Below are 227,086 nucleotides of genomic sequence, written 5' to 3'. Positions count from 1 at the left end.
GAGTAAGGTTCGTGGCAAGCGGATCTGACCAAGAATCAGTTCCGCCTGCTCCAGCCCCTGGCCATCGATAGGCAGACCGAGCAGACGCAACGACGCGCGCAAGGTATCCAGCAGTGGCAGGCTGACCGGCCCCAGCGCCAAGGACAGCCAGATAGCCAGGAGACACAGCCCTCCCAGCCCGATAAACAGCGTTCGCGGCTTGATCAAGCGACTCATTGGGCCGGTGTGGCCTGAGGATAGAAGGCTGTCGCCAGGTGTTTCAGGCTATCGGGCAAACGCGGCCCAAGCCCCCCCACCAACAGGGTCGGGTCCAGTTCCACCACGCGCCCGGATTTGGCCGCCGCGGTGGACGCCAGCACCGGGTTTTCCTTGAACAATGCAGCCCGGGCCACATCACCGGTAAGACTGCGATCGGAGAACACCAGTACCTGAGGGTTCAAGCCAGCCAGGGCCTCCACCGAAAATGGCTTGTAGCCGCTGTGGGTCGCCAGGTTGCGGCCACCGGCCTGCTGCAACAGCCAGTCGGCAGCGGTGTCCTTGCCGGCAATCAACGGCTTGCCCCCCGCATGCCCGAGCACCAGCAGCACACCCGGCGCCGCCTGCTGCTTTTGCGCTTGGCCAACCCAGGCCCGCTGTTGCTCCAATTGCTGCTGATACCCCTGGAACAGCTGCTCTGCCTGGTCTTTACGGTCCAGCAATAGCCCCAGGTGTTGCAAGGTGCCATGCAAGGTCGGCAGGTCGGCCTGGGCGGAAAACAGCTCGACCCGGACCCCGGCACTGCGAATCTGCGACAGCACCGGCGGCGGCCCCATTTCCTCAGTCCCCACCAGCACCTGCGGCCGCAGGCTGAGCACGCCCTCTGCCGACAGCTGGCGCTGATAACCGATGCTGGGCAAGGCCTTGAGCGACGCTGGATGCTGGCTGGTAGTATCGACCCCCACCAGTTTCGACTCGGCCCCCAAAGCACTGACCCATTCGGACAAGGCCCCACCGGCACTGACCCAGCGCTGCGGCAACTCATCGGCGGTGGCCCACTGGCTCACCAGCAATCCGGCACAGAAGGCAATGGCGCTGGTACTCAGGCGCATAAAAGGATTTCCTTTATAGAAGTGGGGCCCGCAAAGCGGCTGCCCATGTGACATGCCGGGCAGGCCAGGCATCGAAAGGAGCAAGCGCCCCATGCCGGGCGAAGCAGCCATTTGATAATTGTTTGCATTTAGCCGTCAAGCGTCGACATGTTTCATCCGGCTGCCGGAAAAACCCCGACAGGCCTGATCCAGAGCCGTCGAACCAAGAGGATAGCCATGAAGTTTCTTTGTGCCGGCGAGGACCTGCCCGAGGCGGGTAGCCGGGGTTTCCAGCTTGAGGGCATCAAGTTGTTTGCCGTGCGCCGTGAGCGCCAGGCCTATGTGTATGCCAATCGCTGCCCGCACCGTGGCGTGGCCCTGGAGTGGCAACCGCACCAGTTCCTCGATCCCAGCGCCAGCCTGATCCAGTGCGCCACCCATGGCGCACTGTTCCTGATCGAGAGCGGCGAATGCGTGGCCGGACCTTGTGCCGGCCAGTTCCTCGAGGCCATCGACTGTCGTGAAGACCCTCAGGGAATCTGGGTCGATCTCTGACTGTCGAACAACACCTCAAGACGCCGTTCGACACAGACCTCCTGCGCATTCAGCCGTACGCCATAGGCCAGCACCTCGACACCGGCCGCCCGTGCTTCGCGCAAGGCCGCGGCATAACCCGGGTCGATTTCCTCGGCCGGCCGTACCGCCTCGATGCCCGTGAGATTGACGCAATACAGTTGCACCGCACGCACGCCCTCACGGGCCAGGTTCGCCAGCTCACGCAAATGCTTGGCCCCGCGCTGGGTCACCGCATCGGGAAACGCTGCCACCGCCGAGCCGGTGAAGCCCAGGGTGACGCTTTTGACTTCGACATAAGCCGGGCCCTCGGGGTAGTCCAGGCGAAAGTCAATGCGACTGTTCTCCTGCCCATAAGGCACCTCGCGCTTGAGGCCGGTGAACCCGGCCAGTTCGGCAATCAAGCCGGCGCGCAGTGCCTCCTCGATCAGGCCATTGGCCCGCGCAGTGTTAACGCAGGCCAACCGTCCTTGTGGGGTTTCACTGATTTCCCAGGTGCCCGGCAACTTGCGCTTGGGGTCATTGGAGCGGCTGAACCAGACCTGCCCACCCTCGACCATGCAATTGAACATGGAACCGGTGTTGGGGCAGTGAATGGTCAACAGTTCGCCATCCAGGGTTTCGATATCGGCCAGAAAGCGCTTGTAGCGACGCAACAGGCGCCCTTCCTCCAGGGGCGGATCGAAGCGCATCAGCCTTGCCAGCTCTTCAGGCCGCGGGCGATACGCTCCACCGCTTGCTGCAAGCGCTCCAGGCTCTGGGTGTAGGCAAAGCGCACATGGTGGCCGGCCTGATGGCGACCGAAATCCAGGCCAGGGGTGAAGGCCAGGTGCTCGGTTTCCAGGAAGTGCCGGCAGAAGGCGAAGGCGTCACCGCCAAAGGCGCTGATATCGGCGTACAGATAGAACGCTCCCTCAGGCTCCACGGCGATGCCAAAACCCAGCTCGCGCAGGGCTGGTAGCAGGAAATCCCGGCGCCGACCGAATTCGGCGCGACGCTCTTCCAGCAGGCTGATGGTGTCTGGTTCGAAACAGGCCAGGGCAGCGTATTGAGCCATGCTTGGCGCGCTGATGTAGAGATTCTGCGCCAGTTTTTCCAGCTCGCTCACCGCCCCTTCGGGGGCTACGAGCCAACCCAGGCGCCAGCCGGTCATGCCGAAATATTTGGAGAAACTGTTGAGGACAAAGGCACTGTCATCGACTTCCAGCACGCTGGCCGCGTCGATGCCGTACGTCAGGCCGTGGTAGATCTCGTCCACCACCAGATGCCCGTTACGCGCCTTGACCGCAGCGGACAGAGCCGCCAGTTCATCGCGGCTGAGCACCGTGCCAGTAGGGTTCGCCGGAGAGGCCACCAAGGCCCCGACACTGTCCTGATCCCAATAGCGCTCCACCAGGTCCGGAGTCAGCTGATAGCGCACATCGGGGCCGACCGGCACCAATTGCGCAGCACCTTCCACCAGCCTCAGGAAATGCCGGTTGCACGGGTAACCCGGGTCCGCCAGCAGCCAATGCTTGCCCGGGTCCACCAGCAGGCTGCTGGTCAGCAGCAACGCGCCGGAACCGCCCGGGGTGATCATCACTCGTTCAGGGTCGATATCCAGGCCATAGCGCTGCCGATAGAAACCGGAGATCGCCCCACGCAGCTCGGGAATGCCCCGTGCGGCGGTGTACCGAGTCTTGCCGGCACTCAATGCGGCCTGCCCAGCCTTGATGATCGGCTCGGCGGTGGTGAAGTCCGGCTCGCCGATCTCCAGGTGAATCACGTCATGCCCGGCGGCTTGCAACTCATTGGCCCGGGCCAGCAGCGCCATGACATGGAAAGGTTCGATAGCGCGGCTACGCGCACTGTAGGGCAGAGCCATTGGCCTTCCTTTATTGTTCGAGGGAGCAAAGAACTGATTCTACCCATCCGCCAAAGCCCGGGAGAACCCAAGCCTTCACAAAGGGTCTGTAGTCTTGCGCCAACCGGCGTAAACAGAAACCGCAGATTTGACTAAAATCAAAGATTGAACAGACCGATCAACAAGCCATATCAGACTTTTCCCCGTTATGCGGACTGTGCAGCGCCCAGGCTCGACAACCGGGAGTAGCGCGCTCTGGTTTGATCTGGTAAGTTCGCCCGCTTGCAGCCGCAGGGCCGGCAAGTTGTCGGAGATGGAGCAATCCTGCGCAATGGATTACAAGAGTAGAGGCGGTCCATTCATGCCCACCCAAGCAAAGCAACAGATTCAATCGATCAGCGGTTTTGAACCTTATGTTGAGACTGCGGGCGAAGAGTACATGGGCAAGCCCATGCGCGAGCACTTCACCAAGATCCTGAACAAGTGGAAACAGGACTTGATGCAGGAAGTCGACCGCACTGTAGATCACATGAAGGACGAAGCCGCCAACTTCCCCGACCCGGCCGACCGGGCCAGCCAGGAGGAAGAGTTCAGCCTTGAACTGCGTGCCCGTGATCGTGAGCGCAAGTTGATCAAGAAGATCGACAAGACCCTGCAACTGATCGAAGACGAAGAATACGGCTGGTGTGAATCCTGTGGCGTCGAAATCGGTATCCGTCGCCTGGAAGCCCGCCCTACCGCCGACATGTGCGTCGACTGCAAGACCCTGGCGGAAATCAAGGAAAAACAAGTCGGCAAGTAATCGCCGGCTGTACCCGAAACGGAGCGTACCCACGCTCCGTTTTCGTTTCTGCAATATTCTCCCGGCAGGCCTGATCCTGCTGCTGATGACGCCCCCAGGCGCCATCGCCACCCTGGCACCAGACGACATAGCACCCGCCCCATGACCGCCTCCAATCGCTCTCCCTATATCGGGCGCTTCGCCCCCACCCCCAGCGGCCACCTGCATTTCGGTTCACTGGTGGCGGCCCTCGCCTCCTACCTCGATGCCCGCGCCGTTGGCGGCCGCTGGCTGCTGCGCATGGAGGACCTGGACCCGCCCCGGGAAGAACCCGGTGCCCAGGCAGCGATTCTCAAGGCCCTGGAGAGCTACGGTTTCGAATGGGATGGCGAGATGGTGCGCCAGAGCGATCGTCACGACGCCTACGCCGAGGTACTCAATCGCCTGTTCAACCAGGGGCTGGCCTATGCCTGCACCTGCTCGCGCAAGCAACTGGAGTCCTATCACGGCATCTATCCTGGCTTGTGCCGCAACCTCGGCCACGCCCAGACCGACGCCGCGATCCGCCTACGGGTGCCGGAGCTCGAGTACCGCTTCAACGACCGAGTGCAAGGCGAGTATCGCCAGCACCTGGGGCGCGAAGTCGGGGACTTTGTGATCCGTCGCCGCGATGGCCTGTATGCCTATCAGTTGGCAGTGGTGCTCGACGATGCCTGGCAGGGCATCAGCGATATCGTCCGCGGCGCCGACCTGCTGGACTCCACGCCACGCCAGCTGTACCTGCAGGAACTGCTGGGCCTGCCCCAGCCACGCTACCTGCATGTGCCGCTGATCACCCAACCGGACGGTCACAAGCTGGGCAAGTCGTACCGCTCGCCGCCCCTGACCGAGGATCAGGCACCGCCGCTGTTGCTGCGCGCGTTGCGAGCACTGGGCCAGCAACCGGACAGCGCACTCGATAGCGCCAGCGTGGCAGAGATCATGAACTGGGCCATCGCACACTGGGATGCCACACTGATTCCCCGCACATTGAGCGTGCCGGAAGCGCAATTGAACTGACGCCACTTGCAGCTTGGCGCCCATCCGTTACCATCGCCGCACGTTTTCGGGCACGCACATAAAAAAGAGAGGCCGAGATGTACATTTATCGCTTGGTCCTGCTCCTGGTAGTGGGGATCTACCTGTTCTCCCCCGCCATCATGGATTGGTGGATCGACGCTACGGGCGCCTGGTATCGCCCGTATCTGCTCTGGCTGATTCTGATCGTCGTGACCTTCATCCTGCAGAGCCAAAAAGATGCCGATGAGCTTTAGCCTGACCCAGATGATCCTGATCAGCGCCGCCTATTTGCTGGTGCTGTTCGGGGTGGCCTGGATCAGCGAGCGCGGCATGATCCCGCGCTCGATCATTCGCCACCCCCTGACCTACACCCTGTCGCTGGGTGTCTATGCCAGTGCCTGGGCCTTTTACGGCACCGTGGGCCTGGCCTATCAGTATGGCTACGGCTTTCTCTCCAGCTACCTGGGGGTTTCCGGGGCCTTCCTGCTGGCGCCGGTGCTGCTGTATCCGATCCTCAAGATCACCCGCACCTACCAGCTGTCATCCCTGGCGGATCTGTTCGCCTTCCGCTTCCGCAGTACCTGGGCCGGAGCCCTGACCACCATTTTCATGCTGGTGGGCGTGCTGCCGCTGCTGGCTTTGCAGATCCAGGCCGTGGCCGATTCCATCGGCATCCTTACCCTGGAGCCGGTGCAACATCGAGTGGCATTGAGCTTCTGCGCGCTGATCACCCTGTTCACCATCTTCTTCGGCTCACGACATATCGCCACCCGGGAGAAACATGAGGGCCTGGTATTCGCCATTGCCTTCGAGTCGGTGATCAAGCTGATCGCCATCGGCGGAGTCGGCCTGTATGCGCTGTACGGCGTGTTCGACGGCCCGCAACAACTGGAGCTCTGGCTGCTGCAGAACCAGACGGCCCTCGCCGCGCTGCATACGCCGCTGCAGGAAGGCCCCTGGCGCACCCTGCTGCTGGTGTTCTTCGCGTCGGCGATCGTGATGCCGCACATGTATCACATGACCTTTACCGAGAACCTCAACCCCCGCGCCCTGGTCAGCGCCAGCTGGGGGCTGCCGCTGTTCCTGCTGCTGATGAGCCTGGCGGTGCCGCTGATTCTCTGGGCCGGGCTCAAGCTCGGCGCCACCACCAACCCGGAATACTTCACCCTGGGCATCGGCATCGCCGCCAATAGCCCGGCCCTGGCGCTGCTGGCCTATGTGGGGGGGCTGTCGGCGGCCAGCGGCCTGATCATCGTCACCACCCTGGCGCTCTCGGGCATGGCCCTGAACCACCTGGTGCTGCCGCTCTATCAGCCGCCGGCCGAAGGCAATATCTACCGCTGGCTGAAATGGACCCGGCGCGCCCTGATCGTCGCCATCATCATGGCCGGCTATGCCTTCTACCTGCTGCTGGGGGCAGAACAGGACCTGGCCAACCTGGGGATCGTCGCCTTCGTCGCCACCCTGCAGTTCCTGCCCGGGGTGCTTTCGGTGCTGTACTGGCCGACCGCCAATCGCCGCGGCTTCATCGCCGGGCTGCTGGCAGGGATCCTGGTGTGGCTGGTGACCATGCTGCTGCCGCTGATCGGTAACCTGCAGGGGTTCTATATCCCACTGCTGAACATGATCTACGTCCTCGACGACACCAGCTGGCACATGGCGGCCATCGCCTCGCTGGCGGCCAACGTGCTGATGTTCACCCTGATTTCGCTGTTCACCAACGCCAGCTCCGAAGAAGCCAGCGCCGCCGAAGCCTGTGCCGTGGACAACGTGCGCCGCCCGCAACGCCGGGAGCTGCATGCCGCATCTCCCCAGGAATTCGCCACCCAGTTGGCCAAGCCGCTTGGGGCCAAGGCCGCGCAGAAGGAAGTGGAGCAGGCCCTGCGCGACCTCTACCTGCCCTTCGACGAACGCCGGCCCTATGCCCTGCGCCGCCTGCGCGACCGGATCGAGGCCAACCTCTCGGGCCTGATGGGCCCCAGCGTGGCCCAGGACATGGTGGAAACCTTCCTGCCCTATAAGGCTGGCGGCGAAAACTACGTCACCGAGGACATCCACTTCATCGAAAGCCGGTTGGAGGACTACCACTCACGCCTGACCGGCCTGGCCGCCGAACTCGACGCCCTGCGCCGCTACCACCGGCAAACCCTGCAGGAACTGCCGATGGGGGTTTGCTCCCTGGCCAAGGACCAGGAAATCCTCATGTGGAACAAGGCCATGGAGGAACTGACCGGCATCCCTGCGCAGCATGTGGTGGGATCGCGCCTGAGCACCATCGCCAATCCGTGGAAGGACCTGTTGCAAGGCTTCATCAATCTGCCGGACGAACACCTGCACAAGCAGCACCTGGCCCTGGATGGCCAGACTCGCTGGCTGAACCTGCACAAGGCGGCGATCGACGAACCCCTGGCGCCGGGCAACAGCGGCCTGGTACTGCTGGTGGAGGACTTGACCGAAACCCAGACCCTGGAAGACAAGCTGGTGCATTCCGAACGCCTGGCCAGCATCGGCCGCCTGGCAGCCGGGGTGGCCCACGAGATCGGCAACCCGATCACCGGCATCGCCTGCCTGGCGCAGAACCTGCGGGAAGAACGCGAGGAAGACGGCGAACTCACGGAAATCAGCGAGCAGATCCTCGAACAGACCAAGCGCGTGTCACGTATCGTCCAGTCCTTGATGAGCTTTGCCCATGCCGGCAGCCATCAGCACAACGACGAAGCGGTGTGCCTGGCCGAGGTGGCCCAGGACGCCATTGGCCTCTTGGCCCTGAACCGACGCAATTTCGAAGTGCAGTTCTTCAACCTGTGCGACCCCGACCACTGGGTCGACGGTGATCCGCAGCGCCTCGCCCAGGTGCTGATCAACCTGCTATCCAATGCCCGCGACGCCTCCCCTCCCGGCAGCGCGGTACGCGTCAAGAGCGAGGCTTTCGAGCACACGGTCGACTTGATCGTGGAAGACGAAGGCAGCGGCATTCCCAAGAGCATCATGGACCGATTGTTCGAACCGTTTTTCACCACCAAGGATCCAGGGGAAGGCACAGGTCTGGGCCTTGCACTGGTCTATTCCATCGTTGAAGAGCATTATGGACAAATCACCATCGACAGCCCGGCCGATCCACAAAGCCAACGCGGCACCCGTATCCGGGTGACTTTGCCGCGTCATGTCGAAGCGACGTCCGCTGTGAACTGAGACCGTCGAGAGAATTGAATCAATGCCGCATATTCTGATCGTCGAAGACGAAACCATCATCCGCTCCGCACTGCGCCGCCTGCTGGAGCGCAACCAGTACCAGGTCAGCGAAGCCGGCTCAGTACAGGAAGCCCAGGAACGCTTCAGCATCCCCACATTCGACCTGATCGTCAGTGACCTGCGTTTGCCAGGCGCCCCGGGTACCGAGCTGATCAAGCTCGGCCAGGGCACGCCGGTGCTGATCATGACCAGCTACGCCAGCCTGCGCTCCGCCGTGGATTCGATGAAGATGGGCGCGGTGGACTACATCGCCAAGCCTTTCGACCACGACGAGATGCTCCAGGCCGTGGCACGTATCCTGCGGGATCGGCAAAGTGCCGAAAGCAACCCGGTGGAACGCCCGGCAGGCAAGGCCGGAGCGGCTGCAGACAAGGCCGGGGCCAATAACAGCAACGGCGAAATCGGCATCATCGGTTCCTGCGCGCCGATGCAGGACCTGTACGGCAAGATCCGCAAGGTGGCGCCCACGGATTCAAATGTTCTGATCCAGGGCGAGTCGGGTACCGGTAAGGAACTGGTGGCCCGGGCTCTGCACAATCTTTCCAAGCGCGCCAAGGCACCGATGATCTCGGTGAACTGTGCGGCCATTCCGGAAACCCTGATCGAATCCGAACTCTTCGGCCACGAAAAAGGCGCCTTTACCGGTGCCAGTGCCGGTCGTGCCGGCCTGGTGGAAGCAGCCGACGGTGGCACGCTGTTCCTCGACGAAATCGGCGAACTGCCCCTGGAGGCCCAGGCACGCCTGCTGCGCGTGCTGCAGGAAGGCGAGATTCGCCGTGTTGGCTCAGTGCAGTCGCAGAAAGTCGATGTGCGCCTGATCGCCGCCACCCACCGCGACCTCAAGAGCCTGTCGAAGATCGGCCAGTTCCGCGAAGACCTGTACTACCGCCTGCATGTGATCGCCCTGAAGCTGCCGGCCCTGCGCGAACGTGGCGCCGACGTCAATGAAATCGCCAATGCCTTCCTTGCCCGCCAGAGTGCGCGAGTCGGTCGCTCCGACCTGAAGTTCGCCAGCGACGCCGAGCAGGCCATTCGTCATTACTCCTGGCCAGGCAACGTGCGTGAACTGGAGAACGCCGTCGAGCGCGCGGTGATTCTGTGCGAAAGCCCGGAAATATCTGCCGACCTGCTGGGCATCGACATCGAGCTGAGCGACCTGGAGGATGACGACTTCGTCAGCCTCACGCCACAGACCGCCCCCACCAGCCACGAACCTACCGAAGACCTGTCCCTGGAAGACTACTTCCAGCATTTCGTTCTCGAGCACCAGGACCACATGACCGAGACCGAACTGGCGCGCAAGCTGGGCGTCAGCCGTAAATGCCTGTGGGAGCGCCGCCAGCGCCTGGGGATCCCGCGGCGCAAGAGCGGGGTAGCCAGCGAAAGCTGAACCAGCGCTGACTAGAGTGTGGGTAACACTCGACTTTGTGAAAAAAACTGTTACCTGTGTAATTGGACGTAACAAAAGCCGGGGCTAAAGGTAACGAAGCCCCGGTTTTTTTTCGCCTGAAAAACACCCCGCACCACGCCTAACCCCTTGTTTTATTGGGGTTCGCAAAAGTTGGCACGACACCTGCTATATGTCTGGTACAAGAACAATAACAAACGATGCACAAGACAATAAAAATAAGACGAATCGACTCACGCATAACAAAAACAACACGGCGGAGGCGCAGCTAACTGATTCTTTTGGAGAGGCGTTGTATTTGGGGCGTGCCCCACAACCAGGCCGAGAACAACAAAAACTGCCCTAAGGCAGAGCCTGAACTGGTTGGATCGAAAGGTCATTGCAACTCAGCGATCAAAGCAATCCGTTTGCTCTTGGCTCCCGATTGGGAGGGTCATCTCGGGTAAACCAGGTGACAAGGGCGTTAAACAAAAACAAGAAGCCCGAAACCAATAATAAAAATAGAGCACGCAACTATTCTGGGGGAGCTTCGGCTCCCCTTGTGGTTTTCGCCGTATGGGTTTTCCCTTCAGGCTCTCAAGCCAGCCCAGGCAAATCGCGGCTTGGAACGAACCTACACAACTCGCGGCAGCTTCCTACACCATCCTTCGACTAAATGCTAGAATCCCGGCCCATCATGCGGTCATTCTTCGTTTTGGCCGAACATTCCTTCAAACAGTGCATCCCATGCTGAAGAAGCTGTTCCAGTCATTCCGTTCTCCCTTGCGTCGTACGCAACACAAACGCAGCACGCCTGAAGTGCTCAATAGCAGCCAGCATTCGCTGCAACGCGCCCAATTCAGTCGCTATGCGGTGAATATCGTCGAGCGCCTGCAGAACGCCGGCTACCAGGCCTATCTGGTAGGTGGCTGCGTGCGCGACATGCTGCTCAATATCACCCCCAAGGATTTCGACGTTGCCACCAGTGCCACGCCGGAGCAGGTCCGAGCTGAATTTCGTAACGCACGAATCATCGGACGCCGCTTCAAGCTGGTGCATATCCATTTCGGCCGCGAAATCATCGAAGTCGCGACCTTCCGCGCCAATCACCCGCAAAGCGAAGACGACGAAGACAGCAACCAGTCGTCGCGCAATGAAAGCGGGCGCATCCTGCGCGACAACGTCTACGGCACCCTGGAAGAAGACGCACAACGCCGCGACTTCACCATCAATGCCCTGTACTACGACCCGGTCAGCGAACGCATCCTGGACTACGCCAACGGCGTACATGACATTCGCAACAACCTGATTCGCCTGATCGGCGACCCGCGCCAGCGCTACCAGGAAGACCCGGTGCGGATGCTGCGCGCCGTGCGCTTTGCGGCGAAACTGAATTTCGGCATCGAAAAGCACACCGCGGCACCAATCCGCGAACTGGCACCCATGCTGCGGGAAATCCCTTCGGCACGCCTGTTCGAGGAAGTGCTCAAACTGTTCCTCTCCGGCTATGCGGCCGACACCTTCGAAATGCTGGTGGACCTGCAGCTGTTCGATCCCCTGTTCCCGGCCAGCGCCAATGCCCTGGAGCACAACCCGACCTACACCCATACGCTGATCAGCGAAGCCCTGATCAACACCGACCTGCGCATCAAGCAGAACAAACCGGTGACCCCGGCCTTCCTGTTTGCCGCCCTGCTCTGGCCGGCCCTGCCAGCCCGCGTGCTGCGCCTGCAGGAACGTGGCATGCCACCGATTCCGGCCATGCAGGAAGCCGCTCACGAGCTGATCGCCGAGCAGTGCCAGCGCATCGCGATTCCCAAGCGTTTCACCATGCCGATCCGCGAGATCTGGGACATGCAAGAACGCCTGCCGCGGCGTAGCGGCAAGCGCGCCGACCAGTTGCTGGACAACCCGCGCTTCCGCGCCGGCTATGACTTCTTGCTGTTGCGTGAAAGCGCCGGCGAGCAGACCGATGGCCTGGGCGAATGGTGGACCGACTATCAGGACGCCAACGACAGCGAACGCCGGGAAATGATCCGCGACCTGAGCGGCAAGGAAGACGCCAGCGGCGCACCACGCAAACGCCGCCGCAGTGGTGGCTCCAAGCGCAAGCGGGCCGGCGGCGCCAGCTTCTCGGGCGAGTGATAGATGGAACGTATCTACATCGGCCTGGGCAGCAACCTGGCAACTCCTGAAGAACAACTGCGCAGCGCCATCGAGGCCCTCGCGCAGTTGCCCGCCAGCCGGCTGCACGGCGTCTCGGCCTTCTACCAAAGCGATTCCCTGCTGCCTGGCCAGCCACGCTTCACCAACGCCGTGGCGGCACTGGACAGCGAGCTGGAACCACTGGTGCTGCTCGACGCCCTGCAAGCCATCGAAAAGCAGCAAGGACGCGAGCGCAAAGAGCGCTGGGGCCCGCGCACCCTGGACTTGGACATCCTGCTGTTCGGTGATCGGCTGATCGACGAGCCGCGCCTCAAGGTCCCGCACTACCACATGCACGCCCGGCCCTTTGTCCTCTACCCGCTGGCGGAACTGGCCCCAGGCCAATTGCAGCTGGCCGATGGTCGCAGCCTCGCAGAATTGCTCGCCGCCTGCCCATTTGTCGGCCTGGAACGCCTGGCCTGACCGCTGAAACGCATCAGTAACGGCGGTAACACTCCCGGCGTAACAAGGCGGTAACACATCTAATTGACTTCCCGAGTCCTCATCACGACTATAGGCGTCCCGTTGCCGCCATCACGGCGTTAAAGGGCGCAATTCAAGTGAGGCTTGTTCGCGTCGCCCCCAGGAAACGCCAGGCAAAGGCGCTTGTGCAACAGCGATGACCCTCGCTGGTACACCACCGCTTCAGGGCACAGAATGATCTGCCCGGTGCCGTCTGGGTGATTCCCGGCAACGCTTTCAAATCGCTTGGAACCAGGCTGTATAAGCACGACAAAAGACCGTGCGCCTGAATAACGAAGAATCACGCGCGTTACTCGCAGTAGTTTCCAAAGCGCCTGAAATGAGGACCCCTTTTCATGCCAGACATCACTCTGACCACCCTGCAAGGCCTCAAGCAAAAGGGTGAGAAAATCACCATGCTGACCTGCTACGACGCCACCTTCGCCCACACCTGCTGCGAAGCCGGTGTCGAAGTCCTGCTGGTCGGCGACTCCCTGGGCATGGTGTTGCAAGGGCACGACAGCACGCTGCCGGTCAGCAACGCCGACATGGCCTATCACGTAGCGGCGGTCAAGCGCGGCAACAGCGGGGCACTGATCCTCGCCGACCTGCCCTTCATGTCCTACGCCACCGCCGAACAGGCGCTGAGCAGCTCGGCCCAGCTGATGCAGGCCGGTGCGCACATGGTCAAGATCGAAGGCGCGGCCTGGCTGGCCGAGTCGGTACGCCTGCTGAACGAACGCGGTGTGCCGGTTTGCGTGCACATGGGCCTGACCCCACAGACCGTGAACGTGCTCGGCGGCTACAAGGTCCAGGGCCGCAACGAAAGCCAGGCCCGGCAGATGCGCGCCGACGCCATCGCCCTGGAACAGGCCGGCGCCGCCATGCTGCTGCTCGAATGCGTGCCCAGCGAACTGGCGGCGGAAATCACCCAGGCGGTGAAGATCCCGGTGATCGGCATCGGCGCCGGCAGCGCCACCGATGGCCAGGTACTGGTGCTGCACGACATGCTCGGGTTGTCCCTCAGCGGCCGCTCGCCGAAGTTCGTGAAGAACTTCATGGCCGGCAAGGACAGCATCCAGGCCGCCCTGAGCGCCTATGTCAGCGAAGTCAAAGCCGTTACCTTCCCAGGCGCCGAACACGGGTTCTCTGCATGAATACAGTCAAGACCGTACGCGAATTGCGCGCTGCGGTAGCCCGCGCCCGCAGCGAAGGCAAGCGGATCGGCTTCGTGCCCACCATGGGCAACCTGCACAGCGGTCACGCCGCGCTGGTGGCCAAGGCCGCCCAGCGCGTCGACTTCGTGGTGGCCAGTATCTTCGTCAATCCGTTGCAGTTCGGTGCCGGAGAAGACCTGGACAAATACCCCCGCACCCTGGCTGCCGACCAGGAGAAGCTGCTCGAGGCCGGCTGCAACCTGCTGTTCGCCCCCAGCGTCGAGGAAATGTACCCCGAGGGCATGGCCGGGCAGACCCGGGTCAGCGTGCCACAACTCTCCGAGGGCCTATGTGGCGCCAGTCGTCCCGGGCACTTCGAGGGCGTGGCCACTGTGGTCAGCAAGCTGTTCAACATGGTCCAGCCCGATCTCGCGGTATTCGGCCAGAAGGACTATCAGCAACTGGCAGTCATCCGCGCCATGGTGCATGACCTGAACATGCCGATCCAGATCATCGGCGAGCCGACGGTGCGGGCTGCCGATGGCCTGGCCCTGTCCTCGCGCAATGGCTACCTGAGCGAGCAGCAACGTGCCATTGCCCCGGTGCTGTACCGCAGCCTGAGCCAGATCGCCCAAGCCATCCGCGATGGCGATCGCGACTATCCACAACTGCTGGCCACGCATCTACAGCAGCTCGAGGCCGTCGGCCTACGTCGGGACTACCTGGAAATCCGCCACGCGCGAACCCTGCGCCCTGCCACTGCCGAGGACCGCGACTTGGTGATTCTGGTGGCCGCCTACCTGGGCACCACCCGCCTCATCGACAACCTGCATCTGGACCTCGACGCAGCAGCCTGAACAGCTGATTGCCGGAACTCGAACCTTCGGGCAAACTGCCGCCGGCCGGGGCCTGCAGCCAATACTGCAGGCCCTGTTCGAGGATCCGCACAGGGGCTTTTGCATGCAAGCCGCGAGGTTCAAGATGCAGTCGCATCGCTCCACGTCCAGACACCCCCTGCGCTGGCATAAGCAGCATGGAGCTGCCCTCGGGCAAGCATAGGAATCCGCATCAACTCGCCTGAGCCCAACCTCGTTTATTCTTACTCAAGCCCCATAACGTTCTGCCTGGCCGCACGGGTACAAAATAGTACCGGCCACAGGTCGGACAAAGCCAAGACAGAACAGCACACTGAGGTTACTGTATTGCCCCTGACAGATTAATCGAATCAGCATAGGGCTGAACGAACGGGGCTCCCAGGAGCCACGCAGGACGTTCCGGGCTTTTCAGTGTCCCAAAGGCAGTTCAAGTAAAAGGAAAACCGCAGCGATGGCGTACTACCGCACTCCTCACGACGTTACCGCTCTGCCTGCCTGGCAAGCGTTGCAAGACCATCGCCAAGCCATGCAGGATTTCAGCATGCGCGAGGCCTTCAATGCCGATCCACAGCGCTTCAGCCAATTCACCCTGAGCAGCTGCGGACTGTTTCTCGACTACTCCAAAAACCTGATCACCGGCCAGACCCGCGACCTGCTGGTCAACCTGGCGAAGGAAGTGGGCCTGGCCGACGCCATCAAGTCGATGATGAGCGGCGAGCTGGTCAACGCCTCCGAAGGTCGCCCAGCCCTGCATACCGCCCTGCGCCGCCCGGTTGGCGACAAGCTGTCGGTGAACGGCGTCAACGTGATGCCGGAAGTGCACAAGGTACTGAACCAGATCACCGAGCTGGTGGGCCGCATCCATGACGGCCTGTGGCGCGGCTACACCGAGAAACCCATCACCGACGTGGTCAACATCGGTATCGGCGGTTCCTTCCTCGGTCCGGAGCTGGTCTCCGAAGCCCTGCTGTCCTACACCCATAAAGGCGTGCGCTGCCATTACCTGGCCAATATCGACGGCAGCGAATTCCATGAGCTTTCGGCGAAGATCCGCGCTGAAACCACGCTTTTCATCGTTTCTTCCAAGTCTTTCAATACCCTCGAAACCCTGAAGAACGCCCAGGCGGCGCGCGCCTGGTACCTGGCCCAGGGCGGCTCCGAGGCTGAACTGCATCGCCACTTCATCGCGGTGTCGAGCAACAATGCTGCGGCCGTGGCCTTCGGTATCCGTGAAGAGAACATCTTCCCGATGTGGGACTGGGTCGGCGGGCGCTACTCCCTGTGGTCCGCCATCGGCCTGCCGATCGCCCTGGCCATCGGCATGTCCAACTTCAAGGAGCTGCTGTCCGGGGCCTACACCATGGACCAGCATTTCCAGAGCGCGCCGTTCGAGCAGAACATGCCGGTGCTGCTGGCCCTGCTGGGTGTGTGGTACGGCAATTTCTGGGGCGCGCAGAGCCACGCGATCCTGCCGTACGACCATTACCTGCGCAACATCACCAAGCACCTGCAACAGCTGGATATGGAATCCAACGGCAAGAGCGTGCGCCAGGACGGCACCCCGGTGTCCACCGACACCGGCCCAGTGATCTGGGGCGGCGTGGGTTGCAACGGCCAGCACGCCTACCACCAGTTGCTGCACCAGGGCACCCAGCTGATCCCGGCCGACTTCATCGTGCCGATCGTCAGCTTCAACCCGGTGGCCGACCATCATCAATGGCTGTACGCCAACTGCCTGTCCCAGAGCCAGGCGCTGATGCTGGGCAAGACCCGCGCCGAAGCCGAGAGCGAACTGCGGGACAAGGGCCTGAGCGACGCCGAAGTGCTAAGGCTCGCGCCGCACAAGGTGATCCCCGGCAACCGTCCGAGCAACACCCTGGTGGTGGAACGCATCAGCCCACGGCGTCTCGGCGCCCTGGTGGCGCTGTACGAGCACAAGGTATTCGTGCAGAGCGTGATCTGGGGTATCAACGCCTTCGACCAATGGGGCGTGGAACTGGGCAAGGAGCTGGGCAAGGGCGTCTACAACCGCCTGACCGGCAGCGATGAAACCCAGGCCGACGATGCCTCGACCCAAGGCCTGATCAACTACTTCCGCGGCCGTCACCGCGGCTGATCCAGCCTTTCCCTCCCGGGAGCCGGTCCATCGGCTCCCCTCGGGGCCTCGCCCCCTGCCCCTTGAACCTTCCTGACACTTGTGCGCACCCTTATGGCTTGTCGCAAAACAAGAATAAGGAACCGTCATGTTCGATATCAGCACTTTTCCCAAAGCCGATGCCGTCCGCCGGGCGGCACAAATGAGTCAGGACGACTACCAACACCTCTACCGCCAGTCCATCGAGCAACCGAATGCATTCTGGGCCGAACAGGCCAGGCGCTTCCTGAACTGGAGCAGCCCCTGGGACAGCGTGCACAGCCACGACATGCGCACCGGCGAGGCCCGCTGGTTCAGCGGCGGCCAGCTCAACGTGAGCTACAACTGCATCGATCGTCATCTGGAAAAACGCGGCGATCAGGCGGCGATCATCTGGGAAGGTGACAACCCGAACGACTCGACCCGCATCAGCTACCGCGAGCTCCACGAGCGGGTCTGTCGCCTGGCCAACGTGCTGAAAAACCGCGGGGTGAAGAAAGGCGACCGGGTCTGCATCTACATGCCGATGATTCCCGAAGTGGCCTACGCCATGCTCGCCTGCACCCGCATCGGTGCCATCCACTCGGTGGTGTTCGGCGGTTTCTCCCCCGAGGCCCTGCGCGACCGCATCCTCAACGCCGACTGCCGCACGGTGATCACTGCCGACGAAGGCGTGCGTGGCGGCAAGCAGGTCCCGTTGAAGAACAACGTCGACAAGGCCCTGCTCAGTTGCCCGGATGTCGGCAGCGTGGTGGTGGTCAAGCGCAGCGGCAACCCGGTGAACTGGGTGCAGGGACGCGATATCGACTACCAGCAGGCCGTGACCACCGCCAGCAGCGACTGCGCCCCCGAAGCCATGGACGCCGAAGACCCGCTGTTCATCCTCTACACCTCCGGCAGCACCGGTAAACCCAAGGGCGTGCTGCACACCACGGGCGGCTACCTGCTGCAAGCGGCCATGACCTTCAAGTACGTGCTGGACTACCGCGACGGCGAAGTCTTCTGGTGCACCGCCGACGTCGGCTGGGTCACCGGCCACAGCTACATCCTCTACGGCCCGCTGGCCAACGGCGCCACCACCCTGATGTTCGAAGGCGTGCCCAACTACCCCAACACCTCGCGCTTCTGGGAGGTGGTGGACAAGCACCAGGTGAATATTTTCTACACCGCGCCCACCGCCCTGCGAGCCCTGATGCGTGAAGGCCACGAACCGGTGCAGCGCACCTCGCGCGCCAGCCTGCGCCTGCTGGGCAGCGTCGGCGAGCCGATCAACCCGGAAGCCTGGGAATGGTATTTCAATGTGGTGGGCGAGCAGCGCTGCCCAATCGTCGATACCTGGTGGCAGACCGAAACCGGCGGCATCATGCTCAGCCCCCTGGTCAGCGCCCAGCAGGTCAAGCCCGGCTGCGCCTCGACCCCGATGTTTGGCGTACAACCCGTGCTGCTGGACGACCAGGGTCAGGAAATCCACGGCCCCGGCAGCGGTATCCTGGCGATCAAGTCCAGTTGGCCGGCGCAGATCCGCAGCGTTTACGGCGATCCGCAACGCATGCTCGAAACCTACTTCGCGCCCTACCCCGGCTACTACTTCACCGGTGATGGCGCGCGCCGCGACGAGGACGGCAGCTACTGGATCACCGGACGCATCGACGACGTGATCAACGTTTCCGGGCACCGCATCGGCACCGCCGAGGTGGAAAGCGCCCTGGTGCTCCACGACCAGATCGCCGAGGCAGCGGTGGTGGGCTACCCCCACGACCTCAAGGGCCAGGGCATCTATGCCTTTGTCACGCCGATGCAGGGCGTGGAACCCGACGAGTCGCTGAAGCAGGAACTGCTGGCCCTGGTCAGCCGCGAGATCGGCAGCTTTGCCAAACCGGAACTGATCCAGTGGGCGCCGGCCTTGCCGAAAACCCGCTCCGGCAAGATCATGCGGCGTATCCTGCGTAAGATCGCCTGCAACGAGCTGGATAGCCTGGGCGACACCTCGACTCTGGCCGACCCCAGCGTGGTGGAGGGCCTGATCGCCAAGCGCCTGATCCCTTGAAACCGGCGCGGCCCCGGCCGCGCCCCTTTTTCGAAGCACATCGAACCCTCATGGAATTCATTCGCAGCCGTATCGAAAGCCAGGTCATGAGCCTGTCTGGCCTCTCTCTGGGCCAGCTCGACCTGGAAAACCCCAAGGGCGACCCCGGCCTGTTCGGGCCGGGCTCGGTGTGCTGGCAAGTGCACGGCGATTTCAGCAGCATGCTGATCGGTGGCATCAGCGCCCTGCTGATGCAGGCCCTGCACCCCCTGGCCCTGGCCGGGGTCTGGGACCACTCGAACTTCCGCCAGGACATGATCGGCCGCCTGCGGCGCACCGGGCAGTTCATTTCCGGCACCACCTTCGGCTCGCGCCAGGATGCCGAATGGCTGATCGACAAGGTGCGCAACATACACCTGCACATAGTGGGCACGGCCCCCGATGGCCGCCCCTACGCTGCCAGCGATCCAGACCTGCTGACCTGGGTGCATGTGGCGGAAGTCAGCAGTTTTCTCGCCGCCCACCTGCGCTACTTGAACCCCCATCTATCAGGCGCCGACCAGGATCGCTACTACGATGAAATCGCCCTGATCGCCGAGCGCCTCGGCGCCCGCGACGTCCCCCGCTCGCGGCGCGCGGTGGCCGAATACCTGCGCACCATGCGCCCGCAACTGCTGTGCGACGAACGCAGCCGCGAGGTACTGCGCCTGCTGCTGGCCGCTCCCGCCCCTAGCCGCCTGGCCAAGCCTTTTGGTTCCCTGATGATGCAGGCCGGCATCGACCTGCTGCCGGACTGGGCCAGCGCCATGCTGGGAGTCGAACAAAATCCGCTGCAACGGCAACTGGTCCGGGCCAGCATCAAGCGCAGCGCGCCCATGCTGCGCTGGGCGGTGCGCGACAGCTCGGCACACCGGGCAAAACGGCGCATGGGCCTTTAAAAAGCCGACCGCCCAAGCACAACCCGACCGGCCGGTTCGCGATTGGCCGGCCTCTGGGGTTGTGTGCAACCATGATTTTCCAAGTTTCCAGCACCTGCGCACGGGCTCCGCGAGCTCGACAACGTGCAAGCCCCGCCACTGAATACAAGGAGTCGATCATGCAAGACGTCGTTATCGTTGCCGCCACCCGCACCGCGGTGGGCAGTTTCCAGGGCTCCCTGGCCAACATTCCCGCCGTTGACCTGGGCGCCGCAGTGATCCGCCAACTGCTGGCCCATACCGGCATCGACCCGGCCCAGGTCGACGAAGTGATCATGGGCCAGGTGCTCACCGCCGGCGCCGGGCAGAACCCCGCGCGCCAGGCCGCGATCAAGGCCGGCCTGCCCCACGCCGTGCCCGCCATGACCCTGAACAAGGTCTGCGGCTCCGGCCTCAAGGCCCTGCACCTGGCGGCCCAGGCCATCCGCTGCGGCGACGCCGAGGTGATGATCGCCGGCGGCCAGGAAAACATGAGCCTGGCCAACTATGTGCTGCCCGGCGCCCGCACCGGCCTGCGCATGGGCCACAGCCAGATGCTCGATACCATGATCAGCGACGGCCTGTGGGACGCCTTCAACGACTACCACATGGGCATCACCGCCGAGAACCTGGTGGACAAGTACGGCATCAGCCGTGAAGCCCAGGACGCCTTCGCCGCCGCCTCGCAGCAGAAAGCCACGGCGGCCATCGAGGCCGGGCGTTTCGTCGACGAAATCACCCCGATCCTGATTCCCCAGCGCAAGGGCGAGCCCGTGGCCTTCGCCACCGACGAACAGCCCCGGGCCGGCACCACCGCCGAAGCCCTGGGCAAGCTCAAGCCGGCCTTCAAGAAAGACGGCAGCGTCACCGCCGGCAACGCCTCGTCACTCAACGATGGCGCCGCCGCCGTCATGTTGATGAGCGCCAGCAAGGCCCGTGCCCTGGGCCTGCCGGTACTGGCAAAAATTGCCGCCTACGCCAATGCCGGGGTCGACCCGGCGATCATGGGCATCGGCCCGGTGTCGGCCACCCGCCGCTGCCTGGACAAGGCCGGCTGGACCCTCGACCAGCTCGACCTGATCGAAGCCAACGAAGCCTTCGCTGCGCAAGCACTGGCGGTGGGCAAGGAGCTGGAGTGGGATGCGAGCAAGGTCAACGTCAACGGCGGCGCCATCGCCATCGGCCACCCCATCGGCGCCTCGGGCTGCCGAGTGCTGGTGACCCTGCTGCATGAAATGCACAAGCGCGATGCCAAGAAAGGCCTGGCGACCCTGTGCATCGGCGGCGGCCAGGGTGTGGCGTTGGCCATCGAACGCTAGGGCTCTCCTATTGTGTGTGGCACCTGAGCCCGCGGCCTGTCAGGCCGATCGCGGACTCAGGTGTGGCGGCCGCTGCGCGCCCGGGCGGGAGCAAGCTCCCTCGCCACGGAAGAGCAGTTGCAAGTCGCCCGCAGCGAGATTGAACAGCCCTGTGGCGAGCGAGCTTGCTCGCGCTGGAAGGCGCAGCCTTCCCGAAACCTGAGCACGCGGCCTGTCAGGCCAATCGCGGATTCAGGTGTTGCGGCCGCTGCGCGCCCGGGCGGGAGCAAGCTCCCTCGCCACTACACACCAGGCTCCCAGGCCACGAGCCGAAGCTGATAAACTGCCGCGCCTTATTCCTCTGCTCCAAGGCGCCTCCGCATGTCCTCCTTGAATCAGGCGCTGCGCGCCGCCCTCGATCACCGTCAGGACCTGCTCGCCGAGCTGCACCAGCAAGGCACCGACTGCTATCGCCTGTTCCATGGCAGCCAGGAAGGCGCCAGCGGCTTGACCGTCGATCGTTACGGGCCGCAGTTGCTGGTGCAGAGTTTCCACCAGCCCCTGGAACACGATGCCCTGCTGCAACTGCACGAAACCATCAACCAGCAGTTGAACCTGCAGACCCTGCTGGTCTACAACGATCGCTCCCAGGGCAACTCGCGCATCGACCGTACCGATCCGGTGTATCGCGCCGAAGACCGCGCCCTGGAAGATCTGGTCGGCCAGGAGTGGGGCCTGAACTATCGCGTTCGCGGCCGCCATGCCGGGCAAGACCCGCTGCTGTTTCTCGACCTGCGCAACGCCCGCGGCTGGGTCAAGCAGCACAGCGCCGGTAAAAGCGTGCTCAATCTGTTCGCCTACACCTGCGGCGTGGGCCTCAGTGCCGCGGCCGGCGGCGCGCGGGAGGTGTGCAACCTGGACTTCGCCGAAGGCAACCTGGCGGTAGGTCGGGAGAACGGCCAGCTCAACCCGCAACTGCCGGCCATGCAGTTTGTGCAGTCGGACTACTTCCCGGCGATCCGCCAACTGGCGGGCCTGCCCATCAGCCAGCGACGCGGCCAGAAACTGCCCAGCTATCCACGCCTGGAACAACGCCAGTACGACCTGGTGCTGCTGGACCCGCCCGCCTGGGCCAAAAGCGCCTTCGGCACTGTCGACCTGCTGCGCGATTACCAGAGCCTGCTCAAGCCCGCGCTGCTGGCCACCGCCGACAATGGCGTGCTGATTTGCTGTAACAACCTGGCCAAGGTATCGCTGCCGGACTGGCGCGAGCAGGTGCTGCGCTGCGCGGAAAAAGCCGGGCGCCCGGTACGTGATTGCCAGGTCCTGGCACCCGCCGCCGACTTCCCTTCCAGGGACGGTCAACCGCCATTGAAAACCCTGATACTGCAACTCTGATCGAGGTCGATAAATCTGAACAATCCTGAAAGCTGCGATGGTTTCGGAACCCTAAACGCGTGCCATACTCCAAGGCACTTTCGATTCGAATAGATGAAGCCTCGCATGACCAAAGGATTGATTCGCGCTCTCTGCGCCTTGTTGACCGCACTCGCCCTTTACAGTCTGCTGGGCTTCCTGATTCTGCCGGGCATCGCCTTGCGGGTGGCCAACCAGCAACTGGCCAACTACGCCACCACCCCGGCCCATATCCAGCGCATCGAGCTCAATCCCTTCAGCCTGGAACTGACGCTCTGGGGCTTGAGCATCGGCGAGCCAGGCAAGGAGCAGGTGGCCTTCGAACGCCTCTACGCCAACCTGCAGTTGGACAGCCTGTGGACCCGTGCCCTGCACCTGGCGGACATCGAGCTGGACCAGCCCAAGACCGAGATCCTCTTCAACAAGGAAGGCCAGCTCAACCTCCTGGGCCTGTTCAAGTTGCCGGCCAGCGAACCGACACCCAGCGACCCCAACGCCAAGCCATTCCCGGTGCGCATCGAACGCATCAAGCTGGCCGGCGGCTACCTGCACTTCGAGGACCTGCGCCCCAGCGAGCCCATCGAGTTCCTCTACAACAAGCTGGATTTCGAGCTGAAGAACCTCAGCACCCTGCCGGACGACAGCGCCGACATGACCTTGGTGGCTACCGGCCCTGAAGGCGGACAGATCGACTGGAGCGGTAACTTCAGCATCAGCCCGCTGAGTTCCGAGGGCACCCTGAAAGTCACCGACGGCAAGATGAAAGCCTGGTGGCCCTACGTTCGCGATGCCGTGCCTCTGGTGCTGGAAGAGGGGGTGGTGAACCTCAACACCCACTACAAGTTCAGCCTGGCCAAAGGCACCGAGCTGTTGCTGGATAACACCGCCGTCAGTGTCGCGCCATTCGCCATCAAGGCCCCCGACGGTCGGCCGCTGGCGCGCCTGGAGCGCTTGGACATCAGCGAAACCAGCCTGGACCTGGCCAAGCAGCAAGTGATTGTCGGCAAGATCAACAGCCAGAAACTGGAAACCTGGGCCGCCCTTGAAGCCGATGGCCAGTTGGACTGGCAAAAGCTCTTCGCCAGCCAACCGGCCAAACCCGCACCCAAGCCACAACCGGCCAGCGCCGACACGCCCAAGGAGCCGAGCGCTCCCAGCAAGCCCTGGCTGGTGCTGCTCAAGGATGTGCAACTGCGCAACTATCAGGTGCATCTGGCCGACCGCCAAGCCAAGCCGGCAGTGGCCCTGGACGTAGGCCCGCTGAACCTGGACCTGAACAATTTCGACAGCCTCAACCAATCGCCCTTCACCCTCAAGCTCGATACCGGCCTGGGCAAGCAGGGCAAGGTCAGTGCCAATGGCGAGGTCAATCTCAACCCCATCAGCGCCAAGCTCAAGGTACAGACCAAGGACATCGACCTGCGAGTCGCCCAGTCCTATATCAGCCCGTTCATTCGCCTGGAACTGCGCAGCGGCATGCTCGGCAGCGACCTGGCGGTGGAGCTGAAAAAGGTCGAGCCGCTGACCTTCAGCGTGACCGGGCGTGCCGAGGTGGAGCAACTGCACACCCTCGACACCCTCAAGAGCCGCGACTTCGTGAAGTGGAAGCAGGTGGTGGTGGAAGGCCTGAACTACCAGCACGGCGACAGCCTGAGCATCAGCCGGATCAACCTGATGCAGCCCTACGCGCGCTTCATCATCAACGATGACCGCACCACCAATATCGACGACATGCTGATTCCCCAGCCTGCCAACAGTGGCGGAAAACCGGCAGCCAAACCGGCCGCCAGCGCCAGCAAGCCACTGGGCATCCATATCGGTGAAATCGCCATCAACGACGGCTCGGCCAACTTCGCCGACCTGACCCTGACCCCCAACTTCGCCACCGCCGCCCAGCAGCTCAACGGCCATATCGGCACCATCGACAGCCGTCTGGCCAAGCCCGCGGATGTGGACATCAAGGGCAAGGTCGATCGCTATGCGCCGGTAACCATCAAGGGCAGCGTCAATCCTTTCGACCCCATGGCCGCCCTCGACATCGCCACCAGCTTCAAGCGCGTGGAGCTGACCACCCTGACCCCCTACTCCGGCAAGTTCGCCGGATACCGGATTCGCAAGGGCCGGCTCAACCTCGACCTGCACTATGTGATCACCAAGGGCCAGCTCAAGGCCGAGAACAAACTGGTGGTCGAGCAGCTGCAATTGGGGGAAAAAGTCGACAGCCCGGATGCCGTGGACCTGCCGATCCGCCTGGCGGTGGCCCTGCTGAAAGACACCGACGGCAAGATCTCCATCGAGCTGCCGATCTCCGGCGACCTCAACAACCCGCAGTTCAGCGTGATGCCGATCGTCTGGCAGACCTTGCGTAACCTGGTGCTGCGCGCTGCCGAAGCGCCCTTCAAGTTCATCGGTGGGCTGATCACCGGTGGCGGCTCGGAGGACCTCAGCAGCGTGGCCTTCGCCCCAGGCTCCAGTGAGCTGAGCAAGGAATCGGAGTCGGCCCTGAGCACCTTGGCCAAGGCCCTCCAGGAACGCCCGACCCTGCGCCTGGAAATCGAGGGCACCAGCGCCCAGAGCAGCGATGGCCCGCTGATCGCCGAGCAGCGTCTGGAGCGCGAATACCAGTACAACTACTACAAGATCCTCCAGCGTCGCGGCGACAAGGTGCCGGCCCAGGCCACTCTGCTGCAGGTGCCGGACGGCGAGAAGGCGCCACTGCTGGAAGGCATCTATCGTACCCGCATGAAACAGCAGCCTCCCGCTGAGTGGAGCCAGCTCGGTCGCGACGAGCGCAGCGCCAAGCTGCGTGACGGGTTGATCCAGTTCTGGAGCGGCAGCGAGGTCCTGCTGCGTCAACTGGGCCAGGAACGGGCCAGCAGCATCAAGGACTTCCTGGTGGACAAGGGCCAATTGGCCGATGACCGGGTCTACTTTATCGATGCCAACCTGGGCCAGGCCGAAAGCGACGGCAAGGTGATCACGCCAATGCACCTGGACAGCGAATAACAACTAGCCATCGGCATTTTCCCCCGCCCATAGAACAGGCCCCGACACCAGCAGTGTCGGGGCCTGTAATGATCACGTCCTTGTGATCTTCCGCATGAACTGTGCAAAGCAGCGGTAGACGTATCACTCGGCTCGTCTGCCGCGCCTTCTCCCTGTCCAGGCGAGAAGCGGCGCCTTACTCGGCTTTCAGGCCGTCAGCGGAAACCGCCTTGACGCCCTTGATCTTCTTGGTGATGGCCACAGCGGTGGCTTTCTGCGCCTCGGTAATGGCGACGGTGGACGACAGCGACACTACGCCCTTGTTGGTTTCTACCTTGATATCAGTGCCAGGAATGCCTTTCTCGGTTACCAGATCGCTTTTCACTTTGGTGGTGATCCAGGTATCGGAGGTGGCCTCTTTGGCCTTGGTCACTTCACCGGCAGCCACTGTCATGGGCGACTGGGGGCTTTGAGTGGTCTGTGCAAAAGCCGCATTGGCCAGGGTCAGGGTCAGAGCGGTGGCAGTTGCAGCAGCGATAGCGAACTTCTTCATACGAGTAACTCCTGTTCTTCTGGAAAGCCTGCGCCGTGTCCTGGCAACAGGGGTAACAGGGATATTGCAGGGGCTATGCCAACTTCCATCATGAAAAATTATCAATAAAATCAATAGCTTATAAATAAGCCAAAAAACCCGGATCATGCAAATTGCATGACTGGCGGCGAATCTGCATGCAAGTTGCAGTTTTTACCGGCGGCGATAGCCCCCTCTCGCCCTGGCTCAAGCACCATCCACAGTACAGCCCTTGGGCGCGTGCTCGGCGTCCACTGTAGTGCTGCAACTCCAGCCGCTGGTCGCCGAGCGGGTCAGGGTCAAGGTCCGGTTCAATACCAGGCCCGGGGCATTGAACAGCGTGCAGCCGATACTGCCTTCACCGGTGGCCGCGGTGCCGCCAGCACTCATCCGGCAGTTCGCCGTCTGCTCGGTGCCACCGGCCAGGGCCAGGGTCGGGTCGCTGCCCTGGTTCAGCAGGTCCTCGACCCCGATCTTGAGCGCCGAGGCCTCGGCCAGGGCCGCCACCACCTTGGCCCGCGCCTGATAGTTGGAGTACAGCGGCATCGCCACCATGGCGAGAATGCCGATGATGGCGACCACCACCAGCAGTTCGATAAGGGTAAAACCGGATTGACGTTGCATGGATTGCCTCCTGGCATGAATGAACCATGGGTGAACCGCAAGACCCATTGCATGCCCTGTGCCAGAAGGCCAGGCCACGCAATCCGTGGCCTGCAGCGCTTATGGCGCTTGGCCTTGAGCGCAGGAAGTCGCACAAACTGACAAATCCGGTCAGCCTGTGCCCAAGTTCAGCAACTAGCCTTCAACAGGCGCTGACGGCCTCGCTGCCGGGTCCAGTGCAGCTCATGCCCCACCCCCTAGCCAAGGACTGGAACCATGCGGATCAAGGTCCCCACCACTACCCTCTACCGCTGGCAAGGCACCGACCGCCAGGGGCAGATGATCAGCGGCGAGCTCAGCGCCGCCAACCCCGCCCTGCTCCGCGCACAGCTGCGCAGGCAGGGCATTACGCCGCGGCGAATTCGCCGCAAGCCACGGCCCTGGCGCCCTTCGGCAGGGCGGCTCAAGGGCCAGGACCTGGCCCTGTTCAGCCGTCAGTTGGCCACCCTGATCCAGGCTGGAGTGCCGCTGCTGCAGTCCTTCGAGATCATGGCCGAGCACTTCGAACAACCGTTGATGCGTGAACTGCTGGCCAGCCTCAAGCGCGATATCGAGGGCGGCACTAGCCTGGCCCAGGCACTGCGCCGGCATCCGCGCCACTTTGATGCGCTGTATTGCAACCTGGTGGACGCCGGTGAACAGGCCGGCGCACTGGACAGCCTGCTGGAGCGGATCGCCTGCTACCGGGAGAAAAGCCAGCGCCTCAAGGCGCGCCTGCAGCAGGCCATGGTCTATCCCCTGGCGGTGGTCGGCGTGGCGCTCATCGTCAGCGCCATCCTGATGCTCAAGGTGGTTCCCCAGTTCCAGAGCCTGTTCGCCAGTTTCGATACGCCCTTGCCACGCTTGACCCAATGGGTCATCGCGCTCTCGCACTGCATCCAACATCAGGGGGCCTTTCTTCTGGGCGGTTGCGTACTGGCCGGCGTCGCAATGCACCAGGTCTATAAGCGCTCGGCGCGTCTGCGGGACGCGGTGGACGTCGGCCTGCTGCGCCTGCCCCTGGCCGGCCCGCTGCTGCACAAGTCGGCAGTGGCGCGCTATGCCCGTACCCTGGCAACCACCTACGCGGCCGGCGTACCGCTGCTGCAGGCCCTGGAATCGGTGGCCGCCGCCAGCGGCAACCAGGTGTTCCGACAAGCCCTGCAACGCATCCGCCAGCAGGTGGCCAGCGGCATGCAATTGAACTTTGCCATGCGCAACAGCGGCGTCTTCCCTACTATGGCGATCCAGATGACCGCCATAGGCGAGGAATCCGGCACCCTGGATCATCTGCTGGAGAAGGTCGCGGCGCATTACGAGGCCGAGGTGGACCGCCTGGTAGACAGCCTCAGCAGCCTTATGGAGCCCTTGATCATGGTGATCCTGGGCAGTATTGTCGGCGCCCTGGTGGTTGCCATGTACCTGCCCATCTTTCAACTCGGTACAGCGATCTGAACATGCCCCTGACTGAATTCCTGACCCTTTACCCCCTGGCATGGGTGAGCTTGGCCCTGGTACTGGGGTTGATCGTCGGCAGCTTTCTCAATGTGCTGGTGTGGCGCCTGCCCAAGATGCTCGAGCGCGACTGGCGAGCCCAGGCCCACGAAGTGCTGGGGCTGCCCCCCGAGGCGCAAGGCGAACCCTACAACCTGCTGTTGCCCCACTCCCATTGCCCCCATTGCCAGCAACCGATCCGCCCTTGGGAAAACATCCCCCTGCTCAGCTACCTGTGGCTGCGCGGCCGCTGCGCCCACTGCCGTAGCAGTATCAGCCTGCGTTACCCGCTGACCGAACTGGCCTGCGGCCTGATCTCGGCCATGGTCGCCTGGCATTTCGGTTTCGGTTGGCCGGCCGGCCTGCTGCTACTGCTGAGCTGGGGCTTGCTGGCCATGAGCCTGATCGACGCCGACCACCAGTTGTTACCCGACACGCTGGTATTGCCACTGCTCTGGCTGGGCCTGATCGTCAACAGCTTCGAGCTGCTGGTAAGCCTCAAGGATGCCCTGTGGGGCGCGGTGATCGGCTACCTGTTCCTGTGGTCGGTGTTCTGGCTGTTCAAGCTGCTGACCGGCAAGGACGGCATGGGCCATGGCGACTTCAAGCTGCTGGCGCTGCTCGGCGCCTGGGGCGGCTGGCAGATTCTGCCGCTGAGCGTGCTGCTGTCGTCCCTGGTGGGCGCGGTGCTGGGCAGTATCATGCTGCGCCTGAGGCGGGCCGAGGTTTCGACGCCCATCCCTTTTGGCCCCTTTCTGGCACTTGCCGGCTGGATTGCCTTGCTCTGGGGTGGTCAAATAACCGCTTTCTATCTGCAGTTTGTCGGTTACCCATGACTCGCTCCCTTCACACCCCCTGGACCCTCGGCCTGACTGGCGGCATTGGCAGCGGTAAAAGCGCCGCGGCCCAGCACTTCATCGACCTGGGCGTGCATGTGATCGATGCCGATCATGCTGCACGCTGGGTGGTGGAACCCGGTCGCCCGGCCCTGGAACAAATTGCCCGACATTTCGGCGAACAGGTGCTGCAGGCCGACGGCCAGTTGAACCGTGCCGCCCTGCGCCAGCTGATCTTCGAAGTGCCCGAGCAGCGCCGCTGGCTGGAAGCCCTGCTGCACCCGCTGATCGCCGAAGAGATTGCCAGCAACCTGGCTCGCGCGGAGTCGCCCTACGCGATCCTGGTGTCGCCGCTGCTGGTGGAATCCGGCCAGTCGCGCATGACCCAGCGGATTCTGGTGATCGACGTGCCACAGCAGTTGCAGATCGAGCGGACCCTGCAGCGCGACCAGATCAGCGAGCAGCAGGTGCAGGCGATTCTAAAGGCCCAGGCCAGCCGCGAGGAACGCCTGCGCCATGCCGACGACGTACTGAGCAACGACCGCGACCAGACCTGGTTGCGCAGCGAGGTCGAGCGTCTGCATCACTTTTACCTTACCTTGCGAGGAGGCCAGTCATGAGCCAACCCCTGAGCGTCGAATGCCCAACCTGTGGCGCCCCCGTGGAATGGAAAGCGGCCAACGCCAACCGGCCCTTCTGTTCCGACCGTTGCAAACTGATCGACCTGGGTGCCTGGGCTGCCGAGGAACACAAGATTCCGGTCAGCCCGGATGCCGAGGACGATCTGTTTTCCGAAGAGTTGCCGCCCCGCGCTCACTGAGCATCAGCGACCAGGGTCAGGGCCGCATGAAGCTGTAGTCCTGATCGTCGTCGAGGTTTTCCGCGAGGAACTGCAATTCGTCAGCCAGGTCCTCGATGCTGCGCACGCTCTTGCTCTGCTGCACCACCGCACTGAGCAGGGCGCGCAGGCTCAACCCCGGTTCAAAGCCTTCCTGCTGGGCGCTGTCGAGGCTGTCGCGCACTTCCTGCCGGGCCCACTGATAAACACTCATGACCGCACTCCTGAAATTTTTGCCGAGCATGCAGCGCAGCCACAACCACGCAATTGATATGGATCAAGAGCGCGGGTCGTCGTCTTTCCAGGGGGCCGAGAGGTAGCGGGTGCGGTTGAAGGTTTCCAGCCATTCCGGGCAGAACACCACCAGGGCGCTGATCACCATGCCGTTGATAAAGGCCTCGGGGAAGATGATCAGCCACAGGTAACCGACAAAGTCCTCCAGCCACTCGGGCATGGCGAATCGCTCGTCGAACCACAGCAGCCCCAGCGCACAAAGCAGGCACAACAGTGCCGACAGGGCCGCGGCGAAGAACCCGGAGCAGAAGATATAGACGAAGGGGTTGCGTGGCTGCGCCCGTTCCACCAGCCAGGCACAGGTTTCGGTCACCGCCACTGGCAGCAGGATCAGCAAGGCGCCATTGACCCCCATTGCCGAAAACTCCTGCCGGCCCAGGGCCAGCAGGCCCAGTTGCGCGATCAGGCCACCGACAATTGCCAGGGGCCAATCCAGCAGCAGGGTCACTGCGGTCATGCCGATAAAGTGATAAGAGACACCGGTGTCGAAATCGCGCCGCACCAGCCACAGCAGAAACAACGCGAACACCGTGCCGAACAGCAGGTGCTGGCGGCGGCTGTCGCTGAACAGCTCGACCCAGGGTGCGCGCAGCACCGCCCAGAGCAGTATCGGCGCATAGATCAACCAGCCGATGCCCAGGGTTTCCGGCGACAGCAGCGCCGCGCTGATCATGGCTGGAGGCGTTCTAGCGCCGCACTCAACTGCTCGGCGCTGGCGAATTCCTGTCGGGACACCAGGTGACCGTCTCGCAGTTGCAGCCACAGCACCTGATCATCGGCACCGGGATAACGCGGCGCCACCCGCCCCTCACGGTCGAGCATCACCCGGTAGGGGTAATCACGCATCGCCGGTACGGCGAACATCTTGGCAATCAGCGCCGGCATGCGCTGGATATCCGCGACAAACACCCCATGGCGCGCCTGCAAATACCCTTGGGGCTGGTCCTTGAGCGCCGCATTCACCAGCTTGGCGGCCGCCATGCTGCGCGCCACCAGCAGGAAGCGGGCCTGGGAGTCCAGGCTGTAGGCCTGGTCGTATTGATCCAGCAGGGTCCAGGGCGCCAGGCGCTCGCCGATCTCCAGGGCCTGGGCCCACAGGGGCAACAGGCCCAGCAACAGAATTGACCAGCGCTTCACCGCACACTCCTTATCGACAGGTTGAACGGCAAACAGTCTACACCGCCCCCGGGCCGGCTCCAGTACGGCGGTCAATAGCCGGGTGCAAAGGTTTTTCCAGGGCGGTGCTGTTTAAAGGTCATATTTGAGCGCTAAGCTTGGAGATATGGATGACTCAGATTTTTTGCGCCTGCTCACCATCCAGGCCGAACAAGCCAATGCGTTCCTGTCCAATGCCCGCAAATGGGAGCGTGAGCGTTGGGTCTGCCAGCGCCTGCTGCAAGGGCTGAATATTCCCTACCGCAACGACGAGTTCACCGCCGCCGGGCAAGAGCCGCCGGACGTGCTGTTTCGCGACGCCAGTTTCGAGGTGTTCTTCGTGCTGGATGAAGGCCGCCGGCTCAACGATGAATGGCGCGATGAACTGCAACGCCGCCGCAGTGCCTTTTCCCTCAGCCAGCTGGTGCGCCGCGAGGCCAAGCCCAAGCGCATCCCGGCCAGCGAACTGCTGCTGCGCCTGGGACCGACCCTGCGTAAGAAGGCGCACAACTATCAGGAGCGCGGCATGCACCTGGGCGAGCTGGACATCATTGCCTTCGCCGCCCTGAAACGCGAAGTGCTGGACCTCAACAGCCACTTCCCGCCCCCCACCGAATACCTGCGCCAGGGCTGGCGCTCGCTGTCCCTGGTGGGACCGACTTTCGCCCGGGTACTGTTTGCCCATCCGGATGCGCCGGAGTTCCTGCGCAACAACCTGGGGCGCAGCATCCTGTTTGACGTCGGCATCAGTTTGTAGCCACCGTCAATCCGTCTTCCGCGGGCATGGCGCAACGCACCCCGGCAATGGTAAAAAAGCGCTCTGCTGGTCCACGCCGAAAGCTCGCCCCCGAGCCCTGCGCGGCAGCGGCTATGCTCCGTTCATGCCCGATTGCATCGCGCTGTAACATTCTTTCGTGTTGCGACGTCTACCTACGAGGCCTTTTATGAGCAGCCGCCTGAACCCCGACGACCAACGCCATGTCGAAGACTACCTGCAACTGCCCCAGCACCGAGTCGAGCGCCGGCCCTTCCGGCCGTGGATGCTCCTGGTGGTGGTGGTCGTAGTGACTGTCGCCCTGGGCCTGTTGAGCCGTTTCATCAGTTACCTGACGCTATGAGCTGCCTTGCGCTCGCTCGGTTGACTGCACCGATTTCTTTTAGCCTTGCGAGATATCCCCATGACTCATCGTATTGTCATCGTTGGCGGCGGCGCCGGCGGCCTGGAGTTGGCGACCCGCCTGGGTAAGACCCTGGGCAAGCGCGGCACCGCCAGTGTGATGCTGGTGGACGCCAACCTGACCCATATCTGGAAACCCCTGCTGCACGAAGTGGCCGCCGGCTCGCTGAACTCCTACGAAGACGAACTCAACTACGTCGCCCAAGCCAAATGGAACCACTTCGAGTTCCAGCTGGGCCGTATGAGCGGACTCGATCGGCAGCGCAAGATGATCCAGCTGGCCGCCACCTATGACGAACAGGGCACGGAACTGCTGCCGGCGCGGGAGCTGGGCTATGACACCCTGGTGATCGCCGTGGGCAGCACCACCAACGACTTCGGCACCCAGGGCGCGGCCCAGCACTGCCTGTTCCTCGACACCCGCAAGCAGGCCGAGCGCTTCCACCAGCAGCTGCTCAACCACTACCTGCGGGCCCACGCCGGGCCGAGCGATGCCCAGGAACAGATCAGCGTGGCCATAGTCGGTGCCGGCGCCACCGGCGTGGAGCTGGCCGCCGAGCTGCACAACGCCGCCCATGAACTGGCCGCCTACGGCCTGGACCGGATCCGTCCGGAAAACATGCACATCACCCTGATCGAAGCCGGCCCCCGGGTATTGCCGGCCCTGCCCGAGCGCATCAGCGGCCCAGTGCACAAGACCCTGGAAAAACTCGGTGTGCGGGTCATGACCAACGCCTCAGTCAGCGAAGTGACCGACCAGAGCCTGATCACCGCCGACGGCCAGACCATTGCCGCCAGCCTCAAGGTCTGGGCCGCAGGCATCCGCGCTCCGGGCTTCCTCAAGGACATCGACGGCCTGGAGACCAACCGCATCAACCAGCTCCAGGTATTACCGACCTTGCAAACCACCCGCGACGAGAACATCTTCGCCTTCGGCGACTGCGCCGCCTGCCCGCAACCGGGCAGCGACCGCAACGTGCCGCCACGGGCCCAGGCGGCGCACCAGCAAGCCTCGTTGCTGGCCAAGTCGCTGAAACTGCGCCTCGAAGGCAAGGAGCTGCCAAGCTACAAGTACACCGACTACGGCTCGCTGATCTCCCTGTCGCGCTTCTCGGCGGTGGGCAACCTGATGGGCAACCTCACCGGCAGCGTGATGCTCGAAGGCTGGCTGGCGCGGATGTTCTACATCTCCCTGTACCGCATGCACCAGATGGCCCTGTACGGAGTATTCCGCACGGCCATGCTGATGCTCGGCAGCCGCATCGGACGTGGCACCGACCCACGCCTGAAACTGCACTAAGCGCCTGCAGAAGCGCCCCGCCACTCAAGGCGGGGCGCTTCATTCCAGCTACAGGCACAGGTCGAGAAAGCTCACCACGGTGCCTATGCAGGCCACCCGCTCCTCGATATGCGGCATATGGCTGGAATGTTCGAACAGGGCCCAGCGGATGTCGGCGACATGCTCCAGATAGGGCATCACCACCTTGGGGGTAGCCAGGTCATGACGGCCGGAGATCAACAGGGTTGGCACCTTGATTCTTGGCAGCCGCTCGACGACGCTCCAGTCCTGCAGGCTGCTCAGCAGAGGAAGCGCTTCAGCCTCCTGATCCTCTGAGCCCCTGGCAAAAACCCAACGCCCCTGGGCCAACATGCGCGTCACCGCTTCCGGCCAAGGCCGCAACCGACAGATATGACGTTCGAAAAAGACCTGCGACGCCTGTCTGTATTCGGCGCTGCCCAAGGTTCCGTCCTGCTCGTGCAGACGCAGAGTCTGTAACGCCTCTTCCGGCAAGGCCTCGCGCAGGTATTGGGTTTCTGCCTGCCAGGTAGGCATGTCGGCCGGCGCATTGGCGATGATCAGCGCCCGCAGGCCTGCGGGAGCCAATACCCCATGCTCAGCAGCCAGCACACCGCCCCAGGACTGTCCAAGCAGCGCGTAGTTATCGCTGATTCGCAGGTGATCCAGAAGATTGTCCAGCTCTTGCAGCAACAGCTCGAGTGTCCAGTTCGACGGATCACTGCCTGCCGAGCCGGCCCCATGAGCCGCTCCCAGATGATCGTACTGGACAATGGCCCGGCCGCTGGCGGCCACATCCTTGAACGCATCCAGGGCCTCATGCGCACGACCCGGCCCCCCATGCAGCAAAACCAGAGGCGTCATGCCGTTGTGCAGGTCGCCAGTCACCCGATACCAGGTCTGGTAGGCACCAAAGCCGGCATGACCTTCCTGTGGCGGTTTACGTGTATTCATTGCGCATCACTCCCTGATGACAATCATCCTTGGTCAATCCATCGACAGCCCTGCATCCGGCAGCGGCACGACGCCTGTAACTCGCTTCAGTTGTCCAGCAAGCGATAGTGCACAGCCCGGACCACCGCCTGGACGCGATTCTTTGCCCCCAGCTTGTGCATTGCCGAGGTCAGGTGCAGGTTGATGGTGGCCACGGAACGCTGCAAACGCGCGGCGATCTCCGCCGCGGTCATGCCCTCTGCCGCCCATTTCAGGCACTCGCGCTCACGCGGGGTCAACTGCACCGGGTAACCGCGAAGGCTCTTGCGCAGCTGCGGGTAGAGGTGCTCCTGCAGCGCATGGGCAAGCAAGGTGAACTGGCCCGACACATGCTGCAGATCACCCAAGGCTGCCTGGGTGCTTCCCGAGCGCAACCCGGTGAGGCTGGCAAAGCCGCCGCCGGGCAAGTGAATGGGTACGGTCATCCCGTGGGCCAGTTGATGCTGTTGCAGGTAACTGGTCACCGGCGCGTGCTGCTGTCCCATGGCCTGACGCAAGACGGTTTCCGCCTCGGCCTGGTAAGACCAGATAAAGGACGAGGTCCGTTCCAGCGCCACTTGCTGCACCGGGTCGATGTGGTAGTAACCCTCATCGCACCACAGCTCCAGCCAGTCCTTGGGGGTGTTACAGACCATGGCGCTGGGAATGATCAGCTCGCCCTGCTGGTCGAAGGGCACCGGGCTGTAGTCGTAGACCAAGGCATCGAACCCCAGGTCCGAGGCGATCTTCATGGTCCCGGCCATGGGCTCGTGCAATGAGATGCCGGGTAATAGGCGGGTGTTGATTTCTGCGAGTCTGCTCTGCATCCGTTCAGCTTCCTTACTGTTCGATCCGTGACAGTAGGCGCCTAGAATGCCACGCACACAGGGCGCCAGCCAGGTAAAACCTATAAGAAATACCAGGTTACATGGACGAGTCGTTTGTGGAAGCAGCGTCCACGACCCGCCCAGGGTCGCTTCCACGCATGCCTGGCGCAGTCCGATTTGTTGCAATGGCAGGTGAGGCCCACCCGAATGTGGCGCCGCGCATCCGTAGCCAGCAGACAAGGACCCATGCCATGCAGATGCCCCAGACCCTCGAGTTTCGCAACGGTGAAAAAGCCCCTTCGACCTTCTCCCAGGAGGAATACACGCGGCGCCTGAGCCAATTGCGCGAGCATATGCTCCATCAGGAAATCGATGCGGTGCTGTTCACCTCCTACCACAACATCAACTACTACGCCGACTTCCTCCATTGCGCCTTCGGCCGCCAGTACGCGCTCTTGGTAACCCAGCAGCGCACGACCCTGATCAGCGCCAATATCGATGGCGGGCAGCCCTGGCGCCGGGCGCACTGCGACACCCAGGTGATCTACACCGACTGGCAGCGCGGCAACTTTTATGTCGCGCTCAAGCAGGCCCTGCCCCAGGCCCGACGCCTGGGCCTGGAGTTCGATCAACTGACCCTGCCGACCCACCAGGCCCTGGCCGAGCTCTACCCCCGGGCCCACCTGCTGGATATTGCCGCGCCCTGCATGCAGATGCGCATGTTCAAGTCCGTCGAGGAACAGCAACTGATCCGCCATGGCGCGCGCATCGCCGACATTGGCGGGGCCGCCGCCATCGAGGCGCTAGAGGATCAGGTGCCAGAGTTCGACGTGGCGCTGCACGCCACCCAGGCCATGGTGCGCGAGATCGCCCGGAGCTTTCCCGCCGCCGAACTGATGGATACCTGGACCTGGTTCCAGTCGGGAATCAACACCGACGGCGCGCACAACCCGCTGACCTCAAGACGGATCCGCCCGGGGGATATTCTCAGCCTCAACTGCTTCCCGATGCTTGCCGGCTACTACACCGCCCTGGAGCGCACGCTGTTTCTCGGCCATTGCCCCGACGCCCACCTGCGCCTGTGGCAGATCAACGTCCAGGTGCATGAGGCCGGCTTACGGCTGATCAAACCCGGAGCCCGCTGCTGCGATATCGCCCGGCAGTTGAACCAGATCTACCTGGAGCACGACCTGCTGCAATACCGCACCTTCGGCTATGGCCACTCGTTCGGCATCCTCAACCACTATTACGGGCGCGAGACGGGGCTGGAATTTCGCGAAGACGTGGACACACTGCTGGAGCCCGGCATGGTGGTGTCCATGGAACCCATGATCAGGCTGCCCCAGGGCTTGCCCGGTGCCGGCGGCTATCGCGAGCACGACATCCTGATCGTTACCGAACAGGGCGCGGAGAACATCACCCGGCTGCCTTATGGGCCGGCGTACAACATCATCGCCGGTTGAACGGTCTGCGGCGGCGCTCAGTCGTAGCTCAAGGTGAAGGTCAGCGAGGCGTCCAGCGGCCCCCTGCCGATACCGCGGCTGGCCAGGGCGCTGGGCAGCGCCTTGAGGTAGGCCTGGAAGCTGACCGACTGCCGGCCATCGGCGCTGATCTGGCCGATGCTGTTCAGGGCCCCCAGCGGCAGAGGCTGCGCCGTGTCCGTCTCCAGGCCGATGACCAGCCCCTTCGGGCTGGTGCCACTGAGCAGCAGGAAGCCCGGCAGCTCCGGGCTCTCCTGGCCGGAGAAAACCGCCTTGACCCGGGTTCTGCTGGCCCCCGCCGTACAGTCGAGCAAATTCAGAACGATCGCCTTGGCGCGGCTTCTGCCATGACGGTAGAGCTCCTGGGCGCTGACCTCCTCGAAGTCCAGCAACTGGGTTTCGGCGCCGGGTTCGAGGGTGCAGGTCTGATCGATCAGCAGGCCACTGAACAGGACGTTGTCCGCCGCGCTGGCGGTTGCGGCGAAAATGCCGAAAACGCTCGCCAGTACCAGGTACCCCACCCCTGGAAAGCCCTTGCTCGGTAGATTCATGACGGCTCCTAGTACAACTCGACCAACAGCAGGCCGGAAGCGCTGAACTCGCGGACCGGCAACTGCACGCCGGCCTTCTTCACCGGAACGGCCTCGAACAGAGGAGGTTTCTGCAGGCTGTCGAGGCTGATCTGCCGGGGTTCGTTGATAGCTAGCGGAACGTCGTCCAGCAGCAACCTGATGGCCAGCCCGCGAACGTTGGTGCCGAGCAAGGCCTGGTCGAAATCCACCGGGGTGCCCTTGAAGGTCAGGCGCATCTTCCAGGTCAGTTTCGATGACTGCAGCCCCGGGCACTTGATCTGATAGGGAATCGGCTGGCGATACTGTTCACCGTCGATCCTGTTCGGTTGCAGGCTGCCGAACCCGACCCGGATCTGCGCGCCCTTGTCGCTGACCGTGCATTGCGGCCCAGCGATCAGCGTGCCGTAGAAGTTCATGTTCGCCGCTGCCAGGCCCGGCCAGAACAGCCCCAGCAGCAGACTGCCCATCAGCTTTGGGCGCCTGTGGTGACCTTGCCGGCCGCGGATCATCCCGCCTCCCCCACCGGCCTGGCCACGCACTGCCCGGCCTTGCAGCGGAACTCCAGCTGCGGCCGGCCACCAAAGTCGTTCACATAGGTCAGCACTGGCGCTGCCCCCAGGCTCCGCGCACTGACACTCAGCGCCTGACGCCCGCCGGGCGCCAGCATCAGCGGCTGGAAGCCCTCCACCGACGGACCGCCCACCCGCACCCGGGCATCGATCAGGGTCACGTAATAGGCCGTGGGATTGTGCGCCACATAGCGCTCGCCCTCGTGGGACAGGGTCACCCGCTCTTGCCAGGGCGTCTGATTCTGCGCGGCGCCGCTGACGATGGCCGCCGGGCGATAGAACAGCTTGATCCGGGTTTGCAGGGCAATCTGCAGCGAGTTGGCCTTGTCGCTGCGCGGAGGAATCTCGCGCAGGTTGAAGTAGAACAGCGACTCGCGATCCTGAGGCAGCTGGTTCAACTGCGCCAGCCCCTGAATCTTCACCTGGCTGCGGCCCCCGGCTTCGAGCCGTTGGATTGGCGGCAGCACGGCCAGGGGACCGTTGATTTTCTGTTCGTCCTCGTTCTCCAGCCAGGCCTGGGCCAGATAGGGCAACTGCGGGTTCTGGTTACTGATACTGACACTCACCGACTTTTCGCCGCCGTTGAAGACGATGCGCGTACGGTCCAGCGCGATGGCCCCGTGGGCCACATCCAGGGTTGCCAGGCCGAGGCCGATGATCAGCAGGTTTTTCTTCAGGTTGCACAACGGCATGGAGGCCACTCCTGGTTATTCGTTGCTAGGGGGTTGGGTAGCGCCGGCCGCTGCCGGCCGGCAAATGAACTGCGCTTCCTGCTCACCGGCAGGGGGCGTTTGCGTCAGGGTGAAATCGCACTGGGGCTTGCCATCCCAATGCACCGACATCTGGTCACCAGCGCGCATGCCGCTGAGGTACACCAGGCCGTCTTCGCTGATGATTCCGGTCTCCTGGCCCCGGGCGTTCTGCACCGTGCTGCCGAAAGGCGGGGTGCTGGCGTCCGCCAGGACGATACGCACCATGCCCTTGCTGCCGGAAATGATGTCGAAACGCCGATAGCCGATCGCGCCCTCGGTCAGGGTGGCCTGGGTCACCGAACGACCGGCCTCGACATCGTCGGCCAACTGGTCCAGGTCGATGCTCGTCTGGCTGCGGTAGTAACTGTTCAGGTCCGCCACTACCGCCTTGCCGAAACGGTTGGAGAAGGTGCTGGCGCCATTGCCACGCACCGGCACGCCGGACACGCCATTGGTGTCGAGTAGCACACGGGTGCCGCCCAGGGAGGAAACCCGATGCAGCGCGCCGCCCTCGGCGGTCAGGGTTGCACCGCCCTGCAGCGACAGGCCCGCGGAACGATAGCGCCCGGCCTGATAGCTGGCGCTGGCGCTGACATCGGCCAGGCTGCCCTCGTGGCTCAGATAGGCACTGGCGGTATTGCCTTCACGGGCGGTGCCGGCGCTGAGCATGTAGCTGTTACGTTCATCCGGGCGCTCGTAGTAGCTCAGGCCGTGGCTGTTGCCTCCGCGATTGAGCATCGAGTTGTAGCTGAGCGAACCGCGCTCGCCCCAGGGAACACTCAGCGAGATATAGGCGCCTTCATCGACCGCGCCCTGACTCTGGCTGCGATAGGCCGTCAGCGACAGGCTCAGGTTGTTGACTCCAGCGAGGTTGAAATAGCGGGCCAGCGACAGGCTGTAGCGATCGCTCGGGGCGTTGTTCCAGTAGGTCTGGTGGTTGTAGTTGAAGTACAGGCTGAGGTTCTGGTCGCGAAAGTTCTTGCTCAGCGTCGCGGTGTACATCTCCTTGCTCTGATTGTTCAAGCGGCCGCTGCGGCGGGCATCGATGAAATCGTTCAGGGTCATGAAGTCTTCTTCGGAGAAGCGATAGCCGGCGAAGGTCACCTGGCTGTCGTAGTCTTCGAAGCGTTTCGAATAGCTGGCGCGATAGGACTTGCCCTTGCGTACGCCAACCTCGCCCAGGCTCGCGGTGGACTGGGTAACGTCCACCGACACGGCACCGAAAACCATCAGGTCGCGGCCGACACCCACGGCCTGGGAGTGATAGTCCCGTGCGCCCAGGCCACCGCCATACAACGACCAGCCGTTGCTCACCCCCCAGGAAAATTCGCCGGTGGCGAACTCCGGGCCGTCAGCCTCGTATTCCCAGTTCGAAGGACGGCCGGCAGCCAACTTGTAGCGCACCGTGCCGGGGCGGCTGAGGTAGGGAATGCTGGCGGTATCCAGCTGGAACTCCTGGACGCTGCCATCCTGCTCCTCGATGCGCACGTCGAGCTTGCCGTTCACCGCATCGCTCAGGTCCTGGATGCGAAACGGTCCCACCGGCACCTGGGTGTCATACAGGATGCGCCCCTGCTGGGTGACCAGCACCCGGGCATTGGTGCGCGCCACGCCGCTGATTTCCGGAGCATAGCCACGCAGGTTGGGCGGCAGCATGTTGTCGCTGGTCCCCAGGCTGGCGCCGGTGTAGCGCACACTGCCGAACAGGCCGGAATCCAGGTAGTTTTCCCCCAGGCTCAGATGAGCGCCCAGGGTCGGAATCGCCCGCGAGGCGTAATAGCGACTCCAGGCGAATTGCCGCTGGCTGGTCTGCCCGGCGGTCTTGTGCATCTGCCCCTGCCAGTCGGCACGCAGGCGCCAGGCGCCGAGGTTGAGGCCGGCGGTGCCGTTGCCCGTCAGTTGGCTGTCGTCGGCCTGGGGCCCTGAATAATCCGTGGTCTGGGCATTGAGGTGGTAATCGAGCAGCAAGCCGGGAATGCCTTCATCCCAGCGTGAGGGCGGGTCCCAGTTGCTGACGCTGTATTCGAGGGCATCCTGGGGAATGTTCAGGTACAGGACCGAGGCGCCCAGGTCGCCACGCACCGTCATGCCCGGAATGCTGCTGATATCCAGGCAGTTGCCCTGATGCCACCAGGTCAGCTGGTTCAGCCGCTTCTTCTTCAGGCCCAGCTCGGCCACCAGCTCCGGGGTGATACAGGCCTGGCTGCCCTTGGGGTCGTCCTCGGGAGCGATGAAGTGCACGGGCATTTCCGGCAGCGCATCACGGTTCACCTGAATGACCAGGCTGTACTGCCCCGGCAGAATGAAGTTGGCCTTGGAAAACAGGCCAAGGTCGAGATTCTGCTGATCCTTGAGATCGAGCACGTCTGTATTGAACTGGAACTCCTGGGCTGCATCAGCCCAACCGACCACGCAGCACAAGGCCGTGAAGATCCATATCCGCTGTTGACCCACGTGATTAGCTTCCCTGACAACCAGGACAACCTCTTCGCCTGCGTCCGCAACCGGCAACTGCAGCCGAGCAGCTCCCGGCACGCATTGCAGTGGCAGCAATCGCAGGCCACGCATGACCGTTGCACACCCGTCAGCCTGTTCAACGGCCGCGACGGTGCCTGGCATGCAACGCCAGAACCGCGGCATTTTCAGAAGAGTTGCAGTGACCCGAAATTCGAATGGGTTCGGCGTGCGCCCGGATACGCCAAGCGGCATACCCAGGGCGCGCCTCATGAAGGCTTACTGATAAGCCAGGGTGAAGTTGGCGACCGCATCGAAGGTACCCGCCACCACGGTGGCTGGGGTCGCTGCGCCGCCTTCGGTTTCAGGCGCCAGCATGTCGCCCTGCAGGTAGGCGGTGAAGTTCAAGGCACTCTCGCCGTCGGACAGGTTCTGTGGGGCCGAAGCGGTGCCCAGCTTGATCAGCGCGCCCTGACGGTCGGCGATCGCCAGGCTGGCGCCCTGAGCGGTACCGCCCTGGAAACCCAGCAGGTCGGGGTTGGCTGCCGAAGGCGAGCCGGTAAAGGTCACGCTGGCACTCTTCAGCGACTCCAGATCACAGCCACTGAGCTTAATGGAGAACGGCTTGAGGGCCGACTTGCCGCCGTTTTTCAGGGCACTGTTGGAAATGGAGTCGAACTCCACCACCTGCTCCAGGGAACCACTGGAAATGGAGCAGGGAGAGTCGTTGATATTGCCCTTGAAGCTGACCTTGCCACCGCCCTGGTCCGCGGCCATGCCAACCGCTGAAATACCACTGAGTACAACTGCAGCTACAGCTGCCGCCACTTTGCTGAAATTCATCTTTAAATCCCTGTAGATATTCTTGGGTTTATCAGCACCTGCAAAGTCCGACCATTCAAAAGAACAAGTTGCCTAGACCTGCTCAATAACCGCCGAGACCTTGCTTAGTACTGGGCTCCATTTTATTTTCAAATCCTGAAGATTGAGATAAGAAATACTTTAAGAGCCTGTAGGAATATTCCCAGGAAACTATCATGGTGTCTTAACGAGCAAACTCAAGGCACCCGAAATTCTTCACCCGTTAAACCTCTAACTTTCACAAAGTGCACATAGCAACCAGCATGACCAGCACATAGCCCGCCAATGAAAGATCGAACCTGACAACAAACAATATGCGAAGTGAGGAGTGCCACGAGGGTTCAGCACAACCACATATTAATTTCGTGACCATACTGAAATTTACGGGAAGTCATGTACACAGGTTGCCTTATAAAGCTGCAACACGCAGGAAAGCCATAGAGTTAAAAATATGAGACGCACGATATCCCACAGCACTCAGAATCTCGTCGAGCATGGATTAAAATGCCGCCCAACAGCACCAAGGCCTTGATCGGCCTATCTCCATGTCAATATTCAGTAAGAGTAAGAACACCAAACCCACTATGCGGACCTGTTTCTATGGGCTTGGTGTTTTTTTGTACCGTCACCGTAATCTTCAGCTGGCCTTCATGTGCCAGGCCATTTAGAGGAGTCTGTTTGAAGGGCTGCAGCGGTACATATACGTTATCCCCCGAAAGGGCATAGAAGACCAGATCTATGCCTGGGTTAGTCGTAGTCAATGCGTGACTTCCCCCTCCTTGAGCAGAGCCTATCAAGCCGACCGACAACTTCGCCGGGTCCAGCTGACCGGAGTCGCAACGGAGCGTCAGTGTACTAGTTGCGTAGTAACCGTAGGCCAGGTTATTCACAGCGTGGGCATCGACCTTGCTGCTGTCGACCGGCTTATTCAGTTTCAACATCAAGAATTGCTCGCCACCGTTCAAATCACAGGTGGCAGGCACGGAAAGAATGGTCGGCGACTTCAACGACAGGTTGTAGAGAGGCTGAGGACTCCACCGCCCGGGTTGCGAGTAGCGATAGAAAGAGAACAACGCAGAGGGTGGCAGATACACAGCCCCACTGGTTGCCTTGCGGCGCAGGCGAAAGGTGACCTTGCCCTGGTTGCCGGCATTGGCCCAGGCCAAGGAGGTTACTCCATTGCCGGAGGGCCCGGCCGTTGCACCTGAGTTGAACTTGTCGGTAAAGGGAATGTAACTTTCCGGCGCACTGTTGCCGGTCACGAAGATCTTCATGTCGACATCGTCGGTCAGCTTGAAAAACTCTTCATCATCACGCACAAGCAACTTGCTTAACTCGGCCCTGAAGTAGCTGGCATATTGCCTTCCATTTTCAGAATAACACCATCCCTTGTACTCACTGGGAACCGTCTGGTAGGTCGTTTCATACAAGGCGCCCTTCTCATTTGAAGTAAAGGCGCCATTCTTTATTTCCACCGCTAGTTCGTTGTACCCCCAGCAGGCACCGTCTGGCGTACCCGTAGGAGGAGTCTCCGCTCCAGCCTGCATGGGTAAGAGCATCACCATACAAGCCAGTAACGACCTACCTGTGCCGACACCTGTTTGCAACTTACAAATACTCATGAGGCTTCTATTCCTGAGTGATAACCAGCACGGCACTGGCGGTAAAGGCGCCAGCCTGCAAGGTCGCTCCAGGCTTTTTATCCAGAACGGCCATCAGGTTGGGTTGAGCAAAATAGTTAACCTGAAATTCTTTATTGAGAGGTTGCGCGGTTCCGTCCACCCGAAAGCGCAACCCGAGGTTGCTCATGTTGGTGCGCAACACTTCCGTATTGAAACCGCTTATGCCACTGAACTTGAGCTTGAGCGCGGACACCTTGGAAGGGTTTAAACAAGAGACCCGATAAGGAATTTTCTTGGCGTTATCACGCCCATTGACATCATCTACCTTAACTTCAGCAAAGTTTATCGAACCACCTTGAAGAACCGTCACTGTGCAGTTGGGGGGGGCGAAAACTTCGAAACTGACTATGACAAAAAGGCCACCTGGCTTGGCCGCCAGCGCACTTGCTCCGGGCAGAAGCATCAATAGCAGCAGAAGCCGGCGGCAGATCGTCTTTGCAGGATTCATGAGCCGACACTGTTATGGGTGACCGAGCATGAATCATCCCGGCAATTGAAACTGACTAGCGCACGCCCACCAAAGTCATTGATATACACCAGCCTTGGCGGCCATGCCGTCGAGCGCACCTTGCCATCAAGGCGCTGCGCGCTATAAGGCGCTAGCTCCATGGCCTGGAAGCCCTCGACAACGGATTTCTCAGCCCCATCGCCCAAGGCCTCGATGATGGTCACATGGTAGGGGGTGACATTGTTCAGCCACCAATCTCCGCCCGTCTCCCGTGACAGCGTGACGGCAGACATCCAGGGGCTGGTGATGCCGACATTCAGCGGGCGAATTCTTTCCGGCCGATAGAGGAGTTTTACCCGCCGCTGCAGGGCAATCTGGATACCCTCCTGGTTCTTTTCGCTGCGCGGGGGAATTTCCCGCACATTGAGATAGAACAGCGTTTCACGATCCTGGGGCAGGCCCGCCACCCGTGGCAGTACCTGCACCTTCAACTGATTGCTCTGCGTCGATTCCAGCCGCTGGATCGGCGGCAAGGCAACCAGAGGCAAACCCTCGGTCTTCTGCCCCTGAGCATTCTCGACCCAGGACTGGGCCAGATAAGGTGCATGGGCGGAACGGTTATGCACCATCACCACGGCCTGGGTCTGTGGCGCCTGGATGATGATCCGCGAACTGCCAAGCGCCAGGGCCGCCTGCGCCTGGGTCTGAAACAGCGCAAAAGCCAAAGCAATGAAGAGGGTTGGTCTGGTCATGATCGAAGTGGCTGCCCCTGTGTTTTTACTCCCGGCCAGCCTATTCAATATGTGCAGCGTTAATCACTCCGAGACTTCCTACACGCCAATAGGAAAATTCAGCAGTTACTCCGTTATCCGCCTTACACAAGAGATAACTAGGAGTCTTGCCTGTTCGGAGCGGCGAGCCCATGCCTCAGGCACAGTGGTACCTGCCCGCGACAGGTACGCAGCAACAGCAGCAGTGAAGTGGCGTGGGCCATTGGTGCTGCCGAGCACGGCCATGGGAGGCGTCATGGCGGCAGCCCGAGGTTCAGGGAATCAGTGCATTGCGCTTGGCGAATTCTGCCAGGCTCACCTGCGAACCCAGGCCCAGCTTCTGCAGAAGGCGGGTCTTGTAGGTGCTCACGGTCTTGTTGCTGAGAAACAGCTTCTCGCCAATGGCCTTGTTGGAATACCCCTGGGCCAGGTACTGCAGCACGATCATTTCCCGGTCGGTGAGGGACCCGATCTGTTCGGTTTCGGATAACTGTTCGGCGACGGGAATCGACACATCTGCCACCAGCGAAGGATAAAAGGTGTAGCCGGCCAGCACCGCGTTCAGCGCCACCACCAGGTTGCTCAGGTCTTCTTCCTTGTTGACGAAGCCCCGGGCACCGAGCTGGATGCAGCGCCGGCAGAAGCTTTCGACGGATTGCGAAGTCAACACCAGGACTTCGGTGGGCAAGCCAAGGGCCTTGATCCGTGACAGCACCTTGAGACCATCGAGCTTGGGAATGCCGATATCGAGAATCACCACATCCGGTACATGTTCACGAACCAGTTCCATGGCATCCAGCCCGTTGTCGGTTTCGGCCACCACTTGGATGTCGTGCTTCTCCAGCAGGACCTTGACCGCCAATCGGACGACGGGATGATCATCCACTATCAATACGCTGTGCATATTGTCATTTCACCTTAATAACTCGCCGTCAGGCAGATGCAGCGTTCGGGGACGCAGATTCCCGACAATTAACCTACGTTACAAGTGGTTATTAACTCCCAGGGGACTATTCAGATGATCTGACCGCCCACTAGGAAATTTCCTACAACCCATGAGGAAGTGCCTAATGGATCTTACCTGAGAGGCTTAAGCAAGATGGCCGGCAATTCATGGCTCGAGCCGCTCATGCAACAGTTGAACGTCCTGGTTCTGGAAGATGAACCGCTGCAACGCCTGGTTACCGTCACCGCCCTGAAGAAGGTGATGCCGGGACAGGTTCACGAAGCCGTCAGCGGCGTCGACGGGCTAGCGCTGCTGGAGCACTGTACGAAGATGGATATCGCCATCTGCGACTTGAAGATGCCCGGCATGGATGGCCTGGCCTTTCTGCGCCACGCCAGCCACAGCGGCAAGCTGCATGCTGTGATTCTCTGCACCCAGCTCGATCCGGAACTGCGCCACGCCACCGCCTTGATGATCAGGCAATTGGGTCTGCACTTTCTGGGAGACCTGGGCAAACCCTTCAACCTGGAGCGTCTGACTACTTTGCTGACCCGCTATCAGACCCTGCGCCAGCCTATGGCCGACCTGCTGCCCCGGCCCGAACTGCCGCCCCTCGCGGATGTGCTACGCGGCCTGGACAATGGCGAATTCGAACCCTACTACCAGCCCAAGGTGGCCCTCGATAGCCACTCGCTACTGGGGGCCGAAGCGCTGGCGCGCTGGAACCACCCGCAACTGGGGGTGCTGCCGCCCTCGCACTTTCTCTACATCATGGAAGACCACGACCTGCTGGACAGGCTGTTCTGGCAGCTGTTCGACCAGGGCCTGGGCATGCGTCGCACACTGGCGGAACAAGGCATGGCGCTGAACCTTTCGTTCAACCTGCACCCCTCGCAACTGGCGTCCCAGACCCTGACCGAATCCATTGCCGCACTGCTTGCAGGGTTCCAGGTACCGTCCAGCAGCATCACCTTCGAAGTCACCGAAACCGGCCTGATCAGCGCCCCGGCCAGCAGCCTGGAAAACCTGGTGCGCCTGCGCATCATGGGTTGTGGCCTGGCCATGGACGACTTTGGCGCCGGCTACTCCTCCCTGGAGCGTCTGTGCGAACTGCCCTTCAGCCAGATCAAGCTCGACGGCACCTTCGTGCGCAAGATGCACCATCAGCCACGCAGCTGCGCGGTGATTCGCTACACCGTGGCCCTGGCCCGCTCACTGGGCATGGCATTGATAGTCGAAGGGGTGGAAACCGCCGAACAACAGCAACGCCTGCTGGAGCTGGGCTGCGGCATCGCCCAGGGTTTCCTGTTCGCACGCCCCATGCCGGAAAGCCACTTCATCGCCTATTGCTGCCGCTGATGCCCATGGCCGCGGCCTGAACCAACAACTGCAAATGGCCGGCGCGCCCGCAACTTGCCCCGGCCGGTCGGGCATCGACGCTCGCTGGCCACCTCCTCTTGCCCCTATTTGCTGAAGCGATCATGCACCCACGACTTTTCTGGCTCTTCATCTGCCTGGCAACACTGGCAGCGCCACCCGCAGCGGCTCACTCCGCGCAATTTCCCAATACCCTCTACAGTACGGTCAATGTCGATCATCACGACCTCAGCCTGGATGAGCAGGATTGGCAATGGCTGCGCCACAAATCCGAGTTGCGTATCGGCGCAGTGGCCACGGAAGAACCGCCCTTCAATGTCAATTACAACGACAGTCACTACGAGGGCATCACCGCCGACGTCACCGCGCTGATAGGCCAGATGCTCGGGGTGCGCATCAAGGTACTGCCCTTCGATACCCGGCAAAGCGCTATCCAGGCCTTGCAGGATGGGCGTATCGAGTTGCTGGGCAGCTATGACTCCGGGCACAGCGATAACCTGCGGTTCACTCGCCCCTTTGCCGAAGCTCGGCTAACGCTGTTCAAGCGCAACGCTGAAATGCGCAACTCACCGGCCAACCTGGCCGGCCTGCGCGTGGCCATCGTCAAGGAACATCAGGCCCGGATGCAGGCGCTGTTTCCAAGGGCCCGGCTGCTGGTCTTCCCAGACCACGACGAGGCCATCGCCGCCGCCGCCTTCGGCCATGCCGATGTCTATGTGGACGATGTACTCAGCGCCTACTTCCGGATCAACCGCTCCTATTACGGTTTTCTCAAGTTCGAACGCTTTGTCGAGCAGGCGCGAGATGGCTACGGCTACGCCGTGAAGGAAGACAACCAGCGCCTGCTGCACATTCTCGACCAGAGCATCGAGGCCATCGGCAAGGACAAGCTCCTCACCCTGAGCCGGCGCTGGGTGGGCAGCGGCTTTATGCCGTCGGATGAAAAGGTCTCGCTCAGTGCCGAGGAGTCGCGCTGGATAGCCCGCAATCCCGTGGTGCGCCTGATGATCAATGATGATCTGGCCCCCGTGGCCTTCTTCGACGCCAACGGGGTGTTTTCCGGGGTGACCGCCGAGTTGCTGGAAATGATTTCGCAACGTACCGGCCTGCACTTCCAGGTGATCACCCGCAATGGCAGTTACCCACAACAGATCGAAGCCCTGCACGAAGTTGAGGCGGACCTGGCCATCATGAGCGCCAGCCCGCAACGACAGGACAGCCTGCGCTTCACCCGGCCCTTCCTCAACAGCCCCTTGGTGCTGGTGACCCAGACCGGCCAGCCCCTTGCCGCGGAGGCGCTGAGTGGCAAGCGCCTGGCGATTCCTTCCGGACATGTCAGCGTGCAGCAGGTTCGCGAGCTCTATCCGAACACCGAGGTGATCGAAGCCGGTGCCGCGCTGGACAGCATGAACATGGTCTATGCCGGCGACGCCGATGCCGCGGCGGTATCCTTGCCTGCCGCGCGCTACTACATAGTCCGCCTATTCCAGAACCACCTAGCCATTGCCGACCAGATTCACACCCGCCAGGCCAGCGCCAGCTTCGCCTTGCGCCGCAGTGATCCGGAGCTGCAGTCGATTCTCGACAAGGCCCTGCTCAGCCTGCCGGCGGATGATCTGAACGCTATCGCCAATCACTGGCGCTCACCGCCGGGCATGAGCGGCGAGACCTGGCGCGACTACGAACTGCTGATCGCCGAGATCATCGCTGGGGCCTCCCTGTTGTTGCTGCTCGCACTGGGTTGGGGTTTCCATCTGCAACGCCGGGTCAAGGTGGAGAAAACCCTCAATGATCAGTTGCGCTTTATCGAGACCTTGGCCGAAAACATGCCGCCCGCGCTGTACATCCGCGATGTCGACGGCAAGATGCTGTCGTGTAATCGCAGTTACCTGCACAGCGTCGGGCTGGATGCCGATCAGGTCCTGAACAAGACCGTGCAACAACTGCCCCGGGAACACTTCGCCGCCGAGCCGGACCTGCATCAGAGCTATCTGCGTGCCATGGAGGACGGACAAACCAACAGCTCGATGTACCGGGTACAACTGCAAGGCCAGGACACGTGGATCGAGCACTGGATTCAGCCATTCAAGGACGTCAACGGCGTTAGCAAAGGGGTGATCTGCGGCTGGCTGGACGTCACCAAGCATCGTCACCTGATGCAGGAACTGAAAGAAGCGAAGAATCTTGCCGATGAGGCCAGCCGGGCCAAGACCACCTTCCTGGCCACCATGAGCCATGAAATACGCACACCGATGAACGCCATCATCGGCATCCTGGAACTGGCACTGAAACGCGCCGACAGCGACCGGATCGACCGCGCCAGCATTGAAACCGCCTACGGCTCGGCAAAAAGCCTGCTGGATCTGATCGGCGACATTCTCGATATCGCCAGGATCGAGTCCGGACGCCTGAGCCTCTCGCCCAAGCGCGCCAACCTGCGGGAGCTGGTGGAGTCGGTCGCCCGGGTCTTCGAAGGCCTGGCCCGGCAGAAACGCCTGAACCTGGTGCTCGATATCGACTCCAGCATCAATGGCGAGGTGTTGGTGGACGGTATGCGCTTCAAGCAGATCCTCTCCAACCTGGTGAGCAACGCCATCAAGTTCACCGAGGCCGGATTCGTCAAGGTGACCATCTGCGGTGAGCTGCTGGCAAACTCGCTGCTGCGAGTCCGACTCAGCGTTGAGGATTCGGGAATCGGCATTTCACCCAGCGACCAGCAGCGGTTGTTCCGGCCCTTTGCCCAGGTCGAGCGCAATGTGCAGAACACCGAGGGCACCGGCCTCGGGCTGGTGATCTGCCGTTCCCTGTGCGAAATGATGGGCGGCGAGGTATCGATGAACAGCGCCCTGGGTCAGGGCACCCGGGTTGACGTCGAGCTGCGCCTGCAAACGCTGGAACGCATGCCCGCATGCAACCGGCCGGTGCTGGAGCAGAAGCGCCGCATGTACCGCCTGCAAATCCTGATAGTGGATGACCACCCGGTGAACCGTCAGGTCTTGCAGCAGCAATTGTGCTTCCTCGGGCATGACGTCTGCGAGGCGGAGAACGGCCTGCAAGCCTTGAACCTGTGGCGCGAGCAGGACTTCGACCTGATCATCACCGACTGCCATATGCCAGTGATGAACGGCGCCGAACTGGCCAGAGCGATTCGTCAGGAAGAGCGTGACAGGGCCGACGCAGCAATGCCTCTTATCGGCTTGACCGCCGACGCCCAGCCGGAAGAAGTGGAACGCTGCATACAGGCCGGAATGAACGACTGCCTGATCAAGCCCATTAGCCTGGATGAACTGGAAGAGCGCCTGCTGAACCTGGGCCAGATCGATGAGCTGGAACGCGAAAGCGAACCCGCGACACTGATTAGCTGCGCGAGATCGCCCCGGGTGTTCGACCTGGAGTCCCTGCAGACCCTGGTGGGCAGCGAAGCGACAATGCTGCAACACATCCTCAACGAGCTGCTCAGCAACAATCGCACCGATCTACACAATCTCAGCCAGTTGCTGCACAGGCAGGACAGGGTGCAACTCGCCGAACTCGCGCACCGCATCAAGGGTGCAGCACGGGTGGTGAAGGGCGAACAGCTGGTGGAAAGCTGCCGCCAGCTGGAGGATGCCTGCCTGGGCCCGGAACAGTCACAGGAGCTGATCGGTGAATGTGTGGCGCAGGTGCAGCAGGCTATCCAGATCCTGGAACAACGTCTGCTGGAACAACACCCTGCCTGGGCTCAGCCCTGCTCGGTGTAGATCCGGATGGGCACGGCTTGGCAGCCGTGCCTGATGGCGCGGCCACGTTTGATTTTTTTGCGGGAAAACGAAAAAGGGCACCTCTAGAGGTGCCCTTCTTCGTGAATATGGTCGGGGTAAGGGGATTCGAACTCCTGACATCCTGCTCCCAAAGCAGGCGCGCTACCGGACTGCGCTATACCCCGGTAAAAAAAAGGCACCTACTAGAGGCGCCTTCTTCGAACAGCGCTTTTGGCCTCTGTTCTTAAGATTCGATTCCAGCGAACTGGTCTCAAAAATGGTGGGTCGTGTGGGATTCGAACCTACGACCAATTGGTTAAAAGCCAACTGCTCTACCAACTGAGCTAACGACCCAAAAATGGTCGGGGTAAGGGGATTCGAACTCCTGACATCCTGCTCCCAAAGCAGGCGCGCTACCGGACTGCGCTATACCCCGGTTTGAAGTTGGCTCCGTGACCAGGACTCGAACCTGGGACCCAATGATTAACAGTCATTTGCTCTACCGACTGAGCTATCACGGAACTAAGCACTTCAAGCTACAACATGTTGCTTCATCCTCTTCGACTTGTCCGTATCGCTACGTTCATGTCTCTGAGGCGCGCCATTTTACAATCTTTTCAACCTCTGTCAACCCCCTAAATTGCTTTTAAGACAATGATTTGCGAGTTCATTGCCGGTTTCTTCTTCAGCAGAAAAAACCTGAGGGGTGACTGACTGCGGGGCGCACTTTACAAGCCTTTTCCTTATAGTTCAACGCCCTAGTGAAAAAAAAGGCCTCGCAATGCGAGGCCTCTTCAGCAACACCCTTTACCGAGCTCAGGCAAAGACGATTTCGTCGTCCTGCACCGAGGCGGTGATGGTGCTGCCCGGCAGGAAACTGCCAGACAGGATCAACTGCGCCAGCGGGTTCTCGATCCAGCGCTGGATCGCCCGCTTCAGCGGCCGTGCGCCATACACCGGGTCGTAACCGACGGCGATCAGCTTGTCCAAGGCCTCGTCGCTCAGCTCCAGGCTCAGCTCGCGCTCCAGCAGACGACTGCGCAGGCGGCCAAGCTGGATCTGCGCGATACCGGCGATCTGCTCCCGGGCCAGCGGCTCGAAGATCACCACTTCATCCACCCGGTTGATGAACTCCGGCCGGAAGTGAGTGGAGACCGCATCCATCACCGCCGCTCGCTGAGCTTCACGATCGCCCACCAACTCCTGGATCTGCGCCGAGCCCAGGTTGGAGGTCATGACGATCACCGTGTTGCGAAAATCCACGGTACGCCCGTGGCTATCGGTCAGTCGGCCATCTTCCAGCACCTGCAGCAGGATGTTGAACACATCCGGGTGGGCCTTCTCGACTTCGTCCATCAGGATCACCGAGTACGGCTTGCGACGTACGGCCTCGGTCAGATAGCCACCCTCCTCATAGCCGACATAGCCCGGCGGCGCGCCGATCAGGCGAGCCACGGAATGTTTCTCCATGAACTCGGACATATCGATCCGCACCATGGCTTCTTCGGTATCGAAGAGGAACTCCGCCAGGGCCTTGCACAACTCGGTCTTGCCCACGCCGGTAGGGCCAAGGAACATGAACGAGCCGCTGGGCCGGTTCGGGTCGGACAAGCCGGCGCGGGAGCGTCGTACCGCGTTGGCCACGGCTACCACTGCCTCGTTCTGGCCGATCACCCGCTGATGCAGCAGGCTTTCCATCTTCAGCAGCTTGTCGCGCTCGCCCTCGAGCATTTTCGACACCGGGATACCAGTCCACTTCGACACCACCTCGGCGATCTCTTCCTCGGTGACCTTGCTGCGCAGCAACTGGTTCTCGCTCTGGCCGTGCTGGTCAACCATCTGCAGGCTGCGCTCCAGATCCGGGATCACCCCGTACTGCAGCTCGGCCATGCGATTGAGGTCGCCCTTGCGCCGAGCGGCTTCCAGCTCCTGGCGGGACTGCTCGATCTTTTGCTGGATCTGCGCGGAACCCTGCACTTCGGCTTTTTCCGAGGTCCAGACTTCTTCCAGGTCCGCGTATTCGCGTTCCAGGCGGACAATCTCTTCCTGGAGTTTCTCCAGGCGCTTGAGCGCTGCCTCGTCGTCTTCCTTCTTCAGCGCCTGGGATTCGACCTTGAGTTGGATCAAGCGCCGCTCCAGGCGGTCCAGCACTTCCGGCTTGGAGTCGATCTCCATGCGGATGCGGCTGGCGGCCTCGTCGATCAGGTCGATGGCCTTGTCCGGCAATTGCCGGTCAGTGATATAGCGATGGCTGAGCTTGGCCGCGGCAATGATCGCGCCGTCGGTGATCGCCACCTTGTGGTGCACTTCATAACGTTCTTTCAGGCCGCGGAGGATGGCGATGGTGTCTTCCTCGCTCGGCTCGTCCACCAGCACCTTCTGGAAGCGCCGCTCCAGCGCCGCATCCTTCTCTATATATTGGCGGTACTCGTTGAGCGTGGTAGCGCCAACGCAGTGCAGCTCGCCACGGGCCAGGGCCGGCTTGAGCATGTTGCCGGCATCCATCGAACCTTCGCCCTTGCCGGCGCCGACCATGGTGTGCAACTCGTCGATAAACAGAATGATCTGCCCTTCCTGCTTCGACAGCTCGTTGAGCAGGGACTTCAGGCGCTCTTCGAACTCGCCGCGGTACTTGGCCCCGGCAATCAGCGCGCCCATATCCAGGGACAGCAAGCGCTTGCCTTTCAGGCCGTCCGGCACTTCACCGTTGATGATGCGCTGGGCCAGGCCTTCGGCAATCGCGGTCTTGCCCACGCCAGGCTCACCGATCAGTACCGGGTTGTTCTTGGTGCGGCGTTGCAGCACCTGGATGGTGCGGCGGATTTCGTCGTCACGGCCGATCACCGGATCGAGCTTGCCCTCTTCGGCGCGCTTGGTCAGGTCGACGGTGTACTTGTCCAGGGCCTGGCGCGACTCCTCGACGTTGGCATCATTGACCGCCTCGCCGCCACGCAGGTTGTTGATGGCGTTTTCCAGGGCCTTCTTGCTTACGCCCTGGCCCAGCAGCAATTTGCCAAGCTTGCTGTTTTCATCCATGGCCGCCAGCAGCACCAGCTCGCTGGAGATGAACTGGTCACCTTTCTGCTGGGCCAGGCGATCGGCCTGGTTGAGCAGGCGCGCCAAGTCCTGGGACATGTTGACGTCGCCGGTGGGGTTCTGGATTTTCGGCAAGTGGTCGAGCTCTTTGCTCAGCTCCTTGCGCAGGCTGTTGACGTCAAAGCCCACTTGCATCAGCAACGGCTTGATCGAACCGCCCTGCTGTTCCAGCAACGCCTGCATCAAGTGTGCAGGTTCAATGGCCGGATGATCGAGGCCGACCGCCAGAGATTGAGAATCGGATAAGGCCAGCTGTAACTTGCTGGTTAATCGGTCTATACGCATTAGTCACCTTCCTTTTGAGCAGGCCGGAGCGATGGACACACCTAAATAGAGAAACCTGCCAGATGCTTCTCTAGATGCGGTCGATTCTGGGAGATTCAAGCGTCGATTGCTTGACGCACGTCAGATTAGTCTAGCGCTCGAGCCAGACCAGCGAGGCGAAACGCCCGGTGCGCGGGTTGCGCCGATAGGAAAAGAAGCGTGGGTCGGTGACGGTGCAGTAACCGCCGCCATAGACCGCCGTAACACCCCGGGCCGCGAGGCGCAGGCGCGCCAGCTGATAGATGTCGGCCATAAAGCGCCCGGCATTGATACTGGGAACGAAGGCCTGCTCGGCGGCAGGCAGCTGCGCAACGAAAGCCTCGCGCACTTCGGCGCCCACTTCGAAGCTCTGCGGGCCAATGGCCGGGCCTAACCAGACCAGCACCTCGGACGGCGCCACATCAAGATGATCGAGGGTGGCTTCCAGCACCCCGGCCGCCAACCCGCGCCAACCGGCATGGGCCGCCGCGACCCGGGTCCCGGCTCGATTGCAGAACAGCGCCGGCAGGCAATCGGCGGTCATCACCGCGCAGGCGATACCCGGAGTGGCCGACCAGCTGGCATCGGCGCAAGCCACCTGCGCCGGATCGGCGTGGGTCACAGCCACACCGTGCACCTGCTGCAACCAGGCCGGTGCAATGCCGAACTGCTCGGTCAGGCGTTGGCGATTCTCGCTGACGGCAAGGGGATCGTCATCAACGTGATCCCCCAGGTTGAGGCTGTCGAATGGCGCCAGGCTGACGCCACCGGCGCGCGTGGTGACACAGGCCTTGACCCCGGCCGGAGCGGGCCAGTCGGGAATCAGCCAGTCGTTCATCCGATGAAGGCCTCACGGTCCTGCTTGAGCAGCGACAGCAACCAGACGAAATCGTCCGGGAGCGGCGACTCCCAGCTCATGCGCTTGCCGGTGGTCGGGTGATCCAGCTCGAGGAACCGCGCGTGCAGCGCCTGGCGCGGGAACGTCTTCAGCGAATCGACCATGGTCGGGCTGGCGGCCGGCGGAATGCGGAAGCGACCGCCGTAGGCCGGGTCACCCACCAACGGGAAGTTGATGTGGGCCATATGCACACGAATCTGGTGGGTGCGGCCGGTTTCCAGCTTGACCCGCACATGGGTATGGGAGCGGAAGCGCTCCAACACCCGGTAATGGCTGACGGCAGGCTTGCCACCTTCCATCACCGCCATGCGCTGGCGTTGCTGGCCATGGCGACCGATAGGGGCGTTGATCTTGCCACCGGCGGTCACCACGCCGATCACGATGCATTCATAGATACGGCTGACCGTGCGACTCTGCAACTGGGCCACCAGCTGGGTCTGCGCCAGGATGGTCTTGGCCACCACCATCAGACCGGTGGTGTCCTTGTCCAGGCGATGGACGATCCCGGCCCGCGGCACATTGACGATATCGGGAATGTGATGCAGCAAGGCGTTGAGCAAGGTGCCATCGGCATGCCCGGCTGCCGGGTGCACCACCAGGCCGGCCGGTTTGTTGATCACCAGGATGTCGTCGTCTTCATAGACGATATCCAGCTCGATATCCTGGGCCACCCATTCACCCTGGGCCTCCTGCTCGGCAGTCAGCTGCAGAACGGCACCGCCATGCACTATGTCTCGCGGGCGGATGGAAGCCCCGTCCACCGTCAGGCGGCCGTCCTTGATCCAGGCGGAAAGGCGCGAGCGCGAATACTCGGCGAATAGTTGGGCGGCGACTTGATCGAGGCGTTGACCGCCCAGTTCGGACGGCACCTCTGCGCGAAGTTCAATTTTATCGGACATGCTCGGACTGGGCGTCGGCACAGCCTTTGGTTTCGGCTGCGCGCTTGTGGTTAAATACGGCGTCTTTTGCCCCGAGGCTTTCAACGGGGCGCTCATCATAACAGGACGGCCCCGCCCAAGACAGCGGCCGTCATAGGGACGCAAGCCGCCATGCAAGTGAAACACCTGCTGCTGATCGCCATCCTCGCACTGACCGCTGCTTGCTCATCGAAGGAAGTCGTTGACGAAAACCTGAGCGAAGTCGAGCTGTACCAGCAGGCGCAGACCGACCTGGACAACCACAGCTATACCAGTGCCACCGCCAAGCTCAAGGCCCTGGAATCGCGTTACCCCTTCGGTCGCTACGCCGACCAGGCGCAGTTGGAGCTGATCTACGCCAACTACAAGAATGCCGAGCCGGAGGCCGCCAAGTCCGCCGCCGAGCGCTTCATTCGCCTGCACCCCCAGCACCCGAACGTGGACTACGCCTACTACCTCAAGGGCCTGACTTCCTTCGACCAGGACGTTGGCCTGCTGGCGCGCTTCCTGCCCCTGGACATGACCAAGCGTGACCCGGGTGCCGCCCGCGACTCCTACAACGAGTTCGCCCAGCTCACCAGCCGCTTCCCCAACAGCCGCTACGCGCCGGATGCCAAGCAGCGCATGATCTACCTGCGCAACCTGCTGGCCGCCTACGAAATTCACGTGGCCGACTACTACCTGACCCGCCAGGCCTATGTCGCTGCCGCCAACCGTGGCCGCTACGTGGTGGAAAACTTCCAGGAAACCCCATCCGTTGGCGATGGCCTGGCCGTGATGACCGAGGCCTACCAGCGTCTGCACCTGGACGAACTGGCCGCCACCAGCCTGGAAACCCTCAAGCTCAACTACCCGAACCACCCAAGCCTGAAGGACGGCCAGTTCGTGCCGCAGGTCGCCGAGGCCGACAACCGCTCCTGGCTGAGCAAGGCCACCCTGGGCCTGATCGAATCGCGTCCACCGCTGCCGCCGGGAGAAACCCGCGCCAACCAAGACGTGATGAAGCAGTACCAGGATGCCAAGGACGCCATTCCTTCGGAGCTCAAGCCCAAGGACGCCAATGGCGACGCCGTCGAAGAAGAGAATCACGAAGCGACCGGCAACAACAGCGATCGCTCCTGGTTCAGCTACATGACCTTCGGCGTGTTCGACTGACAGCGCCTGCAGTGAAAAAAGGGAGACTTCAAGTCTCCCTTTTTCATTTCCGCAGCCTTGAAGGCCTGTGCGCCCGACGGGCGCTTGGATAAACTGCCGCATCTTTCCTCAAAAAGCCTGATTGCCATGCTTCGTCTACTGTTCTGGATCGCTCTGATTGCCGCTGTGGTGTGGTTCTGGCGCAAGTTCAAAAGCCCGGCTGCGGCGCCGCGCTCCCCCAACGAACCGACCACCACGCCCATGGTGCGCTGCGCCCACTGCGGCGTGCACCTGCCTCAAGACCGAGCCCTGAGCCAATCTCAGCAGTGGTATTGCAGCCAGGCGCACCTGGAACAGGGCCCCGGTAGCCAGCAGCGCTGAGCAGCGCAGCGATAAGCATGAAACGCTGGGCATGGGGCCGCCCCTGCTCGGCGTTGCGCGCCCTGCATCCTCGGTTTGCCTCGCACAATTGGCGACAAATTAACCAGCCCCTGCCCTCCTGCACCCACTCCCTGCACACCTAGACTTGAACTCTCGCCCGCCAAAGGGGCGCCGTGCATTCAGGGATGAAAATGACCGCTGCCGTGAAACCTCAGCTCCCGTCGCTGTTGCTCGATAACGCCTCGCAAGCCTGTACCCTGGTGCAAGTCAGCCTCGCCCAGCCGGGCCCGAGCAGCCCGCAACCTCCGTCGTGACCAGCCACCTTACCCGGCGCTTGCTGGGAGATTCGCTCCCCATGCAGCGCCTGCGCCAGGACATCGCCAAGCTGGCCAACAGCCACGCGGCCATCTATATCAGCGGCGAATCCGGCAGCGGCAAGGAGCGGGTAGCTCGACTGATCCACCAGTCCAGCCCCAGGGCCCAGCAACCCTTTATACCGGTCAACTGTGGGGCGATTCCCGGCGAACTGATGGAAAGCGAATTTTTCGGCCACTGCAAAGGCAGTTTCAGCGGTGCCCTGGCCGATAGGCCCGGGCTGTTCCAGGCCGCCCACGGTGGCACGCTGTTTCTCGACGAGGTCGCCGACCTGCCCCTGGCGATGCAGGTGAAATTACTGCGAGCGCTGCAAGAGAAAGCCGTGCGTCCGGTAGGGCACCAGCAAGAAAGCAGGGTCGATGTGCGAGTTCTCTGTGCCACCCACAGAAACCTGAAGGAAGAAGTCAGCGCCGGGCGCTTTCGCCAGGACCTCTACTACCGCCTGAACGTGATCGAACTGCGGGTTCCGCCCCTGCGTGAACGCCCTGGCGATATCGAGATACTGGCCCGGCAGATTCTCCATCGCCTGGCCCAAGGCAGTGGCCGAGCCGTCGCGCAACTGCACCCACAAGCGCTGCAAGCCCTGGAGAACTACGCCTTTCCCGGCAACGTGCGCGAACTGGAGAACCTTCTGGAACGGGCCCAGACCCTGGGCGAAGGCCCCTGGATCGAACTGGCCGACCTGCACCTGCCGCCCCAGGCGCCTCAGGACCACCCGGCGCAGCCGAGTTCGGCCCAGTTGGATCTGGCGCTGCACCTAAGACAGGTGGAGCGCCGCTTGCTGCTGGAAGCCCTGGAGCAGACCCGCTGGAACCGCACGGCAGCGGCCCGGCGCCTGAGCCTGACATTGCGTTCGATGCGCTATCGCATGAAAAAACTCGGCCTGGACTAGATCCGCCCTTGCGGGGCGTAAGGCGCCGGATCGATGATCGGTGGATTGCCCAGCAGCAGGTCGCAGAACAGCTGGCAGGAGGCCGGTGCCAGTACCAGGCCGTTGCGATAATGCCCGCAATTGAGCCACAGGCCGGCAAACCCGGGCACCGGCCCGATATAGGGAATGCCTTCCGGCGAACCCGGCCGCAACCCGGCCCAGTGCCCCACCACCTCGGCATCGGCCAGGGCCGGAATCAGCTCTACGGCCGAGGCCTTGAGGCTGTCCAGGGCCGCGGCGGTGGGCGTCTTGTCGAACCCCTCATGCTCCAGGGTGCTGCCCACCAGAATGTGCCCGTCACGCCGTGGGATGGCGTAGCGACCCTTGGCCAGGACCATGCAGGAGAGGAAGTCGACAGCGCATTTGTAGAGGATCATCTGGCCCTTGACCGGCTCCACCGGAAGCTGCAGCCCCAGGCCGGCGAGCAATTCGCCACTCCAGGCCCCGGCGCACAGCACCACCTGATCGGCGCGGATCTCGCCCTGGGAGGTCTGCACCCCCAGCACCCGCTCGCCGTCACGGATAAAGCCATTGACGCTGCACTGCTCGTCGATCCGCACGCCGGGCAGGGCCTGCAATGCCGCCTTGAGCGACTTGACCAGCCGCGGGTTACGCACATTGGCCACATTGGCCATATAGATGGCGTGCTGATAACCGCCCCCCAGCACTGGCACACCATCGTGCACCGCCGAGATGTCCACCACGCTCAGGGGCCGGCCTTCGCGTTGCGCCCACTCCAGGGCCTGGGCCTGATCCTCCAGGTCCAGCCAGTAGAGCCCGGTGGTGTGCACTTCAGGGTCGACCCCGGTGGCCTCCAGCAACTCTTGCGCCAGCTGTGGATAAAAATCCTGGGACCAGTGCGCCAACGCAGTGACCGCCGGGCTGTAGCGCCACGGATAGAGCGGCGAAACAATCCCGCCGCCGGCCCAGGACGACTCGCGCCCCAGCTCCGAACGCTCCAGTAGTCGTACCTGCTGGCCCTGGGAGGCCAGATTGAAGGCCGTGAGCAGGCCGATCACCCCGCCGCCCACCACTAGCACTTGCTGTTGCTTAGCCATAGTCCGATCCAATCATGAGTAAGACACTGGGGTCAGGCCCCGAAACAGTGGCTCAGCGCCCCCAGCAATCCTTGCTCGTCAGCCCTTCGGCCTGACCGCTGATGCTCGTGGCCCCGGCCTGATCGATACTGAAGCTGCCGCATTTGTCACCCGCCATCAGCGTGTCGGCCTTGGGGGTCGCGGTCAGCGAGAAGCCGGTATCGGTCAGGACCGCAGCGATGCTGTAGTAGTCGTTGCCGGCGCTCAGGTCCGAAGCCTTGCTGTAGACCCCGGTCTTGGAGAAGTGCCGCTCCAGCTGCTGCGCCTGCTCACTGAGCAATACTGCGATCTCGCTGCGATGGGGCTTCTTCATGTATTCGGTGATGCTGGGAAGGCTCAAGGTCAGCACCAGACCGATGATCGCGATCACGATCATGATTTCGATCAGGGTAAAACCTTGGTTGGATCTGCGCATGGTCAAGAATCTCGCTTACTGAATTTGTCGCCAGAGGATGCGCCTAGCGCGCCCGCCTGGTTGCTCCACTTCGCTGCCGCGGCCCTGTGCAGAGGGCAGCTGCGGATCACTCACCTCCCCAGCGCCCTCGGTGCCTGGCGCCGCAGCGTCGAGCATCTTACCGCCGAACACCTTCGGCTCGAGCAATTTCCCGCTCTCAAAGAGGGAATCAGCCTCCACTGCCTCCAGCCTCTGTTCCTCAGCCACCGGCCTGCCTGCCTCGGACATCCCGGCAGCGGGCCCTGCAAGCCCCGCCACCAGCACCATCAATGGCCCGACACCCCCTAAAGGCCACGGCTCAGTAGATGGCATAGACAGTCTCCAGTACAGATCGCGCCTGGCCGGCCAGGCCAATGCCAGTCACCCGATACAGCTTGGCAACAGTGCCGGGCGGCAGATGAACCGCGTCCTGCGTGGTTCCCAGGTTCTGCACCCCGTAGAAGCCATTGCCGGTGGCGACCCAGGTCACGGCGGAGCCCGGCTGCAGACCGGCGCTGTCGACCACAGGCGATTCAGCTGGCGGCGCGCACTGAACAGTGCCGCTACAAGGCGCCCATCCCTTGCCATGGCGGCGCACCGCCGCTTCGCCCAGGCGCAGCGCCGCCTCGGCAGCCTGAAAGGCACGGTGATGCTGCAGCAGGCTGGCGGCCATCTTCGCCTGCAAGGTGGCGTTCTGCAGCGCCGAGAGGCCGAGCATGCTAAGCAGCGACAACAGCACCAGGCTGATCAACAAGGCCATGCCGGACTCCCGCGCAACGGCACCCGCCCTCAAGCCGCGCATCAGGGCAACCTGTTGCGCAAGGCCGCCACCAGGGTGAAGTACTGCGGCTGTACTCGGGCCTCGGGGTCGGCCAGGGTCAAGCGCAAGTGCACACTGCGGATGCGCGCCGGATCGCTCGGGTTGCGGCTATAGCTGGAAACCGTCGAGGCACTGGGCGAATCGGCCAGGCCAAAACTCAGCTCGAAGGCCTCGACCCCATCCAGCAATACCGCCTGCTGCCGACCCAGGCCGCTGCCGTGCAGCAATTGCCGATCCTTGAAGCGGTAGAACAGCCGGCGCAGCCCCCACACCTGCTGCCCCGCACCGCCGGAATGGGCCCCTGAGTAAACCAGCGCCTGCTGCCGGCAATCGCTGACCAGGCTCCAGGTCGGCGCCCCGCCCTGCTCGCCAACATCGGCGCTGATCAGGGTCAGTTGCTGTTGCGCGGCATCCCAGTGGACAGGGGTTGCCGCATACCGGGAAAAGCTTCGATCAAGGCTGGCGTCGGTAATGCTTCGCAGGCAGCCAAACAAGCCACTCATGCGGATCTCCTGGAGCATCTTGCTCAGGACAAAACGCCCATCCTCCTGCAAATGGGCCGCAGCACTCTGGCTCAGGTAAGTGCGTTTCGCCACGCCGAACACCTGGGCCACACCCAATACCAGCACCAGGCTCAAAGCTAGCGCCAGGAGCATCTCCGGCAATGAGAAACCGCCCTGCCCAGGGTTCATGGTGAAGCCCTCAGGCCCGGCGCCATCCGGCTGCCCAGTTGCAGGGTGCGTCGGCTCTCTTGGCCGGCGGCCCGACTATCGTTCCAGGAGACCTGCACACGATAGATTCCCTGACCGACGTCGAGGCTGCCCTTGGCATCGGGCCCGGCGAAATCTGCAACTTCGCGAGTGAACTCCTCCAGATCCGGCCCCGCGACAGGGCCCTGTGGAGAACCGGCGCGAATTCGATCAAGCATGCCATAGGCGATAAAGCTCGCCTGGCTCGTCATCCGCGCCCCGTCGGTGTATTGCAGGGCCCTGACCTGCACCGCTGCTGCCCCTAGCAGGCCCACGCTAAGAATCAATAGCGCCACCAGCACCTCGATCAAGGTCATGCCGTCCTGCGCATGCGGCCTGTTCATCTACAGCCTCCCTGCCTGCCCACCATGGCAATCCACTTTGCGAATGCCCCGGCCAGGATCGGCACGGGCCCTCCTGAGGTTAGCCTCGACCCCAGGCTCCAAGCCCGCCCAGGAACACCCGGCAATACTTTGCCTGGTGAAGCCGCAAAGGCGTTCGCCGCCTCGTTAAACCAGCGACTGAAACCCTTTGTGGGCAAATTCATGGCGAGCCCAGGCACTGCCGTCGGTTATAACGCCAGGCACCCGGTACACGCCGCGAGCTGTTTTTCAGTTGCGCGCAATCACCTTTGCCCAAGGAAGGGATGCCATGCATGAGAAAGGCTTCAGCCTTATCGAACTGCTGACCACACTGGCCCTGCTGGCCGTCCTGCTGCCACTGTCCAGCGCCGGCCTCGACCGTTTGCTGACTGCCAACCGCCAGCAGGATGCCGCGCAACTGCTCGCCAGCGGCCTGCGCAGTGCCCGGGCCGCGGCGATCCTGCACCAGCACACCGCGCTGATCCACGGCCTGGATGACGACTGGAGCCGGGGCTGGCGAATCATTCTGGATATCAGCGGCAAAGGTCAGGCAGACCCGGAGAATCCGTTGCTGGTCGAAAGGCGGAGTAATGGGCAGGTACGGATCGTGGGCAATCGCCCGGTGCAGCACTTTGTGCGTTTCAGCGCCCAGGGCAGCCCGTTGCTGCCCAGCGGGGCCTTTCAGGCCGGAACCCTGCATGTCTGTCAGAACGACCACTTGCGTGGCCGTCATCAGGTAGTGCTGTCACGTAGCGGGCGGGTCAGCCTGCGCAGCGATCTTGCCGAGCAGGCCCTGTGCGCCGCGACCGGCTGATCAGGTCAGGGATCTAACCCGCAGTTCCTTGGGCATGGAGAAGGTGATGTTCTCTTCGCGACCGGCCAGTTCGTCGGCACCGGTAGCCCCCCAGGCCTGCAGTTGCTGGATCACTCCGCGCACCAGCACTTCAGGGGCCGAGGCACCGGCGGTGATGCCGATGCGCTCGACGCCATCGAACCAGCTGCGCTGCAGGTCTTCGGCACCGTCGATCAAATAGGCCGGGGTGGCCATGCGCTCGGCCAGCTCACGCAGGCGATTGGAGTTGGAACTGTTGGGGCTGCCCACCACCAGCACCACATCGCACTCGTCGGCTAGTTGCTTGACCGCATCCTGGCGATTCTGCGTGGCGTAGCAGATGTCATCCTTGCGCGGCCCGCCAATGGCCGGGAAGCGCGAGCGCAGGGCATCGATCACCCGGCTGGTGTCATCCATGGACAAGGTGGTCTGGGTCACGAACGCCAGGCGCTCGGGGTTGTTCACCTGCAGCTCGGCCACATCCTTCTCGTCTTCCACCAGGTAGATGGCGCCGCCATTGCTGGCGTCGTACTGGCCCATGGTGCCTTCGACCTCGGGGTGGCCAGCATGGCCGATCAGGATGCATTCACGGCCGTCGCGGCTGTAGCGCGCCACTTCGATATGCACCTTGGTCACCAGCGGACAGGTGGCATCGAAGACCTTGAGCCCGCGACCGGCGGCTTCGCTGCGCACTGCCTGGGAAACGCCGTGGGCGCTGAAAATGACGATGACGTCATCCGGCACCTGGTCCAGCTCTTCGACGAAGATCGCACCGCGATTGCGCAGGTCTTCGACGACAAATTTGTTGTGCACCACTTCATGCCGGACGTAGATCGGCGGCCCGAAGACTTCCAGGGCGCGATTGACGATTTCGATCGCCCGGTCCACACCGGCGCAGAAGCCACGGGGGTTGGCGAGTTTGATTTGCATGCTGTGCCTCGTGTCTTGCGCGCAAGAAGTTAGATCGTTGTCGACAGCGGATCGCCGGCAGGCCGGCTCCTACAGAATAGGAGACAGCCTGCCGGCGATGCTGTTAAAGCGCTTTGACGTCGATGATCTCGACATCGAAGGTCAGGGTCTTGCCAGCCAGCGGGTGGTTGAAGTCGACGGTGACCTGAGCGTCATCGAAGGTTTTGACCACACCGGGCAACTCGGTATTCGCCGCGTCGTTGAAAATCACCAGCAAGCCTTCCGAGAGCTCCATGTCCTGGAACTGCGAGCGCGGAATGACCTGCACGTTCTGCGGGTTGGGCTGGCCGAAAGCGTTTTCCGGCTCGATGGTCAGGTTGCGCTTGTCGCCGGCCTTGAAACCGAACAGCGCCGCTTCGAACCCCGGCAACAGGTTGCCATCGCCGACCTTGAAGGTCGCCGGCGCCTTGTCGAAGGTGCTGTCCACGGTGTCGCCGTTCTCCAGGCGCAAGGCGAAATGCAAAGTGACTTGCGTGTTCTGACCGATGCGTTGCTCAGTCAATAGCTGTTCAGTCATGCACCGCTTCTCCGGTTTTCTTGCTCTTGAACATATCCAGGGCCAGCATCACCGCGCCAACGGTGATGGCGCTGTCGGCGAAGTTGAAGGCCGGGAAGTACCAGCGGTTCTGCCAGTGCACCAGGATGAAATCGATCACATGGCCCAGGGCGATGCGGTCATACAGGTTGCCCAGGGCACCGCCCAGGACCAGGGCCAGGGCCACGGCCAGCCAGGTTTCGTTGCGCCCCAGGCGCTTGAGCCAGACCACCAGCACCGCACTGACCACGATCGCGATCAGGGCGAACAGCCAGCGCTGCCAGCCGGAGCCATCAGCCAGGAAGCTGAAGGCCGCGCCGGTGTTGTAGGCCAGGGTCCAGCTGAAGTAGTCCGGGATCACCACGATCTGCTGGTACATGGTCAGGGAGTTTTCGAAGTGCAGCTTGCTGACCTGGTCGATGACCAGGACCAGCACGCTCAACCACAGCCAGCCCAGACGGCCGAAACGGCCTGCGGCGTTAGGCATAGTGACGAACCTCGCCTGCACCGCTGATGTTGTCCACGCAACGACCGCAGATTTCCGGGTGCTCCGGGTGCACACCGACGTCTTCGCGGCAGTGCCAGCAACGGGCGCACTTGACGAAGTTCGACTTGACCACCTTCAGCTTGAGGCCGCTGACTTCGGTGTCCACTGCATCCGCCGGGGCCTGGGCCAGAGGCGCGACACTGGCGGTGGAGGTGATCAGCACGAAGCGCAGTTCGTTGCTCAGCTTGGCCAGGTCCGCCGACAGCGAATCTTCGGCATACAGGGTCACTTCGGCCTGCAGGTTGCCGCCCACGGCTTTCGCCGCGCGCTGGTTCTCCAGTTCCTTGTTGACCGCGGCCTTGACCGCCATGATCCGCTCCCAGTAGGCGCGGTCCAGCTCGAAGCCTTCCGGCAACTCGCTGAGGCCTTCGTACCAGGTGTTGAGCATCACCGACTCGTTGCGCTCGCCTGGCAGGTACTGCCACAGCTCGTCGGCGGTGAAAGCCAGGATCGGCGCGATCCAGCGCACCAGCGCCTCGCTGATGTGGTACAGCGCGGTCTGGCAGGAGCGCCGGGCCTGGCTGTTGGCGCCGGTGGTGTACTGGCGGTCCTTGATGATGTCCAGGTAGAAGCCGCCCAGCTCCTGCACGCAGAAGTTGTGCACCTTGGAGTAGACGTTCCAGAAGCGGTACTCGCCGTAGTGCAGCTCCAGCTCGCGCTGCAGCAGCAGGGCACGGTCCACGGCCCAGCGGTCCAAGGCCAGCATCTCTTCAGGTGGCAGCAGGTCGCTGGCCGGGTTGAAGCCGCTGAGGTTGGAAAGCAGGAAGCGCGCGGTGTTGCGAATACGCCGGTAGGCGTCGGCGCTGCGTTGCAGGATCTGGTCGGAAACCGCCATCTCGCCGGAATAGTCGGTGGCCGAGACCCACAGGCGCATGATGTCGGCGCCCAGGGTGTCGTTGACCTTCTGCGGCGCGATCACGTTGCCCAGGGACTTGGACATCTTGCGGCCGTTCTCGTCCACGGTGAAACCGTGGGTCAGCAGCTCGCGGTACGGTGCATTGCCGTCGATGGCGCAGCCGGTGAGCAGCGACGAGTGGAACCAGCCGCGGTGCTGGTCGGAACCTTCCAGGTACAGGTCGGCGCGCGGGCCGCTCCCATGGCCCTGCGGGTGCGAACCACGCAGCACGTGCCAGTGGGTGGTGCCCGAGTCGAACCAGACGTCCAGGGTGTCGCTGATCTTGTCATACAGCGGCGCTTCGTCGCCCAGCAGCTCGGCGGCGTCCATCTTGAACCAGGCTTCGATGCCTTGCTGTTCAACGCGCTTGGCCACCTCTTCCATCAGTTCGACGGTGCGTGGGTGCAGCTCGCCGCTTTCCTTGTTCAGGAAGAACGGGATCGGCACGCCCCAGTTGCGCTGGCGGGAGATGCACCAGTCCGGACGGTTGGCAATCATCGAGTGCAGGCGCGCCTGGCCCCAGGCCGGTACGAACTGGGTGTCCTCGATGGCTTGCAGGGCGCGCTGGCGCAGGGTGTCGCCGGCTTCAGGCTGCTTGTCCATGCCGACGAACCATTGCGCCGTGGCGCGATAGATCAGCGGGGTCTTGTGGCGCCAGCAGTGCATGTAGCTGTGGCTGATGGTTTCGGTGTGCATCAGCGCACCAACTTCGCTCAGTTTCTCGACGATGGCTGGGTTGGCCTTCCAGATGAACTGGCCGCCAAAGAACTCCAGGGATGGCGAGTACACGCCATTGCTCTGCACCGGACTGAGAATGTCGTCGTTGACCATGCCGTAGCGCTTGCAGGTCACGAAGTCGTCTACACCGTAGGCTGGCGAGGAATGCACCACGCCGGTGCCGGCGCCCAGTTCCACGTACTCGGCCAGGTAGACCGGCGACAGGCGATCGTAGAACGGATGACGGAAATTGATCAGTTCCAGGGCCGAACCCGGGGCGGTGGCAATCACCGAGCCCTCCAGGCTGTAGCGCGCCAGGCAGGACTCCACCAGCTCCTCGGCCAGCACCAGCAGGCGCTCGCCGGTGTCCACCAGGGCGTAGTTGAACTCCGGATGGACGTTCAGCGCCTGGTTGGCCGGGATGGTCCAGGGGGTGGTGGTCCAGATCACGATGGCGGCGGGCTTGGCCAGCTTGGCCAGGCCGAAAGCGGCGGCCAGCTTGTCTTCATCGGCGATCGGGAAGGCCACATCGATGGTGGCGGATTTCTTGTCCTGGTATTCGACTTCTGCCTCGGCCAATGCCGAGCCGCAGTCGAAGCACCAGTTGACCGGTTTCAGGCCCTTGAACACGAAGCCGCCCTTGACCATTTCCGCCAGGGCACGGATCTCGCCGGCCTCGTTGGCGAAGTTCATGGTCTTGTAGGGGTTGTTCCAGTCGCCCAGCACACCCAGGCGGATGAACTCGGCCTTCTGCCCTTCGATCTGCTCGGAGGCGTAGGTGCGGCACAGCTCGCGGGTCTGGTCCGAGGTCAGGTTCTTGCCGTGAGTCACCTCGACCTTGTGCTCGATCGGCAGGCCGTGGCAGTCCCAGCCCGGAACATAGGGCGCATCGAAGCCCGCCAGGGTCTTGGAGCGGATGATCATGTCCTTGAGGATCTTGTTGACCGCGTGACCGATGTGAATCGAGCCGTTGGCATAGGGCGGACCGTCGTGCAGAACGAACTTGGGACGATCCTTGCCAATCTCGCGCAACTTTCCGTACAGGCCAATGCTGTCCCAACGCTGCAGAATCTGTGGTTCGCGCTGAGGCAGGCCGGCCTTCATTGGGAAGGCGGTGTCCGGAAGGTTTAACGTGGCTTTATAGTCGGTCATTTAAGGCTCTTCATTAGCGATTGGCGCTATGGATACGTGCCACTTGGGCACGGGCGGCGGCAACATCCGCATTGATCGCCGTCTTCAACGCCTCCAGGGAGGCGAAACGCTGCTCTTCACGCAGCTTGTGGTGGAAAACCACCGTCAAACGCCGGTCGTACAGATCGCCGGCAAAATCTAGTAGATGAACTTCCAGGTGGGCCTTGCCATCACCTGCAACCGTGGGCCGCACGCCGATATTGGCAACGCCCGGCCAGGTTTTCCCGTCTTTCTCGACGCTGACCAGGTAGACCCCGGACAGCGGCACGCGACGGCGCTTCAACTGCACATTGGCAGTGGGGGTACCCAACTGGCGCGCCAGTTTCTGCCCGTGCAGGACCCGCCCGGCAATCCGGAATGGCCGCCCGAGCAGGCGCTCAGCCAACTCGAAGTCGGCAGCGGCCAGGGCGTTGCGGACCTGGGTGCTGCTGACGCGCAAGCCATCCAGCTCCACGGTCTGCGCCGCTTCCACGGTAAACCCGTGGGTCAGCCCGGCCTGCTGCAGGAATTCGAAATCGCCGACCCGGTCGCAGCCAAAGCGGAAGTCGTCACCAACCTCCAGATGCTGCACGCCCAGGCCGTCCACCAGGATTCGCTCGACGAACTCGCTGGCACTGAGCTTGCTCAGGCGCTGGTTGAAGGCCAGGCACAGAACCCGGTCGACGCCTTCTTGCGCCAACAACTGGAGTTTGTCGCGCAACCGGGCAAGACGGGCCGGAGCGGTCTCGGGGGCGAAGAATTCCCGCGGCTGCGGCTCGAAAATCACTACGCAGCTGGGCAGGCCCAACTCGAGCGCACGCTCCCGTAGCCGCCCCAGGATAGCCTGGTGACCACGGTGAACACCGTCAAAGTTGCCAATAGTGGCGACGCAGCCCCGATGCTGGGGGCGCAGATTGTGGAGGCCTCGAACCAGCTGCATAACGCGCTTCTTGCTCATAAAGTGGCCGATTATAACCACACCCGGCGGCCGACGACAGGCAACACCGCCACCCAAAGTGATCGAACCGACAAAACCAGTGACTGCCCAGCGCCGATGACTAAAGCGTCATCAGCTCAAGGCCTTGCGATTGAAGTCGCGCAAACGAAAGCCCAACAGTGCCAGCATGCCGAAATACGCCACCACACCCGCGACCACCAAGGCGCCCAGGCGCAGGAAACGCTGGAGCATATGCCCCTGGTCCCAGGCCGGCATGAAATGCATCAAGCCCAGCAATACCGCGGACATTACCGCCACCGCTAGCAGCAACTTCAGGGTAAAGCGCCCCCAGCCCGGCTGCGGCTGGAACATCTGCTGCTTGCGTAGCTGATAGAACAGCAGGCCAGCATTGATGCAGGCGCCAGCACTGATTGCCAGGGCCAGGCCCGCGTGCTTCAGCGAACCGATAAAGGCCAGGTTGAGCAACTGGGTGACGATCAAGGTGAAGATGGCGATCTTCACCGGCGTGCGAATGTTCTGCTGCGCATAAAAACCTGGCGCCAGCACCTTGATCAGGATGATCCCCAGCAGCCCCACGGCGTAGGCCACCAGGGCCCGCTGGGTCATGGCGGCGTCGAAGGCGCTGAATTCGCCGTACTGGAACAGCGACACGGTCAGCGGTTCGGCCAAAATCCCCAGCGCCAGGGAGCACGGCAGCACCAGGATGAAACACAGGCGCAGGCCCCAGTCGAGCAGCCGCGAATACTCGTGGCGGTCCTTATTGGCGTAGGTCTTGGCCAGGGTCGGCAGGAGGATGGTGCCCAGCGCCACCCCCAGCACACCAGAAGGCAGCTCCATCAGACGGTCGGCGTAGTACATCCACGACACCGAACCGGCCACCAGGAACGAGGCGAAGATGGTGTTGATGATCAGCGAAATCTGGCTGACGGAAACCCCGAGGATCGCCGGCAGCATCTGCTTCATCACTCTCCAGACCCCGGTATCGCGCAGATTCAGGCGTGGCAGCACCAGCATGCCGATCTTCTTCAAGTGCGGCAGCTGGTAGAGCAGCTGCGCCAGGCCACCGGCCAGCACCGCCCAACCCAGGGCCATCACCGGCGGATCGAAGTAAGGCGTAAGGAACAACGCGAAGATGATCATGCTGACATTGAGCAGGGTCGGCACGAAGGCCGGCACCGAGAAGCGGTTCCAGGTGTTGAGAATCGCCCCGGCCAGGGAAGACAGCGAGATCAGCAATATATAAGGAAAGGTCACCCGCAGCAGGTCGGCGGTGAGGCTGAATTTTTCCGGCGAGTCGACGAACCCCGGCGCCGTGGCCCAGATCACCCAGGGCGCGGCAATGATGCCCAGGGCGGTAACCAGCGCCAGAACCAGTGTCAGCAGGCCGGAAACATAGGCAATGAAAGTTCGGGTCGCCTCGTCGCCCTGCTGGCTCTTGTACTCGGCCAGGATCGGCACGAACGCCTGGGAGAAAGCCCCTTCGGCAAAGATCCGCCGCAGCAGGTTGGGCAGCTTGAAAGCGATAAAGAAGGCGTCCGTGGCCATGCCGGCACCGAAAGTGCGCGCGATGATGGTGTCGCGAACGAATCCCAGCACCCGGGAAAGCATCGTGATAGAGCTGACGGCAGCCAACGACTTGAGCAGGTTCATGAAAAGGTTTTGCGCCTTGTAGATAAACAGCAGGCGAAACGACACCCACTTGTGCAATACTCCGCGCCGCAACAGCACAGAGCCAAAGCTCGCGAGTTTACAGGTCAAGCGCCGGAAAGAAATATCCCGCCTCTTTAGATCGACCACTCAGCGGAACGCATCAGCCGCCCTTGACAAGGGATCAACTCATCGGCATGATTCGCGGCCTATTTTGTTAGCTATTTTCCAAAAAGTCTTTCGAGGAGCTCGACGGTGGCCAACTCACCTTCCGCCAAAAAACGTGCAAAACAGGCTGAGAAGCGTCGCAGCCACAACGCCAGCCTGCGTTCCATGGTTCGTACCTACATCAAGAACGTAGTTAAGGCCATCGACGCAAAAGACGCTGAAAAAGCGCAAGCTGCTTATGTTCTGGCCGTGCCAGTTATCGACCGTATGGCCGATAAAGGCATCATCCACAAGAACAAAGCTGCTCGTCACAAAGGCCGTCTGAATGGCCACATCAAAGCTCTGAAGCTGGCTGCTGCAGCCTAAGCATCAAGCTTGATGAAAAAACCGACCCAAGGGTCGGTTTTTTTATGCCTGCCACTCAAGCTCCAGCCAACCGACCCCCTCCTTCGCAAGAGCCGGCCCGCCGAGCATCAAGCCATCAATGGGACCAGGGCAGGATAGGAATCGCCGTCACCGCATTCTGCGGACTACCCTCGATCAGGCGATCGCTGTACACCAGATACACCAGGGTATTGCGCTTCTTGTCGAGAAAACGCACCACCTGCATGGTCTTGAACACCAGCGAAGTGCGCTCCTTGAACACCTCCTCGCCATCCTTGAGCTCACCCCTGAATGCGATCGGCCCCACCTGACGACAGGCAATGGAGGCCTCGGCACGATCTTCCGCCAGGCCCAACCCACCCTTGAGCCCGCCAGTCTTGGCCCGCGACAGGTAGCAAGTCACGCCATCGACCTTGGGATCATCGAACGCCTCGACCACGATCCGGTCATTGGGCCCGACAAACTTGAACACCGTGGAAACCTGGCCAATTTCCTCGGCCGACGCCAACAAGGGCATCACCAAGAGCAGCCCCAACAATCCTTTTGCTACGCGCATTCGCTTTTCCTTACGCCAGTTACACCAGAATCAGGTTATCGCGGTGAACCAGTTCCGGCTCCGCCATATAACCCAGTACACCGACAATCGCATCCGAAGGCTGACCAATGATCTTCTGCGCCTCGGCGGCACTGTAGTTGGCCAAGCCCCGGGCGATCTCGCGCCCGTCAGGGGCGACACACACCACCATCTCGCCACGCCGGAAGCCGCCCTGGACCTGCTTGACCCCCACCGGCAACAAGCTCTTGTTACCCTGGGACAAGGCCGACACCGCCCCCTCATCCAGCACCAGGGTGCCACGCGTCTGCAGATGCCCCGCCAGCCACTGCTTGCGTGCCGCCAGCATGCCGCGCTCAGGCGACAACAGGGTACCGATGCGCTCGCCAGCCTTGAGACGGTCCAGCACCCGCTCCAGACGCCCACCCACAATGATGGTATGCGCCCCGGAACGCGCCGCCAGCCGTGCCGCCCGCAGCTTGGTCTGCATGCCGCCGCGCCCCAGCGCGCCGCCGGTACCGCCCGCCACTGCATCCAGCGCCGGATCATCGGCCCGCGCTTCGTAGATCAGCTGGGCATCGGGATTGTTCCGCGGGTCAGCATCGAACATGCCGTCGCGATCGGTGAGGATCACCAGCAGGTCGGCCTCCACCAGGTTGGCCACCAGCGCCGCCAGGGTGTCGTTGTCGCCAAAGCGGATCTCATCGGTGACCACGGTGTCGTTCTCGTTGATCACCGGAATCACCTTGAGCTCCACCAGCGCACGCAAGGTGCTGCGGGCATTCAGGTAACGCTTGCGATCCGAAAGGTCGTCATGGGTCAGCAGAATCTGCGCCGTATGCCGGCCATGCTCAGCAAAACTCGACTCCCAGGCCTGCACCAGGCCCATCTGGCCAATAGCCGCAGCAGCCTGCAACTCATGCATCGCACTCGGTCGTGCGCTCCAGCCCAGGCGACTCATACCGGCCGCCACCGCACCAGAGGAAACCAGCACCAGCTCGACTCCAGCCTCATGCAAGGCCACCATCTGCTCGACCCACACGCCCATTGCGGCGCGATCCAGCCCTTTGCCATCCGCCGTCAGCAGTGCGCTGCCGATCTTCACGACCCAGCGCTGCGCACCTGTCACCTTGCTCCGCATCTTATTCAACCTTTGCCAGCGAGCGACGCGACCGAGCGCCACTCATGGGGTTATTCGTATTTACGCCTTGCAGATACCAGAACGCCGCTCGAGTGAGCGGCGTTCGGGGAGCTGGCCCGGCAGCGATGATAACACCGCCCCCAGCCAGATAAACCGTCTTCGCGGACCTGTCCGCGCAGCGGATCAGTCGCGGACGTAGATGATCTCCGGACCATCCTCGTCATCCACATCTTCTTCGTCCCAGTCATCGTCACCGATGTCATGCACGCTCTTCACACCACTGCGACGCAGGGCACGCTGATCGTCCAGCGCCTGCAGCTGGGCACGGGCTTCATCCTCGATACGCTGATCCAGCTCGGCCAGCTCATCAGCGTAGGCTGGATCGGCCGCCAGACGATCCGCACGATCTTCCAGGTAACGCATGATGTCGCGGCTCAGGCGCTCGGTGCCGTCCTTGGAAATGGCCGAGATCACATACACCGGCCCCGTCCACTCCAGGCGATCGACGATTTCCTTGACCCGCTCTTCGTGCTCTTCCTCAAGGATCTGGTCGCACTTGTTGAGCACCAGCCAGCGCTCACGCTCCGCCAGCGACGGACTGAACTTGGCCAGCTCGTTGACGATCACTTCGGCCGCATCGGCCGGGCTGCTTTCGTCCAGCGGCGCCATGTCCACCAGGTGCAGCAGGATGCGCGTACGCGCCAAGTGCTTGAGGAAGCGGATACCCAGGCCGGCGCCATCGGAGGCACCTTCGATCAACCCGGGGATATCGGCGATCACGAAGCTCTTCCAGCGATCGACGCTTACCACACCCAGGTTCGGCACCAGGGTGGTGAACGGGTAGTCGGCAACCTTGGGCTTGGCCGCGGAAACCGAACGGATAAAGGTGCTCTTGCCGGCATTCGGCAAGCCCAGCAGACCGACGTCCGCCAGCACCTTCAATTCCAGCTTGAGATCGCGCTGCTCGCCCGGCTTGCCCGGCGTGGTCTGGCGCGGCGCCCGGTTGGTACTGGATTTGAACCGGGAGTTACCCAGGCCGTGCCAGCCACCCTGCACCACCATCAACCGCTGACCGGCCTTGGTCAGGTCACCAATCACCTCTTGGGTACCGGCATCGATCACCGTGGTGCCGACCGGAACCCGCAGCTCCAGGTCCTCGCCCTTCTTGCCAGTGCAGTCGGTACTGCCACCATTGGAGCCACGCTCGGCATCGAAGTGCCGGGTGTAACGGTAATCCACCAGGGTATTGAGGTTTTCGTCGGCGACCATATAGATCGAGCCGCCGTCACCCCCATCACCACCGTTAGGGCCACCATTCTCGATGAATTTTTCGCGACGGAAACTCATGCAACCATTGCCGCCGTCGCCAGCTTTTACTCGGATCGAAACTTCATCAACAAACTTCATGTGCAAACGCCTCTCGCCGCCCGGGCGAGCTGAAAAACACTAAGACATAAGACTCTTGCAAAAATGAGCGCAGCGACCTCAATCAACGACCGAAAAATCCAACGCTGGCAGCCCGTACAAACAGTTTTGCAAGAGACTCATCCCACAAACGAAAAAGCCCCGTCGCGAGACAGGGCTTTTCCAGCGATCGCGCAATTAAGCTGCGACGACGCTCACGTAACGACGACCGAAGGCGCCCTTTACTTCAAACTTGATCACGCCTTCGATTTTCGCGAACAGGGTGTGATCCTTACCCATGCCAACGCCGTAGCCAGCGTGGAATTGGGTGCCGCGCTGACGCACGATGATGTTGCCCGGAATGATTTTCTGGCCGCCATACATCTTCACGCCAAGGCGTTTGGCTTCTGAGTCGCGACCGTTACGGGTACTACCACCAGCTTTTTTGTGTGCCATGAGTTCAATTCTCCTAGTGAGGAATTAGGCTGAAATTAAGCCTGAATACCGGTGATTTTGATCTCGGTGAACCACTGGCGGTGGCCCATACGCTTCATGTGGTGCTTACGGCGACGGAACTTGATGATGCGGACTTTATCGTGACGACCTTGGGAGATCACTTCAGCCTTGACGGTTGCGCCAGCAACAACAGGTGCGCCGATGTTCACGTCGTCGCCATTGGCAACCAACAGAACGCGGTCAAAAGTCACGGATTCGCCAGTGGCGATTTCCAGTTTTTCGATCTTCAGGTATTCACCTTCAGCGACCTTGTATTGCTTACCGCCGGTAACGATTACTGCGTACATGGTATTTCTCCGATAATCCTGCTCACCCAGCTCTTTATAAGAAGAGGTATTGGCTGGCATGGCTGCATGGGGCTGGAACGGCCCAAGTGCAATTGCGTAAGGCAGGTGCTGCCCAGGAAGTTCAGGGTGCGCGATTGTACGCAACGCTCAATGGCGATGCAAGTGCCGTTCAGGCGCCACGGGCCTGGCTGCCAGGCCCTGCCGAGCAGAAAAAAGCAGCCGGGAAATAGCGGTTTTAATGCCAGGTTGAAACGATAACCCAGTAATTTACCCTGGCAAATGGGCGCCCGCCGCGGCTTTAACCTCCCGGGAACTCGCCTTGACACCTGCGGACGCGGGTCCTAGCATGCCGCGCAACCTTTCTGGAGCACCTGTCACTGATGCAACCCCAAGCTTTCTACCGCGCGGTGGCGGACGATTTTGACGCCGTCGACGGCATCATCAAGAAGCAGCTGACGTCCCGAGTGCCGCTGGTTTCGAAAATCGGCGACTACATTACCTCGGCCGGCGGCAAGCGCCTGCGTCCTTTGCTGGTGCTGTTGTGCGGCAAGGCCCTGGGCCGCGAAGGCGACGACCTGCGCCTGCTGGCCGCCACCATCGAGTTTCTGCACACCGCCACCCTGCTGCACGACGACGTGGTCGACATGTCCGGCATGCGCCGTGGCCGTTCCACCGCCAACGCCATGTGGGGCAACGCGCCCAGCGTACTGGTGGGCGACTTCCTGTACTCGCGCTCGTTCGAAATGATGGTCGAGCTGGGTTCGATGCCGGTCATGCGCATCCTGTCCCAGGCCACTCGCATCATTGCCGAGGGCGAAGTGCTGCAACTGTCCAAGGTACGTGACGCCAGCACCACCGAAGAAACCTATATGGAAGTCATCCGCGGCAAGACCGCGATGCTCTTCGAGGCCTCGACCCACAGCGCGGCGGCCCTGGCCGGCGCCAGTGCGGAACAGTCCGAAGCCCTGCGCACCTTCGGTGACCACCTGGGCGTGGCCTTCCAACTGGTGGACGACCTGCTCGACTACCGTGGCGACGCCGAGACCCTGGGCAAGAACGTCGGTGACGACCTGGCCGAAGGCAAGCCGACCCTGCCGCTGATCTACACCATGCGCGAAGGCACCCCGGAACAGGCAGCCCTGGTGCGCCAGGCGATCCAGAAAGGCGGTATCGAGGATCTGGAAAGCATCCGCGCAGCGGTCGAAGCATCCGGTTCCCTGGACTACACCGCACAGCTGGCCCGCGACTACGTGGCTCGCGCCATCACCTGCCTGGAGGCCCTGCCCCCCAGCCAGTACCGCGACGCCCTGGTGGAACTGAGCGAATTCGCCGTCGCCCGTACCCACTAAACAGCTTCCGGCTCCTGCCACTGGCAGGGGCCGGCTTGCTGGCAAAGCGCTTCGGCGCCCCTCCCCCGACAAAACCCTATACAATGTGCGCTTTTTAGCCATCCTGACTTTGAGGAGCTTAAGTGAGCACTTTGCCACCCTGCCCAAAATGCAATTCCGAATACACCTACGAAGACGGCGCCCAGCTGATCTGCCCCGAGTGCGCCCACGAGTGGTCCGCCAGCGGTGAAGCCGAGGCGGCGTCCGATGAAGCCGTGAAGAAGGATGCCGTGGGCAACGTGCTGCAAGACGGCGACACCATCACCGTAATCAAGGACCTCAAGGTCAAGGGCACTTCCCTGGTGGTCAAGGTCGGCACCAAGGTCAAGAACATCCGCCTGTGCGAAGGCGACCACGATATCGACTGCAAGATCGACGGCATCGGCCCGATGAAGCTCAAGTCCGAGTTCGTGCGCAAGGTCTGATCCCTGTCCTCCCTCTCGCGCCAGCCGCGAGAGGGTTCCCCCGCCAATCCCCGCCCCACCTGCCTAATAGCAAAACGCCAGCTTGTTTGACCAATAGCAATCCCTGCACAGAAAAAAGCAAAAACCGCCAATAGGCACTTGCTATTCATTGAATAAGAATTATTCTCATTGAACCCCATTCAAGGAGATGACGCCCATGACTTATTTGATTGATGCCTGGCTGGATCGCCCACACCCTTACCTGCGAATCCTGCATCGGGAAACCGGGGAAGTCTGTGCGGTACTGGAAGAGGAAGCCCTGAGCGAGCTGCAGGACCAGGGAGATCTGGACCTGAATGGTTTGAACTCCAGCGAACCGCTGGTGCTCAAGGAGTTGGTGCGCAACCTGTTTTTGTTCTGCTACGCCAGAGCCTTGCGGCCGACCGGAACCGATGGCCAGGGCCTGAGCGCAAAGATCCGTCTATGAAACCCGAACCGAGCAAGGGGCAAGCAGCTCGGCAATGAGCAGGCAGCGCATGCGCTGCGGTCATCGCCGAGCTGCTTGCCCCTATACGAATTACAGAACGTCCAGCAGCTCGACGTCGAACACCAGGACGCTGTGCGGCGGGATGCTGCCCACGCCTTGTGCGCCGTAAGCCAGTTCGCTCGGCACGTACAGACGCCATTTGCTACCGGCGTTCATCAGTTGCAGCGCTTCGGTCCAGCCGGCGATCACGCCACCTACCGGGAATTCGGCAGGCTGGCCACGCTCGTAGGAGCTGTCGAACACGGTGCCGTCGATCAGGGTGCCGTGGTAGTGAGTGCGCACGCTGTCTTCACGGGATGGCTTGGCGCCCTCGCCTTGAGTCAACACTTCGAATTGCAGACCCGAAGCCAGGGTGGTGATGCCTTCGCGCTTGGCGTTTTCCGCCAGGAATGCCAGGCCGGCACCGGCAGCCGCTTCAGCCTTGGCCGCCGCTTCGGCTTGCATGATTTCGCGGATCACCTTGAAGCTGGCGGACATTTCTTCCTGGCCCACACGGCTTGGCTTACCGGCGAAAGCGTCGGTCAGGCCGGCCAGGATGGCATCCAGGCTGACACCCGGTGGCGGGTTGTCACGCAGTTGGTCGCCCAGCTGACGGCCGATGCCGTAGCTGACGCGGGTTTCGTCGGTGGACAGATTTACTTCGGACATGACACTGCTCCGCTGTGCGGACGGCTCGGGAAAAGCCGTGGATACACAGCGCCTCCCGGAGCGCCCGGAATCAAAAGGGCGAGCAGACTAGCACAGAAGCCCGGAGCGGATCATCGCCCGACCGGCTTCAGCCATCGGCGTGCAAGCTGATGGGCACTTTCAGGCTGTCTTCAGCGCTGGCGGACAGGCCGCACATCTCGTCATGCACCGAGGTGTGGATCAGGTTGAACGGCAGCTTGGGAAACGCCTGCAGCACCTCCCGGGCGTGTTCCACCGAGCGCAGATGGAAGGTCTGGCCCTGGGCATCACTGAGCGGATACGCCGCGCCATGCATGCGCGCCTCAAGCAGATAGATCCCGCCCTCCAGGGAAATCAGGTTCAGTTCGTCGACCTTTCCGGCGATGGCGTAGGCATTCATTTCCCGCAGGTTCATAAGCGCACCCCGTGCTGTTGCGAGCCCCGACAGTTAAGGCATATGCCTGCCCCGGGAAAAGCACAAGGCACAAACGACACCGCCCGTCCGTTTCGCAACGGCCGGGCGGCAGGCAGTGCTGCGGGCGAGCATCAGTGCTTGGTCAGTTTGTCCAGGTAGCCCATGGCAAACGCCGAGATCACGAAGGTCATGTGGATCACCACGTACCACAACAGGTACTCGGTGGGGGTGTTCTTGGCATCCATAAACACCCGCAGCAGATGAATCGAAGAGATTGCCACGATGGACGCCGCCACCTTCATCTTCAGCGACGAAGAGTCCATCTTGCCCAGCCAGCTGAGCTTCTCCTTGTCCTCGTCGATGTCCAGTTGCGAGACGAAATTCTCGTAGCCGGAGATCATCACCATCACCAGCAAGCCACCCACCAGTGCCATGTCGATCAGCGACAGCAGCACCAGGATCAGGTCGGACTCCGCCATGGAGAACACATTGGGGATGACGTGGAAGACTTCCTGGAAGAACTTCAATGCCAGCGCCAGCAGGCCCAAGGACAGACCGAAGTAGATCGGCGCCAGCAACCAGCGCGAGGCATACATTGCATTTTCGATAAAGCGTTCCATTGAATCTCGCACCCGGTGAAAAAACGGCGGCGAGTATAACAGCGCGCCAAATGCCCATAAACCACAGCCAATCCCCTGGGCCACGGGTTTTTCCCGGCGGTTTTTCTGCTAGTGTCCAAGCCGTTGCCCACGCTCACCAACATTGGACAGGAAGACCGGAAATGGATGTGCGATTGCCTTTGGCCAGCCTCGGCCTTGGTCTGGCGCTGCTGATCAGCGGCGGCTGTTCGCCCAGCGACGAGAACAAGCAAGCCAGTCTCGAACAGCGGACCACAGCCTTCGAAAAGTCGCTGGATGGCATAAAGGACCCCAAGCTCAAGGATGCCGTGGCCGATCTCGGTGGCTCCCTGCTGTTGCTGGAGCGGGCGCAACTCAAGCTCGCCAGCAAGTCGATCGAAACCGAATACGGCGATGACAGCCTGGCCCTGCTCAAGCACTACCCCACCCCGCAGGCCCTGGTGGACACCTACGTCAATGGCTTGTTCGTGCTGCGCAAGTCCACCAACTCCGACTACCTGACCGACCTGCAACCGGTGTTTCCCTTCAGCTTCAACATGCCCGCGCAGTTCCCCTTCCCCCATGGCCTGGAATGGCAGTCGGTGACCCTAAGCAACAAGAAGGTCATCCCCTTCCAGCCTGAGTGGTCGGAAACCGACCCGGGTATCCAGCTCAGCCCCTCGAGCTCCAACCTGACCAATCCGGATGACCTGACCGTTGCCTACCCCTATATCGAAGGCCTGGAGGTAGAAAACCAGCATCAGCCGCAGCCGCTCTCACTGCAGGGCAAGCTGGAAGTGATAGCGCCGGGCCGGGTGCTCGACTTCCAGCTGACCCGCGCCGATATCGGTAAGCCTCGCCAGGACGGCAATATTCGCCTGACCCTGCTGGCGCTGGACAAGAACGTTGCCGAGATCGAACTGAGCAACAGTGCAACCCTGCCCGAAGAGGTCGATGACGCCTCCCTCAACCCTTTGCTGGCACAGGCCCGCGACAGCAGCGGGCAGATTCTTTCACGCGCCGGCTCGATCAATGAAAGCGCGCAGCAGATCGCCTTCTACCGCCAGCAACTGGCCGAGATGCAAAAACAGCAGAGTTGGAGCGAAGCCTTCGAGAAGCAGCTGGAGGAAGAACAGCAGGCCTTCGACCGAGAACACCGCAGCCACTACGCCAAGGTCTATTTCAATGGCCAGGTAGAGCAACTGGAGGTGGCCGTGCTGGACTTTTCCCAGGCCAGCGTGACCCGCAAGGACCTCAACCTGCCGGTGCAGCGTTTCGAGCACAGCACCAGTGACAAGAACATTCAGGCGCTGCCCATGCCAGCGGTGGTCTATGACGATCAGGCCGCCGCCTACCTCAAGGGTGCGCAGCTCGACGAAGAGACCCTGAAGAAATCGGTGAGCATCAGCCAGTCGGTGGAGGATGCCAGCGCGGCGCGCATCGAGTTCAGCCATCCACGAACCTTCAATGACGAACTGCTGGGGCAGGAATTCAACAGTGGTGATACTCCGCTGACCTTCTTCACCCAGAACGACCAGGGCCAGCGCGGCGAACCCATCGAACTGCCGGACGAGGCCTTTGAAATCGACCCCATGCGCGGCGTCATCACCTACGACCTGAACCTGTTCCCGGAAACTCCGGCCTACGCCGTTGGCTCCATTCCGCTGTACCTGGCCAGCATCGACAAGAACAGCATCATCGCCCGACAGTTGCCCAAGGGCCTGGAGCTCAGGGGTAATGCCCTGATCGTCGACCAGAAGCTGTTTCCATCCAACGCCTGGCGCTTCTACGCCAAGGACGACAGCGGCCAGTACCTGAAGGAGATTCTTGCGGTCAGCCACAACGCCCCCAACTCCGGCCCGGCGCTGTTCGATGTGCACTATTTCTATGGTCAGCCCAGCCAGCTGGAAACCTACAGCCGCAGTGAACTCAACACCCTGGAGTACGGCTTCGAGGTCAAGCTCGACAAGGCCGAAACATCGCCGCCCGAGCCCTAAAACTCACCGACACTGCGCCCGCGCTCGCCATTGATCTGCCGCAACTGGGCCTGCAAGTGCAGGCACCAGATCTGCGGATCATCGGCCAGCTGGTAACCATGGGTGGTCAGGCTTTCGACTATCGAATCGAGGATCGACTCGGCCACCACCGGCCCGCAAAAGGGCCCCTGGGACTTGATCGCTGAGGGTTGTTCACCGGCCATTCCGGCGGCGAAGAGAAGGGTCCACATACCGTTGTCCCCCGCCAGAGGGCGGACACTGCATTCGATACGGGTAACCAGGCCAAGGCATTGGCGAGTGAGGCAAAGGTTGCGCGACATGGCGGCGCCCCTCGGTAAAACCACTGTTCAGCCGGCAACTGCAGGCTGTTTCGATCCAGCGACGACTGTTCTTCTCCTTGCCCTGAGAATAGAAGAAATGCCTGATAAACAAAGTTGCCCCATTCAACAGGCGCCGAATGGTCTATTTTGAAAAATTGGCGTCAGCGCCATGGCGGCGATAGTGGGGGCCATAGCCCCCGACCATCGAGCACAATCACACCGGCTTGGCCTCCGCCAGCGCTTCCTGGGCCAGTTCTTTTTCCGCCTCTTTCAGATCCTCCTCACTGATCATCTCGGCAATCACTCGCAGGCGTTCCACCACTCGCGCGTTGACACTGCCCTCGGGGAACTGCCCGTCGGCGTCCGGCTCACCGGCCGGCTCGCCCACCAGCAGGCTCAGGGCCTCGTCGGCCTGGCGCACCGCGTACACGTGGAACTGTCCGGCGCGCACCGCCTGCAGCACGCGCTCATCGAGCATCAGGGTGGCGACGTTGGCCTGGGGAATGATCGCCCCCTGCTCGCCGGTCAGGCCACGGGCCTCGCAGAGCCGGAAGAAGCCCTCGATCTTCTCGTTGACACCGCCCACCGCCTGCACTTCACCGAACTGGTTGATCGACCCGGTGATGGCGAAGCACTGCTTGAGCGGCGTCTTCGACAGGGCCGAGATCAGCGTGCAGGCCTCGCCCAGGGAAGCGCTGTCGCCGTCCACATAGCCGTAGGACTGCTCCAGGGCGATGCTTGCGGAAATCGCCAGGGGGAACTCCTGGGCATAGCGACTGCCCAGGTAGCCGGTGAGAATCATCACCCCCTTGGAGTGGATCGGCTGGCCCAGATTGACCTCGCGTTCGATGTCAACGATGCCGCTACCACCTGGGTAGACCGTGGCGGAGATTCGCGCCGGCACACCAAAGGCCGAGTCGCCCACTTCCAGCACCGTCAGGCCGTTGCACTTGCCCACAGCGGCGCCGTCGGTGTCGATCAGAATGATGCCCGCCAGCATGTCATCGAGAATTCGCGCCGACACTCGCCCGGTGCGGGTGGCCTTGGCTTTCAGTGCCCGCTCGATATGCCCGGCATCGGTCATTTCGTCCCCGGCCAGATGGCGGATGAAGTCCGCCTCACTGACCAGTTGGAACAGATCGCCGATGCGTGCCGACAAGCGCCCCTGATGCTCGGCCAAGCGCGCGCTGTAGGTCGCCAGGCGCGCCACCGCATCGGCGGTCAGGGGCGCCATGCCCTCCTCCGAGGTGCGGGTTTTGAGCAACTGGGCGAACTGCTCCAGGCTCTCGTCGACCATCGGGATGTCTTCGTCGAAGTCCACCAGCACCCGGAACATCTCCTGGAAGTCCGGGTCCAGGTCTTGCAGCGTGTAGTACAGCTGGCGGGCGCCAATGATGATCACCTTGACCTGCAATGGAATCATCTGCGGCGTCAGGGTCACGGTGGCCAGTCGGCCCATCTCGCCCAGGGGTGACTCCATCTTCAGCTTGCGCGACTGCAGGGCACGCTTGAGGGCGTCCCAGACAAAGGGCTCGCTGAGCATCTTCTCGGCTTCCAGGATCAGGAAGCCGCCATTGGCCCGATGCAGGGCGCCGGGGCGCAACTGCCGGTAAGTGGTGTAGAGCGCGCCCTGGTCGGTGCTGTACTCGATCCTGCCGAACAGGTTGTCGTAGGTCGGATGGGGTTCGAACACCACCGGCGCACCACCGCTGGCCGGGTGCCCCACCACTAGGCTCGGGCAGTACTGTTCCTCCAGCAACTTGCGCGCCACGGCGTCGGTCTTGCTGTCGTCCACCAGTTGCTCGACCACGGTCTTCAACAGGTAGACCTGCATGGCCTGCAGGTAGCCGCAAACCCCGGCGTTCTCCGCGTACTTCTCCGACAGCGGCGCCAGCAGCGGTTGCAAGGCCAGGGTGATGGTTTCCTCGTTGAGCTGGCGCAGCTGGTTGCTCGACTCGCGCTTCCACTGCGGCAGGCTCGCCAGTTCTTCGTTGAGGCGCTCTTCCAGGGTCGAGATGTCCTCGTGGAAACGCTCGCGATCGGCCTCCGGCAACTGGGCGAACTCGGCTTCGTCCAGGGCCTTGCCCTCGAACATCGGGGTGAAGGCGATATTGCTGCTATCGCGGTACAGCGCCACGTCCTTTTCCAGGGCCAGGCGCTCGATCACATCCAGGGCGCGGTCGTAGCGCTGGTTGAAGGCACGGTCGATGGCGCTCTTCTTCTGCTGGTAGGACGGGTGCTCGAACACCGCGGGAAAGGTCGCCAGCAGGTTGTCGATCAAGCCATTGATATCGACGATGAAACTGCCCGCGGCACCGGCCGGCAGCTCCAGGGCGCGAGGCTCCCGCGGTTCGTCGAAATTGTTCACGTACACCCAGTCCGAGGGAGTCTGCAGGCGCTTGCCCTCGGCCTTCAGGTAACGTTTGACGAAGGAAAAGCGGCCGGTGCCCGGCTCGCCCATGACAAACACGTTGTAACCGGGGCGCGGCATGGCCACACCGAACTGCAAGGCTTCGACCGCGCGTTCCTGGCCAAGCACACCGCGAAAGGGCTCCAGATCATTGGTGGTCGAGAAGCTGAACTGTTCAGCAGAGAAAGGACGAGTCAGCGCTTCAGGCGCGAGACGCAGGCTGGCAGCAACAGGATCAGGCATCGGGCTTCCTTACATCAGGCGGGGCAGATGGCGGCATTCTGGCGCTGGCCATGCCCGGCTGGCAAGGCGCGCCTAGGGAGAAAGCATAGACAGGCTCGACAGCTGCGGCTCGAGCCAGTAAAACCTGCTATGGCGGGTCGGGCGGTGTAAAAAAATACGGAACCCGATGAACCTGCCTAAACTCCAAACTGCGCGGCTGGGTAGATAACCGGCCCCCTGGTGCCCGTACGGGCCAGACCCCCTGTCCATTGGTATGCACACAAAGAGAACAAGGCTATGAAACGGATTCTTCTCGGTACTCTTTTCACCGCTGTATCCCTCAACGCCATGGCCCAGGCGCCAGGCGGCCCGGATTGCGGCTGGGGCAACATGCTGTTCGAAGGCCAGCGCGGCACCCCGGCACACTTCCTCGCCTCAACCACCAACGGCACTTCCGGCAACGCCACATTCGGCATGACCTCCGGCACCAACGGCTGCTCCACCAACGCCGCGCTGACCTATGGCGGTAAATCCTGGTTCGCCATGAACGGCATGATGAACGAGCTCTCCGAAGACATGGCCAAGGGCCAGGGCGAAGCCTTGACCACCTACGCCGTGGTCCTGGGCGTAGCCCCTGAAGACCGTGCGCATTTCGCCGCGGTGACCCACGAGCACTTCCAGCAGATCTTCAGCAAGGCTGACGTCACCGCCGAAGACGTGCACACCAACACCCTGGCTGTGTTGAAAAACGACCCACGCCTGGCCAAGTACGCAACCCAGGCCTAAGCCCGCGCTGCCCGCTCCTTGCCGGGAGCGGGTTTTGTTTTGCCGGACCTTGCCCGCCTTGGGCTTTTGTATTTCCGACTCAAGTTGCCCGCCATGCTCAAACGCCTTGCCTACCTGGCGCTCTGTGTCTGCGCCCCGTCATACGCTGCGCCCCACATCGACCCTCAACGTTTGCAGCAACTGGCCCATGACCCGTTCTGGATCTCTATCGGTCACTACGAGAGCGCCAAGCTGGGTGGCTGGCGCAGCTATGTCAGCGATCCGAAGTTCTTCCTCGCCAGTGACGGCGCCCACCACCCCGACGCGGAGCTGAGCGCCACCGTGGATGCGCTCTATGCCCCGGCCGGCGCCGGTGAACGCCATGCGCAATGCGTCTACCCGGCGCGTACCCGCTGGCTCAAGGCGCAGCTGGGCTTGAATGACTTGCCCACAGTGCAGTGCAGCGAGTTCACGCAGTGGTTCAAGGATGTCGCGCCCCACAGCACGGTGATGATCTTTCCCGCGGCCTACCTGAACAGCCCGTCGTCGATGTTCGGCCATACCCTGCTGCGCATCGACCAGGCCGATGTGCAGAGCAACCACACGGCCCTGCTCAGCTATGCGATCAATTTCGGCGCCTATATCGAAGGTTCCGACAACAGCATCCTCTATGCCTGGAAGGGCTTGATGGGCGGCTACCCGGGCCTGTTCGCCCTGGTGCCCTACCAGGAAAAACTCGCCGAGTACCGCAGCCTGGAAAACCGCGACCTGTGGGAGTACCGGCTGAACCTGACCCCGGTTGAAACCGAGCGCATGGTGGAACACGTCTGGGAACTGAAACAGATCAAGTTCGACTACTTCTTCTTCGACGAGAACTGCTCCTACCGCCTGCTGGAACTGCTGCAAGTGGCGCGTCCCAGCCTGCGCCTGACCGAGCAGTTCCCCTTGACCGCGATTCCCACCGATACGGTCAAGGCGGTGAAGGATGCCGGGCTGGTGGAGCGCATCGACTATCGTCCATCCCGCGAGCGCGAGCTGCTCAACCGTGCCCAGCCCCTGAGCCCGGAGGAACAGCAATGGGTGCTCAAGGTCAGCGCCGACCAGCAGCAACTGCAAGCCCCCGAGCTCAAGGCGCTGCCCCGGGATCGCCAGGCGTTGATCGTGGACGCCGCCTACCGCCTCGAACGCTACCGGGCCAATGGCCTGGAGCGGGATGCCGAGCGCTCGCAACGCAGCTTCGAACTGCTGCGGGCGATCAACCAGAACCCGGCGCCGGAACTGCAAGTCCAGCGCCCCGGCCTGCCGGAAGACGGCCATCAGTCGCGCACCTGGCAACTGGGGGTCGGCACCCGGGACGACAAGGCGTTCGCCGAGTACGGCCTGCGCATGGCCTACCACGACCTCAACGACAATGCCGAAGGCTTCCCGCTGGGCGCGCAGATCGAAATCCTGCAGATGAAGCTGCGCCAGTACGAGGGCAACCACTGGCAGTTGCAACGGCTCGACCTGGCCACCATCCGCTCCCTGACCCCGCGCAACCAACTGCTGCAACCCTGGTCCTGGCAGGTCAGCGGTGGCCTGGAGCGGGTACCGGGCAAGCACGACGACGAAACCCTGGCCAGCCATGTGAATGGCGGGGCCGGCGGCACCTGGCAACTGGGCGAAGACACCCTGGGCTTTGCCCTGGGCACCGTACGGGTGGAACACAACGCCGATTTCGCCGGCTTTATCGCTCCCGCGGCGGGCTTCAACTCCGGGCTGCTGTGGAGGAACCCGCTGGGCAACCTCAGCCTCGAAGCCAAGGGCGACTACTTCACCAATGGCGAAGTACGCCGCAGCCTGAGCCTCAACCAACAGTGGGAACTGTCGCGCAACCTGGGCTTGCGCCTGAGCGCGCAACGCCAGTTCAGCCAGTTGGCCACGCCAGTCAACGAAGTCATGCTCGAACTCAAGTGGTATCAGTACTAGCAGCGGCAAGCGGCAAGAGGTTGGTGACATGCTTTTCACGGAGGGCTGACATTCGGGCTTCTAGACTTCATCTATATGAAGCCTGGGAGTCTCTCGATGTGGCGTTGTGCTTGGACAGTGCTGATGCTGGCGCTGCTCGGTGGTTGTGAATCGAACCACCAGTACCTGCTCAGGCAAGGCTACCCGCCGGCCTTTGTCGACGGCTTCGATGCTGGCTGCGTCAGTGGCCGCCAGGCGGCTGGGTCGATGAGCGGCGAATACCGCAAGGACGTGCCGCGCTACCTCAAGGACCCGCAATACGCCGACGGCTGGACCGATGGTTTCCGCCAATGCCAGGGGATGCTGGAGAACCGTGAGCGCAACGACTTTCGGGACCGTCACTGGGACGACCGCGAACGGGCCTGGCAACAGGAAAAGGACCGCGACGCAGCGCGGGCCTATCGCTCGCCATAAGTCGCTTTCAGGTAACCGCCCGGGCCCAAAGCCTGCAACCATGCTGCATTCCTCCCAGCCAGGAGCACCCTCATGAGCCGCGCCTTCGTCAATGAAGATCAGGCTGCCGCCCAGGCCGAGCAGCCGGTGGAGCGTCAGATCAGCGACCAACCCAATTACGTGACGCCCCAGGGGCTTGCCGAACTGCAGGCCCGGGTCACGCTGCTGCACGCGCAGCACGCAGAGCAGAGCCATCTGGGCGACGCCGCCGATGCGCAACGCCTGGCGGAGCTGGAACGCGACCTGCGGTACTTCACCGCACGCCTGCACAGCGCCCAGGTGGTCAACGCCGGCAGCAGTGACCAGGTGCAGATCGGCAGTCGGGTGACCTTCGCCAACGAGCAGGATCAACAGCAGAGCGTGCAGTTGGTGGGGGAGGATCAAGCGGATACGGCCAGGGGCCTGGTCAACTGGGCCTCGCCCCTGGGCCGTGCGCTGCTGGGCGCACGCCCCGGAGACGAAGTGCTGTGGAAACGGCCGGTGGGGGATCAGCTGATCGAGATCATCCGCATCGAACCGGCCTGAGGCGCCTCACACCACGCCTTGAGCGAGCATGGCATCGGCCACCTTGACGAAGCCGGCGATGTTCGCGCCCTTGACGTAGTTGATCCGCCCATTCTCTTCGCCGTAATGCACACAGGCGTGGTGAATAGACTGCATGATGGCGTGCAGCTTGCTGTCCACCTCGCCGGCGGTCCACAGCAGGCGCATGGCGTTCTGCGACATCTCCAGCCCGCTCACCGCCACGCCGCCGGCGTTGGAGGCCTTGCCCGGGGCAAACAGGATGCCGGCGTCGATAAAGATATCCACAGCCTCCAGGGTGGTGGGCATATTGGCGCCCTCGGCGACACAGATGCAGCCATTGCGCAGCAGGGTGCGGGCGGCGTTGGCATCCAGCTCATTCTGCGTGGCGCAAGGCAGGGCGATGTCGCAGGGCAGGTCCCATGGAGTCTTGCCGGCGCGGAATTCCAGGCCGAAACGGCTCGCCAGTTCGCTGATGCGCCCACGCGAGACGTTCTTCAGCTCCAGTACCGCCGCCCATTGCTCCTCGGTAAGGCCCGACTCGCAATACAGGGTGCCTTCGGAGTCGGACAGGGAAATCACCTTGCCGCCCAGGTCCATGACCTTGCGCGCCGCGTACTGCGCCACGTTGCCGGACCCGGAAATCGCCACCCGCTTGCCCTCGACCCGATCGTCACGGCGCTTGAGCATTTCCTCGGCGAAGTACACACAGCCAAACCCGGTGGCTTCCGGACGGATCAGGCTGCCGCCGTAGCTGATGCCCTTGCCGGTCAGCACTGAAGTGAACTGGTTGCTCAGGCGCTTGTACTGGCCGAAGAGGAAGCCTATTTCCCGGGCACCCACGCCAATATCACCCGCCGGTACGTCGACATCGGCACCAATATGCCGATACAGCTCGCTCATGAAGGCCTGACAGAAACGCATTACCTCGGCATCGCTCTTGCCCTTGGGATTGAAGTCCGAGCCACCCTTGCCGCCGCCCATGGGCAGGGACGTCAGGGAGTTCTTGAAGGTCTGCTCGAAGGCGAGGAATTTCAGCACCCCGAGATTGACCGACGGGTGGAAGCGCAAACCGCCCTTGTAGGGGCCGATGGCGCTGTTCATCTGAATGCGGAAGCCGCGGTTGACCCGAACCTTGCCCTGATCGTCGACCCACGACACGCGAAACACCACGGCCCGCTCCGGCTCGCAGATGCGCTCGAGAATCCCGGAGCTCAGGTAATGCGGATTGGCCTCAAGAAAGGGCCACAGGCTGCGCAGTACTTCTTCCACCGCCTGGTGGAATTCAGGCTGGTCCGGGTCGCGCTTTTTCAGGCGGGCGAGGAAGTCTTCGACGGATTCGATCATGGGAAGTCTCGGCAAATTTATTGTCGTTAAGGGGAGATTTGCCCAGGACTTTATCAACTCGAACCGCACCGCGACAGCGCAAAATGTCGCAGTTATGAATTTAAATGGTGCAATAAATATAAATGGCGACGATTTTCAGGGTTTTTGTGCACTGATTTGGTGGCGCAAATAGCAAAGCTTGCACGCTTTTGGATTGCCTGAAAAAGCTTCTCCAGCTTGCCTGTAAACAAAAAAAACGGAGCCCGAAGGCTCCGTTGTTCTTTCCAGCAGCGAGCCGATCAGGCCAGCTTCTTGTGCCGTACGCGGTGTGGCTGCGCAGCGGCTTCGCCCAGGCGCTTCTTGCGATCGGCTTCGTACTCGGTGTAGTTGCCTTCGAAGAACACTGCCTGGGAATCGTCTTCGTACGCCAGGATGTGGGTAGCCACCCGGTCCAGGAACCAGCGATCGTGGGAAATCACGATGGCGGCGCCCGGGAAGTCCAGCAGGGCTTCCTCCAGGGAACGCAGGGTTTCGACGTCGAGGTCGTTGGACGGTTCGTCGAGCAGCAGGACGTTGCCGCCCTCCTTCAGGGTCAGGGCCAGGTGCAGGCGGCCACGCTCACCACCGGACAGGTCCTTGACGAACTTCTGCTGGTCGCCGCCCTTGAAGTTGAAGCGACCGACGTAGGTACGCGACGGAATCTCGTAGTTGCCGATGCGAATCTGGTCGGAACCGTCGGAGATCTGCTGGAACACGGTCTTGCTGCCGTCCAGGTCCTCGCGGCTCTGGTCGACGCAGGCCAGCTGCACGGTTTCACCGATCTCGATGCTGCCCGAATCCGGCTGTTCCTTGCCCATCAGCATGCGGAACAGGGTCGACTTACCGGCACCGTTACCGCCGATCACGCCGACGATGGCGCCCTTGGGCATGGAGAACGACAGGTTGTCGATCAGCACGCGATCGCCATAACCCTTGGTGACGTTCTTGAACTCGATGACCTTGTCACCCAGGCGCGGGCCGGCCGGGATGTAGATCTCGTTGGTTTCGCTGCGCTTCTGGAATTCCTGGGACTGCATTTCCTCGAAGCGTTGCAGACGTGCCTTGGATTTCGACTGACGTGCCTTGGCGCCCTTGCGCACCCACTCCAGCTCTTCCTTCATGGCCTTTTCATGGGCCGACTGCTGCTTGGATTCCTGGGCCAGACGATCGGACTTGGCTTCCAGCCAACCCGAATAGTTGCCCTCGTAAGGAATACCGGCGCCGCGGTCGAGTTCGAGAATCCAGCCGGCGACGTTGTCCAGGAAGTAACGGTCGTGGGTGATCGCAACCACGGTGCCCGGGAAGTCATGGAGGAAGTGTTCCAGCCAAGCGACGGAATCGGCGTCCAGGTGGTTGGTCGGTTCGTCGAGCAGCAGCATGTCGGGGGCCGACAGCAGCAGGCGGCACAGGGCCACACGGCGTTTTTCACCACCGGACAGGTGCTCGACCTTGGCGTCCCAGGCCGGCAGGCGCAGGGCATCGGCAGCCACTTCCAGCTGGCGCTCCAGGTTATGACCGTCGCTGGCCTGCAGGATGGCTTCCAGCTTGGCCTGCTCGGCGGCCAGCTTGTCGAAGTCGGCATCCGGCTCGGCGTAAGCGGCGTAGACCTCGTCCAGGCGCGCCTGGGCGTCCTTGATCACGCTGACCGCTTCCTCGACCACTTCACGCACGGTCTTGGTCGGGTCCAGTTGCGGTTCCTGGGGCAGGTAACCGATGTTCAGCTCCGGCATCGGCCGGGCTTCGCCTTCGAACTCGGTGTCGACGCCGGCCATGATCTTCAGCAGCGTGGACTTGCCCGAGCCGTTGAGGCCCAGTACGCCGATCTTGGCGCCAGGGAAAAAGGACAGGGAGATGTTTTTCAGGATTTCCCGCTTCGGCGGAACAACTTTGCCCAGCCGATGCATGGTGAAGACGTATTGAGCCATGGTGAACCTAGCGTCAGTGACGGATGAATAGAACGGGCCGGGCCCGGGCCAGGCCATGCGCTGCGCCGACATTGATCATGATCAATACCGGCGGGCGGAAAAAGCCTGATTGTCTGGAGCTGGAACGCTCCCGCGTAACCGGCAAAACTACCTCAATGCACGATCCAGGTCCAGCCAAGCGGGACTGGCACTTTGCCACAAGTCAAGGCATGCTAGCCGCCCTTCGGGCGTCCGGCTTATAGTGCACGTCGCGCCAGCCCAGCCAAACCGCAGGATCACAGCTTGTCCAACGTCACTTCGCCACAGCCCGCGCGCGTTAAAGCCTCTGCGCCGGCTTATCCCTTGCGGGGCACACTCAAGGGCGCACTGGCAACGCTGGTGCTGTTGCTCCTGGCCCTATTGTTCTGGCAATTGCTCGACCAACTGCAACAGAGCCGCCAGGACCAGCGCCAGCACGCCATCGACTACAGCGCCGACCTGGCCGACCACCTGAGCCTGAACCTGGCGCTGAATGCGCAGATCGCCCTCAACCTGCTGCCCATCGTCGAAGCTCCCCAAGACAGCCAGCAGCAACAGCAACTGCTGCAAAAGCTCCAGCGCTCCTTGCCGGATATCCGCAGCTTTGCCCTGCTGGACGACCGCGGCCAGGTTCTCAGCGACAGTGCCAGCGACAGCCAGGACGCCCTGTGGCTCGCCGAACTGGTGCAACGCAGCCACGCCCAGCGCTACTACTACAGCAACCCCGCCGACGGCTCGGTGGTGCATGTGCTGCTGCATCAAGCCAGCGGCACCACCCGCAGCTACTGGGTATTGCGCCTGGCGCCGAGCTTCCTGCAGACCCTGGTGCGCCAGAGCGAGGATGGCTTCAAACCCAGCTGGGTGATTGAGAACCGCCTGAGCCACCAGGTGATCAAGCGCGACGAACGCAGCACCCCGACCCCGGGCCTGCTCGATCCCGATGAAATGAACGACAGCGTGCTGCTGGTGCCCCTGGGCAACAGCGACTGGCAACTGCGCGGGCTGTTCGACCAGCGCGCGGTGATCGAGCAACTGTTGCCGGCCTTTATCGGCAAGTGCCTGCTGGGCCTGGCCTTCTCCCTGTTGCCGGTGATCGCCCTGCTGAACATGCGCCGCCGCCAACGCCAGCTACATGAAGGCCGGCGGCGTTACCAGGACATCTTCGAAGGCACCGGGGTGGCCCTGTGCGTACTGGATATCTCCGGGCTCACCGGCCTGCTCGGCAAGCACCACCTGCATAACAGCGAGCAACTCAAGCGCTGGCAGAGCGCCGACCCCGAACAGCGCCGCCAGTTGCTCGCCGAACTGCGCATCACCGAGGTCAACCAGGTTGCCCTGCGCCTGCTCAATGTCGAATCCAGCGAGCAAGCCTGGCAGTTGCTGATCGAGGGCAACCCGAAGAACAGCAATGCCATCGGCAGCCAGTTGCTGGAAGCGGTGGTCAATCAACACAAACAGCTGGAGCTGGAAATCAAGCTCAGCGACGCCCAGGGCAATGACCAGCATCTATGGCTGGTGCTGCGCCTGCCGGAGGCGGTCGAGGACTACAGCGCGGTGATCCTCAGCATCAGCGATATCACCAGCCGCAAACTGATCGAGCTGTCGCTGCTGGAGCGCGAAGGGTTCTGGTCGGACGTGGTGCGCACCGTGCCCGATCACCTCTATGTGCAGGACGTGATCAGCCAGCGGATGATCTTCAGCAACCACCACCTGGGCCAGACCCTGGGCTACAACAAGACCGAGCTGCACCAGATGGGCGAATACTTCTGGGAAATCCTCCTGCACCCGGAAGATGCCGACCTCTACCACCGCCTGCGCCAGGAACAGCGCCACCAGGGTTATGCCCAGTTGCTGCAGTGCCAGTTGCGCTTCCGCCACCGCAGTGGCCAATGGCGGCGCTTCGAGATCCGTGAACAGGCCCTGGCCCGGGATCGCTACGACCAGGTGACACGGATCATCGGCGTGGCCAAGGACATCACCGACCAGATCGAGGCCAGCGAATCCCTGCGCGACAGCGAGCAGCGCTACCGCATGCTCGCCGAAAGCATCAGCGACGTGATCTTCTCCACCGACAACAAACTTTCGCTGAACTACGTCAGCCCCTCGGTGCATGCCGTGCTCGGCTATGACGTGGAATGGGTGTTCCAGAACGGCTGGCAGTCGACCATCGCCAACCCGCAGCAGCTGACCGGCATCTATACCCTGATGGACCGGGTCAGCAAGGCCCTGGACAAGCCCGAGCAACTGGCGCAATTGCGCAGCCAGGTGCAGACCCAGCTGTTCCTCTTCGATTGCCTGCGGGCCGATGGGCGCAAGATCCCCATCGAGCTGCGGCTGGTGCTGGTGTGGGACGAACACGGTGCCTTCGAAGGCGTGCTCGGCGTGGGCCGCGATATCAGCCAGCAGCGTCGCGCGGAAAAGGACCTGCGCATGGCGGCCACGGTGTTCGAGCACTCGACCTCGGCGATCCTGATCACCGACCCCGCCGGCTATATAGTCCAGGCCAACGAGGCCTTCAGCCGAGTCAGTGGTTATGCGGTGTCCCAGGTGCTCGACCAGTTGCCCAACATGCTCACCGTCGACGACCAGCAGGAAGCCCACCTGCGCTACGTGCTCAAGCAGCTCAACCAGCACAGCACCTGGGAGGGCGAGGTCTGGCTCAAGCGTCGCGATGGCGAGCACTACCCGGCCTGGGTCGGGATCACCGCGGTGCTCGACGACGAAGGCGACCTGGCCAGCTACGTGTGCTTCTTCACCGACATCAGCGAGCGCAAGGCCAGTGAACAGCGGATTCACCGCCTGGCCTACTACGACGCCCTGACCCACCTGCCCAACCGCACACTGTTCCAGGATCGCCTGCACACCGCCCTGCAATCGGCGGAACGGCAGAAGTCCTGGGTGGTGCTGATGTTCCTCGACCTGGACCGTTTCAAGCCGATCAACGACTCCCTGGGCCACGCCGCCGGCGACCGCATGCTCAAGGAAATGGCCACCCGCCTGCTGGGCTGCGTCGACGAAGACGACACCGTGGCGCGCATGGGCGGCGACGAATTCACCCTGCTGCTGCAACCGCGCTCCAACCGGGAAATAGCCCTGAACCGGGCCATTACCGTAGCCGAGCAGATTCTCGGCAGCCTGGTGCGGCCATTTGTCCTGGAAGGTCGCGAGTTCTTCGTCACCGCCAGTATCGGCATTGCCCTGAGCCCTCAGGACGGCAACGAGCTGAGCCAGTTGATGAAGAACGCCGACACCGCGATGTACCACGCCAAGGAACGCGGCAAGAACAACTTCCAGTTCTACCAGGCCGATATGAACGCCAGCGCCCTGGAGCGCCTGGAGCTGGAAAGCGACCTGCGCCACGCCCTGGAGCAGGAAGAATTCGTGCTCTATTACCAGCCGCAGTTCAGCGGCGACGGCAAGCGCCTGACCGGTGCCGAGGCCCTGCTGCGCTGGCGCCATCCGCGTCGCGGGCTGGTGCCGCCGGGGGACTTCATCCCGGTGCTGGAAGAGCTCGGCCTGGTGGTGGACGTGGGCGACTGGGTGATCAGCGAAGCCTGCCGCCAGCTCAAGGCCTGGCACCAGGCCAAGGTGCGGGTGCCCAAGGTCTCGGTGAACATCTCCGCCCGGCAGTTCTCCGACGGCCACCTGGGCATGCGCATTGCCACCATTCTCAAGGACACCGGCCTGCCGCCGGCGTGCCTGGAGCTGGAGCTCACCGAAAGTATCCTGATGCGCGAAGTGAGCGAGGCAATGCAGATCCTCGACGGCCTGAAGAACCTCGGCCTGAGCATCGCGGTGGACGACTTCGGCACTGGCTATTCGTCGCTCAACTACCTCAAGCAGTTCCCCATCGACGTGCTGAAGATCGACCGCACCTTCGTCGACGGCCTGCCGTCCGGCGAGCAGGACGCGCAGATCGCCCGGGCCATTATCGCCATGGCCCACAGCCTCAACCTGGCGGTGATCGCCGAGGGCGTGGAAACCCACGAACAGCTGGATTTCCTCCGCGAGCACGGCTGCGATGAAGTCCAGGGCTACCTGTTCGGCCGGCCAATGCCGGCCAACCGCTTCGAGGCGCAGTTCAGCAACGATGCGCTGTTCATGTTTGATTAGAAGCAGCGGCAAGCTTCAAGCGACCAGCGGCAAGAAAACATGGCCGTTTTCTGCTTGCAGCTTGCTGCTCGTCACTTGAACGCTGCTTCTATGCGACATGATGTCCTTTCATATGCCATCTAAAACCCATTGGGTTAGAATGCCTCCCTTTTCTGCCCCCCCGATCCTTGAGGACCGCCATGTTCAGCCGTGATTTGACTATTGCCAAGTACGACGCCGATCTCTTTGCCGCCATGGAGCAAGAAGCTCAGCGCCAGGAAGAGCACATTGAGCTGATCGCTTCGGAAAACTACACCAGCCCAGCGGTGATGGAAGCTCAAGGCTCGGTGCTGACCAACAAGTACGCCGAAGGTTACCCAGGCAAGCGTTACTACGGCGGCTGCGAATACGTCGACGTGGTTGAACAGCTGGCCATCGACCGCGCCAAGGAACTGTTCGGCGCCGACTACGCCAACGTCCAGCCACACGCCGGTTCCCAGGCCAACGCGGCCGTTTACCTGGCCCTGCTGCAAGGCGGCGACACCATCCTGGGCATGAGCCTGGCCCACGGCGGTCACCTGACCCACGGTGCTGCGGTGTCCTCCTCCGGCAAGCTGTACAACGCCGTTCAGTACGGCATCGACGCCAACGGCCTGATCGACTACGACGAAGTCGAGCGCCTGGCCGTCGAGCACAAGCCGAAAATGATCGTGGCCGGTTTCTCCGCCTACTCGCAGATCCTCGACTTCCCGCGCTTCCGCGAAATCGCCGACAAGGTCGGTGCCTACCTGTTCGTCGACATGGCTCACGTGGCCGGCCTGGTCGCTGCTGGTGTCTACCCGAACCCGGTGCCATTCGCCGACGTGGTGACCACCACCACTCACAAGACCCTGCGCGGTCCACGTGGCGGCCTGATCCTGGCTCGCGCCAACGCCGACATCGAGAAGAAGCTCAACTCCGCAGTATTCCCGGGTGCCCAGGGCGGCCCGCTGGAGCACGTTATCGCCGCCAAGGCGATCTGCTTCAAGGAAGCGCTGCAGCCTGAGTTCAAGGCCTACCAGCAGCAAGTGGTGAAGAACGCCCAGGCCATGGCCACGGTGTTCATCGAGCGCGGTTTCGACGTGGTTTCCGGCGGTACCGAAAACCACCTGTTCCTGCTGTCGCTGATCAAGCAGGACATCTCCGGTAAGGACGCCGACGCCGCTCTGGGCAAGGCCTTCATCACCGTGAACAAGAACTCGGTGCCAAACGACCCACGCTCCCCGTTCGTCACCTCCGGCCTGCGCTTCGGCACCCCGGCCGTGACCACTCGTGGCTTCAAGGAAGCCGAGTGCCGCGAACTGGCTGGCTGGATCTGCGACATCCTGGCGGACCTGAACAACGAAGCGGTGATCGACGCCGTGCGTGAGAAGGTCAAGGCCATCTGCAAGAAGCTGCCGGTATACGGCGCTTAATCAGCCCGCAGACCGCAACAGAAGAAGCCCGGCCCAGCGCCGGGCTTTTTTTTGCCTGGGGAAAACGCCTGCGCAGGACGATGGCGAAGAGGAAAACCACTGGTCAGACCGGTCATGCCAATTTGCGACACCCCCCTTGTAAAGGCCCATAACCCGAGCCTAGACTGCGCCTGCACTGGACATACCGGTAAGACCACAATAATTAAGTCCGCCATGGATTGCGCCCCAACCGCGCCCCCCTAGGCAGGACACCGACCAGGATTCCTCCCATGCTCAGATGGTGCTCGCGTTCGATTTTCCTCCAGGTTGTGCTCGGACTGATGCTCGGCATCGTCTGCGGCCTCACCCTCCCCGAATACTCCTCACAGCTCAAACCCCTGGGCGATGGCTTTATCAAGCTGATCAAGATGCTGATCGGGCTGATCGTGTTCTGCGTGGTGGTCAGCGGCATTTCCGGCGCCGGCGACCTGAAGAAGGTCGGCCGCATCGGCCTCAAATCGGTGATCTACTTCGAGATCCTCACCACCATCGCCCTGGTGATCGGCCTGGTCATGGCCTTCAGCACCGGCATCGGCAGCGGCGCCAATATCCACCTGGAGCAGCTATCCACGGCGGACATGGGCGATATCGCCCAGCGCGGCCAGCATATGCACAGCACTACCCAGTTCCTCATGGAGCTGATCCCCACCTCGGTGATCGGTGCCTTCGCCGAGAACAACATCCTCCAGGTGCTGCTGTTCTCGGTGCTGTTCGGCAGCGCCCTGAACCTGGTGGGCGAAGCCGCCTCGGGTATCTCGCGGCTGATCAATGAACTGAGCCATGTAATCTTTCGCATCATGGGCATGATCGTGCGCCTGGCGCCCATCGGCGTGTTCGGCGCCATCGCCTTCACCACCAGCAAGTACGGCCTCGATTCGCTGCAGCACCTGGGCAGCCTGGTGGGCCTGTTCTACCTGACCTGCATGGCCTTCGTGGCGTTGATCCTGGGCCTGGTGATGCGTCTGTCGGGCCTGCGCATGCTGCCCTTCCTCAAGTACCTGCGGGAAGAATTGCTGATCGTCCTCGGCACCGCTTCCTCCGATGCGGTGCTGCCGCAGATCATGCGCAAGCTGGAACACCTGGGCATCGGCAGTTCCACCGTGGGCCTGGTGATTCCCACCGGCTACTCGTTCAACCTCGATGGCTTCTCCATCTACCTGACCCTGGCCATCGTGTTTATCGCCAACGCCACCGGCACGCCGCTGTCGATGTCGGACCTGCTGACCATCCTCCTGGTGTCGCTGATCACCTCCAAGGGCGCCCATGGCATTCCCGGCTCGGCGCTGGTGATCCTGGCGGCGACCCTGACCGCGATCCCGGCGATTCCCGTGGTCGGCCTGGTGCTGGTGCTGGCGGTGGACTGGTTCATGGGCATAGGTCGCGCCCTGACCAACCTGATCGGCAACTGCGTGGCCACAGTGGCCATCGCCCGCTGGGAACAGGACATCGACCTGCAGCGCGCCAACAAGGTACTCAGTGGCCAGCAGGGCTATGGTTTCCAGGCCCGCAAGCCGGCCCCTGGCGCCCATCAGCAGGAATTCTGAGGCAAGCTTGTGCCTGCCGGCGGCAGGCACAATCATCAGCGCCGCCGCGCGCCAACTATTTCTTATGGAGTCCGCAGTGATCAGCTCGTCAACGGTGGTGAACTCAGTGGTAGAAAAGCTTCGGGCCGCCCTCGCCCGCGGCCAGTGGCGCTCCGGCGACATGCTGCCCGGGCAACGCGAACTGGCCGAGCAACTGGGCATCAGCCGCCCCAGCCTGCGCGAAGCGGTGATCGTCCTGGAAACCCTGGGCCTGGTGCGCTCCATGCCCGGCAAAGGGGTGCTGGTGCTGGAGGCGCCCCTGGAAGAAACCCAGGCGAGCGACGGCACAGTGGCCGGCGCCAGCCTCGAAGACCTGCTGCAACTGCGCTACACCCTGGAGCCCTTTATCGTCGGGCTGGTGGCGCAATCCATCAGCAGCAAGGAAGTCGGCCAACTGCGCCTGACCCTGATGGACATGCGCGAAGCCCTGGAAGCCGACGACAGCGAGGCTGGGGTCAGTGCCTACATCGCCTTCCACGAGGAACTCTTCACCCTGACCAGCAACCCGATCTTCCAGAACGTGGTGCAGCAGACCAGCAATGCCCTCAGGCAAAGCGCGCAGATCCTGCGCAACTCGCCTCAGCACCTGGCCGAGCGCCTGGAGGAAAATGAAGCCGTGGTGCGCGCAATCCGCAACAAGAACAGCGCCCTGGCCAGCGCCGAGATGCGCCGGCACATCCTCAAGGAAGGCCAGCGCATGGGCATCGAACTGAATATTCCGGACGATCACCTGGGCTCCGACGCCAGCTGACTCCCCTTGTTTGCGCTACTGGACTGGAGACCGGCCATGCTCAGCCACGCCCTGCAAAACAATCCCTTCACCCTGGTGGCCAACCTGCCTCGGCGCCCCTGCGGGGAAAAGAAGCTGCTGGTGGACGATGTCTACCCGCAGATCTTCGACGCCATCCTGGAACAGCGCATCGCCCCCGGCAGCCGCTTTACCGAGGACAGCCTGGGCCAGGCCTTCGGGGTCAGCCGCAGCATCATCCGCCAGGTGCTGGCGCGGCTGTCCCATCAGCAGGTGGTGATCCTGCGGCCCAATCACCGCCCCCAGGTCGCCGCCCCGGACCTGGAGCAGACCCGGCAGATCCTGCATGCCCGACGCCTCACGGAAATCACCCTGGTGCGCCTGGCCGGCCAGCGTCCGCGGCGCCAACTGCAACCTTTGCGGCAACTGATCGCCCGGGAACGCGAGGCCATCGAGCGCGACCAGCGCGGCCCGGCCATCCGTCTCTCGGGGGAGTTCCACCTGCAACTGGCGGAAGTGGCCGGCAACGGGCCACTGGCGCAGTTTCTCGGCAGCCTGGTGCCGCTGACCTCCCTGGCCATCGCCCGGGTCGAGGGCCGCGCCCGCAACCACTGCGCCTGGCAAGAACACTCAAGGATCATCGACGCGCTAGAAGAGGCCGATGTGGAGCAGGCCGAAGCCCTGATGAACCAGCACCTGGATCACCTGGAACAGCGCCTGCTGGGCGGTCTGTAGCGGCCCTTCAGCGCCCCAGCATTCGCTCGAAACCCTGCCGGATCTGCTCTTCCGGCAGATCATCGGCGATAAACACCATCACGCTCTCCCGCGGCTCGTCCGGGGCCCACTCGCTGTCCCAGTCGAAACCATAGAGCTTGAGCACGCCCTGGAACACCATGCGCCGAGGCTCGTCGATCACGTTCAACACGCCCTTGTAGCGCAGCAATTGCTTGCCATGCTGCTCCAGCAGCTGGTTCATGAATTCGCTCAGGCGCTCCAGGTCCAGGGCCTGTTCGGTGCGCAGCACCAGGCTGGAAATCCGGTCTATCGAAGGCGCCTGGCGCACCGGACGCAGGCTGATGCCACCGCCCAGGTCGGCATTCAGGTTGAAGCCCCGCACATCCAGCAGTTGCGCCAGGTCGATGCAACCGTGATCCACCACATGGATCGGCGCCCGCCGATTGATCCGCGTCAGGCGCTGGCTGAGGGCCTCGAAGCTTGCCTCGTCCACCAGGTCGCGCTTGCTCACCAGCAAGCGGTCGGCAAAGCCGATCTGCGCCTGGGCGATGGTCTGGGTCAGGTGCAACTCGGCGTGCTTGGCATCCACCAGGGTAATGATGCCGTCGAGGATATAGCGCTCGCGCAGCTCCTCATCGATAAAGAAGGTCTGCGCCACCGGCGCCGGGTCGGCCAGCCCGGTGCATTCGATCACCAGCCGGTCGAAGGCGATCTCGCCGCTGTCCAGGCGTTCCAGCAGCAGGTACAGGGCCTTGGTCAGGTCGGTGTGAATGGTGCAGCACACGCAGCCATTGGCCAGGGTCATGACCTGCACCGGGGCATCGCCGAGCAATTGCGTGTCGATCCCGGCGTCGCTGAATTCGTTTTCGATCACCGCGATCTTCAAGCCGTGCTCGGCCTTGAGCAGATGCCGCAACAGGGTGGTCTTGCCGGCACCGAGAAAACCACTGAGCACGGTCACGGGAATAGGGTTTTGCACTACAGGATCTCCCACGCCTAAAAACGTAGGAGCCGGCTTGCCGGCGATAGCGATCTCACTGACGCCATCGCCGGCAAGCCGGCTCCTACATGGGTACGACTTAAACGCTGTACTTCAACAGCACTTCGGGCCGCCCTTGCCGCCGTAACGCGCCTCCTGGCGTTCACGGAAGAACGCCTCGTAGGACATCACTGGCTGGTCCGGGTGCTTGGTCTGCATATGCTCGACGTAGTTGTCGTAGTCGGGCATGCCGACCATCAGGCGCGCGGCCTGACCGAGGTATTTACCGAGGCGACTCAGGTCATTGAACATCGTTGCATTCCTCGATCAAGCGTCCGGCACCGGCTGATAGGGCGATTCCTTGTCCGTACGTTCCTTGCTGCCCCAGGCCGCAACACCGACCTTGAGCGCGTAGAACAGGATGCTGAACACCACCAGCAGGAACAGCGCGGTCAGGGTCGCGTTGGTGTAGGCGTTGAAGATCACGTGCTGCATCTGGGTGATGTCCTTGGCCGGGGCGAGGATCTGGCCGGCGGCCAGGGCATCGCTGTACTTCTTCGCCAGGGACAGGAAGCCGATCGCCGGGTTGGCGTCGAACAGCTTGATGAAGCCTGCCGTGGTGGTGCAAATCAGCAGCCACATGGCCGGCAGCAGGGTGACCCAGATATAGCGCTGGCGCTTCATCTTGATCAACACCACGGTGCCGAGCATCAGGGCGATGCCGGCGAGCATCTGGTTGGAGATGCCGAACAGCGGCCACAAGGTATTGATGCCGCCCAGCGGATCGATCACCCCCTGGTACAGCAGGTAGCCCCACATTGCCACGCAGCCTGCGGTGGCGATCAGGTTGGCGGTCCAGGATTCGGTGCGTTTCAGCGCCGGCACGAAGGAGCCCAGCAGGTCCTGCAGCATAAAGCGCCCGGCACGAGTACCGGCGTCCACTGCAGTGAGGATGAACAGCGCCTCGAACAGGATCGCGAAGTGGTACCAGAACGCCATGGTGTTCTCACCCGGCAGTACATGGTGAAGGATCTGCGCGATCCCCACCGCCAGGGTCGGCGCACCACCGGCACGGGCCAGGATGGTGTTCTCGCCGATGTCCTTGGCCACGGCCTGCAGCTGTTCCGGGCTGATCACGAAGCCCCAGTTGCTGACTGTCTGGGCCACGGCAACCACATCGCCGCCGACGATGGCCGCTGGGCTGTTCATGGCGAAGTACACGCCAGGCTCGATCACCGAAGCGGCGACCATGGCCATGATCGCCACAAAGGATTCCATCAGCATGCCGCCATAGCCGATATAGCGGGCGTTGGCTTCGTTATCCAGCAGCTTGGGCGTGGTGCCCGAGGAAATCAGCGCATGGAAGCCGGACACCGCACCACAGGCGATGGTGATGAACAGGAAGGGGAACAGGCCGCCTTTCCACACCGGGCCGGTGCCGTCGGTGAACTGGGTCAGGGCCGGCATTTTCAGCTCGGGCATGGTGATCAGGATGCCGATCGCCAGGGCGATGATGGTGCCGATCTTGAGGAAGGTCGACAGGTAGTCCCGTGGCGCCAGGATCAGCCACACCGGCAGCACGGCAGCGACGAAACCGTAGCCGATCAGCATCCAGGTGATCTGGATCCCGGTGAAGGTGAACATCTTGCCCCAGACCGGATCAGCCGCCACCTGGCCCCCCAGCCAGATGGAGCCCAGCAGCAGCAGCACGCCGATCAGCGAGATCTCGCCGATGCGCCCCGGGCGGATGTAGCGCATGTACACGCCCATGAAGACCGCGATCGGGATGGTCGCCATTACCGTGAAGATGCCCCACGGGCTCTCGGCCAGGGCCTTGACCACGATCAGCGCCAGCACCGCAAGGATGATGATCATGATCAGGAAGCAGCCGAACAGGGCGATGGTGCCGGGGATGCGGCCCATTTCCTCGCGAACCATGTCGCCCAGGGAACGGCCATTACGCCGGGTAGAGAGGAACAGCACCATGAAGTCCTGCACCGCACCGGCCAGTACCACCCCGGCAATCAGCCACAGGGTGCCGGGCAGGTAGCCCATCTGCGCCGCGAGCACCGGGCCCACCAGCGGGCCCGCGCCGGCAATGGCGGCGAAGTGGTGACCGAAGAGAATGTGTTTGTTGGTCGGCACATAGTCCAGACCATCATTGTTGAGCACGGCGGGGGTGGCCCGGCGTGGGTCCAGCTGCATCACATTGTTGGCGATAAACAGACTGTAATAACGGTACGCCACCAGATAGATGGCCACCGCAGCCACCACAATCCACAAGGCGTTGATCGCCTCGCCGCGACGCAATGCAACGACGCCAAGGGCGCACGCTCCTACGATTGCCAGCAGCAGCCAGGGTATATGGCGTGTGAGGCTATTATTGTTTTTCATTTTTATATTCCAGCCAGGGTGGACAGAAAGACAGCGCTTCGAGTGTAGCGCTACTCGCCTCAAAGACCACCCCCCACGTTGGTCTAGAGCCTTCTTTTAACTTATATGCGTCCTTGTTTTCGAACTTATCCGACTCGGCAGCGGCCACTCGGAATGCCCTCGCGCCACGGGCATCTCTCCACAGTTCGCGGTTGTCATTCCGACAAAACTTGCCCAGCTGCGAACCAGGTCATAGCGGCAGTCATAAACCCGGGTCTATAGTCAGTGCACCACGCAGAGGGCCAGCCCATGAGCGAGCAATACGCCGATCGCCGTCGCTTCAAACGCATCGCCTTCGATGCCAAAACCGAACTGAGTCAAGGCACCTACCGCTGGCCGGTGCGACTGCTGGACCTGTCCCTCAAGGGCCTGCTGATCGAACGCCCCGAGCCCTGGCTGGGGGACCCCAAGCGGCCCTTCGAAGCCGACATCCACCTGGGCCCCGATGCCGATGTGCGCATGGACGTGCAACTGGCCCACGAAGGCCACGACCAGCTCGGCTTTGTCTGCCTGCACATCGGCCTGGAATCCATCGAGCACCTGCGGCGCCTGATCGAGCTGAACCTGGCCGACCCCGAGGAGCTGGAGCGTGAACTGGGTGCGCTGATCGATATCTGACCGGCAGCGCTCACTCAGGGAAACAGCCCCGGTTCGGGAAACTCGTTTTCCATATCCCAGTACCCCGCCTGTTGCCGTGAGGCGACGTGCCACTGGCCGTCGATGTAGCGGAAGGTGCGGTAGGTGGTGATGAACTCCTCGTTCTCCATCGACGAGGCCGACGACACTTGCTGGATGCTTTCGGTGCCGCCCTCACTGGACGGCACTATCTGCCAGGCGGCCTTGCCGGTCTGGGCGAATACCAGCGGCCGCTTCTCTCCCCCGTCACCGATACAGAGCACCGGGTCCAGCTGGCTTTGCTCGGGCATCAGTACCTCGGTGGCCGGGCCGCTGTAGCTGCCCATGGGCGCGGTCATATCGATGCTGAGAAAGAACGCCGGGGACGGCAGGCCGTTGAGCGGGGCCTTCTCCACCTTGGCCAGGGGATAACCCAGGGACTTCTGCGCCAGCACCTCACCACTGTCGGAGATCAAGCGGGCCTGGGCATCCAGGGGCGCGGCCGGTTGATCGTCCTCGGACTGGGCGAAACTGTCGGCGTCCAGGCCATTGCCCCAGCTGTCGTCATGCAACTGCGGGGTGATGCGCAGATCCTCCAGCACCTCCAGCACGGAGCCGTCCCCCACCAGCACTTGCTGGGCCACCCGATAGCCCTCGGGCACCTCGGCCTGTTGCGCCAGGGCGCCAGCGCTGCCACACAGCAGGGCCACACCCAGCAACCAGCCTTGCAACCTTGTCATGTCCATTGCCCTGCGTCCTTTCATGCAAACCCCGGCTGATTATTCGAAGAGCGCGTCCAACGCCTGTTCCAGGCGGGTCACGGCGATGATCTTGATCCCTGCTGGCGGCTCCTTGGGGGCATTGCCCTTGGGCACGATAGCCCGCTTGAAGCCGTGCTTGGCCGCCTCTTTCAGGCGCTCCTGGCCACTGGGCACCGGGCGCACCTCGCCGGACAACCCAACCTCGCCGAACACCAGCAGATCATGGGGCAACGGACGATTGCGCAGGCTCGACATCACGGCCGCCATCAGCGCCAGGTCGGAGGCGGTCTCCAGCACCTTGACCCCGCCCACCACGTTGAGGAACACGTCCTGGTCGTGGGTGGGAATGCCGCCATGGCGATGCAGCACCGCCAGCAACATCGACAGGCGATTCTGATCCAGGCCCAGGGTCACCCGACGGGGGTTGGCCAGGTGGCTGTCGTCCACCAGCGCCTGCACCTCCACCAGCATCGGCCGGGTGCCTTCCCAGGTGGCCATCACCACGCTGCCCGGCACTTCCTCCTGGGCACGGGTAAGGAAAATCGCCGACGGGTTGGAGACTTCCTTCAAGCCGCGGTCCGTCATGCCGAATACCCCCAGCTCGTTGACCGCGCCAAAACGGTTCTTCACCGCCCGCAACAGGCGCAGGCGGCCGTCGGATTCGCCTTCGAAATACAGCACGGTGTCCACCATGTGCTCCAGCACTCGCGGGCCGGCCAGGGCGCCTTCCTTGGTCACGTGGCCCACCAGGAAGATCGCCGTGCCGCTCTGCTTGGCATAGCGCACCAGCAAGGCCGCGCTCTCGCGCACCTGGGACACGCCACCCGGCGCCGATTGCAGTTGCTCGGTGAAAATCGTCTGGATCGAGTCGATCACCATGACCTTGGGTTTCTCCACCCGGGCCGTGGCGATGATGGTTTCGATACTGGTCTCGGTCATCACCCGCAGTTGGTCCTGGGGCAGGCCCAGGCGCCGGGCACGCATCGCCACCTGTTGCTGGGATTCCTCGCCGGTGACGTAGAGCGCCGGCATGCGCGTGGCGATATTGCACAGGGTCTGCAGCAGGATGGTCGACTTGCCGATCCCCGGGTCACCGCCAATCAACACCACCGAGCCATCCACCAGGCCGCCACCGAGCACCCGGTCGAGCTCGCCGGAGGCGGTGGAGAAACGCGGGATTTCCTCGACGCTGACTTCGGCCAGGGTCTTGATCTGCGCCTGCTGCCCGGCCCAGCCGGTACGCCCGGAAGGCGCCGCGGCGCCGCCGCTTTCGATCATGGTCTCGGTCAGGGTGTTCCAGGCACCGCACTCACCGCATTGCCCGGCCCATTTGGGAAAGGTGGAGCCGCACTCGGTGCAGCCGTACATGCGCTTGGCCTTGGCCATCTGAACCCCCGGCAAAAACCGCGATGATAGCAGCTCAGCTGGCGCCGATCAGCGCGGCGCCGCGGTGCGGATCTGCCCGCTGGCCAGACGCGTGGCGCTATTGCCCAGGGGATCCTCGGCATTCAAGTCGGCGCCCTTGGCGGCCAAGGCGTCCAACAGTTCGACCCGCTTGAACAACCCGGCGTACATGGCCGCGGTCTGCCCGGCTCCATTGCGCTGGTCGGGGCTGCAATCGGCGGCCAGCAGGCGCCGGGCAATCTGCACCTCGCCCTTGAAGATCGCCCCCATCAGCGCTGTGTTGCCACGGTTGTCCTGGGCGCAGGCGTTGGCCCCGGCGGCCAGCAAGCGCTCCACCGCCGGCCCCTGGCCGTGATAGGCGGCGAGGATCAACGCGGTGTAACCCTTCTCATCCTGAGTATCGAGGGAATACCCGGACTCGATAAAGGTGTCGAGCATTTCCACATCGCCACGGCGGGCGGCATCGAAGTAGTAGTTTTCCAGCTGGACCTTGACCGCCACCGGATCGAGCGACTGCGCCTGGGCAACCAGCGAGCAGGCAAAAGTCAGCAACGCAATCAACAGGCGCATGGCGCACCTCCGTCATTCCTCTAACGTGTAGGAGCCGGCTTGCCGGCGAAGGGGCTCGCCCGATACTCGCGGCGTGCACGTTCGCCAGCAGCCAGCACCTGATAAGTTGCGCGGTGTTTTCAGGCACCACGCACTGGAGCATCAATCGCTGAGCTTGGCGGCCAGGGCCTTGACCCGGGCCAGATCGCCCTTGGCCACCTTGGTCACCCCGGTGCCATATTCAGGGTCGGCCTTGTAAAGGAACGACAGCATGATGTGCTTGCTCTCGTCATCGGTGCTGGCCAGGGAGCCGCCAAAGCTGTCGATCAGGTCTTGGCGTTCCTTGTTGCTGAAGGAACGGTACAGATCACCGGCCTGCTTGAAGTTCTGCTCACGCTGGATCTTCGCCTGCTGGCTGCTGCCCGCCAGTGCCAGCTGGCTGTAGCGTGCGGTTTGCGGCTCTTCACGAGGCATCAGGCGGCTGGGCTGGTAGTTGACCCCGCTGCTGCTGTGGCCCAGGTTCATCGCGCCGTCCTGGTTGCCGTTGTTCACCGGGTTCTTCGGCGCGTTGATCGGCAGTTGCAGGGCATTGGCGCCGAGGCGGTACATCTGGGTATCGGCATAGGAGAACACCCGGCCTTGCAGCAGGCGGTCTTCCGAGGGCTCGATCCCCGGCACCAGGTTGGCCGGGGCCATGGCCACTTGCTCGGTTTCCTGGAAGACGTTGGCCGGGTTGCGGTTGAGCACCATCTGCCCGACCTTGCGCTCGGGCACACCGGGCCAGATCTTGGTGGCGTCCAGCGGGTCGAAATCAAACTTGACCAAATCCTCGGGTTTCAATACCTGGACATACAAGTCCCACTTGGGAAAGTCCCCTTTATTAATGTGGGCTACCAAGTCGTTAGTCATATGGCTGTAATCGCGGCCCTGTACCTCCACCACTTGTTTCGGGTCGAGATTCTTCAGACCTTGCAGGCTCTTCCAGTGAAACTTCACGTAGTGCACTTCGCCCTTGGCGTTGATCAACTTGTAGGCATGCACACCATTACCGTCCATTTCCCGGTAACTGGCCGGAGTGCCGGAGTTGGAATACAGCTCGGTCAGAGTACGGGTGGCTTCTGGAACATGGGAGAAGAAGTCAAAACGCCGCGAGTCATCGTCGAGATTGGTTCGTGGATCGGGTTTGAAAGCGTGGACCATGTCCGGAAACTTGATCGCATCGCGAATGAAGAAGGTCGGGAAGTTGTTGCCCACCAGGTCCCAGTTACCGTCCGCGGTATAGAACTTGGTGGCAAAGCCGCGGGGATCGCGCAGGGTTTCCGGGGAGTGGTTACCGTGCACCACCGCTGAGAAGCGGACAAAGACCGGAGTCGTCTCGCCGGCAGCGAATACTTTGGCGCGGGTCAAGTCTGTGAGGTTGTTGGTTACCGTGAAAGTACCGTGGGCACCCGTGCCACGGGCATGCACCACACGCTCTGGAATGCGCTCGCGGTCGAACCGCTGGAGTTTCTGAATCAACTGCACGTCTTGCAACAGCACCGGGCCGCTGGCGCCCGCAGTCTGCGAATTCTGGTTGTCGCCCACTGCCGCGCCATTGTCGCGAGTCAGCGTGGCGGCCTGTACGGAAAGCGAAAGCATACTGGCGGCAAGCACACCCAGTACGTGCCGCTGGGAAAGACTCCCAAGGCCAAGAGAAGCGGTCATTTTGTATTCCTCTAGTTATATAAGGCGCATCTCGATGCGCCTGCTAGAGGCTAGTGACTAAATATTTGAAAGATAAATAGAAAGGCCGTAACCGTCTGATTGACAAAATGTTCTGGTTATATCTGCGGGTGCGGGGTATATCGCGCGCGATTTGATGGCACTTTGAATAAACTCTTTGCCTCTTTATCGGTCGATAACCCCGCGAGCTGTAAAAAGTTGTTTCGGCAAAATGCTTTTTGCTGAATTACACTGCCTTAACCAACCTCATCTGCAACAAGGAATAACCTATGGGCGTGCTCAGTGAATTCAAGGCCTTCGCGGTCAAAGGCAATGTGGTCGATATGGCCGTGGGTATCATCATCGGTGCCGCCTTCGGCAAGATAGTCTCGTCCTTTGTCGGCGATGTGGTCATGCCGCCCATCGGCGTGCTGGTCGGTGGGGTGAACTTCGGCGACTTGGCCGTCACCCTCAAGGCCGCCGCGGGGGATACCCCGGCAGTGGTCCTGGCCTATGGCAAGTTCATCCAGAGCATCATCGACTTCATCATCATCTCCTTCGCCATCTTCATGGGGGTCAAGGTGATCAACCGCCTCAAGCGCGAAGAAGCCGTGGCCCCGAGTGCGCCGCCGGTGCCGACCAAGGAAGAAGAACTGCTGAGCGAGATTCGCGACCTGCTCAAGGCGCAGAGCAACAAGCCCTGAAGCTGATCCTGCAATACAACAACGGCGCCCTGAAGGCGCCGTTTTTATTACCAGTAGTTTTCCACCGCTACCTGCCCCGGCCGCCGCGACAGGCTCAGGTGCATGCCCCGCTGCTTGAGCAGGGCGCGGGTGTCATCGATCATCTGCGGGTTGCCGCAGAGCATCACCCGGGAATGCTCGGGACAGAGTTCCACGCCGGCAGCGTGCTCCAGTTCACCGCTCTCGATCAGTTGGGTGATACGCCCATTGAGGCTGCCCGGATGCTGTTCGCGGGTCACGGTGCTGATGAACTGCAGCTTGTGGGCGAACTCCGCCAGGTACTCGCGCTGGGGCAACTCGGCGAGCAGTTGCTGGTAGGCCAGCTCCCGGGCCTCGCGCACGCTGTAGACAAGGATGATGCGCTCGAATTTCTCCCACACCTCGAAGTCCTGGAGGATCGACAGGAACGGCGCAATCCCGGTGCCTGTGGATAACAGCCAGAGATCACGACCATCGACAAAGCGGTCCAGGGTCAGGTAGCCGAAGGCCTGGCGATCCACCAGCAGGCTGTCGCCCACTTCCAGGCGGCTGAGTTCGCTGGTGAACTCGCCACCGGGCACCACGATGGAGAAGAACTCGAGAAACTCATCGAACGGCGACGACACCATGGAATAGGCGCGCCACACCGTAGTGCCATCGGCCTTGGTTACGCCAAGACGGGCGAACTGCCCGGAACGAAAGCGAAAACCCGCGTCCCGGGTGGTGCGCAGGGTGAACAGGCTGGAGGTCAGCGGCTGCACCTCGAGCAGGGTCTGGCGGGTGTACTTTTCTTCACTGGCAGTCATGACAGGCTCCACAAACCGATGCTCTAGTGTCACGCAAAGCGCCGTGCAGAAACACCGGCGGTTTGTAGTGGCATACAAGGGCAGGCAAACGGTGGCGAAAAAACGTACCATTCACCGCCCTTTCGGACCCTTATTACGCCATCCTGGTCCGCAGCCTCCTGTCCGCTCGCTGTACCTCGCCGACAGGACATTCACCGATTACCTAGAGTCCGTCCCATGCCCGTGCTTGCCAGCCCCTTCGCCCAGCTCGACCTGATCCGCCAGCCCGAACAGCAGAACGAGCCGCTGCAAGCCTTCGACGCCGCGGACGAATACCTGCTCAACCACCTGGCCGAACAACAGCCCGACAGCAGCACCCGGGTGCTGGTGCTCAACGACAGCTTCGGTGCCCTGGCCGCCAGCCTGCTGGGCAAGGTCCAGGTCTGCAGCAGCGGAGATTCCTACCTGGGGGCCCTGGCCCTGGAAAAGAACCTGGCGCGCAATGGCCTGCCTTTTGATGCCGTGCGCGTGGTGCCGGCCAGCGAAACCGTCAGCGGCCCCTTCGACCGGGTGCTGATCCGCGTGCCCAAGACCCTGGCCCTGCTGGAAGAGCAACTGATTCGCCTGCAAGGGCAACTGGCCCCTGGCGCCCAGGTGGTGGCAGCCGCCATGGTCAAGCACCTGCCACGGGCGGCGGGCGATCTGCTGGAGCGCTACATCGGCCAGGTGCAGGCTTCACTGGCGGTGAAAAAAGCCCGCCTGCTGATTGCCACAGCGGAACCCCAGGAGCCGGCTGTATCGCCCTACCCCACCCGCTATCGCCTGGACCAGCCCGCCATCGAGCTGCTCAACCACGCCAATGTGTTCTGCCGTGAAGGCCTGGACATCGGCACCCGCGCCTTCCTGCCCCATCTGCCCCGCAACCTCGGCAACGCTCGGGTCGCCGACCTCGGCTGCGGCAATGGGGTGCTGGCCATCGCCAGCGCCCTGGACAACCCGCAAGCCCATTACACCCTGGTGGACGAATCCTTTATGGCGGTGCAATCAGCCCGGGAAAACTGGCAGGCGCTGCTCGGCGAACGCGAGGCGCTGATGCGCGCCGGCGACGGCCTGGCGGGCCAGGAACCGCAGTCCCTGGACGTAGTACTGTGCAACCCACCGTTCCATCAGCAGCAGGTGGTGGGTGACTTCCTCGCCTGGCGCATGTTCCAGCAGGCCCGGGAGGCCCTGGTGGTGGGCGGTGCGCTGTATATAGTCGGCAACCGCCACCTGGGTTATCACAGCAAGCTGGCGCGATTGTTCCGCGGCGTCGAGCAAGTGGCGGCAACCCCCAAGTTCGTGATCCTCAAGGCCCGCAAATAACAGGCAAAAAAAACCCTCCGCTGGCGGAGGGTTGAAACCGTGCCGCAAGGCAACGGGATGGGATGATCAGTGGGTGGTCAGGCCGGCGGCATTCATGAACATGCGCATCAGGCTGGCCACCACGAACAGGGCCAGCACGCTGCCGCCCCAGATCATGACCAGCCAGCCCAGGCGTTGCCACAGCGGCTTCTTTTCCGCCTGTTCGATTTCCTGCAAAGAATGTTTGCCGCTCATCTTCTCTACTCCTGCCAAAACCGAATTTCCGTAGGAGCTGGCTTGCCAGCGAAAGCGTCCTCCAGCTCCAACGCCTGCACCGGCAAACCGCGCTCCACCTAGTGGTAACCGTCCTCGTGGGTCACCTTGCCGCGGAACACGTAGTAGCTCCAGAAGGTGTAGCCCAGGATGAACGGAATGATGAACAGCGTGCCCACCAGCATGAAGCCCTGGCTCTGCGGCGGCGCGGCGGCGTCCCAGATGGAGATCGACGGTGGCACGATGTTCGGCCACAGGCTGATGCCCAGGCCGCTGTAGCCGAGGAAGATCAGCACCAGGGTCAATAGGAACGGCGTGTAGTGGGCGTTGCGGGCCACGGCACGCAACAGGCCATACATGGTCACCAGCACCAAGATCGGCACCGGCAGGAACCAGAACAGGTTCGGCAGGGTGAACCAGCGTGCAGCAATCTCGGCGTGGGCCAGCGGGGTCCAGAGACTGACAATGCCGATCACTGCCAGCACGACATAGGCCAGGGGCCGGGCAATGTCATGCATTTGCTGCTGCAGCTTGCCTTCGGTCTTCATGATCAGCCAGGTGCAGCCGAGCAAGGCATAGGCCACCACCAGCGCCAGGCCGCAGAACAAGGTGAAGGGTGTCAGCCAGTCCAGGGAGCCGCCGGCGAACTGCCGGTTGACCACCGGCAGGCCATCGATGAAGGCCCCCAGGGCCACGCCCTGGAAGAAGGTCGCCGCCAGGGAACCGCCGATAAAGGCCTTGTCCCAGATATGCCGCTTGTCAGCCTTGGCCTTGAAGCGGAACTCGAAGGCCACGCCGCGGAAAATCAGCCCCACCAGCATCAGGATCAGCGGCAGGTAGAGCGCCGAGAGCACCACCGAGTAAGCCAGCGGGAAGGCCCCGAACAGCGCCGCGCCCCCCAGTACCAGCCAGGTTTCGTTGCCGTCCCAGACCGGGGCGACGGTGTTCATCATCACGTCACGGTCGCGCTCGTCCTTGACGAACGGGAAGAGAATCCCGATGCCCAGGTCGAAGCCGTCCATAACCACGTACATCATGATGCCGAAGATGATGATCACGGCCCAAAGCAGTGGAAGATCGATACCCATGACTCAATTCCCCTTGTTCAGGCGGGTGCTGTGGTCGTCGCCGTCATCGTCGGCTGCGGACAGCGGACGGGCCGGGGTGCGTTTCTGCCCAGGACCACCGTGGCTGGTTTCGGCGCCTTCATTGGTGACCGGGCCTTTGCGCACCAGGCGCATCATGTAGCCGATACCCACGCCGAACAGGGCGAAATACACCACCACGAACAGCGCCAGGGTGATGCTCATCTGCACCAGGCTGTGCCCGGAGGAGGCGTCGGCGGTGCGCATCAGGCCATAGACCACCCAGGGCTGACGGCCGATCTCGGTGGTGAACCAGCCGGCGAGGATCGCAATCAGCCCGGACGGCCCCATCCACAAGGCCAGGTAGAGGAACGGCCGCGACGCGTAGAGGTTGTCGCGCTTGCGCAGCCAGAGGCTCCACAGGCCGGTGAAGATCATCAGGAAGCCCAGGCCCACCATGATCCGGAACGACCAGAAGACGATGGTCGAGTTGGGGCGGTCCTCGGGGGGGAATTCCTTGAGCGCCGGCACCTGCTTGTCCAGGGAGTGGGTGAGGATCAGGCTGCCCAGGTAAGGGATTTCCACGGCGAAACGGGTCTTCTCGGCCTTCATGTCCGGCCAGCCGAAGAGAATCAGCGGGGTCGGCTCATTGCCGACGTTTTCCCAGTGGCCTTCGATGGCGGCGATTTTCGCCGGCTGGTGCTTGAGGGTGTTGAGGCCATGGAAGTCGCCGATCACCGCCTGTACCGGGGCGACGATCAAGGCCATCCACATGGCCATCGAGAGCATGCGCCGAATCGCCGGGTTATCGCGCCCGCGCAGCAGGTGCCAAGCGGCCGAGGACCCGACGAAGAACGCCGTGGCCACGAAGGCCGCCACCGCCATATGCGCCAGGCGATAAGGGAACGACGGGTTGAAGATCACCGCGAACCAGTCCACCGGGATTACCTGGCCGTTGACGATTTCATAACCCTGGGGCGTCTGCATCCAGCTGTTGGACGAGAGGATCCAGAAGGTCGAGATCAGGGTGCCGATGGCCACCATCACTGTGGAGAAGAAGTGCAGCTTGCGTCCGACCTTGTTCCAGCCGAACAGCATTACCCCGAGGAAACCGGCTTCCAGGAAGAACGCCGTGAGCACTTCATAGGTCAACAGCGGGCCCGTGACCGAACCAGCGAAGTCGGAGAAACGACTCCAGTTGGTGCCGAACTGGTAGGCCATGACCAGGCCGGAAACCACGCCCATGCCGAAGTTGACGGCAAAGATCTTCGACCAGAAGTGATAGAGATCGCGGTAGGTGTCGTCACGGGTTTTCAGCCACAGGCCTTCGAGTACCGCCAGGTAGCTCGCCAGACCGATGGTGATGGCCGGGAACAGGATATGGAACGAGATGGTGAACGCGAACTGGATTCGGGCGAGATCAATAGCCTCTAAACCGAACATAAGCTTTCCTCTGTCAGGTAATACCGGCTGCCGGCCGGAGGCCTGCACCCACTGCCCCCACGGATATGGAGTACGGCGAATTCGGATTCGTTCTTTTAAACCATCGCAACGCAGGGATTCCGGCCCAGGGGGCCACCCCGTCAAGCCCTGTAAAAGGTATTGATCTGGGTCAAGCAACGTTGAAAGAGTAGTCCTAAATTGGCTGCGCAACTCTGTGGTTATTTGCCGCGTGACAGCTTGTCTCACCACGTCAAGCACAGGGCTTTTCAGTGGGTTTTGAGCAGATTCAAGGGCTTGTGAGCGGGCGCTGGCCAGAGCTGGGAGCGGAGCGCAATGGCAGACAGAACGGGACGCTTCGTTCGCGAGCAAGCTCGCCCCTACAAGGATCGGTGCAAGGGGCGGGAAGATAGATGCGCTGCTAACGATTTTCCTCGGATCGCAACTATTGGTTACATCTTGGTGATAACCTCGCGGCACTCCCCCCGCTCAGATTTAGCGCCAGATGCCCAGTCAAGAACCTCTGCTGCTCCGCCACCATCGTCCGTTCATGGCTTTCTGGCTGGCGCGGATCTTCACCGCCAGCGGCTTCCAGATGCTCACCGTGGCCATTGGCTGGAACCTCTATCAGCTCACCGGCAATGTGCTGGACTTGGGCCTGGTGGGCCTGGTGGAGTTCGCCCCGCGGGTGCTGTTCATGCTGCATACCGGGCATGTGGCCGACCGCTACGACCGGCGCCGGGTGGCCGCCCTCTGCCAGTCGCTGCAGGCCTTGATCGCCCTGGCCCTGGCCATCGGCAGCCTGACCAACAACGTCACCCGGGAAATGATCTTTATCCTGGCCTTCCTGCTCGGTGGCGCCCGCTCCTTCGAAATGCCCACCACCCAGGCGCTGTTGCCGAGCATAGTGCCCAGCGCGCTGTTCCCTCGGGCGGTGGCCGCCGCGCAATCGGCGCAACAGTCGGCAACCATTGTCGCCCCGGCCCTGGGCGGGCTGCTGTATGCCTTCGGCAGCGTCTGGGTCTACGGCCCCACGGTGTTTCTGTATGTGATTGCCTGCCTGCTGATGCTCAACCTGCCGGCCCGGCAAACGCCGCTGAACAAGGGCAAGGCCACCCTCGACTCGCTGCTGGCGGGCATCCGCTTTATCCGCAGCCGCCCGGACATTCTCGGGGCCATTTCCCTGGACCTGTTCGCCGTGCTGCTGGGCGGTGCTACCGCGCTGTTGCCAGTGTTCGCCAAGGACATCCTGCTGACCGGCCCCTGGGGCCTGGGCCTGCTGCGTTCGGCACCGGCGGTGGGCGCCCTGTTGATGTCGCTGTGGCTGGCGCGCTTCAGTGTCGAGCGCCAGGTCGGACGGGTGATGTTCACCGCGGTCGGGGTATTTGGCGTGGCCACCATCGCCTTCGGCCTCTCCACCTCGTTCTGGTTTTCCCTGGCGGTGCTGGTGGTGCTGGGGGCGGCGGACATGATCAGCATGGTGATCCGTGCGTCCTTCGTGCAGCTGGAAACCCCGGATGAAATGCGCGGCCGGGTCAGCGCGGTGAACGGCCTGTTTATCGGCGCCTCGAATCAGCTGGGGGAATTCGAATCCGGCCTCACCGCCCACTGGTTCGGCACGGTGCCGGCAGTGGTATTGGGCGGGGTCGGCACACTGCTGGTGACCGGGGTCTGGATCAAGCTGTTCCCGACCCTGGCCAGGCGTGACCGGATGCATGAGCCACAGGAGCCCAGGCCTTGAAACCAAGACGGCACCCAGTGCTGTAACAGGTTATTGATCATTCTCTGCAATACAAAACCGCTCGGACGAGTGTAAGGTATCGCCTTACACTCGCTCCCCATGATCAAGTCCTTTCAGCACAAAGGCCTGCGCGCCTTCTATGAAACCGGATCGACTCGTGGAATACGGGCCGAACATGCACGCCGGCTGGCCCGCCAGCTGTCGTTTATGGATCACGCCAGCGAACCTGCGGATCTCGATCTGCAGGGCTGGCGCTTGCACCCGCTCAGGGGCGGCCGTCTTGGCTACTGGTCGCTGGCGGTGTCCGGCAATTGGCGAGTGATCTTTCGTTTCATAGGTTCGGATATCGAGTTGGTCGACTATCTGGACTACCACTGAACAGGAGGTCGGACCATGTCCATCCATAACCCGCCGCACCCCGGGGATACGCTGCGCCTGGACGTTCTGCCCGAACTGGGCATCAGCGTGACGGAGCTGGCGCGGCACCTGGGTTACGCCCGCCCCCATCTGTCCAAGGTGCTCAATGGTCACGCGCCGATTCGCCCGGAGCTGGCTGTCCGGCTGGAGCGCGCGGGCATTGGCAAGGCCAGGGTGTGGCTGGCGGTGCAGGCCGACTACGACATCTGGCAGACCGAGCAGAATCTGCAACTGCCGATCCAGCAGCTGTCGGCTCAGCTCGGGCAGAGCAGCCTTACTTGATGTAGATCTGCGCGCTCATGCTATTGCCCGGCGCATTGAGCGAGGTGTTGCTGAAGCTGAAGGTGCCTTCCTGCTTGCCCGCCAGGTCGAAGATATAGATGTAGCCGACGGTGATTCCCGAGTTGCCGCACGGCACATAGCTGGAGCCGTCCTCGCACACCGGCGAGCGGGTGCCATCGACTTCGAAGCCATCCAGGGTCACATGGGGCTCGCGGCCATAGCCGATCTCCAGCACATAGACCTTGATGTTCGGGCCGGAGTGATCGCACTGGGTGCGTTCACGACCGTCGGACACATCCTCCAGGCCGCAGGAAGGCGACAACACCTTGAGAATTTCCACCTCGCTCAACGGCGGCGCCGAACGGGCCAGGGCCGGCGTCGCCAGCAAGCAGGCCAGTGCGCCGAGCAAGGCCAGACCGGTCATTTTCATCGCACTGCGCATAAATCCCCCCTCAAAACCAGGGCGCAGTATGCGCTACTTGCCAGTCGGGCAAAACATCGCCGACGATCGCAGCCATTGGCCCACGCTGCTGGTATGATGCGCGGCTTTTTCCGACCCTGAGCAAATCCACAGGCACCTTACAAAGTCTGTGCTTTGCTGTTGGAGTCGATACATTCACGGCGCCTGGGGGCGCCACGGGGAGCAGACATGCTGGAAAGGCTGTTTCAACTCAAGGCACACAACACCAACGTGCGCACCGAGATTCTTGCGGGCGTGACCACCTTCCTGGCCATGGCCTACATCCTCTTCGTCAACCCGAGCATTCTCGGCGCGACGGGCATGGACAAAGGCGCGCTGTTCGTCGCCACCTGCCTGGCAGCGGCCTTCGGCTCCACGGTCATGGGCCTGATCGCCAACTACCCGATCGCCCTGGCACCGGGCATGGGCCTGAACGCCTTCTTCACCTACACCGTGGTGCTGCACATGGGCCACACCTGGCAAGTGGCCCTGGGTGCGGTATTCATCTCGGCGGTGCTGTTCTTCATGCTGTCGATCTTCCGCATCCGCGAATGGATCATCAACAGCATCCCCCTGCCCCTGCGCTCGGCAATCGCCGCCGGTATCGGCCTGTTCCTGGCGCTGATCGCCCTGCACAACGCTGAAATCGTGGTGGGCAACGAAGCCACCCTGGTGGGCCTCGGCGACCTGAAGAAACCCGCACCCATCCTCGCCACCCTGGGCTTTGTACTGATCGTCGCCCTGGAAGCACTGAAAGTGCGCGGCGCGGTGCTGATCGGCATTCTCGCGGTGACCATCGTTTCCATCCTGCTGGGCTTCACCCCGTTCAACGGCGTGACCTCGATGCCGCCATCCCTGGCCCCGACCTTCCTGCAGCTGGATATCCGCGGCGCCCTGGACATCGGCCTGATCAGCGTGATCTTCGCCTTCCTGTTCGTCGACCTGTTCGACAACTCCGGCACCCTGATCGGCGTGGCCAAGCGCGCCGGCCTGATGGGCAAGGACGGCCACATGCCGAAAATGGGCCGAGCCCTGATCGCCGACAGCACCGCGGCCCTGGGCGGCTCGCTACTGGGCACCTCGACCACCACCAGCTACATCGAATCGGCGGCAGGCGTGAGCGCCGGCGGCCGCACCGGCCTGACCGCCATCGTGGTGGCCATCCTGTTCCTGCTGGCGCTGTTCTTCTCGCCGCTGGCGGCCAGCGTACCGGCCTTCGCCACCGCTCCGGCGCTGCTGTTCGTCGCGGTATTGATGACCTCCGGCCTGGCGGAAATCGACTGGGATGACATCACCGTCGCCGCCCCGGTGGTGGTCACCGCCCTGGCCATGCCATTCACCTACTCCATCGCCAACGGCATCGCCTTCGGCTTCATTGCCTGGACCGCGATCAAGCTGCTGTCGGGCCGTGCCCGTGAGCTGAACGCGCCGCTGGTGATCCTGTCGATCTTGTTCGTGATCAAGCTGGGCTACCCTGCATGACTTTTGACGCTGCCTCCTACGCCGTACAACTTCAGGACAAGGTCACGCGCTTGCGTGACCTGCTGGCGCCGTTCGACGCGCCCGAGCCCCAGGTCTTCGATTCGCCCCTGCAGCACTTCCGCCTGCGGGCCGAATTCCGCCTGTGGCGCGAGGCCGGCGAGCGCCACTACGCGATGTTCTCCCAGGACGACAAGCGCACGCCGATCCTGATCGAGGAATTCCCCATCGCTAGCCTGCGCATCAACCAGTTGATGCCCCAGCTCAAGGCCGCCTGGCAAGCCAGCAGCGCGCTGAGCCACAAGCTGTTCCAGGTGGAATTCCTCACCACCCTGGCCGGCGACGCGATGATCACCCTGTGCTACCACCGCCCCCTGGACGAGCATTGGCACAAGGCTGCGAGCCAACTGGCCGCCGACCTCAAGGTCAGCGTGATCGGCCGCTCCAAGGGCAAGCGCGAAGTCATAGGCCAGGACTATGTGGTGGAGAAGCTGGAAGTCGGTGGCCGCACCTTCAGCTATCGCCAGCCCGAAGGCGCCTTCACCCAGCCCAACGGCACGGTCAACCAGAAGATGCTCAACTGGGCCTATGCCGCCCTGGGCGAACGCCAGGACGACCTGCTGGAGCTGTACTGCGGCAACGGCAACTTCACCCTGCCCCTGGCCACCCGGGTACGCAAGGTGCTGGCCACCGAAATCAGCAAGACCTCGGTGAATGCGGCCCTGAGCAACCTCAGCGAAAACGCTGTGGATAACGTCACCCTGGTGCGTTTGTCGGCCGAGGAATTGACCGAAGCCCTGAACGAAGTGCGACCCTTCCGCCGTCTGCAAGGCGTGGACCTGAAGAGCTACGAATTCGGCAGCGTGTTCGTCGACCCGCCCCGGGCCGGCATGGACCCGGACACCTGCGAGCTGACCCGGCGCTTCGACAACATCCTATACATCTCCTGCAACCCGGAAACCCTGGCGGCCAACATCGCCCAGTTGCACGACACCCACCGCATCAGTAGCTGCGCCCTGTTCGACCAGTTCCCCTGGACCCACCATATGGAATCCGGGGTGCTGCTGACCCGGCGCTGATCCACTCCGCTGCCACCAACGGCCGTCCTCGAGACGGCCGTTGTCATTCTGCCGCCCACCCGTAGGAGCCGGCTTGCCGGCGAATAGGCCCTCAAGACTTGCGCCAATCTGGCGGACGCCTTCGCTGGCAAGCCAGCTCCTACGATCAAGATCACCCACCTACGGCTGGCACATTCAGCCCAGAGGGCGGAAGTACCCGGCCAACTGCTGCAGGTCCTGCTCGTTGAGCAATCCCGCGTAATACTTGAGCTGAATCCGCGCCAGCAGATAGGCATGCCGGGCGTCTGCCAGATCGCGCCGGGCGGTGAACAGCTGCTGCTCGGCATCCAGCACGTCGAGGTTGACCCGCTCGCCGCCATGCACGCTCTTCTGGGTGGCGCTCACCAGGGCCTCGGCCGAGCTCACGGCCATTGCATAGGCACGTACCTTGGCCGCGGCGCTGGTATTGAGATTGAACTGCTTGCGCAACTCGTTGAGGGTGGTGGCGGTCTGCGCATCCAGTTCGTACTGTGCCTGGGACAGCTGGCTGGCGGCCTGGCGGGTCGAGGCCGACACCGAGCCGCCGGCAAACAGCGGCAAGCTGACCTGGATGCCCAGCGTATTGGTGTCATAGCGCTGGTTGTAGGAGCTCTCGGAATCGGAGCTAGTCTGCCGGCTGCTGGCGTACAGGCTGACCTTGGGCAGATGCCCCGCGCGCTTGCGCTGCACCTCGTACTCAGCCACCCGCAGCGCCTGTTGCTGGGAAGCCAGCTGCGGGTTGTTGGCCAAGGCCAGGTCACGCCAGCTGTCGAAGCGATTGGGTTGCAACGGCTGGATCTCGAACTGCCGGGCCAGCGGGTCCAGTTCATCGATCTGCAAGGGCTCGCCGACTATCGCCTGCAATTCTCGCAGGGCCGCGTCCTGGGCATCCTCGGACTCGATCTCCTGGGCCTGGGCCAGGCTCAGGCGGGCCTGGGTTTCCAGCACATCGGTGCGGGTGCCCTCGCCGCCCTTGAGCAGGCGCTGGTTGAGTTGCAGGCGTTCGGCGTAGGCGCGCTTCTGCGCCCGGCTCAGCTCAATGCGTTCCTGAGCCAGCAACGCCTGGCTGTAGGCGCCCAGCAGGCGCACTGCCAGTTCCTGGCTCTTGCCGCGCAAGCGCTCGTCGGCGAACAGCGCCTGGGCCGAGCCCTGGCGATAGCGGGCATAGGCCTCGTAGTCGAGCAGCGGCTGCTGCAGGGTCAGGGTCGAGGCGTAGCTGCGGTAATCACGGTCGCTGGTGACATCGCCACGAATCGTCTCCTGGGTCACCTCGGACTGATTGCGCGAATTGTTGTAGCTCCAGGACAGGTTCGGCAGCAGCCCGGCGCGGCCGATGGCGCGGTTTTCCTCGCCGGCATCGCGTTCCTTGAGCGCGGCCTGGAAGGTCGGGTCGTTGCGCAGGGCCAGGTCGTAGGCGTCGAGCAAACCCAGGGCCTGGGCCGCAGGGCTGCTCAGCAGGCAAAGCAAGGGCAGGTAGCAGCAAGCGCGGATCATTCTTCCACCAACGCCATATGAGTCCGGTCCAACAGGGGCTTGAACAGGTAATTGAGCATCGAGCGCTCGCCCGTGCGAACAAAGGCTTCCACCGGCATTCCCGGACGGATCTGCAAGCCCTGCAACTGCGCCATGCCCTGGGCGCTGACGGTGGCGCGCAGGGTGTAGTAAGGCTCCTCGGTGCGCTCGTCGACCTGGCGATCGGCGGACACCAGGGTCACCTGCCCCGGCACCTTCGGCGTGGTGCTCTGGTTGAAGGCCGGGAACATCAATTCCACCCCCAGCCCCGGGTGCACCTTGTCCACCATCTGCACCGGCACCCGCGCCTCCACCAGCAGCGGTTCGTCCTGGGGCACTATGTCCATCAACGGCTGGCCGGGCTTGATCACCCCACCCTCGGTGTACACCTCCAGCCCCACCACCACCCCGGCGGCCGGAGCCCGCACCTGACTGTTGGCCAGTTCGAACTCGGCGGAGGCCAGGCGATTGCGCAGGTCTTCAGTGCGTACCCGGGTCTCGGCCAGTTGGCCGCGCAGGTCTTTCTGGAAGTCCTCGCTGGACTGGCGTATGCGCAGGCGCAGTTCCAGAACCTGGCGCTGCAACTGGCCGATGCGGCCGAAATCCTCGGCGATCGCACCCTCCACCTGGGCGTACAAACGCTCGCTGTCCAGCAGCCGGTTGCGCGGAATGTAGCCGTCCCGGGCCAGCTCCCGCAGGCCCTGCAACTGTTGGTTCAGGGCGTTGCGCTGCTGCACCTTGCTGGCCTGGGAATCCCGGGTGCCGCGCAGCTGCGCCTCGGAGCCGGCAATGGTCTGGGCAATGCCCTGCTGTTCCATGGCCAGGGCCTGGCGCCGGCTGCTGAACAGTTGGCGTTGCAGCGCCAAGCTGGCGGCGACGTCCGGTTCGCCGGCCAGGGCCTGGAGTTGTGGATCGAAGACAATGTCCTGGGCGCCATTGCGCTCGGCATCGAGCCGCGCCTCGCTGGCCAGGGAACCCAGGTACTGGCTGCGCAGGGATTGCATCTGGGTGCGCAGCGGTGTCTCGTTAAGGCGCAGCAGCACCTGCCCGGCACTGACCCGGTCGCCATCGCGCACCTCGATCCGCTCGACTATGCCACCGCTCGGATGCTGCACGGTCTTGCGATGGCCCGAGACCATGACCTTGCCCGACACCGCCACGCCCTTGTCCAGGGGCGCCAGGGCGGCCCAGCCGAGAAACCCGGCAAAGCCCCCCAGCACCAGCAGCCAGCCGAGCCGTGAATACTGCTTGTCGTCCAGCACCAGCAGATTGCTCACCGCCGGGCTCTCGGACGTCGTACGGGCTGTGGATAACGAGGCTTTCATGCTTTCTTCCCTTCGCCGCCGGCCACGCCGAGGCGGTAATTCATGTTCAGGCTGGTGACCGGATTGCTGGCGGGCACCGTTGGTGCGGGGGCGGCCTTGGCCTTCTGGCTGGCTTCCAGCACTCGCGCCGTGGGGCCGAAGGCTTGCAACTGGCCTTCACGCAGGATCATCAGCTGGTCGGTCAGGGTCAGCACATTGGGCTTGTGGGTGATCAGCACCAGGGTGCGTTTTTGTTGCTTGAGCTGGGCGATGGCCTGCAGCAGTGCCTGTTCGCCGGCCTCATCGAGGTTGGAATTGGGCTCGTCGAGCACGATCAGCGCCGGCAGGCCATACAGCGCGCGGGCCAGGCCAATGCGCTGGCGCTGGCCACCGGACAACCCGGCGCCGCCCTCTCCCAGGCGCGTGTCGTAGCCCTGGGGCATTTGCAGAATCAGCTCATGCACCCCGGCCATCTGCGCCGCCTGCAGCACCTGCTGCGCATCCACTTGGCCAAAACGCGCGATGTTCTCGGCGATGCTGCCGGCGAACAGCTGGATGTCCTGGGGCAGGTAGCCAATGTGCGGGCCCAGTTGCTGCTTATCCCACAGGGTCAGGTCCGCGCCATCCAGGCGCACCTTGCCGGTGAGTGGGGCCCAGGCGCCCACCAGCAAGCGCGCCAGGGTCGACTTGCCGCAACCGGAAGGGCCGATCACGCCCAGCACCTGGCCGGCAGCCAGGGTAAAGCCGAGGTGGGTCAAGGCCGGACGGCGACGGCCGGGAGCACAGGCACTGAGCTGTTCCACACTCAGCTCGCCCTTGGGCGTGGGCAGGCTCATGCGTGTCGGGCGTGGCGGGTTGGCCTGCAACAGCTCCGACAGCCGCTCGTAGGCCAGGCGCGCCGAACTCCACTGCTTCCACACGGCGATCAACTGGTCGATGGGGCTGAGCACCCGGCCCATGAGAATCGAGCCGGCGATCATCATGCCCGGGGTGATCTGCCCCTGCACCGCCAGCCAGGCGCCCAGGCCCAGCACCAGGGATTGCAAGGCCAGGCGCACGCCCTTGGACCAGGCACTGATGGTGGCGGTCTTTTCACTGGCCAGGTTCTGCTGGGCGAGAAAGCCCTGGTGACCGATAAACCAGCGCTCGCGCAGGGATGCGAGCATGCCCATGGCCTCGATCGCATCGGCGTTGCGCAAGTTGGCCGTGGCCTGCTGGCTGGTGATGATGGACAGCTGGCTGGCCTCGGCCAACGGCGCCTGGCAGATGTGCTGGTTGATCCAGGCCAGTGCCACCAGCAGCACCGCACCGCCCAGGGCCAGCAGGCCGAGCCAGGGGTGGAAGAGGAAAATCACCAGCAGATAGACCGGAAACCAGGGCGCATCGAAGAACGCGAACAGGGCATTGCCGGTGGCGAACTGGCGCAGCGCGGTCAGGTCGTTCAAGGCCTGGCCGGCGGCCTGGGGGCTGCCCTTGAGCTGGGCCTCGAAGGCGGCATCGTAGACCCGCTGGTTGAGGCGCATGTCCATCTGCGTGCCGAGGCGGATCACCACCTGGCTGCGCACCCACTCCAAGGCCCCCATCAGGCCGAACAGGCCGAGAATCATCAGCGTCAGCATCAACAGGGTCATCTGATTGCCCGAGGCCAGCACCCGGTCGTAGACCTGCAGCATGTACAGCGCCGGGGCCAGCATCAGCAGGTTGATCACCGCCGAGAACAGGCCGATGTTGAAGAAGCCGCCCTTGTAGGCCGTCAGGGCCGCCAGCGTCTCGGAAGCGGCAAGTGGAGTCGGCCTGCTCATCAAGGTGTCCTGTGGAGAGTTGAGGGATACATGGCCTTGCGCTCAGGCAGAGCGCAGCAGCCAGCGGCGCGCCCGGTGCGTTGACAGGCAACCCGGCGCTCCGCAGAATTTGCCACCGCCGCCGCCCTGGCCTTCGAAAACTCGGGCGACGGAGGTGAGTCAAGCGAGCGAATTCGGGAGCGATCCTGAATTCGCTTTTTTATGCCTCAAGCCTGCACTCAGGCTGCCAGGGCAAAGTCGTGGGCCACGTCCTGCACGCCCACCAGGCCGATGTCGGCAGTGGCAGCAGCGGCTGGCGTGACGTGGGCGACGCCGGCAGCGGCCAGGTCGTCGAAGGTCGAGTTCAGCGACAGGCTTGGGTTGATGGCCTTGAGCAGGGCATCGATTTCGCCGGCCAGCGCCGAGCTGTCGCCGCTCATCAGGCCATAGACCACCTTGTGCACTTCGCCCGCGCGGCCTTCTTCCTTGAGGCTATTGAGGCCCAGGTTGCTGAAGCTGACTTCCTGGCTGGCCAGGTGGTAGTTGCTGCCCGAACCGCCGGCCAGGGTGTCGCCCAGGGCGATGGTGTCCACCGAACCCCAGAGGGTGTGGCTCGGGTTGCTGAACAGGGTGTAGTGCAGGCTGCCGTCGGCCACGAAGGCGGCGTCGCTGGCGGTGCTCTTGATGGCGTACTGGGTGCCGTCGAACGGGCCCGGATTGAAACCGCCGGTGTTGGTGCCATCGACCACCTGGCCTGGGCGATGGTTGACATCGCCGAAGTAGGCCGACCAGTCATTCAGGTATTGCGCAACAGTATTACCGCCGTAGGTAGCGCTGTAAGAGATCGAAATGCTCATGCAAAACTCCATAACATTGGGGGTCTTTGCCGCAGCAGGCGTTGGCACGCTGCGGTTTTGCCCGTCATTGGGCAAAAGGGTTCAGAACTGGTATTCCACAGTGCCCTGCAGGGTCCGGCCGCGGCCGAGGGTAAAGGCCAGCACATCGCCAAGCGGCACCAGGTAGGCGCGATCGGTGACGTTCTCCATGGCCAGGCGCAGGGTCAGTTCATCGCTGGCGCGGTAGCTGCCATACAGGTCGTAGACGGTGTAGGGCTTCCAGTCGGCCGGGTACACGCCGTTCTGGCTGACCGTGCCGCCGGCCGAACCGGCGATCGCGTAGCCGGCGCTGTAGCGGGCCCGGGCGCCGATATCCAGCTTGCGCTCGAAGAAGCGCGCGCCCAGGGTCAGGGTGCCGCGGTCCATGGGCATGTGTTCGGCGGAACCGAGGATCGCCGCCTTGCACTGGCTGGCGTTGTTGGCCTGCTGGTCCGGGCGCATCTCGGTGACTATGGCCCCGCGGCCCGCACCTTTCTTCACCGGTTGGGTCACGCCCCCCAGCCACGCGGTCTTCATGCAGAAGTCGTTGTCGCCAATCATGCGGGTGTAGTTGAGCTGGCCATAGGCGCGCCCCGTGTCGTAGTCGAGCTGGTACTCGATGCCCTTGAAGCGGGTGCCGCTGAGGTCGTTGACGTAGGCACTGTTGCCGATGCCGGGCATGCCGTAGCCCGGGGGCTGCACGCCCATGGCCATGTAGATGAAGTCTTCGACCCGCGTATCGAAATAGGCCACCTTGCCCCCCAGGCGATCGTCGTCGAGCCAGAGGTTTTCCTTGAAAATGTTGAAGCCCGCTTCCCAGGAGCTGGAGCGCTCGGGCTTGAGGAAGGGGTTGGGGTACATGCTTTCCGAACCGCCGCCGTGGGGCCGCCCGGTGATCATGGTTTCGGTCACCGCCGGCGGGCGCCAGCCCTTGCCGTAGCTGGCGAACAGTTGCAGCCACTCGACACCGGGCTTCAGCGACAGGCCGAAGGTCGGCGAGAAGCGCCCTTCCTGGGTGTCGATGTCGTAGTTCACCGGCACCGTGACCTGTTGCGGGGTCTTGCCGATCACGAAGGTGCGGGTGTTGATCCCGGTTTCGCCCCGCAGGCGGTAACGGTCGTAGCGCAAGCCGGCATTGAGGTTCAGCCAGCCGTCATAGTCGAAGTCCAGGCGGGTGAACAGGCTGCCCAGGGCCCGGTCGCCCTCCGGGGTCATGCTCGCGGCGGGCGAGGCACTGACCGCCGAGCCTGTGGGCACCGGCTGGCTGGAGTCGGGGCGGACCTTGTCGTAGAAGAATTCCAGGCCGTAGTTGGCCTTGATCGTGGCCAGCTCGCTCAGGGCAAAGGTCGAGGTGTTCTGCGCCTGGGCGCCGTAGGTATCGGTCTGGTAGGTGATCGAATAGCCGGGGCTGCTGCGGCGCTGCAGGGTGCTCTGGTCGTTGCTGTTGTCGACGTAGTAGAGCTTGGCCTTGAAGTCGATCAAGGGGTTGTCCGGGGCATAGCTGTAGTCGAGGCCGAAGTTCTGCGAGCGCACCTTGCTGCTGCCGAGCTTCTCCCAGAGCTGCTGCTTGTTCTCGGTGTTCATCATGTTGGCGTCGTCGTAGGACACCTGGGTGGTCAGGTAGCTCAGTTGCAGGCGCTGGTCCTGGGGCAGGTTGAGCCCCAGCTTGGCCAGGCGCGAACGCATCACGGAAGCCGAATAGGCCACCTTCGAGTGCTTCACCCGGTCATTGATGCTGGGGTCTATCCAGGACCCGGTGCGCAGTTCGCCAATGCCGCCCTGGGTGCCCGGGTTGTAGTCGCCCAGGTGCCGTTCACTGGCCGCCAGCAGCATGTCCCAGACCTCGGTGCCAATGGCGAAGGCCGAGCTGCCAATGAAATGGGTGCCATTACTGCGACCACCCAGGCCGCTGGTGGCGCGAATCCGGCCACCGATCTCCTGGCCGGGCTTGAGCAAGTCGCGAGCCTCGAGGGTGCGAAAGTTGGCGATCCCGCCGATCACTCCGGCGCCGCCCATGGTCGAGGTAGCGCCCTTTTCCACCACCACTTCCGAGAGCAGCTCGGGGTCGACGTAGAGAGTGCCGTTACGCTGTTGGTGGCCGCTCTGCTGGTAGTTCTGGCGCATGCCGTCCACCGACATATTGACCCGGCCGTAGTCCTGGATTCCGCGGATATTCACCGACAGTCCCGGGTCCTGCTGACTGACCGCGGAGTACACGCCGGAGGTTTCCTCCAGCATGTCGGCGGCGTGGCGGGGCGGGTTGCGATCCAGCTGCTCGCGACCGACCACGCTTACCGAACGCGGGGCGTTGTACACCCAGTCGTCCTGACGGCCTTCGAGGTTGCCGGAAACCGTGGTGGTGGACAGCGCCAGGCCGCCCTGCTGGGCTTCCAGGCGACTCAGGGTTACCTGGCGTTCGCCGCTGAAGCGGTATTCCACGGGCGCATTGCCCAGCAGGCGGGCCAGTCCTTCTTCGGCGCTGTAGCGCCCCTTGAGCGGCGAACTGTGCAGGCCATGCAAGCGCATGCTGTCGAACAACACCTGCACCCCGGCCTGCTCGGCAAAAGCCAGGACCGCACTGCCGAGGGCCTGGGCGGGAATATCGAAATCCAGCTGGCGTTGCTGTGCGGCATCCTGGGGAACTGTGCCCACAGGTTCCGCCGCATGCAGCACGCCACTCCCCGCCAACAGCCCTGCTACGCCCACGTGGATGGCCAAGGCCAAACCACTTGCGCCGTAGAATCCAGTGCGACTGCTCCCCTTCATGTTCGTTGTTCCTGCCCTGGCCAATTCTGTTTATGCGAATGCATCTCAGTTAGCTAGACGTGCCAGGCAAGAAAACTCAGTAAGTTTTTTTTCGATTATTTTTCGACGCTGTGGAAAAAGGCCCGCAGGCCTCAGTAGATCAGGCTGACGCCGGCCAGGTCGAAACGCTCGACCCCAAGCTCCCGGGTCAAGGTGACCAGGGCCGCGTCGAGCATATCCAGGCGAAATACCCCACTGACCTGGCGCTGCCCCAGTTCGCGACTGGTCAGCAGCACCCGCCCGGGGCGATAGCGATTGAGCCGCTCGACCACCACGGCCAGGGGCTGGCGATCGAACACCAGCACTCCACGCCGCCAGCTGGTGGCCCGTTGCAGGTCGAGTTCGTCCAGCGGCACCACGCCCGACTGCGGGCTGTAGCGGGCGCTCTGCCCTTCCTGCAGTACCCGCTCGGACGCGCCCTGCTGTGCCGGTGTGTCCAGGTTCACCGCCACGCTGTGCTGCAGCACGCCAACCCAGGCTTGCTGCTCGCCTTCCCGGCCGACCACGAAGCGCGTACCCAGGGCACGGGTCTGGCCGCCGGCGCTGTGCACCACGAAAGGCCGGGTTTCTGCGCCGACCATGGGCGCCACATCGAACACCGCAGAGCCGGCCAGTAACTGGACCTGGCGCTGGCTGGCAGTGAAATCCAGGCGGATGGCACTGGCCGAATCCAACTCCACCTGGCTGCCATCGGCCAGCTGCACGGTGCGCACCTCACCCTTGCCGGTGAGGTAGTCGGCTTGCAGGTACAGCAGTGCCTGCGGCCCTTGCAGCCAGCCCAGGGTCAGCGCCAGAACCAGCAGCGCAGTGCTGGCGAGTCGTGGCAACCAGCGACGGCGCCGTGCTCGTGGAACACTGCTGGCCGGCTGGCCCATGGCCCGCCGCGGTGCCGGGGCGCTAGCGGGTGCCGGCTCCAGGCGCAGCTCGCCCAGGGCTTCCCAGGTTTGCCTGGCAAACCCCAGGGCCTCGCCATGACGCACATCGGCAGCCAGCCAGCGGGCCAGTTCGGCCTGCTCGGCGGCGCTCAGGGGCGCGGCATGCAAACGCACCGCCCAGTCGGCGGCGGCCTCAGTGATACTGCGCTCTTGCGGACCCTGGCTATTCACGTATGAATCTCGAATTCTCGTTATGTATAAGCAGTGACGACTGACCCCGACATTTACCGTAATTCATTCGTCGGCGGTATTTCCCGGCCCCCCTTGCAGGCGCTGCATGACATACGCCAGGGCCTTGGACAGGTGCTTCTGCACCGAACTGTCGGAGATGTTCAAGTGCCGGGCCACTTCGGCGTGGGTCATGCCTTCCAGGCGATTCAGGCGAAAGATCTCCCGGGTCCGTTCCGGTAACTCGGCCACTGCCTGTTGCAATGCCATGCGTTGCTGCTGCGCCATCGCCTGAGCCTCGAGCCCGGCCCCTTCATCCTCGATCTCGGTCAGCCGTTCATGGGGCACGGTTTCGGTCTTGCGCCGCGCCTCCTGCCGGACATGGTCGATCAGCAGATTGTTCGCCGTGCGGTAGAGATAGCCCTGGGAGTTGTCGATGGGTTGGCCACGGGTCTGCTCCGCCAGCCGCAGGAAACTCTCCTGCACCAGATCAGCCGCCAACTGTGGGTCCCGTATCCGGCGCGCCAGGTACCCGCGCAGGGCAACGGCATGCTTGAGAAACAGTCCCTTGAGATCCATGTCCGACAAACCGACTCCCTGGAGCATGAAGGAAATTGTCGGGCATCTTAAGGTCAGTCGAGAATGATTTTCAATTGATATGAGCACTCATTGACGATCCGCGCTGGGGCTCGAAAAGCCCACGCCAACCGCTACACCGACACTTGCACCTTGCGCGGCCGGCCGCCTTTCTTGCCGTTCAGTCGAGCCGCCTGTGCCTTGGCCGCGCTGCTTTGCCGGCCATTGCGCGAAGCCGCCAGCTGGGTCGCAAGCTTCATCAGCGGCGCGCTGGCGGACAGCAGCCCGACAATCGATACCTGCAGATCCAGCTCGTCATGGCACAGGGCCGTCGCGGAAAAACCCAGGTACAGCTGTTGCAACTGCACCTCGCTCAACAGCGCAAGTTCCGGATAATTCTCCACGGGCAAGTGGATCGAGGTGCCATCGGCAAAACCGAAACACAGGCACGCAGCCTGATAACTCAGGGTGCTGACCTGCAGACCCGATTCACTACGCGCCTCACCACGCTCGATGGCCTGATCCAGCTGTGCCTGGGTCAGGGGCAAGTCGACGGGTATCGCTGCTTTGATGACTTTCATAGTTCGATCTCCACTCCCTCCGCCACTCCAACCAGGGTCAGGCGGGTCAGGTTTTCTTGTTCCTCGTAGTGCGCCGACTCGATCAGGTAAACCCTGCAACCGGCGCTCGACCGTGCAACCACTGCATTCGCCTGCCAATCCCACAGCTGATGCTCAAGGCATAGGGTGCGCAACTTGCTCCACCAAATCCGCCGAGCCAGATGAACCTGCCGCTTCAAGGCCTGGCGCAAGCCCTCAAGGACTGCCAGGGCCGGACGCTGCCCACCCGGGACAACGTCCCAGAGCTCGACACCGTTGTGCCAGAAGCTGAAGCGAAAGCGTGCACTCCAACGACCACCGTCTACATGCACATGGGGTGGGCAATGTTCATCACGCAACATGATGACGACCGCATAGCCCTTGTAAGCGAACACTTTCATGCTAACCCATCCGTTAGGTTTATGAATGCGAAGACTCGCATCTCAATCATCAATCCGACCATCGGCCATCAGCGGGCGTGGCGGCATGTCCTGTTTGAGATTAGTCCCGCAGGCTGGTGCAGAGGCCGTTGGCCGGCGTCCAAGTCGTCAGTATTTATTGCCGTACAGGGCATTGCCCTGGCCGCCGTCGGTCACCGCGGGCGATTACCGAACACTTAAATCCCTCGCCCAGCCTTCCCTGAGAAGGGCTCAATTGACCAAATTAACCAGTTAGTACAATTTATCCACAGCGCCTCGCTGTGGCCCCCGAGGCCGACAATAACAACGGAGATCTTCCCCCATGCGTCCTATCGTTCTGGTGCTCAACGGCCCGAACCTGAACCTGCTCGGCACCCGTGAACCGGCCACTTACGGCCACGAAACCCTGGCCGATCTCTCCGCCCTGTGCGCTCGCACCGCCGAGGAGTTCGGCCTGGCGGTGGAGTTTCGCCAGACCAATCACGAAGGCGAACTGCTGGACTGGATCCACACCGCCCGCGGGCGCTGCGCCGGTATCCTGATCAACCCTGCCGCCTGGACCCACACCTCGGTGGCGATCCGCGATGCCCTGGTGGCCAGCGAGCTGCCGGTGATCGAGGTGCACCTGTCCAACGTCCATGCCCGCGAGCCGTTCCGTCATCACTCCTTCGTCTCGGGGATCGCCCTGGCGGTGATGTGCGGCTTTGGCAGCCACGGCTACCGCCTGGCGCTGGAACACTTCAGCCAGTACTTCCAGGAGCAGGGTGCATGAGCCGCAATCCAGGCATTCTCGTCGGGCTGATCGGCGCCGGCATCCAGGCCTCGCGCACCCCGGCGCTGCATGAACGCGAAGGCGATGCCCAGGGTCTGCGCTACCTCTACCGGCTGATCGACCTGGATCAGCTAGGCCTGGACAGCAACGCCCTGCCGCAACTGCTGGAGGCTGCCGAACGCATGGCGTTCACCGGCCTGAACATCACCTTTCCCTGCAAGCAGAGCATCCTGGCGCTGCTCGACGAGCTGTCCCCCGAGGCCCGGGGCATTGGCGCGGTGAATACCGTGGTGCTCAAGGACGGCAAGCGCATCGGCCACAACACCGACTGCCTGGGCTTTGCCGAAGGCTTTCGGCGTGGCCTGGCGGGGGTCGCGCGGCAGCAGGTGGTGCAGATGGGCGCCGGCGGTGCCGGAGCGGCGGTGGCCCATGCGCTGCTCAGTGAAGGGGTGCAGCAGTTGAGCATTTTCGATGTGGATAACTCACGGGCGCAGAGCCTGGCGGACAACCTCAACCAGCATTTCGGCCCGGCTCGGGCCAAGGCCGGCAACGACTTGCCCGCCGCCCTGGCGGAGGCCGACGGCCTGGTGAACACCACCCCCATGGGCATGGCCAAGCTGCCGGGCATGCCGGTGCCGCTGGAGCTGTTGCGCGCAGACCTGTGGGTGGCCGAGATCGTCTACTTCCCGCTGCAAACCGAACTGCTGCGCAACGCTCGGGCCCTGGGTTGCCGAACCCTGGACGGCGGCACCATGGCGGTGTTCCAGGCGGTGAAGGCGTTCGAGCTGTTCAGCGGAGTCCGCGCCGATGCCCAGCGCATGCTGGAGCATTTCCACAGCATGCCGGGCTAAGCGCCATGCCGTGCTGGCCGCAGCCTTGGAGCCGCGGCTGGCAGGCCTATTCGGACTTGAGCTGCAAGCGCGACAGCAGGCCGATCAGCAGCACGTTGAAGAGGATCATCAGCAGGCTGCCAAGGATGCCCACCAGGCTGATCAGGGTCGTCGGCAACCAGTCGAACAGACTGAATCCGGCCAGGGAGAACAGGCGCTCGCCGAACCAGAAGGTGTCGACCGCGATCATCAGGATCAGGATGATTTTCAGCGTTGGAATGGGGTTGCCCATGGTGCCGTCCTTGTCGTGGGGGATGTTGTAGAAGCTGGGGTAATGGCGATATTAAGGGCCCTTTCGCTGGCAAGCCAGCTCCTACGCAATGCCGCTGCAGCAGGGGGATTCAGGCCTGCAGATAGCGTAGAACCGATTCGCAGATCATCTCCCGATGACGCTGCTTGATGCCTTCATCCGGCAGGTCGATCTGGAAGATCTCGCCGAAGGTGTGGCGGTTCGACACCCGGTAGAAACAGAACGAGCTGATCAGCAGGTGCACATCCAGCGGATCCAGGCCGGCCCGGAACAGGCCTTCCCGAGCGCCGCGATCGAGGATCTCGCCCAGGGCATCGAGGATGGTGTTGTTCATCGCCTTGATCGCCCGGGACTGCTTCACGTACTCGGCCTTGTGGATATTCTCGATGCTGACGATGCGCACGAAATCGACATTGCGATCGTGGTGATCGAAGGTGAATTCCACCAGCCGACGAATCGCTTCGCGGGGCGCCAGTTCCGCCAGGTGCAAGCGGCTCTCGGTGCTGCGGATATCCCCGTAGAGCTTTTCCAGGACCTCGACGTAGAGCTGTTCCTTGCTGCCGAAGTAGTAATAGATCATGCGCTTGGAGGTGTGGATGCGCTCGGCGATCGCATCCACCCGCGCACCGGAAAGGCCCTGCTGGACAAACTCGACAATCGCCTCCTGGAGGATGTTCTCGCGGGTCTTTTCCGGGTTGTTCTTGCGACTCTTGCGCGGTGCGAGCACTGGCTCATCCTGCGCCATCGAGCGTTCACTGGTCATTGTCATTCTGGGCTCACGGCCATCACTGGACACGCGGGCGATTATGGGCCGCCTCGCGTCGCGAAAGAAAGCGCAGCGGCGGCGCCAACCGCCGACGCTTACCAATCAGCTACAACTTGGCCTGGCGCGGCGCGCCACTGCGGGATTTGGCCATGGCCGCCAGGCGCACTGCAACGTTGGCCGCACCATAACCGCCATAGCCGTTGCGTCGCTGGATGATCTCGAAGAAGAAGCGCCCCTCGAAGGCTTCGGTGTACACGTGGAACAGCTCGCCACCCTGGGCGTCGCGGTCGTACAGCACGTTGTAGTACGCCAGCTGGCTAAGGAACTCGTCGTCGAAATCGAAGCGCGCCGCCAGGTCGTCGTAGTAGTTCAGCGGAATATCCAGCAATGGCACCCCGGCCGCCTTGGCCCGGCTGACTTCGGCAAACAGGTCATCGCAGTCGAAGGCAATGTGATGCACTCCCGAGCCGCGATAACTGGACAGCGCATGGGAAATCGCCGTGTTGCGATTTTCCGAGATATTCAATGGCAAGCGGATCGAACTGCAACGGCTGCGCAGGGCCCGGCTTTTCACCAAGCCATAAGGGTCGGGCAGCACCACTTCGTCATCGGCGGCGAAATCCAGCAGGCTCTTGTAGAACAGCACCCAGCTGTCGAGGCTGTCTGCCGGCAAGGCCATGGCCATATGGTCGATGCGCTTGAGGCCGCCTTGGGCCTGCACCCCCGGCTGCAAGTTGAAGTCGGTGCGGTACAGGTGTTCGGCGCCCTGCTGCTGGTCCACCAGGTAGATTAGGCTGCCATCGGGCTCGCGCACCGCCGCCAGTTCCAGTTCGTTGGGGCCGACCAGGCCACGATAGGGCTGCCCCTTGTAGGCCACCGCCCGCTCCAGGGCCTTGGCGCTGTCCGGCACGCGGATCGCCGTGGCACAGACCGAAGGCCCGTGGGCCTCGAAGAAGCTGTGGGCAAAGGAGTAAGGCTCGGAGTTGAGGATCAGGTTGATATCGCCCTGGCGCATCAGGCTGACACTCTTGGACCGGTGCTGACCGGCCTTGGCGAACCCCAGGCGCTCCAGCCAGCCTGCGAGCTTGGCTCCCTGGGCCTCGTCCACGGCGAACTCGAGGAACTCGGTGCCGCCATAGGCCTCGATGGCCGGCGGCGCAAACAGCAGGTCGAGGTTGGCCACCGGCTGCGGCTCCTGCAACAGGCGCTCGCGGGTCTTTTCTTCCAGGTACAGCAGGGAGCGCAGTCCGTCGGCGGCATTGGCCCGCGGCGGCGCAGCGCGAAAACCGTCGTTGAACACTTCCAAAGACAGCGGGCCGCTGTAGCCACTCTTGATGATCGGCGCCAGAAAGCCCGGCAGGTCGAATTCGCCCTGGCCGGGGAAGCAGCGAAAATGCCGACTCCACTCCAGCACGTCCATGGCCAGCAGTGGCGCATCGGCCATCTGCACGAAGAAGATCTTGTCCCCGGGAATCTCGGCAATCGCCGCCGGATCGCCCTTGAGCGACAGGGTATGGAAGCTGTCCAGCAGCACCCCGAGGCTGGGATGGTTGGCGCTGCGCACTATGTCCCACACCTGTTGATAGGTATTGACGTGACGGCCCCAGGCCAGGGCTTCGTAACCGATGCGCAGGCCACGCTTGGCCGCGCGCTCGGCCAACTGATGCAGGTCGTCGATCAGCACCTGGCGCTGGCCCAGGCTGTCGGCCGCGGTGTTGCTGCACACCAGCACCAGGTCGGTGCCCAGCTCCTGCATCAGGTCGAACTTGCGCTCGGCCCGCTCCAGGTTGCGCGCCAGGCGGTCGCGCCGGCAGCCCTCGAAATCGCGGAACGGCTGGAACAGGGTGATGGCGATGCCCAGGTCGGCGCACATCTGGCGGATTTCCCGCGGGCTGCCGGCGTAATAGAGCAGGTCGTTCTCGAAGATCTCCACCCCGTCGAAGCCGGCGGCGGCAATGGCTTCGAGCTTTTCCGGCAGAGTGCCGCTCAGGGACACGGTGGCAATGGAACGCTGCATGATTCGACTCCCGGGAGAGGACAGCCCGTCAGGCCCGGTGGGCCGCGGCTTGTTATTGGATGGGGCGAATTATTCCACAGCATTTTTCAATATGTACGAACCAGTTAGTTTTCTGTTCGATTATCGAACAGAATGCCGATTGGCGAATTGACGATTTTTCAGCCGCTGCGCACCATCGACAGCACATTGAGCCAGGTGGGAAAGCCACCGGCGGCCATTGACCAGACCCAGAACAGCGCATAAAAAATCCAAAAAACGGGTACTTCCTCATGCATGCACTCAACGCCTCGCTTCGCTGCACATCCCTTCGACTCGCTCCGGCGACGACCTCAATCGGCCTCCAGGACCCCGGCTCGCAACAGCCCTGAGCTGAAGCACGGCCCTCGACATTCGTCCATCGGGCAAACGCCGCGACGACGAATCCACCCAGCCGATCATGGGCCCGGCCGCTGCGTTGCAGCGCCCTGACCAACCCTTGATCACGCGCCCTTGAGTTCCGACGAGCCGCGGCTCGCCAGTCACTGAACGGATGGCTTACATGACTCCTTCCCATAGTTCTCGCATCGCTCCGAGCCCCCACCTGGCCGCAGGCATCGGCGACAAGATCCGCGGCGCCATGGCCGTCGGCAAGACCCGCTGGGGCATGCTCGCCCTGGTGTTCTTCGCCACCACCCTGAACTACATCGATCGCGCCGCACTGGGCGTGATGCAGCCGATCCTGGCCAAGGAAATGAGCTGGACGGCGATGGACTACGCCAACATCAACTTCTGGTTCCAGGTCGGCTACGCCGTGGGCTTCGTGCTGCAAGGACGACTGATCGACCGCGTCGGGGTCAAGCGCGTGTTCTTCTGCGCCGTGCTGCTGTGGAGCCTGGCCACTGGCGCCCACGGCCTGGCCACCTCGGCGGCGGGCTTCATGGTCTGCCGCTTCATCCTCGGGCTCACCGAGGCCGCCAACTACCCCGCCTGCGTCAAGACCACCCGGCTGTGGTTCCCGGCGGGTGAGCGGGCGGTGGCCACCGGCATCTTCAACGCCGGGACCAACGTTGGCGCCATGTTCACGCCCATGCTGCTACCGCTGATCCTGCACGCCTGGGGCTGGCAGGCGGCGTTCCTCTGCATGGCCGCGCTGGGCGGCGTATGGCTGCTGTTCTGGGGCCTGAAGTACTTCAACCCGGAAGACCACCCCAGCGTCAAAGCCGCGGAGCTGGCCTATATCCAGCAGCAAGTGGAACCCGAGCCGACCCGCGTGCCCTTCAGCCGCATCCTGCGCATGCGTGGTACCTGGGCCTTCGCCATCGCCTACGCGCTGACCGCGCCGGTGTTCTGGTTCTACCTATACTGGCTGCCGCCCTTCCTCAACCAGCAGTACAACCTGGGGATCAACGTCACCCAGATGGGCATCCCGCTGATCATCATCTACCTGACCGCCGACTTCGGCAGCGTCGGCGGCGGCATCCTCTCCTCCTTCCTGATCGGCCGCGGCATGAACCCGATCAGGGCACGATTGCTGTCGATGCTGCTGTTCGCCTGCTGCATCATCGGCGTGATCATGGCCGCCGGCACCGCCAACCTGTGGCTCGCGGTATTCGCCATTTCCCTGGGCATCGGCGCGCACCAGGCCTGGACCGCCAATATCTGGAGCCTGGTGATGGACTACACGCCCAAGCACATGATGAGCACGGTGTTCGGCTTCGGCGGCATGTGCGCAGCCATTGGCGGCATGTTCATGACCCAGATCGTCGGCCATATCCTCACGGTCACCCACAACAACTACACCCTGCTGTTCACCCTGATCCCGGCCATGTACTTCATTGCCCTGACCTGGATGTACTTCATGGCCCCACGCAAGATCCCCCAGCTGGAAGACTGATGCTCCCCTCGCCCAGGCCCGATTGCGCGCCTGGGCTTTTTCCCTTCACGCCCGTCGCTGTTGCCAGGCTGCCGCCAGGCCGCTGAGGCAGATCAGGGCGATCCCCCACTGGCTGATCAGGCTCGGCGTGTGGCCGAACAGCAGCCAGCCCAGCAACCCGGCGAAGACAATCTGGCAATAGCCGAAGGGTGCCAGCAGCGCCGGTGCCGCCTGGCGAAAGGCCTGGGTCAGGAACAGGTGGGCACTCATGCCGCAGGCGCCCAGCGCCAGCATCAACAGGCCATGAACGAGTCCCGGCAACTGCCAGAAGAACGGCACCAACGCGCTCATTACCAGGGTGTTGCACAGCCCGGCGAAAAAATTGCTGGTGGTGGGGCTGTCGTGCTCGGCCAGCTTGCGGGTGAGCAATTGATAGAAGCAGAAGCACAGCGCCGAGCCGAGCGGCAGCAACACCGCCGGGGTGAACAACTCGCCTCCCGGATGCACGATGATCAGCACCCCGAGAAAACCGCAGATCACCGCCAGCCACTGGCCGCGGGTCACCCGCTCGCCCAGCAGCGGCACCGACAGGGCCGTGACCAGCACCGGGGCGAGAAAGTTGACCGCCGTGGCCTCGGCCAGGGGAATGAACAGCAGCGCCGAAGTGAACAACAGGCTGGTGCCTAGCAGGCACAGGGCGCGCACCAGTTGCAGCAGCGGACGCTTGCTGCGCAGCACCCGCAGGCCCGATTGCGGAAGGAAGATCCCGGCCATCAGCAGGGTGTGGACCAGGTAGCGAGCCCAGACCACCATGATCACCGGGTACAGACCCGAGAGGTATTTGGACAGGGCATCGTGACTGGCGAACAGCAGGGTCGCGAGGACGATCAACAGGATGCCCTTGAAGGGCTGGTTGATCCCGGAAAGGGGCAGGCTGCGGGTCATCGGCATTCCTTGGGGTGGGTGAATGGACAAGCAGCTTCGGCGAATCCGCAGGTGATGTTGTTCCGATGCGGACCTCGAACAATTTAGAACCTGGTTCCACTTTCATACAAGAGCAACGACAAACACCGTTCGATCACCGAACGCTTTCCCGCTCAGGCAATGGCAACCACCCTTCGCAGCCGGGTGGCAGCCGCTGCGAAGGGCCAGGAACCCGGGGCAAGTACTCAGTTGAAGAGTTCGGAAGCCTGGCTGGCGGCCGACAGTTCTGCGGCAAATTGCAGCAGCAAGGGTGCCAGCTGATGCAAGCGCGCCAGGGGCAGGCGCGCGCTGGGGCCGGCGATACTGAGCACCCCCACTACCCTGCCCTCGATCGGATGACGCACCACCGCGGCAATCGCCGCAGTGCCCAGGGCGGAACTCTCCTCGACCCAGGCATAGCCCTGCTCCCGGGCCAGGCGCAGGCGCTCCAGCAACTCGCCATTCGAACGCGGCGCGTTGGGCCCCAGGTCCGCAGGCGCCTCGACCTGTTGCCGCGCCACCAGGGACAGGGCCTCGGCATCGCTCAGGGTCGCCAGCCAGGCATGCCCGGATGCGGTGTAGAACAGCGGCGCCTCACGGCCCATGTCGGGGTCGTAGCGCAGGCCGGAACGCGCGCCCTGGGACTTGGCGATCCAGGTCTGGCGCTCGCCCTCGATCACCCCCAGGCGCACCAGTTCGCCGCACTCCTGGGCCAGGCGGTCGAGCACCGGCTGGACGATATCGGCACCACTGCCCGAAAGGTAGCGAAAGCCCATGGCCACCAAGCGGGTGGTCAGTTGATAGCGCAGGTTGTCGGGGTTCTGGCGCACGTAGCCGAGGCGGATCAGCTCCGCCAGCAAGCGATGGGTCGCGCTCTTGGGTATCTCCAGCTGCTCCGCCAGGGTCTGCAACGGCAGGCCGCGGGGCTCGCTGGCAAGACGTTCGAGAGCACTGAAGACGCGTTCGATCTGACTGCCTGCCATGGGTCGGGTCCCGAAAAAATTGGCTCGATTCTAGTGATAAGCGACCTCTTGGGGAACTCTGCGCCAGCGCGCGACTGCCCTTGCAAACGGTGGCCAGGCGCATTTCCAGCCTGGCCGCCGTTCAACCCAGGGTCGATGTTCAGAAATCGAAGAACACTGTCTCGCCTTCGCCCTGGATGCGGATATCGAAACGATAGGCGCGCTGGCCGTCCACCTCGCAGGGATGGGCCAGCAAGGTTTCCCGGCGCTGCGGTTGCTCGATCAGGTTGAGCACCGGGCATTGGGCGTTGGCTTCCGGCTCATCGGCGAAGTACAGCCGGGTATGCAGGTGGATATTGATGCCCCGGGCGAACAGCGCCAGGTTGATATGGGGCGCCATGGGCACCCCGGCAGCATTCTTCACCACCCCGGGCTTGACCGTGTGCAGGGTCCATTCCCCGGCATCGAAGGTGGTGGCGGTACGACCAAAGCAGTTGAAGGGTTTTTCCGTATCGAACAGCGGGTCATAGACCCCGGCGTGATCGGCCTGCCAGAACTCCAGGAAGGAGTCGCGCACCAGATGGCCATTGCCATCGTAGACATGGCCGATCAGCAGAATCCGCTCGCCCGGCGCATCCGCCCTGGCCATCTGGTTCCAGATCTCTTCGGGCCGGGTCGGGTTGCCCGCCGCCGCCAGAGCCAGGCCGATATGCACGTAGGGACCGGCCGTTTGCGAGGGGGTTTCAGGCAGCAATTGAACAGGCATGGCAGGCTCCTCAGCAGTTCTCGAAGTGGGTCTTGCGCTGGCCGCGCAGCACGATGTCGAAGCGGTAGGCCAGGCAGTCCATGGGATTGGCGTTGGCCATGTCCAGGCGCGCGATCAGGCTCTGCACCGCCTGCGGATCGGCGATCGACTTGACGATCGGGCACAGCGGAATCAACGGATCGCCTTCGAAATACAGCTGGGTGATCAGCCGCGTGGCAATCGACGGGCCGCTGATGGAGAAGTGGATATGCGCCGGGCGCCAGTCATTCGGGCCGTTGCGCCAGGGATAGGGCCCGGGCTTGATGGTGCGGAAGCTGTAGTAGCCATCACTGTCGGTGAGGGCCCGGCCAACGCCGCCGAAGTTCGGGTCCAGGGGCGCCAGGTAGCGGTCGTTCTTGTGTCGGTAGCGGCCGCCGGCATTGGCCTGCCACATTTCCACCAGGGTGTGGGGGATCGGCTTGCCGTACTGGTCGCAGACCCGCCCGGCAACGATGATCCGCTCGCCCACTGGCAAGCCGCCATGGTTGAAGTTGAGCAGCAGGTCGTTGTCGAAGGGCCCGGTGCGCAGGTGGGAAAAATCCGGGCCGCTGGTTTCACTGAGCGATTGTGGAATGCTCACCAGGGCCTGGCGCGGCGAGCGGGCAATGGAGGTCTTGTAGTCGGGGGTCAGGGCCTTGGGGTGCCAATTACGGTCGCGAATCACGAAGCGACTGCTGTCTGCATCAGACATGTCGATCTCCTGTTGTTGGATTTGTGGAGCGCAGCCGCAGCAGTGTCAGGCAAATCCATGGGGTGGAAAATTGAGCATCCACCCTCGACCCATAACCATTTGGTTAAGGATAGTGCCCTTCGCGATAGGCCAGCCCCACCTCCCGCAACACCTCCACCACCCATTGCGCCGCCAGCGACAGGGGCAGGCTGGGATTGCTCGAGATGCCCACCGAGCCCCCCGGCTCACCCAACCCCAGTTCCAGTTCCAGCAGCTCGCCATTGGCCAGGTCCAGGCGCACCGCATCCAGCGGCGCTATCCACAGGGCATCGCTGCACAGGGTGTAGCGCCGGCTCAGGGCTACCGACAGGGTTTCCAGGCGCTGCGGTGACTGGGGGATGCCGCACTGCACGAACAGACTGTCGGCATGCTTGCGGATACTGGTACCGGCCAGCGGCAGCACCAGGGGGAAGCTACTCAGGGCCTCGGGATCCAGCCCGGCGCTCGCCAGCGGATGCCCGGGACGGGCCACCAGGGTCATGGATTCGCTGTACAGGTGCTCGAAGCTCAGGCCCTGGATCTCCGGGCTTTCGGTCATGCGCCCCACCACCAGGTCGAGGTCGCCGACCCGCAGTTGTGACAGCAGGTAGGCACTGGGCCCGGTCAGCACGCTCACGTTCAGGGCCGAATGGCGCTGGTGCAGGCGCCGCATCACCTCTGGCAGCAGCAGGCTTTCCACCGTGGAGAGCACGCCGATGCGCACCAGCCCGGCGGCGTATTCACCACCGCGCAGGCTGTTCACCCCTTCGCGCAGGGCCTGCACCGAGGGCCCGGCGTAACGCAAAAAGGCCCGCCCGGCTTCGGTCAGGGCCAGCCCCGACTTGCTGCGCACAAACAGCCGGGTGTCGAGCAGCTCTTCCAGCTCCTTGAGGGTCTTGGACATCGCCGGCTGGCTCACCGCCAGCAGATCGGCGGCCCGGGCCAGGCTGCCCTGGCGGGCCATTTCAAGAAAACCCACCAGGTGACGGAATTTGATGCGGGTATCGATGTTCAATAGAAGGCCCCGAATAGGTCTGGACCGGATCGACCCGGCACCGGGCCATGGTAGCGTGGGCAAAAATCCCTGACGACCGGGCTGGCGCCGCACCAGGCCACCAGCAACACTTGCCAGCAGTAAAAACGAGGACTTCCCCATGCTTTGGAAAAAAGGCCGGCGCAGCGACAACGTCGAGGATCTACGCGGTGACAACGATGCCGGCGGTGGTGGCGGCGGCCTGCGTTTCGGGGGTGGCAAGGGCCTGAGCCTGACCGCCATCGTGCTGATTGTCGGCATCGGCTGGGCCACCGGCCAGGACCCGCTGCAGATCCTCGGGCAGCTGCTCGGCCAGGGCGGCGGCCAGGTGTCGGCACCGGCCAACACCCAACCGCGCAAGGCGCCAGCGGCCAATGACGAACAGGCGGAATTCGTCCGCGCCATCCTCGGCGATACCGAAGACACCTGGGGCCAGATCTTCCAGCAGGCCGGCCGCCAGTATCAGGCGCCGAAGCTGATCCTGTTCAGTGGCCGGGTAAATTCCGCCTGTGGCGCCGCCACTTCCGCCAGCGGGCCCTTCTACTGCCCCGCTGACCGCCAGGTGTACCTGGACATGGATTTCTTCCGGGAAATGGCTCAGCGCTTTGCCGCTGCCGGGGACTTTGCCCAGGCCTACGTGATTGCCCATGAGGTGGGGCATCACGTGCAGACCCTGCTGGGCGTCTCGGCGAAAATCCAGGCCGCGCGCCAGCAAGGGCAACGGATGGAAGGCGACGGCGGCCTGCTGGTGCGTCAGGAACTGCAGGCCGACTGCCTGGCCGGCGTCTGGGCCTTCCACGCGCAAAAGCGCCTGAACTGGCTGGAGCCTGGGGATGTGGAAGAAGCCCTGAACGCCGCCAATGCCATCGGCGACGATCGCTTGCAACAGCAAGGCCAGGGCCGTGTGGTGCCGGACTCCTTCACCCATGGCACCTCGGCGCAGCGGGTGCGCTGGTTCAAGACCGGCTTCAGCCAGGGCCAGGTCGGCCAGTGCGACACCTTCGCCGCCAAGAGCCTGTAGATGCGCCAGTTGCTGGCGCTGTTGCTGTGCCTGGTCAGCCTGGGCGCCCAGGCTGCGGAGCATGGGGTCAAGGTCATCAGCCCGCAGCGCCTGCCCCTCGCCAGTGGCCAACTGGCCCTGGGCCTGAGCCAAGACTGGCGCCAGCCCCTGCCTGGGGTGCAGCGGGCGCTGATCATCGTCCACGGTCGGCTGCGCAATGCCCAAACCTACCTGCACAGTGGTGAAAGCGCCGCCGAACAGGCGGGAAAAAGCGCCGCGCCCCTGGTGATTGCCCCGCAGTTTCTCAACCAGAGCGATATTGCCCGCCATCATCTGCCGGACGCCCTACTGCGCTGGCAAGGCAATGCCTGGATGGCCGGCGAACCCGCTGCCGGCCCAGATGCCATCAGCTCCTACGCGGCGCTGGATGCCATCCTCCAGCACCTGGCGGACCGCAGGCTGTTTCCCGCACTCAAGGACGTGGTGATTGCCGGTCACTCCGGCGGCGCCCAGGTGGTGCAGCGCTATGCCCTGAGCAGCGGGCCCCATGCCGAACTGCAACAGGCCGGCATCAGCCTGCGCTACGTGATCGCCAACCCCTCGTCCTATGCCTATTTCGATTCATGGCGTCCGCTGCAAACGAACCTCGGCGACTGCCCGGGCTTCAACGACTGGAAATACGGCCTGGACCGGCTACCGGCCTATGCCGCCGGCCAGTCCCCGGCACAGCTGGAACAGGCTTACGTGACGCGGGACATCACCTACCTGCTCGGCCAGCAGGACATCGACCCCAACCACCCGGCCCTGGACAAGAGCTGCGCGGCGCAGGCCCAGGGCGCCTACCGGCTGATTCGCGGGCACAACTACTTCGACTACCTCAAGCGGCGCCACCCCCAAGGCTTGCCGCAACGCCTGGTGGAAGTACCCGGGGTCGGGCATAACGGCGACCGCATGTTCACCTCGCCCGAGGGGCAGGCGGCATTGTTTCGGTAGGAGCTGGCCGGGCGGCGTTGCGCTTGCCAGCGAAAGCCTTCAAGCCAACAGCAACTCGCGCAACTGGGCGCAGTCTCGCGCATGCCAGTCGGTCAGTTGCGGCCAGGGATTGTCCGGTAGGTTCACCAGCACCGTGCGGGTACCCGCTGCACGGCCGCAGTCCAGGTCGAAGCGGTAGTCGCCGACCATGACCATGCGTGACGGCGAGATATCCCAGGCCTCGGCCAGCTTCAGCAAACCGCCGGGATGGGGCTTGGGCGGCGCCTCGTCGCGCCCCAGTACATCGTCTTTGGCAAAGCAGTCCGCCAGGCCGATGGCCTCCAGGGTCACGTGGGCCAGCTCGCGGGCATTGCGGGTCAGGATGCCCAGGCGATAACCGCGACCGGCCAACTCGCGCACCAGCTCCACCGCCCCCGGTGCCGGGCGCGAACCCAGGGCCAGGTCGCGCTCGTGCTCCAGCAGCCAGGCGTGCTTGGCCGCCGATTCGGCCGCAGGCAAGGCGGCCAGGTGGGTGAGGATATCGTCTTCGGGGGGAATCGACAGGGCCTGGCGGATCGCCGCGAAATCATGCACGGCGACGGTCAGGGTACCGTCCATGTCGAATACCCAGTGGTGTATCTGTGAAAGATTCATGCCCAATCCTTGCGGTGACGGATCAACCCCTCTTGAGTCACCGAGGCTACCAGCTGGCCGGCACGGTTGAACACGCTGCCCCGGGAGAAACCCCGGGAATTGCCGGCCCAGGGGCTGTCCATGGCGTACAGCAACCAGTCATCGGCGCGCAGGTCGGCATGGAACCACAGGGCGTGGTCGAGGCTGGCGACCTGCATATCCTTCTGCCACACCGACTTGCCGTGGGGCAGCATCGAGGTGGTCAGCAGGCCGAAGTCCGAGGCGTAGGCCAGCAGGTATTTGTGCAGCGCCGGGCTGTCGGCCAGGGTGCCGTCGGCGCGGAACCAGACGTATTTCACCGGGTCCATCGGCTGCGGGTTGTAGGGGTCTTTCTCGGTCACCGGGCGCACTTCGATGGGCTTGGGGCACAGCAGCTTCTCGCGCATGTGCTCGGGGATCAGGTGCGCACGCTGGGTGGTGAGTTCCAGCTCCGAGGGCAGGTTTTCCGGCCCCACCACCTGGGGCATAGTGTCCTGGTGCTCGAAGCCCTGTTCGTCGTACTGGAACGAGGCGCTGCAGGTGAAGATCGGGTTGCCCTTCTGGATCGCCGTCACCCGCCGGGTGCTGAAACTGCCGCCATCGCGCACCCGGTCAACCTGGTAGACCACCGGCAACGCCGCATCGCCCGGACGCAGGAAGTAGCCGTGCATGGAATGCACATGCCGCGCTTCCTCTACCGTCTGGCTGGCGGCGGACAAAGACTGGCCCAGCACCTGGCCGCCAAACAGCTGGCGAAAGCCGAGGTCCTGGCTGCGCCCGCGAAACAGGTTTTCCTCGATGGCTTCCAGGGTCAGCAGATCCACCAGGTCATCCAACACATGACTCATTCAAACTCTCCTCACACAGGGCAAAACCGCGCAATCTCGGCTACGGCGGTGATATCAATCGGGTCAAGCACCTTGGCGGCACCGGCTGAGGGTACGCGCCTGCTATCCATGCAAGGTTTCCAACCATTGTTCGCGGTCGATGCGATACAGCACATGCTCGCGCAGCGGGTGATCGCTGGCCAGGTTCGGGTGCAGGAAATCGTCCTCGACGCTGTGCTGCATGCCGATGGCCTGCATCACCTTCTGCGACGGCAGGTTGCTACGGGTGGTAAAGGCCACCACCTGCTCCAGGCTCAGCCGGTCAAAAGCGCAGCGCAACACGGTCCAGGCCGCCTCGCTGGCATAGCCCAGGCCCCAGTGCTCGCGAGCCAGGCGCCAGGCGATTTCCACCGCCGGGGTAAAAGCGGCTTCGAAGCCCACCACGCCCAGGCCGGTAAAACCGATGAAGGCGCCGTTGTCCTTGCGCTCCAGGGCCCAGGCGCCGAAGCCATGCTCGGCAAAATGCCCGCGCACCCGGCCGATCAGCGCCGCGCTTTCCAGGCGGCTCAAAGGGGCTGGAAAGTAGCGCATCACTTGTGGGTCGGCACACATCGCCGCAAATGCCGGCAAATCATCGTCGCGCCACTGGCGCAGCAACAGGCGCGCGCTTTCGAGTTGCAGTATCGGCTCCATCGGTGCTCTCCGTTTCCGTGGGTGCAAGTCTACATCGCTGGTAGGATCATTCGCGGGTTCATCTAAGAAAATGCCATGCCATTGCCACTGATCTATCACGACGACTACAGCCCCGACTTTCCGGCCGACCACCGCTTCCCCATGGACAAGTTCCGCCTGCTGCGTGACCACCTGGTGACCAGCGGCCTGACCCGCGACGCCGACCTGCTGCGCCCGCAACTGTGCCCGGCGGACGTCCTGGCCCTGGCTCACGACCCCGGCTATATCGAGCGCTACATGAGTGGCGAGCTGTCCTGCGAAGACCAGCGGCGCCTGGGCCTGCCCTGGAGCGAAGCCCTGGCCCGGCGCACGGTGCGCGCGGTAGGCGGCTCGCTGCTGGCCGCCGAACAGGCCCTGGAACATGGCCTGGCCTGCCACCTGGCCGGCGGCACCCATCACGCCCACTACGACTACCCGGCAGGGTTCTGCATCTTCAACGACCTGGCGGTGATCAGCCATTACCTGCTGGCCAGCGGCCGCGTGGGGCGGGTGCTGATTTTCGACTGCGACGTGCACCAAGGCGATGGCACTGCGCGAATCCTGCACAACACCCCCGATGCGGTGACCGTTTCCCTGCACTGCGAGAAGAACTTCCCCGCGCGCAAGGCCCAGAGCGACTGGGACATTCCCCTGCCGATGGGCATGGGCGACGCCGAATACCTGAGCGTGGTGGACGATACGCTGAACTACCTGTTGCCCCTGTATCGACCAGACCTGGTGCTCTACGACGCCGGGGTCGATGTGCACCGGGACGATGCCCTGGGCTACTTGAAGCTCACCGATGCCGGCCTGGCCGAGCGTGACGAACGGGTGATGCGCCATTGCCTGGGGCGGGATATCCCGGTGGTGGGAGTGATTGGCGGCGGCTACAGCAAGGACCGCCAGGCCCTGGCCCGGCGCCACGGCATCCTGCACCACAGTGCGCAACGGGTTTGGACGTCATCAGGTTGTCATTGAAACCTGGGCGGCTTACCCACACCGACTGTGGAACCGCCTGTGGATAAGCTGCGTGAAAGTCGCTGCAGCCCTTGTATTGCATGGTCTACGGCCAAGCGATCAGTTTTTGACCAGGCCGCCTGCGCCCGCAACAAAGGCCCTCGGCATTACCCCCATTCCCTGGGGAGCCACCTGTGGATAACCTGGGCAAAACCTCCTGCACGCCAAGCCAGGCAAGGCGCCTGTCCGCCTGTCTGTTTTTTGAGCAGCTGGCGCAACGGCGACCATTGGGCTGGCGGGCTCGAAGCGCCTCTCTCTCACCCAAGGCAATTAGCCCACTAGAGGTTCCAGCGGCCAGTGTCTGTCATCAAGGTTTCACAGAGCCGTGATCGCCTTACCCCCAATCCTTGGGGAACCGCCTGTGGATAAGCTGCGTAAAACCCGCTGCAGCCCTTTCCCAACAAGGCCCACAGACAATCGTTCGTTTTTTGAACAGCCACCCCAGCCTTACCCCCAATCCCTGGGGAACCACCTGTGGATAAGCTGCGCAAAACCCGCTACAGCCCAGGTGCGGCAAGGCCTGCAGCCAAGCGATCAGTTTCTGATCAGCGCCAGCCGCTGCACCTCGGGTAGAATGCGCAACCCATTCCCCGGTCCCTCTTTTTGTCATGACTCAATCCCCTGCCCCCGTCTCCCACAGCGTTGCCATTGTTGGTGGCGGCCCCGCCGGCCTGATGGCCGCCGAAGTGCTGAGCCAGGCCGGGGTTCGGGTCGAGCTGTACGACGCCATGCCCTCGGTGGGGCGCAAGTTCCTCCTGGCCGGGGTGGGCGGCATGAACATCACCCACTCCGAGGCTTATCCGGCATTTCTCTCACGCTACGCCGAGCGCGCGCCGCAGATTGCCCCGCTGCTGCGCGAGTTCGGCGCCGAGGCGTTGTGCCAGTGGATTCACGGCCTGGGCATCCAGACCTTTGTCGGCAGCTCGGGACGGGTATTTCCCACCGACATGAAGGCCGCGCCGCTGCTGCGTGCCTGGCTCAAGCGCCTGCGCGATGCCGGGGTAGTTATCCACACCCGGCACCGCTGGCTCGGGTGGAATGCCGATGGCAGCCTGCGCCTCCAGCATCCCGAGGGAGAGCGGGCAGTGCAGGCCGATGCGCTGCTGCTGGCCCTGGGCGGCGGCAGCTGGGCCCGGCTGGGGTCCGACGGCGCCTGGCTGCCGCTGCTAGAGCAGCGCGGGGTCCGCATCGCCCCGCTGCAACCGAGCAACTGCGGTTTCGAGGTGAGTGCCTGGAGCGAGCTTTTGCGCAGCAAGTTCGCCGGAGCGCCCCTGAAGAACGTGGCCATCGGCCTTGACCACGACCAACCGCGCCTGGGCGAATGCGTGATCACCGCTAGCGGCATCGAGGGTAGCCTGATCTACGCCCTGTCGGCCCCCATCCGCGAAACCATCAACCGCCAGGGGCAAGCGACGGTGCATATCGACCTGCTGCCAAGCAAGCCCCTGGACAAGGTCCGCGCCGCCCTGGAAAAACCCCGGGGCTCACGCTCGATGGCCAAGCACCTGCACAGTCAATTGGGGCTGGAAGGGGTGAAGGCAGCGTTGCTGCGGGAACTGACCCCGGCTGCCACCTTCAATGATCCGACACTGCTGGCAATGGCGATCAAGGCCCTGCCCCTGACCCTGGTCAAACCCCGCCCACTGGACGAAGCCATCAGCAGCGCCGGCGGCGTGGCCTTCGAGGCCCTGGACCAGAGCCTGATGCTCGAGGATTTGCCGGGGGTGTTCTGCGCCGGGGAAATGCTCGACTGGGAAGCCCCCACTGGCGGTTACCTGCTGACCGCCTGCTTCGCCAGCGGACGCCGCGCGGGGCGGGGAATGTTGCAGTGGCTCACGGAGCAGCGGCAAGCGGCAAGCCTCTAGCTGCAAGACAAGCAAGTTCTCGCTTGCAGCTCGCCGTTTAAAGCTTTCTTGCCGCTTGCCGCTTAAAGCTTGCCGCTGCTCTTAGGGCTTGCGCTTGCGCGGCCCGGTATTGAACGCCGGGACCTTGCGCACCGGCTTCACGCTGGGCTCCGCGGCCACTTCACCGCTGTCCACCCAGCGCCCCAGGTTGCGCTTGGCGCCGCCACCAGCCTTGGGTTTCTTGGGCTTCTTCGGCTTCTTGATCACCTGGCCGCTGGCATCGGTATCCGGCACTCGGTGCTCGGGCTCGAAGTCGGGCTCTTCAAGGCGCTTGAGGGTCTGGCGGGTCAGGGTTTCGATGGCCGACAGCAGGTTGACCTCGTCGGCACAGACCAGCGACACCGCCTCCCCCGTGGCCCCGGCACGCCCGGTGCGACCGATGCGGTGGATGTAATCCTCGGCGACGATCGGCAGGTCGAAGTTGACCACCAGCGGCAGGTCCTCGATATCCAGGCCGCGGGCGGCCACATCGGTGGCCACCAGGATCTGGATCTCACTGGCCTTGAACCGGTCCAGGGCGCGCTGGCGCGTGGCCTGGGGCTTGTCGCCGTGGATGCCGTCGGCGTTCACCCCCTGGCCCTGGAGTTTTTCCACCAGGGCGTCCACCCCATTGCGGGTCTTGGCGAACACCAGCACCTGCTTCCAGCGGTTCTTGCGCAGCAGGTGGCTGAACAGTTCCGGCTTGCGTTTCTTGTCCACCGTCACCAGCCATTGCTTGACCGTGTTGGCGGCCACATTGCGCGGGCTGACCTCGATGCTCAGCGGGTCCTTGAGCATCTGCCCGGCCAGCAGGCGAATGGCGTCGGAGAAGGTCGCGGAGAACAGCAGGGTCTGGCGCTTTTTCGGCAGCGCGGCATACAGGCTCTTGAGCTCTTCGGCGAACCCTAAGTCGAGCATGCGGTCAGCTTCGTCCAGCACCAGGGTCTGCAACTGGCTGAACTTCACCGCGTTCTGCCGGTGCAGGTCGAGCAGCCGGCCCGGGGTGGCCACCAGCAGGTCGATGCCCTTGCGCAGCTTCATCATCTGCGGGTTGATGCTGACCCCGCCGTACACCGCGTAGGTGCGCAGCGGCAAGTGCTCGGCGTACTGACGCACGCTTTCATGCACCTGTTCCGCCAGCTCGCGGGTCGGCACCAGAATCAGCGCGCGCACCGAGTTGCTCTCGACTTTCGGCCCTTCCATGGTCAGCAATTGCAGCAGCGGCAAGGCGAAACCGGCGGTTTTGCCGGTGCCGGTCTGGGCGGCGGCCATCAGGTCGCGACCGGCCAGCACCGCCGGAATGGCCTGGGCCTGTACCGGGGTCGGGGTCTGATAGCCCAGGGTTTCAAGGGCGCGCAGCAAGGGTTCGATCAGGCCAAGAGTGGCGAATGTCATGGGGGTACCGTAGGAAAAAGTCAGCACAGGGACGCAATGGGCGGCAGTTTACCTGAATTTTCCCAGGTTGCTCCGGGCCCCGCGCCGCCAGCCATCGCCCCCATGCCCGTGGAAAAACACCCCCGCACGCCCCTAGGACGGGTACGAAATGCCCCCCGTTCGATATACGGCGACCCTGGCCCTGCCTATGATCCCCGGCGCCGGCACAACTCCTTATCCACACCCTCAGCGCGGACACTTTTGCGGTCCTGTTCGCCAGGTTTTGCGCCGCGCCGAGACTTTGCCAGGAATGGTTATGTCGAGCTTCAGATTGAACGCCCTGTCCCATGCCACCCGCCTTTGGATGGCCAGCCTGGGCACCGCCGTACTCCTGCCCATGGGGGGCATGGCCCTGGCCAACGAGGCGCCGCTGCCGGTACCGCACGAGCAGGATCAAACCCTGATCAAGGGCCACTTCATCAATGTTCAGGCACTGCAGGCCAACCCGATGCAGCGCAGCGCCAGCGAAGCCGGGACCGACCAACTGCTACAGGAAACCGGCATGCGCATTCGCCAGCTGATCCCGCGGCCGGAGGATAGCTTCAAGGACTTGCGGGTTCTGACCGGGCAATTGGAAGGCCGGGCCCGCAGCCTGGCCCCGCCGGGTGAAATCTTCCTCGCAGCGCGCCCCGACGGCAGCTTTCTCGCCCTGTTGCCCGATGCCAAGGCGATGATTCGTGGCCAGGCCAATGGCGAGCAGGCGCTGATTCGCCTGGACGACAAGCCGTCCTTCGCACCGAGCAGCATCGACTATGTGCAAGGTGACGCCAGCGAGCAGCCGGGCCAGCAAGAGACCCGCAGCGGCCAACGCAGCTTCCAGAGCAGCCGCAATGCCCAGGGTGAAACCGTGATCGACCTGCTGGCCGGTTTCTCGCAGAAGTCCGCCGACTGGGCGGGTGACCACGAGGCCTATGCCCTGGCCCAGGTGGCCGCAGTCAACCGCGCGCTCAAGCAATCCCGGGTTCAGGGTGTGCGCATCCGCCTGGTCGGTACCCAGGTGCTGGCCAAGGACTACCCGATTGTCGGACCCAGCTTGGGCTACATGAGCGACGCTTACGCCGAAGGAATGCGCAAATACAGCCCGGACGTAGTGGCAGGTTTCTTTATCGGCGACCCCAAGGTGGATACCGGTGTCGGCTGGGCTTACGCTCCTGGGCGCTACACCGTCAACCGCATCCAATCGTCGACCGTTTTCCGTCATGAACTGGGCCACAACATAGGCGGCGGTCACTGCTACGATGGCAACGGTTACCGCTTCGGCTACAACAATGGCCGGGTCGGTACCATCCTCTGCGGCAACGATGTGGCCTACTTCTCCAACCCGGATCTCAAGGACAACCTGGGCGCTCCACTGGGCGATGCCAGGACCGCAAACATGGCTCGGATGTGGCGCGAAAACGCCCCGCGGATGTCGGCCTACAGCCCCAGCGTGGTTCCCCTCGAAGGCGAGCAGGCTAGCTCGATCCTCGAACAGAGGGTCACCCTGTCCAAGAACCAGACTCAGTACTACCCATTGGATGTGCCCGAAGGCACCCAACGCCTGGTCTTTACCGTGGTGGACGGCGAACGGACCGAAGATAACGGCGAGGTCCAGTTGCTGCTCAAGCGCGGTAGCCAGCCCACCAGTTCCAGCTACGACTACCGCTCGGTACGTCACTACAACGTGTCCCTGGGGGTCGATAACCCGCAGCCCGGCCGCTGGTACATGGCCATAGGAACCAACCACAACCCCACCCAGGACCTGGTACTGGAAGGCCACGCCTACGGCCGGACCCAGGACAGCGCACAGGGCCGCTACCTGAAGCTGGTGGCCACCTCCTCTGTGGATGGCAAGGACAACGCCAGCATCGCCGAACTGCTGCTGGCCGACGCCAAGGGCCAGGAGCTGCCGCGCAACAGCTGGAAGGTCATCTCCAGCAGCAGCGCCATGGCCGAAGGCACCCGTGCCCTCGACGGCAACCCGGCCTCCTACTGGAGCTCGGCCCCCGGTGCCCGTTATCCCCATGAACTGGTCATCGACCTGGGGGCCAACAGCCGCTTCTCGCAGTTGCACTACCTGCCCCGCCAGGACGCCGGTCAGAGTGGCAATATCAAGGGCTACCAGGTGTACGGCAGCGACAGCCCAAGCGGCGCCTGGACCCTGCTCGCCGATGGCCAGTTCAGCGCCGACAACCAACTCAAGGCCACCGCCCTCAAGCCAGTGGAAGCCACCAAGCCGCCCGTGGTGCAAATCAGCGGCAAGACCCAGGCCGAAGCCGGTGAGCAGATCGTGCTGGACGCGTCCGCCTCCAGCGACCCTCAGGGCCATGCCTTGAGCTACAGCTGGGAAGCTTCGCCCAAGCTGGACTTCCACTTCGACGGCGCGCGCATCAGCTTCACGGCCCCCAAGTTGCGGGAAGACACCCTCTACCGCTTCACCCTGACCCTGAGCAACGGCAAACAGACAGTGACCCGTGAGCATCAGGTCAAGGTCCAGGCGGAAACTACGCCGGCGGTCAAACCGCCCGTCATCGACCTTAAAGGGGTCAGCGAGACACTCAGTGGCAAACCCATACTCCTCGACGCCTCGAAGTCCAGCGACCCTGGCAACCTGCCGTTGACTTACCAGTGGAGCGTAACCCCTTCCTCCACGAACTTAGTGGCAAAACCCTTGGGACATACCCTGTCACTGGTACCGGGCATGCATGAACAGGATCAGGACTATCGCGTCACCCTGACCCTGAGCAACGGTCACCACAGCGTGACCCGGGAGCACCTGCTCAAGGTCAAGGGCTACAAGCCGACCGAAGAACAACCGCCGGTGACGCTGCCACCGATCGCCCAGATCAGCGGCGCCACTCGGGCCAAGGCCGGCACCTCGGTCACTCTGGATGCTTCAGCCTCCAGCGATCCAGCCAGCCTGCCGCTGAGCTACCAATGGAGCGTGACGCCCCAGGTCGCCTTCCAGGCCTCGGGAGCGAAACTGACCTTCGTCGCCCCTAAAAACGAGAAACAAGTCAGCTACCGCTTCACCCTCACCCTGAACAATGGCAAACACAGCGTCAGCCGTGAGCACAGCGTGACGGTCGCGGCCGAACAAGTACAAACCCCGGCCGGCTGCCAGGGCCCCTGGAGCCCGCAAGGTACTTACTGGGCCAACGACAAGGTCAGCCACCTGGGTCGCTTCTACATCGCCCGCTGGTGGACCCGTAACAATGAGCCGGGTAATCCGAGCACCACCGGCCCGGACTACTCCGGCAAGGTCTGGCGCGACGCCGGTGCCTGCAACTGAGGCAAGAGGCTGAGCGCTAGCAACAGAATCCGCTCACACCTTGCCGTTCAGTTCAGGTAAAAGGTTTGGCGGCGATTGTCCCTCAATCGTCGCCAAATCACTGCCGTCGATCGCTGCACACCCCTCACTGGGCGCGCACCGGCAGCACACCGATGCTTTGCCTATGGAGTTTTCAATGCGCAAGATTGCCCTGTCCGCATGGATGCTAGCGGGCCTTTCAGTCTCCCTGTGCCTGCCCCAGGCCCATGCCACCGACCTCGTCGGCTTTCGTGAAACCACAGTGGCGGACGCCAGCAATCAGCGCCCCCTGCATGTCGCCCTCTGGTACCCCACCAACGCCACCGCGCCACTGCAGACCTGGGCCGAGAACCCGGTTTTCCAGGGGGTGCAAGCCGTCAAGGATGCAGCCCCGAGCCAAACCGCACATCCCTTGGTGGTTCTGTCCCATGGCTATCGCGGCAACTGGCGCAACCTCAGCTGGCTGGCACCGGCCTTGGTCGCCCAGGGCTATATAGTCGCGGCCCCCGACCATCCGGGCACCACCTCCTTCGACCAGCGCCCGGCAGAAGCGGCCAAGCTCTGGGAGCGTCCCAAGGATTTGCGCCGGGTCATCGACACGCTGCTCAAGGACAGTACCCTGGCCGGTAGCGTCGACCCGCAACGTATCGCCGCCATCGGCCACTCCCTCGGCGGCTGGACAGTCACCGCACTGGCCGGTGCCCGCTACAGCCCGCAGCTGTTTCTCGAGGAATGCCAGAAGCACCCCAACCCGCGCTTGTGCGGCCTGGGTCCAGAACTGGGCATTACCCAGGACAACCAAGGCCCCCTGGGAGCGGACCTGGGCGACCCGCGAGTCAAGGCGGTGGTGTTGCTGGACCTGGGGATGGCCCGTGGCTTTGTCCCCGAGAGCCTGTCGGCCGTGAAAACCCCGGCCCTGGTCCTGGCGGCCGGGGTAGACAACGCCGATATGCCGGTGGAGCTGGAGTCGGGTTATATCAGTGCCAACCTGGCGCCCGCCCGCTCAAGCTTCAAGGTGCTGGCCGAGGCCACCCACTTCAGCTTCATGCAGCTGTGCAAGCCAGGCGCCGTGGCGCTGCTGAAGAAGGAAGAGCCCGGAGACGAGATTATCTGCGGGGATGGCGCCGCCGGTGATCGCCAGCAGCTTCACCAGCAGATGGCTGAGCTGATCGGTGGTTTTCTCGATCAGCGCCTGGCAGGCCAGCCACCTGAAAGCTGATCAGGCCACTTCCTGCCGAGGGGCGGCTTTGGGCTTGCGCCACTGGGGCAAGCCGATCAGCACCACGGCGCTGATGATCACCAGCATTGCCAGGGCCTCCTCGATACCGATGGTCTCGCCGACAAACACGATGCCCAGCAGCACCGCCACCGCCGGATTGACATAGGCATAGCTGGTGGCCGCTGCCGGGCGCACGTGCTTGAGCAGGTACATGTAGGCGTTGAAGGCGATGATCGAACCAAAACCCGCCAGGTAGGCCAGGGCCAGCCAGCCTTCCAGAGGCGGCATGGCCTCCAGGTGTTCACCGCTCAAGACGCTGCCCAGCATCAGCACCACACCGCCCACCAACATCTCTGCGGCACTGGCCATGGCGCCCTGGGGCAGGGGCAGATGCTTGCTCCAGACTGAGCCGAATGCCCAGGCCGCGGCGGCGAACAACAGCAAGGCGGCGCCCGTCGGGCTCGACTGCAGGTTGGAGCCCAGGTTGAGCATGCCGATACCGATCATCCCCAGCACGATACCGGCCCACTCCAGGCGAGTGTTGCGCGCGCCCCAGAAATAGCCGCAGAGCAAGGTGAACAGAGGCACCGTGGCCACCGCCAGCGCCGCCACCCCGGAGGTCACCCCGGAGTGCTCGGCCAGGGTCACCGCGCCGTTGCCACAGCTCAGCAACAACACGCCGATGGCACCCGCGGCCTTCCATTGCGCCCAGGTGGGCGCCGGTACCCCGCGCCAGCGCAGGAAGGCGTACATCAGGCTCCCGGCGATAATGAAACGCACCCCGCCAAGCATCAGCGGCGGCCAGTACTCGACGCCGATGCGGATCACCAGGTAGGTCGAACCCCAGATCACGTACAGGGCGAAAAAGGCAGCGATCAACGGCAAGGGAAAACGACTTTGGCCAGGCATGGGAGGCAGCTCGGAAGCAGGCAGGGGGACGACCATTCTAAAAAGCCGACCAACGGAACTTAAGCTACAAAACCTGTTTATATGGGCAGTACACTTTCCAAAACATGGAGTTCAGGGCTATATACCGTGTTTTCGAAAGACATGCCTTGGGAAGCCGTCCATGGACAAATATGACCGCATGCTCCTGGCCAGCCTGCTGGAAAATGGTCGGGCGAGTTACGCCGAGCTAGCGCGCAAGGTCAACCTCTCGGCACCGGCGGTGGCCGAGCGCGTGGCCAAGCTGGAGGCCAGCGGAGTGATCAGCGGCTACCAGGCCAAAGTCGACCTGAGCAAGATCGGGCTGCCGATCCAGTGCGTGATCGAATTGCGCCTGACGCAACAGGGCAGCCAGAAGCACTACGACGAACTGATCAAGATCCCCCAGCTCACCGAATGCCACCGGGTCACCGGGGACGCCTGCGTGGTCATGCAGGCGGCGGTAGGTTCAATGCCGGAACTGGAAGCGCTGATCAACCGCGTGGCCCGCTACGGTTCGAGCAAGACCTCCATCGTGCTTTCCAGCGCCCTGGAGCGACGGGTGCCCCTGGAGCAATTGGAAAGCAACGCTAAATAGCGGGCTTCAGCCTGCGCGTTGGCGCTTGAGGTGTTCGGCAATCTTCGCCGCAGGGACTTTCTGCAATTTGCACAAAAAGTCATGGGACAACTCGCGCACGCCATGCCGGTGGCGCAGGTCATCAGCCAGGTGGGCCAGCAGGTTGGCGGCCATTTCCGCATCGGCCATGGCCCGGTGCGCCTGGCCGGTGTGGGGCAGGCCGGCGAACGCGGTCAGGGTGCCCAGCTTGTGGTTCGGCGCTGCCGGCATCAAGCGCCTGGCCAGCAACAGGGAGCAAGCGAAATTCTGCAGGCGGGTACGCTTGATCCGACCCAGTTCGAAATCCCAGAATTTCTGGTCGAAAGCCGCGTTGTGCGCCAGCAAGGGCGTGGTGCCGACGAAGTCGTTGACCTCGTTCATCACCTGCTCGGCCGACGGCGCGCTGCGCAGCATGGCGTTACTGATGCCGGTGAGCTGTTCGATAAAGGCCGGTACCCGCACCCCGGCGTTCATCAGGCTCTGGTAACGCTCGACGATGCGCCCCCGCTCAAGGATCACCACGGCGATTTCCGTGGCCCGGCAACTGCTGCTCGGGGTAATCCCGGTGGTTTCAAAGTCGATGACGGCAATGCGTTCCAAACCTGTCCTGCTCCGTATGAAAATTGATCAGTTTTTAAGCAGCAAGGCGCCTTCGATCGGCACATAGCGGGTGGCCGCGCGAATCAGCGAATTGGCGGTCAGCCCCGGCACGCCGTAGGCCACGGCGGTGACCCCATGCTTGTGGATGATGCGTTCGAGCAGCAGGTCGAAATCACCGTCACCGGAAGCCAGCACCACTTCGTCGACATGATCGGCGGCGTCCATGATGTCGAGGGTGATGCCCACGTCCCAGTCGCCCTTGGCCGAACCGTCGCTGCGCTGGATATAGGGCTTGAGCTTCACCGTGAAGCCCAGGTTGCGCAGGATCTGCTGGAACTGCTGCTGCTTGCTGTCGCCGCGATCGATGGCATAGGCATAGGCCTCGACTATCTGCCCCTGCCGGCTGATATCCGCCCACAGCGCCGCGTAGTTGAAGTGACAACCATAAGCCTGGCGGACCGTGTAGTAGAGGTTCTGGACATCGGCGAACACAGCGATTTTCTTCACCGCTAATCCTCATGGCGCAGCAACGCGGGGGCTGGATCGGACCTTGGGTCCGGAAAAGTCGCCCAGTATGCCAGCCACAAGGATTGTTCCGCGAATTATCGGCCCGGGATGGCTGTGCATCCCGGACCGACGGCAGGTCAGACGTAGGAGTCGTCGTCGGAAAACAACGAACTGTCGTCGTTGTCGTAGTCGGTGTTGCTGAAGCCGCCCTGGTCGTTACTGCCCCAGGAATCGTTGTTGGCAAAGCGCTGCTCGTCATTGCCCCAGCCGCTGTTGTCGCTGGCCGGTGCCGGCTCTTCCTTGATGACTTCGACCACTTCCTGGGGTTGCTGATTGTTGTGGAACAGGCTGCTGATGCCCTGTGCCAGCATCACCCCGCCGGCCACTCCGGCGGCGGTTTTCAGGGCACCACCCAGGAAGCTGCTGCCGGCCGCGGCCGGTGCCTGCTGGGGTGCGTAGTTCTGCTGCGGGGCGCCAAAGTTCTGCTGCGGCGCAGCGCCGAAGGAAGAACGCGCCGGTTCGCGCCAGCCACCGCCGCTGGACGGGGCCGCTGCGGGAGCGGGGGCCGCAGCCGGTTGCGCTTCGCGGGAACCACCGAAGATGCTCGAGAGAAAACCGCCACTCGAGGACGGCGCCGGGGGCGCGCTCTGGGACCTGGCCTGTTGCAGTTCGGCCTGCAGTTGCTGGACCTGCTGGGTCAGTTGCTGGTTCTGTTCGTTGAGGCTCTTGAGGGCAGCCTCCTGCACCAGGATCGCCTGGGTCATGAAATACCCGGCCGCAGGCTGGCGGGTCAGATGCTCCTTGATCCGCGCCTCGGCCTGGGCATCACGCGGGGCTGGATCCGTTTCGGCCTGTTGCAAGCGGGAAAACAGTCCATCGATCAGGGTTTGCTCTTGGTTGTTCATGGCGACCTCTTTAGATTGCCGGTAGAAATCTGGTCCGTGGCCCGATACGGGGCTGCGGTACGCACCAGTTATGGGGCTGGCGTGGCGACTTTCAATGGTCTTTACCCAAGGTTTACGTTTGCTCCGAAAGGACCGGCATCGGTTACAGTGTGCAACCGCTTGATGACCTGCGATCCCATCAATGAATCCGTTAGATGTTCTCCGCGACTCCCTGTACTTCTTCCAGCGCAATCTCGGCCGGATCGCCCAGCTGTGCCTGCCCCTGGTGATTCTCGAAGCGCTGCTGCAACAAGGCGTGCGCAGTGCCCTGGGGGCCAACATCTTCCCCGGCTACAGCGTGATCATCGGCCTGCTGGTGTATCCGTTGTACACCGGCGCGCTGATCCTGTTCCTCGATGCCCGCACCCGCGGAGAAACGCCACATACCCGCGACTTGCTGGCCATGGCCCTGAACCTGTGGCCGCGCTTCGCCCTGCTGACGGCAATCAGTACCTTGCTGATCCTGTGCGGGCTGAGGCTGTATTTCCTTCCAGGGCTGTGGCTGATGGTGATGCTGGCCTTCGCCGAGTACCTGCTGGTGCTCAGGGGCATGGCGCCACTGGCGGCGATCACCGAAAGCTTTCGCCTGACCCGTGGGCATTTCCTGCGCATCCTGCTGTGCATCCTGGCGGTGATGACGCCGCTCTGGTTGCTCAAGGGCGCCAGCGAGGCGGTCTATCCCGAACCGGTCAACCCGCTGCTGTCCCTGGCCATCGACAGCGCCTACAGCTTCCTGCAACTGTTCACCAGCGTGGTGCTGTTCCGCCTGTTCATGCTCATCAGCGAACTGCCGGACAAGCGCTGATCCCGCCGCGGCCGCTCTACCCCTTGGGTCACGGCCGCACACTCGGTTATGCTCCGGCCATCCTGCAACGCCATAAGCCGAGCCGATGACCCGTCTACTGCGCATCACCCTGTTGAGCCTGCTATTGACCGGCCTGGTGCTGGCCAGCCTGATCTACAGCCTGACCTGGCGCCCGGAGGCCAAGGAAACCCTGGCCGTCAGTTGCACTGCCCAGGCCGCGCCGCTGGTACCGGGCCAGGCGCTCAAGGTGATGACCTGGAACCTGCAATACCTGGCCGGCAAGCGCTATGTGTTCTGGAACGACCAGGCCCGGGGCGAAGATCAAAGCCCTACCCTGGAGGACATGGCCTTCAGCCTTGACGAAGTGGCCCGGGTAATCCGCGATGAGCAACCAGACCTGGTGCTGTTGCAGGAAGTGGACAAGGGCGCCAAGGCCAGCGCCTACCAGGACCAGCTCAAGCTGCTGCAGGAGCGCCTCGCCGATCTCTACCCCTGCAGCACCCAGGCCTACGACTGGAAGGCCGATTTCGTACCTTCGCCGCAGATATTCGGCAGTGTCGGCCGGCAATTGGCGACCCTGAGCCGCTACCGCATCGACCATGCCGAACGCCTGCAACTGCCGCTGGCTCCCAGCAACTTCATCAGCCGCCAGTTCCAGCCCAGGGACGCCCTGCTGCTGAGCTACCTGAGCCTAAGCGACGGCGGTCAATTGGCGGTGCTGAACACCCACCTGGAACGCGCACGACATGCCGATGACACCCAGCCCCGGCAGTTGGCGGCCATCGCCAAGGTGCTGGACAAGCTGGAGGGCCGGGGCACGCCCTGGCTGATCGGTGGGGATTTCAACCTGCTGCCCCTGGGCCAATACCAACGCCTCGACGAGCAGCAGCGTGCGCCCTACAACGCCGACAGCCCCTTGCACCTGCTCTGGGACAAGTACCCGATGATCCCCAGCAACACCCAGGCCAGCGGTGTCGACCGTGCCCGCTGGCTGACCCACTACCCCAACGACCCGCGCCTGGACGGCCCGGATCGCACAGTGGACTTCCTGTTCTACAGCCCGCGCTTGAAACGGGTTGAATCGCGGGTGCGCCAGGACGACACCCTGCGCATTTCCGACCATCTGCCGGTGCTGGCGCGCTTCCTGCTGCCGGCCCTGTAGTCCCGCAGCCGGTGCCTACTTGCGCGGTTTGGCCCGCGCGGTGGCCTCGGCGATCAGCGGATCATCGGGCCAGTAATGCTTGGGATAACGCCCCTTGAGGTCCTTCTTCACTTCGGCGTAGGTGCTGCGCCAGAAGTTCGCCAGGTCCTGGGTGACTTGCACCGGCCGTCGCGCCGGGGACAGCAGGTGCAGCTTGACCACCTGGCGGCCGCCGGCGATGCGCGGGGTGTCTGCAAGGCCGAACAGCTCTTGCAGGCGTACCGCGAGAATCGGCGGCTGCTCGCTGTAGTCCAGGCGAATCGACGAGCCCGAGGGCACCTTCAGGTGATGCGGGGCCAGTTCATCCAGGCGTTGCGGCAGAGGCCAGGGCAGCAGGTTGTGGATGATCCCGGCCAGCTCCAGGTTGGCAAAGTGACTGAGCCGCGACACCTTGCCCAGGTAAGGCTGCAACCACTGCTCCAGGCCCGCGAGCAAGGCGGTATCGCTGACATCCGGCCACTGGCTTTCACCCTTGTCCGCCCACTCCAGCTGACGCAACAGCGCCACCCTGGCCTGCCATTGGCGCAGCTCCGGGGTCCAGGGCAGCAGTTCCAGGCCCTTGCGCCGCACCAGGTTGACCAGGGCCTGGCTGCGCGCCGATTCATCCAGGCCGGTCAGGGGTTCGCGAGCCAGCACCAGTTCGCCGACCTTGCGCTGGCGCTCGGCACGCAACACGCCTTCGCGCTCGTCCCAGTCCAGTTGGTCGACCTGGCGCATCTGCTCGGCCAGCACGTTGTCGAACAGTGCCGGGTCAAGGTCCGCTGCCAGATAGATGCGTTCTTCACGCTGGCCTTGGCGGCTGCCCAGGTCGGCGATCACCAGCCAGGGCTGCTTCATCAGATTGTCGGCTTCGCCAAACTGCGCCGCCCGGCCGTTGGCCAGACGATACTCGGCGCCGCCGGGACGGCGCTGTTGGGCCACTCGATCGGGATAGGCCAGGGCCAGCAAGGCTCCGAGCCAGCGCGGATGCTCGGGATCGGCCACGGCACTCTCGGCGGGCCCGCGCAGGTAACCCCGGTACTGGCGCGCCAGCTGCCGCGCCCGCTGCACGCCACCCTGGGCACCGCGGGCCGCACGTTCCTCGCCCGAAAGCAGCAACAGACGGCTGTGCAGATCGGCGCCGGCACCGCGCAGGATATCTCGCTCCCCCAGCAGCGCCGCCACATCGCAGGCCATGGACGCCAGCCCCAGGGACTGACCGCGCAACAGCAAATGGGCGATACGCGGGTGGGCCGGCAGCTCGGCCATGGCCTGGCCGTGCTGGCTCAGGCTGCCGTCATCCTTGATTGCTCCCAGGCGCAGCAGCAGGTCCTGGGCCTGGGCATAGGCGGCGCTGGGCGGTGCATCCAGCCAGGCCAGCTGGTTCGGCGTCACGCCCCAGCGCGCCAGTTGCAGGGCCAGGCCGGCCAGGTCCGCCTGGAGGATTTCCGCACTGGCATAGGCCGCCAGTTGCTCTTGCTGGTCTGCCGACCACAGGCGGTAACAGACCCCGGGCTCCAGGCGCCCGGCACGGCCTGCACGCTGGGTGGCGCTGGCGCGGGAAATGCGCTGGGTGTCGAGGCGGGTCATGCCGCTGCCCGGGTCGAAGCGCGGTACCCGGGCCAGCCCGGCGTCCACCACCACCCGCACGCCATTGATGGTCAGGCTGGTTTCAGCAATGTTGGTGGCAAGCACCACCTTGCGCTGGCCCGCCGGTGCCGGGTCGATGGCGGCGCGCTGGGCGGCCAGGTCCAGCTCGCCGTGCAGCGGGCAGAGCAGGACCTCGCTGCGCTCGCCCAAGGCTTCGGCCAATTGCTGATGCACCCGGCGGATCTCCGCCTGGCCGGGCAGGAACACCAACAGGCTGCCGCTTTCATCGTTGAGGGCTTCGAGCACAGTCTGCACCACCCGCGGCTCGATGAACTCACCGGGCTGGAACGGCCGCCCCCAACGCTGGGTCACCGGGAACATGCGCCCTTCGCTGCGCAGGATCGGCGCATCGCCGAGCAAGGTCGACAGGCGCTCGCCCTCCAGGGTCGCCGACATCAGCAGGATCTTCAGCGGCTGCTCCTCGCGGAACAGCTCGCGACCGTTGAGGCTCAGGGCCAGGGCCAGGTCGGCGTCCAGGCTGCGCTCGTGGAACTCATCGAAGATCAGCAGGCCGACGCCTTCCAGGGCCGGGTCGTCCTGCAGGCGCCGGGTGAGAATGCCCTCGGTGACCACCTCGATGCGGGTGCGCGGGCCGACCTTGCTGTCCAGGCGGATGCGGTAGCCCACGGTTTCCCCGACCTTTTCCCCCAGCTCGCTGGCCAGGCGCTCGGCCGCGGCCCGGGCCGCCAGGCGTCGTGGCTCAAGCATGAGGATGGTTTGCCCGGCCAGCCAGTCCTGGTCCAGCAACGCCAGGGGCACCCGGGTGGTCTTGCCGGCACCGGGCGGAGCCTCGAGCACCGCTTCATGGCGGCTGGCCAGGGCGGCACGCAGTGCAGGCAAAACTTCATCAATTGGCAAAGAATTCATGCTGGCTCCAAAACAGAGGCGCGAGTATAACGGCGAACTGCCTGGGGTTAATCATGGTCTGAGTGCTGATCGACAAGACTCAACACCCCGCTCCATCCCTCGTTGCTTTCGTGCTTGCCAGGAGATATCCATGCGTATTCCCCACCGTGTCATCGGCGCCGTTCTGATCACCACCCTGCTGACCCAGCTCACCGCCTGCGGCTCGATCTTCTTCCCCGACCGCCGTGGCCAGATCGACGGCAAGATCGATCCAGTGGTGGCGGTGCTGGATGCCGTGGGCCTGCTGTTCTATGTGATCCCCGGGCTGATCGCCTTTGGCGTCGACTTCGCCACCGGGGCCATCTACCTGGAGCCGGGCAAGACCGCGCAGATCGCCCCGGAAAAACTCCAGCAAGCCATAGGCGCCGACGGTAAAGTCGACAATCGCAAGCTGCAGGCGATTCTTGAAAGCGAGCTGGGAGGACACTTCCCCCTGGATGACCCGCGCCTGATCCAGCACAAAGGCAGCGTGCAACAGCTGGCCCTGTATGGCCTGCAGCCCGCCGCCTGATCCATCAACCAAGGAACCCGCCACCGATGATCGCAAGCCCGGAACACGCCCGCCTGCTACGCCTGGCCACCCGCGCCTCAGTCACGGTGGCGAGCATCCTGATCGTGACCAAGGCCATTGCCTGGTGGCTCAGCGGCTCGGTGAGCATGCTGGCGGGGCTCACCGACTCGGTACTGGACGGCTTCACCTCGCTGCTCAACCTGCTGGCGGTGCATTACGCCTTGCGCCCGGCGGATGACGATCACCGTTATGGGCACGGCAAGGCCGAGTCCCTGGCGGGCATGGCCCAGGCCCTGTTCATCGCCGGCAGTGCGGTGCTGATTGCCTTTCAGGCTGCCCAGCGCCTGCAACACCCCGAACCGGTGGGCGCGCCCTGGCTGAGCATCGGGGTGATTGTGCTGTCACTGGTATTGACCATGGCGCTGCTGATCCTGCAGCACCGGGTGATCCGCGCCACCGGTTCCAATGCCGTACGAGCCGACTCGCTGCATTACCGTTCCGACCTGCTGCTCAACGGCAGCATCCTCCTGGCCCTGGCCCTGGCGGCGTTTGGCTGGCAACAGGTGGACGCCTGGTTCGGCCTGGGGATCGCCGTCTACATCCTCTGGAGCGCGATCCAGATCGCCCGGGAAAGCTTCGCTGTGCTGATGGACGAAGAACTGCCCGTCGAGGTCAGCCAGCACATGCTGGAACTGGCCTGCAGCGTACCGGGGGTACTGGGCGCCCATGACTTGCGTACGCGGATCTCCGGCAGTCACTGGTTTGTCCAGTTGCACCTGGAACTGCCCGGTGACCTCAGCCTGCTGGTGGCCCATGGCCTCAGCGACCAGGCCGCCGAGGCCATCCAGAAGACTTACCCGCAAGCCGAAGTGCTGGTGCACGCCGACCCGCAGGAAGTGGTCAAGGCGGCCAGGGCTCAGTAAGTCACCTGATAGCCTCGCGAACTCAGGCAGTTGCCCTGGGCCTGACGATAGGCCTGGACCACTTCAGGGGCCGGTTGGTAGGTGGCGCTGGCCGGATCGAAACCACTCTGCTGCACCGCCCAGCGGTAGCAGTCGTAGCGGTCCTGGTCGACCTGTTGCGGCGACTGGCCATTGATTGGGTAGGCCAGCACGTCATAACCATTGCCTTGCGGCTGCTGATCCGGCTCCGGCACCCCTGCCGGCGGCTCGACCACCACATATTGCTGGGTGTCGGCTTCATAGCTGTAGTAGGCCCCGGCGGCGAGGAAGAGCAGCGCGCTGCCGATCCAGACTTCCCGCGCATAGTCGGGCAAATAGCCCACTCGGATGCCATAAGGCGGGCGCACTACGACATAACGTGGCCCCTGGGGGCGATACCAGTAGCCACCGGAGAAGAAATAGTCCTGCCCACGGTAGGGCACCCGATAGTTGCGTTCGGGGAAACGGTCGATCACATAGCCCGGACGGTGCTGCGGCCCGGGGCCCCAGCCATTGCCATGGCCATCTGGACGCCCTGGCCAACGCTGATCGTTGGGACGGCCGTAGTCAGGACGCGGCCCACCGCCCTGCCAGTGCTGGTTGTAGTCGTTGCGCCGGGGGATGTCCTGGTAGTAGCCGCGCTGCGGTTCCTGAGTCTGGCGCACAGTGTCGGGCCGGCTCTGGATCGGCAGATTCGGCGCCGCTTGAGGTTGTGGCTGCGGCGCCGGGCGGCCCTGTTGATTGGGATCATGCGGTGGACGGTTCTGCCACTGCCCGCCCGGGTTCTGGCCGTTGTGCTCGAACTGCCGGCTGTTGTCGCCGCGGATGATTTCATTCTGCGGGCGCTGCTGCGGAGCAGGTTGCCCACGCTCGGGAAGGTTCTCCGGGCGCCCCTGGTTGTTCTCTCCCCGCCCTTCGTGGCCATGCTCGCGCTGCCCTTGCGAAGGGCCTCCCGACTGCGGCGGACGTCTTTCATCTCGCTCATCGGCGAGCACTTGCGCGCTGACGCTCACGCACAACACACCAACACCTGCCATACGCCAGATGCGCGACTTCATGCTATTCCTCATTGCGAATTGGGGCCTGTAGATAAGACTGAGAAAGCCTGGGGCGGTTCTGCTAGAGATTATCAGTCACGAAACTTATTTCGCAGACAATAAAAAAGGGCGGCCCGTCGGCCGCCCTTTGAGATTTTGTCCGTGCTCGGCGCTTTTGACGCCGGCTCACCTCACTCCGTCTTCTGGACAGGGTGTAGCCCGGGGGCCGGCTCAACCCTGTGGGATTGGCGGCCGCGGCAGGCCTGATTCGGCGGGCCGCAGTGGACTCTATGTCCGGGCAGTGATTCTGGTGATAAGAATAGGCCTGGGCCTGCGACAAAGGATTGCGAAGATTGCTTGCAAAAACAGCTCTTGCGCAATTTTTTACTCAAGATAGATAATTCAACGCAATACTTCCGAGAAAGGCCTGATTGATGAGCAAACTCGACCGCTATGACCTGAGTATTTTGGCGGAACTGCAGCGCGATGCCCGAATCTCCAACCAGGAACTGGCCGAGCGCATCGGCCTGTCGCCCTCGCCTTGCTCGCGCCGGGTCAAGCAATTGGAGGATGACGGCTATATCTCCCGCCAGGTTGCCTTGCTCGACCGCAAGCTGCTGGGCCTGAGCCTGACCGCCTATGTACTGATCGGCATGGACCGTCACACCCCGGAGCGTTTCGAGAATTTCGAGGCCGCCATTCGCAACCTGCCCCAGGTGCTGGAATGCAGCCTGGTGACTGGGGTCGATGCCGACTACCAGCTCAAGGTGGTGGTGCCGGACATGGACCATTACCAGAAGCTGCTGCTGGGCCACCTGACCCGTATCGAGGGCGTGACCAGCGTGCGTTCCAGCTTCGTGCTCAACCAGGTGCTCAACAGCACCGAGCTGCCCCTGACTCATCTGCGCAGCTGAGAAACCGCGTTGCCGGCGATGGGGTCCTTGAGTTGGTCTTGCGCAGGAGCTTCGCTGGCAAGCCAGCTCCTACACAAGCCAGATCCTACCCAAGCCAGCCCCTAAACAGGCAGGCTCCTGCACCAGCCTGCGCCTACATAAGCCAGCTCCGGTGCAAGCAGTGGCTGTGGCGACATAACGCAGGCAGATCAATGCTCGGCTGCTTTTCCTTGGCGTATACTCGCCCGGGATTTTTTGCCCTGCCTGCACTGGAGATCATCGATGGACCCAGCAGTTTTCGAAGAGTGGATGATGACCGGCCTGGTCAGCATCCTGATCATTTTCATGGGTTTCATCGTCTGGGACCTGGCCAAGAAGTCCAAGGCCGGACGCTTCGGCTCCTTTATCCTGTTCTTCGTGCTGGGCCTGGGCGTGGCCGCCTTCATCATCAAGAGCGTGGTGATCGGCCTGATCGAAAGCGGCGCCCTATAAGCGCGCCGGCACTTCCTTCCACTGGCCCTGCTCCAGACCGTCCAGGGTCCAGTCGCCAATCCGCACCCGCACCAGGCGCAAGGTCGGCAGGCCAACAGCCGCGGTCATGCGCCGCACCTGGCGGTTGCGTCCTTCGCGAATCACCAATTCCAGCCAGCTGGTAGGCACGCTCTTGCGAAAGCGTACCGGCGGGTTGCGCGGCCACAGTTGCGGCTCGTCGAGCTGGCGCGCCTCGGCCGGCAGGGTCATGCCATCGTTCAACTCCACCCCCTCACGCAGGCGTTGCAACTGCTCGGCGCTGGGTTCGCCCTCGACCTGCACCCAATAGGTCTTGGCCAGCTTGTGCTTGGGGTCGGCGATTCGTGCCTGCAACTGCCCGTCGTTGGTCAACAGCAGCAGCCCTTCGCTGTCGCGGTCCAAGCGCCCAGCCGGGTAGACCCCGGGCACGGCGATGAAATCCTTGAGCGTGGCGCGCCCCTGGTCATCGTTGAACTGGGTCAGTACGTCGAAGGGCTTGTTGAACAGAATCAGCTTCGGCTCGGCCGGCGGGGCCTTGGCCACACGCTTGGCGGGGGAAGCAGAAAATGCCTTCGCGCCAGGGCGGCGGGAAGCAGGACGGGATGGACGAGACATGGGGCTCAAGAGACATTCAGCGATCAGGACCGACAATGCTAGTGGCCTGACCGCCAAATGACCATGCCTTGTGCGCTTAGCGGAACGGCGGCTCGTCGAAGCTGCGCAGTTTGCGCGAGTGCAGCGAATTGAGCTCGCTGCGCATCAGGTCAACGGCTTCGATGCCGATCTTCAGGTGCTGGCTGACCGCCCGCTCGTAGAAGGCATTGGCCGCCCCCGGCAACTTGATCTCACTGTGCAGGGGTTTGTCCGAGACACAGAGCAAGGTGCCGTATGGCACCCGCAGGCGATAACCCTGGGCGGCAATGGTGCCGCTTTCCATGTCCACCGCCACGGCGCGAGACAGGTTGATGAACGGCCGCTCTTCGGCCCAGCGCAGCTCCCAGTTGCGATCGTCGTAGGTCAGCACGGTGCCGGTGCGCAGGCGCTTCTTCAGTTGCTCGCCCTTCTCGCCGGTCACGTTGGCCGCCGCCTGTTGCAGCGCCAGCTGGACCTCGGCCAGGGCCGGAATCGGGATGTTCGGCGGCACCACGCGGTCGAGAATGCCGTCGCGGCGCATGTAGGCGTGGGCCAGCACATAGTCGCCGATGGTCTGGGATTGGCGCAGGCCGCCGCAGTGGCCGATCATCAACCAGCAGTGAGGGCGCAAGACCGCCAGGTGGTCGGTGATGTTCTTGGCGTTGGACGGGCCGACGCCGATGTTCACCAGGGTCACGCCATGGCCGTCGCTGGCCTGCAGGTGATAGGCCGGCATCTGGTAGCGGTGCCAGACCACGCCCGCGGCAATCGCCGAGGCCTCGCCATGATCCATGCCCTTGTCGATGATCACGTTGCCCGGCAGCACCATGCGCACAAAACGCGGATCGCTGCGCAGCTGCTCCAGGCCATGGACGATGAACTGGTCGACGTAGCGGTGGTAGTTGGTCAGCAGGATCCACGGCTGCACATGGCGCCAGTCGCTGCCGGTGTAGTGCACCAGGCGACGCAGGGAGAAATCCACCCGTGCGGCATCGAACAGCGCCAGGGGCAGCGGATGGGTGTTTTCCCAGTCGTAGAGACCATCGGCGATGCCATCGGTGGCGGCCGACAGATCGGTACTGGGGAAGACCCGCGCCAGGGCCGCGGCAGTCACCCCGGAACCGGCCAGTTCGTCGCCCTGCTCCACCACATAGGGATAGGGAATGTTCTGCTCGCTGACGCCCACTTCCACGGTCACGGTGAAGTCGTGCATCAGCGGTTGCAGTTGCTCCAGCAGGTAATTACGAAAGGCTGCGGGATGGGTCACCGTGACGCTATAGACGCCCGGCAACTGGACCTTGGCGTAGGCCCGGGTGGTCTGCGGGACTTCGCCATGACAGTGGTAGGTCAGGCGCAGTTCAGGGTAGCGAAACAGCGCGCGCTGCTCGGCATCGGGCTCGACCCGGTCCTTGAGGTAACGCTTGAGCGCCTGGCTCAGGGAGGTGGTGGCCCGCTCATGCAAAGCGGCGAGCCGGTCGACGGCTTGCTCGGCGGTTTGAACGACAACAAAAGCTTCGGTCACGGTAAGCATCCTGTGTTCTGATCTTGCAGGCGTTCATCTTGCCTGCAACACCGGGCCACGGGAACAGTGGCGTTGTGGAAGCCGGCAAGCCGGCTCCCACGGCGGAGTCAGAAACCTTGAGGCGCGGAGCGGGCGACTATGGCCGCCACATCCAGGCCACGGGGCAAGGTGCCGTAGACCCGTCCACCCTGGCCGCCCAGCCGACTGGCGATAAAGGCATCGCTGATCAGCCCGTTACCGGCTTCCAGCAACAGCTTGGCCTGCAACCCCAGGGCAATGTCCTCGGTCAGTTGACGGGCGCGGTACTGGATATCGGCGGTGTCCTTGAAGCTGTCCTTGAGCGCGGCAATATGCGCGGCCAGGCGCCGATCGCCATGGCCGTCGCCCAGTTCGGCGAACAGCGCGTCGAGCACCCCGGGCTCTTTCGACAGGGCCCGCAACACGTCCAGGCACTGCACATTGCCGGAGCCTTCCCAGGTGGAGTTGACCGGTGCCTCACGGTACAGCCGCGGGAGGATGCTGTCTTCGACATAACCGGCGCCGCCCATGCATTCGGCGGCCTCGTTGATCATGGCCGGGGCCCGCTTGCAGATCCAGTATTTGCCCACCGCCGTCACCAGCCGCGAGAACTTGGCTTCCTGGGCATCGTCCTGATGATCCAGGGCGCGCCCCATGCGCAGGCTCAAGGCCAGGGCCGCTTCGCTTTCCAGGGCCAGGTCGGCCAGCACGTTCTGCATCAGCGGCTGTTCGCTGAGCACTCGTCCACCCACGCTGCGGTGGGCGCAATGATGACTGGCCTGGGTCAGGGCCTGACGCATCAGCGAGCTGGAGCCGACCATGCAGTCGAAACGGGTCATGGCCACCATCTCGATAATGGTCGGCACGCCGCGCCCTTCCTCGCCGATCATCCAGGCCAGGGCACCGCGGAATTCCACTTCGCTGGAAGCGTTGGAAAGGTTGCCGAGCTTGTTCTTCAGGCGCTGGATATAGAACTGGTTGCGGGTGTCGTCGGGCCGGTGACGGGGCAGGAGGAAACAGGTCAGGCCCTTGTCGGTCTGGGCCAGGGTCAGGAAGGCGTCGCACATCGGCGCCGAGCAGAACCACTTGTGCCCCACCAACTCGTAGGCCTGCCCCGGTCCGCCAGCGCCCACCGGATAGGCGCGGGTGGTGTTGGCGCGGACATCGGTGCCGCCCTGCTTCTCGGTCATGGCCATGCCGATGGTCAGCCCGGCCTTGTGCGCCATGCCGATATTGCGCGGGTCGTACTCGGTGGCGAGGATCTTCGGCAGCCACTGCTCGGCGATATCCGCCTGCAGCTTCAGCGCTGGCACGCAGGCGAAGGTCATGGTCAGCGGGCAACCGCTGCCGGCTTCGGCCTGGCTGTGCAGGTAGGTCATGGCCGCGCGGGCCACATGGGCGCCGGCCTGGGGCTGGGTCCAGGGCAGCGAGGTCAGGCCGCCTTCGATCGCCGTGCGCATCAGTTGGTGATAGGCGGGATGGAATTCCACCAGGTCGATGCGATGACCGAAGCGGTCGTGACTGGAAAACACCGGTTTGTTCTGGTTGGCCAGGAACCCCGCCTCCATCAACGGACCGCCAGCCAGGGCACCGTAGGCATCGACTCGGGACTCGGCCCAGCCAGCATCGAAGCGCCGCATCCATTGCTGCAGCGGCAGGTCGATCCGATACAGGTTGGCGCCGTCCAGGGCGGGCGGCTGATTGGTGACTTCGTGGGTTTCAGCGAACTGGTGGAGGTTCATTGCGGGGCTCCTTCAGGGTGTGCCAAGGCCCCAGTTAAGCACCCGCCCCAGGCCGAACAAAGTGGCATATACGCCTAAATATCGGCGCTTTCACCTTGTTCCACATGCAGAACACGCAGGGCCAGCAGCGCCTGCAACGCCTCGAACCGAACCGGCTTGCCAAGGTGATCACTGCCCGCTACGGCCACGCAACCTTCCTTTCCGGGCGTGCAGGCCAGCAGGATCGGCAGTTGGTCATACCCGGGCAGCGCATGGGCCTGCAGGCGGAAGGCACCCAGTTGCGCCGCACTGATCTGGCTATCGATCAGCACCGCACTGATCAACTCGCGCCCCAGCAGTTGCAAGGCATCCGAGGCATTGCCCACGGTGCGCACGCGATAGCCCAGCTTGAGCAACATGCCGCGCAGCACCAGTTGATCGACGTCGTTGTCGTCCATCAGCAGCACGGTGCAGTCCTGCGGCAAGCGCCGGCTGAAGCTGGCCGGCACCCGCGCCAGCGGCTCCTGCAGATCCAGTTCCACCTGCAGGCGGAAACAGCTGCCCTGGCCCGGGGTGGATTCATGGGTCAGCTTGCCGCCCAACAGCTCGATCAACTGCCGGCAGATCGCCAGGCCAATGCCCAATCCGCCGTATTCGCGGGTCATCGAAGCATCGAGCTGGAAGAAACGCTGGTACAGGGTCGCTTCGTCCAGACTGACGAAGCCGATGCCGCTGTCGATCACCTCGAACACCAGGCCGACCTTGTCGGCCGAGAGGTTGCGGCTAACCACCCGCAGCACCAGGCCGCCGGAATGGGTGAACTTGACCGCGTTGTCCAGCAGGCATTCCAGGCAGTGGCTGAGCTTGCAGCGATCGCCCAGCAGACGGTCGGGCAGCCCGGCGCGCAGGTCGACCTGGAACGACAGCGATTTGGCGGCTGCGGCGCCGGCGTACTGGGTCTGCAACGTGGTCAGCAGCGAACGCAGACTGAAGGGCTGGCGCTGGGCGCTGAGCTTGCCGGCCTGGAGTTCGGTCAGGGTGAGGATGCCGTTGACCATGCGCATCATGTCCCGCGCCGAGCCGGCAGCGGTCTGCTGGTATTGCGCAAGCTCCGGGTCCAGCTCCAGGGTCTGCATCAGTTCCAGGGAGCCGATAACACCGTTCATCGGCGTGCGCAGTTCATGGGTCAGGGTGGCGAGGAATTCATCCTTGAGGCGGTTGCTGTGGGCCAGTTGCTGGTTCAGCACTTCAAGCTTCTGACTGGCTTCCTGCAGGGTCTGGGCCTGCTGCTCGCGCATGGCGTTGATGCGGTCGGCCAGGGCCAGGGACAGCAGCGCGACCTCGATCGCCGAGCCAATCTGGCTGGCGTACATGGTCAGGAACACGTTTGGCAGGTAACCCAGCACCATCAGGGTGTTGATCACCCCGCCAAACAGAAAGGCCGACCAGGCAATGATGAAATAGCGCGCCACCCGCAACCCGCGGCACCAGGCGACGATTCCGGCAATGTAGATCACCACGGTGAACAGCAGCGCCAGGGCCGTGGCCAGGCGCAGGGCCAGGGCATAGCTGGTCATCAGCGACAGGCCCATGACCAGCGCGCCAAAGGCCATCAGTGCCAGCAATATGCGGTCGACCCAGGGGCTATGGCGGGCGGTCTGCAGGAAGCTGCGGGCGAACTGGCTGCCGAACAGCCCCGCCGAGCCGATGAAGAACGGCGTCGCGGCATTGGCCCACCAGGGGTTGTTGGGCCAGAAATACTCCACCGCGGCGCCATTCACCGACAGCTGATACAGGCCGAAGGAAGCGATATAAACGATGTAGTAGAGGTAGCTGGTATCGCGCACGCTGAGGTAGATGAACAGGTTGTACACCAGCATCCCCAGCAGCACCCCGTAGATCAGCCCCAGAACATAGAGGCGCACGGGCTGGTCTTCCAGGTAGGCGCTACTGGACCAGAGGCTGACCGGCGCCTGGATCGAGCCTTCGCTGGCCAGTCGCAGATAGAGGGTCTGGCGCTCGAAGGGGGCAAACGTCAGGTTGAACAGGTAGTTGTTCTGGCGAATCTGCCGGCTGTCGAAGGGCAAGGCATCGCCGGTGCGCCCCGCCAGGCGATAACCGCCCGCTTCATCGGGGACGTACAGTTCCAGGTGATCCAGGGGCGGGTAGGCCAGTTCCAGCAGCCAGCTGCGCTGCGCGGCAGGGTTGCCGGGACGGTACTGGAGGTCGATCTTCAGCCAGAAGGCCGAGCGTGAGTAACCGGCATTCAGGGTGTCTTTGTCGTGGGCCTTGAATTGCTCGGCCAAAGACCCCGAACTGACATCGGCGATTGTCGCTTGACCACCCGCGTCTTCGAGAACCTGCATCACTCGGCCCAAGGGCAGGCGTTGAGTGAACTCGTCGAACTCGACGGCGCCGGCCAGCATCGGCAAGCTCAACAGCAACATCAGCAAATAGCGCATAAAGCCCCAGCGTGGCTTGTCCGGTGGTGTCAGGAAGTCCCCCATTTCCCTTGAGCAGACGTGATCCGGCATGACCTGTTATTGATTTGAATGCACTCTAGCATAGCCGCTGATGGCCATTGAGCACCATTGAAAATTTTAGTCTAAAGGCTCTAGAACGGGCCTCTCAGCGCAATCCAGCGAGCTAGAGCTGTTGCATCGGTCAGGTTGATTGGCCACAGCCTGCCAGGCCGGCAGATCCAACCTCGGGCGCCACCTGAAAAAGCGTTTGGTGGTAAGCTCGGCGCCCATGAATATCTACAGCTCTCGCCCCGTTGTCCTCTGTCTCTCCGGCCACGACCCCAGTGGTGGCGCCGGCTTGCAGGCAGATATCGAAGCCCTGCTGGCCCAGGGTTGTCATGCCGCTCCGGCGGTCACCGCCCTGACCGTGCAGGACACGGTCAACGTCAGCGATTTCCGCGTGCTGGATCGCGAGTGGGTACTGGCCCAGGCCAATGCCGTGCTCAACGATTCCCAGGTCGCGGCGGTCAAGCTGGGCATGCTCGGCTCCTTGGAAATGGTCGACACCGTGGTCGAACTGCTCCAGGCCCATCCACACCTGCCGCTGGTCTGCGACCCGGTGCTGCGCGCCGGCGGCGGCGGCCGACTGGGCAAGGACGAAGTCGGCTATGCCATGCGCGAACGCCTGCTGCCCCTGGCCACCATCGCCACCCCCAACCTTCCTGAAGCCCGAATCCTTGCGGAACTGCCCGAAGGCAGCGCCGACCAGTGCGCGGAAAAACTCCTGCCCTTCGTCAAGCACCTGCTGATCACCGGCGGCCATGGCGACGAACACCAAGTGCACAATCGCCTCTACAGCCGTGACGGCTTGCGCGAAACCTACACCTGCCAGCGTCTGCCGGGCAGCTACCACGGTTCTGGCTGCACCCTGGCCAGCGCCCTGGCTGGTCGCCTGGCCCAGGGCGAACAATTGGCCAGCGCGGTGCAGTCCGCCCTCGACTACACCTGGCGCACCTTGCGCGATGCCGAGCAACTGGGCCGCGGCCAGTTCGTTCCGCGCCGCTTGCCGCTGGATTTCTGCTCGTAAGCTCATGAGGCCCGCTCAATGAAACTACGTGGTCTGTACGCCATCACCGACAGCCAATTGTTGGCCGGCAAGTTTCTCAAGTACGTGGAGGCGGCGCTGGAAGGCGGCGTCACCCTGCTGCAGTACCGCGACAAAAGCGACGACCAGGCCCGCCGGCTGCGTGAGGCCGAAGCCCTGCTGAACCTCTGCGAGCGCTACAAGACGCGCCTGATCATCAATGATGACGCCGAGCTGGCGGCGCGTATCGGCGCCGGCGTGCACCTGGGCCAGACCGACGGCCCACTGACCCCGGCCCGGGCCCTGCTCGGACGCCAGGCGATCATCGGCTCGACCTGCCATGACCAGTTGCCACTGGCCGAGCAAGCGGCCCGGGAAGGCGCCAGTTATGTCGCCTTCGGCCGCTTCTTCAACTCCAGTACCAAGCCCGGTGCCGCCACGGCCAGCCTTGAGTTGCTGGATCAGGCCCGCAGCAGCCTGCACCTGCCGATCTGCGTGATCGGCGGCATCACCCTGGATAACGCCGCGCCCCTGGTAAGCCATGGCGCCGACCTGCTGGCGGTGGTGCACGGCCTGTTCGGCGCAGAAAGCGCCGAACAGGTGACCCGCCGCGCCCGCGCCTTCAACGCCCTGTTTGATCTTTGAATAGCCAACTGCCGATTTTAGAGAGCCCGATCATGTCTCGTTCCGAAACCCTGTTTGCCAATGCCCAGAAACACATCCCTGGCGGCGTCAACTCGCCGGTCCGCGCCTTCAAGAGCGTGGGCGGCACCCCGCTGTTCTTCAAGCACGCCGAAGGTGCCTACGTTACCGATGAAGACGACAAGCGCTATGTCGACTATGTCGGTTCCTGGGGCCCGATGATCCTCGGCCACAGCCACCCGGACGTGCTGGACGCGGTTCGCAAGCAGCTGGAACACGGCCTGTCCTATGGCGCCCCCACCGCCATGGAAACCGAGATGGCCGACCTGGTGTGTTCCATAGTGCCGTCCATGGAGATGGTGCGCATGGTCAGCTCCGGCACCGAGGCCACCATGAGCGCGATTCGCCTGGCCCGGGGCTTTACTGGCCGCGACAGCATCATCAAGTTTGAAGGCTGCTACCACGGCCACTCCGACAGCCTGCTGGTCAAGGCCGGCTCCGGCGCCCTGACCCAGGGCGTGCCCAGCTCCGCCGGGGTGCCCGCAGCCTTCGCCAAGCACACCCTGACCCTGCCCTTCAACGACATCGCCGCGGTAGAGAAAATGCTCGGCGAAGTGGGCCAGGAAGTGGCGTGCATCATCGTCGAGCCGGTAGCCGGCAACATGAACTGCGTACCGCCGGCACCGGGTTTCCTCGAAGGCCTGCGCAGCCTCTGCGACCAGCACGGCGTGGTGCTGATCTTCGACGAAGTGATGACCGGTTTCCGGGTTGCCCTGGGGGGGGCCCAGGCTCATTACGGCGTGACCCCGGACCTGTCGACCTTCGGCAAGATCATCGGTGGCGGCATGCCGGTGGGCTGCTTTGGCGGCAAGCGCGAGATCATGCAGCATATCGCTCCGCTGGGCCCGGTCTACCAGGCCGGCACGCTGTCGGGCAACCCGCTGGCCATGGCCGCCGGCCTGACCACCCTGCGCCTGATCAGCCGCCCGGGTTTCCATGCCGAACTGAGCGACTACACCAGCCGCCTGCTCGAAGGCTTGCAGCAACGCGCCGATGCCGCGGGCATTCCGTTCGTCACCACCCAGGCAGGCGGCATGTTCGGCCTGTACTTCAGCGGCGCCGACGACATCGTTACCTTCGACGACGTGATGGCCAGCGATGCCGGCCTGTTCAAGCGTTTCTTCCATCTGATGCTGGAAGGCGGCGTGTACCTGGCGCCAAGCGCTTTCGAAGCCGGTTTCACCTCGATCGCCCATGGCGAGGCCGAGTTGCAACTGACCCTGGACGCCGCGGAGCGCGCCTTTGCCGCGCTGAAGTAAGCCTTGCTGGCGGGCGTGGCCAGGTGCCACGCCCATACAGCGTTTTACTCGGACTTTCCACCCGCCAGGCCCTGCAAAGGCCGGCACAAGTGCCAGGCACAGCGCCCACGCAGCAGAAAATCGAGTAAAGACTTTGTAAGGTTGGCCCCGCTTATTTCATAATGCGCGCTTATTGGATCCCTCGCCGGGTCCGCGCGCCCCTCAGAGGTAAGTCGATTCCCATGAACCGCACCGGCCGCGCCCTGACACTGGGCTGCCTGTTGCTCCTTCAGCCCCTGCTCGCGCACGCACAAGCAGGCGGCAACTCGTTGTTGATCCCAGCGCTGGGTCGCTGCACCCTCGATCCCCAGGCACAGGACCAGGCCGAGGCACTCGCCGCCTGCCAGAAAGCCGCCGACGAAGGGGATGCCGAGGCGCAATACGAGTTGGGTGAGTTCTACTACGAGGGCAAGGGCGCACCCCAGGACCTCAATCGGGCCCTGAGCTACTTCGAAAAGGCCTCGCTGCAAGGCCACGCCCAGGCGCAGTTCAAGCTCGGCACCATGTTCTATCGCGGCGAAGGCGTGCCGGCCAACAATATCCAGGCCTACATCGTGCTGAAGATGGCTGCGGTCAATGGCGCCGAAGACGCCCTGGACACCGCCGATGAAGTCGCCGAACACATGCAGCGCGACGAGCTGGAAGTCGCGACCCAGGTACTGGGCCAGATCTTCCGCAAGTACCTGATGGAATTGCAGAGCGCCGACGGGCGTTCACCCTTCTCGCCATTGCCGTAAAGGCCTTGCCACCCCTGGCAGGCCAATCGGCGTCTGCATCACAGCGATTCTGATCGGCTTATTTTTCCGGCATCGGCATCGGGAACGGCATGACATTGCTCACGCCACGCGCCTCGCTGATCTTCGGCGTGCCCAGGCGCTCCACTTCATCGATCCGCACAATCGAATGCATCGGCACAAAGCTGCGCACCACGCCTTCGAACTGGGCCTTGAGCTTCTCTTCGCTGGGGTCGACCACCACCTGCGTGCGCTCGCCGAAGACGAACTCTTCCACTTCCAGAAAGCCCCACAGATCGCTCTGATAGATCTGCTTGGCGTACATCTCGAACACCTGGCCCTGGTTGAGGAAAATCACCTTGTAGATTGGAGCTTCGCGTTTGGTCATGGTGGGCGGACAACACATCGGGGGCTGAAAATGGGGGCGCGAACTATAGCATAGCCAGCCGATGCGCAACCCTAGGAACCTGTCAGCATGGCCCCTATAATGCGCGGTTCTTTGAATCACCCGAGACCTAGGTCCATGGCCAAGAAGCTTTACATCGAAACCCACGGTTGCCAGATGAACGAGTACGACAGCTCGCGCATGGTGGATCTGCTGGGTGAACATCAGGCCCTGGAAGTCACTGCCCGTGCCGAAGATGCGGATGTGATCCTGCTCAACACCTGCTCCATTCGCGAACGCGCCCAGGACCGGGTCTACTCCCAGCTGGGGCGCTGGCGCGAGCTGAAGCTGGCCAACCCGGAAATGGTGATCGCCGTTGGCGGTTGCGTGGCCAGCCAGGAAGGCGCGGCGATCCGCGATCGTGCGCCCTATGTCGACGTGGTGTTCGGCCCGCAGACCCTGCACCGCCTGCCGGAAATGATCGATACCGCCCGCATCACCAAGCTGCCGCAGGTGGATGTCTCGTTCCCGGAGATCGAAAAATTCGACCACCTGCCCGAGCCGCGCATCGATGGCCCCAGCGCCTACGTCTCGGTGATGGAAGGTTGCAGCAAGTACTGCACCTTCTGCGTCGTGCCCTACACCCGAGGCGAGGAAGTCAGCCGGCCGTTCGACGATGTGATCGCCGAGATCATCCACCTGGCGGAAAACGGCGTGCGTGAAGTCACCCTGCTGGGCCAGAACGTCAACGGCTACCGGGGCCAGACCCACGACGGGCGCCTGGCGGACCTGGCCGAACTGATCCGGGTGGTGGCGGCCGTCGACGGCATCGAGCGGATTCGCTACACCACTTCTCATCCCCTGGAGTTTTCCGACAGCCTGATCCAGGCCCACGCCGAAGTGCCGGAGCTGGTGAAACACCTGCACTTGCCGGTGCAATCGGGTTCGGATCGCATTCTGGCGGCGATGAAGCGCAACCATACGGCCCTGGAGTACAAGTCCAAGCTGCGCAAGCTGCGGGCAGCTGTGCCCGGGATCTGCATCAGTTCGGACTTTATCGTCGGCTTCCCCGGCGAGACGGAAAAAGACTTCCAGCAGACCATGAAGCTGATCGAGGATGTCGGGTTCGACTTCTCCTACTCCTTCGTCTACAGCCAGCGCCCGGGCACTCCGGCCGCCGACCTGGCCGACGAGACCCCGGAGGCGCTGAAGAAGGAGCGTCTCAATGCCTTGCAGCACCGCCTGAACCAGCAGGGTTTCGAGATCAGCCGACAAATGGTCGGGTCGGTGCAGCGCATCCTGGTCACCGATTACTCCAAGAAGGACCCGGGCGAATTGCAGGGGCGGACCGAGAACAACCGTATCGTCAACTTCCGCTGCGACGATCCCACACTGATCGGCCAGTTCACCGACGTGCATATCGACTCGGCACAGCCCCACTCGCTGCGCGGTTCGTTGCTGGCGTGAGAGACGGCGGCCGGCCTGCAAAGCGCCGGCGGCCATTGCCCTGCATAAGAGCTTTCGCGCCCAAGCCGCTGGCGTTATCCTTGAATTCTTCCTTATTGCCGTTGGGCGGCTAAAAAACGACCTTGAACGCACCCATAGAACCTCATCGCTTCATCCTCGAACCCTTCGAGGCTCACCGCTTCGCCAATCTGTGCGGGCAGTTCGACGAGCATTTGCGCTTGATCGAGCAGCGCCTGACGATCGAGATCCGCAATCGCGGCAATCAGTTCGAACTGATCGGCGAACCCAAGCGCACCACTTCCGCGGAAACCCTTCTGCGCCGCCTTTACCGGGAAACCAAGGGCACTGAACTGTCCCCGGACCTGGTGCACCTGTTCCTCCAGGAATCTGCCGTGGAACAGCTGGACAACCCCAGCGTGGCCGACGCCGCCGTGGCCCTGCGCACCCGCAAGGGCATGATTCGCCCGCGGGGCTTGAACCAGCAGCGCTACGTCAAGGAAATCCTCGGCAACGACATCAACTTCGGCATCGGCCCGGCCGGTACCGGCAAGACCTACCTGGCGGTGGCCTGCGCCGTGGACGCTTTGGAGCGCGAGCAGGTGCGACGCATCCTGCTGGTGCGCCCGGCGGTAGAAGCCGGCGAGAAACTCGGCTTCCTGCCCGGCGACCTGGCGCAGAAGATCGACCCTTATCTGCGCCCGTTGTACGACGCCCTGTATGAAATGCTCGGTTTCGAGCACGTGGCCAAGTTGATCGAGCGCCAGGTGATCGAGATCGCCCCCCTGGCCTACATGCGCGGCCGCACCCTGAACAACAGCTTCATCATCCTCGACGAAAGCCAGAACACCACCGTGGAACAGATGAAGATGTTCCTGACCCGGATCGGTTTCGGCTCCACGGCGGTGATCACCGGTGACATCACCCAAGTCGACCTGCCCAAGGGCACCAAGTCGGGCCTGGCTCATGTGATCAACGTGCTCAAGGATGTGCCCGGCATCAGCTTCACCCATTTCATGCCCAAGGACGTGGTGCGCCATCCGCTGGTGCAACGCATTGTCGAAGCCTACGAGCGCTTCGAGTTGCACAGCGCCGACGAAGCCGCCAAGGCCGTCGCCGACAGGGGCAATCGCCACGATGCTTGAGCTTGACCTGCAACGCGCCAGCCAGCAGCCGGCCCCCAGCGATGAAGAGTTCCGCCAATGGTGCGAGCTGGCCCTGCGCCAGCGTAGCGCCGACTCGGAACTGACCATCCGCCTGGTGGACGAAGCCGAGGGACGTGAGCTGAATCACACCTGGCGTCATAAAGATTACGCAACCAATGTGCTGTCATTTCCTGCGGACGTACCGGATGAGTTGCTGGATATTCCCTTACTGGGTGATCTGGTGATCTGCATTGCGGTGGTCGAGCGCGAGGCGGCCGAACAAGGCAAGGATGTAAAGGCCCACTGGGCCCATCTGGTCATTCACGGCTGCTTGCATCTGTTGGGTTACGACCATATAGATGACGACGAAGCCGAAGAAATGGAAGCACTGGAACGAACGTTGCTTGCAGAATTGGGTCATCCTGACCCTTATGCAGACGACGAACACTGACCGACAACCACCTGTAACAACCAAGGATTCAGAGCAATCGCTATGAGCGAAGATCGATCGAGCAACGGGCAAAAGTCATGGCTGGGCAAACTCACCCAGGCTTTTGCCCATGAGCCGAAAAGCCGCCAGGAGCTGCTGGAGCTGCTGCGCGAAGCCCATCAGAACAAATTGCTGGACAGCGAGGCACTGGCCATCGTCGAAGGCGCCATCCAGGTCGCTGACCTGCAAGTACGGGACATCATGGTCCCGCGCTCGCAAATGATCAGCATCAAGGCCACCCAGACTCCCCGGGAGTTCTTGCCCGCGGTCATCGACTCAGCGCACTCGCGCTACCCGGTGATTGGCGAAAGCCATGACGACGTGATGGGCGTCCTGCTGGCCAAGGACCTGCTGCCGCTGATCCTCAAGGAGAACGGCGCCAGCTTCAACATCAAGGACCTGCTGCGCCCGGCGACCTTCGTCCCCGAGTCCAAGCGCCTGAATGTGCTATTGCGCGAGTTCCGCGCCAACCACAACCATATGGCCATCGTCATCGACGAATACGGCGGCGTGGCGGGCCTGGTGACCATCGAGGATGTGCTGGAGCAGATCGTCGGCGACATCGAGGATGAGCACGACGTCGAGGAAGACAGCTACATCAAGCCCCTGCCCAGCGGTGATTTCCTGATCAAGGCGCTGACCCCGATCGAGAACTTCAACGAGTTCTTCGACAGCGACTTCTCTGATGACGAGTTCGATACCGTCGGTGGCCTGGTGATGAGTGCCTTCGGCCACTTGCCAAAACGCAACGAAATCACTGAAATCGGCAACTATCGCTTCCGCGTGCTGAACGCCGACAGCCGGCGGATTCACCTGCTGCGCCTGACCCCTATTTCCCGCTGAGGGCAAGGGTCATCAGCTTTTCCCCGCACCTGACCAGCGCCCTGCGGCCGTTACCCCGGCCCCAGGCGATGGCCTGCGGGGGAGAGCTGGCGGCACAGCGCTGTGTGACTCCAAGGGTATTCGAACCCACCCACTCCATCGCCTCGCGCCCTCCCCGGCGCGCAACAGGAAAGAGCCGATGAAACGCCTCTTGCAGCGCTCAACCCAAGCTGGCTGGCCCGGCAATCTGCTGGCGATGGCTGCCGGCGCCATCACCACCCTGGCGCTCGCGCCCTACAACATCTGGCTCCTGGCACTGCTGGCAGTGGGTCTGTTCTATGCCGGCCTGCGCCAGCTGACGCCGCGCCAGGCCCTGTGGCGTGGCTGGTGCTTCGGTTTTGGCCTGTTCGGCGCCGGCACCAGCTGGATCTACGTCAGCATTCATACCTACGGTGGCGCCTCGGCCCTGCTCGCCGGGCTGCTGATGCTGGCCTTTATCGCCGCCATCGCCTGGTTCTTCGCCCTGCCCGCCTGGCTTTGGGCGCGCTGGTTGCGGCGCAACGAAGCGCCACTGGCCGATGCCCTGGCATTCGCTGCCCTGTGGCTGGGCCAGGAAGCATTTCGCGGCTGGTTTCTCACCGGTTTCCCCTGGCTCTATTCCGGCTATAGCCAGCTCGATGGGCCCCTGGCCGGCCTGGCGCCGGTGGGCGGTATCTGGCTGATTTCCTTCGTCCTGGCACTGACCGCGGCGCTGCTCTACAACCTGCCGCGCCTGATACAGGGCGGACGCAAAGGCTTTATCGGCGCCGGCCTGCTACTGCTGGCCGCCCCCTGGATCGCCGGCCTGGCCCTCAAGGGCCACGCCTGGACCAGCCCGGCGGGAGCACCACTGTCGGTGGCGGCGATCCAGGGCAATATCGAACAAAGCATGAAATGGGACCCGGCCCAGCTCAACGCCCAGCTGGCGCTGTACCGCGACATGAGTTTCAGCAGCAAGCGCGTGGACCTGCTGATCTGGCCGGAAACCGCGGTGCCGGTGCTCAAGGAGTCGGCCGAGGGCTACCTGACGATGATGGGCAGCTTCGCCGCCGAGCGTCATTCCGCACTGATCACCGGGGTGCCGGTACGCCAACTGGTGCACCACGAGAAACGCTACTTCAACGGCATTACCGTGACCGGTGAAGGCGATGGCACCTACCTCAAGCAGAAGCTGGTGCCTTTCGGTGAATACGTCCCCTTGCAGGAAGTGCTGCGCGGCCTGATCGACTTCTTCAACCTGCCGATGTCGGACTTCGCCCGCGGTCCGGCCGATCAGCCGTTGCTGCAGGCCAAGGGCTATCAGGTAGCGCCGTTCATCTGCTACGAAGTGGTCTACCCGGAGTTCGCCGCCAGTCTCTCGGCTCGCAGCGATCTGCTGCTGACCATCAGCAACGACACCTGGTTCGGCACCTCGATCGGCCCCTTGCAGCACTTGCAGATGGCACAGATGCGCGCCCTGGAGGCCGGGCGCTGGATGATCCGCGCCACCAACAATGGCGTCACCGGGCTGATCGACCCGTTCGGCAAGATCACTGCGCAGATCCCCCAGTTCGAGCGCGGCGTTTTGTATGGCGAAGTGGTGCCCATGCACAACCTCACGCCTTACCTGCAATGGCGTTCGTGGCCACTGGCGGTGCTCTGCGCCCTGTTGTTCGGCTGGGCCTTGTTGGCCAGCCGGATTGCCAAGACGGTTTGAACCCATTCGCTGGCAAACCGGCTCCCGTGGGAGCCGGTGCTCAGCGATAGAACACTCGATAACCCAACTGCCCCACCGCCTCGTTGAGCAACTGGCCACTTTGCCAGATCGACTTGAACTCAGGCATCCAGCCCCCTAGCGGCCGGGCATTGTCCACCCCGAGAAAGCCCACCGGCGCCGGCACCACGTCAAACCCTGCGTGCTCGAAGCTCCAGGCAGCGCGGGGCATATGCCAGGCTTGGGTCACCACCACTACCCGCTTGATGCCCAGGGGCAGCAGAACCTCGGCGCTGAACTGCGCGTTCTCCCAGGTGGTGCGGCTACGCCCTTCCTGCCAGCGTACCGTTACGCCGAAATCACTGAGCAGCGACTCGGCCATCAACGCCGCCTCGGTGGGCGGCGTACCGTAATGCAGGCCGCCACTGGTCAACAACGGCAAGCCTGAGGCCTTGGCCAGGCGCGCGGCATAACGCTCGCGCTCCAGCCCCACGCCAGTGGGCTGATCGGCCCCCCAGGCCGGATCGCCTCGCTCACGACCGGAACCCAGTACCACTATCGCATCCGCCTGCTGGGCCAGATTGGCCCACTGGCTCTGCTGCAGGGGCGGCAGTTGCTCAAGCCCGCGGGCGCCCCACTCCACCATCACCGGCAGGCTCATCAGCCAGAAGCCGCCCAAGCCAAAGGCAAAGCACCAGCGTGCCAGGCGCGGCCGGGAACGACGCAGGCTCCAGGCAAGCAATAGCAGAAGCAGGAGGATTCCAGGGGGCAGCAGCAGCTGTTTGATGAAGTAACGAAAAGGCATCGAGCATCTCCAAAAGATGCCCGAAGCCTAAAGGGGATGACCATGCGGCAACAACCGATGCCAAACACTTTTGCGCTTGAGGTCCTCGGCAACGACCTCACTCGACCCACCTGAGGGGCCCTGGGACTTACTTGAACAGCCGGGATCGGACTGTCACCGAATCCTTGACGGGCGCCTGATCCTTCAACCAGACGATGTTGGTTGAACGGGGCATTTCCTGGTGCGCAAGACTGCCCAATACACTGACCTGCATGTCTCGCTGGTTGCGGGCCAGGTAGGCCCTGATCAATTCGAACTCGGCGTGGCTCAACCCCCGCAATTCCAATTCGGCTGGCCGTTCATTGCGCAGTCGATCCGCGGTTCTTGCCACATCCAGGGCCAGGGCCAGTCGATTCAGCAGCCTTTCATACACCTCCGGTTCTGTAGCTTTTTGCTGCAATTCAAGCATCCGCTCACCTCATCGAAGAATAAGACTCACTCCCCTTTTTGAGCTTAGTCGGACAGCCGTAGGCGACGCATCGCTGCGACCAACGGCCCGCCCGTGTAATCAGGGTTTCCCTAGGCAGAGCGCGGTCATGTATGCTACGGCGCTTCCTGTCACTCCACTTCCAGCTCCACCGGGCAGCGAAAAACGCCATATCTGGCGTCATCCCTACCCCAGGTTGCGTTGAAGAGGATTAGGCCACCCCTATCCAGTACAAAAGTAGCCATGCACGAACACTATCAGCCCCGTGAGATCGAAGCCGCCGCCCAGTCGTTCTGGGATGAGCAAAAGTCCTTTGAAGTCAGTGAACAGCCAGGCAAGGAGACCTACTACTGCCTGTCGATGTTCCCTTACCCCAGCGGCAAGCTACACATGGGGCACGTGCGCAACTACACCATCGGCGACGTGATTTCCCGCTACCAGCGCATGCAGGGCAAGAACGTCCTGCAACCCATGGGCTGGGACGCCTTCGGCATGCCGGCGGAAAACGCCGCGATGAAGAACAACGTGGCTCCCGCCAAGTGGACCTACGAAAACATCGCCTACATGAAAACCCAGCTGCGCAGCCTGGGCCTGGCAGTGGACTGGTCCCGCGAGGTCACCACCTGCAAGCCGGACTACTACCGTTGGGAGCAGTGGCTGTTCACCCGCCTGTTCGAAAAGGGCGTGATCTACCGCAAGAACGGCACCGTGAACTGGGACCCGGTGGACCAGACCGTACTGGCCAACGAGCAGGTGATCGATGGCCGCGGCTGGCGTTCCGGCGCGCTGATCGAGAAGCGCGAAATCCCGATGTACTACTTCAAGATCACCGCCTATGCCGATGAGCTGCTGGAGAGCCTTGACGAACTGCCGGGTTGGCCCGAGCAGGTCAAGACCATGCAGCGCAACTGGATCGGCAAGTCCCGCGGGATGGAAGTGCAGTTCCCCTACGACCAGGCGTCGATCGGCGAAGCCGGCACCCTGAAAGTCTTCACCACCCGTCCAGACACCCTGATGGGCGCGACCTACGTCGCCGTGGCGGCCGAACACCCACTGGCCACCCTGGCTGCGCAGAACGATGCCGAACTGCAAGCCTTTATCGCCGAGTGCAAGGGCGGCAGCGTCGCCGAAGCCGACATGGCGACCCAAGAGAAAAAAGGCCTGCCGACCACTCTGTTCGTCGAACACCCGCTGACCGGCGAGAAACTGCCGGTGTGGGTCGCCAACTATGTGCTGATGCACTACGGCGACGGTGCGGTAATGGCCGTACCGGCCCACGACGAGCGCGACTTCGAATTCGCCAGCAAGTACCGCCTGCCGATCAAGGCCGTGGTCCGCACCAGCGCCGGTGATGAGACCCCAGCCCCGTGGCAGGACGCCTATGGCGAGCACGGCACACTGATCAACTCCGGCGAGTTCAACGGCCTGGATTTCCCGGGCGCATTCGACGCCATCGAAGTCGCCCTGCTGAAGAAGAATCTCGGTCAATCGCGCACCCAGTTCCGCCTGCGCGACTGGGGTATCAGCCGCCAGCGCTACTGGGGCTGCCCGATTCCGATCATCCATTGCGACAGCTGCGGCGACGTTCCCGTCCCGGAGAACCAACTGCCAGTGGTGCTACCAGAAGATGTGGTACCCGATGGCGCCGGTTCGCCATTGGCGCGCATGCCCGAATTCTACGAGTGCAACTGCCCAAAATGCGGCGCGCCGGCCAAGCGTGAAACCGACACCATGGACACCTTCGTCGAGTCCTCGTGGTACTACGCCCGCTACGCCTCGCCACACTATGAAGGCGGCCTGGTAGACCCGGCAGCGGCCAACCACTGGCTGCCAGTGGATCAGTACATCGGCGGTATCGAACACGCCATCCTGCACCTGCTCTACGCGCGTTTCTTCCACAAGCTGATGCGTGACGAAGGCCTGGTGAGTTCCAACGAGCCGTTCCAGAACCTGCTGACCCAGGGCATGGTGATTGCCGAAACCTACTACCGCCGCGAAGCCAATGGCAGCTACACCTGGTACAACCCGGCGGACGTCGAGCTGGAACGTGACAGCAAGGCCAAGATCATTGGCGCCAAGCTGATCAGCGACGGCCTGCCGGTGGAAATCGGTGGCACCGAGAAGATGGCCAAGTCGAAGAACAACGGTGTCGACCCGCAATCGATGATCGAACAGTACGGCGCCGATACCTGCCGCCTGTTCATGATGTTCGCTTCGCCGCCCGAGCTGAGCCTGGAATGGTCCGACTCCGGCGTCGAGGGTGCGCACCGCTTCCTCAAGCGCGTCTGGCGCCTGGCCCAGGCCCATGTCAGCCAAGGGCTGCCGGGGGCACTGGATCTCGCTAGCCTCAGCGACGAACAGAAAGTCATTCGCCGTGCCATCCACCTGGCCATCAAGCAGGCCAGCCAGGATGTCGGCCAGCACCACAAGTTCAACACCGCCATCGCCCAGGTGATGACCCTGATGAACGTCCTGGAAAAAGCCCCGCAAGGCAGCGACCAGGACCGTGCCCTGCTGCAGGAAGGCTTGCAGACCGTGGCCCTGCTGCTGGCTCCGATCACCCCGCACATCAGCCACGAGCTGTGGGCCCAATTGGGTCAGAACGGCGCCATCATCGATGCCGGCTGGCCGACCCTGGACGAAAGCGCCCTGGTCCAGGACAGCCTGCAACTGGTGATTCAGGTCAATGGCAAGCTGCGTGGCCAGATCGAAATGCCAGCCAGCGCCAGCCGCGAGGAAGTCGAAGCGGCGGCGCGCAGCAACGAGAATGTGCTGCGCTTCACCGAGGGCCTGACGATTCGCAAGGTCATCGTGGTGCCGGGCAAACTGGTCAATATCGTCGCCAGCTAAATTGGATCAGGTGCCCGATCGCGGATCGGGCGCCGAACAAAACCTTTAAGGGCCACAAGATGGGCCCATATGGTTTCAAGGGGAGCAATACATGATCAAACGTAATCTGCTGGTGATGGGCCTGGCCGTGCTGCTGAGCGCCTGCGGCTTCCAGCTGCGCGGCACCGGCACCCAGGAACTGACTATCAAGGAGCTGGACCTGAGCGCGCGCGACGCTTACGGCCCCACCGTGAAAATGCTTGAGCAGCAGCTGGAAAACAGCGGAGTGCGGGTACATGCCGGCGCGCCTTACAAACTGGTGCTGCTCAATGAAGAGAATGCCCAGCGCACCCTCAGCTACACCGGTGGCGGCGCTTCCGCCGAGTATGAAGTCAGCACCATTCTGCGCTACGAGATCCTGACTCACGACAACCTGCACCTGCTCAACGACAAGCTGGAAGTGCAGAAAGTCTTCCTGCACGACGGCAACAACATCACCGGCTCTTCCCAGGAAGCATCCGAGACCTACAAGGAAATGCGCCGCGACCTGATCCAGCGCATGTTGATCCGCCTGCAACTGCTGACGCCTCAACAGCTCGACGAGCTGTCGGCCACCGCCGAAGCCAAAGCCCGGGCAGAAGCCCAGGCCTTGGAAGCTGCACGCAAGGCTGAGGCGGAAACACCGCGCCAGTCCCCCCTGGAACTACCGAACCAGTAAGCCTGGTGGGGCGCTCAAGCGCCCCACTGGCACCCGCCTATGAAACTTGCTCCCGCTCAACTCGGCAAACACCTGCAAGGCAGCCTCGCTCCGGTCTACGTGATCAGTGGCGATGACCCCCTGCTCTGCCAGGAAGCCGCCGACGCCATCCGTTCTGCTGTACGCCAGCAGGGCTTCGACGAGCGCCAGGTATTCAGCGCCGACGCCAACTTCGACTGGGGCACCCTGCTGCAGGCCGGGGCCAGCATGTCGCTGTTCGCGGAGAAGCGCCTGCTGGAACTGCGCCTGCCCTCGGGCAAGCCGGGAGACAAGGGCGCGGCGGCACTGATCGAATACTGTTCACGCCCGGCCGACGACACAGTGCTGCTGATCAGCCTGCCCAAGCTCGACGGCAGCGCGCAGAAAACCAAGTGGGGCAAGGCCCTGATCGAAGGTGCCCAGACCCAGTTCGTGCAGATCTGGCCAGTGGATGCCAACCAGTTGCCGCAGTGGATTCGCCAGCGCCTGTCCCAGGCCGGGCTGTCCGCCAGCCAGGATGCCGTGGAACTGATTGCCGCCCGGGTGGAAGGCAACTTGCTGGCCGCCGCCCAGGAAATCGAAAAGCTCAAGCTGATGGCCGAGGGTGGACAGATCACCGTGGAAACGGTGCAGGCCGCCGTGGCCGACAGCGCCCGCTTCGATGTCTTCGGCCTGGTGGATGCGGTTCTCAACGGCGAGGCCGCCCACGCCCTGCGCATGCTCGAAGGGCTGCGGGGCGAAGGCGTCGAACCGCCGGTGATTCTCTGGGCCCTGTCCCGGGAACTGCGGTTGCTGGCAGGCCTGGCCCTGCAATTCAGCCAGGGCGTGCCCCTGGACAAGGTCTTCAGCCAGGCGCGACCGCCGGTCTGGGACAAGCGCAAGCCGCTGATGAGCAAGGCCTTGCAGCGCTATTCCGCACCGCGCTGGAACCAGCTGCTGCTGGATGCGCAACGCATCGACGCGCAGATCAAGGGCCAGGCCAGCGGTTCCCCGTGGAGCAGCCTGAGCCGCCTGTCGCTGCTGATGGCTGGCCAGCGCCTGGCCTTGCCCGCTGACCAGTAAGTCTCTGCACAGACCATTCTGCTGCACCAGAGTACTGGACAGCCTGTGCACTCTGGCCGATGATGCGCACCGCAACACCCTCTATTCCCAAGCCAGCGAGCACTCGACATGAGCAAGAAGCCATCCAAGCATGGCCCCAACAAGGCCAAATCCATCATTGCCCAGCCACTGTTCCGCAGCCGTCAGGAACGCCCGGCCAAGGGCAAAGGCAGCTACCACCGCGAAGCCTTCCAGTCTAAAAGCTGGGAGGCTTCTTACTTTCTGGCCGCCTGAAGCCCAGAACCCCGTTGGCATGATAAGGTCTGCACCTGATTGTTTTTCTCTCTGGACCTGTGCATGCCCTTTTGTCTTTCCCGTCGTTGGCAGATGCGCCAACTGATCGCTGCCTCCAGCCTGATTCTGCTAGTCGCCTGCGCGGAAAAACCCACCGCCGCCGACGCCCAACCGTTGCCCGCCCTCCAGGCAGCCCCCCTTGCCGCACCTGCCACTGTCGCGCCGCTGGCCGTCGACAACCTGGACATCCAGCCCACCATGAGTTTCGAGCAATGGCTCAGCGGTTTCCGTGCCGAAGCCTTGAATGCGGGCATTCGCCCCGAGGTGTTCGACCAGGCCTTCGCCGGAGTCACTCCGGACCTGAGCGTGATCAAGGCCGACCGTAGCCAGCCGGAATTCACCCGTCCGGTCTGGGAGTACCTGGATGGCGCACTGTCGCCGGTACGGGTACGCAAGGGCCAGGCACTGCTGGTGCAGTACAGCGACATCCTGCAGCGCATCGAACAGCGCTATGGCGTGGATCGCCAGGCACTGGTGGCGGTGTGGGGCATGGAAAGCAATTTCGGTGATTTCCAGGGCAACAAGTCGGTGATCCGCTCCCTGGCCACCCTGGCCTATGAAGGACGACGCCCGGCTTTTGCCAACAGCCAGTTGATCGCCGCCTTGCAGATCATCCAGCACGGCGACATCCAGCCGGAGAAGATGCTCGGCTCCTGGGCCGGCGCCATGGGCCAGACCCAGTTCATACCCACCACCTACAACACCCATGCCGTGGACTTCGACGGCGACGGCCGCCGGGATATCTGGAACAGCCCGGCCGATGCCCTAGCCTCCACCGCGCACTACCTGCAAAGCTCCGGCTGGCAGAAAGGCCAGCCCTGGGGCCTGGAAGTCCAGCTCAACAGCGGCTTCGACTACGCCCTGGCCGACGCCAGCACCCGCAAGAGCGTGGGCGAATGGCTGCGCCTGGGGATGGTTCCGGTCAATGGCAAGGCCCTGCCCTATGGCGCGGAACAGCTCTCCGCCTCGCTGCTGCTGCCAGCGGGCTACCGCGGGCCGGCCTTCCTGATCCTGGATAATTTCCGGGCGGTGCTCAAGTACAACAACTCGTCGTCCTACGCCCTGGCGGTCAACCTGTTGTCGGAGCGTTTCAATGGCGCCGGGATGATCAGCGGCGGCTGGCCCAAGGATGACCTGCCACTGAGTCGTTCCGAACGCATTGAATTGCAGACCCTGCTCAGCGCCAACCAATACGACGCCGGCAACCCGGACGGAATCATCGGCGCCAATACCCGCAAGGCCATTCGCAGTGCCCAGCAAGCCCTGGGCTGGCCGGCAGACGGCTACCCGACCCACAAGCTGCTGGACAGCCTGCGCAACCGCTAGCTCGGAACCCGGCGAAGGGCCCGGCCCTTCGCCATCTCAACTACTTGAACACCACGTCCTGCGCCAGGGTCAGCTCCCTGGCCCCCGCATCCAGGCGCACCAGCGCGCCCATGGGCAAACTCAGGTTGGGATCGCAATGCCCGCTGCGCCACCCCGCCAGCAGCGGAATCCGCAGCGGCTCGAAGGTCTGCTTGAGCAGGCCGCACAAGGCGCTGAAGTCCACTCCCGCCACATCGCCTACCAGCACCCCGCGCACCCCGTCGAGCTTGCCCGCCAGGCGCAGATGATTGAGCAGCCGGTCGATGCGGTACAGCGGCTCGTTGACGTCCTCGATAAACAGGATGATGCCGTCGGTATTGATCTCGTACGGCGTGCCCAGGGTACTGGCGATGATCGACAAGTTACCCCCCAGCAGCGGGCCTTGGGCAATGCCCGGTTCCACCGTGGTCAAGGGGAAAGCCACCGGGTGGGGTAGCAGGCTGCCGGCCTTGACCTGCCCCCTGAGCAGGTTGAAGAAAGAGGCCTCGGTGGGCGGCTGCTTATCGCCCAGCAAGTCGGCATTGAGCATCGGGCCGTGAAAGCTGACGAACCCCGCATAGCGGTTGATGGCCAGGTGCAAGGCGGTGATATCGCTGTAGCCGATAAAGGGCTTGGGATTACGTCGCAGCAGGTCGTAGTCGATCTTGTCCAGCAGCCGCGGGCTGCCATAACCACCGCGCAGGCAGAGAATGGTGTCCACCTCCGGGTCGGCGAAGGCTGCATGTAGATCGTCGAGACGCACCTGATCACTACCGGCCAGATAGCCTTGCTGCTGCCCGACCCCGGGGAAGATCCGCAGCTGGTAGCCCCGGGAACGCATCCATTGGCGGGCCTTTTCGGTATCCAGGGCTGCGGGGCCGGCAGGGGCGATCAGGCCAATGGTGCCTTCCGCGGCCAGGGCCGGTACGGGCAGGTGGGCATGAAGGGCGGCAGTCGGTTGGATGGGCATGCAGATTCTCCCTGTGTGGATTCACCCCAGCACAGTAGCCATGAATCTGTTGAAACTGAAGTGTTGGGGCTGCCCGAGCGGGATAAAAAACCGCTGGAATGGCCCAGGTGCTCGAAAGAGCCGGGAAACTGCCCGCAAGGCCGCAGCCTTGCGGGCAGGTCGATCAGGAAACCAGGCCTTCTTTGGCCAGCTTGGCCTGCTCGTCGGCATGGTAGGAAGAACGCACCAGCGGGCCGGAGGCAACGTTCTTGAAGCCCATCCGGTAGCCTTCCTCGGCGAACCAGGCAAAGGTGTCCGGATGCACGAAACGCTGGACCGGCAGGTGGTTGCGCGACGGCTGCAGGTACTGGCCGAGGGTCAGCATGTCGATGTCATGCTCACGCATGCGCTTCATCACTTCGATGACTTCATCGTCGGTCTCGCCCAGGCCCAGCATCAGCCCGGACTTGGTCGGCACATGGGGCACCAGCTGCTTGAACTTCTGCAACAGGGTCAGCGACCACTGGTAGTCCGAACCCGGACGCGCGGCCTTGTACAGGCGCGGCACGGTTTCCAGGTTGTGGTTGAACACATCCGGTGGCGTAGCAGCGGTTATTTCCAGGGCGACATCCATACGGCCACGGTAATCGGGCACCAGGGTTTCCAGCTGGACATTCGGCGACAGCTTGCGGATCTCGCGGATGCAATCGGCAAAGTGCTGGGCACCACCGTCACGCAGGTCGTCGCGGTCCACCGAGGTGATCACCACGTACTTCAGGCGCAGGTCGGCGATGGCCACCGCCAGGTTCATCGGTTCATCGACATCCAGGGGTTTTGGACGGCCATGGCCCACGTCACAGAACGGGCAGCGACGGGTACAGATGTCGCCCATGATCATGAAAGTGGCGGTACCGCCAGAGAAGCACTCCCCCAGGTTCGGGCAGGATGCCTCTTCGCAGACGCTGTGCAGCTTGTGCTTGCGCAGCAGCTGCTTGATCCGGTCGACCTCCGGGGAAACCGGGATACGCACGCGGATCCAATCCGGTTTCTTCGGCAGTTCGGTGGTCGGAATGATCTTCACCGGAATACGCGCGACCTTTTCCGCACCGCGCAATTTGACGCCGGCTTCAACTTTCGGACGGGCCGCTCGCTCGGAAACATCCAGCGTCGGGATCAGGGTTTGAACAGCGTCTTGCGCAGTAGTCATATCAGTCGATTCCGCCCGTTAGGGTCGTCTGCTCAGCATAGTCGAGGTGTTTGACGAGCTGCGCACGCAGCCGGGCACTTACCTCGGCAAATTCAATCGGCCCTGCATGGTCGCTCAGCTGGGTCATGGGCAACCCGGCATAACCACAGGGGTTAATCCGTCGAAACGGTTGCAAGTCCATGTCCACGTTCAGCGCCAGGCCATGAAAGGAGCATCCATGACGGATACGCAGGCCCAGCGAGGCGATCTTCGCCCCATCGACATAGACACCCGGTGCATCGGGCTTGGCCGCCGCCGGCACGCCGTAGCTGGCCAGCAGCTCGATCAGGCATTGCTCCATGCGGCTTACCAGGTCCCGCACGCCAAAGCCCAAACGGCGCACATCCAGCAGCAGGTAGGCCACCAGCTGGCCCGGACCGTGGTAGGTCACCTGACCACCACGATCGGCCTGCACCACCGGAATATCTCCCGGCAGCAACAGATGCTCGGCCTTGCCGGCCTGCCCCTGGGTAAACACCGGAGCATGCTGCACCAGCCAGACTTCGTCCGGAGCATCGCTGCCGCGTTCATTGGTGAAGCGCTGCATGGCCTGCCAGACCGGCTCGTAAGCCATCAGGCCAAGCTCACGAAAGCCCAGCGTCTGTGACATCACAGCACCATGTGGACGACACCTGTAGCGCGCAGGGCACTATTGATATCACGCAGTTGGTCTTCACCGGTGGCGGTGATGTGCAGTTGTACCGTGGTGTACTTGCCATTGCTGCTTTGACGCTCGGCCAGGGACTTGATGTCCAGCTTGGCGTACTTGGCAAGGATCTCGATCACGGTGTCCTTGAAGCCGACAACCGTGTCACCGATCACCTTGATCGGATAGTCGTCGACGGGGAATTCAATCTTGTGCGACTTAACGTCAGTGTCTGTCATGGCAGTAACGGCCTCGTAAGCCGTGGCGACGAACATGGCCCCCGCTCCACTTCGGAACGAGGGCCACGCGGGTCGACAATATCAGTTGAACAAGCCGTAGAAGAATAGACGGATGCTATCCCACATGCGGCGGAAGATACCACCTTCCTCGACCGCGTCCAGCGCGATCAGGTCGGCGCTGTGCACCACTTTGTCGTCGAGCTTCACTTCGACCTTGCCAATCACGTCGCCCTTGGCGATCGGCGCCACCAGGTGCGGGTTCATGGTCATGCTGGCAGCGAGCTTCTTGAGCTGGCCTTTAGGCATGGTCATGGTCAGGTCTTCGGCCAGGCCGGCCTTGACCTGGTTCGAAGTGCCCTTCCACACCTGGGCCTGAGCCAGCTCGGTGCCCTTCTGGTAGAAGGTCTGGGTTTCGAAGAAGCGGAAGCCGTAGGTCAGCAGTTTCTGGGTTTCAGCGGCACGGGCCTGCTCGCTGTTGGTACCGAAGACCACCGCGATCAGGCGCATGCCATCACGTACCGCCGAGGACACCATGCAGTAGCCGGCCTCGTCGGTGTGGCCGGTTTTCAGGCCGTCGACGGTTTTGTCGCGCCACAGCAGCAGGTTGCGGTTGGGCTGCTTGATGCCGTTCCAGAAGAATTCCTTCTGCGAGTAGATCGCATAATGTGCGGGATCTTCGTGGATGATCGCGCGCGCCAGCAGTGCCATGTCATGGGCCGACGAGTAATGCTCGGGGTTCGGCAGGCCGGTGGGGTTCATGAAGTGGCTGTTGCTCATGCCCAGGTCGCCGGCAGTCTTGTTCATCATGTCGGCGAAGGCGTCTTCGCTACCGGCGATGTGCTCGGAGACCGCGACACTGGCGTCGTTGCCCGACTGGATGATGATGCCGTGCAGCAGGTCGCTGACGGTAACCTGCGAGCCCACCTTGATGAACATCCGCGAACCACCGGTACGCCAGGCGTTCTCGCTGACGGTTACCGGATCATTCTCGCCGATCTGGCCACGGCGGATTTCCAGGGTCGCGATGTAGGCGGTCATCAGCTTGGTCAGGCTGGCCGGCGGCAGGCGCTGGTCACCGTTGTTCTCCACCAGCACGTTACCGCTGCTGGCGTCCATGAGCACATAGGATTTGGCGGCCAGTTGCGGTGGCGACGGCATCGCTTCGACCGCCCAGGCGGCGGGCGTGATGATCAGCGGGACAAGCAGGCACAGGCGTTTGGCAAAGGTGGTGATGTTCATCCGTCTCTCGAAGTTGCTAATGGAAACTTGCCCTTGCGGGCAAAACTATTTCAGACAGCTTTCTAAAGAGCTGTCGCGTGTGCAGTTGTTCACTCACAGACCCTTGCCGGGCTTTTGTTGTTCGACGAGCCAACAACCCGGGTCCGCCCCCCAATACCGCAAGCGGACCTTCAATCTTTCTACTCGGCAGTGACCACGCTGGCCTGGCCCAGATTGGCCAGGCGCACACTGTTCTGCGCTTGCTGGGCTTCACCCGGCGAACCGAATGGCCCCAGGCGGACCCGATGCAGGGTCTGCTGGTTGCGTACGATCGAGCTGATGAACACCGGGGCGCTCACCATCCCGCTCAATTTCGAACGCAACAGCTCGGCAGCGTCGGGGTTGGCGAAGGCGCCCACCTGCAGATACTGGCCTGAAGCTGCTGCGGCACCGCCTCGGTTGTCCACTTGCAGCGGAACCGCTGCGGCGGCGTGTTGCTGAGGTGGCGGCGTCCACTGTTCGACGCTGCCGGCCGAGGCCGTGACCACCGGCGCGCTATTCTGCGCCACTTGCGGTTCGTTGAGCATTAATGGCGCCGGACGGCCACGCTGGGCCCACCATTGCTGCGGATCTATCCCTTCGACCTTGACCCGGGCGGTGCCGGTCTCGGCATAGCCAAGCTTCTTCGCCGCCGCATAGGACAGGTCGATGATGCGGTCGGAGTAGAACGGACCACGATCGTTGACCCGCAGGATCACCGTGCGGTTGTTGTCCAGGTTGGTGACCTTGACATAGCTGGGCAGCGGCAGGGTCTTGTGCGCGGCACTCATGCCGTACAGATCATAGACCTCGCCATTGGCGGTGTTCTGGCCATGAAACTTGGTGCCGTACCAGGAAGCCGTGCCGGAGGCCACGTAGTTCTTGGATTCCTGGATCGGAAAGTAGGTCTTGCCCAGCACCGTATAGGGGTTGGCCTTGTAGGGCCCGGTATGCAGGGTCGGGGTTGCATCGGGGATGCGCGACACATCGACATCCCACCAAGGCGCACCGTCCTTGTGGGCACGGTTGATGTCCAGGCCAGGCATGGCGCGCACGCCACTCGAGGATTTCTGCTGCGGCGAGCGGCTGGTGGAACAACTGACCACCAGCAGGGACAACGCGGCAAGCGCCAGCAGCTTCAGGGGTTTGCGGATTGGCATTGCCAGCATTACTTGACGCCCCGTGCTTGGACCAGCTGTTCAGACAACTGATGTACGGCCATGGCATACATCACGCTGCGGTTATAGCGAGTGATCGCATAAAAATTCTTCAGGCCCATCCAATATTCCGCACCGTTATCACCTTCCAGGCGGAAGGCGGTGACCGGCATATCGTCGCGCAGCGCATCATGACTCGACCAGCCCAGGGCCCGCAACTCCCCGACCGTCTTGGTCGGCTCGATCCCGGTGGTCAGGCCTTCGTCGACGCGATCGCCACGCACATCGGCACGACTGACCACCGGCTCGCCGGCAACCCAGCCATGACGCTTGAAATAGCTGGCGACGCTGCCGATGGCATCGTCCGGGTTGGTCCAGATATTGATGTGGCCGTCACCGTCGAAGTCCACCGCGTAGGCGCGGAAACTGCTCGGCATGAACTGCGGCAGCCCCATGGCTCCGGCATAGGAGCCCTTGAGGCTCAGCGGGTCGAGCTGTTCTTCACGGGCCAGCAGCAGGAACTCGCGCAGCTCCTTGCGGAAGAACTCGGCCCGGGGCGGATAATCGAAGCCCAGGGTGGACAAGGCGTCGATCACCCGGTAATTCCCGGTATTGCGACCGAAAAAGGTTTCAACGCCGATGATCGACACAATCACCTGGGCCGGCACCCCATATTCCTGCTCGGCACGGGCCAGCACCGCTTCGTGCTGGCGCCAGAAGTCCACACCGCGGGCAATGCGCGCGTCGGTGAGGAACATCGGCCGGTATTCCTTCCACTGCTTGACGCGCTCGGCAGGCCGGGAGATGGCGTCGAGAATCGACTGCTTGCGTTCGGCCTCGCGGAACACCCCCATCAGCTGCTCACCGGCGAAACCATAGTCGCGGGTCATTTCGCCGACAAATTCGGCCACCTGCGGCGAACCTTCGTAATCACCGGCAAACGCACAGGGTGCAGCCCCCAGGATGCCTACCAGACCGACCCACGGCGCATGCCGAGCGGCCCAGCCACGCATTACTTGCATTGAATTCTTCACCTTAATCAAACCTGCGCGATCCACTTGCGATGGGTATGGATCGACATCAAAACCCCAAACGCTGACAGTAGCGTCACCAGCGAAGTTCCTCCGTAGCTGATGAAGGGCAACGGCACCCCCACCACCGGCAACAAGCCACTGACCATACCGATGTTGACGAAAACATACACAAAAAACGTCATGGTCAGGCTGCCCGCCAGCAACTTGCCGAACAACGTCTGCGCCTGGGCCGTGATCACCAGGCCGCGCCCGATCAGCAGCAGGTAGATCAGCAGCAGCGCGCAGATACCCACCAGGCCGAACTCCTCGCCCATCACCGCGATAATGAAGTCGGTATGGCTTTCCGGCAGGAAGTCCAGGTGCGACTGGGTGCCCAGCAGCCAGCCCTTGCCGAACACCCCGCCGGAACCGATGGCAGCCTTGGACTGGATGATGTTCCAGCCGGTACCCAGCGGATCGCTCTCCGGATCGAGGAAAGTCAGGATCCGCTGCTTCTGGTAGTCATGCATGATGAAGAACCACATGGCGATGGCCACCGGCACGGCGGCGGCCAGCACGCTGATGATCCAGCGCCAGCGCAAGCCCCCCATGAACAGCACGAAGGTGCCACCGGCGAGAATCAGCAAGGCGGTGCCCAGGTCGGGCTGACGCACGATCAGGACAAATGGGATACCGATCAGTATCAGACTGATCCCCACATGCTTGAGATGGGGCGGCAGGGTGCGCTTGGACAGGTACCAGGCGATGGTCGCCGGCATGATGATCTTCATGAATTCCGAGGGCTGGAAGCGGATCACCCCGGGGATGTTGATCCAGCGGGTGGCGCCCATGGCGTTGTGGCCCATGACGTCCACCACCACCAGCAGCACCACGCCGAACACATAGCCCAAAGGCACCCAGCGGGCCATGAAGCGCGGCTCGAACTGGGCAATGACGATCATCGACACCAGGCCGATGCCAAAGGAGGAGGCCTGCTTGGCCAGCAAGTCCCAGCTCTTGCCGCTGGCCGAATACAGCACGAACAGGCTGCCGGCGGCCAGGGTCAGCAGCAGCACCAGCAGAGGGCCGTCGATATGCAGGCGCTGCAGCAGCGTCGCGCGACGGCGCATCACATCCTCACTGGAGAGGATGCGGTCGAAATTACTCTTCACGGGCCGTAGCCTCCGCACTCATAGGGCTGGCAAATTCGGGCTTGAGCTGACCATCCGGACCCAGCAGCCAGGCATCCATCACCTGGCGCACCACCGGAGCGGCAACCCCGGAACCCGACTCACCGTTCTCGACCATCACCGAGACCACGATCTTGGGGTTTTCCGCCGGGGCGAAAGCCACGAACAGGGCGTGGTCGCGATGGCGCTCCTGAACCTTGGAGCGGTCGTACTTCTCACCCTGCTTGATGGCCACCACCTGGGCGGTACCACTCTTGCCGGCAATCCGATACGGCGAGCCCACGGCCGCCTTGCGCGCCGTACCGCGAGCGCCGTGCATCACCTGCTGCATGCCGTGATTGACCTTGAGCCAGTCCGAAGGATCCCGCAGGACGATATCCGCCATGGGGTTCGGGTCCACCGGCTTTTCACCCTCGATCGCCTTGGCCAGGTGCGGCCGGTTCCACTTGCCCTTGTTGGCCACCAGCGCCGTGGCCTGGGCCAACTGCAAGGGGGTCGACTGCATATAACCCTGGCCGATCCCGAGAATCAGGGTTTCCCCCGGGAACCAGGCCTGGCGCCGGGTCGCACGCTTCCACTCACGGGTTGGCATCAGCCCCGGAGACTCTTCGAACATGTCCAGGGAAACCTTCTGCCCGATGCCGAACTTGCTCATATAGGAAGACAGCCGGTCGATCCCCAGCTTGTGGGCCAGGTCATAGAAATAGGTGTCGTTGGAACGCATGATCGCGGTGTCCAGGTCGACATAACCGTCACCGGTACGGTTCCAGTTGCGGTACTTGTGATCGTAGTTGGGCAACTGGTAGTAACCCGGGTCGTAGACCCGCGACGACGCCGTCACCACCCCGGCGTCCAGGCCGGCAATGGCCACCGCCGGCTTGATGGTCGAACCCGGCGGGTACAGGCCGCGTAGCACCCGGTTGAACAGAGGGCGATCGATGGAATCGCGCAACTCGGCGTAGGCCTTGAAGCTGATGCCAGTGACGAACAGGTTGGGGTCGAAACTCGGCTGGCTGACCATCGCCAGCACTTCCCCGGTACTTGGGTCCAGCGCCACCACCGCACCGCGACGCCCGCCCAGGGCCGCTTCGGCCGCTTCCTGGAGCTTGATGTCGAGGCTCAGGACAATGTCCTTGCCCGGCACCGGATCGGTGCGCTTGAGTACCCGCAGCACCCGGCCGCGAGCATTGGTCTCGACCTCTTCGTAGCCCACCTGGCCATGCAGTTCCGGCTCGTAGAAGCGCTCGATGCCGGTCTTGCCGATATGGTGGGTACCGCTGTAGTTCACCGGGTCCAGGGACTTCAGTTCTTTCTCGTTGATCCGCCCCATGTAACCCACGGAGTGCGCGAAGTGCGCGCCCTGGGGATAGTGCCGGACCAGCTGGGCCACCACTTCCACCCCGGGCAGGCGGAACTGGTTCACCGCGATCCGGGCGATCTGCTCTTCCGTCAGCTCGAACAGAATCGGCACCGGCTCGAAGGGCCGCCGCCCCTGCTTCATGCGCTTCTCGAACAGCACTCGGTCTTCCGGGGTCAACTCCAGCACCTCGACAATCACATCGAGGACCTGCTGCCAGTTGCCCGACCGCTCACGGGTCATGCTCAGGCTGAAGCTGGGCCGGTTATCGGCCACCACCACGCCATTGCGGTCGAAGATCAGCCCGCGGGTCGGTGGAATCGGCTGCACATGCACCCGATTGTTTTCCGACAGCGTGGAGTGATAGTCGTACTGGATCACCTGCAGGTAATACAGGCGGGCAATCAGCACACCGATCAGGCAGACCACCATGATGGCGCCGAACACGACCCGGCCACGCACCAGACGGGCGTCTTTTTCGTGGTCCTTGATACGGATCGGCTGAGACATGGGGGGCGTGGGCTACTTGTGGTAAGGGTGCCCGGAGAGCACGGTCCAGGCGCGATACAGCTGCTCGCCGATAAGGATGCGCACCAGCGGGTGGGGCAAGGTCAGAGGCGACAGCGACCAACGCTGATCCGCCCGCGCACAAACCTCCGGCGCCAGCCCTTCCGGGCCGCCGACCATGAAGTTCACGGTGCGCGAGTCTAGGCGCCAGCGATCCAGTTCCACCGCCAGTTGCTCGGTACTCCAGGGCTTGCCGTGCACCTCGAGGGTGACGATGCGCTCGTTGGGCCCGACCTTGGCCAGCATGGCCTCGCCTTCCTGACGGATAAAGCGGGCCACATCGGCGTTCTTGCCCCGAGTGTTAAGCGGAATTTCCACCAGTTCCAGCGCCAATTCGGATGGCAGACGCTTGGCATATTCGTGCCAACCCTCTTCCACCCACTTGGGCATGCGCGAACCGACAGCGATCAGACGCAGGCGCACAGCCGTCCCTTATTCCTGGTCTTTGTTGAGCTTGTTGAAGTGCTCGTGACCGACTTCAGGGCTGTGGTGCTTGCCATCGGCAGCACGGCTCTGCTCGGCGCCTTTCCACAGGCGCTCGAGATCGTAGAACTGACGGGCGTTGGAAGTCATCATGTGGACAATGACGTCGTCCATGTCCAGCAGTACCCAGTCGCTGTCGCCCTTGCCTTCTTCACCCAGCGGCTTGACGCCCTGGGCTTTGACCATCTCGCGAACCTTGTCCAGCATCGCGCCGATCTGGCGGTTGGAGGTACCGGTGGCGATGATCATGTAGTCAGTGATGCTCTGCTTGTCACGCACGTCGATGACCAGCACGTCCTGGGCCTTGACGTCTTCCAGGGCCGCTACGGCAACCTTGACCAGCTCTTCGCCCTTGAGCGGCTCACCGCTGATGACTTTTTCCGGCAGCGGTGCACTTTTGAAGGTGCCTTTGCGCTTTACTTTGTTTACGTCGTTGTTGGTCATATAAAACTCGTTTTGCTCGTATGTTCGGGCGCTTCAATACACGACTGTTCGTGCCTTCAAGCGCGCCGCTTTAGTTCGACGCACGGTACAGTCCGTGCGCATCGATATAGGCCAGGACCGCGTCAGGCACCAGGAAACGTACCGACTTACCGCTGGCCAGCAGTTGACGGATCTGGGTGGCGGATACCGCAAGCGGTGTCTGCCAGACGAATGCAATGTGTCCGCCCGGCCCTTCGAGGGCCTGCGGATCGCTCACCGAGCGCGCCGCCAGCAGGTTGCGCAGGGCATCCGGCGGCTCGCTATCGGCATCCGGGCGTTGCAGCACCAGGATGTGGCAATGCTGGAGCAATTCTTCCCAACGATGCCAGGTGGGCAGGCCGCAAAAAGCGTCCCAGCCCAGTAACAAAAATAGCTGGTCGTCCGCGGCCAGTTCGGCGCGCATCTGTTCCAGGGTGTCGATGGTGTAGGACGGCTTGTCCCGCTTCAGCTCGCGGTCGTCCACCACCAGGGGGGCAACGCCCGCCACCGCGCACTGGACCATCGCCAGACGATCGAGTGCCGACACCTGCGGTGTATCCCTATGCGGCGGCCTGGCACTGGGTGTCAGGCGCAGCTCATCGAGTTGCATGGACTCGGCCACCTCCAGTGCGCCACGCAAGTGGCCGACATGCACTGGATCGAAGGTGCCGCCCAGCAAGCCGATACGTTTGCCCATCAAGTGCGCACGTGACCGTCGCCAAACACCACGTACTTCTCGCTGGTCAGCCCTTCCAGGCCCACCGGGCCACGGGCGTGCAGCTTGTCGGTGGAAATGCCGATCTCCGCCCCCAGGCCATATTCGAAGCCGTCGGCGAAGCGCGTCGAGGCATTGATCATGACCGAGCTGGAATCCACCTCGTTGAGGAAGCGCCGGGCGTCACTGAAGTTTTCGGTGACGATCGAGTCGGTGTGGTGCGAACCATAGGTATTGATGTGCTCGATGGCCTGCTCCAGGTTGTCCAGCACCAGGATCGAGAGGATCGGCGCGGTGTATTCGGTGCGCCAGTCTTCTTCGGTGGCCTCCAGTACATCGGCGCCGAGGATCGCGCGAGTCTGCGCGCAGCCCCGCAGCTCGACGCCCTTGTCGCGGTAGATTGCGGCCAATGGCGGCAGCACGCGCTCGGCGATGCCGGCATGCACCAACAGGGTTTCCATGGTGTTGCACGGCGCGTAGCGCTGGGTCTTGGCGTTGTCGGCGATGCGGATCGCCTTGTCCAGGTCCGCAGCCACGTCGATAAATACATGGCAGACGCCATCCAGGTGCTTGATCACCGGCACCTTGGCATCGCGGCTGACCCGCTCGATCAGGCTCTTGCCGCCACGGGGCACTATCACGTCGACGAACTCGGGCATGGTGATCAACGCACCCACCGCCGCGCGGTCAGTAGTTTCCACCACCTGCACCACATGGGGCGGCAGGTCGGCGGCGGCCAGCCCCTGCTGGATGCAGGTGGCAATGGCACGGTTGGAATGGATGGCCTCGGAACCACCACGCAGAATGGTGGCGTTGCCGGACTTCAGGCACAGGCTGGCGGCATCGATGGTCACGTTCGGCCGGGACTCGTAGATGATGCCGATAACCCCCAGGGGCACGCGCATCTTGCCCACCTGGATACCCGAAGGCAGGTAGCGCATATCGCGGATTTCACCGATGGGGTCAGGCAGCTTGGCCACCTGACGCAGGCCCTCGATCATCTCGTCGATACGCGCAGGCGTCAGCGCCAAGCGATCCAGCAAGGCCGGCTCCAGACCGTTGGCCCGACCACTGGCCAGATCCTGTTCATTGGCTGCGGTCAGTTCCGGTCGTGCCGCATCCAATGCATCGGCAGCCGCCAGCAGCGCACGGTTCTTCTGCGCGGTGGTGGCACGGGCGATCACCCGAGAGGCTTGGCGGGCAGCGCGACCCAAACGGGTCATGTAGTCAAGAACGGACTCAGTCATGGTCTGGTGTGGTCTTGGCGAAGAGGAAAGCGGCTGATTATAGCTGTCGCGCCCGTTCACGGACAGCGGTCACAGGCGGATGGTCGTAATGGAGTGTAAATACTTGTGGTTCAGCCTGAATTAAGCCTGGAGTTGTTATGCTTCTGTCACATTTTCCGCCATAACCCAGCGCCATCATGTCCATCCTGACCTCCGCGAAGCTGCCCAAAGCCCTGCCCGACTGCTTTTTCGACCGTGATGCGCAGCTGCTGGCGCGCGAGCTGCTGGGCAAGGTCATTCGCCACAAGGTCGGCGACCTGTGGCTGTCGGCACGCATCATCGAGACCGAAGCCTATTACTGCGAGGAAAAAGGCAGCCATGCCTCCCTCGGCTACACGGAAAAGCGTAAGGCGTTGTTTCTGGATGGCGGACACATCTATATGTACTACGCCCGTGGCGGTGACTCGCTGAACTTCAGCGCCCAGGGGCCCGGCAATGCGGTGCTGATCAAGTCCGCCTACCCCTGGATCGACGACATCTGCGGCCCCGCCAGCCTGGCGCAGATGCTGCTGAACAACCCGGACGCCAGCGGGCGGCCACGTCCGGTGCAAAAGCTCTGTGCCGGCCAGACCCTGCTATGCAAGGCCCTAGGCCTGAAGGTGCCGATCTGGGATGCCAAGCGCTTCGATCACGAAATCCTCTTCGTCGAAGACGTTGGCAGCGCGGTGCCACATATTCTGCAAACTACCCGCCTGGGTATCCCCCTGGGGCGCGACGAACACCTCATGTATCGTTTCGTCGATGCCGCCTACGCGCCCTACTGCACGCGGAACCCGCTGCGCCGCGGCCAGGTCGAAGGCCGCGACTACCTGCTGCTCGACTGATCGCCACCACGCATCCCCCTTCAGATACCCATCAACAATGGAGTGACCCCATGGGCCCATGGCTCGACAGCCTGACCGCCTGGCTGACCAGCAACCCACAGTGGCTGGCCGTTGCCATATTCATCGTTGCCTGCGTGGAGTGCCTGGCGATCGCCGGCATCATTGTCCCGGGCACGGTGCTGCTGTTCGCCATCGCGGTATTGGCCGGCAATGGCGCGCTGTCCCTGGGTGAAACCCTGTTGCTGGGCTTCTGCGGCGGCCTGTTGGGAGACTTGGTGTCCTACCTGCTGGGGCGACGCTTCCACCAGAGCATCCGACGCCTGCCTGGCCTGCGACAAAACCCGCAGTGGATCAACGGTGCCGAAACCTACTTTCAGCGCTATGGCATCGCCAGCCTGCTGGTTGGGCGCTTTATCGGCCCACTGCGCCCCATGCTGCCGATGGTGGCCGGGATGTTCGACATGCCCTTCGCCCGCTTCGTCGCGGTCAGCCTGCTGGCCGGTGCCGGCTGGTCGGTGGCCTACCTGCTGCCGGGCTGGGCCACTGGCGCGGCGATTCGCCTGCCACTTCCGCAAGGTTTCTGGCCACAGGCCGGCCTGGTGGTCGGCAGCCTGGCGCTGCTGCTTGGCCTGAGCATCAACAGCAGCCTGCGTCAGCATCGCCGAGCCACCTTGCTGATGTCCGGCCTGAGCCTGCTGATGCTGGCCGGGTTGTTTATCGGCTACCCCCACCTGACTCAGCTCGACCAGGGGCTGGTCGCCCTGGTACAGGAACACCGTGACCCGGCCCTGGACCGGATCATGGTGATGGTCACCCAGGTCGGCGAGTTTCGCGCCATGTTCATCATCAGCGCGGTGCTGACCCTGTTGCTGCTGGCCCTGCGTCAATGGCGACATGCCGTGTTCGCCGGTGCCACCCTGCTGTTCACCGCCCTGGCCAATACCGCCTGCAAGCACTTGTTCGCCCGGGTGCGCCCTGAAGTGCTGAGCGATCCGCTCACCAGTTTCAGCATGCCCAGCGGCCACTCCTCAGGCGCCTTCGCCCTGTTCCTGGCGCTGGCCGTACTGGCCGGCCGTGGCCAGCCACCCAGAATGCGCCTGACCTGGCTATTGCTGGGCTGCCTGCCAGCGGCGGCAATCGCCCTGTCGCGGGTGTACCTGGGGGCGCACTGGCCCACCGATATCCTCGCCGGCGCCCTGCTCGCGGCCGGGGTCTGCGCCGCCAGCCTGACCCTGGTGCAATGGCCGGCGCCGCTCAAACCGATGCCGGCCAAGGCCTGGTGGCTGGTGCTACCGGTGATGTTGCTGATGTGCGGATTTATGGCGGTGCGGCATCTGCCTCATGCGCTGCTGCGCTACGCCTATTGAGAACACCCGCCACGGGCGACGGCCCGTGGCTCATGCAAAGAGCTCGCCTTGCAATTCATCCAGCAGTTGCTGGATGGCATCCAGGCGCTGTTGCGGGTCATCCAGTTGCAGCAGGTCGATCTTGTCCAGTTCGGAAAAAGGCAGCAGATAGGCCAGCTGATTGGCCAGGGACAACTGCCCCTCGGCCTCGCTGCCCATATCCAGAGCCTCCACCATGGGGTGCTCGGCCAGGGCCTTGAGCAAGGCCACCAGGTCGGCGTCCTCCTCCTGCAAGGGCTGCTCGGCAGCCTCTTGCAACCACTCCACCTCAGCCAGGGTCAGCTGGTCTTTCTGCACTTCGCTGCTGAGCACGCGAAAGCGCCGGCCACCCTTGACCCTGATCCCCAGCAGTCCGTTGTCCTGCTGATGGAAGTCGGTAATCAGCGCTTCGCAGCCCACCAGGGCATAACCCGGCGCTGCAGTACCCACTTCCTCGCCGTCGAGAATGCACACCACGCCAAAACCGCAGCCCTGCTTCATGCAGCGGCCGATCATGTCCAGGTAACGCGCCTCGAAAATCTGCAGATCGAGAATGCAGTTGGGAAACAACACGGTATTCAGCGGAAACAGCGCCAGGCTCATACACCCATCCTTAAACCAGCAACGACACCGCCAACGGCAACAGCACCGCTGTGGCCACACCCATCAGACTCATCGCCAGCGCCGCGAAGGCGCCACACTCGTCGCTTTCCTGCAAGGCCACCGAGGTGCCCACCGCGTGGGCGGTCATGCCCAGGGCCATGCCTCGCGCTTCCGGCCCATGGACCCCCAGGCGATCGAGAATGCTCGGCCCGAAGATCGCCCCGATCACCCCGGTGATCAGCACGAACACCGCCGCCAGCGCCGCGACGCCACCAATCTGCTCGGCCACCAGCATGGCGATCGGCGACGTCACCGACTTGGGCGCCATGGTCATGAGGATCATGTGCTCGGCGCCAAACCACCAGCCCAGCAGCACGCCCAGGCTGGTGGCCAGAACCCCGCCCACCACCAGCGTAGTCAAGATCGGCCAGAACAATTGGCGGATGCGCCGCAGGTTGAGGTACAGCGGCACCGCCAGGGCCACGGTGGCCGGGCCCAGCAGAATGCTCAGGAACTCGGTGCTCTTGCGGTACTCGGTGTAGCTCAGCCCGCAGCCCAGCAGCACACCGATCACCAGCAGCATGGATACCAGCACCGGTTGCAGGAATATCCAGCGGGTCTTCTCGAAGGCCGCCAGCACCAGTTGATAGGCGCCCAGGGTGATGCCAATACCGAACAGAGGATGGTGGATCACTGCCGCCCAGGCACCCTGCCAATCCAGAATCATCGGCCTTCCTCCCCCGGCCCCTGGCGCTTGACCAGGCGCTGCATCAACACCCCGACAAAGGCCATGGAGATCACCAGCGACAGCACCAGCGCACCGCTGATGGCCCAGAAATCCGCGGCGATATCCCGGGCATAAACCATCACTCCCACCGCCGGCGGCACCAGCAGCAAGGGCAGATAACGCAACAGGCTGCCGGCGGCCTGGCTCAGCGGTTCGCCCACTTCACCGCGCACCACCAGGAATACCAACAGCAGCAACAGGCCGATGATCGGTCCCGGAAGCACGGGCAACAGCAAGTGGTTGAGCGCCGTCCCGAGCAATTGGAACAGCACCAGCCATGTCAAACCGCGTAGCAACATACCGCCTCTCCCCGCCAGATCCCGTGGCGCATTATAAGCACGCAGCCGCTATGAATCGGCATTCGCCAAAAGCATGGATGTTTACCGGGCCGGATCGCCATGATGATCTACAGTGGTTATTTCAGAGCGCAAAGCGCTGGGTCCGCCACTTAAAAAACCGTTGAACCAAGGAGTGTCTCAATGCCCTATGTTCCTGTTGCAGAGCTCAAAGATTATGTCGGGAAGGAACTCGGACGTTCGCCGTGGCTCACCATCGACCAGGAGCGTATCAACCTGTTTGCCGAAGCCACGGGCGACTTCCAGTTCATTCACGTCGACCCGGTAAAGGCCGCGAAAACACCGTTTGGCGGCACCATCGCCCACGGTTTCCTGACCCTGTCGCTAATCCCCAAGCTGATGGAAGACATCCTGGTACTGCCCCAGGGCCTGAAGATGGTGGTGAACTACGGCCTCGACAGCGTGCGTTTCATCCAGCCGGTGAAGGTCGACTCCAAGGTGCGGCTCAAGGTCGAACTGACCGATGCCACCGAGAAGAAACCCGGCCAGTGGCTGCTCAAGGCCACCGCCACGCTGGAGATCGAAGGCGAGGAAAAACCCGCCTACATCGCCGAGCCACTATCGCTCTGCTTCGTCTGAAATAACCCCGATGCGAAACAGCTCACGCTGTTTCGCATAACCTCTCTATATATAAGTCGCATCGCTACGGCATACTCGGTCCCCTAAATTTCCGGAACCCGTTATGCGCCCATTTGTACCCCTGCTCCTGACCCTATTGCTCAGTGCCTGTGGCGACGGCGAATCGCTGTTGCCGCCCGATGCCCGCCTGCCCGATGGCGGTCGTTATCGCGGCGACCTGGTCAATGGACTGCTGCAGGGCCAGGGCCGCATCGACTACCCCAACGGCAGTTGGTACGCCGGGCAGTTCGACAAAGGCCAATGGCATGGCCAGGGCGAGTGGCACGGCAGCAATGGCGAGGTCTATCGCGGCCAGTTCCAGCAGGGGCTATTCCATGGCCAAGGCACCCTGACCACCAAGGACAGCAACTACAGCGGCGGTTTCAGGCTCGGCCGCCGGGATGGCGAAGGCACCCTCAAAGAAGACGGCATGACCTACCGCGGCGAGTTCAAGGCCGACCTTTACTCGGGCCTGGGTCGCCTGGAACTGGAAGACGGCAGCCAATACCAGGGGCAGTTCGCCAAGGGCAAACCCAATGGCGAAGGCCAGCGCAGCGATGGCAGCGGCAACCAGTTCAGCGGCCATTTCGTCAACGGCCAGCTGGAAGGCAACGGCACCTTCAACAGCGCCGAGGGCGATATCTATGTCGGCGGCTTCAAGCACAACCAGCTCAATGGCAAGGGGCGCTACGAGAACTCCGACGGCGACGTCTGGATCGGCCAGTTCAAGGAAGGCGCCCTGGGGGGCAAGGGCGAGCTGATCGGTGCCGACGGCAGCCACTATATCGGCGGCTTCAGCGACTGGCGCTTCAGTGGCGAAGGGCGCCTCAACCTCAGCGACGGCAGCTTCTATATCGGCGGTTTCGACAGCGACAACTATCAGGGTCGCGGAGTCCTGGTGCTGCGCGACGGCAGCGTGCAAAGCGGCGTGTGGAGCAATGGCCTGCGGGTTCGCGATGCCGACGGCAAATTGCTCCCCGACCCACTGGAAAGCGCCCTGCTGGTCCAGGGCCAGTTGCTCAAGGAGGCCCTCGATGCAGTGCCCGCCTCCACCCCGGGTATCAAGCTCTACAGCCTGACCCTGGCCGGCGACGGCAAGCAGAGCGTGTTTCTGCGTGAGGCCGACTACGTCAGCAACATGCTCGCCAGCCGCTTCGGCGCCTTTGGCCAGGTGCGCCTGGTCAACCACCGCGACCACATGATGAACCGCCCCATGGCCACCCGGGAAAACCTGCGGCGCGCGGCCCAGGCCCTGGCCGAACGCAGCGCCGCCGATGACCTGGTGTTCATCTACCTGACCAGCCACGGCACCAGCGAGCATGAACTGGTGCTCGACCAACCGCGCATGGAGCTCTCCGACCTGCCGGCCGACGAGCTGGCCAACGCCCTGGCGCCCTTGAAGAACCGCGACAAGATCATCGTCATATCCTCCTGCTACTCCGGCGGTTTCATCCCCGCCCTCAAGGATGAGCGCACCCTGATCATGACCGCCTCCCAGGCTGATCGAGTGTCGTTTGGCTGCTCGGAAGAAGCCGACTTCACCTACTTCGGCGACGCCCTGTTCGCCCAGGCGCTGAACCAGACCGACGACCTGGAACATGCCTTCAAGCTGGCCCGGGCCACAGTCGCCGAACGCGAACAGGCCGATGGCTTCGAAGCCTCGGAACCACAGATCTGGGCACCCAAGGGGGTCATCGCGCACTGGCAACAATTGCGCAAGCAGCAGGCACGAAAAGCCCTGCAAAGTGTCTCTACAGGCAGCAAGGAAACACAGAGCAACTAAGCTGAAACCGTATCAAGGGGGAATGACTATGTACTTGACGCCTCAGCATATCCTGCTCGCCGGCGCCTCCGGCCTGACCGGAGAGCAACTGCTCGATCGCCTGCTCAACGAACCCACCATCACTCGCGTTCTCGCGCCCAGCAGACGCCCGCTGAGCGAACATCCGCACCTGGAAAACCCGGTGGGCGAGCCAGCGTTGTTGCTGCCGCAACTGAGCGGCAAGGTGGACATCGCCTTCTGCTGCCTAGGCACCACCCTCAAGCAGGCCGGCTCCGAAGCGGCCTTTCGCGCGGTGGACCTGGACCTGGTGGTGGCCTTCGGCAAGCGTGCCCGGGAAATGGGCGCACGCCACCTGATAGTGATCAGTGCCCTGGGCGCCGATCCTAAGTCGTCGATCTTCTACAACCGGGTCAAGGGCGAGATGGAGGAAGCACTGAAACAACAGGGCTGGCCACAACTGACCATCTGCCGACCCTCACTGCTGCTAGGGGATCGAATCGAACCGCGCCTGGGGGAACAACTGGCCGGCCCCTTGTCGCGACTGATTCCGGGCAAGTACCGCGGTATCGAAGCCTGCCAACTGGCCCGGGCCATGTGGCGCCTGGCCCTGGAAGAACAGAACGGCACGCGGATAGTGGAGTCCGACGAGCTGCGTAAACTGGGCAAATGAATCATTCGCGGCAGCCGGCTCCTACCGAGTTGTGTAGGAGCAGGCCTGTCGGCGAAGCGCTCGCTACAACCCACCCGTCGCCTGAAACCCCACCCCAAGAACCGTGAGCACCGACAACGGCAGCAACAGTGTGTCGAGCAACGCGCTGGCCGGCAGGTCCACCCCCGGATAGCTCGGTGCCTCGGCGCCAAAACGATCCATGGCGCAACAGCCGCCCTGCATGGCGTAGAGATCCAGGCGGGTGCCGGAGTACACCACCGGCGCCCCGGGTTGCGCGGCATTCAAGGTACGGGCCGTGGCACAGCCACCCAGTTGCAAGGCCGCCAACAGCAAGGCTTTATTCATCACTGCTCAAATGATGCTCGCCCCAGCGCGGCAGCATGTCCTGGGGAATGTTCAGCAGGTTGAGAATCCGCGCCACGACAAAATCCACCAGGTCATCGATGGTCTGTGGCTGATGATAGAAACCCGGCGAGGCCGGCAGGATGGTCACCCCCATATTCGACAGCTTGAGCATGTGCTCCAGATGGATGCTCGAATAGGGCGCTTCACGCGGCACCAGGATCAGTTGCCGACGCTCCTTGAGGGTGACGTCCGCGGCGCGCTCGATCAGGTTGTTGCAAGCCCCGGTGGCAATCGCCGACAGGGTGCCGGTGGAACACGGCACCACCACCATGGCCGCTGGCGAGCCGGAACCCGAGGCCACCGGAGACATCCAGTCTTCCTTGCCATAGACACGGATCTGCCCCGACGCCGCGCCGGTGTATTCGGTCAGGAAGGCCTGCATCAGCTGCGGCTTGGGCGGCAGCGTCACATCGGTTTCCGTGGCCATGACCAACTGCGCGGCCTTGGAGATCAGGAAGTGCACTTCCCGATCCTCCCGTACCAGGCAATCCAGCAGGCGCAAACCGTACTGCGCGCCAGAGGCGCCAGTCATCGCCAGGGTGATGCGTTCCGGGCCGTTGCTCATTGCAGCGCCTCGGCCAGCTTGCCGTGCAGGCCGCCGAAGCCGCCGTTGCTCATGATCACCACTTGGGTGCCCGGCTTGGCCTGGCTCTTCACCCGCTCGATGATGCCTTCCAGGGAGTCGCTGACAATCGATGGCACCGTGCACTGGGCCGCGGTGGCCGCCAGGTCCCAGCCCAGGTTGGGCGGTGCATACCAGATCACCTGGTCGGCCTGGTTGACGCTTTCCGGCAGCCCGTCACGGTGCGCGCCGAGCTTCATGGAGTTGGAGCGCGGCTCGATGATGGCGATCACCGGTGCCTCGCCAACCCGCTTGCGCAGGCCGTCCAGGGTGGTGGCGATGGCGGTCGGGTGATGGGCGAAGTCGTCGTAGATGGTCACGCCCTGCACTTCGGCCACCTTCTCCATGCGCCGCTTGACGCTCTTGAATGCGCTCAAGCCGGCAATGCCCATGGCCGGCACCACGCCCACATGGCGAGCGGCGGCCAGGGTGGCCAGGGCATTGGCCACGTTGTGCTGGCCGGTCAGTTGCCACTCCACCACGCCCTGGCTTGTGCCCTCGAACAGCACCTCGAAAGCCGAACCGTCTTCACTGAGCAACTTGGCCTGCCACTGGCCACCGGCACCGGTGGTGTGCACCGGGGTCCAGCAGCCCATCTCGATCACCCGCTGCAACGCCGGTTCGGTGGTGGGATGAATCACCAGGCCCTCGCTGGGGATGGTGCGTACCAGGTGGTGGAACTGCCGCTCGATGGCCGCCAGGTCCGGGAAGATATCCGCGTGGTCGAATTCGAGGTTGTTGAGGATCGTGGTGCGTGGACGGTAGTGGACGAACTTCGAGCGCTTGTCGAAGAAGGCGCTGTCGTATTCGTCGGCCTCGATCACGAAGAACGGCGTGTCGCCCAGGCGCGCCGAGACCGCGAAGTTCTGCGGCACGCCGCCAATCAGGAAACCCGGGCTCATGCCCGCATGCTCCAGCACCCAGGCCAGCATGCTGCTGGTGGTGGTCTTGCCATGGGTCCCGGCTACCGCCAGCACCCAGCGGCCTTGCAGCACATGGTCGGCCAGCCATTGCGGGCCGGAGACATAGGGCAGGCCCTTGTTCAGTACATATTCCACCGCCGGGTTGCCCCGGGACATGGCATTGCCGATCACCACCAGGTCGGGGGCCGGGTCCAGCTGGGCCGGATCGTAGCCCTGAGTCAGCTCGATGCCCTGGGCCTGCAACTGGGTGCTCATCGGCGGATAGACGTTGGCGTCGGAGCCGGTGACGTGATGGCCCAGCTCTTTGGCCAGAACCGCCATCGACCCCATGAAAGTGCCGCAGATACCGAGAATATGGATGTGCATAGTCGACCTCATAAAACGTCGGCGCAGGTTAGCCTAGAGGGCCGCAAATCGCACCCTTTAGCTGATCAACCGTTGGCGGGCAGATGCCGGCAGAGGCTGCTCTGGCGCAGCCTGCCGCCAGCGGCTACAGGTCGTTGCGGGCGATGGCGTGCTTGCGCAGCTTTCTATAGAGGGTGTTGCGGCTGATGCCCAGTTGCTCGGCGGTGTGGGTCATGTGCCAGCGCTGTTGTTCCAGAGCCGCCAGCAGGGCCAGGCGCTCGGCATCTTCCAGGGGCCGCTCCGGCACTTCTTCAAGCGCAGTGCTGAGCACAACCGGGCGCTGCTGGCGGATCAAGGCCGGTAGATCATCCATGCCGATACGGGTGTCTTCACACAGGGCGGCCAAGGTCCGCAGTACATTGCGCAATTGCCGCACATTGCCCGGCCATTCGTAGCTCAACAGCGCCTGGCGGGCTGCCGGGTCCAGGGTCAGCGGCTGCCCGGCCGCCTCTTCGCCCAGGATAAAGTCCAGCAACTGGGATTTGTCGCTGCGCTCGCGCAGTGCCGGCAGGGCGATCTCCAGGCCATTGAGGCGGTAGTACAGGTCCTCGCGGAAACTGCCACTGCGCACCCGCTCCAGCAGATCGCGGTGGGTGGCACTGATGATGCGCACATTGACCGCCTGCGGCTCGCCACCGATGGGCACCACCACACGCTCTTCCAGCACCCGCAGCAAGCGGGTCTGCAGGGCCAGGGGCATATCGCCGATCTCATCGAGGAACAGGGTGCCGCCATCGGCCTGCTGCAGCTTGCCGCGCATGCCTTCCTTGCGCGCACCGGTGAAGCTGCCACCGCGGTAGCCGAACAGCTCGCTCTCAATCAGGCTTTCTGGAATCGCCGCGCAGTTGAGGGCGACAAAGGCTTTTTCCGTGCGGGCGCTGCCCTGGTGCACAGCCTTGGCGAAAGCCTCCTTGCCGGAGCCGGTCTCGCCATTGATCAGCAGCGGCACATCACGCTCGAACACCCGCAGCGCGCGACGGAAATCCTTCTGCAGGCCTTCGTCACCAAGGCAGATGCCCGTGCTCTTCGCGGCCGGCGCCACCACCGGCAGGCGCAGTGCCGGTTGCATGGCCGGTGTGGCCTGGCCGCGCAACAAGGCAAACAGAAGACGCCCATCCCGGGTGCGCAATGGCCAGCTGGCGCTGGCGTTGGGGCTGGCGCGGTGAAGCAGCTCATCCAGGGAGCAGTCGAAAAAGCTCTCCACCGGCTTGCCCAGCAGGCCGCCACGGATATGCCCCAGGAGATTCAGCGCGCTCTGGTTCACCGCGCAGATCCGCCCTTCTCCATCGAAAGCCAGCAGCCCCTCGCTGAACAGGCCCACCGACTCGGCCTGCAGATGAAAGCGCAACAGCCACTGGTTCTCGAAATAGCGCAGGAAATAGCAGCTCTCGATCATCTTCGCCGAGAGATTGACCAGGGCCATGGTGTGGAACTGGCTCTGCCGGGAGACGTCCTGGCGCGCCGACGACACATCCAGCACCGCCAGCAGCTCGCCGTGAGGGTCGAACACCGGGCTGGCGGAACAGGTCAGCCCGGTGTGCCGGCCGCGAAAGTGTTCGTCCTGATGGATGGTCAGCGACTGGCGTTCCACCAGGCAGGTGCCGATGCCATTGGTGCCCTCGCGGGCCTCGCTCCAGTCGGCACCGAGCCAGAGCCCGGCATGCTCGAAAATCTTCCGTTCGCTGGGTGCGGTGATGCAGTTGAGGATCACCCCGCGGGCATCGGTCAGCAGCACCGCATGACCGGCGCCGGACAACTGCTGGTGCAGGTTGCTCATCTCGTTGCCGGCAATCTGCAGCACATCGCGCAGGCGCTCGCGGCTCTCCAGCAGGCGCCCATGTTCGAGCACCGAGGGCGCCATGACCTGGGACGGGTCGAGGTGATAGTCCTCGAGGCAGCGCAACCAGGAACGGGCGATCGAAGGATCGCTTCCGGGCCCTTGCAAGTGGGCCTTGCCCTGAGCCACCGTCAGTACCTGCTGGGCATGTCGAGTCAAATGATTACTGCTGTGCATTTCTTATTCTTCTCCTGCTGCGCTGTCACGCAAGGACCCTCTAGCTGCTGCCGAAGGCTGCAAGCGCGAGCCAAAGGAGCGGGAAATCCTGTCTTGAGCCGGGCCTGCCGAGGGATCTCCAGCGGCGCCAGCAGCCACAGATCCTGCAGATCTGTCCGACAAGATTCGGCACGCGGACCAGCATCCTCCAGCCGCTGCAGCATTGCAATGCCGGCTTGACCCGCAAGTCACAGCTTGCGCCAAAAGGGTTACAAACTGTCACTTCGGCCTGCGCCAGAACTGTCACAGAGCGCCTGCAGCCCGACCTCGAAACATCCGCAAACCCTTGATCCAGATGGCTCGCGCCACACTGGCCCGACCTTTGCTCTACGCTAGGTATGCGCAATAGCGCGTCCTCCCCCATAAGCATAAAAGCCAGGAGATACCCACCATGCGTTACGCACACCCCGGTACTGAAGGCGCTATCGTTTCGTTCAAGAGCAAGTACGGCAACTACATCAACGGCGAATTCGTCGCGCCGGTCAAAGGCCAGTACTTCACCAATACTTCGCCGGTCAATGGCCAGCCCATTGCCGAATTCCCTCGCTCCACCGCCGAAGACATCGACAAGGCGCTGGACGCCGCCCATGCCGCCGCCGATGCCTGGGGCGCCACTTCGGTGCAGGCCCGTTCGCTGATCCTGCTGAAGATCGCCGACCGCATCGAACAGAACCTCGAGCTGCTGGCCATTACCGAAACCTGGGACAACGGCAAGGCCGTGCGCGAGACCCTGAACGCCGACATTCCCCTGGCCGCCGACCACTTCCGCTACTTCGCCGGTTGCCTGCGGGCCCAGGAAGGCAGTGCTGCAGAAATCGACGGCAACACCGTGGCCTACCACATCCATGAACCCCTGGGCGTGGTCGGGCAGATCATCCCGTGGAACTTCCCGATCCTGATGGCCGCCTGGAAACTCGCCCCGGCCCTGGCCGCCGGCAACTGCGTGGTGCTCAAGCCCGCCGAGCAGACCCCACTGGGCATCAGCGTGCTGATGGAAGTGATCGGCGACCTGCTGCCGCCAGGCGTGCTCAACGTGGTGCAAGGTTTCGGCCGCGAAGCCGGTGAAGCCCTGGCCACCAGCAAGCGCATCGCCAAGATCGCCTTCACCGGTTCCACCCCGGTGGGCTCGCACATCATGAAATGCGCCGCCGAGAACATCATTCCGTCCACCGTGGAGCTGGGCGGCAAATCGCCGAACATCTTCTTCGAAGACATCATGCAAGCCGAGCCGGCCTTTATTGAAAAGGCCGCCGAAGGCCTGGTGCTGGCGTTCTTCAACCAGGGCGAAGTGTGCACCTGCCCATCCCGCGCCCTGGTGCAGGAGTCGATCTACGACGAATTCATGCAGGCGGTGATGAAGAAGATCGAGCAAATCAAGCGCGGCGACCCGCTGGACACCGACACCATGGTCGGCGCCCAGGCCTCCGAGCAGCAGTTCGACAAGATCCTCTCCTACCTCGACATCGCCAAGAACGAAGGCGCGCAGCTGCTCACCGGCGGCAAGGTGGAGAAACTCGAAGGCGACCTGGCGACCGGCTACTACATCCAGCCGACCCTGCTCAAGGGCACCAACAAGATGCGCGTGTTCCAGGAAGAAATCTTCGGCCCAGTGGTGAGCATCACCACCTTCAAGGACGAAGCCGAAGCCCTGGCCATTGCCAACGACACCGAGTTCGGCCTGGGCGCCGGGGTCTGGACCCGCGACATCAACCGCGCCTACCGCATGGGCCGCGGGATCAAGGCCGGCCGCGTGTGGACCAACTGCTACCACCTGTACCCGGCCCACGCCGCGTTCGGTGGCTACAAGAAATCCGGCGTCGGCCGTGAAACCCACAAGATGATGCTCGACCACTACCAGCAGACCAAGAACCTGCTGGTGAGCTACGACATCAACCCACTGGGCTTCTTCTGATCCATCCTCCCGGCGACCCAGGTCGCCGGGAGGCCTCCTGCGGCCTGGCCGCACCTGTACACCTGCTCTGATCCGGTGCCGACGGCTTGCCGGACGGGACACTGCTGTCGGAAGTTCTGCGCCAAACCAGTCGTGCACAGACCCTGCTTGAAAAACAATAACAAGGGACAAACGCAATGGATCAGATCGGCAACTACGTGCTCTACCTCATCATGCTCTGCGCCGTACTCGGCGCCTTCGCCGCCATCTATGACAGCGAGCGAGGCCTGGGCAAGGAATTCATGGAAGGCATCCACGCCACCGGCTACATCTTCGTACCGGCCGCGGGCATCATGGCCTCCATCCCCTACCTGACCGTGGTCATCGAGACCGTGTTCGGGCCCTTCTTCAATTCCCTGGGCGCCGACCCGGCCCTGGCGGCGACCATGATCATCGCCTCGGACATGGGCGGCTATCAGCTGGCCTCGGCCCTGGCCGCCAGCAAGGAAGCGCTGGTGATGGCGCTAATCACTGGCTTCATGGGCGGTGCCACCATCGTCTTCTCGATTCCCATGGGCCTGGCCATGCTCGACAAGCGCGACCACAAGTACATGGCCCTGGGGATCATGTCCGGCATCCTCACCATTCCGGTGGGGGTGATGATCGCCAGCCTGATCCTGGCCTTCAGCAACCCGGTGGTGCGCGAGCTGGTGAGCACCAACGGCGAGGCCAGCTACCAACTGGCCCTGGGCCTGGGCAGCATCTTCGCCAACCTGCTGCCGATCCTCATCTTCGTGGTCGCCCTGGCCCTGGGCCTGCGCTTCCTGCCGGACATGATGATCAAGGGCTTCATCATTTTCGGCCGGGCCATGGACGCGGCGATCAAGCTGGTGCTGGTGTTCTCCATCGTCGAGTACTTCACCGGGGCGTTCTCCGCGGTGTTCGGCGGTTGGGGCTTCCACCCGATCATCGCCGACGCCCATGACCAGACCCGCGCCCTGGAGACCGCCGGCTACATCGGCATCATGCTGGCCGGCGCCTTCCCCATGGTCTACCTGCTGCGCAAATACCTGGGCAAGCCCCTGGAGAACCTCGGCGGCAAGGTTGGCCTCAGTGCCGTGGGCAGCGCCGGCATGCTGGCGACCATCGCCAATATCCTCGCCATGTTCCGCCTGGTGCGCTTCATGCCGCCCAAGGACAAGGTGGTGAATATCGCCTTCGGCGTGTGCGCGGCGTTCCTGCTGGGGGACCACCTGTCGTTCACCGCCAACTTCCAGCCGACCATCATCCTGCCGGTGCTGATCGGCAAGATCAGCGCCGGCTTCGTCGCCGTGGGCCTGGCCTACTGGCTGTCGGTGCCCAAGGCCCTGCAACTGGAGGCCCAGGACCGGGCCGCCGGCATCATTGCCCCCGGCGAGTACCTGGGCGGCAGCCCGGTGGACACTCCGGAACCCGCAGGCCAGAAGGCAACCGCCTGATTCCGGCGCGGCGAGGAACGCCTGCATGCAAGCCACAACGGGCGGCGCAAGGGTATTGCTGCTGGGGCTGGACTTCGGTTCCACCACCAGCAGCGCGCTGATTGCCGAGGCCAGCCTCAGCAGCCACTGCGTCACTGGGCGCATGGCCCTCAACGAACCCCGGGTGCTGTTTCGCGGCGACCCGGTGTTCACCCCGTTCAAGGAGCAGATGATCGATGCGGCCGCCATCCAGGGGCTGATCGAGACCTGGCTCGAACAGGCCGGCGTGCAGCCCGGGCAGCTGTTTTCCGGCGGGGTGATCATCACCGGCCTGGCAGCCCGGCGACACAATGCCCAGGCCCTGGCGCAGCTGGTGGGGCAGTTGATCGGCAACGCCCTGATCAGCCGCGCCGATGATGGCGGCCTGGAATCCTGGCTGGCGTTCATGGGCAGTTGTTCGGCCCTGAGCCGCGTGCATCCGCAGCAACCGCTGCTCAACCTGGATATCGGCGGTGGCACCACCAACGCCGCCTGGGGCCTGGACGGCAATGTGCTGGCCAGCGGCTGTCACTTTATTGGTGCCCGGCATTTGCAATTCGAACCGGGCAGTTATCGCCTCAGTGGCGTGTCGGTGTTCGGCCAGGCCCTGCTCGATCACCTGGCAATCAGCAAGGCGTGCGGGCAAGTCCTCGAACGCCCCGAGCTGGATGCGCTGATCAATTGGTACATCGACGCCCTGGTCGCCCTGGTCGAAGGTGACCGCCGTTTCTTTACCAGCCCGCTGGGCCGGCTGACCGAGCAACTGCCGCTGATCCTTCCTGAGCACCCGGCCACCCCGGCCCTGACCTTTTCCGGCGGTGTTGGCGAGTTGCTCTATCGTCACCTGCAAGGCGAGCCGATGCCGGGCACCACTCACTACGGCGACCTGGGCATCGACTTGGCCCTGGCCATCGCCCGCCACCCCAGGTTGACGCAGCACGCCAAGCGCCTGGTGCCGGAAAACCGCGGCCGGGCCACGGTCTACGGCCTGACCCTGCACAACACCGAAATATCTGGCAGCACCCTGTTCCTGCCCCGCCCCGAGGTGCTGCCGCTCAAGGACCTGCCCATAGTCGCGCGGTTGCCCATCAGCGCCACCCGGCAACAACTGGACGACGCCCTGGCGCTGGCCCTGGGCAGCCGCGACGGCGCCTGCCTGCAATTGCTCGATGGCGGCCAGGCACCGGGGCTGGATCTGATCCGCCAACTGGGCGGGCGGCTGTGCCACGCCCTGGAGCAGGCTGCGGCCGATCCTCAATGGCCGCTGGTGCTGCTGGTGGAAAGCAATGTCGCCAAGGTCCTGGGCAACTACGCCACGGATTGGGGGCGCAGTTCTTGCAACCTGATCGTCATCGATGAAGTGCGCGAGCGTTCGGCGCACTTCATCAATCTGGGAAAACCCCATCAGCACATAGTGCCCGTCGCCTTCTACGGCGTGCACTGATGCCGATGCCGGCCAAGGAGAGTCTTGCCATGTCACTCACCGCACTCCAGCAGATCCGTCTTCCCGCCGTGCCAGCCGAGCGTGCCTACGGCACCCGGGTGCTGGATCGCGATATCCACTTCGCCAACCTCAAGGCGGTGCTCGGCGCTGCCGACATCAGCAAGGCCGGGGATCGTGTGGCGGGGCTTGCCGCAAAGGATGAAATCACCCGCGAGGCGGCGCGCAAGGTGCTGTCGGAGCTGACCCTGGCACACTATTTCGAGCACCCGCTGACTGATCGCCACGGCCGTATCGACAGCGTCATGCAGGTCAACTACGACATCGATCAGCAGGTATTCGAAGAGATTGCCGGGCTGACCCTGGGCGCCCTGAAAGATCGCCTGCTGCGCAGCCACGGCACGGAAATACGCCGGATCGGCACGGCCCTGACGGGAGTCATGGTGGCCGCCCTGGCCAAGCTGCTGGATGTGCACGAACTGATCCTGCTGTCGAAAAAGCTCAAGAGCGGCGCCGCCGCCAAGGCCCGCACCCTGGTGGGCCTGCCTGGCACCCTGTCCTCGCGCCTGCAGCCCAACCACCCCACCGACAACCTCAGCGGCATCACCCTCTTGGTGTACACCGGCCTGAGCATGGGTTCGGGAGATGCGCTGATCGGCCTCAACCCGGCCATCGACACGGTGGACAACATCAGCGCCACCTTGCGCCACCTGGACAAGCTGCGCCGGGAAACCGGAGCACCGACGCAGATCTGCGTGCTGTCCCATATCAAGACCCAGCTGGCCTGCCTCGACCAGGGCGCGCCGGTGGAAATCATGTTCCAGAGCCTGGCCGGCACCGAACGCACCCTGACCGATGAGTTCGACGTCACCGTGCAACTGCTGGACCAGGCCTGGCAGACCATGGCCGAACGCGGCCCGCTGCGCGAGGTGGCGGAAAACTTCATGTACTTCGAGACCGGCCAGGGCAGCGAGCTGACCTACGGCAAGCACGAAGGCATCGACATGACCACTTGCGAAGCCCTGTGCTACGGCCTGGCACGGCGCTACCGGCCGTACATGGTGAACAACGTCACCGGTTTCATCGGCCCGGAAACCCACCTCGACAACTTCGAAATGACTTACGCCTGCCTGCAGGACCAGTTCATGGGCAAGCTGCTGGGCCTGCCCATGGGCATGGCGCCCTGCTACACCCTGCATTCGCAAGTGACCCTGGAAGGCCAGCAGATGGCCACCGAGCTGCTGACCGCCGCCGGCGCCAACTTCTTTATGGACGTGTACCTGAGCACCGACCGCATGCTCGCCTACTTCGACACCAGCGCCCACGACAACCAGACCCTGCGCGAAGTCCACGACCTGGCGCCGGCGCCGGAATACCTGCGCTGGGCCCTGGGCAAGGGGATTTTCCAGGAGGACGCCCACGGCAATGTCGAGCGTGGGCCGAACTGGGGTAACCCGCGGATCTTCTGCGCCTCGGACATCGACTTCCAGCGCCTGCTGGAGTCCACCCCGGCCACCTACGGTTTCGACAATGCCGGGCCACGCCCGGCCAACACGGTGTCGCGCACCGTACGGGCCAACCTGGCGGTGGCCCGGGAGGCGATCTACGTCGACCTGCGCCCCACCGAGATCGGCAGCATCCCCCTGCGCGAACTGCGCACCGCCGCCCCGGACAAGCTGGCCCACCTGCAAGACCCGGAGCTGGGGGCGCGGCTGACCGAAGAAGTGCTGCGGCGCCTGCAGCCCGAGTATCAGGACGTGCAGATCGTGATTTCCGATGGCCTCAGCGCTGAGGCCATCCACCACAACATCCCCGAGCTGCTGCCGGTGCTGCTGGATGGCCTGCGCAGCCGCAAGCTGCGGATCGGCCAGCCGATCCTGGCGCCCTATGGCCGGGTCAAGCTGGCGGAATCGGTGGGCGAAGCCCTGCAACCGCAGCTGATCATCGTGCTGATCGGCGAGCGCCCCGGCGGCGATGCCCTGGCCTCGCGGAGCATGTCCGCCTACCTGGGCTACCGCCTGCCGGACGACAAGGCGCGCCAGGCCGCCGCGCAATTCAGCGGCAACCCGGACATTGGCTACGAATACACAGTGATCTCGAACATCTACAGCGGCGGCCTGCCACCGCTGGAAGGCGGCAGCCTGGTGGCGGAAAAGGCCTTTGCCATCCTCCACCACCGGGCCGCCGGCAACCGCCTGGAAAACCTGCTGAAGAAGGTGGCATCCTGATGATCCGCCAGCACTCGGCAACGCCCCTACATCGTTGAAACGGAGACTGAGATGGCCCAATTTTCCCACAGCGTAGGTACTCAGACCTATCGCTTCGACAGCCTCAAGGAAGTCATGGCCAAGGCCAGCCCGGCCCGTTCCGGGGACTTTCTGGCCGGCGTCGCCGCCCTCAACGACGGCGAGCGGGTGGCCGCGCAGATGACCCTGGCGGACATCCCCTTGAAGCACTTTCTCGAAGAAGTGCTGATCCCCTATGAGTCCGACGAAGTCACCCGGCTGATCATCGACAGCCATGACAAAAGCGCCTTCGCCGCGGTCAGCCACCTGACCGTCGGCGGCTTTCGCGACTGGCTGCTCAGCGATGCCGCCGACGAACAGAGCCTGCGCGCCCTGGCCCCGGGCCTGACTCCGGAAATGGCCGCCGCGGTATCGAAGATCATGCGGGTGCAGGACCTGATCCTGGTGGCGCAGAAAATCCGCGTAGTGACCCAGTTCCGCGGCACCCTGGGCCTGCGCGGGCGCCTGTCCACCCGCCTGCAGCCCAACCACCCCACCGACGAGCCGGCGGGCATTGCCGCGAGCATTCTCGACGGCCTGCTGTACGGCAATGGCGATGCCATGATCGGCATCAACCCGGCTACCGACAGCATCGCCTCGATCTGCGCCATGCTGGAAATGCTCGACGCCATCATCCAGCGCTACGAGATCCCAACCCAGGCCTGCGTGCTGACCCACGTCACCACCTCGATCGAGGCGATCAACCGGGGCGTGCCGCTGGACCTGGTGTTCCAGTCGATTGCCGGCACCGAAGCGGCCAACGCCAGTTTCGGCATCAACCTCAACGTGCTCCAGGAAGGCTACGAGGCGGGCCTGAGCCTGAACCGCGGCACCCTGGGGCAGAACCTGATGTATTTCGAAACCGGCCAGGGCAGCGCGCTGTCGGCCAACGCCCACTTCGGCATCGACCAGCAGACCTGCGAAACCCGCGCCTATGCCGTGGCCCGGCACTTCAAGCCGTTTTTGGTGAACACCGTGGTGGGCTTCATCGGCCCGGAGTACCTGTACAACGGCAAGCAGATCATCCGCGCCGGCCTGGAAGACCACTTCTGCGGCAAGCTGCTGGGCGTGCCCATGGGTTGCGACATCTGCTACACCAACCACGCCGAAGCCGATCAGGACGACATGGACAACCTGCTGACCCTGCTGGGGGTGGCCGGGATCAACTTCATCATGGGCATCCCCGGTTCCGACGACATCATGCTCAACTACCAGACCACCTCTTTCCATGACGCGCTCTACGCCCGCCAGACCCTGGGCCTGAAGCCTGCGCCGGAATTCGAGCAATGGCTGGCCCGCACCGGAATCTTCACCCAGGCCGACGGCAAGGTGCATTTCGGCAACAACCTGCCACCGGCCTTCCGCCAGGCACTGGCGCAGCTGGGATAAGGAACAGGCTTATGCAAAAACATCCAACCGACTCGCAAAACCCCTGGCTGGAACTGCGCCGCCTGACCCCGGCACGGATTGCCCTGGGCCGCACCGGCACCAGCCTGCCCACCGGAGCCCAGCTGGACTTCCAGTTCGCCCACGCCCAGGCCCGCGACGCCGTGCACCTGCCCTTCGACCACGCAGGCCTCAGTGCCCAGCTGGCCGAACGCGGGCGTGACAGCCTGCTGCTGCACAGCGCCGCCACTGACCGCCACAGCTACCTGCAACGCCCCGACTTGGGGCGCCGGCTCAGCGATGAATCGGCCCAGGCCCTACGTGACTATGCCAGCGCCCACCCTGGCGGGGTCGATCTGGCGGTGGTGGTGGCCGACGGCCTGTCAGCCCTGGCGGTGCATCGCCATACCCTGCCGTTTCTGGCGCGCATGGAGGAGCAGACCGCTGCCGAAGGCTGGTCGCTGTCGCCGGTGATCCTGGTGGAGCAGGGCCGGGTGGCGGTGGCCGACGAGATCGGCCAGCTGCTGGGCGCCAAGATGACGGTGATTCTGATCGGCGAGCGTCCGGGGCTCAGCTCGCCCGACAGCCTGGGTCTATATTTCACCTATCAGCCGAAAGTCGGGCTGACCGACGCCTATCGCAACTGCATTTCCAATGTGCGTCTGGAGGGACTGAGCTACGGCATGGCCGCCCACCGTCTGCTGTACCTGATGCGTGAAGCCTGCCGCCGGCAATTGTCCGGTGTGAACCTGAAAGACGAGGCGCAAGTACAGACACTGGACAGCGATTCGCCCACGGACATGAAGGGCAACTTCCTTCTAGGCCCGCCCAAAGCGTGATTTTGCGAGACGATTGCGCTTTTTCGCCGCTTTGGGCAGCATCGCAACACGGCTGCCCGAGTCATCCAACCTGTGCCGTCACATCCACTTGAAGTTGAGAGCCACCCATGCGGATTACTCAAGCAACCCTCGAGCACCTGGATCTGTTGACCCCGTTATTCGTCAAATACCGCGAATTCTACGGCGCCCTGCCCTACCCGGACTCGTCCCGGGCCTTCCTGGAAAAACGCCTCAGACGCAAGGAGTCGGTGATCTACCTGGCCCTGGCCGACGATGACAACAGCAAATTGCTGGGTTTCTGCCAGCTGTACCCGAGTTTTTCCTCGCTGTCCCTCAAGCGCGTATGGATCCTCAACGACATCTACGTCGCCGAGGACGCCCGGCGCCAATTGGTGGCCGACAACCTGATGCGCACGGCGAAGAAAATGGCCAAGGAAACCAACGCCGTACGCATGCGAGTGTCTACCAGCAGCGGCAATGAAGTGGCCCGCAAGACCTATGAATCCATGGGTTTTCGCGAAGACACCGAGTTCAAGAACTACATCCTGCCCATCAGCGAAGACTGACTCGACAGACGGCGGCCTGCGGGCCGCTTTGTCATGGTTGCCAACAGCTTTCGGACCGAAACGCCCCGCTACAATCTGAACGCGCATTTCACCTTTCAGTCTTTATAATGCCGATCTTTCCGGTTCGTAAGAAAAGCTGCATCTCCTTGTAGTCCCTTTCTCCGACTTATCGCACAGGCCTGCCGAGCCAGGCTGTCACCACAGGTGCCTCCATGGATTTCAACCCGATCGACCTAATCCTTCATCTCGATGTTTACCTCGATATGTTGGTGACCAACTACGGGACCTGGATCTACGCCATCCTGTTCGCGGTGATCTTCTGCGAAACCGGCCTGGTGGTGATGCCCTTTCTGCCGGGCGACTCCTTGCTGTTCATCGCCGGCGCGGTGGCCGCCGGTGGCGGCATGGACCCGGTGCTGCTGGGCGGCCTGCTGATGCTGGCGGCGATCCTTGGCGACAGCACCAACTACGTGATTGGGCGCACCGCCGGAGAACGGCTGTTCAGCAACCCCGATTCGAAGATCTTCCGCCGCGACTACCTGCAGAAAACCCACGACTTCTACGACAAACACGGTGGCAAGACCGTCACCCTGGCGCGTTTCCTGCCGATCATCCGCACCTTCGCGCCGTTCGTCGCCGGCGTGGCGCGCATGCCCTATCCGCGCTTCTTCGCCTTCAGCGTGGCCGGCACCATTCTCTGGGTCGGCGGCCTGGTGACCCTGGGCTACTTCTTCGGCAACGTGCCCTTTATCAAGAAGAACCTGTCGTTGCTGGTGGTGGCGATTATCTTCCTGTCCCTGGTGCCGATGATCATTGGCGTGCTGCGCAGCCGCCTGGGCCGCACCAGTGAAAAGGCCGAGACCCGCTAAGCCACATGTGGTCCCTCAGCGCCTGGCGCCGCAAGCGCCGGCTGGCCAGGCATCCGGTCAGCGATGAAACCTGGCGCCGGGTGCGCCAGCAACTGCCCTTCCTCGATGGCATCAGCGCCACCGAGGACCAGTGGCTGCGGGAAGCCAGCGTGCTGTTTCTTGCCGACAAGCACCTGAGCGCCTTGCCCGGGGTGGAGTTGCACCAGGAACAGCGCCTGCTGCTGGCAGCCCAGGCCCAGTTGCCGCTGCTGCACCTGGGCGACCTGAACTGGTACCAGGGCTTTCACGAAATCATTCTCTACCCCGACGACTTCCTCAGCCCCCAGCGGCACCGCGACGCCAGCGGTATCGAGCACGAATGGGACGCCGAACACAGCGGCGAGGCCTGGCAGCAGGGCCCGATCATCCTCGCCTGGCCAGGGGTGCAAGCCAGCGGTGGCTGGGAAGCCTACAACCTGGTGATCCACGAGCTGGCCCACAAGCTGGACATGCTCAATGGCGATGCCAACGGCCTGCCGCCCCTGCACAGCGACATGCGGGTCAGTGACTGGGCGCAGGTGATGCAGAGCGCCTACGACGACCTCAATCGCCAGCTCGACCACGACCCTGACGCCGAAACCGCCATCGACCCCTATGCCGCGGAAAACCCGGCGGAGTTCTTCGCCGTGACCAGCGAATACTTCTTCAGCGCTCCAGACCTGCTGGTGGCGGCCTATCCGAAAGTCTATGAGCAACTGCAGCTGTTTTATCGGCAGAATCCATTGGCCCGGCTGCAGCAACTTCAGGCTGAAGATCCGGTCTATCAAGCGCAGCACTAATCTCCAGCCACGCTCATGCGTTGTTCATCTGACGGCGGCCCGAAAGGCAACCAGCCCTCTACCGACCAGTGGCCAAACCACCGGTCGCTGGGGCAACCCGAACACGCTGGCGAGGCAGTACAACCAAGGTTCTACGACCCTTGGCACGTGGCATCGGTAACGGAGTGTGTCTATAATCGCCGCCACTTTTTTGATCAATCCGGCCAAGTCATTTGGTCAACCAACGGGGGCAACGCCCAATGAGCTACAGCAAGATTCCAGCGGGCAAGGACCTGCCGAACGACATCTACGTCGCGATCGAAATCCCGGCCAACCACGCGCCGATCAAGTACGAAATCGACAAAGACAGCGACTGCCTGTTCGTTGACCGCTTCATGGCCACCCCGATGTTCTACCCGGCCAACTACGGCTTCATTCCCAACACCCTGGCCGACGACGGCGACCCCCTCGACGTGCTGGTCGTGACCCCTTATCCAGTGGCGCCAGGCTCGGTGATCCGTGCCCGTCCAGTGGGCATCCTGAACATGACCGACGACGGCGGCGGCGATGCCAAGGTGATCGCGGTTCCTCACGACAAGCTGTCCCAGCTGTATGTCGACGTGAAGGAATACACCGACCTGCCAGCCCTGTTGCTGGAGCAGATCAAGCACTTCTTCGAGAACTACAAGGATCTCGAGAAAGGCAAGTGGGTGAAGATCGACGGTTGGGGCAACGCAGACGCCGCCCGCGCCGAGATCCTGAAGTCGGTTGCCGCCTATAAAGGCTGAGCAGCAGCGTTGAGCTTCGAGCGACAAGCTGCAAGAAAGAGCCCCGAGTGATCGGGGCTTTTTTGTGGTTCTTCACGGATTACCGGGAAAGACGCTCTTGATCTTCATAAAAAAGAATTCGCTATCCCGGTAACCGTACGCCATCCGTTTGATGACCTTTATTCGATTGTTTATCCCTTCCAGTTGCCCCGTG

Annotated in this window: 209 protein-coding genes, 4 tRNA genes and 1 pseudogene (1 of these 214 cut by a window edge); 97 read left to right on the top strand and 117 right to left on the bottom strand. The window is 63.1% G+C overall.

Annotated features, from left to right (window positions below; all coding sequences use genetic code 11):
• Window positions 1–216: the beginning of a FecCD family ABC transporter permease gene (locus J4P02_RS17600; protein ID WP_426192490.1), read on the bottom strand. Its footprint begins 822 nt before the window's first position; only the first 216 of its 1,038 coding nucleotides appear in the window; the start codon lies at window positions 214–216; the stop codon falls past the left edge of the window.
• A complete protein-coding gene (locus tag J4P02_RS17595) occupies window positions 213–1,088 on the bottom strand; it encodes a heme/hemin ABC transporter substrate-binding protein (RefSeq protein WP_426192488.1) in 876 nt (291 codons plus the stop codon). The genes J4P02_RS17600 and J4P02_RS17595 overlap by 4 nt, the downstream gene beginning before the upstream one ends.
• 216 nt (window positions 1,089–1,304) lie before the next feature.
• On the opposite strand from J4P02_RS17595, the gene J4P02_RS17590 reads away from it, so the two are divergent.
• A complete protein-coding gene (locus tag J4P02_RS17590; RefSeq protein WP_426192486.1) occupies window positions 1,305–1,622 on the top strand; it encodes a Rieske (2Fe-2S) protein in 318 nt (105 codons plus the stop codon).
• Here J4P02_RS17590 and sfsA read toward each other — a convergent pair.
• Window positions 1,598–2,332 (bottom strand): DNA/RNA nuclease SfsA, encoded by a 735-nt coding sequence (gene sfsA, locus J4P02_RS17585; protein WP_426192484.1) that lies wholly within the window; start codon window positions 2,330–2,332, stop codon window positions 1,598–1,600. The genes J4P02_RS17590 and sfsA overlap by 25 nt on opposite strands.
• Window positions 2,332–3,504, bottom strand: a complete 1,173-nt coding sequence (locus J4P02_RS17580) for a pyridoxal phosphate-dependent aminotransferase (RefSeq protein ID WP_426192482.1) — start codon at window positions 3,502–3,504, stop codon at window positions 2,332–2,334. Before J4P02_RS17580 ends, sfsA begins: the two co-directional genes overlap by 1 nt.
• A gap of 340 nt (window positions 3,505–3,844) precedes the next feature.
• Here J4P02_RS17580 and dksA point away from each other — a divergent pair, with 340 nt between their 5' ends.
• The 15 genes from dksA to J4P02_RS17505 all read left to right on the top strand — a co-directional run bounded on the left by dksA (window position 3,845) and on the right by J4P02_RS17505 (window position 25,497).
• A complete protein-coding gene (dksA, locus tag J4P02_RS17575; RefSeq protein ID WP_011063504.1) occupies window positions 3,845–4,285 on the top strand; it encodes an RNA polymerase-binding protein DksA in 441 nt (146 codons plus the stop codon).
• A 141-nt stretch (window positions 4,286–4,426) separates the two neighbouring features.
• The gene (gene gluQRS, locus J4P02_RS17570; protein WP_426192480.1) at window positions 4,427–5,323 is read left to right on the top strand and encodes a tRNA glutamyl-Q(34) synthetase GluQRS; all 897 of its coding nucleotides are present in this window, start codon (window positions 4,427–4,429) and stop codon (window positions 5,321–5,323) included.
• 77 nt (window positions 5,324–5,400) lie between these two features.
• Window positions 5,401–5,577 (top strand): hypothetical protein, encoded by a 177-nt coding sequence (locus J4P02_RS17565; protein ID WP_003176118.1) that lies wholly within the window; start codon window positions 5,401–5,403, stop codon window positions 5,575–5,577.
• Window positions 5,561–8,515 carry a sensor histidine kinase gene (locus tag J4P02_RS17560; RefSeq protein ID WP_426192478.1) on the top strand — a complete coding sequence of 985 codons (2,955 nt, stop codon included), beginning with the start codon at window positions 5,561–5,563 and terminating at the stop codon, window positions 8,513–8,515. The genes J4P02_RS17565 and J4P02_RS17560 overlap by 17 nt, the downstream gene beginning before the upstream one ends.
• Window positions 8,516–8,537: 22 nt before the next feature.
• Window positions 8,538–9,965, top strand: a complete 1,428-nt coding sequence (locus J4P02_RS17555) for a sigma-54-dependent transcriptional regulator (protein ID WP_426192476.1) — start codon at window positions 8,538–8,540, stop codon at window positions 9,963–9,965.
• 744 nt (window positions 9,966–10,709) lie between these two features.
• Window positions 10,710–12,107 carry a polynucleotide adenylyltransferase PcnB gene (locus J4P02_RS17550; protein WP_426192474.1) on the top strand — a complete coding sequence of 466 codons (1,398 nt, stop codon included), beginning with the start codon at window positions 10,710–10,712 and terminating at the stop codon, window positions 12,105–12,107.
• Between the two features lie 3 nt (window positions 12,108–12,110).
• A complete protein-coding gene (gene folK, locus J4P02_RS17545; RefSeq protein WP_426192472.1) occupies window positions 12,111–12,590 on the top strand; it encodes a 2-amino-4-hydroxy-6-hydroxymethyldihydropteridine diphosphokinase in 480 nt (159 codons plus the stop codon).
• A gap of 395 nt (window positions 12,591–12,985) precedes the next feature.
• A complete protein-coding gene (gene panB, locus J4P02_RS17540; RefSeq protein ID WP_426192470.1) occupies window positions 12,986–13,786 on the top strand; it encodes a 3-methyl-2-oxobutanoate hydroxymethyltransferase in 801 nt (266 codons plus the stop codon).
• Complete coding sequence (panC, locus tag J4P02_RS17535) at window positions 13,783–14,643, top strand: pantoate--beta-alanine ligase (protein ID WP_426192468.1); 861 nt, start codon at window positions 13,783–13,785, stop codon at window positions 14,641–14,643. Before panB ends, panC begins: the two co-directional genes overlap by 4 nt.
• 469 nt (window positions 14,644–15,112) lie before the next feature.
• Complete coding sequence (gene pgi / locus J4P02_RS17530) at window positions 15,113–16,777, top strand: glucose-6-phosphate isomerase (RefSeq protein WP_426192466.1); 1,665 nt, start codon at window positions 15,113–15,115, stop codon at window positions 16,775–16,777.
• A 127-nt stretch (window positions 16,778–16,904) separates the two neighbouring features.
• On the top strand, window positions 16,905–18,842 hold the full coding sequence (acs, locus tag J4P02_RS17525; protein ID WP_426192464.1) for an acetate--CoA ligase: 1,938 nt from the start codon (window positions 16,905–16,907) through the stop codon (window positions 18,840–18,842).
• A 50-nt stretch (window positions 18,843–18,892) separates the two neighbouring features.
• Window positions 18,893–19,759, top strand: coding sequence for an oxygenase MpaB family protein (locus J4P02_RS17520; RefSeq protein ID WP_426192462.1), 867 nt, complete (start codon window positions 18,893–18,895; stop codon window positions 19,757–19,759).
• Window positions 19,760–19,917: 158 nt separating this feature from the next.
• Entirely contained in the window at window positions 19,918–21,096 is a 1,179-nt protein-coding gene (locus J4P02_RS17515) for an acetyl-CoA C-acetyltransferase (RefSeq protein WP_426192460.1), read from the top strand.
• A gap of 360 nt (window positions 21,097–21,456) precedes the next feature.
• The gene (locus J4P02_RS17510) at window positions 21,457–22,473 is read left to right on the top strand and encodes a class I SAM-dependent rRNA methyltransferase (RefSeq protein ID WP_426192458.1); all 1,017 of its coding nucleotides are present in this window, start codon (window positions 21,457–21,459) and stop codon (window positions 22,471–22,473) included.
• Window positions 22,474–22,578: 105 nt separating this feature from the next.
• A complete protein-coding gene (locus J4P02_RS17505) occupies window positions 22,579–25,497 on the top strand; it encodes a DUF748 domain-containing protein (RefSeq protein WP_426192456.1) in 2,919 nt (972 codons plus the stop codon).
• 175 nt (window positions 25,498–25,672) lie between these two features.
• Here J4P02_RS17505 and J4P02_RS17500 read toward each other — a convergent pair whose 3' ends face one another.
• Together J4P02_RS17500 and J4P02_RS17495 are read right to left on the bottom strand one after the other, a co-directional pair.
• Window positions 25,673–26,029, bottom strand: coding sequence for a BON domain-containing protein (locus J4P02_RS17500; protein WP_426192454.1), 357 nt, complete (start codon window positions 26,027–26,029; stop codon window positions 25,673–25,675).
• A gap of 225 nt (window positions 26,030–26,254) precedes the next feature.
• A complete protein-coding gene (locus tag J4P02_RS17495; RefSeq protein ID WP_426192452.1) occupies window positions 26,255–26,671 on the bottom strand; it encodes a pilin in 417 nt (138 codons plus the stop codon).
• Window positions 26,672–26,926: 255 nt separating this feature from the next.
• Here J4P02_RS17495 and J4P02_RS17490 point away from each other — a divergent pair, with 255 nt between their 5' ends.
• Genes J4P02_RS17490 through yacG form a run of 4 tightly spaced genes read left to right on the top strand, consistent with a single transcriptional unit; the run spans window position 26,927 to window position 29,839 of the window.
• Window positions 26,927–28,144 (top strand): type II secretion system F family protein, encoded by a 1,218-nt coding sequence (locus tag J4P02_RS17490; protein ID WP_426192450.1) that lies wholly within the window; start codon window positions 26,927–26,929, stop codon window positions 28,142–28,144.
• Window positions 28,145–28,146: 2 nt separating this feature from the next.
• Entirely contained in the window at window positions 28,147–29,019 is an 873-nt protein-coding gene (locus J4P02_RS17485; protein WP_426192448.1) for a prepilin peptidase, read from the top strand.
• Window positions 29,016–29,639, top strand: a complete 624-nt coding sequence (gene coaE / locus J4P02_RS17480) for a dephospho-CoA kinase (RefSeq protein ID WP_426192446.1) — start codon at window positions 29,016–29,018, stop codon at window positions 29,637–29,639. The genes J4P02_RS17485 and coaE overlap by 4 nt, the downstream gene beginning before the upstream one ends.
• Window positions 29,636–29,839, top strand: coding sequence for a DNA gyrase inhibitor YacG (yacG, locus tag J4P02_RS17475; RefSeq protein ID WP_426192444.1), 204 nt, complete (start codon window positions 29,636–29,638; stop codon window positions 29,837–29,839). The genes coaE and yacG overlap by 4 nt, the downstream gene beginning before the upstream one ends.
• 16 nt (window positions 29,840–29,855) lie before the next feature.
• Here yacG and J4P02_RS17470 read toward each other — a convergent pair whose 3' ends face one another.
• The 3 genes from J4P02_RS17470 to J4P02_RS17460 all read right to left on the bottom strand — a co-directional run bounded on the left by J4P02_RS17470 (window position 29,856) and on the right by J4P02_RS17460 (window position 31,288).
• Window positions 29,856–30,071, bottom strand: a complete 216-nt coding sequence (locus tag J4P02_RS17470; RefSeq protein WP_426192442.1) for a hypothetical protein — start codon at window positions 30,069–30,071, stop codon at window positions 29,856–29,858.
• Window positions 30,072–30,134: 63 nt separating this feature from the next.
• Window positions 30,135–30,824: an energy-coupling factor ABC transporter permease gene (locus J4P02_RS17465; protein WP_426192440.1), complete on the bottom strand. Its 690-nt coding sequence runs from the start codon at window positions 30,822–30,824 to the stop codon at window positions 30,135–30,137.
• On the bottom strand, window positions 30,821–31,288 hold the full coding sequence (locus J4P02_RS17460) for an FAD/FMN-containing dehydrogenase (RefSeq protein WP_426192438.1): 468 nt from the start codon (window positions 31,286–31,288) through the stop codon (window positions 30,821–30,823). Before J4P02_RS17460 ends, J4P02_RS17465 begins: the two co-directional genes overlap by 4 nt.
• 145 nt (window positions 31,289–31,433) lie before the next feature.
• Here J4P02_RS17460 and J4P02_RS17455 point away from each other — a divergent pair, with 145 nt between their 5' ends.
• From J4P02_RS17455 to J4P02_RS17445, 3 genes are all read left to right on the top strand, one after another.
• A complete protein-coding gene (locus tag J4P02_RS17455) occupies window positions 31,434–32,063 on the top strand; it encodes a DUF1780 domain-containing protein (RefSeq protein ID WP_426192436.1) in 630 nt (209 codons plus the stop codon).
• Between the two features lie 187 nt (window positions 32,064–32,250).
• The gene (locus J4P02_RS17450) at window positions 32,251–32,424 is read left to right on the top strand and encodes a DUF3094 family protein (protein WP_426192434.1); all 174 of its coding nucleotides are present in this window, start codon (window positions 32,251–32,253) and stop codon (window positions 32,422–32,424) included.
• Between the two features lie 60 nt (window positions 32,425–32,484).
• Complete coding sequence (locus J4P02_RS17445; protein ID WP_426192432.1) at window positions 32,485–33,783, top strand: NAD(P)/FAD-dependent oxidoreductase; 1,299 nt, start codon at window positions 32,485–32,487, stop codon at window positions 33,781–33,783.
• A gap of 48 nt (window positions 33,784–33,831) precedes the next feature.
• On the opposite strand, the gene J4P02_RS17440 is transcribed toward J4P02_RS17445, so the two are convergent.
• Window positions 33,832–34,734 carry a proline iminopeptidase-family hydrolase gene (locus J4P02_RS17440; RefSeq protein WP_426192430.1) on the bottom strand — a complete coding sequence of 301 codons (903 nt, stop codon included), beginning with the start codon at window positions 34,732–34,734 and terminating at the stop codon, window positions 33,832–33,834.
• A gap of 86 nt (window positions 34,735–34,820) precedes the next feature.
• Complete coding sequence (locus J4P02_RS17435) at window positions 34,821–35,579, bottom strand: LuxR family transcriptional regulator (RefSeq protein WP_426192428.1); 759 nt, start codon at window positions 35,577–35,579, stop codon at window positions 34,821–34,823.
• Between the two features lie 251 nt (window positions 35,580–35,830).
• Between J4P02_RS17435 and J4P02_RS17430 the strand changes: the two genes are divergently transcribed.
• Complete coding sequence (locus J4P02_RS17430; RefSeq protein ID WP_426192425.1) at window positions 35,831–37,042, top strand: M24 family metallopeptidase; 1,212 nt, start codon at window positions 35,831–35,833, stop codon at window positions 37,040–37,042.
• 17 nt (window positions 37,043–37,059) lie between these two features.
• Here the strand turns inward: J4P02_RS17430 and J4P02_RS17425 are convergent, their stop codons facing one another.
• From J4P02_RS17425 to J4P02_RS17385, 9 genes are all read right to left on the bottom strand, one after another.
• Entirely contained in the window at window positions 37,060–37,611 is a 552-nt protein-coding gene (locus tag J4P02_RS17425; RefSeq protein WP_426192423.1) for a fimbrial protein, read from the bottom strand.
• Window positions 37,612–37,619: 8 nt separating this feature from the next.
• Window positions 37,620–38,099 carry a fimbrial protein gene (locus tag J4P02_RS17420; RefSeq protein WP_426192421.1) on the bottom strand — a complete coding sequence of 160 codons (480 nt, stop codon included), beginning with the start codon at window positions 38,097–38,099 and terminating at the stop codon, window positions 37,620–37,622.
• A 38-nt stretch (window positions 38,100–38,137) separates the two neighbouring features.
• Window positions 38,138–38,893 carry a fimbria/pilus periplasmic chaperone gene (locus J4P02_RS17415; RefSeq protein WP_426192419.1) on the bottom strand — a complete coding sequence of 252 codons (756 nt, stop codon included), beginning with the start codon at window positions 38,891–38,893 and terminating at the stop codon, window positions 38,138–38,140.
• Window positions 38,894–38,908: 15 nt separating this feature from the next.
• Window positions 38,909–41,407 (bottom strand): outer membrane usher protein, encoded by a 2,499-nt coding sequence (locus J4P02_RS17410; RefSeq protein WP_426192417.1) that lies wholly within the window; start codon window positions 41,405–41,407, stop codon window positions 38,909–38,911.
• A gap of 279 nt (window positions 41,408–41,686) precedes the next feature.
• Entirely contained in the window at window positions 41,687–42,250 is a 564-nt protein-coding gene (locus tag J4P02_RS17405) for a fimbrial protein (protein WP_426192415.1), read from the bottom strand.
• A 566-nt stretch (window positions 42,251–42,816) separates the two neighbouring features.
• Entirely contained in the window at window positions 42,817–43,890 is a 1,074-nt protein-coding gene (locus J4P02_RS17400; protein ID WP_426192413.1) for a hypothetical protein, read from the bottom strand.
• 7 nt (window positions 43,891–43,897) lie between these two features.
• A complete protein-coding gene (locus J4P02_RS17395) occupies window positions 43,898–44,398 on the bottom strand; it encodes a fimbrial protein (protein WP_426192411.1) in 501 nt (166 codons plus the stop codon).
• Window positions 44,395–45,198: a fimbria/pilus periplasmic chaperone gene (locus J4P02_RS17390; protein WP_426192409.1), complete on the bottom strand. Its 804-nt coding sequence runs from the start codon at window positions 45,196–45,198 to the stop codon at window positions 44,395–44,397. Before J4P02_RS17390 ends, J4P02_RS17395 begins: the two co-directional genes overlap by 4 nt.
• 244 nt (window positions 45,199–45,442) lie before the next feature.
• The gene (locus J4P02_RS17385) at window positions 45,443–46,072 is read right to left on the bottom strand and encodes a response regulator (protein ID WP_426192407.1); all 630 of its coding nucleotides are present in this window, start codon (window positions 46,070–46,072) and stop codon (window positions 45,443–45,445) included.
• A 225-nt stretch (window positions 46,073–46,297) separates the two neighbouring features.
• On the opposite strand from J4P02_RS17385, the gene J4P02_RS17380 reads away from it, so the two are divergent.
• Both J4P02_RS17380 and J4P02_RS17375 read left to right on the top strand, forming a co-directional pair.
• Window positions 46,298–47,473, top strand: a complete 1,176-nt coding sequence (locus tag J4P02_RS17380; protein WP_426192405.1) for an EAL domain-containing response regulator — start codon at window positions 46,298–46,300, stop codon at window positions 47,471–47,473.
• A gap of 122 nt (window positions 47,474–47,595) precedes the next feature.
• On the top strand, window positions 47,596–51,231 hold the full coding sequence (locus tag J4P02_RS17375) for a transporter substrate-binding domain-containing protein (RefSeq protein ID WP_426192403.1): 3,636 nt from the start codon (window positions 47,596–47,598) through the stop codon (window positions 51,229–51,231).
• A 108-nt stretch (window positions 51,232–51,339) separates the two neighbouring features.
• Here J4P02_RS17375 and J4P02_RS17370 read toward each other — a convergent pair.
• From J4P02_RS17370 to rluD, 7 genes are all read right to left on the bottom strand, one after another.
• Window positions 51,340–51,416 (bottom strand) — tRNA-Pro (locus J4P02_RS17370).
• Window positions 51,417–51,509: 93 nt separating this feature from the next.
• Window positions 51,510–51,585, bottom strand: a tRNA-Lys gene (locus tag J4P02_RS17365).
• Window positions 51,586–51,590: 5 nt separating this feature from the next.
• Window positions 51,591–51,667 (bottom strand) — tRNA-Pro (locus J4P02_RS17360).
• A gap of 9 nt (window positions 51,668–51,676) precedes the next feature.
• A tRNA-Asn gene (locus J4P02_RS17355) sits at window positions 51,677–51,752 on the bottom strand.
• A gap of 295 nt (window positions 51,753–52,047) precedes the next feature.
• Window positions 52,048–54,612: an ATP-dependent chaperone ClpB gene (clpB, locus tag J4P02_RS17350; protein ID WP_426192401.1), complete on the bottom strand. Its 2,565-nt coding sequence runs from the start codon at window positions 54,610–54,612 to the stop codon at window positions 52,048–52,050.
• A 130-nt stretch (window positions 54,613–54,742) separates the two neighbouring features.
• The gene (gene pgeF / locus J4P02_RS17345) at window positions 54,743–55,468 is read right to left on the bottom strand and encodes a peptidoglycan editing factor PgeF (RefSeq protein WP_426192399.1); all 726 of its coding nucleotides are present in this window, start codon (window positions 55,466–55,468) and stop codon (window positions 54,743–54,745) included.
• On the bottom strand, window positions 55,465–56,427 hold the full coding sequence (rluD, locus tag J4P02_RS17340) for a 23S rRNA pseudouridine(1911/1915/1917) synthase RluD (protein WP_426192397.1): 963 nt from the start codon (window positions 56,425–56,427) through the stop codon (window positions 55,465–55,467). The genes pgeF and rluD overlap by 4 nt, the downstream gene beginning before the upstream one ends.
• 150 nt (window positions 56,428–56,577) lie before the next feature.
• Between rluD and J4P02_RS17335 the strand changes: the two genes are divergently transcribed.
• The 3 genes and pseudogenes from J4P02_RS17335 to J4P02_RS17325 all read left to right on the top strand — a co-directional run.
• The gene (locus J4P02_RS17335; protein WP_426192395.1) at window positions 56,578–57,600 is read left to right on the top strand and encodes an outer membrane protein assembly factor BamD; all 1,023 of its coding nucleotides are present in this window, start codon (window positions 56,578–56,580) and stop codon (window positions 57,598–57,600) included.
• A 126-nt stretch (window positions 57,601–57,726) separates the two neighbouring features.
• Entirely contained in the window at window positions 57,727–57,960 is a 234-nt protein-coding gene (locus tag J4P02_RS17330) for a PP0621 family protein (RefSeq protein WP_426192393.1), read from the top strand.
• A gap of 325 nt (window positions 57,961–58,285) precedes the next feature.
• Window positions 58,286–59,227: pseudogene (locus J4P02_RS17325) on the top strand (sigma-54 interaction domain-containing protein); the annotation flags it as partial.
• Here the strand turns inward: J4P02_RS17325 and thiO are convergent.
• The 5 genes from thiO to pilV form a co-directional block, all read right to left on the bottom strand.
• Window positions 59,224–60,324 carry a glycine oxidase ThiO gene (gene thiO, locus J4P02_RS17320; RefSeq protein ID WP_426192391.1) on the bottom strand — a complete coding sequence of 367 codons (1,101 nt, stop codon included), beginning with the start codon at window positions 60,322–60,324 and terminating at the stop codon, window positions 59,224–59,226. The pseudogene J4P02_RS17325 and the gene thiO overlap by 4 nt on opposite strands.
• A 52-nt stretch (window positions 60,325–60,376) precedes the next feature.
• Window positions 60,377–60,778 (bottom strand): type IV pilin protein, encoded by a 402-nt coding sequence (locus J4P02_RS17315; protein ID WP_426192389.1) that lies wholly within the window; start codon window positions 60,776–60,778, stop codon window positions 60,377–60,379.
• 337 nt (window positions 60,779–61,115) lie between these two features.
• Window positions 61,116–61,556: a pilus assembly PilX family protein gene (locus J4P02_RS17310; protein ID WP_426192387.1), complete on the bottom strand. Its 441-nt coding sequence runs from the start codon at window positions 61,554–61,556 to the stop codon at window positions 61,116–61,118.
• Between the two features lie 41 nt (window positions 61,557–61,597).
• Window positions 61,598–62,308 (bottom strand): PilW family protein, encoded by a 711-nt coding sequence (locus J4P02_RS17305; RefSeq protein ID WP_426192385.1) that lies wholly within the window; start codon window positions 62,306–62,308, stop codon window positions 61,598–61,600.
• A complete protein-coding gene (pilV, locus tag J4P02_RS17300; RefSeq protein WP_426192383.1) occupies window positions 62,305–62,709 on the bottom strand; it encodes a type IV pilus modification protein PilV in 405 nt (134 codons plus the stop codon). Before pilV ends, J4P02_RS17305 begins: the two co-directional genes overlap by 4 nt.
• A gap of 307 nt (window positions 62,710–63,016) precedes the next feature.
• Here pilV and J4P02_RS17295 point away from each other — a divergent pair, with 307 nt between their 5' ends.
• Window positions 63,017–63,541 carry a GspH/FimT family protein gene (locus J4P02_RS17295; protein ID WP_426192381.1) on the top strand — a complete coding sequence of 175 codons (525 nt, stop codon included), beginning with the start codon at window positions 63,017–63,019 and terminating at the stop codon, window positions 63,539–63,541.
• On the opposite strand, the gene ispH is transcribed toward J4P02_RS17295, so the two are convergent.
• The 6 genes from ispH to murJ form a co-directional block, all read right to left on the bottom strand.
• Entirely contained in the window at window positions 63,542–64,489 is a 948-nt protein-coding gene (ispH, locus tag J4P02_RS17290; RefSeq protein ID WP_426192379.1) for a 4-hydroxy-3-methylbut-2-enyl diphosphate reductase, read from the bottom strand.
• 103 nt (window positions 64,490–64,592) lie between these two features.
• Window positions 64,593–65,045 carry an FKBP-type peptidyl-prolyl cis-trans isomerase gene (gene fkpB / locus J4P02_RS17285; protein WP_426192377.1) on the bottom strand — a complete coding sequence of 151 codons (453 nt, stop codon included), beginning with the start codon at window positions 65,043–65,045 and terminating at the stop codon, window positions 64,593–64,595.
• Window positions 65,038–65,550 (bottom strand): signal peptidase II, encoded by a 513-nt coding sequence (gene lspA / locus J4P02_RS17280; protein ID WP_426192375.1) that lies wholly within the window; start codon window positions 65,548–65,550, stop codon window positions 65,038–65,040. Before lspA ends, fkpB begins: the two co-directional genes overlap by 8 nt.
• Window positions 65,543–68,374 (bottom strand): isoleucine--tRNA ligase, encoded by a 2,832-nt coding sequence (gene ileS, locus J4P02_RS17275; RefSeq protein WP_426192373.1) that lies wholly within the window; start codon window positions 68,372–68,374, stop codon window positions 65,543–65,545. Before ileS ends, lspA begins: the two co-directional genes overlap by 8 nt.
• Before the next feature lie 13 nt (window positions 68,375–68,387).
• Window positions 68,388–69,332, bottom strand: a complete 945-nt coding sequence (ribF, locus tag J4P02_RS17270; RefSeq protein ID WP_426192371.1) for a bifunctional riboflavin kinase/FAD synthetase — start codon at window positions 69,330–69,332, stop codon at window positions 68,388–68,390.
• Window positions 69,333–69,461: 129 nt separating this feature from the next.
• Complete coding sequence (gene murJ, locus J4P02_RS17265; RefSeq protein ID WP_426192526.1) at window positions 69,462–71,000, bottom strand: murein biosynthesis integral membrane protein MurJ; 1,539 nt, start codon at window positions 70,998–71,000, stop codon at window positions 69,462–69,464.
• 252 nt (window positions 71,001–71,252) lie between these two features.
• On the opposite strand from murJ, the gene rpsT reads away from it, so the two are divergent.
• Complete coding sequence (rpsT, locus tag J4P02_RS17260; protein ID WP_009050949.1) at window positions 71,253–71,531, top strand: 30S ribosomal protein S20; 279 nt, start codon at window positions 71,253–71,255, stop codon at window positions 71,529–71,531.
• 115 nt (window positions 71,532–71,646) lie between these two features.
• Here the strand turns inward: rpsT and J4P02_RS17255 are convergent, their stop codons facing one another.
• The 5 genes from J4P02_RS17255 to rplU all read right to left on the bottom strand — a co-directional run bounded on the left by J4P02_RS17255 (window position 71,647) and on the right by rplU (window position 75,450).
• Window positions 71,647–72,105: a CreA family protein gene (locus tag J4P02_RS17255; RefSeq protein WP_426192369.1), complete on the bottom strand. Its 459-nt coding sequence runs from the start codon at window positions 72,103–72,105 to the stop codon at window positions 71,647–71,649.
• A 19-nt stretch (window positions 72,106–72,124) separates the two neighbouring features.
• Complete coding sequence (gene proB / locus J4P02_RS17250; RefSeq protein WP_426192367.1) at window positions 72,125–73,243, bottom strand: glutamate 5-kinase; 1,119 nt, start codon at window positions 73,241–73,243, stop codon at window positions 72,125–72,127.
• 183 nt (window positions 73,244–73,426) lie between these two features.
• The gene (gene cgtA, locus J4P02_RS17245; RefSeq protein ID WP_426192365.1) at window positions 73,427–74,650 is read right to left on the bottom strand and encodes an Obg family GTPase CgtA; all 1,224 of its coding nucleotides are present in this window, start codon (window positions 74,648–74,650) and stop codon (window positions 73,427–73,429) included.
• A gap of 195 nt (window positions 74,651–74,845) precedes the next feature.
• Window positions 74,846–75,103, bottom strand: coding sequence for a 50S ribosomal protein L27 (rpmA, locus tag J4P02_RS17240; RefSeq protein WP_042556305.1), 258 nt, complete (start codon window positions 75,101–75,103; stop codon window positions 74,846–74,848).
• A 35-nt stretch (window positions 75,104–75,138) separates the two neighbouring features.
• Window positions 75,139–75,450 carry a 50S ribosomal protein L21 gene (rplU, locus tag J4P02_RS17235; protein WP_007924746.1) on the bottom strand — a complete coding sequence of 104 codons (312 nt, stop codon included), beginning with the start codon at window positions 75,448–75,450 and terminating at the stop codon, window positions 75,139–75,141.
• A gap of 380 nt (window positions 75,451–75,830) precedes the next feature.
• On the opposite strand from rplU, the gene J4P02_RS17230 reads away from it, so the two are divergent.
• The 3 genes from J4P02_RS17230 to J4P02_RS17220 all read left to right on the top strand — a co-directional run bounded on the left by J4P02_RS17230 (window position 75,831) and on the right by J4P02_RS17220 (window position 77,729).
• Complete coding sequence (locus J4P02_RS17230; protein ID WP_426192363.1) at window positions 75,831–76,799, top strand: polyprenyl synthetase family protein; 969 nt, start codon at window positions 75,831–75,833, stop codon at window positions 76,797–76,799.
• A gap of 122 nt (window positions 76,800–76,921) precedes the next feature.
• A complete protein-coding gene (locus J4P02_RS17225; protein WP_426192361.1) occupies window positions 76,922–77,263 on the top strand; it encodes a zinc ribbon domain-containing protein YjdM in 342 nt (113 codons plus the stop codon).
• A gap of 196 nt (window positions 77,264–77,459) precedes the next feature.
• Entirely contained in the window at window positions 77,460–77,729 is a 270-nt protein-coding gene (locus tag J4P02_RS17220; protein ID WP_426192359.1) for a hypothetical protein, read from the top strand.
• Between the two features lie 90 nt (window positions 77,730–77,819).
• Here the strand turns inward: J4P02_RS17220 and J4P02_RS17215 are convergent, their stop codons facing one another.
• The 3 genes from J4P02_RS17215 to J4P02_RS17205 form a co-directional block, all read right to left on the bottom strand.
• Entirely contained in the window at window positions 77,820–78,437 is a 618-nt protein-coding gene (locus J4P02_RS17215; RefSeq protein WP_007924751.1) for an FKBP-type peptidyl-prolyl cis-trans isomerase, read from the bottom strand.
• Between the two features lie 127 nt (window positions 78,438–78,564).
• Window positions 78,565–78,870, bottom strand: a complete 306-nt coding sequence (locus J4P02_RS17210; protein ID WP_426192357.1) for a DUF6482 family protein — start codon at window positions 78,868–78,870, stop codon at window positions 78,565–78,567.
• Between the two features lie 131 nt (window positions 78,871–79,001).
• Window positions 79,002–79,490, bottom strand: a complete 489-nt coding sequence (locus J4P02_RS17205; RefSeq protein WP_015637095.1) for a TIGR00645 family protein — start codon at window positions 79,488–79,490, stop codon at window positions 79,002–79,004.
• A 161-nt stretch (window positions 79,491–79,651) separates the two neighbouring features.
• On the opposite strand from J4P02_RS17205, the gene J4P02_RS17200 reads away from it, so the two are divergent.
• Window positions 79,652–81,484 carry a hypothetical protein gene (locus J4P02_RS17200; RefSeq protein ID WP_426192355.1) on the top strand — a complete coding sequence of 611 codons (1,833 nt, stop codon included), beginning with the start codon at window positions 79,652–79,654 and terminating at the stop codon, window positions 81,482–81,484.
• Here J4P02_RS17200 and J4P02_RS17195 read toward each other — a convergent pair.
• A complete protein-coding gene (locus tag J4P02_RS17195) occupies window positions 81,481–81,804 on the bottom strand; it encodes a hypothetical protein (RefSeq protein ID WP_426192353.1) in 324 nt (107 codons plus the stop codon). The genes J4P02_RS17200 and J4P02_RS17195 overlap by 4 nt on opposite strands.
• A gap of 214 nt (window positions 81,805–82,018) precedes the next feature.
• A complete protein-coding gene (locus J4P02_RS17190) occupies window positions 82,019–84,457 on the bottom strand; it encodes a Lon protease family protein (RefSeq protein ID WP_426192351.1) in 2,439 nt (812 codons plus the stop codon).
• Window positions 84,458–84,733: 276 nt separating this feature from the next.
• Here J4P02_RS17190 and J4P02_RS17185 point away from each other — a divergent pair, with 276 nt between their 5' ends.
• From J4P02_RS17185 to J4P02_RS17170, 4 genes are all read left to right on the top strand, one after another.
• Entirely contained in the window at window positions 84,734–85,222 is a 489-nt protein-coding gene (locus J4P02_RS17185) for a DUF3015 domain-containing protein (protein ID WP_426192349.1), read from the top strand.
• Between the two features lie 93 nt (window positions 85,223–85,315).
• On the top strand, window positions 85,316–87,169 hold the full coding sequence (locus tag J4P02_RS17180; RefSeq protein WP_426192347.1) for a DUF4105 domain-containing protein: 1,854 nt from the start codon (window positions 85,316–85,318) through the stop codon (window positions 87,167–87,169).
• 96 nt (window positions 87,170–87,265) lie between these two features.
• On the top strand, window positions 87,266–87,622 hold the full coding sequence (locus J4P02_RS17175; protein WP_426192345.1) for a hypothetical protein: 357 nt from the start codon (window positions 87,266–87,268) through the stop codon (window positions 87,620–87,622).
• 72 nt (window positions 87,623–87,694) lie between these two features.
• Entirely contained in the window at window positions 87,695–88,186 is a 492-nt protein-coding gene (locus J4P02_RS17170) for a GreA/GreB family elongation factor (protein ID WP_426192343.1), read from the top strand.
• 6 nt (window positions 88,187–88,192) lie between these two features.
• Here J4P02_RS17170 and gdhA read toward each other — a convergent pair whose 3' ends face one another.
• Window positions 88,193–89,530: an NADP-specific glutamate dehydrogenase gene (gdhA, locus tag J4P02_RS17165; protein WP_426192341.1), complete on the bottom strand. Its 1,338-nt coding sequence runs from the start codon at window positions 89,528–89,530 to the stop codon at window positions 88,193–88,195.
• A 278-nt stretch (window positions 89,531–89,808) separates the two neighbouring features.
• Complete coding sequence (ettA, locus tag J4P02_RS17160; RefSeq protein WP_426192339.1) at window positions 89,809–91,473, bottom strand: energy-dependent translational throttle protein EttA; 1,665 nt, start codon at window positions 91,471–91,473, stop codon at window positions 89,809–89,811.
• A 282-nt stretch (window positions 91,474–91,755) separates the two neighbouring features.
• Between ettA and J4P02_RS17155 the strand changes: the two genes are divergently transcribed.
• The 5 genes from J4P02_RS17155 (at window position 91,756) to J4P02_RS17135 (ending at window position 100,142) form a co-directional block, all read left to right on the top strand.
• Window positions 91,756–95,604, top strand: a complete 3,849-nt coding sequence (locus tag J4P02_RS17155; protein WP_426192337.1) for a sensor domain-containing protein — start codon at window positions 91,756–91,758, stop codon at window positions 95,602–95,604.
• Window positions 95,605–95,783: 179 nt separating this feature from the next.
• Entirely contained in the window at window positions 95,784–97,037 is a 1,254-nt protein-coding gene (gene glyA, locus J4P02_RS17150; protein WP_426192335.1) for a serine hydroxymethyltransferase, read from the top strand.
• Between the two features lie 269 nt (window positions 97,038–97,306).
• On the top strand, window positions 97,307–98,620 hold the full coding sequence (locus J4P02_RS17145) for a C4-dicarboxylate transporter DctA (protein WP_426192333.1): 1,314 nt from the start codon (window positions 97,307–97,309) through the stop codon (window positions 98,618–98,620).
• Between the two features lie 76 nt (window positions 98,621–98,696).
• Window positions 98,697–99,410, top strand: a complete 714-nt coding sequence (locus J4P02_RS17140; RefSeq protein ID WP_426192331.1) for a FadR/GntR family transcriptional regulator — start codon at window positions 98,697–98,699, stop codon at window positions 99,408–99,410.
• 36 nt (window positions 99,411–99,446) lie between these two features.
• Window positions 99,447–100,142: a GntR family transcriptional regulator gene (locus J4P02_RS17135; RefSeq protein ID WP_426192329.1), complete on the top strand. Its 696-nt coding sequence runs from the start codon at window positions 99,447–99,449 to the stop codon at window positions 100,140–100,142.
• 7 nt (window positions 100,143–100,149) lie between these two features.
• Here the strand turns inward: J4P02_RS17135 and yjiA are convergent, their stop codons facing one another.
• The 3 genes from yjiA to J4P02_RS17120 form a co-directional block, all read right to left on the bottom strand.
• Window positions 100,150–101,121: a GTPase gene (gene yjiA, locus J4P02_RS17130; RefSeq protein ID WP_426192327.1), complete on the bottom strand. Its 972-nt coding sequence runs from the start codon at window positions 101,119–101,121 to the stop codon at window positions 100,150–100,152.
• A gap of 114 nt (window positions 101,122–101,235) precedes the next feature.
• The gene (locus J4P02_RS17125) at window positions 101,236–101,433 is read right to left on the bottom strand and encodes a YbdD/YjiX family protein (protein WP_426192325.1); all 198 of its coding nucleotides are present in this window, start codon (window positions 101,431–101,433) and stop codon (window positions 101,236–101,238) included.
• Window positions 101,434–101,448: 15 nt separating this feature from the next.
• Window positions 101,449–103,515, bottom strand: a complete 2,067-nt coding sequence (locus tag J4P02_RS17120; RefSeq protein ID WP_426192323.1) for a carbon starvation CstA family protein — start codon at window positions 103,513–103,515, stop codon at window positions 101,449–101,451.
• 288 nt (window positions 103,516–103,803) lie between these two features.
• Between J4P02_RS17120 and J4P02_RS17115 the strand changes: the two genes are divergently transcribed.
• Window positions 103,804–104,172 carry a PilZ domain-containing protein gene (locus J4P02_RS17115; RefSeq protein ID WP_426192321.1) on the top strand — a complete coding sequence of 123 codons (369 nt, stop codon included), beginning with the start codon at window positions 103,804–103,806 and terminating at the stop codon, window positions 104,170–104,172.
• Between the two features lie 14 nt (window positions 104,173–104,186).
• On the opposite strand, the gene J4P02_RS17110 is transcribed toward J4P02_RS17115, so the two are convergent.
• The 4 genes from J4P02_RS17110 to katB form a co-directional block, all read right to left on the bottom strand.
• Complete coding sequence (locus tag J4P02_RS17110; protein WP_426192319.1) at window positions 104,187–104,915, bottom strand: hypothetical protein; 729 nt, start codon at window positions 104,913–104,915, stop codon at window positions 104,187–104,189.
• A gap of 33 nt (window positions 104,916–104,948) precedes the next feature.
• Window positions 104,949–106,316: a DNA repair protein RadA gene (gene radA, locus J4P02_RS17105; protein WP_426192317.1), complete on the bottom strand. Its 1,368-nt coding sequence runs from the start codon at window positions 106,314–106,316 to the stop codon at window positions 104,949–104,951.
• A 48-nt stretch (window positions 106,317–106,364) separates the two neighbouring features.
• The gene (locus J4P02_RS17100) at window positions 106,365–106,904 is read right to left on the bottom strand and encodes an ankyrin repeat domain-containing protein (protein WP_426192315.1); all 540 of its coding nucleotides are present in this window, start codon (window positions 106,902–106,904) and stop codon (window positions 106,365–106,367) included.
• 141 nt (window positions 106,905–107,045) lie between these two features.
• The gene (gene katB, locus J4P02_RS17095; protein WP_426192313.1) at window positions 107,046–108,587 is read right to left on the bottom strand and encodes a catalase KatB; all 1,542 of its coding nucleotides are present in this window, start codon (window positions 108,585–108,587) and stop codon (window positions 107,046–107,048) included.
• 287 nt (window positions 108,588–108,874) lie between these two features.
• On the opposite strand from katB, the gene mscL reads away from it, so the two are divergent.
• Window positions 108,875–109,288, top strand: a complete 414-nt coding sequence (gene mscL, locus J4P02_RS17090; protein WP_426192311.1) for a large-conductance mechanosensitive channel protein MscL — start codon at window positions 108,875–108,877, stop codon at window positions 109,286–109,288.
• Between the two features lie 47 nt (window positions 109,289–109,335).
• Here the strand turns inward: mscL and J4P02_RS17085 are convergent, their stop codons facing one another.
• Complete coding sequence (locus J4P02_RS17085; protein WP_426192309.1) at window positions 109,336–110,112, bottom strand: ferredoxin--NADP reductase; 777 nt, start codon at window positions 110,110–110,112, stop codon at window positions 109,336–109,338.
• 216 nt (window positions 110,113–110,328) lie between these two features.
• On the opposite strand from J4P02_RS17085, the gene J4P02_RS17080 reads away from it, so the two are divergent.
• A complete protein-coding gene (locus J4P02_RS17080; RefSeq protein WP_426192307.1) occupies window positions 110,329–111,453 on the top strand; it encodes a methyltransferase in 1,125 nt (374 codons plus the stop codon).
• A gap of 66 nt (window positions 111,454–111,519) precedes the next feature.
• On the opposite strand, the gene J4P02_RS17075 is transcribed toward J4P02_RS17080, so the two are convergent.
• The 3 genes from J4P02_RS17075 to J4P02_RS17065 all read right to left on the bottom strand — a co-directional run bounded on the left by J4P02_RS17075 (window position 111,520) and on the right by J4P02_RS17065 (window position 114,233).
• Complete coding sequence (locus J4P02_RS17075; protein ID WP_011063586.1) at window positions 111,520–111,687, bottom strand: DUF2474 domain-containing protein; 168 nt, start codon at window positions 111,685–111,687, stop codon at window positions 111,520–111,522.
• Window positions 111,688–111,785: 98 nt separating this feature from the next.
• A complete protein-coding gene (cydB, locus tag J4P02_RS17070; RefSeq protein ID WP_426192305.1) occupies window positions 111,786–112,793 on the bottom strand; it encodes a cytochrome d ubiquinol oxidase subunit II in 1,008 nt (335 codons plus the stop codon).
• 3 nt (window positions 112,794–112,796) lie between these two features.
• Window positions 112,797–114,233 (bottom strand): cytochrome ubiquinol oxidase subunit I, encoded by a 1,437-nt coding sequence (locus J4P02_RS17065; RefSeq protein ID WP_426192303.1) that lies wholly within the window; start codon window positions 114,231–114,233, stop codon window positions 112,797–112,799.
• Window positions 114,234–114,735: 502 nt separating this feature from the next.
• Between J4P02_RS17065 and J4P02_RS17060 the strand changes: the two genes are divergently transcribed.
• From J4P02_RS17060 to J4P02_RS17050, 3 genes are all read left to right on the top strand, one after another.
• Window positions 114,736–115,971, top strand: a complete 1,236-nt coding sequence (locus J4P02_RS17060) for an MFS transporter (RefSeq protein ID WP_426192301.1) — start codon at window positions 114,736–114,738, stop codon at window positions 115,969–115,971.
• Window positions 115,972–116,070: 99 nt separating this feature from the next.
• Window positions 116,071–116,349 carry a type II toxin-antitoxin system RelE/ParE family toxin gene (locus tag J4P02_RS17055; protein WP_426192299.1) on the top strand — a complete coding sequence of 93 codons (279 nt, stop codon included), beginning with the start codon at window positions 116,071–116,073 and terminating at the stop codon, window positions 116,347–116,349.
• Between the two features lie 15 nt (window positions 116,350–116,364).
• Entirely contained in the window at window positions 116,365–116,670 is a 306-nt protein-coding gene (locus J4P02_RS17050; RefSeq protein WP_426192297.1) for a HigA family addiction module antitoxin, read from the top strand.
• Here the strand turns inward: J4P02_RS17050 and J4P02_RS17045 are convergent.
• A complete protein-coding gene (locus J4P02_RS17045) occupies window positions 116,663–117,112 on the bottom strand; it encodes a DUF4879 domain-containing protein (RefSeq protein ID WP_426192295.1) in 450 nt (149 codons plus the stop codon). The two genes, J4P02_RS17050 and J4P02_RS17045, sit on opposite strands and share 8 nt — an antisense overlap.
• Before the next feature lie 207 nt (window positions 117,113–117,319).
• On the opposite strand from J4P02_RS17045, the gene J4P02_RS17040 reads away from it, so the two are divergent.
• Window positions 117,320–118,612: an NCS2 family permease gene (locus J4P02_RS17040; protein WP_426192293.1), complete on the top strand. Its 1,293-nt coding sequence runs from the start codon at window positions 117,320–117,322 to the stop codon at window positions 118,610–118,612.
• A complete protein-coding gene (gene trmA, locus J4P02_RS17035; protein WP_426192291.1) occupies window positions 118,609–119,688 on the top strand; it encodes a tRNA (uridine(54)-C5)-methyltransferase TrmA in 1,080 nt (359 codons plus the stop codon). The genes J4P02_RS17040 and trmA overlap by 4 nt, the downstream gene beginning before the upstream one ends.
• A gap of 174 nt (window positions 119,689–119,862) precedes the next feature.
• On the opposite strand, the gene J4P02_RS17030 is transcribed toward trmA, so the two are convergent.
• From J4P02_RS17030 to J4P02_RS16990, 9 genes are all read right to left on the bottom strand, one after another.
• Window positions 119,863–121,200, bottom strand: a complete 1,338-nt coding sequence (locus J4P02_RS17030) for a TolC family outer membrane protein (RefSeq protein WP_426192289.1) — start codon at window positions 121,198–121,200, stop codon at window positions 119,863–119,865.
• Window positions 121,197–122,543 (bottom strand): HlyD family type I secretion periplasmic adaptor subunit, encoded by a 1,347-nt coding sequence (locus J4P02_RS17025; protein ID WP_426192287.1) that lies wholly within the window; start codon window positions 122,541–122,543, stop codon window positions 121,197–121,199. The genes J4P02_RS17030 and J4P02_RS17025 overlap by 4 nt, the downstream gene beginning before the upstream one ends.
• Window positions 122,540–124,324: a type I secretion system permease/ATPase gene (locus J4P02_RS17020; protein ID WP_426192285.1), complete on the bottom strand. Its 1,785-nt coding sequence runs from the start codon at window positions 124,322–124,324 to the stop codon at window positions 122,540–122,542. The genes J4P02_RS17025 and J4P02_RS17020 overlap by 4 nt, the downstream gene beginning before the upstream one ends.
• A gap of 218 nt (window positions 124,325–124,542) precedes the next feature.
• The gene (locus tag J4P02_RS17015; RefSeq protein WP_426192283.1) at window positions 124,543–125,160 is read right to left on the bottom strand and encodes a heme acquisition protein HasA; all 618 of its coding nucleotides are present in this window, start codon (window positions 125,158–125,160) and stop codon (window positions 124,543–124,545) included.
• Between the two features lie 81 nt (window positions 125,161–125,241).
• Window positions 125,242–127,944, bottom strand: a complete 2,703-nt coding sequence (locus J4P02_RS17010) for a TonB-dependent hemoglobin/transferrin/lactoferrin family receptor (protein WP_426192281.1) — start codon at window positions 127,942–127,944, stop codon at window positions 125,242–125,244.
• 131 nt (window positions 127,945–128,075) lie between these two features.
• A complete protein-coding gene (locus J4P02_RS17005; protein WP_426192279.1) occupies window positions 128,076–129,089 on the bottom strand; it encodes a FecR family protein in 1,014 nt (337 codons plus the stop codon).
• Between the two features lie 63 nt (window positions 129,090–129,152).
• The gene (locus J4P02_RS17000; protein WP_426192277.1) at window positions 129,153–129,674 is read right to left on the bottom strand and encodes an RNA polymerase sigma factor; all 522 of its coding nucleotides are present in this window, start codon (window positions 129,672–129,674) and stop codon (window positions 129,153–129,155) included.
• 122 nt (window positions 129,675–129,796) lie between these two features.
• Window positions 129,797–130,243: a DUF2442 domain-containing protein gene (locus J4P02_RS16995; RefSeq protein WP_426192275.1), complete on the bottom strand. Its 447-nt coding sequence runs from the start codon at window positions 130,241–130,243 to the stop codon at window positions 129,797–129,799.
• Window positions 130,240–130,662, bottom strand: coding sequence for a DUF4160 domain-containing protein (locus J4P02_RS16990; RefSeq protein ID WP_426192273.1), 423 nt, complete (start codon window positions 130,660–130,662; stop codon window positions 130,240–130,242). Before J4P02_RS16990 ends, J4P02_RS16995 begins: the two co-directional genes overlap by 4 nt.
• A 340-nt stretch (window positions 130,663–131,002) precedes the next feature.
• Here J4P02_RS16990 and aroQ point away from each other — a divergent pair, with 340 nt between their 5' ends.
• Window positions 131,003–131,452: a type II 3-dehydroquinate dehydratase gene (gene aroQ / locus J4P02_RS16985; protein WP_426192271.1), complete on the top strand. Its 450-nt coding sequence runs from the start codon at window positions 131,003–131,005 to the stop codon at window positions 131,450–131,452.
• Window positions 131,449–132,303 (top strand): shikimate dehydrogenase, encoded by an 855-nt coding sequence (locus J4P02_RS16980; protein WP_426192269.1) that lies wholly within the window; start codon window positions 131,449–131,451, stop codon window positions 132,301–132,303. The genes aroQ and J4P02_RS16980 overlap by 4 nt, the downstream gene beginning before the upstream one ends.
• A gap of 46 nt (window positions 132,304–132,349) precedes the next feature.
• Here J4P02_RS16980 and J4P02_RS16975 read toward each other — a convergent pair whose 3' ends face one another.
• From J4P02_RS16975 to quiC, 3 genes are all read right to left on the bottom strand, one after another.
• The gene (locus tag J4P02_RS16975; protein ID WP_426192267.1) at window positions 132,350–132,574 is read right to left on the bottom strand and encodes a hypothetical protein; all 225 of its coding nucleotides are present in this window, start codon (window positions 132,572–132,574) and stop codon (window positions 132,350–132,352) included.
• A 109-nt stretch (window positions 132,575–132,683) separates the two neighbouring features.
• The gene (locus tag J4P02_RS16970) at window positions 132,684–133,361 is read right to left on the bottom strand and encodes a TetR family transcriptional regulator (RefSeq protein ID WP_426192265.1); all 678 of its coding nucleotides are present in this window, start codon (window positions 133,359–133,361) and stop codon (window positions 132,684–132,686) included.
• A 103-nt stretch (window positions 133,362–133,464) separates the two neighbouring features.
• Window positions 133,465–135,375: a 3-dehydroshikimate dehydratase QuiC gene (gene quiC / locus J4P02_RS16965; protein ID WP_426192263.1), complete on the bottom strand. Its 1,911-nt coding sequence runs from the start codon at window positions 135,373–135,375 to the stop codon at window positions 133,465–133,467.
• A 538-nt stretch (window positions 135,376–135,913) separates the two neighbouring features.
• Here quiC and J4P02_RS16960 point away from each other — a divergent pair.
• Window positions 135,914–137,248, top strand: a complete 1,335-nt coding sequence (locus J4P02_RS16960; RefSeq protein WP_426192261.1) for an MFS transporter — start codon at window positions 135,914–135,916, stop codon at window positions 137,246–137,248.
• A 45-nt stretch (window positions 137,249–137,293) separates the two neighbouring features.
• Here J4P02_RS16960 and J4P02_RS16955 read toward each other — a convergent pair whose 3' ends face one another.
• The 5 genes from J4P02_RS16955 to pcaQ form a co-directional block, all read right to left on the bottom strand.
• On the bottom strand, window positions 137,294–138,172 hold the full coding sequence (locus J4P02_RS16955; RefSeq protein WP_426192260.1) for a DMT family transporter: 879 nt from the start codon (window positions 138,170–138,172) through the stop codon (window positions 137,294–137,296).
• A gap of 224 nt (window positions 138,173–138,396) precedes the next feature.
• Complete coding sequence (locus tag J4P02_RS16950; protein ID WP_426192258.1) at window positions 138,397–139,173, bottom strand: IclR family transcriptional regulator; 777 nt, start codon at window positions 139,171–139,173, stop codon at window positions 138,397–138,399.
• A 139-nt stretch (window positions 139,174–139,312) separates the two neighbouring features.
• A complete protein-coding gene (gene pcaG, locus J4P02_RS16945; RefSeq protein ID WP_426192256.1) occupies window positions 139,313–139,918 on the bottom strand; it encodes a protocatechuate 3,4-dioxygenase subunit alpha in 606 nt (201 codons plus the stop codon).
• Between the two features lie 10 nt (window positions 139,919–139,928).
• Entirely contained in the window at window positions 139,929–140,648 is a 720-nt protein-coding gene (gene pcaH, locus J4P02_RS16940) for a protocatechuate 3,4-dioxygenase subunit beta (RefSeq protein WP_426192254.1), read from the bottom strand.
• 103 nt (window positions 140,649–140,751) lie between these two features.
• On the bottom strand, window positions 140,752–141,681 hold the full coding sequence (gene pcaQ, locus J4P02_RS16935) for a pca operon transcription factor PcaQ (RefSeq protein WP_426192252.1): 930 nt from the start codon (window positions 141,679–141,681) through the stop codon (window positions 140,752–140,754).
• Window positions 141,682–141,820: 139 nt separating this feature from the next.
• Between pcaQ and ypfJ the strand changes: the two genes are divergently transcribed.
• The gene (gene ypfJ / locus J4P02_RS16930) at window positions 141,821–142,720 is read left to right on the top strand and encodes a KPN_02809 family neutral zinc metallopeptidase (RefSeq protein WP_426192250.1); all 900 of its coding nucleotides are present in this window, start codon (window positions 141,821–141,823) and stop codon (window positions 142,718–142,720) included.
• On the top strand, window positions 142,721–143,692 hold the full coding sequence (locus J4P02_RS16925) for an alpha/beta hydrolase (protein ID WP_426192248.1): 972 nt from the start codon (window positions 142,721–142,723) through the stop codon (window positions 143,690–143,692).
• A gap of 39 nt (window positions 143,693–143,731) precedes the next feature.
• On the opposite strand, the gene J4P02_RS16920 is transcribed toward J4P02_RS16925, so the two are convergent.
• From J4P02_RS16920 to J4P02_RS16910, 3 genes are all read right to left on the bottom strand, one after another.
• Window positions 143,732–144,325 (bottom strand): HAD family hydrolase, encoded by a 594-nt coding sequence (locus J4P02_RS16920; protein ID WP_426192246.1) that lies wholly within the window; start codon window positions 144,323–144,325, stop codon window positions 143,732–143,734.
• Window positions 144,322–145,191 (bottom strand): acyl-CoA thioesterase II, encoded by an 870-nt coding sequence (tesB, locus tag J4P02_RS16915; RefSeq protein WP_426192244.1) that lies wholly within the window; start codon window positions 145,189–145,191, stop codon window positions 144,322–144,324. The genes J4P02_RS16920 and tesB overlap by 4 nt, the downstream gene beginning before the upstream one ends.
• Window positions 145,192–145,293: 102 nt before the next feature.
• Complete coding sequence (locus J4P02_RS16910; protein WP_426192242.1) at window positions 145,294–145,863, bottom strand: GNAT family N-acetyltransferase; 570 nt, start codon at window positions 145,861–145,863, stop codon at window positions 145,294–145,296.
• Window positions 145,864–145,938: 75 nt separating this feature from the next.
• Here J4P02_RS16910 and J4P02_RS16905 point away from each other — a divergent pair, with 75 nt between their 5' ends.
• Window positions 145,939–146,859, top strand: a complete 921-nt coding sequence (locus J4P02_RS16905) for a histone deacetylase family protein (protein ID WP_426192240.1) — start codon at window positions 145,939–145,941, stop codon at window positions 146,857–146,859.
• Window positions 146,860–147,506: 647 nt separating this feature from the next.
• On the top strand, window positions 147,507–148,763 hold the full coding sequence (locus J4P02_RS16900) for a TIGR03862 family flavoprotein (RefSeq protein ID WP_426192238.1): 1,257 nt from the start codon (window positions 147,507–147,509) through the stop codon (window positions 148,761–148,763).
• An 81-nt stretch (window positions 148,764–148,844) separates the two neighbouring features.
• Here the strand turns inward: J4P02_RS16900 and J4P02_RS16895 are convergent, their stop codons facing one another.
• On the bottom strand, window positions 148,845–150,176 hold the full coding sequence (locus J4P02_RS16895) for a DEAD/DEAH box helicase (RefSeq protein ID WP_426192236.1): 1,332 nt from the start codon (window positions 150,174–150,176) through the stop codon (window positions 148,845–148,847).
• Window positions 150,177–150,471: 295 nt separating this feature from the next.
• Between J4P02_RS16895 and J4P02_RS16890 the strand changes: the two genes are divergently transcribed.
• Window positions 150,472–153,486, top strand: a complete 3,015-nt coding sequence (locus J4P02_RS16890) for a discoidin domain-containing protein (RefSeq protein ID WP_426192234.1) — start codon at window positions 150,472–150,474, stop codon at window positions 153,484–153,486.
• 175 nt (window positions 153,487–153,661) lie between these two features.
• Complete coding sequence (locus J4P02_RS16885; protein WP_426192232.1) at window positions 153,662–154,723, top strand: alpha/beta hydrolase family protein; 1,062 nt, start codon at window positions 153,662–153,664, stop codon at window positions 154,721–154,723.
• Here J4P02_RS16885 and yedA read toward each other — a convergent pair whose 3' ends face one another.
• On the bottom strand, window positions 154,724–155,632 hold the full coding sequence (yedA, locus tag J4P02_RS16880) for a drug/metabolite exporter YedA (RefSeq protein ID WP_426192230.1): 909 nt from the start codon (window positions 155,630–155,632) through the stop codon (window positions 154,724–154,726).
• A 160-nt stretch (window positions 155,633–155,792) separates the two neighbouring features.
• Between yedA and J4P02_RS16875 the strand changes: the two genes are divergently transcribed.
• A complete protein-coding gene (locus J4P02_RS16875; RefSeq protein ID WP_426192228.1) occupies window positions 155,793–156,245 on the top strand; it encodes an Lrp/AsnC family transcriptional regulator in 453 nt (150 codons plus the stop codon).
• Between the two features lie 6 nt (window positions 156,246–156,251).
• On the opposite strand, the gene J4P02_RS16870 is transcribed toward J4P02_RS16875, so the two are convergent.
• From J4P02_RS16870 to J4P02_RS16860, 3 genes are all read right to left on the bottom strand, one after another.
• Window positions 156,252–156,863, bottom strand: a complete 612-nt coding sequence (locus tag J4P02_RS16870) for a 3'-5' exonuclease (protein ID WP_426192226.1) — start codon at window positions 156,861–156,863, stop codon at window positions 156,252–156,254.
• Window positions 156,864–156,890: 27 nt separating this feature from the next.
• Window positions 156,891–157,370: an NYN domain-containing protein gene (locus J4P02_RS16865; RefSeq protein ID WP_426192224.1), complete on the bottom strand. Its 480-nt coding sequence runs from the start codon at window positions 157,368–157,370 to the stop codon at window positions 156,891–156,893.
• 137 nt (window positions 157,371–157,507) lie between these two features.
• Complete coding sequence (locus J4P02_RS16860; protein WP_426192222.1) at window positions 157,508–158,275, bottom strand: DUF2076 domain-containing protein; 768 nt, start codon at window positions 158,273–158,275, stop codon at window positions 157,508–157,510.
• 181 nt (window positions 158,276–158,456) lie between these two features.
• On the opposite strand from J4P02_RS16860, the gene J4P02_RS16855 reads away from it, so the two are divergent.
• Window positions 158,457–159,119, top strand: a complete 663-nt coding sequence (locus J4P02_RS16855) for a YciC family protein (protein WP_426192220.1) — start codon at window positions 158,457–158,459, stop codon at window positions 159,117–159,119.
• An 85-nt stretch (window positions 159,120–159,204) separates the two neighbouring features.
• Window positions 159,205–160,281, top strand: a complete 1,077-nt coding sequence (locus J4P02_RS16850; RefSeq protein ID WP_426192218.1) for an endonuclease/exonuclease/phosphatase family protein — start codon at window positions 159,205–159,207, stop codon at window positions 160,279–160,281.
• Window positions 160,282–160,296: 15 nt separating this feature from the next.
• Here the strand turns inward: J4P02_RS16850 and hrpB are convergent, their stop codons facing one another.
• Complete coding sequence (gene hrpB / locus J4P02_RS16845; protein WP_426192216.1) at window positions 160,297–162,816, bottom strand: ATP-dependent helicase HrpB; 2,520 nt, start codon at window positions 162,814–162,816, stop codon at window positions 160,297–160,299.
• A gap of 130 nt (window positions 162,817–162,946) precedes the next feature.
• On the opposite strand from hrpB, the gene J4P02_RS16840 reads away from it, so the two are divergent.
• Window positions 162,947–163,366, top strand: a complete 420-nt coding sequence (locus J4P02_RS16840) for a polyribonucleotide nucleotidyltransferase (protein ID WP_426192214.1) — start codon at window positions 162,947–162,949, stop codon at window positions 163,364–163,366.
• A gap of 26 nt (window positions 163,367–163,392) precedes the next feature.
• Window positions 163,393–164,289 carry a cation diffusion facilitator family transporter gene (locus tag J4P02_RS16835; RefSeq protein ID WP_426192212.1) on the top strand — a complete coding sequence of 299 codons (897 nt, stop codon included), beginning with the start codon at window positions 163,393–163,395 and terminating at the stop codon, window positions 164,287–164,289.
• Here J4P02_RS16835 and J4P02_RS16830 read toward each other — a convergent pair.
• Window positions 164,283–165,365, bottom strand: coding sequence for a DUF6515 family protein (locus J4P02_RS16830; protein ID WP_426192210.1), 1,083 nt, complete (start codon window positions 165,363–165,365; stop codon window positions 164,283–164,285). The two genes, J4P02_RS16835 and J4P02_RS16830, sit on opposite strands and share 7 nt — an antisense overlap.
• A gap of 413 nt (window positions 165,366–165,778) precedes the next feature.
• On the opposite strand from J4P02_RS16830, the gene J4P02_RS16825 reads away from it, so the two are divergent.
• Window positions 165,779–166,258 (top strand): Lrp/AsnC family transcriptional regulator, encoded by a 480-nt coding sequence (locus tag J4P02_RS16825; RefSeq protein ID WP_426192208.1) that lies wholly within the window; start codon window positions 165,779–165,781, stop codon window positions 166,256–166,258.
• Window positions 166,259–166,519: 261 nt separating this feature from the next.
• Window positions 166,520–166,729, top strand: coding sequence for a DUF2788 domain-containing protein (locus tag J4P02_RS16820; RefSeq protein ID WP_003228500.1), 210 nt, complete (start codon window positions 166,520–166,522; stop codon window positions 166,727–166,729).
• On the opposite strand, the gene J4P02_RS16815 is transcribed toward J4P02_RS16820, so the two are convergent.
• The 4 genes from J4P02_RS16815 to J4P02_RS16800 form a co-directional block, all read right to left on the bottom strand.
• On the bottom strand, window positions 166,724–167,290 hold the full coding sequence (locus J4P02_RS16815) for a pseudouridine synthase (protein ID WP_426192206.1): 567 nt from the start codon (window positions 167,288–167,290) through the stop codon (window positions 166,724–166,726). The two genes, J4P02_RS16820 and J4P02_RS16815, sit on opposite strands and share 6 nt — an antisense overlap.
• Window positions 167,291–167,438: 148 nt before the next feature.
• Window positions 167,439–168,911 (bottom strand): AMP nucleosidase, encoded by a 1,473-nt coding sequence (gene amn, locus J4P02_RS16810; protein ID WP_426192204.1) that lies wholly within the window; start codon window positions 168,909–168,911, stop codon window positions 167,439–167,441.
• A 98-nt stretch (window positions 168,912–169,009) separates the two neighbouring features.
• Window positions 169,010–170,662: an acyl-CoA dehydrogenase family protein gene (locus tag J4P02_RS16805; protein ID WP_426192202.1), complete on the bottom strand. Its 1,653-nt coding sequence runs from the start codon at window positions 170,660–170,662 to the stop codon at window positions 169,010–169,012.
• Window positions 170,663–170,736: 74 nt separating this feature from the next.
• Window positions 170,737–173,103: a hybrid sensor histidine kinase/response regulator gene (locus J4P02_RS16800; RefSeq protein ID WP_426192524.1), complete on the bottom strand. Its 2,367-nt coding sequence runs from the start codon at window positions 173,101–173,103 to the stop codon at window positions 170,737–170,739.
• 289 nt (window positions 173,104–173,392) lie between these two features.
• Between J4P02_RS16800 and J4P02_RS16795 the strand changes: the two genes are divergently transcribed.
• The 4 genes from J4P02_RS16795 (at window position 173,393) to J4P02_RS16780 (ending at window position 176,924) form a co-directional block, all read left to right on the top strand.
• Window positions 173,393–174,190: a hydroxymethylpyrimidine/phosphomethylpyrimidine kinase gene (locus J4P02_RS16795; protein ID WP_426192200.1), complete on the top strand. Its 798-nt coding sequence runs from the start codon at window positions 173,393–173,395 to the stop codon at window positions 174,188–174,190.
• 18 nt (window positions 174,191–174,208) lie between these two features.
• Window positions 174,209–174,832 carry a thiamine phosphate synthase gene (gene thiE / locus J4P02_RS16790; protein ID WP_426192198.1) on the top strand — a complete coding sequence of 208 codons (624 nt, stop codon included), beginning with the start codon at window positions 174,209–174,211 and terminating at the stop codon, window positions 174,830–174,832.
• Between the two features lie 32 nt (window positions 174,833–174,864).
• Complete coding sequence (gene hemL / locus J4P02_RS16785) at window positions 174,865–176,148, top strand: glutamate-1-semialdehyde 2,1-aminomutase (protein ID WP_426192196.1); 1,284 nt, start codon at window positions 174,865–174,867, stop codon at window positions 176,146–176,148.
• A gap of 221 nt (window positions 176,149–176,369) precedes the next feature.
• The gene (locus tag J4P02_RS16780; protein ID WP_426192194.1) at window positions 176,370–176,924 is read left to right on the top strand and encodes a tetratricopeptide repeat protein; all 555 of its coding nucleotides are present in this window, start codon (window positions 176,370–176,372) and stop codon (window positions 176,922–176,924) included.
• Window positions 176,925–176,982: 58 nt separating this feature from the next.
• Here J4P02_RS16780 and J4P02_RS16775 read toward each other — a convergent pair whose 3' ends face one another.
• On the bottom strand, window positions 176,983–177,309 hold the full coding sequence (locus J4P02_RS16775; RefSeq protein WP_007927079.1) for a DUF1820 family protein: 327 nt from the start codon (window positions 177,307–177,309) through the stop codon (window positions 176,983–176,985).
• Window positions 177,310–177,444: 135 nt separating this feature from the next.
• Here J4P02_RS16775 and miaB point away from each other — a divergent pair, with 135 nt between their 5' ends.
• The 5 genes from miaB (at window position 177,445) to lnt (ending at window position 182,962) form a co-directional block, all read left to right on the top strand.
• On the top strand, window positions 177,445–178,773 hold the full coding sequence (miaB, locus tag J4P02_RS16770; RefSeq protein WP_426192191.1) for a tRNA (N6-isopentenyl adenosine(37)-C2)-methylthiotransferase MiaB: 1,329 nt from the start codon (window positions 177,445–177,447) through the stop codon (window positions 178,771–178,773).
• 122 nt (window positions 178,774–178,895) lie between these two features.
• Window positions 178,896–179,915: a PhoH family protein gene (locus tag J4P02_RS16765; protein WP_426192189.1), complete on the top strand. Its 1,020-nt coding sequence runs from the start codon at window positions 178,896–178,898 to the stop codon at window positions 179,913–179,915.
• Complete coding sequence (ybeY, locus tag J4P02_RS16760; protein ID WP_426192187.1) at window positions 179,908–180,366, top strand: rRNA maturation RNase YbeY; 459 nt, start codon at window positions 179,908–179,910, stop codon at window positions 180,364–180,366. Before J4P02_RS16765 ends, ybeY begins: the two co-directional genes overlap by 8 nt.
• Before the next feature lie 42 nt (window positions 180,367–180,408).
• Entirely contained in the window at window positions 180,409–181,248 is an 840-nt protein-coding gene (locus tag J4P02_RS16755) for an HlyC/CorC family transporter (protein WP_426192185.1), read from the top strand.
• A gap of 178 nt (window positions 181,249–181,426) precedes the next feature.
• A complete protein-coding gene (gene lnt, locus J4P02_RS16750) occupies window positions 181,427–182,962 on the top strand; it encodes an apolipoprotein N-acyltransferase (protein WP_426192183.1) in 1,536 nt (511 codons plus the stop codon).
• A gap of 40 nt (window positions 182,963–183,002) precedes the next feature.
• Here lnt and J4P02_RS16745 read toward each other — a convergent pair whose 3' ends face one another.
• The gene (locus J4P02_RS16745) at window positions 183,003–183,764 is read right to left on the bottom strand and encodes a YdcF family protein (RefSeq protein ID WP_426192181.1); all 762 of its coding nucleotides are present in this window, start codon (window positions 183,762–183,764) and stop codon (window positions 183,003–183,005) included.
• A 127-nt stretch (window positions 183,765–183,891) separates the two neighbouring features.
• Window positions 183,892–184,212 carry a hypothetical protein gene (locus J4P02_RS16740; protein ID WP_426192179.1) on the bottom strand — a complete coding sequence of 107 codons (321 nt, stop codon included), beginning with the start codon at window positions 184,210–184,212 and terminating at the stop codon, window positions 183,892–183,894.
• Between the two features lie 261 nt (window positions 184,213–184,473).
• Between J4P02_RS16740 and leuS the strand changes: the two genes are divergently transcribed.
• The 5 genes from leuS to J4P02_RS16715 all read left to right on the top strand — a co-directional run bounded on the left by leuS (window position 184,474) and on the right by J4P02_RS16715 (window position 190,516).
• On the top strand, window positions 184,474–187,080 hold the full coding sequence (gene leuS, locus J4P02_RS16735; protein WP_426192177.1) for a leucine--tRNA ligase: 2,607 nt from the start codon (window positions 184,474–184,476) through the stop codon (window positions 187,078–187,080).
• 91 nt (window positions 187,081–187,171) lie between these two features.
• Window positions 187,172–187,777 (top strand): LPS assembly lipoprotein LptE, encoded by a 606-nt coding sequence (gene lptE / locus J4P02_RS16730; protein WP_426192175.1) that lies wholly within the window; start codon window positions 187,172–187,174, stop codon window positions 187,775–187,777.
• 39 nt (window positions 187,778–187,816) lie between these two features.
• Window positions 187,817–188,857 (top strand): DNA polymerase III subunit delta, encoded by a 1,041-nt coding sequence (holA, locus tag J4P02_RS16725; RefSeq protein WP_426192173.1) that lies wholly within the window; start codon window positions 187,817–187,819, stop codon window positions 188,855–188,857.
• A 108-nt stretch (window positions 188,858–188,965) separates the two neighbouring features.
• The gene (gene arfA, locus J4P02_RS16720; RefSeq protein ID WP_426192171.1) at window positions 188,966–189,130 is read left to right on the top strand and encodes an alternative ribosome rescue factor ArfA; all 165 of its coding nucleotides are present in this window, start codon (window positions 188,966–188,968) and stop codon (window positions 189,128–189,130) included.
• Window positions 189,131–189,193: 63 nt separating this feature from the next.
• On the top strand, window positions 189,194–190,516 hold the full coding sequence (locus J4P02_RS16715) for a lytic murein transglycosylase (protein WP_426192169.1): 1,323 nt from the start codon (window positions 189,194–189,196) through the stop codon (window positions 190,514–190,516).
• A 40-nt stretch (window positions 190,517–190,556) separates the two neighbouring features.
• Here the strand turns inward: J4P02_RS16715 and J4P02_RS16710 are convergent, their stop codons facing one another.
• The 13 genes from J4P02_RS16710 to J4P02_RS16650 form a co-directional block, all read right to left on the bottom strand.
• Entirely contained in the window at window positions 190,557–191,504 is a 948-nt protein-coding gene (locus J4P02_RS16710) for a S66 peptidase family protein (protein ID WP_426192167.1), read from the bottom strand.
• Window positions 191,505–191,667: 163 nt separating this feature from the next.
• Window positions 191,668–192,690 carry a lipoyl synthase gene (gene lipA / locus J4P02_RS16705; protein ID WP_426192165.1) on the bottom strand — a complete coding sequence of 341 codons (1,023 nt, stop codon included), beginning with the start codon at window positions 192,688–192,690 and terminating at the stop codon, window positions 191,668–191,670.
• A 1-nt stretch (window position 192,691) separates the two neighbouring features.
• Entirely contained in the window at window positions 192,692–193,339 is a 648-nt protein-coding gene (gene lipB, locus J4P02_RS16700) for a lipoyl(octanoyl) transferase LipB (protein ID WP_426192163.1), read from the bottom strand.
• Window positions 193,339–193,614 carry a DUF493 domain-containing protein gene (locus J4P02_RS16695; protein WP_011063665.1) on the bottom strand — a complete coding sequence of 92 codons (276 nt, stop codon included), beginning with the start codon at window positions 193,612–193,614 and terminating at the stop codon, window positions 193,339–193,341. Before J4P02_RS16695 ends, lipB begins: the two co-directional genes overlap by 1 nt.
• An 81-nt stretch (window positions 193,615–193,695) precedes the next feature.
• Entirely contained in the window at window positions 193,696–194,853 is a 1,158-nt protein-coding gene (locus J4P02_RS16690) for a D-alanyl-D-alanine carboxypeptidase family protein (protein WP_426192160.1), read from the bottom strand.
• 179 nt (window positions 194,854–195,032) lie between these two features.
• Window positions 195,033–196,040, bottom strand: a complete 1,008-nt coding sequence (locus tag J4P02_RS16685; RefSeq protein WP_426192158.1) for a septal ring lytic transglycosylase RlpA family protein — start codon at window positions 196,038–196,040, stop codon at window positions 195,033–195,035.
• Window positions 196,040–197,062 (bottom strand): lytic murein transglycosylase B, encoded by a 1,023-nt coding sequence (mltB, locus tag J4P02_RS16680; RefSeq protein ID WP_426192156.1) that lies wholly within the window; start codon window positions 197,060–197,062, stop codon window positions 196,040–196,042. The genes J4P02_RS16685 and mltB overlap by 1 nt, the downstream gene beginning before the upstream one ends.
• 5 nt (window positions 197,063–197,067) lie before the next feature.
• The gene (rodA, locus tag J4P02_RS16675) at window positions 197,068–198,171 is read right to left on the bottom strand and encodes a rod shape-determining protein RodA (protein ID WP_426192522.1); all 1,104 of its coding nucleotides are present in this window, start codon (window positions 198,169–198,171) and stop codon (window positions 197,068–197,070) included.
• 31 nt (window positions 198,172–198,202) lie between these two features.
• Window positions 198,203–200,098, bottom strand: a complete 1,896-nt coding sequence (mrdA, locus tag J4P02_RS16670; RefSeq protein WP_426192154.1) for a penicillin-binding protein 2 — start codon at window positions 200,096–200,098, stop codon at window positions 198,203–198,205.
• A 12-nt stretch (window positions 200,099–200,110) separates the two neighbouring features.
• Window positions 200,111–200,578 (bottom strand): 23S rRNA (pseudouridine(1915)-N(3))-methyltransferase RlmH, encoded by a 468-nt coding sequence (gene rlmH, locus J4P02_RS16665; RefSeq protein WP_003185785.1) that lies wholly within the window; start codon window positions 200,576–200,578, stop codon window positions 200,111–200,113.
• 9 nt (window positions 200,579–200,587) lie between these two features.
• The gene (gene rsfS / locus J4P02_RS16660; protein WP_426192151.1) at window positions 200,588–201,082 is read right to left on the bottom strand and encodes a ribosome silencing factor; all 495 of its coding nucleotides are present in this window, start codon (window positions 201,080–201,082) and stop codon (window positions 200,588–200,590) included.
• Window positions 201,083–201,152: 70 nt separating this feature from the next.
• Window positions 201,153–201,797, bottom strand: a complete 645-nt coding sequence (nadD, locus tag J4P02_RS16655) for a nicotinate-nucleotide adenylyltransferase (RefSeq protein WP_426192149.1) — start codon at window positions 201,795–201,797, stop codon at window positions 201,153–201,155.
• Window positions 201,797–203,062 carry a glutamate-5-semialdehyde dehydrogenase gene (locus tag J4P02_RS16650; protein WP_426192147.1) on the bottom strand — a complete coding sequence of 422 codons (1,266 nt, stop codon included), beginning with the start codon at window positions 203,060–203,062 and terminating at the stop codon, window positions 201,797–201,799. Before J4P02_RS16650 ends, nadD begins: the two co-directional genes overlap by 1 nt.
• A gap of 176 nt (window positions 203,063–203,238) precedes the next feature.
• On the opposite strand from J4P02_RS16650, the gene J4P02_RS16645 reads away from it, so the two are divergent.
• Together J4P02_RS16645 and J4P02_RS16640 are read left to right on the top strand one after the other, a co-directional pair.
• Window positions 203,239–203,925 (top strand): DNA-3-methyladenine glycosylase, encoded by a 687-nt coding sequence (locus J4P02_RS16645; RefSeq protein ID WP_426192144.1) that lies wholly within the window; start codon window positions 203,239–203,241, stop codon window positions 203,923–203,925.
• Between the two features lie 50 nt (window positions 203,926–203,975).
• On the top strand, window positions 203,976–205,292 hold the full coding sequence (locus J4P02_RS16640) for a bifunctional DedA family/phosphatase PAP2 family protein (RefSeq protein ID WP_426192142.1): 1,317 nt from the start codon (window positions 203,976–203,978) through the stop codon (window positions 205,290–205,292).
• Between the two features lie 30 nt (window positions 205,293–205,322).
• Here the strand turns inward: J4P02_RS16640 and J4P02_RS16635 are convergent, their stop codons facing one another.
• Genes J4P02_RS16635 through J4P02_RS16625 form a run of 3 tightly spaced genes read right to left on the bottom strand, consistent with a single transcriptional unit; the run spans window position 205,323 to window position 206,999 of the window.
• Window positions 205,323–205,913 carry an LON peptidase substrate-binding domain-containing protein gene (locus J4P02_RS16635; RefSeq protein ID WP_426192140.1) on the bottom strand — a complete coding sequence of 197 codons (591 nt, stop codon included), beginning with the start codon at window positions 205,911–205,913 and terminating at the stop codon, window positions 205,323–205,325.
• A gap of 10 nt (window positions 205,914–205,923) precedes the next feature.
• Window positions 205,924–206,640: an LrgB family protein gene (locus J4P02_RS16630; protein ID WP_426192138.1), complete on the bottom strand. Its 717-nt coding sequence runs from the start codon at window positions 206,638–206,640 to the stop codon at window positions 205,924–205,926.
• Window positions 206,637–206,999, bottom strand: a complete 363-nt coding sequence (locus J4P02_RS16625; protein WP_426192136.1) for a CidA/LrgA family protein — start codon at window positions 206,997–206,999, stop codon at window positions 206,637–206,639. Before J4P02_RS16625 ends, J4P02_RS16630 begins: the two co-directional genes overlap by 4 nt.
• A gap of 180 nt (window positions 207,000–207,179) precedes the next feature.
• Here J4P02_RS16625 and J4P02_RS16620 point away from each other — a divergent pair, with 180 nt between their 5' ends.
• From J4P02_RS16620 to J4P02_RS16610, 3 genes are all read left to right on the top strand, one after another.
• Complete coding sequence (locus tag J4P02_RS16620) at window positions 207,180–207,635, top strand: MaoC family dehydratase (protein WP_426192134.1); 456 nt, start codon at window positions 207,180–207,182, stop codon at window positions 207,633–207,635.
• A gap of 103 nt (window positions 207,636–207,738) precedes the next feature.
• Window positions 207,739–209,457, top strand: coding sequence for a C13 family peptidase (locus J4P02_RS16615; protein WP_426192132.1), 1,719 nt, complete (start codon window positions 207,739–207,741; stop codon window positions 209,455–209,457).
• A 28-nt stretch (window positions 209,458–209,485) separates the two neighbouring features.
• Window positions 209,486–210,127 carry an oxidoreductase gene (locus J4P02_RS16610; RefSeq protein ID WP_426192130.1) on the top strand — a complete coding sequence of 214 codons (642 nt, stop codon included), beginning with the start codon at window positions 209,486–209,488 and terminating at the stop codon, window positions 210,125–210,127.
• Window positions 210,128–210,190: 63 nt separating this feature from the next.
• On the opposite strand, the gene J4P02_RS16605 is transcribed toward J4P02_RS16610, so the two are convergent.
• From J4P02_RS16605 to J4P02_RS16590, 4 genes are all read right to left on the bottom strand, one after another.
• Window positions 210,191–210,472 carry a YceK/YidQ family lipoprotein gene (locus J4P02_RS16605; protein WP_426192128.1) on the bottom strand — a complete coding sequence of 94 codons (282 nt, stop codon included), beginning with the start codon at window positions 210,470–210,472 and terminating at the stop codon, window positions 210,191–210,193.
• Complete coding sequence (gene ubiX / locus J4P02_RS16600) at window positions 210,465–211,097, bottom strand: flavin prenyltransferase UbiX (RefSeq protein ID WP_426192126.1); 633 nt, start codon at window positions 211,095–211,097, stop codon at window positions 210,465–210,467. The genes J4P02_RS16605 and ubiX overlap by 8 nt, the downstream gene beginning before the upstream one ends.
• Window positions 211,094–212,443: a UDP-N-acetylmuramate:L-alanyl-gamma-D-glutamyl-meso-diaminopimelate ligase gene (mpl, locus tag J4P02_RS16595; protein WP_426192124.1), complete on the bottom strand. Its 1,350-nt coding sequence runs from the start codon at window positions 212,441–212,443 to the stop codon at window positions 211,094–211,096. The genes ubiX and mpl overlap by 4 nt, the downstream gene beginning before the upstream one ends.
• 124 nt (window positions 212,444–212,567) lie before the next feature.
• Window positions 212,568–214,496 (bottom strand): sigma-54-dependent Fis family transcriptional regulator, encoded by a 1,929-nt coding sequence (locus J4P02_RS16590; RefSeq protein WP_426192122.1) that lies wholly within the window; start codon window positions 214,494–214,496, stop codon window positions 212,568–212,570.
• Between the two features lie 430 nt (window positions 214,497–214,926).
• Between J4P02_RS16590 and exaC the strand changes: the two genes are divergently transcribed.
• From exaC to ppa, 10 genes are all read left to right on the top strand, one after another.
• The gene (gene exaC, locus J4P02_RS16585) at window positions 214,927–216,447 is read left to right on the top strand and encodes an acetaldehyde dehydrogenase ExaC (protein WP_426192120.1); all 1,521 of its coding nucleotides are present in this window, start codon (window positions 214,927–214,929) and stop codon (window positions 216,445–216,447) included.
• Window positions 216,448–216,623: 176 nt separating this feature from the next.
• Window positions 216,624–217,904 carry an ethanolamine utilization protein EutH gene (gene eutH, locus J4P02_RS16580; protein ID WP_426192118.1) on the top strand — a complete coding sequence of 427 codons (1,281 nt, stop codon included), beginning with the start codon at window positions 216,624–216,626 and terminating at the stop codon, window positions 217,902–217,904.
• A gap of 25 nt (window positions 217,905–217,929) precedes the next feature.
• On the top strand, window positions 217,930–219,366 hold the full coding sequence (locus tag J4P02_RS16575; RefSeq protein WP_426192116.1) for an ethanolamine ammonia-lyase reactivating factor EutA: 1,437 nt from the start codon (window positions 217,930–217,932) through the stop codon (window positions 219,364–219,366).
• Window positions 219,367–219,395: 29 nt separating this feature from the next.
• Entirely contained in the window at window positions 219,396–221,591 is a 2,196-nt protein-coding gene (locus tag J4P02_RS16570) for an ethanolamine ammonia-lyase (RefSeq protein WP_426192114.1), read from the top strand.
• A 51-nt stretch (window positions 221,592–221,642) separates the two neighbouring features.
• Window positions 221,643–223,037 (top strand): ethanolamine ammonia-lyase subunit EutB, encoded by a 1,395-nt coding sequence (locus tag J4P02_RS16565; RefSeq protein ID WP_426192112.1) that lies wholly within the window; start codon window positions 221,643–221,645, stop codon window positions 223,035–223,037.
• A gap of 11 nt (window positions 223,038–223,048) precedes the next feature.
• Entirely contained in the window at window positions 223,049–223,873 is an 825-nt protein-coding gene (eutC, locus tag J4P02_RS16560; protein WP_426192111.1) for an ethanolamine ammonia-lyase subunit EutC, read from the top strand.
• Window positions 223,874–223,980: 107 nt separating this feature from the next.
• Window positions 223,981–224,439, top strand: a complete 459-nt coding sequence (locus J4P02_RS16555; RefSeq protein ID WP_426192109.1) for a GNAT family N-acetyltransferase — start codon at window positions 223,981–223,983, stop codon at window positions 224,437–224,439.
• Window positions 224,440–224,651: 212 nt separating this feature from the next.
• Window positions 224,652–225,308, top strand: a complete 657-nt coding sequence (locus J4P02_RS16550) for a DedA family protein (protein ID WP_426192107.1) — start codon at window positions 224,652–224,654, stop codon at window positions 225,306–225,308.
• 5 nt (window positions 225,309–225,313) lie between these two features.
• Window positions 225,314–226,126 (top strand): zinc-dependent peptidase, encoded by an 813-nt coding sequence (locus J4P02_RS16545; RefSeq protein WP_426192105.1) that lies wholly within the window; start codon window positions 225,314–225,316, stop codon window positions 226,124–226,126.
• 239 nt (window positions 226,127–226,365) lie between these two features.
• Window positions 226,366–226,893 carry an inorganic diphosphatase gene (ppa, locus tag J4P02_RS16540; protein WP_011063696.1) on the top strand — a complete coding sequence of 176 codons (528 nt, stop codon included), beginning with the start codon at window positions 226,366–226,368 and terminating at the stop codon, window positions 226,891–226,893.
• A gap of 72 nt (window positions 226,894–226,965) precedes the next feature.
• Here the strand turns inward: ppa and J4P02_RS16535 are convergent.
• The coding region (locus J4P02_RS16535) for a transposase (RefSeq protein ID WP_141228961.1) at window positions 226,966–227,086 on the bottom strand (121 nt) is incomplete at its 5' end.

Source organism: Pseudomonas sp. NFXW11 (assembly GCF_049887815.1).
Lineage (GTDB): Bacteria > Pseudomonadota > Gammaproteobacteria > Pseudomonadales > Pseudomonadaceae > Aquipseudomonas.
Note: the sequence above shows the minus strand (reverse complement) of the source record. Positions and strands in the feature narration are given on the sequence as shown.

Excerpts from the sequence above, each read along its gene's own strand:
- J4P02_RS16565 (WP_426192112.1), top strand. The coding sequence starts at position 221,643 with ATGGCCCAATTTTCCCACAGCGTAGGTACTCAGACCTATCGCTTCGAC.
- J4P02_RS17295 (WP_426192381.1), top strand. The coding sequence starts at position 63,017 with ATGCATGAGAAAGGCTTCAGCCTTATCGAACTGCTGACCACACTGGCC.
- J4P02_RS16855 (WP_426192220.1), top strand. The coding sequence starts at position 158,457 with ATGAATCCGTTAGATGTTCTCCGCGACTCCCTGTACTTCTTCCAGCGC.
- mscL (WP_426192311.1), top strand. The coding sequence starts at position 108,875 with ATGGGCGTGCTCAGTGAATTCAAGGCCTTCGCGGTCAAAGGCAATGTG.
- ettA (WP_426192339.1), bottom strand. The coding sequence starts at position 91,473 with ATGGCTCAATACGTCTTCACCATGCATCGGCTGGGCAAAGTTGTTCCG.
- fkpB (WP_426192377.1), bottom strand. The coding sequence starts at position 65,045 with ATGACTGAACAGCTATTGACTGAGCAACGCATCGGTCAGAACACGCAA.
- quiC (WP_426192263.1), bottom strand. The coding sequence starts at position 135,375 with ATGCAGCGTTCCATTGCCACCGTGTCCCTGAGCGGCACTCTGCCGGAA.
- J4P02_RS17075 (WP_011063586.1), bottom strand. The coding sequence starts at position 111,687 with ATGAGCGGCAAACATTCTTTGCAGGAAATCGAACAGGCGGAAAAGAAG.
- J4P02_RS16795 (WP_426192200.1), top strand. The coding sequence starts at position 173,393 with ATGAATATCTACAGCTCTCGCCCCGTTGTCCTCTGTCTCTCCGGCCAC.
- dksA (WP_011063504.1), top strand. The coding sequence starts at position 3,845 with ATGCCCACCCAAGCAAAGCAACAGATTCAATCGATCAGCGGTTTTGAA.
- J4P02_RS17450 (WP_426192434.1), top strand. The coding sequence starts at position 32,251 with ATGAGCAGCCGCCTGAACCCCGACGACCAACGCCATGTCGAAGACTAC.
- J4P02_RS17330 (WP_426192393.1), top strand. The coding sequence starts at position 57,727 with ATGCTTCGTCTACTGTTCTGGATCGCTCTGATTGCCGCTGTGGTGTGG.
- J4P02_RS17175 (WP_426192345.1), top strand. The coding sequence starts at position 87,266 with ATGTGGCGTTGTGCTTGGACAGTGCTGATGCTGGCGCTGCTCGGTGGT.
- J4P02_RS16780 (WP_426192194.1), top strand. The coding sequence starts at position 176,370 with ATGAACCGCACCGGCCGCGCCCTGACACTGGGCTGCCTGTTGCTCCTT.
- rplU (WP_007924746.1), bottom strand. The coding sequence starts at position 75,450 with ATGTACGCAGTAATCGTTACCGGCGGTAAGCAATACAAGGTCGCTGAA.
- J4P02_RS17550 (WP_426192474.1), top strand. The coding sequence starts at position 10,710 with ATGCTGAAGAAGCTGTTCCAGTCATTCCGTTCTCCCTTGCGTCGTACG.
- J4P02_RS16805 (WP_426192202.1), bottom strand. The coding sequence starts at position 170,662 with ATGAACCTCCACCAGTTCGCTGAAACCCACGAAGTCACCAATCAGCCG.
- J4P02_RS17210 (WP_426192357.1), bottom strand. The coding sequence starts at position 78,870 with ATGAACCTGCGGGAAATGAATGCCTACGCCATCGCCGGAAAGGTCGAC.
- J4P02_RS17435 (WP_426192428.1), bottom strand. The coding sequence starts at position 35,579 with ATGCAGAGCAGACTCGCAGAAATCAACACCCGCCTATTACCCGGCATC.
- J4P02_RS17185 (WP_426192349.1), top strand. The coding sequence starts at position 84,734 with ATGAAACGGATTCTTCTCGGTACTCTTTTCACCGCTGTATCCCTCAAC.
- panC (WP_426192468.1), top strand. The coding sequence starts at position 13,783 with ATGAATACAGTCAAGACCGTACGCGAATTGCGCGCTGCGGTAGCCCGC.
- ppa (WP_011063696.1), top strand. The coding sequence starts at position 226,366 with ATGAGCTACAGCAAGATTCCAGCGGGCAAGGACCTGCCGAACGACATC.
- J4P02_RS16860 (WP_426192222.1), bottom strand. The coding sequence starts at position 158,275 with ATGAACAACCAAGAGCAAACCCTGATCGATGGACTGTTTTCCCGCTTG.
- lptE (WP_426192175.1), top strand. The coding sequence starts at position 187,172 with ATGATCAAACGTAATCTGCTGGTGATGGGCCTGGCCGTGCTGCTGAGC.
- J4P02_RS17110 (WP_426192319.1), bottom strand. The coding sequence starts at position 104,915 with ATGGACATGACAAGGTTGCAAGGCTGGTTGCTGGGTGTGGCCCTGCTG.
- J4P02_RS16545 (WP_426192105.1), top strand. The coding sequence starts at position 225,314 with ATGTGGTCCCTCAGCGCCTGGCGCCGCAAGCGCCGGCTGGCCAGGCAT.
- J4P02_RS16630 (WP_426192138.1), bottom strand. The coding sequence starts at position 206,640 with ATGATTCTGGATTGGCAGGGTGCCTGGGCGGCAGTGATCCACCATCCT.
- J4P02_RS17085 (WP_426192309.1), bottom strand. The coding sequence starts at position 110,112 with ATGACTGCCAGTGAAGAAAAGTACACCCGCCAGACCCTGCTCGAGGTG.
- J4P02_RS17145 (WP_426192333.1), top strand. The coding sequence starts at position 97,307 with ATGCTCAGATGGTGCTCGCGTTCGATTTTCCTCCAGGTTGTGCTCGGA.
- J4P02_RS16955 (WP_426192260.1), bottom strand. The coding sequence starts at position 138,172 with ATGACCCGCAGCCTGCCCCTTTCCGGGATCAACCAGCCCTTCAAGGGC.
- J4P02_RS17515 (WP_426192460.1), top strand. The coding sequence starts at position 19,918 with ATGCAAGACGTCGTTATCGTTGCCGCCACCCGCACCGCGGTGGGCAGT.
- J4P02_RS17205 (WP_015637095.1), bottom strand. The coding sequence starts at position 79,490 with ATGGAACGCTTTATCGAAAATGCAATGTATGCCTCGCGCTGGTTGCTG.
- J4P02_RS16650 (WP_426192147.1), bottom strand. The coding sequence starts at position 203,062 with ATGACTGAGTCCGTTCTTGACTACATGACCCGTTTGGGTCGCGCTGCC.
- J4P02_RS16900 (WP_426192238.1), top strand. The coding sequence starts at position 147,507 with ATGACTCAATCCCCTGCCCCCGTCTCCCACAGCGTTGCCATTGTTGGT.
- hrpB (WP_426192216.1), bottom strand. The coding sequence starts at position 162,816 with ATGAATTCTTTGCCAATTGATGAAGTTTTGCCTGCACTGCGTGCCGCC.
- J4P02_RS16875 (WP_426192228.1), top strand. The coding sequence starts at position 155,793 with ATGGACAAATATGACCGCATGCTCCTGGCCAGCCTGCTGGAAAATGGT.
- J4P02_RS17315 (WP_426192389.1), bottom strand. The coding sequence starts at position 60,778 with ATGCGCAGATCCAACCAAGGTTTTACCCTGATCGAAATCATGATCGTG.
- J4P02_RS16830 (WP_426192210.1), bottom strand. The coding sequence starts at position 165,365 with ATGAAGTCGCGCATCTGGCGTATGGCAGGTGTTGGTGTGTTGTGCGTG.
- J4P02_RS17470 (WP_426192442.1), bottom strand. The coding sequence starts at position 30,071 with ATGAGTGTTTATCAGTGGGCCCGGCAGGAAGTGCGCGACAGCCTCGAC.
- J4P02_RS17555 (WP_426192476.1), top strand. The coding sequence starts at position 8,538 with ATGCCGCATATTCTGATCGTCGAAGACGAAACCATCATCCGCTCCGCA.
- clpB (WP_426192401.1), bottom strand. The coding sequence starts at position 54,612 with ATGCGTATAGACCGATTAACCAGCAAGTTACAGCTGGCCTTATCCGAT.
- J4P02_RS17425 (WP_426192423.1), bottom strand. The coding sequence starts at position 37,611 with ATGAATCTACCGAGCAAGGGCTTTCCAGGGGTGGGGTACCTGGTACTG.
- cgtA (WP_426192365.1), bottom strand. The coding sequence starts at position 74,650 with ATGAAGTTTGTTGATGAAGTTTCGATCCGAGTAAAAGCTGGCGACGGC.
- tesB (WP_426192244.1), bottom strand. The coding sequence starts at position 145,191 with ATGAGTCATGTGTTGGATGACCTGGTGGATCTGCTGACCCTGGAAGCC.
- J4P02_RS17495 (WP_426192452.1), bottom strand. The coding sequence starts at position 26,671 with ATGCAACGTCAATCCGGTTTTACCCTTATCGAACTGCTGGTGGTGGTC.
- J4P02_RS17490 (WP_426192450.1), top strand. The coding sequence starts at position 26,927 with ATGCGGATCAAGGTCCCCACCACTACCCTCTACCGCTGGCAAGGCACC.
- ypfJ (WP_426192250.1), top strand. The coding sequence starts at position 141,821 with ATGCTTTGGAAAAAAGGCCGGCGCAGCGACAACGTCGAGGATCTACGC.
- J4P02_RS16835 (WP_426192212.1), top strand. The coding sequence starts at position 163,393 with ATGATCGCAAGCCCGGAACACGCCCGCCTGCTACGCCTGGCCACCCGC.
- J4P02_RS17040 (WP_426192293.1), top strand. The coding sequence starts at position 117,320 with ATGCTGGAAAGGCTGTTTCAACTCAAGGCACACAACACCAACGTGCGC.
- J4P02_RS17215 (WP_007924751.1), bottom strand. The coding sequence starts at position 78,437 with ATGTCCGAAGTAAATCTGTCCACCGACGAAACCCGCGTCAGCTACGGC.
- J4P02_RS16905 (WP_426192240.1), top strand. The coding sequence starts at position 145,939 with ATGCCATTGCCACTGATCTATCACGACGACTACAGCCCCGACTTTCCG.
- J4P02_RS16550 (WP_426192107.1), top strand. The coding sequence starts at position 224,652 with ATGGATTTCAACCCGATCGACCTAATCCTTCATCTCGATGTTTACCTC.
- J4P02_RS16970 (WP_426192265.1), bottom strand. The coding sequence starts at position 133,361 with ATGACAATGACCAGTGAACGCTCGATGGCGCAGGATGAGCCAGTGCTC.
- J4P02_RS17065 (WP_426192303.1), bottom strand. The coding sequence starts at position 114,233 with ATGTTCGGTTTAGAGGCTATTGATCTCGCCCGAATCCAGTTCGCGTTC.
- J4P02_RS17125 (WP_426192325.1), bottom strand. The coding sequence starts at position 101,433 with ATGTTCAATGACCTGAGTCGCCTCGGTAAATACCTCGGTCAGGCCGCG.
- J4P02_RS17020 (WP_426192285.1), bottom strand. The coding sequence starts at position 124,324 with ATGAGCAGGCCGACTCCACTTGCCGCTTCCGAGACGCTGGCGGCCCTG.
- J4P02_RS17375 (WP_426192403.1), top strand. The coding sequence starts at position 47,596 with ATGCACCCACGACTTTTCTGGCTCTTCATCTGCCTGGCAACACTGGCA.
- amn (WP_426192204.1), bottom strand. The coding sequence starts at position 168,911 with ATGCTTACCGTGACCGAAGCTTTTGTTGTCGTTCAAACCGCCGAGCAA.
- pilV (WP_426192383.1), bottom strand. The coding sequence starts at position 62,709 with ATGAACAGGCCGCATGCGCAGGACGGCATGACCTTGATCGAGGTGCTG.
- pgi (WP_426192466.1), top strand. The coding sequence starts at position 15,113 with ATGGCGTACTACCGCACTCCTCACGACGTTACCGCTCTGCCTGCCTGG.
- acs (WP_426192464.1), top strand. The coding sequence starts at position 16,905 with ATGTTCGATATCAGCACTTTTCCCAAAGCCGATGCCGTCCGCCGGGCG.
- lipA (WP_426192165.1), bottom strand. The coding sequence starts at position 192,690 with ATGACTACTGCGCAAGACGCTGTTCAAACCCTGATCCCGACGCTGGAT.
- J4P02_RS16695 (WP_011063665.1), bottom strand. The coding sequence starts at position 193,614 with ATGACAGACACTGACGTTAAGTCGCACAAGATTGAATTCCCCGTCGAC.
- J4P02_RS17010 (WP_426192281.1), bottom strand. The coding sequence starts at position 127,944 with ATGAAGGGGAGCAGTCGCACTGGATTCTACGGCGCAAGTGGTTTGGCC.
- ybeY (WP_426192187.1), top strand. The coding sequence starts at position 179,908 with ATGCTTGAGCTTGACCTGCAACGCGCCAGCCAGCAGCCGGCCCCCAGC.
- J4P02_RS17500 (WP_426192454.1), bottom strand. The coding sequence starts at position 26,029 with ATGAAGAAGTTCGCTATCGCTGCTGCAACTGCCACCGCTCTGACCCTG.
- rsfS (WP_426192151.1), bottom strand. The coding sequence starts at position 201,082 with ATGACCAACAACGACGTAAACAAAGTAAAGCGCAAAGGCACCTTCAAA.
- J4P02_RS17565 (WP_003176118.1), top strand. The coding sequence starts at position 5,401 with ATGTACATTTATCGCTTGGTCCTGCTCCTGGTAGTGGGGATCTACCTG.
- J4P02_RS17380 (WP_426192405.1), top strand. The coding sequence starts at position 46,298 with ATGCAACAGTTGAACGTCCTGGTTCTGGAAGATGAACCGCTGCAACGC.
- J4P02_RS17420 (WP_426192421.1), bottom strand. The coding sequence starts at position 38,099 with ATGGGCAGTCTGCTGCTGGGGCTGTTCTGGCCGGGCCTGGCAGCGGCG.
- J4P02_RS17505 (WP_426192456.1), top strand. The coding sequence starts at position 22,579 with ATGACCAAAGGATTGATTCGCGCTCTCTGCGCCTTGTTGACCGCACTC.
- J4P02_RS17385 (WP_426192407.1), bottom strand. The coding sequence starts at position 46,072 with ATGCACAGCGTATTGATAGTGGATGATCATCCCGTCGTCCGATTGGCG.
- radA (WP_426192317.1), bottom strand. The coding sequence starts at position 106,316 with ATGGCCAAGGCCAAGCGCATGTACGGCTGCACCGAGTGCGGCTCCACC.
- J4P02_RS16990 (WP_426192273.1), bottom strand. The coding sequence starts at position 130,662 with ATGAAAGTGTTCGCTTACAAGGGCTATGCGGTCGTCATCATGTTGCGT.
- cydB (WP_426192305.1), bottom strand. The coding sequence starts at position 112,793 with ATGGGTATCGATCTTCCACTGCTTTGGGCCGTGATCATCATCTTCGGC.
- J4P02_RS16685 (WP_426192158.1), bottom strand. The coding sequence starts at position 196,040 with ATGCTGGCAATGCCAATCCGCAAACCCCTGAAGCTGCTGGCGCTTGCC.
- ribF (WP_426192371.1), bottom strand. The coding sequence starts at position 69,332 with ATGCAGCTGGTTCGAGGCCTCCACAATCTGCGCCCCCAGCATCGGGGC.
- J4P02_RS16755 (WP_426192185.1), top strand. The coding sequence starts at position 180,409 with ATGAGCGAAGATCGATCGAGCAACGGGCAAAAGTCATGGCTGGGCAAA.
- J4P02_RS16820 (WP_003228500.1), top strand. The coding sequence starts at position 166,520 with ATGGACCCAGCAGTTTTCGAAGAGTGGATGATGACCGGCCTGGTCAGC.
- J4P02_RS17195 (WP_426192353.1), bottom strand. The coding sequence starts at position 81,804 with ATGTCGCGCAACCTTTGCCTCACTCGCCAATGCCTTGGCCTGGTTACC.
- J4P02_RS17115 (WP_426192321.1), top strand. The coding sequence starts at position 103,804 with ATGAGCGAGCAATACGCCGATCGCCGTCGCTTCAAACGCATCGCCTTC.
- pgeF (WP_426192399.1), bottom strand. The coding sequence starts at position 55,468 with ATGAACGACTGGCTGATTCCCGACTGGCCCGCTCCGGCCGGGGTCAAG.
- lipB (WP_426192163.1), bottom strand. The coding sequence starts at position 193,339 with ATGTCACAGACGCTGGGCTTTCGTGAGCTTGGCCTGATGGCTTACGAG.
- J4P02_RS16960 (WP_426192261.1), top strand. The coding sequence starts at position 135,914 with ATGACTCCTTCCCATAGTTCTCGCATCGCTCCGAGCCCCCACCTGGCC.
- J4P02_RS16640 (WP_426192142.1), top strand. The coding sequence starts at position 203,976 with ATGGGCCCATGGCTCGACAGCCTGACCGCCTGGCTGACCAGCAACCCA.
- proB (WP_426192367.1), bottom strand. The coding sequence starts at position 73,243 with ATGCGGAGCAAGGTGACAGGTGCGCAGCGCTGGGTCGTGAAGATCGGC.
- katB (WP_426192313.1), bottom strand. The coding sequence starts at position 108,587 with ATGACCGCTTCTCTTGGCCTTGGGAGTCTTTCCCAGCGGCACGTACTG.
- pcaG (WP_426192256.1), bottom strand. The coding sequence starts at position 139,918 with ATGCCTGTTCAATTGCTGCCTGAAACCCCCTCGCAAACGGCCGGTCCC.
- lspA (WP_426192375.1), bottom strand. The coding sequence starts at position 65,550 with ATGCCTAACGCCGCAGGCCGTTTCGGCCGTCTGGGCTGGCTGTGGTTG.
- J4P02_RS17030 (WP_426192289.1), bottom strand. The coding sequence starts at position 121,200 with ATGATCCGCGCTTGCTGCTACCTGCCCTTGCTTTGCCTGCTGAGCAGC.
- J4P02_RS16575 (WP_426192116.1), top strand. The coding sequence starts at position 217,930 with ATGCAAGCCACAACGGGCGGCGCAAGGGTATTGCTGCTGGGGCTGGAC.
- J4P02_RS16825 (WP_426192208.1), top strand. The coding sequence starts at position 165,779 with ATGAGCAAACTCGACCGCTATGACCTGAGTATTTTGGCGGAACTGCAG.
- J4P02_RS17170 (WP_426192343.1), top strand. The coding sequence starts at position 87,695 with ATGAGCCGCGCCTTCGTCAATGAAGATCAGGCTGCCGCCCAGGCCGAG.
- J4P02_RS17120 (WP_426192323.1), bottom strand. The coding sequence starts at position 103,515 with ATGAAAAACAATAATAGCCTCACACGCCATATACCCTGGCTGCTGCTG.
- J4P02_RS16625 (WP_426192136.1), bottom strand. The coding sequence starts at position 206,999 with ATGTTGCTACGCGGTTTGACATGGCTGGTGCTGTTCCAATTGCTCGGG.
- J4P02_RS17445 (WP_426192432.1), top strand. The coding sequence starts at position 32,485 with ATGACTCATCGTATTGTCATCGTTGGCGGCGGCGCCGGCGGCCTGGAG.
- J4P02_RS17220 (WP_426192359.1), top strand. The coding sequence starts at position 77,460 with ATGACTTATTTGATTGATGCCTGGCTGGATCGCCCACACCCTTACCTG.
- J4P02_RS17050 (WP_426192297.1), top strand. The coding sequence starts at position 116,365 with ATGTCCATCCATAACCCGCCGCACCCCGGGGATACGCTGCGCCTGGAC.
- J4P02_RS16950 (WP_426192258.1), bottom strand. The coding sequence starts at position 139,173 with ATGGCAGGCAGTCAGATCGAACGCGTCTTCAGTGCTCTCGAACGTCTT.
- J4P02_RS17135 (WP_426192329.1), top strand. The coding sequence starts at position 99,447 with ATGCTCAGCCACGCCCTGCAAAACAATCCCTTCACCCTGGTGGCCAAC.
- J4P02_RS16710 (WP_426192167.1), bottom strand. The coding sequence starts at position 191,504 with ATGCCCATCCAACCGACTGCCGCCCTTCATGCCCACCTGCCCGTACCG.
- J4P02_RS16605 (WP_426192128.1), bottom strand. The coding sequence starts at position 210,472 with ATGAATAAAGCCTTGCTGTTGGCGGCCTTGCAACTGGGTGGCTGTGCC.
- J4P02_RS17520 (WP_426192462.1), top strand. The coding sequence starts at position 18,893 with ATGGAATTCATTCGCAGCCGTATCGAAAGCCAGGTCATGAGCCTGTCT.
- gdhA (WP_426192341.1), bottom strand. The coding sequence starts at position 89,530 with ATGATCGAATCCGTCGAAGACTTCCTCGCCCGCCTGAAAAAGCGCGAC.
- J4P02_RS17200 (WP_426192355.1), top strand. The coding sequence starts at position 79,652 with ATGGATGTGCGATTGCCTTTGGCCAGCCTCGGCCTTGGTCTGGCGCTG.
- ileS (WP_426192373.1), bottom strand. The coding sequence starts at position 68,374 with ATGACCGACTATAAAGCCACGTTAAACCTTCCGGACACCGCCTTCCCA.
- rluD (WP_426192397.1), bottom strand. The coding sequence starts at position 56,427 with ATGTCCGATAAAATTGAACTTCGCGCAGAGGTGCCGTCCGAACTGGGC.
- J4P02_RS17465 (WP_426192440.1), bottom strand. The coding sequence starts at position 30,824 with ATGATCAGCGCGGCGCTGCTGTCGCCGGAAACCCTGGGCATCGGCTGG.
- mpl (WP_426192124.1), bottom strand. The coding sequence starts at position 212,443 with ATGCACATCCATATTCTCGGTATCTGCGGCACTTTCATGGGGTCGATG.
- murJ (WP_426192526.1), bottom strand. The coding sequence starts at position 71,000 with ATGAACCTGCTCAAGTCGTTGGCTGCCGTCAGCTCTATCACGATGCTT.
- J4P02_RS17510 (WP_426192458.1), top strand. The coding sequence starts at position 21,457 with ATGTCCTCCTTGAATCAGGCGCTGCGCGCCGCCCTCGATCACCGTCAG.
- J4P02_RS16635 (WP_426192140.1), bottom strand. The coding sequence starts at position 205,913 with ATGAGCCTGGCGCTGTTTCCGCTGAATACCGTGTTGTTTCCCAACTGC.
- lnt (WP_426192183.1), top strand. The coding sequence starts at position 181,427 with ATGAAACGCCTCTTGCAGCGCTCAACCCAAGCTGGCTGGCCCGGCAAT.
- yedA (WP_426192230.1), bottom strand. The coding sequence starts at position 155,632 with ATGCCTGGCCAAAGTCGTTTTCCCTTGCCGTTGATCGCTGCCTTTTTC.
- J4P02_RS17055 (WP_426192299.1), top strand. The coding sequence starts at position 116,071 with ATGATCAAGTCCTTTCAGCACAAAGGCCTGCGCGCCTTCTATGAAACC.
- J4P02_RS17060 (WP_426192301.1), top strand. The coding sequence starts at position 114,736 with ATGCCCAGTCAAGAACCTCTGCTGCTCCGCCACCATCGTCCGTTCATG.
- miaB (WP_426192191.1), top strand. The coding sequence starts at position 177,445 with ATGGCCAAGAAGCTTTACATCGAAACCCACGGTTGCCAGATGAACGAG.
- arfA (WP_426192171.1), top strand. The coding sequence starts at position 188,966 with ATGAGCAAGAAGCCATCCAAGCATGGCCCCAACAAGGCCAAATCCATC.
- J4P02_RS17255 (WP_426192369.1), bottom strand. The coding sequence starts at position 72,105 with ATGCGCGTAGCAAAAGGATTGTTGGGGCTGCTCTTGGTGATGCCCTTG.
- J4P02_RS17395 (WP_426192411.1), bottom strand. The coding sequence starts at position 44,398 with ATGAATCCTGCAAAGACGATCTGCCGCCGGCTTCTGCTGCTATTGATG.
- thiE (WP_426192198.1), top strand. The coding sequence starts at position 174,209 with ATGAAACTACGTGGTCTGTACGCCATCACCGACAGCCAATTGTTGGCC.
- J4P02_RS16555 (WP_426192109.1), top strand. The coding sequence starts at position 223,981 with ATGCGGATTACTCAAGCAACCCTCGAGCACCTGGATCTGTTGACCCCG.
- J4P02_RS16995 (WP_426192275.1), bottom strand. The coding sequence starts at position 130,243 with ATGAAAGTCATCAAAGCAGCGATACCCGTCGACTTGCCCCTGACCCAG.
- holA (WP_426192173.1), top strand. The coding sequence starts at position 187,817 with ATGAAACTTGCTCCCGCTCAACTCGGCAAACACCTGCAAGGCAGCCTC.
- J4P02_RS16850 (WP_426192218.1), top strand. The coding sequence starts at position 159,205 with ATGACCCGTCTACTGCGCATCACCCTGTTGAGCCTGCTATTGACCGGC.
- J4P02_RS17335 (WP_426192395.1), top strand. The coding sequence starts at position 56,578 with ATGCAAGTGAAACACCTGCTGCTGATCGCCATCCTCGCACTGACCGCT.
- pcaH (WP_426192254.1), bottom strand. The coding sequence starts at position 140,648 with ATGTCTGATGCAGACAGCAGTCGCTTCGTGATTCGCGACCGTAATTGG.
- J4P02_RS16715 (WP_426192169.1), top strand. The coding sequence starts at position 189,194 with ATGCCCTTTTGTCTTTCCCGTCGTTGGCAGATGCGCCAACTGATCGCT.
- J4P02_RS17015 (WP_426192283.1), bottom strand. The coding sequence starts at position 125,160 with ATGAGCATTTCGATCTCTTACAGCGCTACCTACGGCGGTAATACTGTT.
- coaE (WP_426192446.1), top strand. The coding sequence starts at position 29,016 with ATGACTCGCTCCCTTCACACCCCCTGGACCCTCGGCCTGACTGGCGGC.
- nadD (WP_426192149.1), bottom strand. The coding sequence starts at position 201,797 with ATGGGCAAACGTATCGGCTTGCTGGGCGGCACCTTCGATCCAGTGCAT.
- J4P02_RS16980 (WP_426192269.1), top strand. The coding sequence starts at position 131,449 with ATGAGCCGCAATCCAGGCATTCTCGTCGGGCTGATCGGCGCCGGCATC.
- J4P02_RS17440 (WP_426192430.1), bottom strand. The coding sequence starts at position 34,734 with ATGAATACACGTAAACCGCCACAGGAAGGTCATGCCGGCTTTGGTGCC.
- folK (WP_426192472.1), top strand. The coding sequence starts at position 12,111 with ATGGAACGTATCTACATCGGCCTGGGCAGCAACCTGGCAACTCCTGAA.
- J4P02_RS17180 (WP_426192347.1), top strand. The coding sequence starts at position 85,316 with ATGCTCAAACGCCTTGCCTACCTGGCGCTCTGTGTCTGCGCCCCGTCA.
- J4P02_RS16740 (WP_426192179.1), bottom strand. The coding sequence starts at position 184,212 with ATGCTTGAATTGCAGCAAAAAGCTACAGAACCGGAGGTGTATGAAAGG.
- J4P02_RS16920 (WP_426192246.1), bottom strand. The coding sequence starts at position 144,325 with ATGAATCTTTCACAGATACACCACTGGGTATTCGACATGGACGGTACC.
- eutH (WP_426192118.1), top strand. The coding sequence starts at position 216,624 with ATGGATCAGATCGGCAACTACGTGCTCTACCTCATCATGCTCTGCGCC.
- J4P02_RS16610 (WP_426192130.1), top strand. The coding sequence starts at position 209,486 with ATGTACTTGACGCCTCAGCATATCCTGCTCGCCGGCGCCTCCGGCCTG.
- J4P02_RS17415 (WP_426192419.1), bottom strand. The coding sequence starts at position 38,893 with ATGCCGTTGTGCAACCTGAAGAAAAACCTGCTGATCATCGGCCTCGGC.
- glyA (WP_426192335.1), top strand. The coding sequence starts at position 95,784 with ATGTTCAGCCGTGATTTGACTATTGCCAAGTACGACGCCGATCTCTTT.
- J4P02_RS16620 (WP_426192134.1), top strand. The coding sequence starts at position 207,180 with ATGCCCTATGTTCCTGTTGCAGAGCTCAAAGATTATGTCGGGAAGGAA.
- J4P02_RS17190 (WP_426192351.1), bottom strand. The coding sequence starts at position 84,457 with ATGCCTGATCCTGTTGCTGCCAGCCTGCGTCTCGCGCCTGAAGCGCTG.
- aroQ (WP_426192271.1), top strand. The coding sequence starts at position 131,003 with ATGCGTCCTATCGTTCTGGTGCTCAACGGCCCGAACCTGAACCTGCTC.
- J4P02_RS16895 (WP_426192236.1), bottom strand. The coding sequence starts at position 150,176 with ATGACATTCGCCACTCTTGGCCTGATCGAACCCTTGCTGCGCGCCCTT.
- rodA (WP_426192522.1), bottom strand. The coding sequence starts at position 198,171 with ATGCGCCGTCGCGCGACGCTGCTGCAGCGCCTGCATATCGACGGCCCT.
- J4P02_RS17590 (WP_426192486.1), top strand. The coding sequence starts at position 1,305 with ATGAAGTTTCTTTGTGCCGGCGAGGACCTGCCCGAGGCGGGTAGCCGG.
- J4P02_RS16840 (WP_426192214.1), top strand. The coding sequence starts at position 162,947 with ATGCGTATTCCCCACCGTGTCATCGGCGCCGTTCTGATCACCACCCTG.
- J4P02_RS17305 (WP_426192385.1), bottom strand. The coding sequence starts at position 62,308 with ATGAACCCTGGGCAGGGCGGTTTCTCATTGCCGGAGATGCTCCTGGCG.
- J4P02_RS17025 (WP_426192287.1), bottom strand. The coding sequence starts at position 122,543 with ATGAAAGCCTCGTTATCCACAGCCCGTACGACGTCCGAGAGCCCGGCG.
- J4P02_RS17485 (WP_426192448.1), top strand. The coding sequence starts at position 28,147 with ATGCCCCTGACTGAATTCCTGACCCTTTACCCCCTGGCATGGGTGAGC.
- J4P02_RS16775 (WP_007927079.1), bottom strand. The coding sequence starts at position 177,309 with ATGACCAAACGCGAAGCTCCAATCTACAAGGTGATTTTCCTCAACCAG.
- J4P02_RS17455 (WP_426192436.1), top strand. The coding sequence starts at position 31,434 with ATGGATGACTCAGATTTTTTGCGCCTGCTCACCATCCAGGCCGAACAA.
- J4P02_RS17430 (WP_426192425.1), top strand. The coding sequence starts at position 35,831 with ATGCAGATGCCCCAGACCCTCGAGTTTCGCAACGGTGAAAAAGCCCCT.
- J4P02_RS16570 (WP_426192114.1), top strand. The coding sequence starts at position 219,396 with ATGTCACTCACCGCACTCCAGCAGATCCGTCTTCCCGCCGTGCCAGCC.
- gluQRS (WP_426192480.1), top strand. The coding sequence starts at position 4,427 with ATGACCGCCTCCAATCGCTCTCCCTATATCGGGCGCTTCGCCCCCACC.
- thiO (WP_426192391.1), bottom strand. The coding sequence starts at position 60,324 with ATGGCTAAGCAACAGCAAGTGCTAGTGGTGGGCGGCGGGGTGATCGGC.
- hemL (WP_426192196.1), top strand. The coding sequence starts at position 174,865 with ATGTCTCGTTCCGAAACCCTGTTTGCCAATGCCCAGAAACACATCCCT.
- J4P02_RS16745 (WP_426192181.1), bottom strand. The coding sequence starts at position 183,764 with ATGCCTTTTCGTTACTTCATCAAACAGCTGCTGCTGCCCCCTGGAATC.
- ubiX (WP_426192126.1), bottom strand. The coding sequence starts at position 211,097 with ATGAGCAACGGCCCGGAACGCATCACCCTGGCGATGACTGGCGCCTCT.
- J4P02_RS16910 (WP_426192242.1), bottom strand. The coding sequence starts at position 145,863 with ATGGAGCCGATACTGCAACTCGAAAGCGCGCGCCTGTTGCTGCGCCAG.
- J4P02_RS17400 (WP_426192413.1), bottom strand. The coding sequence starts at position 43,890 with ATGAGTATTTGTAAGTTGCAAACAGGTGTCGGCACAGGTAGGTCGTTA.
- J4P02_RS16925 (WP_426192248.1), top strand. The coding sequence starts at position 142,721 with ATGCGCCAGTTGCTGGCGCTGTTGCTGTGCCTGGTCAGCCTGGGCGCC.
- J4P02_RS17230 (WP_426192363.1), top strand. The coding sequence starts at position 75,831 with ATGCAACCCCAAGCTTTCTACCGCGCGGTGGCGGACGATTTTGACGCC.
- ispH (WP_426192379.1), bottom strand. The coding sequence starts at position 64,489 with ATGCAAATCAAACTCGCCAACCCCCGTGGCTTCTGCGCCGGTGTGGAC.
- J4P02_RS17100 (WP_426192315.1), bottom strand. The coding sequence starts at position 106,904 with ATGCGCCTGTTGATTGCGTTGCTGACTTTTGCCTGCTCGCTGGTTGCC.
- mrdA (WP_426192154.1), bottom strand. The coding sequence starts at position 200,098 with ATGTCTCAGCCGATCCGTATCAAGGACCACGAAAAAGACGCCCGTCTG.
- J4P02_RS16690 (WP_426192160.1), bottom strand. The coding sequence starts at position 194,853 with ATGAACATCACCACCTTTGCCAAACGCCTGTGCCTGCTTGTCCCGCTG.
- J4P02_RS16975 (WP_426192267.1), bottom strand. The coding sequence starts at position 132,574 with ATGGGCAACCCCATTCCAACGCTGAAAATCATCCTGATCCTGATGATC.
- J4P02_RS16590 (WP_426192122.1), bottom strand. The coding sequence starts at position 214,496 with ATGCACAGCAGTAATCATTTGACTCGACATGCCCAGCAGGTACTGACG.
- J4P02_RS16885 (WP_426192232.1), top strand. The coding sequence starts at position 153,662 with ATGCGCAAGATTGCCCTGTCCGCATGGATGCTAGCGGGCCTTTCAGTC.
- yacG (WP_426192444.1), top strand. The coding sequence starts at position 29,636 with ATGAGCCAACCCCTGAGCGTCGAATGCCCAACCTGTGGCGCCCCCGTG.
- J4P02_RS16615 (WP_426192132.1), top strand. The coding sequence starts at position 207,739 with ATGCGCCCATTTGTACCCCTGCTCCTGACCCTATTGCTCAGTGCCTGT.
- J4P02_RS16645 (WP_426192144.1), top strand. The coding sequence starts at position 203,239 with ATGTCCATCCTGACCTCCGCGAAGCTGCCCAAAGCCCTGCCCGACTGC.
- J4P02_RS17580 (WP_426192482.1), bottom strand. The coding sequence starts at position 3,504 with ATGGCTCTGCCCTACAGTGCGCGTAGCCGCGCTATCGAACCTTTCCAT.
- J4P02_RS17310 (WP_426192387.1), bottom strand. The coding sequence starts at position 61,556 with ATGGCCTTGTTGATCAGCCTGGTGCTGTTGTCGCTGCTTAGCATGCTC.
- trmA (WP_426192291.1), top strand. The coding sequence starts at position 118,609 with ATGACTTTTGACGCTGCCTCCTACGCCGTACAACTTCAGGACAAGGTC.
- panB (WP_426192470.1), top strand. The coding sequence starts at position 12,986 with ATGCCAGACATCACTCTGACCACCCTGCAAGGCCTCAAGCAAAAGGGT.
- sfsA (WP_426192484.1), bottom strand. The coding sequence starts at position 2,332 with ATGCGCTTCGATCCGCCCCTGGAGGAAGGGCGCCTGTTGCGTCGCTAC.
- leuS (WP_426192177.1), top strand. The coding sequence starts at position 184,474 with ATGCACGAACACTATCAGCCCCGTGAGATCGAAGCCGCCGCCCAGTCG.
- J4P02_RS16890 (WP_426192234.1), top strand. The coding sequence starts at position 150,472 with ATGTCGAGCTTCAGATTGAACGCCCTGTCCCATGCCACCCGCCTTTGG.
- exaC (WP_426192120.1), top strand. The coding sequence starts at position 214,927 with ATGCGTTACGCACACCCCGGTACTGAAGGCGCTATCGTTTCGTTCAAG.
- eutC (WP_426192111.1), top strand. The coding sequence starts at position 223,049 with ATGCAAAAACATCCAACCGACTCGCAAAACCCCTGGCTGGAACTGCGC.
- J4P02_RS17595 (WP_426192488.1), bottom strand. The coding sequence starts at position 1,088 with ATGCGCCTGAGTACCAGCGCCATTGCCTTCTGTGCCGGATTGCTGGTG.
- J4P02_RS17405 (WP_426192415.1), bottom strand. The coding sequence starts at position 42,250 with ATGAATTTCAGCAAAGTGGCGGCAGCTGTAGCTGCAGTTGTACTCAGT.
- J4P02_RS17560 (WP_426192478.1), top strand. The coding sequence starts at position 5,561 with ATGCCGATGAGCTTTAGCCTGACCCAGATGATCCTGATCAGCGCCGCC.
- J4P02_RS16800 (WP_426192524.1), bottom strand. The coding sequence starts at position 173,103 with ATGCGCTATTTGCTGATGTTGCTGTTGAGCTTGCCGATGCTGGCCGGC.
- rpmA (WP_042556305.1), bottom strand. The coding sequence starts at position 75,103 with ATGGCACACAAAAAAGCTGGTGGTAGTACCCGTAACGGTCGCGACTCA.
- J4P02_RS17045 (WP_426192295.1), bottom strand. The coding sequence starts at position 117,112 with ATGCGCAGTGCGATGAAAATGACCGGTCTGGCCTTGCTCGGCGCACTG.
- J4P02_RS17080 (WP_426192307.1), top strand. The coding sequence starts at position 110,329 with ATGCCCGTGCTTGCCAGCCCCTTCGCCCAGCTCGACCTGATCCGCCAG.